Genomic DNA, 224,907 nt, shown 5'->3' with positions numbered 1-224,907 from the left:
AATGCGGATTGATGCCGATGCCGGAATAGGCGAACTCGGTCATGTTGGTCCGCCCGATCACGACGAAGCCGGCCTTGCGCAGCCGCGCCACCGTCGCGGCGTCCTGATCGGCCGGCGCAGAATCGTCGAGCGCGCGGGAGCCGGCGCGCGTGACCTGGCCCTTGATGTCGAAGAGATCCTTGATCGAGACCGGGATACCGGCATAGCGCGACGGCGCCGCCTTGGCCTTGCGCAAGCCGTCCATCGCATCCGCGGTTGCGAGCGCGGCGTCCTTGTCGACGTGGATGAATGTGCGTTGGCCCTCGCCGGCCGGGTCGGCGATCCTGGCGAGGCATGCCTCGACCAGCTTGCGGGAGGTCGTGCGGCCGCTTTCGAGGTCGTCGGCGAGTTTCGCCAGTGTCGGAAAATCGGGCATGTCTGTCTCACGGAATATTGCGCGCGCAATCTATAGCGCCGCCTCGGTTCGACACAAGCATTGTGCGCATGATGGCATGCATGCGCATTGCTGGACCGTTGACGCGCGATGGTCGATTGTCGCATCAAGATCGAAACAGCCAGGCGTGAAGCCCAGGCATTAGCAAGAATTGCCTTTGGGAGGGTTTTCCGACATGGCCGAACCGCAGCGCGCGCGCCCGAAACCGACGCCGGAGACCCAGCATTTCTGGGACGGCACGAAAGCGGGCGAATTGCGTTTGCAGCGCTGCGACGCCTGCGCGCATGTCTATTTCCCGCCGCGCCCGTTCTGCCCGTCCTGCGCCTCGCGCAAGGTCAGCATCTTCAAGGCGAGTGGCAACGGTTTCCTCTACAGCTACGTGATCAATCATCGTCCCGCCGCTCCCGGCTTCACACCGCCTTATGCGATCGCGGTGGTCGAGCTTGCCGAAGGACCGCGGATGATGAGCAACATCATCGACTGTCCGCAGACGCCGGAGGCGCTGGAGCTCGACATGAAGCTCGAAGTCGCCTTCCAGGCGCTCGACGACAAGATCACCCTCCCCGTGTTCCGTCCGGCGAAGGGATAGGCCATGCGCAGCAACCAGGTTGCCGTCGTCGGCGCGGCCGAGACCACCGAGCTCGGTGTCATCCCCAATATGTCGCAGCTCCAGCTCCACGCGGATGCGGCGCTCAACGCCATCGCGGATGCCGGGCTGAAACTCTCCGACATCGACGGCTTTGCCACCGCGGTCGAAACGCCGCAGCAGGTCTGCCATTATCTCGGCATCAAGCCTACCTGGGTGGACGGCACCTCGGTCGGCGGCTGCTCCTTCATGCTGCATGTTCGCCATGCCGCCGCGGCGATCGAGGCCGGTCTCTGCAAGACCGTGCTGATCACCCATGCCGAGAGCGGCAAGTCGATGATCGGCAAGGCGCCGCGCTCGATCCCCGCCGACAGCCTGCAAGGACAGTTCGAGGCGCCCTACGGCATCTACGGGCCACCCAGCATGTTCCCGATCCCCGTGCTGCGCTTCATGAAGACCTACGGCATCACGCATGAGCAGCTCGCCTCGGTGGCGGTGGTGCAGCGGGAATGGGCGGCCAAAAATCCCCGCGCGATGATGAAGGACCCGATCACGGTCGCTGATGTCCTCAACTCGCGCATGATCGCCTATCCGTTCCGGCTGCTCCAGTGCTGCCTCGTCACTGACGGCGGCGGCGCGCTGATCCTGACCTCGGCCGACCGCGCCAAGGATTTTCCGAGGAAGCCCGTCTACATCATGGGCACCGGCGAGAGCGTGGAGACGCCGATGGTCAGCCAGATGGAAACGTTCAACTCCTCGCGCGCGTTCAAGACTGCCGGCCCCCTCGCCTTTAAGGAAGCCGGCATCGCGCACCGGGATGTCGACCATCTCATGATCTACGATGCGTTTGCGCATCTGCCGCTGTTCGGCCTTGGCGACCTCGGCTTCATGCCGCACGAGGAAACCGGCCAATTCATCGCGGATGGCAACACGCGCCCCGGCGGCAAGCTGCCGCTCAACACCAATGGTGGCGGCCTGTCCTACATGCATTCGGGCATGTACGGCATGTACGCACTCCAGGAGAGCGTACGCCAGATGCGCGGGATTGCCCCGGCCCAGGTGCCGAATGCGAAGATTTCGGTGTGCCACGGCGTCGGCGGCATGTTCGCGGCATCAGGCACGATCGTGTTTACGAACGAGAGGTAACGACTGTCATTCCGGGGCGTCGCGTCAGCGACGAGCCCGGAATCCATAACCACGATCGGGAGTATGGATTCCGGGCCTGCGCCTTGCGGCGCATCCCGGAATGACGGCGGAAATTGGAACGGCTAGCGGAGAACCCACATGAGCAAATCACTTCAAGACAAGGTCATCATCGTCACCGGCGCGGGCCGCGGCATCGGGCGCGAGATCGCGCTGCTCTGCGCGGCGGAGGGCGCCAAGGTCGTCGTCAACGACCCCGGTGTTGCCGCCGACGGCGCCGGTTCCAGCGCTTCGCCCGCCGAGGAGGTGGTCGACGAGATCAAGAAGCGCGGCGGCATCGCGGTGCCCAATTTCGAGTCGGTGGCGGAGGCTGTCCCCGCCAGCAAGATCGTGAAGACCGCGACCGATCATTTCGGCAAGCTCGACGGCGTCGTCAACAATGCCGGCATCTTGCGTGACATGATCTTCCACAAGATGAGCGTGGAAGCGTTCGAGGCCGTCATCAAGGTTCACCTGATGGGCTCGTTCTACGTCAGCCACGCCGCGGCGCGGATCTTTCGCGAGCAGGAGAGCGGCTCCTTCGTGCACTTCACCTCGACCTCCGGCCTGATCGGCAATTTTGGCCAAGCCAACTACGCCGCGGCCAAGCTCGGCATCATCGGCCTGTCAAAGTCGATCGCGCTCGACATGGGCCGCTTCAACGTCCGCTCCAACTGCGTCTCGCCGTTCGCCTGGACCCGCATGATCGGCACCATCCCGACCGAGACCGAAGCCGAGAAGGCGCGCGTCGAGAAGATCAAGCAAATGGGACCGGAGAAGATCGCGCCGATCTGCGCCTATCTGCTCTCCGATGCCGCCAAGGACGTCTCCGGGCAGATCTTCGGCGCACGCATGAACGAGCTGTTCCTGTTCAGCCAGAACCGCCCGCTGCGCTCGGTTCATCGCAGCGAGGGCTGGACGCCGCAAACGATCGCGGAACACGGCATGCCGGCACTGAAGGGCTCGTTCTACAAGCTCGACCGTTCGGCCGACATCTTCCCCTGGGATCCCGTCTAGCCGTTCTCCCAGCTATTGTTGCATTGCGATCTCCGGTTGTCCGGCCGGAGATCGCCCGCATTACGCCCGATTGCGGGCGAATGGTTTCCTTCCAACAAAAAACGGGAGGCGACTATGACAAAATCACTGACCAATTCTGCCGATACTGACGAGCCTTGCCTCGGGCGCCGCACCCTCTTGAAGGGCGCGGCGGCTGCAGTAGCCGCGACGGGCGTCACCATGAACGCAGCCCTGGCGGCCTCCGTCACGCCGTTCGGCCAGACCGGCACTCCGACGATATCGACGGCCCCGTTGCCCTTGGGACCGCTTCCCGGCAGCCGCTACCCGGACTCCCGTCTGGAATCCGCGAAGAAGGGGCCGCCAACGTTCGGGCCTGCCGACTTCCCGGCCTTCGCCGGCACCATGGCGGTCGAGCGTGTTGCAACCGGCTTCCGATGGGCCGAAGGTCCCGTGTATTTTGCAGCCGGACGATATCTGCTGTTCAGCGACATCCCCAACAATCGCATCATGCGCTTCTCGGAGGATGACGGTCATACCAGCGTCTACCGTCAACCCTCGATGAACTCGAACGGCAACACGATCGATCGCGAAGGACGCCTGATCACGTGCGAGCATAGCGGGCGGCGTGTGACGCGCACCGAACTCGACGGCTCGATCACCATTATTGCCGACAAATTCAATGGCAAACGACTGAACTCGCCGAACGATGCGGTCGTTACCGCCGATGGCGCGATCTGGTTCACCGATCCGGCCTACGGCATCGGTGGCTTCTATGAGGGCATCAAGGCCGACCCCGAGCAGGAGAAGAAGAACGTCTACCGCGTCGACCCGAAAACCGGCGACGTCAAGGTCGTCATCGACGATTTTGTGGAGCCCAACGGGATCACCATCTCGCCCGACGAGAAGAAGCTCTACATCTGCGAGACCGGGTTCACGGACGGACCGGACAACCCATCGCATATCCGCGTGTTCGACCTCGACGTGGCGGCGGGGAAAGTGTCGAACAGCAAGGTCTTCGCCGAGATGCCAAAGCCAAGCATCACCGACGGCGTCCGCTGTGACACCGAAGGACGGGTCTGGTGTTCGGTGGGCTGGGGCGATCCGAACGAAGACGGCGTGCGCTGCTATACGGCCAACGGCCAACTGCTTGGCAAAATTCACATCCCGGAAACCGTCGCCAACCTGAGCTTCGGCGGGCAGCAGCGAAACAGACTCTATATCTGTGGCTCGACATCGCTCTATGCTGTGTACACCGGTGTGCAGGGCGCACTAAAGCCGTGAACATCAACGAATAGCGAATGGTGAGTAGCGAATAGTCGGCAGCGGCACGCCTTCTGTTCGCTACTCGCCCTACTACCCCGTATTCCGCAATCCGGCCGAAATGCCGTTGATCGTGAGCTGAATCCCGCGCAGCACCTGCTCGTCCGGGTTCTGCGCGCGATGCTCCTTGAGCAGCTCGACCTGCACGTGGTTGAGCGGATCGAGATAGGGGAAGCGGTGGCGCACCGAGCGCTCCAGCAGCGGGTTGCCCTGGAGCAGCCGGTCCTGGCCCATGATGTCGAGCAGCGTCTCGATGCAGGAATGCCATTCGCGGCGGATCCGGCCGAAGATTTTTTCGCGCAAGGCTTCGTCCGGCACGAGCTCGGCATAGCGCGAGGCGATCGCGATCGAGCTTTTCGCCAGCACCATGTCCATGTTCGACAGCAGCATGCGGAAGAACGGCCATTCCCTGTAGAGCTCCTTCAGGAACGGCATGCCCTTGTCGGGATGCTCCGCGATCCACTGCTCGACCGCGCTGCCAAAGCCGTACCAGCCGGGCAGCATCAGGCGGCACTGCGCCCAGGAGAACACCCACGGAATGGCGCGCAGATCCTCGATCGCCCGAGTCTTCTTGCGCGAGGCGGGACGGCTGCCGATGTTCAGCGTCGCGATCTCGTTGATGACGGTGGAGGCCCAGAAGTAATCGACGAAACCGTCGGTCTCGTAGACGAGGCCGCGATAGGCCTTGAAAGCCAAATTTGAAAGCTCGTCCATCGCGGTGAGATATTCGCGGCGCGGCGCGCTCTGGCGCGGATGCAGCAGGCTCGCCTCCAGCGTCGCGGCAGCGAGGATCTCCAGATTGTTGCGGCCGACTTCGGCGTTGGAATATTTCGACGAGATGATCTCGCCCTGCTCGGTGATGCGGATCTGCCCGTTCACCGCGCCGCCGGGCTGGGCGATGATGGCGTCATAGCTCGGGCCGCCGCCGCGGCCGACCGAGCCGCCGCGACCGTGGAACAGGCGCAGTCGCACGCTGTGGCGCTCGAACACGTCGACGAGGCCGATTTCGGCCTTGTAGAGCTCCCAGCCCGAGGTGACGAAGCCGCCATCCTTGTTCGAGTCGGAATAGCCGAGCATGACCTCCTGCACGCTGCCGCGGCTGTCGACGAGGCGGCGGTAATCGTGCAGCGACAGCATGCGATCCATGATGGCGCTGGAGGCCTGCAAATCCTCGATGGTTTCGAACAGCGGCACAATGTTGATGGCGCTGCGCCCGGAGGGATGAACGAGGCCGACCTCCTTGAGCAGCACGGCCACCTCGAGCATGTCGGACATGCCCTTGCACATCGAGATGATGCATTGGGGAATGGCGTCCGAGCCGAACTTCGCATGCGCCTCCGCGGCGGAATGGAAGACGTTGAGCTCGCCCATGGTCTCGTCGCTGTATTTGACGAATGGCGAGACCAGCGAGCGCGTGCTGCGCAATTCATTGGTGAGCAGCGAGATGCGCGCGTCCTCGCCCAGCGCGAGATAGGACATGCCGGGATTGGCGGCGTCCATCAGCTCGGCGATGGTACGTTCGTGCACAGCAGAATTCTGGCGGATGTCGAGCCGCGCCAGATGGAAGCCGAAGCAATCCACCGCACGCCGCAGCAGCCGCAGCCGGCCGCGGGCGATGACGCGGGCATTGTTGGAGATCAGCGAACGGTGCAGCACATCGAGATCGGCCTGCAGCTCCCTGACGGTCTCGTAGGGCCTGCCCTTGCCGACCGGCCGGCGCGTGATCTCGACCTCGAGCTTTTCGGCCGTCGCCGTCAGGCGCGCATAGATGCCGGAGACCGCGAGACGATAAGGCTCGCCGCTCCGGTGCGGCGAGGTGTCGGGCGAGCGTTCCGCCAGCGTCCGCAGCTCCTCGGAGACGTCGGCGAGGTGCGCCGCGATCGACAGCTCCGAGCCGAGCACATGCAGCTCGTTGAGATAGAATTGCATCACCCGGCTCGACTGCAGCCGCAGCGTCCCGCGCATCACGTCGGCGGTGACGAAGGGATTGCCGTCGCGGTCGCCGCCGATCCAGCTGCCCATGCGCAGGAACGAGGCGAGCTCGCTTGCAGCCGCCTCGCCAGCCTCCTCCAGTCGGTCTTCGAGCACGTTGACCAGCCGCGGCACCTCGCGCAGGAAGGTGTAATCGTAGAACGACAGGCCGTTGGCGACCTCGTCGAGCACGGTGAGCTTGGTCCGGCGCAAGAGATTGGTCTGCCACAGCGTCAGCACCTCGCGGCGAAGCTGCTCGTCGCTGGCAGCGGCCTCGTCCGCGGTGAGCGCTACACGCTCGCGGCGGTCCAGCAGGCTGGCGACCTCCATCTCGCGGTCCATGGTGCTCTTGCGGCGGACCTCGGTCGGGTGCGCGGTCAGGACCGGGCTGACCAGCGCGGTCTTGAAGAAATTGCGCAGCACATCGGAGCTGATCCCGGCGTCCCTGGCATGGGCCAGCGTCTCCGCCAGCACGCCGGAACCAGAGCTCTGGGCGGCACTGCGGGCGCGCATCTGGCGAATGTTGTTCTGGTCCTCGGCGATGTTGGCGAGATGGGAGAAATAGCTGAAGGCGCGGACGATCCGCACCGTCTCGGAGGTCGACATGCTGTCGAGGATCTGCTCGAGCTCGCGACGGGCGAGCCGGTCCTCGTCGCGGTGGAACCGGATCGAGGTCTGGCGAATGCGCTCGACCAGGTCGAACAACTCAGCACCTTCCTGGTCGCGCACGGTGTCGCCCAGGATACGCCCGAGCAGGCGGATGTCGTCACGCAGCCGCGCATCTGCCTCCAGCGCCTGGGCGTCCTCAGCGCGGTTCGCGCGGTTGTCGATGGCGTCGGGTGGCACGGTCTGGAGGGACATGGCTCGCTTCCTTGTTCGAGCTCGCTTCGCTGCCCGGCTCCGCCGAGTGTGCAAGTTTTTTGCCGCAGCGCAAGATGAAGTTGGGGGCGGCGCACACTGAAAGGGGCGATCACTCCTTGCGGCTAGGCCGGCACGATCACCTTGCCGATCGGCCAGAGCGCGATCCCCGCGAGCTTCAGATGGGCCCAGGCAAAGGGAATGCCGATGATGGTGACGGCGAAGATCACGGCTGTCAGCACGTGGCCGAGTGCCAGCCACCAGCCGGCCAGCACGAACCAGATAATGTTCCCGATCACCCCGAGCGGGCCGGTGCCGATATCGCCCATACCGGTGACCTCGTCGCGGTTGACCGCGCGCGAGCCGAACGGCAGCAGGGCGTAGACCGCGATGTTGAACGCCGCCCGCGCCCAGGGAAGGCCGATGATGGTAATGGCCATGATGACGGAAGCCACCAGCCAGCCGAATGCCATCCAGGCACCGCCGATGAGAATCCAGATCACGTTGAGCAGAATGGAAACGGGGGCCATTAGATTTAGGAACCTTGGGATGATCCGGGGTCAATGAGCCCTCTTATAGCACGACCTCCGCGGTCATAGTCCATGACGCCGGCTGCGTTCGGCACGCAGCGATGTGCCGACAAATCCGACATCCTCGATCCCGCGCGAAATTTCCCTTGCGCAGAGCCACAGCGTCACCGCGGCGGCACCGATCGCGGCCAGCCCCGAGATCAGAACAGGATTGGGACAGAATATGACGAGAAGATTATCGAGTGGAGCGGACCCGGTTGGCCAGCGCGGACTGCAAGAAGATGCCAGAGCCAAACCGCACAGCAGGACGGTGACAGCATTCGCTCCAGCCAGGGCGACCACGACGATCGCAAGACCCTTCTTCATGGAGAGGACGAGATCAACCACCTTCACGACCGCACAGCATGCGACCACGACAACGATGGCCAGGCCCCATCCGGAAATCCCGGCGGCGATGGCCTGACCGCTCCAAGCCCACGCAGCAGCAACACAGGCCAACAGAGTGAGATTGACCTTCACGGCTTCGGGAAATTTGCAACGAAGCGCGTAAGGATTCGCCTTCTCGATGAGGTCCAGCAATGCGCAGGCGATCAATCCGGCCGCAAAGCCGCCGAGATGGACGCCCCAGTCGATCCGCGAATTGCCGAGCGCAAACGCGATGTTCAATCCGATGTTGATGGCGAAGAAGTCGAACCTGACGTCGAGCTTGCCGAGGATCCACAGGCAGAGCAGCGCACCCAAAATGCCCGACGTGGCGCCGGACGCGCCGACGGTCAAATAGGGCGTGGAATGGATGCCATTGCCGATGACGGCGCCGAACACCATCGCGCAGAGATAGATGATGAGGAAATAGGCCGGTCCCACTCGCCGCTCGAGATGTCCGCCCCACAGCACGAGGCACAACATGTTCATGGTGAGGTGGACGAAGTTGACATGCAGGAAGCCATAGGCGAGCAGGCGCCAGTACTCATGCCGCGCGATTGCGCCCGAATACATGCCGCCATAGCGATACAGCAACTCTGCCGGCGCCGCCGGACTGCCTGCCTGGATGAAGCAGAATCCCGACGCCAGGACGGTCACCGTCATTAGCGCGTAAAGGGCCGCATGAGGAACTTCGAAGAAGCTGGCGCGGTATGAGGGCATCGGCGATCGCAAGCGGTTGGCGTGGGAACGTCAACCTAGCCGAGCCGATTACTGATTGCTACTCCAGCGTGCGCGATCAGGCGGCGCCTACCGCCCCTCGAACTTCGGCTCACGCTTCTCCATGAACGCCTTCATGCCCTCGGCCATGTCCTGTGTCTTGAACAGCGGCAGAAGCTGGAGGTAGACGTGGTGAACGTGATCGGAGAAGTTCTCGTTGAGGCCCATCCGCATCATGCGCTTGGAGGCCTGCACCGCGAGCGGCGCGTTGGCTGCGATTTCGCGGGCGATGGCGCGGGCGCGGCCCATCAAGTCGGCATCCGGCACGACCTCGTTGGCGAGGCCCCATTCCAGACACTCGCGGGCGCTGAGCGTCCGGCCGGTGAAGATCAGCTCGGAAGCCTTGGCCCAGCCGAGCATCCGAGGCAGCAGCCAGGTGCCGCCGGATTCCGGCACGACGCCGCGCTTGACGAAGGCCGCCGCAAGCTTCGAGGACTCCGCCATGATGCGGATATCGCAGCCGAGCGCGGTGTCCATGCCGTAACCAGCGGCGCCGCCGTTGACGGCGCAGATGGTCGGCTTGTCCATCGCCTGAAGCACGGTCGGCGGCGTGTTGCGCAGATTGATCGTGGTCGGCGAAGACGCGGCGCTGAGGCCATTGCCGTCGCGCTCCTTGCGCAAATCGAGGCCGGCGCAGAATGCCCGCCCCTTGCCGGTGAGGATCACGACCCGGACGTTGCGGTCCTCATTGGCCTCGGTCAGCAGCCGCGCCAGATCGTTCAGCATCGGGCCGGAGATCGTGTTCATGCGCTCCGGCGCATTCAGCGTGATCACCGCGATGTGGTCGGCGACCTCATAGAGGACTTCGTTTGCGGCGTCGGTCATGATCATTCGTTCCTGTGTTCGTAGCCCGGATGGAGCGAAGCGAAATCCGGGGTCTTTCTGACGCGAGCACCGCCCCGGATTGCGCTTCGCTCCATCCGGGCTACAAGGCTTTCAAATCTTCCGCCCCGCCTGCTCCCAATAGGGATCACGCAGGCGGCGCTTGAATATTTTTCCGGAGTCTTCGCGCGGCAGGCTCGTGCGGATCTCGATGTGCTTGGGCACCTTGTAGTCGGCGAGCGAGCCCTTGAGCCGGGTGCGGATATCGCCGGCATCGAGCGTGACACCTGGTTGCGGCTCGACCACCGCCATCAGCGCCTCGCCGAACTCGGCATCGGGGATGCCGAACACGGCGCAATCATGCACGCCGGGCACGGCGTGGAGCACGGATTCGATCTCGGCCGGATAGATGTTGACGCCGCCTGAGATCACCATGTCGCGCTTGCGGTCGCAGATGAAGACGTAGCCGTCCTCGTCGATATAGCCGACGTCGCCGGAGGTGATGAAGCCGTCGCGGTCGATCTCGGCGCGCTTCTCCGGCTTGTTGTGGTAAGTGAAGTCAGCCATTTCGGCCATGCGGGAATAGATCTCGCCGATCTCGCCCACGCCCAGCACGCGGCCGTCGTCGCCGATGAAGCGCAGCTCGGCGCCCGGCGAAATCCTGCCGACGGTGCCGGGCTTTTTGAGCGCATCCTCGGGGGTCGCGAAGGTGACGGCGCTGGATTCAGTCGAGCCGTAGAATTCGTAGATCACCGGCCCCCACCACTCGATCATCGCGCGCTTGACGTCGGCCGGACATGGCGCGGCGGCGTGGATGATGTGGCGGAGCGAGGAGACATCATACTTCCTGCGCACCGCCTCAGGCAGCTTCATCAGGCGAATGAACATGGTCGGGACCATGAAGATGGTGTCGATCTTGTATCGTTCGATCAGGTCCAGAAATTCTTCGGCCTCGAACCGTGGCATCAGCACCAGTGCGCCGCCGAGCTTGCCGGCGCGGATGCCGAACGAGTTCGGCGCGGAGTGATAGAGCGGGCCCGGCAGGATCGCGCGGGCGCCGGGCTTGAGCCCATAGATCATCGCACGCATGCGCTCGCCGGCCGCCGCCTGTTCCGGCGTGGGCGCATTGCGCCGCACGCCCTTTGGATGGCCGGTCGTCCCTGACGTGTAGATCATGTTCATGGGCTGCGGCACGACCGGGCCGTCGTAGGGCGGGTACTGTGCGAGCCAGGATTCGAAATCGATCGCGAAGTCCGGCGTCTTCAGGTGATCGGGGTCGATCTTGTAGTTGGACAGGATCTCCAGCGGGGTCGGCACGCTGAGCACGGTGACGCCTTTCGGAATGGCATCGCGCAGGGCGTGCAGCATGTCGGCATGTCCAATCAGCACGGACGTGCCGGTATCCCCGAGGATGTAGTTGATCTCCTCCGGCTTGAAGTGCCAGTTGATCGGCACGCCATAGGCCCCGAGCCGCATCGCGGCGTAGGCGGCTTCGAGGAAGGCGATATCGTTGCGCATCAGCATGCAGACGCAATCGCCCTGCTTGACGCCGATTTTGGCGAGGCCGCTCGCGATGCGATCAGCGCGGTTGGCGACTTCGGCATGGGTGCGGCGGCGCTCGCCGGAGACGATGCCGAGGAATGGGGACGTTTCGCTCATTTTTGTTTTTCTTTGTTGTTTAGCGACGTTGCCAGTTAGTCGTCATCACCGGGCTTGTCCCGGTGATCCACGTTCTTGCTTGCCGCTTCTGACCAAGAACGTGGATGGCCGGGACATCTAGCGCGAAGACGCGCTTCGCGCTTCTGCCCGGCCATGACGGAGAGCCTGTCAGTCTACATACCTCGCCTCGCGCTTCTCCAGATTGGAGCGCACCGCTTCGGTCTGGTTCGCACTGCCGATCAGCTTCTGCTGCTCGACCGACTCGGCGAGCAGCGCCGGGCCCGGATCGACCGAGAGATTGTTGAGCAGGCGCTTGGCGGCGCGGATCGCATCGGGGCTCTTGCCGGCGATTTCGCGCGCGACTTCGAGAGCCGTGGCGCGCGGGTCGTCGCAGATGCGCGTCGCGAGGCCGTAGCTCATCGCCTCCTGTGCGGAGAAGATGCGGCCGGTGTAGGTGAGATCGCGCAGGATGTCGTCGCGCACGAGCGAGGCCAGGATCGGCGTGCCGGCCATGTCGGGCACGAGGCCCCATTTGATCTCCATCACCGACATCCGCGCATCCGGTGAGAGAAAGCGCATGTCGGCACCGAGCGAGAGCTGGAACCCACCGCCGAAAGCGACGCCGTGCACGGCCGCGATCACGGGAACCGGAAGCTGGCGCCAGCCCCATACCGCCTGTTGCGGAAAGTTCGCCTGGCCATGCGTACGTTTGGTGAGATCGCGATTTTCGCCACCCGGAATTCCGTTGCCGCCTGTCTCCTTCATGGCGGCAAAACGCCCCATGTCGAGACCGGCGCAGAAGGCGCGGCCTTCGCCCGAGAGCACGACGACACGCACGCCCTTTTCCTTCGAAAGCCGGTCGGTTGCGGCAACAAGGGCTTCGAACATCGCCTGATCGAGCGCATTCATCTTGTCCGCGCGCACCAGGCGCACGTCGGCGACGCCTTCCGAGATCGAGATCGAGACGCGCTCTTCCATGGATGAATTCTCCCCTGTTCTTGTTCAGTGCCGCTTTACAGGAAGCCGGCGGCCGGATTTAGTCAATCGACCAATTAACTGACAATGCCTGCGGAGGAAACAGCCATGTTCAAGGAAAATCTTCTGGCCGGCCGGAACATCCTTGTCACCGGTGGCGGCACCGGGCTCGGCAAGTCGATGGCGGCGCGCTTCCTCCAGCTTGGAGCAGAGGTGCACATCTGCGGCCGGCGCAAGATCGTGTGCGACGAGACCGCGACCGAGCTGATGGCTGAGTATGGTGGCCGCGTCACCAGCCACGGCGTCGACATCCGCAACGCGCTCGCGGTCGAAGAGATGATCGAGACCATCTTTCGTGACGCTCCCCTCACCGATCTCATCAACAACGCGGCCGGCAATTTCATCTCGCGCAGCGAAGAGCTCTCGCCCCGCGGCTTCGATGCCGTCGCCAACATCGTGATGCACGGCACGTTCTATGTGACCCATGCGGTCGGCAAGCGCTGGATCGCCTTGAAGCAGCCCGGCAATGTCGTTTCCATCACCACGACCTGGGTGCGCAACGGCTCGCCTTACGTGGTGCCGTCCGCGATGAGCAAGTCGGCGATCCACGCCATGACGATGTCGCTCGCGACCGAATGGGGCCGCTACGGCATCCGCCTCAACACGATCGCGCCGGGCGAGATCCCGACCGAGGGCATGAGCAAGCGCATCAAGCCCGGCGACGAAGCCGGCGCGCGCACCAAGGCGATGAACCCGATGGGCCGCGTCGGCACCATGGAGGAATTGCAGAACCTCGCGGTGTTCCTGATCTCCGGCGGCTGCGACTGGATCAGCGGCGAGACCATCGCGATGGACGGCGCGCAGGCGCTGGCGATGGGCGGCAATTTCTACCAGCTCCGCGACTGGAGCGACGACGACTGGAAAACCGCGCGCGAGAGCATCATGGCGCAGAACGAGAAGGACCGGGCGAAGCGGGGGTGATGCACCCACCGCTGTCGTCCCGGGGCGCGCATAGCGCGAGCCCGGGACCCATAACCCCAGGATGAGGTTTGGCGAAGACTCACAACCCGATCTCGCGCCACACTCCTCCCTGTGGCTTTGGGTCCCTGTGTCTTGGAAGCCTGTCATGATGGAGTGGGCGGGAAGCCGTTGGGTCCTTGGCGCTTGACGCCGTGATCCGGCCCGGTCTCCCGCCCGTTCCATCTATCAACCTGAACAGTTGCACGAGGCTGCGGCAACAGACCTCGCATCACAGGGACAGGCACCGTGATCATACCCCTTCGTTACGTCGGAATCGACGTCTCCAAACAACATCTCGATATCTTCGATGAGGGCTTGGGTGTGCCGGAGCGCATCGCCAACGCGCCGCAGGCCATCACACAGATCGTGGCGCGTTGGCGATGCGACGTGCTGGTCGTCTTCGAGGCAACGGGTGTCTATGATCTCGAACTTCGCGAGGCGCTGGGTCAGGCCGGTATCCGCTTCGCGCGGATCAACCCGGCCCGGGCTCGCGACTTTGCGCGCGCCAGCGGCCAGCTCGCCAAGACCGACCCGATCGATGCGAGGATGCTGGCGGCCTTTGCGCGGGCCCTGAAGCCAGCCACCGAGCAAATTGCCAATCCCGCCCGCAATGCCTTGGCGAGGCTCGCAAAACGGCGGGATCAGCTGGTCCTCATGCGTGCGCAGGAGAAGAACCGGCGCAGCGAGGCCGACGACCGTGCCATGGCCGATCGTATCGGCCGTCTCATCGAGGTCCTCGACGGCGAGATCGCCGAGATCGAGGCCGACATCAGCACGCTAATCAAGACCGAGCCGGAGATCTCGGGCGATGCGCAGTTGATACGTTCACTTCCTGGCGTGGGTCCCGTAACCTGCATGCAACTGATCGCGCAGATGCCGGAACTCGGAAAAGTGGGACCGAAGCAGGTGGCAGCGCTAGCCGGCCTGGCTCCCTTCAACGTCGACAGCGGGGCTTACCGTGGCAAACGTAAGATCGCCGGGGGCCGAAAGCGCGTCCGTGATGCCCTTTACATGGCTGCTCTCAACGCGGGCCGCCGGGCCGATCCGTTCAAGGTCTTTTACGTACGATTGCGACAGGCCGGCAAACCAGCCAAACTCGCCCTCATTGCCGTCGCCAGGAAGCTGCTGACGGTCCTCAACGCCATGATGCGCGACAGGAAGCCCTACCTGAACGTCAAGCCGACATAACAGTTGCCGGATCGGCGCTTCGCTTGTCCGGGACGACAGCGGGGCCTCTCCCATCTTGTCTTCACCCGCGGATGACGCCACACTCCCAGACATAAAAACAAGACGCCACGGGAGAGACATGTCCACCACACAGCCATTGGCGAATCTCGCCGACATGGTGCGCGAGCGCGCGACCAGCCGCGGCAACGCGACCGCCTACGAGTTCGAGGGCCGCCTCACCAGCTTTGCCGGGTTTGACGTCAAGACCAACAAGGTCGCCAACGCGTTGATCGCGATGGGTGTCAGACGCGGCGACCGCATCGCCTATCTCGGCAAGAACAGCGATCTCTATTTCGAGCTGCTGATGGGCGCGATGAAGGCCGGTGTGGTGATGGCGCCGGTGAACTGGCGGCTTGCCGGGCCCGAGATCGCGTTCATCGTCGCGGATTGCAAGGCGCCGGTGCTGTTCGTCGGGCCGGAGTTCATCGCGCAGGTCCGCCAGATCAAGGACCAGCTGCCTGGCGTGCGCACCGTCATCACCACTGAAGGCGGCGCGCCGGAATGGCAGGATTTTACGGCCTGGCGCGATGCGCAAAGCGGCGACGACCCGAAGGTGCCGATCGACACGAAGGACATCGCGATCCAGCTCTACACGTCGGGCACGACAGGCAAGCCGAAAGGCGCGATGCTGTCGCATGCGAACTTCCTCAACCTCGTACAAACAGGCAATGCCGAGGACAAGCCGGAGTGGAACCGGTGGTCGACCGACGACGTGTCGCTGGTGGCGATGCCGATCTTCCACATCGGCGGCTCCGGCTGGGGCGTGATGGGACTCTATCACGGCGCCCGCGGCGTGATCGCGCGCGAGTTCGATCCGACCAAGGTGCTGGATTTCTTCGAGCAGTCGGGCATCACCAAGCTGTTCATGGTGCCGGCGGCGATGCAGTTCGTGGTACGGCAGCCGCGCGCGAAGACGGTCGATTTCTCGCGCCTGAAATACATGCTGTATGGCGCCTCGCCCATTCCGGCGGCGCTGCTGAAGGAATGCATCGAGATCTTCAAATGCGGCTTCGTGCAGATGTACGGCATGACCGAGACGACAGGCACCATCGTCGCGCTGCCGCCGGAGGACCACGTCGAGGGCCTCGAGCGGATGCGCTCGGCCGGCAAGGCGCTGCCGGGCGTCGAGATCGCGATTCTGGATGCGGACGGCAAACCGCTGCCGCCGCGCGAGGTCGGCGAGATCGCGACGCGCTCGGGCTCCAACATGGCCGGCTATTGGAATTTACCGGAGGCGACCGCCTCGACCCTGCGCGGCGATGGCTGGCTGCGCACGGGCGACGCCGGCTACATGGACGAGGACGGCTATCTCTACATCCACGACCGCATCAAGGACATGATCATCTCCGGCGGCGAGAACATCTACCCGGCCGAGGTCGAGAGCGCGCTGTGCGATCATCCTGACGTCGCCGAGGCCGCCGTGATCGGCGTGCCCGACGACAAATGGGGCGAAGCCGTGAAGGCCGTCGTGGTGATGAAGCCCGGCAAGCAGGCGACCGCCACCGACATCATCAACTTCACCCGCGAACGTATCGCTGGATTCAAGACACCGAAGAGCGTGGAGTTCTTGCCGGCGCTGCCGCGGAATCCGTCAGGCAAGATCTTGCGGCGGCAGCTGAGGGAGCCGTATTGGGTAGGGAAGGACCGACGGGTGAATTAGCCCCGCTCTATCCGCGTCGTCGTCCCGGGGCGCGCGCAGCGCGAGCCCGGGACCCATAACCACAGGGTGGAGTTTGGCGAAGACACGGAGTTGCCGTCTCGCCTCAAACTACTCCCTGGGGTTATGGGTCCTCCCCGCATTCGCGGGGACGACTCGGGGAGAGATCGCAGCGTCTCTCTAATGCTTCCCCGGCCCCATATACCCGAACAAGAACCCCGCCACCTTCCGCATCTGGATCTCCTCACTCCCCTCCGTGATGCGATAGCGGCGGTGGTGGCGGTAGATGTGCTCGAACGGCTTGTGGCGTGAATAGCCCATGCCGCCGTGGACCTGCATGGCACGGTCGGCGGATTCGCAGCAGAGGCGGTTTGCCCAGTAGTTGCACATGGAGACGCGGTCGGAGAGCGTGCGCTCGATCTGCTCCTCATTGAGCTGGTCCATCTCCCAGGCTGTCTTGCGGATCAACAGGCGCAGCATCTCGGCTTGGGTCGCGAGCTCGACCAGCGGAAACTGGATCGCCTGGTTCTCGGCGAGCGCCTTGCCGAACGGCTTTCGCTCGCGCGCGTACTTCACACTCTCGTTGATGCAGTAGACGGCGGCGCCGAGCGAGCTTGCCGCCTGGCGGATGCGGTTCTGGTGGACAAAGCACTGCGCCAGCGACAGGCCGCGGCCGACTTCGCCGAACAGCGCATCCTCAGGCACGAACACGTCCGTAAAGCTGACGCGCGGATGGTCGGTCGGCATGTTGAAGGTCCACATGTACTCCTCGACCTTCACGCCATGGCTCTTGGCCGGCACCAGGAAGCAGGTGATGCCGCGGGCATCGCCGTCATTGCCCGAGGTGCGCGCGAACAGCGCGCAATGCGTGGCGACGTGCATGCCGGTCGTCCACATCTTCTCGCCGTTGATGATCCAGCCCTTGACGTTGTCGCGGGTCGCGGGCACCGCGCGCGTCTCCATGTGCGTCGCGTCCGAGCCGTGATGCGGCTCCGTCAATCCAAAGGTGATGCGGTACTTGCCCCTGATCGAGCCGTCGATCATCGCCTTCTGGTCGTCGCGGCCATAGCGATCGAGCATGGTGACAACGGGAAAATTGCCGACGATGGAGTGCTCGTTCTGAAGATCGTTGTGCAGGCCGAGACCCTTGGCGGCAAAGTGCTCGCGGATCACAGCCATCCAGAGGTTGGAGCCGTCCTTGCCGCCATATTGCTTCGGCACCGGAAAGCGCAGATGGCCGGCGGCGTCCGCGAGATCCTTGGCCTTGCGCAGCAGCGCTTCCCACTCATGGCGCGGCAGGCCGCCATTGTCGAAATCGGTGCGCGCCCATTCGCGGCGATGGTCGAAGAAGCGGATGTTGTCGTCGGCCTGTTCGAGCGGCTTGATCTCGCGTTCGATGAATCGATCGAGCTCTCCGAGATAGGCGACGAGATCGGCAGGCAATGAGAAATCCACGGCTCTCTCCCGGAGTAGTTTTGTCGTTTTGCGTTAAGGCGCTAACCGCGCTTTTGCTTCGCGCGATTAAGGTGAGAAGTGCGCGCGCAAGTCAAGCAAGGCAAGGCGTGTGACGGGCGCAAGGCGCGCCCGCGCAATTCGATGGTGTCGCGGCGCTGGCACGCGCTAGTATGACGCCAATATTCCTTCACGAGAAAATGCGGGAGCGCGCGATGGATCTGAAATTCTCAAAGGTGGAACGCAAGGGGCCGATCACGATCGTTACGCTGTCGCGGCCCGAGGTCTACAACGCGCTGCACACCGACGCGCATTTCGAGCTCCAGAAGGTGTTTGACGATTTCTCAGCCGATCCCGAGCAGTGGGTCGCGATCGTCACCGGCGCCGGCGACAAGGCGTTCTGCGCCGGCAACGATTTGAAGTGGCAGGCGGCGGGCGGAAAGCGCGGCTGGGACAAGGGCGGCTTTGCCGGCCTTACCTCGCGCTTCGATTGCGACAAGCCGATCATCGCCGCGGTCAACGGCGTCGCCATGGGCGGCGGCTTCGAGATCGCGCTCGCCTGCGACCTGATCATCGCCTCGGAGAATGCGACCTTCGCCCTGCCCGAGCCGCGCGTCGGCCTTGCCGCACTCGCCGGCGGCCTGCACCGGCTGCCGCGCCAGATCGGGCTCAAGCGTGCCATGGGCATGATCCTCACTGCGCGCCATGTCAGCGCCAAGGAGGGCCATGAGCTCGGCTTCGTCAACGAGGTGGTGCCGCAGGGTGAGGCCCTGTCGGGCGCGCTGCGCTGGGCGGAGATGATCACCAAGAACTCGCCGATGTCGATCCGGGCGTCGAAGCAGACCATCCAGAAGGGCCTCGCCGTCTCGCTGGAGCAGGCGATCGAGGAGCAGCGGGAATATCCAGCGGTGAAGGCGATGGTGGCCTCGCAGGATTATATCGAGGGCCCGAAGGCATTCTCGGAGAAGCGGCCGCCGAAATGGGTGGGGAAGTAGAGCGCCGCTCTCCTCGTCACGACGACGGATGCCCCAACACCACAGGTGTCATGCCCCGGCTTGATGTTTAGCCCGGACAGATCACTGACGGGTGTTCGGAGACATAGCTGACACATCAACATTGGCTGGATTGGTCCGATTCGGGAGGCCGTCCATGCCTTGGAGCGAGGTGTCAGTGATGGATCAGCGCCACGAGTTTGTGCGGCTGGCTTTGCAGGAGGGCGCCAACCGGCGCGAACTGTGCCGTCGGTTCAACATCAGTCCTGACGTCGGCTACAAGTGGCTGGCGCGCTGGCAGGCCGGCGATCGGGAGCTGGCCGACTGTTCCCGGCGCCCGCATGCGATGCCCAAGCGGAGTGAGGCTGCGGTCGAGGCAGAAGTCCTGGCTGTACGCGACAAGCATCCGGCTTGGGGAGCACGGAAGATTGCCCATTGCCTGAAGCGGGGCGGGCAGACGGTGCCTGTGCCATCAACGGTGCACCAGATCCTGTGTCGGAACGACCGGATCAAACCGAGTGAGAATGCGCCGCCCAATCCGGGCCACCGGTTCGAGAAGGAAGCTCCCAACCTGCTGTGGCAGATGGACTTCAAGGGTCACCTGCCGCTCGCCAATGGGACGCGGTGCCATCCGCTAACGATCGTCGACGATCACTCGCGCTACGTGCTGTGCCTGAAGGCATGTGCCGACGAGCAGCGCCTCACCGTGCAGAATCACCTGTCGACGACGTTCCGCTGCTATGGCCTGCCGGAGGCCTTCTACACCGACAATGGCTCACCCTGGGGCGATACGTCCGGCATTCGTTGGACCGGACTGAAGGTGTGGCTGCTCAAGCTTGGCGTCAGGGTGGTGCACGCAAGGCCATGCCACCCACAGGCCCGCGGCAAGAACGAACGCTTCCATCGCACCCTGAAGGCCGAGGTGTTTGCAATGCGCCGCTTCCGAACTCTCCCGGAAGTCCAGCGCGCCTTCGACGCCTGGCGGCCGGTCTACAATCTGGAGCGGCCTCACCAAGGCCTCGATATGCAGGTCCCTGCCGATCGCTTCCGGCCAAGTGCTCGCCCCATGCCGGCCCGCGTTCCGAACGTCGAATACGACAGCGGCGAGATCGTGCGCAGGGTCTCATCGACAAGACCCTACATCTCCTTCAAGGGACACTTCTGGAAAGTTCCCCAGGCCTTCGCCCGCGAACGCCTTGCCATCCGGCCGCTGGATCGTGACGGCCACTACGGAATCTTCTTCGCCAGCTGGCAGGTCGCATCGATCGACTTGACCAATGGCCAACCTGTCAGTGATGTGTCCGAACAGGTGTCAGCCATGTCTCCGGGCTAAACACTTGACCGGGGCATCCAGTACGCCGCGGCTTCAACGCATCTCATTGCCGTCTCTGGAATACTGGATCGCCCCCCCCTGTGCGCAATTGCGCACTAGGCGGGCGATGACAGCGGAGAATATGGCACCGTCTACCCGCCTCGCCCCAGCTCCCGCTTGTATGAGGCATAGTTCGGCTGGTCGACCGCTAGCTTATCCATTGTGGTCTGCCAGAGATGCTCGGCGAGCCCCGGCGTTGCCAGATCAATCTCACCCTTGGCGATGCGATCGGCGAGCGCGCGGTTGAGATCGGCCACCGGGCCGTCCATGCCGAGCAGCGCGCGCAGCCGCTCCACCTCCTTCGCGTCGCTCCTCTCCTCCTGCGTCAGCTGCCGCGTCACGAGGTCGAGGATGTTGATGGCGACGCGCAGCTTGAAGGCCTGATGGCCGGAGATCAGCGGCGTGATGTCGTTGCCGAGGAAATCGGCGACCGCCTTGGTCAGCTCGGTCGGTGTCGGTTCGTCCTGCATGTGTCAGCTCCCGCGCGGCGCCAGCAGCCGCAACAGATCGATCTCGGTCTCGCTGGCGCGGCGGCCGATCATGGCGCGTTCCATCGAATGATCCGGCCCCTCGCGGAACCGCTGCATCATGCCGCCGCACATGATGCCCCAGCGCAGCGTGCCCATCACTTCCCAGAATTTGACGCGCGCAGGATCGCATTTGCGGCCCGCGGCCTCATAGCCGGCGAACAATTCCTCGCGTGTGCCAAAACCGCCCACCGGCTTGTCGATCTCACCAAAGCGCCAGGAGTTGACGCAGACCCAGCCGAGATCCTCCATGGGATCGCCGAGATGGGCGAGCTCCCAGTCGAGCACGGCGCGGACGCCGTCGGCGCCGATGATGAGATTGCCGTTGCGGAAATCGCCGTGCACCAGCGTGGTCTCGGCCGAGGGGCCGGGATCATGGTCGCGCAGCCAGCGCAGCGCCAGCTCGAACACGGGCTTTGGCCAGTTCAGGCTGCGATAGTCGCGCTCGAACTCGCCGATCTCCTGGGTCGCGGACCGGCTGCGCAGCTCGGGCAGCTTGTCCTGTGGCAGTTTGTGCAGGCCGGCGAGCACGCCGCCGATCTGCCGCGCGAGACGCGGCCGCGCCGCCGCGTACTCATCATCGCGAAGAATCTTACGGGCGATGGTCTCGCCCTCGACCCGCTGCATGATGAAGCCGGTGCCGAGATTTTCGTCGGGCGTCAACACATGCATCACGCGCGGCGACGGCACGCCCGCCTCATAGGCAAGCTGCATCAACTGGGCTTCGGCGGCGAGACCTGCCGCGCGCGTCGGCGCGGCGCCATAGCCCTTCGGCGAGCGGCGCAGGATCGCGCCGATCGGCCCATCGGGATGCTCGATGTCGAAGCGCCAGGTTTCCTGGCTGGCGCCGCCGGACAGTTTTGCCGCGCCGGTGACGCCAGTCGCCCCTTCGCACCAGCGCGCGACGCTGCGGGAGAGCTCGGCCTCGATCATTTGCCTTTGAACTGCGCCGGGCGCTTCTCCAGGAACGCGCCAACGCCTTCACGGAAATCGTCCGTGTCGCCGGCACGCAGCTGGCACTGGAATTCGAGATTGAGCTGATCCTCGAACGAATTTTCGGGGCTGTCCCAGTAGAGCTTGCGGATCAGCGACAGCGCGACCGTCGGGCCGCTGGCGAGATCGCGCGCGAGCTTCATCGCCTCCTCCATCAGCACGCCGTCGTCATAGACGCGGTTGACGAGGCCCCATTCCAGCGCCTTCTCGGCCGGCAGGCGCTCGCCCATCAGCGACAATTCGACCGAACGCGCCCGGCCGATCAGGCGCGGCAGCAGCCAGGTCGAGCCGCAATCCGGCACCAGGCCGATGCGGCGGAAGGCTTGAAGAAAGTAAGAGGACCGCGCGCACAAAATCATGTCGCCGAGCAGCGCGAAGCTCATGCCGGCGCCGGCGGCCGGGCCGTTGACGGCAGTGACGATCGGGCAATGCAGATTGCGGATGCGGCGCAGGAAGGGATGAAAGCCGGTCTCGAGCGTCAGGCCGGCCTTGGTCTTCTTCGACTGGTTGTTGCGCCCTTGCAGATTCGCGCCGGTGCAGAACGCCCGCCCCGCGCCAGTCAGCACCACGCAGCGCACCTCGCCCTTCTTCTCCTCGATCGCGTCGAGGGCATCGGAGAGGCCGCCCAGCATGTCCATGGAGACCGCGTTCATCACCTCCTGATGGTCGAGCCGGAGGATCGCGACCGAGCCATCGAAATCGAGCGTGACGTGTTTGAACTGCATGGTTTCCTCGTCAGTTGGTACTAGCGATGTTTCGCAGACCGGAATTAGTTTTGCCGGGGCGCATATTTGATTTTTGTCGCGGCCTTGTCCATGGTGGTCCGAACATACCTTGTCGTCGTATCGCACAATCTTGCGCGCACAGGCTGGCGCGCGCCCGTGCCAAAAACAGGAAACGCGCCATGAACCTTTTCGACCTCAGCGGCCGCGTCGCCGTGATCACCGGCGGAAATGGCGGTATCGGGCTCGGCATCGCGCAGGCGCTCGCCGGCCAGGGCTGCAACGTCTTGATCTGGGGCCGCAATCCTGACAAGAACAAGGCTGCTGCCGCGAGCATGACGGGCCTCTCCGGCAAGGTCGACACCCGCGTCTGCGACGTCACCGATCCGGCTTCGGTCAATGCCGCGATGAAGGCGACGCTCGACATTTTCGGCCGGGTCGACGGCTGCTTTGCCAATGCCGGTATCGGCGGCGGCGGCCGGCGCTCCTTCATCGAGCGCACCGAGGAAGAGTGGCGCACGATGTTTGCGACCAATCTGGACGGCGTGTTCCACGCTTTCCAGGCCGCCGCAAAACACATGACCGAGCGCGCCAATGCCGGCGATCCCTTCGGCCGGCTGGTCGCGACATCGAGCCTCGCCTCGATCTTCGGCACTGCGCGCAATGAGCACTATGCCGCGACCAAGGCCGCGATCAACGCGCTGGTGCGCGCGCTCGGCGTCGAGCTGGCGCGTCACGGCGTCACCGCGAACGCGATCCTGCCCGGCTGGATCAAGAGCGACATGACCGCGGGCATCATGGCCAACGAGAAGTTCGTCGCCAATGTGATGCCGCGCATTCCGATGCGGCGCTTCGGCGAGGCCAGCGATTTCGGCGGCATCGCGGTGTATCTGATGAGCAAGGCGTCGTCGTATCACACCGCGGATACGTTCGTGATCGACGGCGGCTATACGGCGTTTTGAATCTCGTAGCCCGGATGGAGCGAAGCGTAATCCGGGATTTTCAAAAACAAGCAAGACCCGGATTTCGCTGCGCTCCATCCGGGCTACAAACTCTGAGGGGAATGGGCAAATGTTCTCACACATCATGATCGGCACCAACGACCTGGACAAGGCCAAGGCGTTCTACGACCAGCTGCTCGGCACGCTCGAGGTGCGCCCGGCCAGGGTCGACGGCCATCGCATCTTCTACATCACCAAGACCGGCGTGTTCTCGGTGACGAAGCCGATCAACGGCGAGGCCGCCACGTGTGCGAATGGCAGCACCATCGGCTTTGCCGCCAACTCGCCTGAGCAGGTCGACAAGTGGCACGCCACCGGCGTCGCCGCCGGCGGAACGCCGATCGAGAATCCACCCGGCATCCGCGAGGGCGCAGGGAACAAGCTCTACATCGCTTATTTGCGCGACCTCGACGGCAACAAGATCTGCGCGATGCATCGGCTGCCGAACTGATTGCTCCAGGACGGTGTCATTCCCCGCCTTGTGCGCAATTGCGCACTGGAGCGGGGAATCCAGTACGCCGCGGCTTCTCCGTAAATCGCTGACGTCACGGAGTACTGGATCGCCCGGTCAAGCCGGGCGATGACAACAGTGAGTGCGGCCCGCACCTGCCTCCTCACGCCGTTCAAACAACATTTCAAACACTCTCGCGATATTCCATCGCATGGCATGGGTCGCCTGAAAAAATGCGCGCTCGCGCTTTGGCCGCGCTGCGACTATTCTGCGGCCCAACGCGATCTCAGTGACCCCGGGAGGAACAATGACAAAGCACGCCTACATACCCCGCACCACCAACTACACCCTCAATCCCGGCGACGAGCTCAACGATCTTCGCATGTCGGACCAGGTCCGGCCGCTCTACGATCACGTCAGGAAATTCATCCGCGACACCGTCGAGCCTATGTCGATCGAATTCGCCAAGGCCGGCGAAGGCAAGCAGGATCGCTGGAGCTTTACGCCGAAACAGCTCGAGGTGCTCGAGGTCGCCAAGAACAAGGCCAAGAAGGAAGGCCTCTGGAATTTCTTCCTGCCCGACGACGAGACCGGTCAGGGCCTGAAGAATCTCGACTACGCCTATATCGCCTCCGAGCTCGGCAAGAGCCCGCTGGCCTCCGAGACGATGAACTGCTCGGCGCCGGACACCGGCAACATGGAAGTGCTGGAGCGCGTCGGCACCAAGGAGCAGAAGGAGAAGTGGCTGAAGCCGCTGATGAACGGCGAGATCCGTTCGGCCTATGTCATGACCGAGCCGAACGTCGCCTCCTCCGACGCCAAGAACATTTCGACGACCGCAAAGCTCGTCGGCGACGAATGGGTCATCAACGGCGAGAAATATTACATCTCCGGCGTCGGCGATCCCCGCTGCAAGATCCTCATCGTGATGGTGAAGACCAATCCGGATGCGGCGCCGAGCAAGCAGCAGTCGCAGATCCTGGTGCCGCGCGACACGCCCGGCGTCGAGGTGCTCGGGCCCATGTACGTGTTCGGCCAGGACCACGCCCCGCGCGGCCACATGCACATGCGCTTCAACAACGTCCGCGTGCCCAAGGAGAACATGCTGCTCGGCGAAGGCCGCGGCTTCGAGATCTCGCAGCTCCGCCTCGGCCCGGGCCGCATCCATCACTGCATGCGCACCATCGGCAAGGCCGAGAAGGCGCTGGATCTGATGGTTCAGCGTGGCCTCACCCGCGAGGCCTTCGGCAAGAAGATCGCCCATCTCGGCGGCAACATGCAGATCATCGCGCAGGCGCGCTGCGAGATCGAGGCGATGCGGCTGATGGTGCTGAAGGCCGCCAAGGCGATGGACGTGCTCGGCAACAAGGAGGCCCGCGTCTGGGTGTCCATGGTCAAGGCCATGGTGCCGGAGCGCGCCTGCAAGATCATCGACCAGTCGATCCAGATGCACGGCGCCACCGGCATCTCGCACTGGACCCCGCTCGCGGAGATGTACCAGGACGTCCGCCATCTGCGCTTCGCCGACGGTCCGGACGAGGTGCACTGGATGGTGGTGGGACGCCACGAGTTGAGCATGGCGTAAAAGTCTCTGGCCTCTCCCCGCTCGGGAAGAGCCGTAGGGTGGGCAAAGGCGCGCTCTTCGCGCGCCGTGCCCACCATCGCGGCTTCGCAAGAAGTGGTGGGCACGCTTCGCTTTGCCCACCCTACGAGAGTTTCACTCCTACGGAGCCACCATGGAATACGCCGCCAGCGACCTGACGCCACGCGAGCGCTACAAGGTGCTGACGTCCTTCATCCTGCCACGGCCGATCGCGTGGGTGACCTCGGTCGGGCCGACCGGCGTCGTCAACGCCGCGCCGTTCAGCTTCTTCAACGCCTTCTGCGAAGATCCGCCGCTGTGCATGTTCGCGGCGAACCGGAAGCCCAACGGCCAGGACAAGGACACGTTTCTCAACATCCAGCGCACCGGCGAGTTCGTGGTCAACCTCGCCGACGAGCCGCTGGCGAAGGCCATGCACGAGAGCAGCGGAGATTTTCCCCCTGAAGTGGGCGAGCCTGACTATCTCGGGCTGAAGCTCGCACCGTCGGCGAAGATCGCCGTGCCGCGGCTCGCCGACACGCCCTGGGCGATGGAGTGCAAGCTCTGGAAGATGATCGACGTCAACGACGATCGCCGGCTGATCATGGGCGAAGGCATCCACTTCCATATCCGCGACGAGCTCTGGGACGACAAGGCGATGCGGGTGCACATGGACCGCTATCACCCGATCGGCCGCATGTTCGCCGACCGCTACTGCCGCACGGATGATCGCGTGGTGTTTCCGGCCGCGGAGGGGGCGAAGAGGAAGTAGGCCGCGCCATCGCGCTCCCTCGCCCCGTTCTTACGGGGAGAGGGCTGGGGTGAGGGGCTGCTTCCGAGAAAACAGTGTGAGTTGGACTCGCGGAGAGTCCCCCTCACCCGAATTCGATCTTCGATCGAATTCGACCTCTCCCCGCAAGCGGGGCGAGGTGAAGCGAGCACCGTTTACGTCGCCGCCGGCTCGCCGATCTTGTCCTGCGTCTTGGTGTCGAAATCGCCGGCGTCGTGCCGCTCGTGGAGCTGGCTGGCGGGATCGCCGGAGACGCGGTTGACCATGCGGCCGCGCTTGACGGCCGGGCGCTTGGCGATCTGATCGGTCCAGCGCTGCACGTGCTTGTAGTCCTGCACCGACAGGAATTCGCCGGCGCCATAGACCAGCCCCTTGGCGAGCGCGCCATACCAGGGCCACACCGCGATGTCGGCGATGGTGTACTCATTGCCCGCGAGGTACTCGTTGTCGGCGAGGCGCCGGTCGAGCACGTCGAGCTGGCGCTTGACCTCCATCGCAAAACGGTCGATGGCGTATTCGATCTTGGTCGGCGCGTAGGCGTAGAAGTGACCAAAACCGCCGCCGAGATATGGCGCGCTGCCCATCTGCCAGAACAGCCAGGACATCGCTTCGGTGCGACTCTTGATATCCTTCGGCAGGAAGGCGCCGAACTTCTCGGCGAGGTAGACCAGGATCGAGCCGGATTCGAACACCCGGATCGGCTCGGGACCGGAGCGGTCCACTAGCGCGGGAATTTTCGAGTTCGGGTTGATGTCGACAAAGCCGCTGCCGAACTGGTCGCCATTGCCGATCCTGATCAGCCAGGCGTCGTATTCGGCGCCCTTGTGGCCGAGCGCCAGCAGTTCCTCCAGCATCACCGTGACCTTCACGCCGTTCGGCGTCGCCAGCGAATAGAGCTGGAAGGGATGCTTGCCGACCGGCAGCTCCTTGTCGTGGGTCGCGCCGGCAATGGGGCGGTTGATGCTGGCGAACTGCCCGCCGTTCTCCTTGTTCCAGATCCAGACTTTGGGCGGTACGTAGGCGGGGGCGTCGGTCATGCGGGGGCTCCGGCGAAAAGATGCGCCTGCATTAATTAGCCCGCGAATGGCCGATGGCAAGGGCGCAGAAATGCATTGCCGGGCGGGGCAACTCTACGTTTCGTCATGGCAGGCCACTTCCCCGCCGTCGTTCCGGGCCCGCCGCTCTACGGCGCCCCGGAATGACGATCGGAGCGAGGCTCAGGACGCGGCCGCAGTCAGCCCCTGCTCGGCCCTCTCCAGCAAAAACCCCTCATATCCCTTCGCCGCGACCTCGTCGCAGATCCGGCGGTAGACGCCGACGCCGCCGATATAGGGCATGAAGATGCGCGGCTTGCCTGGAATGTTGGCGCCCATGTACCAGGAATTGGCCTGCGGATAGAGCGTGCCGTGGGCGACCTCGTTGACATGGGCGACCCACTTGTCCTCGGCCTCCCCGCTTGCCTCCATGGTGGCAACACCCTGCCTGCGCATGTGAACGAGGCAATCGGCGATCCAGTCGACATGCTGCTCGATCGAGACGATCATGTTCGAGAGCACCGACGGGCTGCCGGGGCCGGTGATGATGAAGAGGTTCGGAAAGCCCGCGCTCATCAGCCCGAGATAGGTCTTCGGGCCTTCCGCCCACTTCTCGTTCAGCGTCCGTCCGCCCGGGCCACTGATGTCGATCTTCGCGACCGAGCCAGTCATGGCATCGAACCCCGTCGCCATCACCAGCGCATCGACCTCGTGGTCCTTGCCTGCGACACGCACGGCATTCGCGGTGACCTCCTCGATTGGATTGGTCTTGATGTCGACCAGCGAGACGTTCGGCCGGTTGAAGGTCGCGAAATAATCCGTATCGATGCAGATGCGCTTGGTGCCGATCGGATGGCTGTTCGGCTGCAACAGCTTCGCGGTTTCGGGGTCCTTCACGATCTCGGCGATCTTGCCGCGCACGAAGTTCGCCGCGGTATCGTTCGCCGATCGCTCGAGGCCGAGATTGTTGTAGACATACATGAAGGTGAGCCCGCCGCGCTCCCAGCGCGCCGAATATTTGCCATTCCTGGTCTCATCGCTGTCGTCGAGTGCGCCGCGATCGGGTTGCTCGGCGAAAATGCCGTTGCGTGCGATTTCGCGGGCGAAGCGGCGGATCTCCGGATAGGTTTTGCGGACGTTGTTGCGCTCTTCGTCGGTCAGCGCGGCGTTGCGCGCGGGAATCGAAAAATTCGCCGTGCGCTGAAACACGGTGAGATGTCTTGCTTGTTCGGCGATGACGGGCGTCGATTGGATGCCAGACGATCCCGTCCCGATCAAGCCGACGCGCAAGCCCGTGAAGTCGACGTCTTCATGCGGCCAACTGCCAGTGTGGTAGACCGGTCCCTTGAAGCTCTCGAGGCCCTTGATGTCGGGCTTGCGCGCGTTCGAGAGGCAGCCGGTCGCGAGCACGATGAACTGCGCCTCAACCGTCTTGCCGTCGGACGTCGTCACCGACCAGCACTTCGCCCGCGCGTCGAACGCCGCGCGCTCGACGCGGGTGTCGAACTGGATGTCGCGGCGAAGATCAAAACGGTCGGCAACGTGGTTGGCGTAGTTCAGGATCTCCGGCTGCGGCGCGTAGCGCTCGCTCCAGTCCCATTCCTGCTGAAGCTCTTCCGAGAACGAGTAGGAATACTGCATGCTCTCGACATCGCAGCGCGCGCCGGGATAGCGATTCCAGTACCAGGTGCCGCCGACGCCACCGCCCTGCTCATAGACGCGCGCCGAGAAGCCAAGACCGCGCAGGCGGTGCAGCATGTACATGCCGGCAAAGCCCGCGCCGACGACGACCACGTCGTAGGCCTTCACGGTTCGGGCCGGACTCGCTTGCGCTTGCGACATCGGTTGGCGCTCCCTCGCTGTTTTCTCTTTGTTTGCGCCAGCATTCTCACAGACCCACAAAAGCGCAAGAGGCAAATCGGCGGGCTCCGGTCTGTTTATTTTGTGCAGCGGAATGGCTCATCCGCCGCGTGGCGTCTGCACGCAAGATGCGCGGCCAAATCCGGATTGGCATCGCTAGCGACGATGGGCTAGCGTCGAAGCGCCTTCGCTCAAGCAAAGCAACAACAGCAACGCGACGGCTGCCGGGAGAGAGCCATGAAATCGCCGATCTGCGACATGCTGGGCATCGAGTTCCCACTGCTCGCCTTCAGCCATTGCCGCGACGTCGTTGCCGCCGTCAGCCGTGCCGGCGGCTTCGGCGTGTTGGGTGCCACCGTGCACACGCCCGACACGCTCGAGCGCGAGCTGAAATGGATTGACGAGCATGTCGACGGCAAGCCCTACGGCATCGACGTGCTGATCCCCGAGAATATCTCGACCGCAGGCGAGAAGGACGTCACCTGGAAGAGCCTGGAGGCGCGCGTGCCGCAGGAGCACCGCGCCTACACGCGCGACCTCCTGAAGAAATACGACATCGAGTTGACGACAAGTGATGTGGCCGACAACCAGCCGCAACCGTTCGACGCGAAGACCGCACTTCAGCTGCTCGAGGTCTCCTTCAACCATCCGATCCGATTGATCGCCAACGCGCTGGGCGTGCCGCCGAAGGCGATGATCGAGATGGGCAGGAAGCACGGCGTGCCGGTTGCCGCCCTCGTCGGCGCCAAGGAGCATGCGTTGCGCCAGGTCGCCGCCGGCGTCGACATTCTCGTGGTGCAGGGCACCGAGGCCGGCGGCCATTGCGGCGAGGTCTCCACCCTGGTGCTGGTGCCGGAGGTGATCAAGGCGATCAAGAATATCCGCGACGTGCCGGTGCTCGCGGCCGGCGGCATCATGACGGGACGGCAGATGGCCGCCTGCATGGCGATGGGCGCGGCCGGCGCCTGGACCGGCTCGGTGTGGCTCGCCACCGTCGAGGCCGAGACCACGGCGATCTTCCGCGAGAAGATGATCACGGCGTCCTCGCGCGACGCGATCCGTTCGAAGGGGCGCACCGGCAAGCCAGCACGCCAGCTCCGCTCGGTCTGGACCGATGCCTGGGACCGCGCGCCGGAAAGCCCGGGCGCGCTGCCGATGCCGCTGCAAAGCGTCATCAGCCGCGACGCCTTCAACGCGATCGATCGCGCGGCGGCGAGCGGCAACGCAAAAGCGCGCGACCTCGTCAGCTATTTCGTCGGCCAGGGCGTCGGCCTGATCGACAGCGTGAAGTCGGCGGGCGCGGTGGTGCAGGAGTTCAAGGAAGAGTTTGCCGAGGCCGTCGAGCACATGAATGCGCTGGTGGCGGAGTAATTGCCTGTGGCCGGAATAGAGTCCGTGGCTCATCCTTCGAGGCTCGCCAAGCGCCGCAAGCGTCGCTCGGCTCGCACCTCAGGATGACGCTTCATCCGTAGCCGTCACCCTGAGGTGGCCGCTTCTTCAGCGGCCCTCGAAGGGCGACGGCGTGCCGAAGACCCAGAAAGTGAACCAAGAAGAAATGACCAAGACCTCTATCCCGGAAGACCTCATCCCCGTCATCGTCGGCATCGGCGAGATCGTCGACCGACCCAAGGAGATCACCGACGGCCTCGAGCCGCTCGATCTGCTCGAACAGGCGCTACGGCGGGCCGAACAGGACGCCGGCGCAAAACTGCTTGGCGAGGTGCAGTCGCTCGACGTCGTCAACTTCCTGAGCTGGCGCTATCGCGATCCGGAAAAGCTTTTGGCGCAGCGGCTCGGCATTGCGCCGGCGCATTGCTATTACGGCCCCGTCGGCGGCGAGAGCCCGATCCGCTACATCCACGAGGCGGCAAAACGCATTGCGCGCGGCGAATGCACGGTGGCGGCTGTCTGCGGCGCGGAGGCGCAGTCGACCGCGACCAAGGCGGAGCGCGCCGGGGTCAAGCTACCCTGGACGCCGTTCGCCCACGACGTCGAGGAGCCCAAGCGTGGGGCGGCATTCCAGAAGCCGCTGGCGGTGAAGCTCGGCGTGTTCCGTCCCGTCACGGTTTATCCATTCTATGAGTCCGCCTCCTCCGCCCATTGGGGCCAGACGCCGCGTGAAGCCATGGCAGAGTCCGGCACGCTGTGGTCGCGCTACTCCGAGGCCGCCGCCGAAAATCCCAACGCCTGGCTGAAGCGGCGCTATGCGCCGGACGAGATCACGACGCCGACGGCGGACAACCGGCTGATCGCCTGGCCCTACAACAAGCTCATGGTCGCCAACCCCAGCGTCAACATGGGCGGCGCGCTGCTGCTCACCAACCTCGCCAAGGCGCGCGCGGCCGGCATCGCCGAGGACAAGCTGGTCTACCCGCTTGGCGGCGCCTCGGCCGAAGAGCCGCGCGATTACCTCCTGCGCGATCAGTTCCATGAAAGCCATCCGCAGAATGCGGTGCTGAAGGCGGCGATGGATCTCGCCGGCGGCGACGGCAAGAAATTCGACGCGATCGAGCTCTATAGCTGCTTCCCCTGCGTGCCCAAGATGGCGCGGCGGACGCTGGGCCTCGGGGCCGACGTGCAGCCGACCGTGACCGGTGGCCTCACCTTCTTCGGCGCGCCGCTCAACACCTACATGACGCACGCGGCCTGCGCGATGCTGCGGCGTGTGCGCGATGGTGCCAAGCTCGGGCTGCTCTACGGCCAGGGCGGCTTCGTCACCAAGCACCACGCATTGGTGGTGTCGAAGACGCCGCGTGAGGCGCTGGCGCAGGAGACGAGCGTGCAGGCAGAGGCCGACCGCAACAAGCGCGCGGTGCCCGAGTTCGTCACGGAGGTCTCAGGCAGGGGCAAGGTCGAGAGTTTCACGGTGCTCTATGGCCGCGGCGGCGAGGTCGAACACGGCGTGGTGATGCTGCGGACGGAAGATGATCGACGTACGCTGGGGCGCATCGCGGCCAGCGATACGGCGACTCTGGCGCACTTGCTGAACATGGATCGCACGCCGGTGGGTTCGCTCGGCGAGATCGCGATGGCCGCGGATGACGTGCCGGAGTGGCGGGTGACGTAGCTTTCGTAGAGTGGGCAAAGGCGCTCTTGCGCCGTGCCCACCATTCTTCTTCCAATCACGTGAAGACGGTGGGCACGCTTCGCTTTGCCCACCCTACGAGATCAACCTAGCCCTTCGGCGCCTGCTTCTCCGACGCCGTCGCCGGCTTGCCCTTGGCACCGCCGGCGACGCGAACCTGGTCGCCGTCGGAAAGGCCATCCGGCGGGGCAGTGATGACGCGGTCGTCGGGTGCGATGCCCGAGGCGAGTTCAATCTCCTTGCCGAGATCGCGTGCGATGGTCACGGTCTTGAACTGCACCTTGTCGTCGGGACCGACGGTCGCAACACGCAGACCGCTGCCGTTGAAGATCAGGGCACTGGCGGGAATGCTCAGCGGCGCGGTGTCGCGCTGAAGGTTGAGCTTCACGCTGGCATAGCCGCCGGGCATCAACTCGCCGTTGGAATTGTCGAGCCGAAGCTGCATGCGGGTGGTTCCTGAGGCGACGTCGACGGCCTGCGAAGACGCCTCGACCGTCGCCTGGAATGTCCGGTTCGGGTATTCCGGCATGACCATGGTGGCCTTGGCGCCGATCTTGATCGCAGGCACGTAGTTCTGGGGAACGTTGACGTAAACGCGCAGCTTGGTGATGTCGGAGACCACGAACATCGCCGGGCCGGAGCCGCCGCCGGCATTGATCAACGCGCCGACGTCGGTATCGCGCGCCGTGACCACGCCATCGAACGGCACCGTGATCTTCTTGTAGCCGGCCAGCGCTTCAAGCCGTTCGACATTTGCCTGGCCTGAGTGGACGGCCGCGTTCTTATTGGAGAGATCGGCGGTGCGCTCGTCGATCTCCTGCGCGGAGACGAAGTTGGAGGCGACCAGCGTCTTGCGCCGGTTGAGCGTTGCTTCCGAGAGCCTGGCACTGGCCTGCTGGCTGGCGAGGTCGGCGCGGGCCTGAAGCAGTTGCTGGTCGAGGTCGGGCGCCTCGATCTCGGCGATCACCTGCCCCGCCTTGACGCGCGCGCCCATGTCGACGCTCCAGCTCTTCAGATAGCCGGAGACGCGTGCGAAGATAGGCGCGCGGTAATAAGCTTCGAGCCGACCCGGCAGGTCGATGGTGCCGTTGAGGGATTTTGCGTTCGGCAGGGTCACCGCAACGCTGGGAACGGCCTGATCGTCGGTCCATTCCTTCAGCTTGGAGCCCTGCTCCTCGCGGGCACGAATGCCGGTACCCACGACGAGGCCTGCCGCAATCAGCGCCACCACGCCGAAGATGCCCAGTTTCCGGTGCGACACCGGGGAGCGGGGTTCAGTGGGCGACATGCGGAGTCTCCAATGGGGCGGCGGCTTTGGCGCCTTGTTTCTTGTGTACCATACTGAACACCACGGGAACAAACATCAGCGTGGCGAAAGTTGCAAAGATCAGGCCGCCGATCACGGCGCGGCCAAGCGGCGCATTCTGCTCGCCGCCCTCCCCGAGCCCCAGGGCCATCGGCGCCATGCCGATGATCATGGCGAGCGCGGTCATCAGCACCGGGCGGAACCGGACGAACCCGGCCTCGAGTGCAGCGGCGATGGGGTCACCGAGCTCCTCGTAGCGCTCGCGGGCGAAGGAGATCACCAGCACGCTGTTGGCGGTGGCAACGCCCATGCACATGATCGCGCCGGTGAGCGCCGGCACCGACAGCGTCGTCTCGGTCATGAACAGCATCCAGACGATACCGGCGAGCGCGGCCGGCAGCGCCGTGATGATCACGAACGGATCGGACCAGGACTGGAAGTTCACGACGATCAGGAAGTAGATCAGCACGACGGCACCGAGCAGGCCGAACAGCAATCCGGTGAAGGCGCTGTTCATGGTCTGCACCTGGCCGAGCAGCACCACGGAGGAGCCCTTCGGCACGTCCTTGGCGGTGTCGGCGATCACCTGGCGGATGTCGGCGGCGACCGCGCCGAGATCGCGGCCCGAGGTCGTGGCAAAGATCTGCACCAGCGACTGGATGTCGTATTGCGACACCACCGCGCTCGAGGTCGAGCGCTTGATGTCGGCGATGCCGCCGAGGATCGGCGATTGGGAATTGCCGGTGGCCGTGATCGGCAGCGTCTGGAGCGCGCTGAGCGAGTCGATCTGGTATTGCGGCGTCTGCATCACGATCGAGTAGGACACGCCGTTGTCCGGATTGAGGTAGTAGGTCGGCGCCACCTGCGAGGAGCCGGCGAGATTGACCACGAGGCTGTTGGTGACGTCGCGCTCGGTCAGGCCGACATATTGCGCGCGGGTGCGGTCGACATCGATGTTGAAGGTTGGGTTGTTCGGCGACTGCTGGATGCGCGCATCGGCAACGCCCGGGATCTTGCGAACCCTCGCCAGCAAATTGTTGGCGTAGGCAAAGTTGGCGCCGATATTGGCACCACGGATTTGCAGGTCGATCGGCGCCGGCGCGCCGAAGTTCAGGATCTGGCTGACGATGTCGGCCGGCAGGAATGCGAAGCTGACGCCGGGGAACAGGCGCGGCAGCTGCTCGCGCAGCACGCGCACGTGCTCTTCCGTCGGCTTGTGGCCCTCTTTCAGCTTGATCTGGATGTCGCCGTCCTGCGGGCCGATCACGCCCGTGTTGTTGTAGGTCATGTTGATGCCGGAGATCGGCATGCCGATGTTGTCGGTCAGCGTCTCGATTTCGCCGGGGATCAGCTTGCGGATCGCCTTCTGGACGTCGGCGAGCTGGTTGGCCGTCTCCTCCACGCGGGTGCCGACCTGGGTGCGGACATGCATCAGGATATTGCCGGCATCGACCGCCGGGAAGAAGTTGCGCCCGAGGAACGGCACCAGCGCGAAGGACGCGCCGACCACGCAGAGGAAGCCGATCACGAACACCGCGCGGTGCACCAGCGCCAGTCCCAGCAGATTATGGTAGCCGCCGCGGATGCGCTCGAACCGCTTCTCGAAACCGCGCTGGAACCACACCAGCGGATTGCGCGACTTCGGCGGCGCGCCCTCGTGATGGACGTGCGCCTGCAGCAAATAGTTCGCCATGGTCGGCACCAGCGTGCGCGACAGGATGAACGACCAGATCATCGCGAACATCACGGCTTCGGCCATGGGCACGAACAGGAAGCGGGCGACGCCGGAGAGGAAGAACATCGGCACGAACACGATGCAGATACATAGCAGCGAGACGAAGGCCGGCGTCACGATCTGATTGGCGCCGTCGAGGATCGACTGCTCGACCGGCTTGCCCTGCTCCAGATGGTAGTTGATGTTCTCGATGGTCACGGTGGCATCGTCGACGAGGATGCCGACCGCGAGCGCAAGGCCGCCGAGCGTCATGATGTTGAGCGTCTCGCCGATCGCCGACAGCATGATGATGGCGCCGAGCACCGAGAGCGGGATCGAGACCGCGATGATGACCGTGGAGCGCCAGCTGCCGAGGAACAGCAGGATCATGACGCTGGTCAGCAGCGCCGCGATCACGCCTTCGATCGCGACGCCTTGAATCGCACCGCGGACGAACACCGACTGGTCGCCGATGAAGCCGATCTTCAGCGCGTCCGGCAGCTGGTCCTTGACGTCGATAACCTTCTGCTTGATGCCGGCGATGATATCGAGCGTCGAGGTCGCGCCCGCCTTCAGCACCATCATCAGCACCGAGCGGTTGCCGTCGACGTGGACGATGTTGGTCTGCGGCGGATTGCCGTCACGCACGGTCGCGACGTCGCGCACATAGACCATCGCGCCGTTGACGGTCCTGATCGGCAGATTGCCGAGCTCGTCGATCTTCAGCGGCGAGTTGTTGAGCTGGATGTTGTATTCGAACTGGCCGATCTTCTGGGTGCCGACCGGCGTGATCAGGTTTTGGGCTGCGAGCGCGTTGGCGACGTCCTGGCCCGACAGGCCACGGGCCTGGAGCGCGGTAGGATCGAGGTCGATCTGGATTTGGCGCTGCTTGCCACCGAACGGATACGGGATCGCCGCGCCGGGCACCGTGACCAGCGGGGTGCGCAGATTATTGATGCCGATATCGGCGAGGTTCTGCTCGGTCAGGCCATCGCCCGACAGCGCCACCTGGATGATCGGCACGGTCGAGGCGGAGTAGTTCAGGATCAGGGGCGGCGTTGCGCCCGGCGGCATCTGCTTCAGCAGCGTCTGCGAGATCGCGGTGACCTGCGCGTTGGCGGTGCGGATGTCGACGTTCGGCTGGAAGAAGATCTTGATGATGCCAAAGCCGTTATAGGAGTTAGCTGTAATATGCTCGATGTCGTTGACGGTCGTCGTCAGCGCGCGCTGGAACGGCGTGGTGATGCGGCCGGACATCTGGTCCGGCGGCAGGCCGGTGTACTGCCAGACCACGCCGATCACGGGGATGCGGATGTCCGGGAAGATGTCGGTCGGCGTCCGCAGGGCCGCGAGCGGCCCGATGATCAGGAGCAGAAGCGCGAGCACGACAAACGTGTAGGGTCGGCTCAGGGCAATACGGACCAGAGCAATCATTGGTCAGGCAATTCCAAATCGGGGACAGGGAACACGCCCCACGGGTTCCTAGGGCTGATTTACCCGAACACCGTGGAAATGGCCAACGACAGCGCCGCCCCGTCCGGTCACTTCCCTGCTATCGCACTGCGAAATCGCATTCCAGATATGCAGCCTGCGGCCGGAAGATTACGAAAGCGGCTCACCCCCACGTAAAAAAGCGGCGCCCGCAGGCGCCGCCTTCAGAACTGCGAGCGTGTCCCGGCTTAGGCCGCGCGGACGTTGGTCAGGAACTTGCTGACCTCGGTCTTGAGGCGGCTCGAGTCGTTGGACAGCATCTGCGCTGCCGACAGCACCTGCGAGGAGGCCGTGCCGGTCTCGGTCGCGCCGCGCTGCACGTCGGTGATGTTGGAGGAGACCTGCTGGGTGCCCTGCGCCGCCTGCTGCACGTTGCGGGCGATCTCCTGGGTCGCTGCGCCCTGCTCTTCCACCGCAGCCGCAATCGCCGAGGAGATTTCGGAGAGACGCTCGATGGTCGAGGAGATCTCCTTGATGGCGCCGACCGAGTCGTTGGTCGCCGCCTGGATGCCGGAGATCTGCTGGCCGATCTCGCCGGTCGCCTTGGCGGTCTGCTCGGCGAGCGCCTTCACCTCGGAGGCGACCACCGCGAAGCCGCGGCCGGCTTCACCGGCACGCGCCGCCTCGATGGTGGCGTTCAGCGCCAAGAGGTTGGTCTGGCCCGCGATGGTGTTGATCAGCTCGACGACGTCGCCGATGCGAGAAGCCGCCTTGGACAGCTCGCTGACGCGCTCGGTGGTGGCACGGGCCTGGCCGACGGCGTCGCCCGCCATCCGCGCTGATTCCTGCACCTGACGGCTGATCTCGCCGACCGACGAGGCCATCTCCTCGGTGGCCGAGGCCACCGACTGCACGTTGGTCGAGGCTTCCTCCGAGGCCGCGGCGACCGTAGTCGCCATCCGCTGGGAGCGGTCGGCAGTCGAAGTCAGCGTCGAGGCGGAGGCCTCGAGCTGGGTCGAGGCCGACGACACGGTCTGGACGATCTCGCCGATCATCGTTTCGAAATCGCGGGTGATGCCGTCGACGCGGCGGCCGCGCTCGATCTTGGCTTCGGCATCGGCGGCGGCGGCCTCGTCGGCGGCTTTCTTGGCGATCAAGGCTTCCTTGAAGATCTGGAGCACGTCGGCCATGGCGCCGATCTCGGTCTTCTCGCCGCGATACGGGACTTCGGCGGAGAGGTCGCCCTTGCCGAGCGCCTGCATCGGTTGGATGATCGAGTTGATGCCGGCGGAGACGTCCTGGACCAGGTAGAAGCTGACGCCGATGCCGATGATCACGGCGGCGCCGAGGATGATCGAGACCAGCATGAAGGCATAGAAATAGCTGTCGGCGGCATCCTGGGCAGCCTGGTCGCCGCCCTTGGTGTTGAGATCGATGTCCTTCATCAGGACCTCATCCGACGCAAGGCCGATCTTGTTGACCGTCTTGGTGTTCAGCTCCTGGGCGTCATGCGGGACCTTGCCGGCCTCCTTGCGCGACAGCGCCATGACGTCTTCGGTGCCCTTCTTGTAATCGTCCCAGAGCTTGGCCCATTCGTTGTACAGCCGGCGCTCCTCGGGTGAGGTGATCATCGGCTCGTAGGCCTTGCGGGACTTGGCGAGCGCCTCGATGACGGTGCCGGCCGTCTTTTCGTTGGCGAGCTTCTCCTCGAGGGTCTCGGACAGCATGTGCTGGCGAACGACGTTGCGGTAGGTGATGACGCTAGCGCGGAGTTCGCCGAGCACCCGGACGCTGGGCAGCCAGCTCGTGGTGATGTCGGTGGTGTTGGCGTTCATCGACCGCATCTTCGTGACGGCGAGCAGGCCCATGCCGGTCATCGCGACCAGCAGGAACGCCACGACACTGATGATCTTGGCGCGAATGGAAATGGTGGCGAACATAATCGGGTCTCGTTGTGCTGGCGCGGGCGCGCGTCCGGGAGGTCTTAACAATCAACCAAAAGGAGCGACGCCGACATCAGACAACAGAGCGACTGAGCAGATGTTAACTACGACTCCGTTCGAGTACGGAGCCTGAAAGAAATGAACAGGCAGCTAAGAACGCCCTGCGCTCAGCGCATGAGCCCAAGCGCGTCCGCGAAGAATTCCGGCCCGCCGAAATTTCCGGACTTCAGCGCGAGCAACATATCGCCTGCTTCAGCGCCGACGGCGCGCAGCACCGGGACGCCCGCAGCGATCTCAGCGCCGACCAGAAAGCCGGGAATCCCGAGGCGATCGACGACGGCGCCGGAGGTCTCGCCGCCAGCCACGACCAGCCGCCGGACGCCTGATTTGACTAGGTTTTCCACAATGTCGGCCATCGCCTGCTCGATGGCGTGACCGGCTGCATCGCGGCCGTGGCGCGCCTGCAAGGCGGCGACCTGATCCGGTGTCGCGCTCGACGCGATCAGGACCGGACCGTCGGCTAAACGCGGCTTGGCCCAGGCGATCGCGCGCTGCACTTCGTCCGCTCCCGTAAGAATACGGTCCTGATCGAGATGGAGCACCGCCATGACGCGTTCGGCATTGGCGATCTGCTGAAGCGTCGCCTGCGAGCAGCTTCCGGCGAGGCAGGCCGCCGGTCCGCCGACGGCGGCGTCCGCCCCGCCGCTGCCAGCGGCCGACTTGACCTTGCCCGTCGAGACCAGAGCCCGCGCCAGTCCGAGGCCGATGCCGGAGGCGCCGACCGACAGCTGATGCTGGGCAGCGACGAGGCCGATGGTCTCGAGGTCGCGGTCGAACACGGCATCGATGATCGCGGCACCGGTGCCCTTGCCTGACAATTCGGCAAGCCGAGCCCGCACGGCCTCCGCGCCGCGGGTGACGGTCGCGAGGTCGACGAGACCCACCTGCGTCTTGCTCTGGCGTGCCAGCACGCGCACCAGGTTGGAATCGCGCATCGGGTTGAGCGGATGGTCCTTGAGCGGACTCTCGTTCAGCGGCACGGCGCCGACGAACAGATTGCCCTGATAGACCGTGCGACCGGTCTCCGGGAAGGCCGGCGTCACCAGCACGACGGCCTCGCCGCTATCGGCGCGCAGCGCGTCCATCACCGGGCCGATATTGCCCGCATCGGTGGAATCGAAGGTCGAGCAGATCTTGAACAGCACATGGCGCGCCCCGCGGTCACGCAGCCATTTCTCCGCCGCACGCGAACGCGACACGGCAAGGCCTGCCTCGATCGAGCGGCTCTTCAGCGACACCACGACGGCGTCGACCTCGGGCAGCGTGAGATCGTCCGCGGGCACGCCGATGGTCTGCACGGTACGCAGGCCCGCGCGCGTCAACGTGTTGGCGAGATCGGAGGCGCCGGTATAGTCGTCGGCGACGCAACCCAGTGCGAGCGTCACGGCTTCACTCCCGCATAAGGCTTGAACCAGGCGAGGCCATCGGTGGTCTTGCCGCGCGGATTGTATTCGCAGCCGACGAAGCCGGTATAGCCGAGCCGGTCGAGCTCGGTGAACAGGAACGGATAATTCAGCTCCTCGCCGTCGGGCTCGTTGCGCGAGGGGACACTGGCGATCTGGATATGCCCGATGATCGGCATCATCTCGCGCAGGCGCATCGTGACGTCGCCGTGGATGATCTGGCAGTGATAGATGTCGAACTGGAGCTTCAGGTTCGCCAGTCTCAGCTCCTGGATCAGGTCGCGCGCGAAGCCGAAATCGTTGAGGAAGTAGCCGGGCACATTGCGCGCATTGATCGGCTCGAGCACGATGTCGATGCCGTGCGGAGCAAAGAACTCCGCAGCCCACGCCACCGACTTGTAGAACGCCTCGATCGCGACGCGCTCGCCGCGGTTGGCAATGCCGGCCATCAAGTGCAGCCGCTTGACACCGGTCGCCTTGGCGTAAGGCAACGCGGTCTCCAGGCTCGCCTTGAGATCGGAGAATCGCGCCGGCAGCGCCGCAAAGCCCTTCTCGCCGGCGTTCCAGTCGCCCGGCGGCAGGTTGAACAGCGCCTGCGTCAAACCGTTGCGCTTGAGCCGCTCGCCGACCACCTCGGCCGGATGCTCGTAGGGAAAGAGGAATTCGACCGCGGTGAAGCCCGCTTGCGCAGCGGCGTCGAAACGGTCGAGGAACGGCACCTCGGTGAACATCATCGAGAGGTTGGCGGCGAAACGGGGCATCGGAATCCTCTTGGCTCTACTTGTCGCCGGGAAGTTTTACGCCGGTGACCTGCGCATACATGCGCGCCACCGAGGCGTCGTCATCGCGGCCCATGCCGGCAGCTGATGTCATCAGGAACATCTGGAGCGCGGCGGCCGAGACCGGCACCGGGAAGCGGGCGCTGCGCGCCATGTCCTGGATGATGCCGAGGTCCTTGACGAAGATCTCGACCGCGCTGCGCGGCGTGTAATCGCCGTCGAGCACGTGCGGCATGCGATTCTCGAACATCCAAGAATTGCCCGCGGAGGCCGTGATCACCTCATAGACCTTGCGGATGTCGAGACCCTGCTTGGCGGCGAACGCCATCGCTTCGCTGGCGGCGGCGATATGCACGCCGGCGAGCAACTGGTTGATCATTTTGAAGGCGGCGCCCTGCCCTGCGGCATCGCCGAGCTCGTACAGTTTTGCCGCCATGGCATCGAGCGCCGGCCGTGCCTTCGCAAAGGCAGCGGGACTGCCGGAGGCAAGGATCGTCAGCTCGCCTTGGGCCGCGCGCTGCGCGCCGCCGGAGATCGGCGCATCCAGATAGTGACGGCCGGTCGCCTCCAACTGCTTCGCGAGGCGACGGGCCACATCCGGGTCCATGGTGGCGGAGGACAGGAAGACGCTGTCCTTCGGCAGGGTCTCGGCGGCGCCATCCTTGCCGAACAGGATGGTCTCGGTCTGCGCGGCATTGACGACGACACTGACGACGATGTCGGCGCCCTTGGCCGCTTCCGCCGGCGTGCTGGCGCCCGCGCCACCGTCCTTCACGAAACGCGCCACCGCGTCAGCCGAGACGTCGCAGCCGGTCACGGCATGACCGGCGCGCTTCAGCGAGGTTGCCATGCCGAACCCCATCGAGCCGAGCCCGATGACGGCGATACGCTGATTTTGTGACGTGGAGGCGGACATGCAACTGACCCTTGCGAACGTTTCCTGGACGGCCGCCCTTTGCGGCGGCTCACTGATCCGAATAACACGGCTTGGCCGCGCTGCCAAAGCGTGAGACAAGCGGGCATGACGGCTATGAGCAACGAGACCCGGCTGCGTGAGGATATCTGCCGCTTCGGACGGTCCTTGTTCGAGCGCGGGCTGACGCCGGGCTCTTCCGGCAATATCAGCGTCAAGATGCACGACGGGGGTTGGCTCGTCACCCCCACCAACGCCTCGCTCGGCTTCCTCGACCCGGCGCGACTGTCACGGCTGGACGCACGGGGGCGCCTCCTCTCGGGCGATGCGCCGACCAAGGAAGTTCCGCTGCACACCGCGCTCTACGACACGCGCGAAAGCGCGCGGGCGATCGTGCATCTGCACTCCACCCATTCGGTCGCGCTCTCGATGCTGCCCGAGATCGACCCGCGCGCCGCGCTGCCGCCGATGACGGCTTATTATCTGATGAAATGCGGCGCCACCGCGCTTGTGCCCTATTACCGCCCCGGCGATCCCGCGGTTGCGGATGCGATCAAGGGACTGGCGGGCAAATATTCATCCGTGCTGCTCGCCAATCACGGCCCGGTGGTCGCCGGCGACACGCTGGAGGCCGCGGTGTTCGCGACGGAGGAGCTGGAGGAGACGGCGAAGCTGTACCTGCTGCTGCGCGGGATGAACCCGCGGTATCTGTCGCCGGAGCAGGTGAAGGATCTGGTGAAGGTGTTCGGGGTGGCGCTGCCGGAGCATGGGCACGAGCATTAGGCTTCGTGCGGTCGAGAGTCGGGCAGGACCGCCCCGCGCAACGCTGTCATTCCCCGCGAAGGCGGGGAATCCAGTACGCCGCAGCTTATCCGTATCTCTCTGACGTCTCTGGAATACTGGATCGCCCGATCAAGTCGGGCGATGACACCGAGAGTGTGGGACGCGCGCGCCCAACAATTTGCAGCTACAGCCCCAGATACGCCTTCCGTACGTCCGGGTTCCCCCTGATCTCCGCGGCCGGGCCCTGCATCAGCACGCGGCCGGTTTGCAGGATGTAGGCGCGGTCGGCGATCTCCAGGCACTCGGCCATGCGCTGCTCGACGATCAGCACGGTCATGCCGGCGTCGCGGATGCGCAGTACCGCCTGGAAGATTTCGTCGACCAGCTTCGGCATGATGCCTTGCGAGGGCTCGTCCAGCATCAACAGCCGCGGGCGCGTCATCAGCGCGCGGCCGATCGCGAGCATCTGCTGCTCACCGCCGGACAGCGTCTCGGCGCGCTGCTCCAAACGTTCCTGGAGACGCGGGAACAGCGTGAACACGAGATTGAGCGGCCCCTCGCGGTCGGCGTCGCCGCGGTACAGATAGCTGCCGAGGCGCAGATTGTCGCGCACCGACAGGCGCGGGAACAGGCGGCGGTTCTCCGGCACATAGGCGATGCCGGTGGCGGTGATATGATGCTGCGCCATGCCGTCGAGGCGCTTGCCGTCGAACGTCACCGTGCCCGAGCGCGGACGCTCGGCGCCGGCGATGGATTTGAGCAGCGTCGACTTGCCCGCGCCATTGGCGCCGGCAACGCAGACGATCTCGCCCTTCTGGACCTCGATCGAGACCGCGGAGATCGCGACCAGACCCTGATAGGCGGTCGTGACTTCATGCACCGACAGCATGACGATCTCCCAGATATGCGCTGATCACCTTGGGATCGCGGACGACGTCGGAAGGCTTACCCTCGACCAGCACCTTGCCGAGGTCGAGCACGATGGCGCGGTCGACCAGCGGCATCACGATCTCCATGACATGCTCGACCATCAACACGGTGATGCCGGCATCGCGCACCTTGCGCACCAGCGCGACGCCGGTCTGCGCTTCGGTCGGCGTCAGGCCGGTGAGGACCTCGTCCAGCAGCAGCAGCTTTGGTTCGGTCGCCAGCGCACGGGCGACTTCGAGGCGGCGTTTCTCGGCCGGCACGAGGTCGCTCGCGAGCACGTCGGCGCGCGCGGCAAGGCCGGTGAATTCGAGCACCTCATGCGCCTTGCGGCGTGCCTCGCGCATCACGGTGTTGCGCACGAGAGCACCGACAATGACGTTGTCGATAACAGTCATGGTCTCAAAGCTCTTGACCACCTGGAAGGTGCGCCCGACGCCACGCTGGCAGCGCTCGGCCGCCGGCATGTTCGTGACATCCTCGCCGTCGAACCAGATCGACCCTTGCGTCGGCGGCAAGACGCCGGCGATGAGATTGAACAGCGTCGACTTGCCGGCACCGTTCGGCCCGATCAGACCGACGATCTCGCCGCGGCCGACCGAGATCGAGACATCGCTGTTGGCGACGAGGCCGCCGAACCGCTGCCAGACGCCGCGGGTTTCAAGGAGCGCAGTCATCGCGTGGCTCCTCTTGCTTTCGAACGGGAGAACAGGCTCACCAAGCCGCGCGGCAGGGCCAGCGAGATCGCGACGATCAGGGCGCCGTAGACGATGAGGTCAACGCCACGGCCTGAGCCACCGATATAAGAGCGCGTCAGCTCCGTCATCGGGATCAGGATGGCAGCCCCAAGCACAGGCCCCCAGAGGGTGCCGATGCCGCCGAGCACGGCCGGCAGCGCCATCAGCAGCGAGAACTGGAAGCCCATCACGCTTTCGGGGTCGATATAGGCGAGAAACTGCGCATAGAAGGCACCGCCGATGGCGACGAGGAAGGCGGAGACCGCGGCCGCGCCCATCTTGGAGTTGAACACGACGACGCCGAGGCTCTCGGCCGCTTCCGGATTGTCCTTCACCGCGCGCCACCAAAAGCCCCATTTGGAGTCCTCCAGCCACCAGGTGACGAACCAGGCGAGGCTGCACAGCACCAGCGCGAAATAGAAGTACGGCAGCTTGCTGCGCATGAACTGGAATTTCAGCCAGCTGTCGCCGCGCACGGGAACGGTGATTCCCATCGCAGCCCCCGCCCATTCCCAGTTCTGGAACAAGAGCAGTCCGATCTCGGCGATGACGATGGTCGCGATCACGAAGTAATGGCCGCGCAGGCGGAAGAAGGGATAGCCGAGCCCCATTGCGATGATCGCCGCAATCACGCCGCCGGCGAGCATGCCGAACCAGGGCAGCACGCCGAACTTGGTGAACAGCAGCTCGGTGGTGTAGGCGCCGATGCCGAAATAGAGCGCGTGTCCCAGCGAGATCTGCCCGCAATAGCCGGACAGGATGTTCCAGCTCTGCGACAGCGCCGCATACATCAGGGTCAGGATCAGGATGTTCTGGACGTAAACATCCTTGATCAACAGCGGAGCCAGCGCTGCGAGCCCGGCCAGCACTGCGGCGATGATGAGGTCGCGGCGGCGCCGCGCTGCAAAAGCCTTGTCCATCACATCGACCCGAACAGGCCGCGCGGCCGGATGAAGACGACGAGGAGATAGACGGCATAGATGCCGACGGACTTCAGCGATGGCGGCAACACCAGCGCGGTCACCGCTTCGACCAGGCCGACAATGATGCCGCCGGCGAAGGCGCCGAACACGCTGCCGAAGCCGCCGAGCGCCACGGTCACGTAGGCGATCAGCGCGAACGACGCGCCGACATCGGGATAGATGTAGAAGAACACCGCCATGATCGCACCGGCGAGACCGACCAGCGCGGCGCCGAGGCCCCAGCCGAACGCGAACACGCGGTTCTTGTCGATGCCGACGAGCGCGACGGCGCCGGGATCCTCGCGGGTGGCTTCCAGCGCGCGGCCGAAGTCGGTGCGGTTGATGAAGAGGTAGAGCCCGGCGAAGGCCGCGATCGAGACCAGCGCACCGATGAGCTGCGGCTCGGGCAGGAAGATGCCGGCGACCGAGATGGTTTTACCGCCAAGCCAGGACTGTGGAATGCTGCGATAGTCCGGCGTGAAGAAGTACTGCGCGAGGCCGCGCATCACGATCGCAAGGCCGAAAGTCGTGAAGATCTGCACCATGCCGGCATTGGCCTTGGCCCGCATGGCGAAGCGTACAAGGAGTAGATAGACCACCGCTCCGAACACGAACATCGCCGCTGCGACCAATGGGGCCGACAGCAGGGGATCGATCGCGAAGAACGCGAACAGAAAGAAGGACAGGTACATCGCGAGCATCAGGAATTCGCCATGGGCGAAGTTCGTGACGTCCATCAGGCCGAAAATCAGCGCGAGGCCGACCGCGATCAGTCCGTAGAGCAGGCCCATCAGAAGGCCGCTCGCGAGACTCTGGATAATGGCTTGAGCTGTCAAAAGTCGTCCCCCGAAATAGATCCTCATCCTGAGGAGCGCGCACCAGCGCGCGTCTCGAAGGATGGCCCAGCCCTCGTCCTTCGAGACGCGGGCTACGCCCGCTCCTCAGGATGAGGGCGGGAGCTACGTCCTCCCGCTTCCCAATCTTACTTCATCGGCCAGGTCGCTTCGGCGATCGCGGCCTGCGGCGGGAAGATGGTGACGAACTTGCCGCCGATATATTGCAGCAGCACCGGGTCGGCGTCGTTGTTCTGGCCGGCCTCGTCGAACTTGACGCGCTTCCAGGGCATGATGGTCTGCTCGCCCGGGATGTCGGTCGCGGCCAGTGCATCGCGGATCTTCTCGCCGTCGGCCGACTTGGCGCGGTTGACGGCGTCGGCCAGGATGATCAGGCCCATGAACTGGCGCGAGGTCAGGTCGTTGAAGTCCTTACCCGAGCGCGCCTTGAACATCTCGTTGATCTTGCCGACCATGGGACGCTTCTGCGCGAGATCGAGCGAGAAGGTGCCGCGCGAGATCACGCCTTCGAGCTTGTCGCCGACGGCATCATAGAGCGCCTTCTCCGAGAAGCCGGCGTCCTGCGCCACGATCGCGTTCGGCTTGTAGCCGAGCTCGCCCATGGTCTTGACCAGCAGGATGCCGTCGGTGGTGTAGCTCGAGGGCATCAGCACGTCGGCATTGGCGCTCTTGAGCTGCTGCACTTCGGCCGACAGCGACGGCGAATTGGCGCGATACTTGATGTCGGAGACGATCTTGTAACCGCGTTCTCCGGCGATCTTGGCCTGGGCGTTGCCGGAATCGGTGCCGAAGATGGTGTCCTCGTGGAACAGCGACAGCGTCTCGATCTTGGTGCCCTTCTTCTTCAAGGCATCGAAGAAGTCGAACATCGCAGCCGAGTACATCTCGTCATGCGGGGCAGCGCGGAAGTAATATTTGAGGCCGCGGCGATGCAGGCTCGGCGAGGAGTTGTCGGCGGAGACGAACGGGATCTGGTAGCGTTCGCAGATCTGGCTGACGGTGACGGCGACCGCGCTTTGATAGGTGCCGATGATCGCGGAGACCTTCTCCTGCGTGATCAGGCGCTCGGCCTCGGCGCGGCCCTTTTGCGGATCGGCCTGGTGGTCGGCGAACACGAGGCGGACTTTTGCGCCGCCGAGGCCCGGCAGACCCTCGCCCTTGGCCAGCGGCAGATCGAAATCGGTGTCCTTGTTGATGACCTCGAGCGCGGTCTCATAGGCCTTCTGCGCGTCGACGCCCTGCTGCGCGCTGCCGCCGGAGAACGGATAGATCACGCCGATCACGACCTCGGAGGTCTGGGCGCGTGCAGCGAGCGGCACCAGCGCGGCAGTGGCTGTGGCACCAAGCAGCACGTCGCGGCGAGAGATCGTCATGGCAAAGTCCCCTGTTACTAAATTTCGACTGATCGAATGGAGCGATTGATGGACGCGGTAAAGCCCGAAGAAGCAGCAAACGCTGCCTACTAAATCACGGCCATGTTCCGGTTCTTCAGATCCGTCACCAGCATCAGGCCGGGCGAATGCGTGATCGCGAACGGCAACCTGGCGGCGTTGATCACCGATTGCGGCGTCACGCCGCAGGCCCAGAACACCGGGATCTCGTCGTCGGCGACGGGCACGGGATCGCCGTAATCCGGCTTGGCGAGATCCTTGATGCCGATCAAATGCGGATGGCCGAGATGCACGGGGGCACCGTGCACGGCGGGATAACGCGAGGTGATCTGCACCGCGCGGATCGCATCGGCCGGCTTGAACGGACGCATCGACACCACCATGGGACCGGCGAACGGACCGGCCTCGCCGCAGGCGATGTTGGTGCGGTACATCGGCACGCGCACGTTCTGCTCGATGTGACGGATCGGCATGCCCTCGTCGAGCAACGCCTCTTCGAACGAGAACGAGCAGCCGAGCACGAAGGTCACGAGATCGTCGCGCCAATGCTTGGTCACGTCAGTCGGCTCGTCGACCACCTCGCCGTCGCGCCAGATGCGGTAGCGCGGCACGTCGGTGCGGATGTCGAGATCGGCGCCGAGCGCGGGGATGTGCGGGCTGCCGACGTCGGACATGCCGATGATCGGGCACGGTTTCGGATTGAGCTGGCAGAAGCGGTGAAAGGCGCTGGCGTATTCGGCCGGCAGGATCGCCAGATTGCCCTGGACGAAGCCGGGGGCGACGCCGGCAGTAGATCCGACCTGGCCGCCGCGATAGGCGAGCCGCGCCTGGCGGCTCGGGAGCGTGTCGGGCGTTTCAGTTTGCTGCGCTGCCACCAAAACAGTCATTTGATCGACCTGCCTATAAACTCGACAAAGACAGCCAACACCAAGCATGCTATAAAGTCTAATCTTCCTTTCTAATCGATCTTGATAAATTAGATTTATCGATCGGGAAAATCCTTCTCATGCTGGACTTCAGGTCGATCGAAACCTTCCTTTGGGTTGTGAAGCTCGGCAGCTTTCGCGGCGCCGCAGCACGGCTCAATACGACCCAGCCGGCGATCTCCCAGCGCATCGCCCAGCTCGAGCGCGAGATGGGCGTAAAGCTCCTCAACCGCGATCATCGCGTTGCTTCGCCGACGCCGAGCGGCCGGCAGATGATGGTCTATGCGGAGAAGTTGATCGGTCTGAGGGCGGCGATGATCGCCGAGATCGGCGACCGCTCGGCGATGCGCGGCGTGATGCGCCTCGGCGTCGCCGAGACCATCGTGCACACCTGGCTGCCGCGGCTCGTCAAGAGCATGAACGAAGTCTATCCGAACCTGTCACTGGAGATCGAGGTCGACATCACGCCGAACCTCACTGCGCGCCTGCTCGCGCAGGAGATCGAGCTTGCCTTCGTGGTGGGGCCGCTGTCGGCCTCGGGCGTCCACAATCGCGTGCTCGCGGATTATCCGATCGGCTTTCTCGCAAGCCCCTCGCTCGGGCTCGGCAACGGCCCGGTGACGCGCGCCGACCTCGCGCGGTTTCCGATCATCACCTTCCCGCGCAAGACCAGGCCTTACGAGGTCGTGCGCGAAGTCTTCGACCGGCCGGAACTGCCGCCGATCCGGCTGCATGCGTCCGCATCGCTGGCGACGGTCATCCACATGGCGGTCGAAGGGCTCGGCATCGCCGTGATCCCCGACGCCATCGTCGAGAACGAGCTCGCCGACGGGCGGTTGCAACTGCTCAAAACCGATCTCGCCATAGCGCCGCTGACATTCACGGCGAGCTGGCTCGCCTCGCCTGACGTCGTCGCGGTGGAGCGCGTCGCCGAGCTCGCACGGCAGATTGCGCAGAGCAGCCTCGCGGTTGACGAGTCCGCGCCGGCGCGTCATTGAAAAAGGCGCCGGACAACCGAGAGACCGACCGCATGAGCCGAGCCGCCACCAATCTGCAGATCGATTCCGCCCGCCTCTGGGGCTCCATCCACGAGACCGCGCAGTTTGGCGGGACGGCCAAGGGCGGCGTGCGGCGGCTGACGCTGAGCAGCGAAGACAAGCAAGTGCGCGACTGGTTCCGCAAGGCCTGCGAGGACGCCGGCCTCGAGGTGCACGCCGATGCGCTCGGCTCACAGTTCGGCCTGCGCAAGGGCCGCGACATGTCGAAGCTGCCCGTCGGCATCGGCTCGCATCTCGATACCCAGCCGACCGGCGGCAAGTATGACGGCATTCTGGGGACGCTCGGCGCGCTGGAAGTGATCCGCACGCTGAACGACGCAGGCATCGAAACCGAAGCGCCGATCTGCGTCGTCAACTGGACCAACGAGGAAGGCTCGCGCTTCGCACCGGCGATGATGGCGTCCGCCGCTTACGTCGGCGATTTCACCACCGACGACATCCTGTCGCGCAAGGATATCGACGGCACGACCGTCAGCCAGGCGCTCGACAGCATCGGCTATCGCGGCGACAAGCCGGTCGGCTTCCAGAAGCTCGGCTGCTTCGTCGAGCTGCACATCGAGCAGGGTCCGATCCTCGAGGCCGAAGGCAAGACCATCGGCGTGGTCGATTCCGGCCAGGGCGTGCTCTGGTACGACGGCAAGATTTCCGGCTTCGAGAGCCATGCCGGATCGACGCCGATGCCGCTGCGGCGCGATGCGCTCGCGACGCTCTCCGAAATCGTGCTGGCGATGGAGGCCATCGCGAAGAAGCACGGGCCGAAAGCAGTCGGCACCATCGGCGAGGCCGTGATCGCAAACCCCTCGCGCAACGTCATTCCCGGCGAGATCGCCTTCACCATGGACTGCCGCAGCGCGGATGGCGCCATCATGGACGCGCTCGATCGCGATCTGCGCGCCGCCACTGCCGAGATCGCCGCGCGCCGCAAGGTCGAGGTCAAGATCGACCTGGTCTGGCGCAAGCCGCCGACGCATTTCGATCCCAAGCTGATCGCGGCGGTCGAGAACGCAGCGAAGACGCTCGGCTATTCCTCCCGCCGCATCACCTCCGGCGCCGGCCACGATGCCTGCAACCTCAACACCGTCATGCCGGCGGCGATGGTGTTCGTGCCCTGCAAGGACGGCATCAGCCACAACGAGCTGGAAGACGCCACGCAGCCCGACTGCGCCGCGGGCACCAACGTGCTGATGCATACCGTGCTGGCGATCGCCGGCGTCGCGTCCTGATCGGAGAGAGCCATGCGCGGAGTTTTCGTCGACGCCAACGAAGCCCTCGCCGTGATCATGGAGCGGCTGGAGAAGCCCGGCGACCCCAAGGTGCGGATCCACAGGGATCCCGACATCAAGCCGGAGCAATATCCTGAAGTCCTCGATGGTGCCGAGATCGCCATCGTCGATCACACCGCGCTGCCGACCGAGGTCGCGAAGAAATGCGCGGGGCTGAAGCACGTCGTGTTCCTCGGCACCGGCGCGCGCAGCTACATGAATCCGGAAGAACTCGCCGAGCTCGGCATCTCCGTGCACCTGATCAAGGGCTATGGCGACACCGCCGTCGCCGAATCCGCGATTGCGCTGATGTGGGCCTCCGCCCGCGTCATCGCGATGATGGATCGCGAGATGCGCGGCGGCAACTGGCTGCGCGAGGATGGCATGCAGCTCACCGGCAAGACGCTCGGCCTGATCGGCTTCGGCGGCATCGCCGCGGAAGTCGCACGCATTGCGGTCGGCTCAGGCATGAAGGTGATCGCCTGGAACCGATCGCCAAAGAGCCATCCTGGCGTCGAGTTCACCGATCTCGACACGCTGCTGGCGAGAAGCGACGTCGTGTCGCTCCATCTGCTGCTCAACGACGAGACCCGCGGCATGATCACGCGCGAGAAGATTTCTGCGATGAAGCCCGGTGTCATCCTGATCAACACCGCGCGTGCCGCGGTCGTCGACGAGCAGGCGATGATCGACGCGCTGAAGTCGGGGCATATCCGCCATGCCGGCCTCGACGTCTTCAACATCGAGCCCCTGCCCGGCGACCATCCGCTGACAAGACTGCCGAACGTGACGCTGTCGGCGCATTCGGCCTTCCGCACGCCGGAAGCGAGCGAGAACCTGATTGAAGCGGCATGGGTCCATTGCCGCCGGATCGTGAAGGGATAAAAGCAACAACAATGGCCGACTATCGCACCATCAAGGCAGAGCCGCTCACCAACGTCGTCCGTGCCATCGTCAAGGCGGGCGGGTCTACGGACCGCGAAGCCGAGCTCGTGTCCACCAACCTCGTCGAGGCCAATCTTAGAGGACATGACTCGCACGGCGTCGGCATGATCCCGCGCTATGTCCAGAGCGTCACCACGGGCGGCCTCGCCGTGAACGCGCACGTCAAGGTCGTGCTCGACACCGGCCCGCTTCTCACCCTCGATGGCCTCACCGGCTATGGCCAGGTGATCGGCCATGAAGCGATGGAGCTGGCGGCAGAGCGCGCCAAGCGCAACGGCGTGTGTCTCGTCGGCCTCTCCAACTCGCACCACATCGGCCGCATCGGCCATTGGGCCGAGCAGTGCATCGACCACGGGCTGGTCTCGATCCACTTCGTCAACGTGATCTCGCGCCCGATCGTGGCGCCGTGGGGCGGCAGCGATGCGCGCCACGGCACCAACCCGTTCTGCGTCGGCATCCCGCGCAGGGGCAAGGACCCGATCGTGCTCGACTTCGCCACCAGCAGGATCGCGCAGGGCAAGACCCGCGTCGCCCACAACAAGGGCGTCGAACTCGAGCCTGGCACCATCATCGATAATGAAGGCAAGCCGACCACCAACCCGCGCTACACCGTGATCCCGCCGCACGGCGCCATCCTGCCGTTCGGCGAGCACAAGGGCTCCGGCCTCGCACTGGTGTGCGAAATCCTCGGCGGCGCGCTCTCCGGCGGGCAGGTGGTCAAGGGCCCGTCCGACGGCAAGTACAACGTCCTCAACGGCATGCTCTCGATCGTCATCGACCCGAACAAGCTCGGCACCGGCGACAACCTTGCGAGCGAGGTCGAGAGTTTTGTTGCCTGGCACACCGGCTCGCCGCCCGCTCCCGGCGTCGACAAGGTGAAGATCGCCGGCGATCCCGAGCGCGAGACCAGGAAGAAGCGTCTGGCCGAAGGCATTCCGGTCGACCCGACCACCTGGCAGGAAATCCTGGAGGCCGGGACGAAGTTCGGGCTGGATCAGGCGGCGATCGAGAAGATCGCGGGCTAGTCGGGAACGAAGCGCATCGCTGAGAATAGCCCGGCCAAGTGCACTATCGCGCAACGAGGTCTGGACTAAAGCGAAGCATCACCGCACTCGTGGAACGGATTTGAACCGGCCCGCGTCGTCTCGCGACAACGCGGATATCCCGGTCCACATCCGCCCTCGAGGTTCACATGTTCTCCCGTCTTGCAAAGCTCATGTCCGGCTCGAGCGAGCCGTTACCCGAAACCGACTTCTACCGGCACCGGCTCGCGATCTATGAAAGCGAGCTGGGCGAGCCCGAGCACAGCTTCACCGACAGCGCGGAGCGCCGCATCGACATCCACGCCTTTGGCCGCGATTTCGTGCCGGTGTGCGAAGAGGGATCTGACGAAGGTTATGTGCTTCTGACCAACGGCATGAGCGAACAGCGAATGCCGGGGGTGCATGGCGACGCAAAGCCACGTGCCGAGCTGATGTGGTATGTCCGGGAGCCGACAGAGGAGGTTTGCGCCAATCTGCGCTGGCTCGCCAATCTGCCGTTCATCGACACGACCTGGTTCGGTTTTGGTCATCACGTCGCGCTGCCGTGTCCGCCGGTTGCAGGAACGGACTTCCAGACGTTCCTGTTTCTCACACCGATCATCGGCCCCGATAAGCAGATCGCCGAGGCGCTGGAGATCGCGAGCGATCCCGTGGAGATCCTGACCGTGAACCTGATCTCGCATCAGGAGCTCGGGCTGATCAAGTCCAGGGGGCTCGATCCGTTTCTCGATCTACTCGACGAGAACGACTATCCGCCGATCTTCGATCCAACGCGGAAATCGTATGTCTAGGGTGCGCCAAAAACACCGCTGCCCTTCCCTTCTCCCGTTGTGGGAGAAGGTGGCGCGAAGCGCCGGATGAGGGGTTCTCTCCGCGAAGAAAAACTTCTCGGACGGGAGGCCCGTCTCTGCGGAGACAGACCCCTCACCCGCCTCGCCGCTACGCGGCGAGCCACCCTCTCCCACAAGGGGAGAGGGGAAGATCTGCCGCCTCAATCCACCATATCCGCAACCGCCTTGCCGCAGGCGGTGGTGTCGGCGTTGCCGCCGAGATCCTTGGTGCGGAGCGTGCGTTCGGCGAGCGTGCGCTCGATCGCATCGACGATCGACTTGCCGGCTTCCTTCTCGCCGAGGTGCTCGAGCATCATCGCGCCGGACCAGATCGCGCCGATCGGGTTGGCGATGCCCTGCCCCGCGATGTCGGGTGCCGAGCCGTGCACCGGCTCGAACACCGAGGGGAAATCGCCCTCGGGATTGATGTTGCCTGATGGCGCGATGCCGATGGTGCCGGTGCAGGCCGGGCCGAGATCGGAGAGGATGTCGCCGAACAGATTCGAGCCGACCACGACGTCGAACCAGTCCGGATGCAGCACGAAGTTCGCGGTCAGGATGTCGATGTGGTACTTGTCCCACTTCACGCCCGGAAACTTCTTCGCCATCGCCTCCACGCGCTCGTCCCAATAGGGCATGGTGATGGAGATGCCGTTCGACTTGGTCGCCGAGGTCAGGTGCTTCTTCGGCCGCGACTGCGCGAGCTCGAAAGCGAATTTCAGGATGCGGTCGACGCCGATGCGGGTCATCACCGTCTGCTGCGTCACGAACTCGCGGTCGGTGTCCGGGAACATGCGGCCGCCGACGGAGGAATATTCACCTTCGGTGTTCTCGCGCACCACCCAGAAATCGATGTCGCCGGGCTTGCGGTTCGCCAGCGGCGACGGCACGCCGGGCATCAGCCGCACCGGGCGCAAATTCACGTATTGGTCGAACTCGCGGCGAAACTTGATCAGCGAACCCCACAGCGAGACGTGATCCGGAATCTTGGCCGGCCAGCCGACGGCGCCGAAATAGATCGCGTCATGCTTGCCGATCTTTTCCTTCCAGTCGTCGGGCATCATCTGGCCGTGCTTCTCGTAATAGTCCCAGGACGAGAAGTCGAAATGGTCGAAATGCAGGGACACCCCGTGCTTCTTCGCCGCTGCCTCGAGAACGCGCAGGCCCTCGGGCATCACTTCCTTGCCGATGCCGTCGCCGGGAATGACTGCAATCCGGTACTGTTTCTTGCTCATCGAGAACGTCCTTGGTTGGTCCGGCAGCCGCCGCCTTTTTGACCGCACTGCAATGGACCAAACTCGGCAGCAGTGCAACGCTGCACTGCAATGTTGACCGTGGCGCGGCCGAGCGCCTACTGGTTTGATCCTGATGTTCCCACCGAGCGAGTACCCTTCATGGATCTGCATCTGCGTGGCAAGCGCGTCCTGATCACGGGCGCGTCCAAAGGCATTGGCGCAGCCGCCGCCGAGGCGTTTGCCGAGGAGGGCGCAAACCTCCTGCTCGCCGCCCGCAGCGGCGACCAGCTCAAGGCGCTGGCGGACCGTCTGCGCTCCGCGCACCAGATCGATGCCGCGACGAGCATCGTGGACCTGCGCAAGGCCGAGGATTTGGCGCGGCTCGCGACGGAAGCCGCCGATATCGACGTGCTCGTCAACAATGCCGGCGACATCCCCGGCGGCTCGATCGACAAGATCGACGAGGCGACCTGGCGGCACGCCTGGGAATTGAAAGTGTTCGGCTACGTCAACCTGACGCGGCAGATCTACGCGCAGATGAAGGCGAAGGGCGGCGGCGTCATCGTCAATGACATCGGCGCGGCCGGCGAAAAATTCGACGCCAATTACATCTGCGGCAGCGCCGGCAACGCCGCATTGATGGCCTTCACCCGCGCGCTCGGCGGCAAGAGCCTTGCCGACAACATCCGCGTGGTCGGCATCAATCCCGGCCCGGTCGGCACTGATCGCCACGTCACCCTGCTCAAGACGCGGGCAAAGCACCAGTTCGGCGATGAGAGCCGTTACAAGGAATTCCAGAAGAGCCTGCCGCTCGGCCGGCCCGCGCATGCGCGCGAGATCGGCGATCTCATGGCGTTCCTGGCGTCTGATCGCGCCGGATATACGTCGGGGGTCATCTATACCGTGGATGGCGGCATCAGCGCGGGCTGGGGTTAGTTTTTTCCCGTCATTGCGAGCGCAGCGAAGCAATCCAGAAATGCATCCGCTGTGGCAGTTCTGATTGCTTCGCTGCGCTCGCAACGACGAATGAATAAGCACAGGAGTAAAATAGTTGTCTCAAGACCTGATCCGAGAAACGGCCTGCACCGTCGTCGACAAGCTGCGATCCGGCGACGTCTCGCCGCTCGAGCTTCTGGATGTGCTGGAGAAGCGCGTCGGTGAGGTCGACGGCAAGGTCAACGCACTGCCGACGCTATGCTTCGATCGCGCGCGGGACAACGCCAAGGCGCTGATGCAGAAGCCGGCCGGCGCGCGCGGGCTGCTCGCGGGCCTGCCGGTACCGATCAAGGACCTGACCGATGTCGCGGGCGTGCTGAATACGCAGGGTTCGCCGATCTTCAAGGACAATGTGCCCAAGCAGTCCGATCTCATGGTCGAGAACCTCGAAGGCAATGGCGCGGTCGTCTACGCCAAGTCGAACACACCGGAATTCGGCGCTGGCGCCAACACGTTCAACGAAGTGTTCGGCGCGACGCTCAATCCCTGGGATACGACGAAGTCTGCGGCCGGCTCCTCCGGCGGCGCGGCGGTGGCGCTGGCCACCGGCATGGCCTGGCTCGCCCAGGGCTCCGACATGGGCGGCAGCTTGCGCAGCCCCGCGGCCTTCTGCGGCGTGGTTGGCATGCGGCCGAGCATCGGCCGCGTCGCGCATACGCCCAAATCGGCGATCGACCGCAATCTCGGCGTGGTGGGGCCGATGGCGCGCAACGTCGAGGATCTTGCGCTGCTGTTGGATGCCATGAGCGGCGACTATGCGGACGACCCGCTGTCGCTGCCGGCGCCTGCGACCTCGTTCCTGTCGGCGGCGCAGTCAGGCAAGAAGCCGAAGCGCATCGCCTATTCGCCCGATCTCGGCATCACGCCGGTCGATCCAGAGGTCAAGGCGATCACGCGCAAGGCCGCGGAACGCTTTGCGGAGGCCGGCGCGATCGTGGAGGAAGCGCATCCGGACTGGCGCGAGGCGCATGAATGCTTCCACGTCCTGCGCGCCTTCGATTTCGCGATCACCAAGGCCAATCTGCTGCGGACCAAGCGCGACCTCCTGAAGCCCGAGGTGATCTGGAACATCGAGGAAGGCCTCAAGCTCACCGTCGAGCAGCTCGCGCGCGCCGAGGCGCAACGCGTCGGCATGACCGCGCGCGCGATCGAGTTCTTCAAAAACTACGACCTGCTGTTGACGCCAACCACGATCGTGCCGCCCTTCCCGATCGAGCACCGCTATGTCGCCGAATGCGCCGGCAAGAAGTTCGAGAACTATGTCGAATGGCTCGGCATCGTCTACGCTATCACGCTCGCCTGCTGCCCGTCGCTGTCGCTGCCCTGCGGCTTCACGGCGTCTGGCCTCCCGGTCGGCGTACAGGTCGTCGGTGCCCCGCGCGCGGATGCGCAGGTGATCGCCGGCGCGAAGGTATTGGAAGATATTCTGGGTCTGCGCGGCTCCACGCCGATCGATCCCAAGGTGAAGGCCTGACGCGGGCCGCACGGCGGAGGCTTGGCCGTCCCCCGCCGTGCGCCGGTCAGACCTTAGTCGTTCGCTTTCGGCCCGCCGTGATACCGATGCGCATCGTATCCGGCCTCATCCGTTGGAGCGGCGAAGGCGAAGGAGTTCGGATGCGTTTCCGACATCTGGGCGGTGGCCGCCGAAGCCATGTGCGAGTGATTCATTGCCTCGTGGGCAGAGGCGGCGGAGCAAAGCGCGACCAGCATGGCCGACGCTGCGAGAACTGATTTCATCATGATGTGACGTGCCTCTTGTGAGTGCCACCAGCAAATTGCAGATGGATCTCGCCGCGTAGGATTGCCAGTTTGAATCCAGGCACGCGATATAGGCGCGGCATAAGCATTTCGCGCTCCAGTATGGGCTTCCAGCGCTTCTGGCCCGCTCCCGCGGCGGGGAAAGCCGCTCACCTCGAGGCGGTATTCGCCTCCAGGCCGCGACTGTACCGCGACATCGCAAAGCAAAACACAAAGTAGATCGCGGCAACGAAGATGTAGACCTCGACCGAGAATTGCTGCCAGGCGGGATCGATGATCGCGGTCTTGGCCGTCGTCAGCAGGTCAAAGATGCCGATGATCAGGACCAGGCTGGTGTCCTTGAAGAAAGCGATGAAGGTGTTGACCAGCGGCGGGATGACGTGGCGGATCGCCTGCGGCAGGACGATCAGGCGATGCTTGCGCCAGTAGGACAGCCCCAGCGCATCGGCGGCCTCATATTGCCCGCGCGGCACGGCCTGGAGGCCGCCACGGATGACTTCGGCAAGGTAGGCGCCCGCGAACAGGATGATGGCGATCTGCGCGCGCAACAGCTTGTCGATGTTGAATCCACTCGGCATGAACAGCGGAAACATCACGCTCGCCATGAACAACAGACTCACCAGCGGCACGCCGCGGATCAGCTCGACATAGAGCACCGAGAGCGAGCGGATCGCCGGCAGCTTTGAGCGCCGGCCGAGTGCGACCAGGATTCCGAGCGGGAAGCCGAACGCGAGACCAAACGTCGCCAGGATCAGCGTCACCGGCAATCCGCCCCAACGGTCCTGCGACACAAAGGAGAGCCCGAACACGCCGCCCCACATCAGTACGCTGATCAACGCGAGCGCGCCGATCCAGATATAGGCCAGCTCGCGCCGCCACAGGGCGCGGCGGGTGGAGAGATAGAACAGCGCGATGAACAGCACCACCGACAGCGCCGGCCGCCACTGCTCGTCGAACGGATAGGTGCCGAACAGGATGAAGCGATATTTTTCGGGGATGATCGCCCAGCAGGCACCGAGGCCGCGCGCGGCGCGGCAGGCGCTGGAGTCGTTTGCCGGCGTGAGCCACACGGCATTCGCGATGCCCCACTGCACGAAGCTGAAGATGCCCTTGGCGAGGATCGCCAGCAGCACGACCGAAAGAACGGCGTTGGGAATCGACGAGAACAAATTGGTGCGCAGCCAGCGCAGCACCGGATTGCCCATCTGCGGGCGGCGGGCAGCGCGCGGGGCGTCCGGAATGTCGGTGATCGCCGTCATGATCAGCGCTCCACCAGCGCGATGCGCGAATTGTACCAGTTCATGAAGAAGCTGATGCCGAGGCTGATGGTCAGGAACACCGCCATGATCAGCGCGATGGCCTCGATCGCCTGCCCGGTCTGGTTCAGCGTGGTATTGGCGACAGACACTACGTCTTGGTAGCCGATCGCAACCGCGAGCGAGGAGTTCTTGGTCAGGTTGAGATACTGGCTCGTCATCGGCGGTACGATGACGCGCAGCGCCTGCGGCAGGATGATCTGGCGCAGCATGAAGCTGCGGCGCAAGCCGAGCGCATTGGCGGCATCCCATTGTCCGCGCGGCACGGACTGGATGCCGCTGCGCACGATCTCGGCAATGAAGGCCGAGGTATAGGTCACGAGCGCGATCAGCAGCGCGAAATACTCCGGCGCGAGCGTCAGCCCGCCGACGAAGTTGAAGCCGCGCAGCTCCGGCCATTCGATCTTCCAGGACACACCAAGCGCCACGGACATTGCCGCCGGCAGCGCGACGATGAGGCCAACCGCAAAGGGCCACGCCGGCCGCGGCTTGCCGTCGCGCATCTGCTGCGCGATCAGCCATCGCCTGATGAGATAGAACACGGCAAGCCCGAGCACGGCTGTACCGAGCACCCAGAGCTGCGGCGAGCCCAGCGGGATTGCCGGCAGGATCAGGCCGCGATTGGACAGAAATACGCCCTCGACCGGCCGCCAGGCCGCGCGCGCGGCCGGCAGTGCCTGCATCAAGACGTACCAGAACAGGAGCTGAAGCAGCAGCGGGATGTCGCGGAGCGTTTCGACATAGACGGCGGCGAGCCGCGACAACAGCCAGTTGGCGGAGAGACGCGAAATGCCGATCAGCGTGCCCAGGATCGTCGCGAGCACGATGCCGATCACGGCGACGCGCAAGGTGTTGGCGATGCCGACGACGAAGGCCCACAGGTACGTGTCTCTCGGATTATAGGCGAGCAGGCTGTCGGCGATCGGCATGCCGGCTTCGCGGCCGAGGAAAGCGAAGCCGGTGGTGATGCGGCGGGCCGAGAGATTGGTGACGGTGTTGGACCAGAGGAAGGCGACAACCCCAAGCACGATCCCGACGACGAGCACCTGCCAGAACAGGCCTTGCAGCTCTCGGCGCCCAAATCCGCCGAAGAAGCGACGGCGGGGCGGCGGTCTCGGACTGTCTGAAGTCACAGCACAAAAACCCTTCTCAAGAGCAACGATTTCCGGCGGCGCACGTCAACTGTTGCACCAATCTGAAAATCGTGCAACAAATGTTTCATGGCCGAGCCCGCGAAATCCTCGCCCTTGAGCGAACTGCGCATTGCGTTGCCATCGCTCCCCCTGCGCCTGCAGGAGGTCGGCCGCTTCGTTGCCGCCAATGACTACGACGCCACCACCCGTTCGATGCGCGATCTCGCCGCCGAGGCCGGCGCCGACCCGGCCGCATTCACGCGGCTTGCCAAGGCCATCGGCTATTCCGGCTGGGACCAGTTGCGCGCGGCGCTCACCGAAGCGCGGCGGCCATCGCAGATCTCACCTTTCTCCGGCCGCGCCAAGAGCCGCCGTCACGGCCCGAACGCCGATGTCGCGCTCGTCACCGACAAGCTCGAGGCCGAGGGCGCCGGCCTTCTGCGCATTCCGGCCCAGCCGATTGCGGATGCAGCCCGCGCGCTGCACGACGCCAAGCGGATCTGGATTGCCGGCTACCGAAGCTGCCGGGGCGTCGCGGAGCTCTTGAACTACGAGCTCCGGCTGTTCCGTCCCGAACAGGTGCAACTCGTCGGTGCATCCGGCCCCGACGATCTCGATCTCGGCGCCTTTCGTCCCGGCGAAGCCGTCATCGTCATCGGCTTCCTGCCCTACACGCATGCGAGCGTCCGTGTTGCGCAGGCCGCCCATCGTGCCGGCGCAGCGCTGATCGCGATCGCGGACAGCCTCTCGGCGCCGATGGCCGAAGGCGCCGACCACGTGCTGCTGTTCGAGGCGGCCTCGTCCCCCGGCTTCTTCCCGAGTCTCACGGGTGCCATCGCGATTGCGCAATCGCTCGCGGCGGTCACATTCTCGCTCGGTGGCACGGCCGCCAAGAAGCGCCTGGAAACCACCGAGGCGCGGCTCGCCGCGGCCTCCACTTACGTCCCAGAGAAAGGTTGACCCATGGCCGCTCGCACCAGCCGCGTGCTGCACCGTTCGTTGCGCGAAACGCCGCCCAAGGCGATCGGCGGCGAAGGCGTCTATCTTTTCGCCGAGGGCGGGCGGCGCGTGATCGACGCCTCCGGCGGCGCAGCCGTCTCCTGCCTCGGCCATCAGCATCCGCGCGTGATCGCGGCGATGACAAAACAAGCCTCGACGCTGGCCTATGCGCACACCGCCTTCTTCTCCTCCGAGCCGGCCGAGGTGCTGGCCGAGACGCTGGTCGGGCATGAACCCGGCGGTCTCGCCTACGCCTATTTCGTCAGCGGCGGATCGGAGGCGATCGAAGCCAGCATCAAGCTGGCGCGGCAATATTTCATCGAAGGCGGCGAGCCGCAGCGGCAGCACTTCATTGCGCGGCGGCAGAGCTATCACGGCAACACGCTCGGCGCGCTCGCCGCCGGTGGCAATGCCTGGCGGCGCGCGCCCTATGCGCCCCTGCTGTCCGGCGCCTTCAGCCATGTGACGCCGGCCTTTGCCTATCACGAGAAGCACGAGGGCGAATCCGATGCGCAGTTCGTGGCGCGACTGGCCGCGGAGCTCGAAGCCGAGTTTCAGCGGCTTGGACCGGACACCGTTGCGGCGTTCCTCGCAGAGCCTGTTGTCGGCGCCACCGCCGGTGCGGTGACGGCACCGGACGGCTACTTCAAGGCGGTGCGTGAGATCTGCGACCGGCATGGCGCCCTCCTCATCCTCGACGAAGTCATGAGCGGCATGGGCCGCACCGGCACGACGCACGCCTGGGAGCAGGAGGGCATTGCTCCTGATATCCAGGCGATCGCAAAGGGCCTCGGCGGCGGCTACCAGCCGATCGGCGCGATGCTCGCGAGCGGCAAGATCATCGACACCATCCGCGCGGGCTCCGGCGCGTTCCAGCATGGCCACACCTATCTGGCGCATCCCCTCGCCTGCGCGGCCGCGCTCGCGGTGCAGGATGTGATCCGCGAGGACCGCCTGCTCGACCGCGTCAAGGAGCGCGGCAAACAGCTCGAGCAGCGGCTGACCGAGCGCTTCGGCAATCACCGCCATGTCGGCGATATCAGGGGCCGCGGCCTGTTCTGGGCGATCGAGCTCGTCGCCGATCGCGCCGGACGCACCTCGTTCGATCCGGCGCTCAAGCTGAACCAGAAGATCAAGGCGGAAGCCTTCGCCAACGGGCTCAGCTGCTATCCCGGTGGCGGTACCGTGGACGGCGTCCGTGGCGACCATGTGCTGCTGGCGCCGCCCTATATCGCTTCGGCTGCCGAGATCGATCTGATCGTCGACAAGCTCGGCACCGCCGTCGACAACGTGTTGCGTAGTGTCAATCACTGAGGGGAGAGTCATATGATGAGGAAAGTGGTTATCGTAGCCGGCATGCTCGCGGCATCGACGGTTGCCGCGTCGGCGGCGACGCTCGACACGGTGAAGAGCCGCGGCACGCTGATCTGCGGCGTCAGCGCCGGCTTTGCCGGTTTCTCCGCGCCGGACTCGCAGGGCAATTACAAGGGTCTCGACGTCGATTATTGCCGCGCGCTCGCGGCCGGCGTGCTCGGCGACGCCAGCAAGGTGCGCTACGTCTCGCTGACCGCGCAGAACCGCTTCACCGCGCTGCAATCGGGCGAGATCGACGTACTCTACCGCAACTCGACCCAGACCTATCTGCGTGGCGTGACGCTGGGCCTCCGCCAGGGTCCGGTCAACTTCTACGACGGCCAGGGCTTTGTCGTGAAGAAGGACCTCGGCGTGAAGGAGATCAAGGATTTGAAGGGTGCGACTGTCTGCGTCGCGCAGGGCACCACGCATGAGGTCACGCTCGGCGATTACGGCCGCGCTAACGGCATCGACTGGAAGCCACTGGTATTCGACCGTGTCGACACCATGTACCAGACCTTCTTCGGCGGCCGCTGCGATGCCATGACCCAGGATGCCTCCGCGCTCGCCGGCGCCGTGACGACCGCGGCGCCGAATCCGGCCGACTACGTCGTGCTGCCGCAGACCATCAGCAAGGAGCCGCTCGGGCCGTTCACCCGCAACGGTGACGAAGTCTGGAGCGACATCATCACCTGGTTGCATTACGGCCTGATCGAGGCCGAGGAACTCGGTGTCACGCAAGGCAATGTCGACGAGATGGCGAAGTCACAGACGCCGGCGGTCCAGCGCCTGCTGGGTGCCTCCGGCGACCTCGGCTCGCGGCTCGGTCTCGACAACAAATGGCTGGTGACGGTGATCAAGGCCACCGGCAATTACGGCGAGATCTACGAGCGCAATGTCGGCAAGGCGAGCCCGCTCAAGCTCGACCGCGGCCTCAACGGCCTCTGGAGCAAGGGCGGCTTGATGTACGCGGTGCCGTTTAAGTAAACGGTGCTTCACCTCTCCCCGCCTGCGGGGAGAGGTCGACCGCGCAGCGGTCGGGTGAGGGGGAGCCTCCGCGAATTCATCCCTCACCTTCAACGTGGATAGAGCCCCTCACCCCGCCCCTCTCCCCGTAAGAACGGGGAGAGGGAGAAGAGACACCGATGCGCATCGCCCTGATCCACGCCCTCAAGCATTCCATCGCGCCGATCGAGGCCGCGTTCGCGAAGGCGTGGCCGGAGGCGCGGCTGATGAACCTGCTCGACGACAGCCTGTCGGCGGATCTGGCCCGCGACGGCGTGCTCAACGATGCCATGACCGAGCGCTTCCTCGCGCTCGGCGACTATGCGGCAGCTACGGGAGCGAACGGAATCCTGTTCACCTGCTCGGCCTTCGGCCCCTGCATCAAGGCCGTCGCGCGCGCACATGCGCCGATGCCCGTGCTGAAGCCGAACGAGGCGATGATCGAGCAGGCCGTGACCATGGGCAAGCGCATTGGCCTGCTCTCGACCTTCCCGCCGACACTGGCCTCGATGCCACCGGAGTTTCCGGCCTCCGCCCAGGTCGTGCCGAAACTCGCTGAGGGCGCGCTGGCGGCGCTCGATCGCGGCGATCGCGCCACGCACGACAGGCTGATTGTCGAGGCTTCAAAGGACTTGCGCGATTGCGACGTCATTGCGCTCGCGCAATTCAGCATCGCGGCAACCGCTCCGCTGGTCGCCGAAGCCACCGGCCGCCCGGTCGTGACGACCCCGGACAGCGCGGTCGACAAGTTGATGAGGCTGCTGAAAGCGAAGGCCTAGGCGCCGGCCTTTTTCCGACGACGCGCATCCTTGATCGCAGCAGCAAGCGCGGCCTTCGTTTCGTTCACAAAGTCCTCGACCAGTTCCTCGCGCGTGGCATGCGCGGCCTCGCCGGTGAACAGGCCCTGCTCGGCCAGCATCACGACGCCATGCAACGCCGCCCAGATCTTGAGGGCTTGCCGTTCGCGCAAGAAGCCGACCGCCGGTGCCTCGAGGGCTTCGATCACCAGCGCAAAAGTCTCGCGCGTGGCGTCGTGCAGCTCGCTGCCCTTCGCCGCGCATGACACGGTGCGGGAAGCGAACATCAGGCGATAGATGCCGTTGCGGCGCAGACCGAAATCGAGCGTCGCCTGCGCCAGCCGCGACAGTTTCGATTGCTTCGACGGCTTCGCCATCGCCTCGCGCAGAAGTGCACTGAGCTGCCGGAACGCCTCCGCCGTCACCGCAGTTAGCAGCGCATCACGGTCGGCAAAATGCCGATACGGCGCCGGCTGCGAGACGCCGAGCTGTTTGGCAAGCGCCTTGATGCTGATCGCCTCGGCACCGCCCTGCTCCGCCTCGCGCAGCGCAGCCTTGATCAAGGCGTCACGGAGATCGCCATGGTGGTAGGTATTCTCCGGCTTACGGACGAGTTGTGAACGCATGTTGCGTCAAGCCTATATGGACTGTCATGCGAATGCTGCGAATACGACGTTAACGAATCCAACAGCTTACGCCAGCCATTCAAATAAAGAATGCGAGACTTGTAAGCCATTAGCTGCGAAACTACGGAGTTCGTCTAGCAAAATTTGCGAAAAACATTCTCACTCCGCCGGAAGCGACGATGCCGCGATCGAAAGGTTCGCACAAACATCTCCTTGCCCAGCGGCCTAAATCAAAGATCGCCGCCAAGTAGCCCAAACGGGGCTCCGTGGATGACGCGCCGATGGCCCTGAAGGCTGTGCGCTTGACCGTGCTCGCGACGTCGCTCGCAAGGACCTCTGCTGTTTCTGGACGACGTCATCCATGCCTCGCTGCTGACAATTCCGCGCTTGACGCGGTCGTCCTTACACCGCAGCCTGCGGGATCAGCCGACTGGCGAGGCCGATGGTGATAAACGAGCCAAGCGGCGTTCAAGACGAAACCGCACCCCGAGGGTCGCCCGAGCTTCTCCTTTAGCGAACGCTTTTACAACCGACCACAGCATCACTCTGCGGTCGGTTACTTAACCTTGATCCAAATGGAGCAAACGCCGCTCAACCCGTCCGGTTTTCTGGGGGGAGAAAGTATCGCAATAGGTGGAGAGCAGTCCTATTTCTGCCCCCTACGGCCTACGACCCGCGACTTCGTCGACCCCAATCTGCGGAACTTCCTATCAAGAAGTGCCGTCGCGTGGCCACGGAGCCAAAATCTGAATTGGCCAAGTCCGTCAATCCGAGCAGAGCTTGCCGATAGTGCCATGAAGATTTTTCTCTTCGTTACACAATAGGCCGCCGCAAGCTCAGCTGAACTAACGTATCTTCGACTAAAAGCGGCGAGCTCATTTCTTGTAAACATCCGCCGCCCGCGATTCTTCGGACTTGGCGTGAATCGCAAAAGGCCCCCTCGCACCACCGCCCGGAAACTACATCCGCTCAGACCTACGAATTGAGCGGCTTGTTCTACTGTATAAAAGTCAGCCGAGACATCCGGGAATAGCCTTCTTAGGTCATCCTTAACCACCCAAAATCTTCGCAGGCCTCGTCTGGCACTCCCCTTCTTGTTCAGCGACATCTTGCCGGCAAGTGCATATTCTATCACGTCTGTGAGCTTGGCTGAGCTGATGCATAATGTTTGACCAATCTCGACTCTGGCCCAACCTGGCTTCATCGGAATCGCGATCTCTGCCAACCTGCTCATAAGGTGCTCGATTGAGGCAGCGCAGAGCCAAGACCTCCCGCGATGGGGCAGCGTCTTGATGTAGCCGGCTTCAATCAACGCCGCGATAGTCGGGCTAGTGACGCGAAGCATCTTCTTTACAGAGCGCACGGAAAGGATTCCATGTGCAACCCGATAGCCAGCTTCGGTCAATTGCGCATCGCGGCTGTCCGTATATTTCTTAAAATGGTTACGCTCAACGAAACGCCTCGTTTTACCCAACAGTGGCGCGGCGACAATATTTATGGCGCCTTCCCTCCCAGCACGTTTCGCCTTGTGTCTCGAAAATCCCAACTCCCGCGCCGCTCGCTGGAGCGTCATCCAGTGCGACGGCTCTCCGGTTATGACGAAACGAGAGTCGAGCGCCAGCGGCATTCGGGTCTCCGCATAGCAAGCCAACTCGTGTTTGAAGACCCACAAAATCTCCGGTGAAATACGAGTACGGCCATATAGCAAGGCTCTGTAAATAAATGGAAGCTCCTTCTCGATGTAGCTTCTTCCTGAAGTCGGATACTTGATATTTGCGAAGCGCGTCGAACGAACGCGCTCAAGATAATCATGGTATCCCGCCGGCCAATCGGATAGCGCGACCTCCGTGATAGCTAGCCGCTCCCGCTCGACATCTGCGCTCCGTGAATCGTTCTTCACGCGAAGCAACGGTCTGCTCAGGATGAATATGAGTTGCACAATATCCAGCAGCGAAGCGCTACGGAAACACCGGGGCAAGCCTGAAAGCTGCTCTCGCCAGCGCCTTGCGGCTACGTCTCCCAACACGCCGACGATCCTTGCAACACCTGCCGCAGTGGGACCGCCCGCACATTCACTAAGGTTCGCATCGCACAGCCTGTTGCCACAATGGGTCGCGCCACGACGATTTGCTACAAGCGGCTTGGCGCAAAACGGGCAAGTGCTGATCAATTCGCACGAATGCTCGGGGCAATATCGCCAAATCTTGAGACTCCACACGGACTTCAAGATCGCCTTCTCTGATAAACAGACGGGACACACCTTCGGCTGCGGCGAAAAATATCTATGAGGTATTCCCAGTTCTCCCCCGTTCCAAAACGCTGACCTGCGGTCGGGAAAGTAGCGTGCGAAATCATCAGGCGAAGCATTGATCAAATGCGAATAACTTCCACTATAATTTCGGTCGCCCGCTCCTGAAGAGGCTCTCCCCACCAGCGATTTGATCGCATAGGCACTATCGTAGCCATTAGCTCCAGCTAGACGAATTGCCCACCCCCAGAGGCTTTCACCCGGCTCCGGAGAGGCTCGCATAACCAGACGCGTAGGTCGAGCAGCGATCCTACATCTCTCACCACCGACCTTGTAGAAGCTTGTCATCGAGTTAGCTCAGCTTTTGACGACTGACATCCTTTGGCACTGGCATCCTTGTTTCATTCTTCAGATGCTTGGCGATCAGACGACGCCTGCGGCCCACTCAACATGTTCGACCTACTGTCGTTCATGTGCAACACTCTCCAATCGCCATGCTAGCGCCTCCGCAACTTTCGGCTTTTACTTTGAAGCGCATAGAACGAATTTCGTTTGACGGGGTAACCCTGTAGATTAAGGCAGCGTCGGATATCGTCCAGCATCAGTTCGAATTCAGCCCCACGAAATGTTTGACGGATTCGCCATAGGATATGCTCTGGGCTCACGCATTGCGGTGCCGCGTGTCATTCGGCCTGCAATATTGGCTCTGACGCAATTTTGGTGCAGCTCCGATTATTCTGCACCGATTAGCCTGGCCTGAAGGAGATCGATTTTCCCGCGACCGTACATCTGCCTTCTCACGAGCTTGAGGCGGGTGATCTGACCTTCAGTCTGTCCGTTGGACCAGGGCGAAGTGATTGCCGCCCGAACCGCCGCTTCATCCTTCGTGACGCCGCTGGCGAAGGAAGTCACGAGACTGGCGCGGGCGCGGTCGATCCACGGCGTGAGCCCTGCTTCGGCTCTGCGCCGGATCATCAAGTGGAATTCGGCGATGATCTCGCGAGCCTCGACCAAGGATGGTACGCCAGCTTCGATTGCCGCGACCGTGACGGTCTCTGCTTTCGTGAGCAGATCTCCGCCGATTGTCATGAGGCGCGCGATCGTTCTGGCCGATGGAATCCGCTGAAGGTTTCGTGCGTCGGGCTTTTCAGCCCTTCGTCTGCGGGTCGCCCACTCGCTGATGACGCGGAGCGAGCCTCTGAAGCCACGCGCCGTTAAACGACGCCAAAGTTCAGCCCCGTTTCGGCAGCCGGACGCCCACTGATCGTCGAGCCACGGCAAGTGTAAGTCCAACGAACTTTGCCGGGTCCGGAAGACATCGTGTCGTTCGCCGCGAATCGCCTGCCGTACCAGCTGCCTGCTGTGACCAGTCTGACGCACGATCTGCTTGATAGGTATGCCATTCTTCGACAGAGCCAGGATAGCCGCATTGGTCTCCTCGCGGCGCAGATAACCCTCATACTGGATCCGCTCTGCGGCTGTTAGCAGCTTGGGATCAATCGTGGTCGCGCCGATCACTGTGCGTATCTGGCGCATCGATTTGCGAACGGCATCGAGGAAGGCCCGACTGGCGTTCTCCATCAGATGCCAACGATCTGCAACCTGTACCGCATGCGGTAAGGCTCTTGCTGTCGCTTCGCCATATCCCCCACCACGGTCACGGGCAACGATCGCGATCGTGGGATGAGCAGCGAGCCAGGCTTGGGCAGTTGCGGGCTCCCGATCCGGGAGCAGGGTGACTACTCGGCGCCGCTCCAGGTTGCAGATGATGCTGGCGTATCTGTGGTTGCGCCGCCAGGCCCAATCATCAATGCCGATAACCCTGAGCGGATCAGCTGGCGGACGGCTACGGCGTCGGACCACGCGAAGGAGCGTATCCTTGCTCACCGGCAGCATTAGCCGTTTTGCGAAGCCTGCTGCCGGTCGACCGCCAAGTGCCAGACCGAGGTGATGGACGATAGAGTCCAGCCTTGCCGTGCGTCGCGCCGACGGTGCCAGCACCCCTTCGGCGAAGCGCTCGGTGAAGATTTGGCGCCCGCATAGGACGGCGCCGCAACGGAAGCGACGAGCAATCACCAGAAGCTGTACGATCCGCCCCGAAAGGGGAAGATCAGTCACACGACGCCGGTATCGGCTATGGACGCGTCGGGAAACCGTTCCGCAAGATGGGCACAGACCAATGCTTCCCGACGCCCGGACCGCAATAACAGCCTTATCACCTTCGTAGTACGCACTCTCTACAACAAATCCACTCGGCACCAGACTGGAGCGCTGGAGTGCCTGCTGCATGGCGCTGATTCTCCCCCAAATCAAAGCGCCAGACATCCCTCGAACTGCATCAAAAGTGAGTCAGAGCCAAATTTACAGGCCGATTGACAGTCGCCGATGTCACCGCCGTGAATGATGTGGTCGACATGGGCCAGAAAACGAAGAGCCTCTGGCCTAAGCAGGCCGTGCGTATCCGAGATGATGCCGACGGTAAAGGTCATCCAAGCCTCCGGTCGAAGCACGCTGTCGCGTATTGCGCCGCGTCTTCCTGATGCACCGGCGTCACCATCGAACCGACGCATGACCGGAGTGCGCTCGATGCTCGATCACCAAGCTGATCGCGATCCTGGATCAGATGCAGACCGTTGGGGGCGGATCCGACTCAAACGGTGAGACCTGCCCGGAGTGTCCGAGCGAAGACCGCTGACGGACCGAATAGAGATGCGAGTAAACATCTTCAAGCCGCGAGGCGCTTCAATGGTATGCTCAACTTCAGCCTAAGGCCATTTCGCCGCCAGTCGTGCTCGATCCGGCCCCCAAGCTCGCCAGTCACGCTGCGCTCGGTCAGAATACTGCCAAAACCGCGAGCATGCGGTTTTACATTGATCTCCGGACCGCCGCTCTCGTCCCAGTCAAGGCGGAAGTCATCACCGCTCGCAGCCCATGTGACGTGGATCGAACCATCCGGTCGAGAGAGAGCCCCGTACTTAACCGCATTCGTCGCAGTCTCATGCAACACCAATGCGAGCCCTGTCACGGCCTTCGCTCCGACAGGCACATCAGGTCCGCTCAGGACGATGCGGTCGGGCGAGCCATCTTCATAGGGCTGCAACACAGTGCGCACCAGCGTGTCCATCGTCGTCTGCTCGCTTTCGTGCTCCGTGCCCATGATGCCAGGACGGACGAGATCCTTAGCTCGCAACAGCGCATCCAATCGACCACGAAGAGCGTGAGCCATCTCCTTCGGGCTTCCGGCAGACCGAACACTGAGCGTAATCATCGAGTGGAAATTGGCGAAGATGTTCTTCACTCGGTGATCGGCTTCCCGAGCAAGCAACCGTTGACGCTCTTGTGCATTCTTCTGATTGGTCACGTCCACCACGACGCCGACGAAGCGATCGGGTTTGCCGTCCTCACCATACAAGCACTCGCCGCGAGCCTCGACCCAGCGGATATTTCCGTCCTTCCGCAAAAGCCGGTACTCCTGCACATACTTTTCTCCGGTGACGATGGTGCGGTTGACAGCGTCGGCGATCCGCCGAACGTCCTCTGGATGAATGCCCGCAAGGTAGTCCGACAACGGAGCGCCTTCGTCTCCCTTGGCAGGATCGACCGAGAACATTCCCGCAAATCGAGCATCGGAATAGAAGGTGTCGGACCGCACATGCCAGGCGAACGTACCCACCATACCGGAGGCGTTCAGCGCCTGGCGTAGTCGCTCCTCGGCTTTCGCTAACGCTCGCTCCGCTAAAACCTGTTGCGTCGTTTCCACGACCACGGCGAGAACGCCTTCCGGACGGCCATTCTCCCCCAGCACCGGGCTGTAATCCAGGTTCATCCAGACCTGCTCAGGAACGCCTGAGCGGTGAAGCGTCAGCTCTTGATTTCGGTAAGACAGCGTGCCCCCCCCCCAAGCCCACCTTCATCACGTTGTCGTTGAAGTCGGCCACCTCAGGCCAACCTTCCCGCACCTTGGATCCAAACAGGAAGGGATGGCGACCTCCAGCAAAAATCGAGTAGGCGTCATTGTAGATCATGATGCCGTCCGGTCCCCATAGGAGCACGATGGGGACGGGTGAGCGCAGCAGTATTCCGACCGTGGTCTTCAGGTTTTCTGGCCACTCAAAGATCGGCCCCAAGCTGGTTTTCGACCAATCGAGGGAACGAATAAGGGCGCCATTTTCACCGCCACCGAACGGGAAATGTTCGTCGGGTTCCGAGGCGCTCACGTGGCGAAATCCCTTTAAGGCCGTTCCTTAGATGATTGGACCTTCTTTCAATTACTGACACATAGCCAGCCCTAACTTTGGTGCAGCGTGTTTCGCCGGCGACATCATTTTTCCCCATCTCCGCTATAAATTCGCGCTCTCCGGCGGTCCGTTGGGCATCGCGCCCGCTGCGCTTTGCCGGCGGCGCCTGCGCTGTCGCGACCGTTTCGCGAGTGGCGCCGTTCCGTGGCGCTCGATCCCACTTGGGCGCGGGTTTTCGCCGGCTTCTTGCCGGCGATCGGCATCAGCATCTCCTTCTGTCCGATAGCCGTATTGCGCCGCTTTCCCCTTCTAGGCAGCGTTGCCTTCGGCCACCTCGGGACCGCCCGATCGAGCGAAGGCGGTGGCCATCGGTTCGTCAGACCTGAAGCGAGGAGATGACAGGCCGGCGTTTGAACCGACGTTCGACCTGCACACCAGAGGCGGTGCGAGACCGCAGCGGAGCCCGCATCGCCTTCCACTCGGCGACCTGCCGCTGCAGTTCGCGCGCGAGATCCGGTTCGATGGCTTCAGGTTTGTCTTGCGACATTTCGGGGATCTGCATCGTCTTCCCTGTTTAGGCGGCAGCCCGATCGGCCGGCCGCAGACGCATCGGCTTCCCGCCGGGCGGATTGCGAGGACCACCGTCCAACGCACGAAGCGCCTCCAGGATCTCGTCGATCGTCACGGGAGCCTTCAAACCTTGGGGAGCCCGCAGCGAGGGGCAAGACGCGATGGCGGAGGCGTCCGAGGCCCATGACGCCAGGATAGCGCGCTTCTCCGAGAGACTGAGGGCGGGATGCGAGACAACGTCCCGCGGATGTTCGAATACCGTACCGGGATGCAGGACGGCGTTGAGATCGATGACCTTGTCGTCGAGTGCAGTCGTCGGCCGCATGGCTACCTCCAACCGAGACGCGTTATGGGGGATCCGCGCGGGGCGCGCCCGCGCGGCTATGATCATGCCTATGTCCGTTGTTGTCAGGCCGCCTTGGCTTCGATCTGATCGACGTTATTGGGTCCAACGCCATTGATAGCGATGCGGCGCGGCTTTTTCGCCTCGGGGATTTCGCGCTGCAGGTCAATGACGAGCAGGCCGTTCTCGAAGCTGGCGCCCTTGACCTCTACGTGATCGGCGAGGGTGAACTGGCGCTTGAAGTTGCGGGCCGAGATGCCGCGATGCAGGAAAGTCCGCTCTTCCTTGTCGCTCTTGCGGCTCTCGAGCGTCAATACGTTCTGCTCGACCGTCAGATCGACCTCGTCCGGCTTGAAACCGGCGAGCGCGACGGAAATCTGGAAGCGGTTCTCGTCGAGGCGTTCGATGTTGTAGGGGGGATAGCTTTCCTCGCCTGCGCGCTGGGCGGCTTCGGCCAGGTCGAAAAGACGGTCGAAGCCGATGGCCGACCGGAACAGGGGCGAAAAATCTGCAGTGCGCATAGCCAGATCCTCCAAGGAGCAAAATGGTTGAGCGGCACCGGACACGACCGGTGCCCGTCTCGAGTGGCGGGACCCTGACGGCGTCCCGATCGCCGGAGTGGCGACGCCGAAGAAATTTGGAAGGCCGAAAAAAGTTTCAAGGGTGTCACGCAAATTTTGTTGCCCAAGGACTCGGGACGGTTAATCCGGTCTTGCCGCCTATTCCCGCGCGCGGCGCAAGGCGTCCTTCAGCTTCTCCCTCTCGCTTTCCCATCGCCGATCCTCGGCCTCGATCCGCTTGTCGATGTCGCGCCGCTCCGCTTCCAGGCTTTCCGACGGCCCGTCGTGCTCCCGCTGCGCGGCGTCCAGGCTACGAAATCGATGTCGAGAAGGTGCTGCACGCCTGCGCCAAGCACGACGTCGTGGTCGAGATCGATGCCCACCCGTGGCGCCTCGACTTGGATTGGCGCTGGCACCAGGCCGCCCTCGACTTCGGCTGCATGCTGAGCATCAATCCGGACGCGCACTCGATCCCCGAGCTCGACCACATGCACTGGGGCGTCGAGATGGCCCGGAAGGGCGGTGTCCCTGCCGACCGGGTCCTGAACGCGATGGCCCTTCCGCAGATCACGCGCTACCTGCGTCAGAAGCGGCGCTCGATCGCCCGGGCGGCCTGATGCCGCAGGCGCTCTCCCTGGAGGGCACCGTGGTCGCGGTCGCCGCCGATCGCGGTCACCACTTCAGCAAACCGCCGCAGGACCGGATCGTGCTGGTGGAAGGCCATGGTGTCGAAGGCGACGCCCACGCCGGCCCGTTTGTCCGGCACCGCTATCTCGCCCGCCGCCAGCCCCGCCTAGCCAATCTCCGGCAGGTTCACCTGATCCCGTCCGAACTCTTCGCCTCCCTCTCGGATGCGGGCTTCAAGGTCGGAGCGGGAGACCTGGACGAGAACATCACCACTGCCGGCCTGGACCTCGAGCGGATGCCGCTCGGGACGCTCATCGAGCTTGGACCCGCTGCGATCGTGGAGCTGACCGGCCTCCGGACGCGGTGTGTCCTCATCGACCGCTTCCGGACCGGTCTGAGGCGGCATGTGCTCTCGTCGGCAAAACCGGGCCCTCGGTTCAAATGCGGGGTGCTGGGCGTGGTAAGGGTCGGGGGAAGGGTCGCGGCTGGCGATAGCGCGCGAATTCGGCTTCCTTCTGTCTTTCGTGATCTACCGGCCCTCTAGGGGTGGACGCCCTTGTCCATACATCCAAGAAGTGCGCCGGTTCGGGAACGGCTCGGAGATCCGCAAGTTCCCGATAGAGAGCTGGGACGCGGGACGTGCAGAAAGCGGACCATCGGAGAGCAAATGTCCTCCTCCAGTGGCAGCAACAGGCAAGATATTCAGCGGCGAAAGGCCCGCTCGTTGTTGCTGGTCCTGGCCGTTGGATTCGCGGTCTTTCTGGCCGCTGGCGGAGCTCTCTATTACGTCCTGCAGCCCACGACGCTTCGGGTCGCCGTGGGACCGACCGGCAGCGAAGACCACGCGGTGGTAGAGGCCATGGCCGAGGCGTTCGCCGACGAAAGCCGTACCGTGATGCTGTCCCCGGTAACGACCGCTGGCGCGGCCGAATCGCTCGCCCTGCTCGGCAATGGCAAGGCCGAGCTCGCGGTCGGCCGCGCTGATCTGAGCATGCCTTCGGACGCACAGACGCTCGCCGTGCTGCGCAAGAACTACGTCGTCCTGTGGTCATTTTCCGGACCAGGCGGCAAGGTCGCGAAAAAGAAGAACGCTACAAAGATCGCTGAAATAGCTGACCTCGCCGGACGCAAGGTCGGCGTCATAGGCAGGACCGCAGCAAACGCGTCGGTCCTGCGGGTTATCCTCGATGGGTCCGGCGTGGAGCCGGACAAGGTCGGCGTGGCGCAGTTCAGCACGGACGAGATCGAAAAACTCGCGCAAGATCGCACGATCGAAGCGTACCTGGCCGTGGGGCCGCTCGACAGCAAGATCACAGCCGACGCGATCGCGGCGACAGCCCGCACGCGCGGCACGCCGAAGTTCCTCCCGATCGACGCATCTGAGGCCATCGCGTTGAAGCACTCGCGCTATGAGGCCGAGGAGATTCCGCCCAGCGTCTTCAACGCGAAACCGGCATGGCCCGAGGAAAAGGTCGATACGATCGCTGTCAGCCACTTGATTCTGGCCAGAAAAGGGCTTTCCGAAGCCAAGGCGGCGGCCTTCTATCGGCAGCTTTTCGCGGTCCGGGATACCATCACCCAGCATGCCGCCGGCGCCGCCCATATCACCAAGCCGGAGACCGAGAAGGAGGCCGAGCCGTCCGTGCACCGCGGCGCCGCCGCCGTCATCAACGGCACGGAACGGACATTCCTGGACAAGTACAGCGACTACATTTGGTTCGCCTTGTTGCTGCTGTCCGGCATTGGTTCGGCCGCTGCATGGCTGCGTCGTTATCTCAACCGGGACGAACGGGACGAAAACACCGTCCATCGCAACCGGATCCTTGCCGCGGCTTCCGAGATTCGCGCCGTCCAATCCGATAGCGAGTTCGCGGCGACTCAACGCGAGGTCGATGCCATCATCAAGGAAGCCCTCACTTGTTTCGACGAGGGGGCCATCGAACAAGAGGACCTGGCTGCCTTTGCCCTGGCCCTCGAACTTTTCGATCATGCTGTGGCGGAGAGGCGCGCGGAATTGCAGGCTGGCCTGATGGACCCGGCGCGGGCGCCTACCGGTGCACCCACCCTGGCCTCTCGCCGATGACAGGCCGCCGACGGCACGTCGCGCGACAGATCCCGGTGCTGAAACGAAATCGTTATGGCTTCGACATTTTGCGCCTATACCTGATGCGTCGCAATTGTGCTCCTCCATCTTTGCGCCGCGCGCCGATGCCTATGTCCAGCGTTTCCCGCTCGATGAGCCCGCCCTCCCACAGCCGGTCGAGTGTCTTCGCAACTTCCAGCATTTCTCCGCCCGAAATGCGCTGAATCTCGGCGGCCTCTGCCGAACGAGGAGCGGGCCTCGGCGCCATTGATATAGGCGACGGCTAGACAGCCCGCCGTCAAGTTGGCAACTAATCGCATCATCGTCATCGCCTCAAATGCTGAGTGAGTCTCGCTATTCGCCGCTCGTCAGAGGAGCGCCCTGTGGCTCCAGCAGCTTGAAAGCGGTGAGCAGTGCCTGGATTTCGGCGCGCTCGTTCGGGGGGGGGATCGGCTTCGAGCCGCGCCAGCAATTGCTCTTTTTGTACTATCAGCTTCGCAAGAGCGGACATCTTTTCACCGTAGATTACCAGCGAAAGGGCCGCTCGGAGAGCGGCCCTTGTCTTACTCACCAGCTCCGGGTACCGAAGCTGAACCCGATGCTCGGCCCGCCGCCGTAGTAGCCGTAGCCGCGGTCGTAGTAACCAGGTCCGCCGTAGTAGCCGTAGCTGCGGCGCGCGACGTAGGCGTCGTCGTCGCCGTAGTAGCGCTGAACGTAGCGCGGACCGCGGGTCCGGAAACAACGCCCGTACTCGTTGCAGACGAGCCGGACCTGCTCCGTTCCAGAGGAAAGCCCGGTCGGGCCTGGGGCGGTCGGATTGAGCGGAGCGGCGATCGCAGCCGATCCCAGAAGGGAGGCGGCGAACAGTCCCAGTACGATAGTCTTCATGGATGTTCTCCTTTCCGTGGCGAGATCAGTCGATCTCTTCGATGATGCGACGCTCATGAGGTTCGACGATATAGGTGCGGCTGTCCCGGTTGATGTATCGGTACTCGCGCAAGGTCGGAGCATCCCGATAGACTTCTTCCGAAAACGCTTCGATCTCCACGCCTTCGGGCACACGCTCGCCGGTCCGGATCTCGGTGCGGACGGTGCTGCCGGTCGTGCGGCGCTCGCGCTCGACTTGGCGCGCCTTGGCCTGCTTGCGGATCACCTCACGGTCGCGATCGCTGAAGGTGACCTTGCGCTGCTCGGTGCGTGCCGGGGCGGCAGCCGTGGAGCGACCCGAATACGGCATGACCGCCACGATCTTGGAGCTGGACGGTTCTACGATGACGATCTCGTCCTTCACCAGGACGAAGTCGTAGCCCCGATACTGCGGCACAATCTCGACCACCTCCGTCGGCAGCGACTGCAGACGGACGTCGCGCGGCACGACGGTGCCGACCGAGAGCGAGAAGTTCACGTTGGCGAGGGGCTGCACGTTCAGGCGCGAGATCGACGCGCTGATGCGGGTCCGCTGTTGATCGTTGACGTTCACCGACGCGTTCACGTTGGTGTTCGAAGAGCGATCCGCCGTGTTCTGCCGGTCGTTTGGCTGCTGCGCCGTGTTGGTTGAACCGCTGCCCGTCGGCGACTGCGCCTGGTTGGTGCCCGAGGCGGGCGGATTGGTGCTCTGCGACTGGGTGTTCGTGTTCGACGGAGGGTTGGTCTGCGCCTGGTTCGAAGGCGTCGCGGGCTGGTTGGTCTGGGCCTGGCGCGAGGTCGGCGCCTCCGTGGCGTTGGTGCCGGTGCTGGAATTCGTCGAAGGATTCGTGGTCTGCCCGGACGAGCTGGACGACGGGGTCGTGGACGATGATGACGGCGTCGTCGTGGATGTGGAGTCCTGCCGCTGCGTCGTTGGCGGATTCGAGCTCGAAGTGCTGGGCGACGACTGCGCGAAAGCCGACGTTGCGATCGCGACTGCGGCGGTCGTGGCTAAGAATAAACGTTTGTTCATCTGAAAACCTCCCAATTTGGTCGCCCGATAACACGCGGTGGCATGGCGAGTTCCAAATCGGGATAATTCGGTAATTGGTCTCTGCTCCCATCTCGAGTTTCACTGCGAATATGGCCACGCTGCGACCGCGCCGATAGCACGCCGTCCATCATCTTTCGGGAATAAGTGGAACTTCTAACTGGGCGTGTTGTTGGCAGTGACTACTTAACGCCATTGGAGGAGGACATCATGAAGAAGCTGATCGTATGCGGCGCTCTTGCCGCTTTCGCCCTCGGCACACAGGCAGCCAGCGCCGCAGAGTTCTACATCGTCCGCGACGCGACCACCAAGAAGTGCACCGTCGTCGACACCAAGCCGACGACCACGACCACCACCGTCGTGGGAGACGGTGTGTACAAGACCAAGACCGAAGCCGAGTCCGCCGTGAAGACCACGAAGGTCTGCACTGAACAGTAATAAACACCAGGCGTCGTTGCCCCGATGTAATCGTTCGGAACAGGTTTGGAGGAGCGCACGCCCGTATTGATCGTGTGGCGTTTCCTGGTTGACATGCACTGAGCGAATTGACGCTAAAGCGGCCCGTCCGGCGAACCCGGGCGGGCCGTTTTCTTTGGATTTCCGTGGTTGCGGATGCGCAAAAAAGGGGCCCGTGGGGCCCCTGTTCCGCGAGCGTTTGCTTGCCTAATTGTAGTCTGAGTATTTGAACTGCGGCAGCGCCTTCAACTGCTCCTTGTTGCCATTCATGACAGCGTGGTCAGGCACCCAATCGTTCGTGTTGCGATGGGTGGTGTTCGTGGAAGCGGCGCCGGTGGTCGTGTCACGCGCAGTCGAGTTGCCGCTGGAGGTGGTCCGGACCGGCTCCTCGACGAACTTCAACTTGTCCATGGAGACCGCAATATCGTGCTCGCCCATTCCCAGGAAGCCGCCGACGCCGATCACCACGGCTTCGATCTTGCCGCTCTTGTCGACCAGCAGTTCGTTGATGTCGCCTAGCTTCTCGTTGGCCTCGTTGTAGACGTTCAGACCCATCAGCTTCGAGGCGCGCCAGCTTCCCTTGAGAGCCATCTGCGCATGAGCCGGCTGGCCCGTGGTCGCGGTAGCGGCGCGATCGGCCGGCTGCGTGGATTGCGCGAACGCAGCGCCGCCGATCACGGCAGCGCCAAGCAGGGCGACGGCAAGAACGCTTTTCATCTTCTATCTCCTCCAGCGACGTCGGCGTCCGGTCGGATGCCGCGCTCCACAACGCGAGGAGGTTCCGCTTGTTCCCGATGCAGCGCTCGACTCTGGGAGTTCAGTGAAGGATTCGCGACGAGCGAATTCAGAAGACGTCTTTGGAGCCTGCGGAGCCCGCCCTCCTCATCGGAGGGCGCCTACCTTCGAGACGGCGTCACGCGCGCGATCAACTCGCGATACCGGCTTTCGTACTCCCGCGCCATCCGGCTCGCGACGAAGCGCTCCTCGAACCGGGCGCGGACGGCTCTTCTGTCGAGACGGCCGAGATCGTTCACAGCCTCGATCGCCTTCGCGGCGTTCTCGACGACGAAGCCGGTGACGCCGTCCTCCACCACTTCCGGCACCGAGCCGGAGCGGTAAGCGATGACGGGCGTCCCGCAGGCCATCGCCTCGATCATGACTAGGCCGAACGGCTCGGGCCAGTCGATCGGAAACAGCAGGGCCGCGGCGCCGGCGAGAAACGGTTGCTTCCGCGCCTCGTCGACTTCGCCGACGAGCTCGATTTTCTCGCCGTCGATGTTCGGTTCGAGCTTCTTCTTGAAGTAAGCCGTCTCCGCGCGCGGTATCTTGGCGGCGATCCGCAGCGGCATCCCGGCAGCACGTGCGATGCGCATCGCGTCTTCGGGGCCCTTGTCGACCGTCAGCCGCCCAAGAAAGGCCAGGTACGAACCAGGCTCATAGGACGGCCGAAAGAGATCCTTCGGCAGACCGTGCTGGATCGTAGCGATCCAGTTCGCCTCCAGAAGCGGCCGGCGCTGGTTGTCGGAGATCGAGACGAAAGGCGCTTTCGGAAAGGCTCCGATGACGTCGGGGAGCCCGGGAAGGTCGAGGCGGCCATGCATCGTCGTGAGATACGGGACATCCGTCCGGCTCAGCACGGGAAGGGGCAGCCAGTCGACGTGAGAGTGGATCAGGTCGAAGCCGGCAGCGTGTTCAGCGATAGCTTCGACCAGCATCGCACAGGCGGCGTTGGGATCCACGCCCATCCGTCCCAATCGCAGAGCACGTGGCCACACTGGGTAGAGCTTTGCCTTCGTCCTCGAATCGCCGCTTGCGAACAAGGTGACGTCGTGTCCGAGCTCGACGAGCTCATCCACCAGCCAAGCAATCACGCGCTCCGTCCCACCGTAAAGTCTCGGTGGGACGCTCTCGGCCAAGGGAGCAAGCTGTGCGATCCGCATCGGCTAGGCTCCCAGAACGAAGCGCATGATCACCACCACAACGGCCGAAAGCAGGAAGGAAATCGCGAGCAGCGTCCAACCGGGCTGTGTGCTTCCGCAGGCCACCCGCGCGACGAACATCTTCATGTCCCTCAGCATTCTTCGTCGGGAAGCCGGTCGAGATAGGCTATCCCCAAGCTTGCGAGCTCTTCGGAATCGCTCCGCCGCTCTTCCCATCTCCTCTGCAGGTGACGCTGCAGCAGACAGCGTCGGTCATCTCGCGAATTGATATCGGGGCGCCTCAATCGGTACACCGTCCATGCGGTCTCCGCGGCCATCTTCAACACGACATCGTCGACCATCTACGCGCTCCGGGGCCGCAACCAGTCGGTGCCAACTCGGCGCGCTTGCGAAAGTTTCCGGTTTTTCCCGATCGTGGGCGAAGGACGTATCAGGACGCCTTCGCCCGTGCTCGTTCGCGCGCCGCCCGGCGGCGCTGCAGGCGCCGGCTTCGGGCAGCCCTTATGGAGGCGAGAAGTCGCGGCGCGGGCTCTACGGCCGCGAGGCGCTCGACGGGAGCGTCGGCCCGTTCCACTTGCGGCTCGGAAGACCTGGCTTCCATGAAGTCGAGGACCGTCCGGCCGTTCTCGGTGATCCGCCATCCGCCGTTCAGGCGCTCGACCAGCGCCTGCGAGAAAATGTCGAGATCGGGGACGCGTGCGGCGAGGCGCTTGGTCCGTTCGGTCCAGTCGCGCCCGCTGGTGGCCAGGATGGCCATGTCGCGCTTGAGGTCCGCCATGACGGCGAAGCCGTCGGGATAGCTCACCAGGATCTTGAGAACCGTGACCTGGAAGTTCACGCCCCGCCCCTGATCAGCGCCACATCGTCGGCGCGTCGCGAAGTCTCGCGACCGACCTTCTTCAGGTTTTCCAGCGCGACGTTGCCCTCGGCGACGGCTTGCAGAATCCTGGAAGCGACGTGCGCGCGAGCGCCGGTTTCGAAGCGCGAGATGTCTGCGCAGACATCGTCGAGGACGGCGCGCAGAAGCGCGGTCGTGGCCGGATCGAACATCGGACCCCCGAGAAAGGCGAGAGCGAAGCCTAGCGCAGAAAAGTCCGTCGGCGAATTCAACATTGTTAACCTCGCCACGTCGGTAGTCCCTCTCTCGCGCCGCAGCATTCCGGTCCTGACTCGGCTGCAATGACCGTTGCTGCTCCAGGCTTGGTGCTTCGAGCGACGCTGTCCCGGCGCGGTGCTCCGATTGCCCTCGTCGCCGGGTCAGCAACCATTGCCTATTTTTCCCGTTATCGGCGGGGCATCCGCAATCTAAAAGGAGTTCCGATGAAGAATATTGCAATGTCGGCGCTGATGGTCGGCGCCCTCGGTCTGGCGTCGGTGGCCACGACATCTCCTGCCGAAGCTCACTGGCGAGGTGGTTGGGGCGGCTGGGGGCCGGGTATCGCCGGCGGCCTGGTTGCGGGTGCCGTGATCGGCGGGATTGCGTCCTCGGCGTACGGCCGGGGACCCGGCTACGACTATTACGGCAGCCCCGGCTACTACGGCGCCGACTATGGCTATGGCGAGCCTTATCGCTGGGGCGGCGGCTACACCACCACCTACTACACGGCGCCCGTCTCCTACGGCTATCGCTATCGCCGGGTCGTTCGTCCCGCCTACGCCTATTATCGCGGCTCCTATCCGGTCGTACGTCATCGCTGGCATCGCCACCACCACTGGTGACCGGTCGATCGGACGCGATGGAGGCCGCGCTCTGCAAGGCGCGGCCTTTTCCTTCCGGCTCACCACCATCCACCGGTGAATGAGTCGTGTCGATCGAAGGCAAGCTGCCGCTCGGCCGCTCTCTTCGACGGCTTTGCCGAGCGCTTCGGATGCGGGCGGGACGCTGCGGAGAGGCGTGTTGGCGGGTCTTTCTTGATCTCGACGGTAGGTGCTGCAGGCATGGAGGCCATGGCTTCGCGCACCGGATACGGTTCTTCACGGGCCGGATGGACCTGCGCGATCATCGGAACATCCGTGCGCGGACGCGTGTCAAAGATGATCTTCTCCGGAAGGCTTCTTGCCGAGGCTATCCGGATGATGGTCCTGTCAGGATCGGCCGCCGCCGCGTGCTCGACGGGAGCCGGCAGATAGCGGTCGGCGGCGAAGAGCAGCGCCAGCAGCAGCGCGCCGACAAAGACGAAGTATCGACCGATGGGCATGGACGGCCGCTCGCAAGGAAGGAATGGGGTATCGGCGGGGCCGGATTGACGTCGAGGCGGGCCGCCTTTTGGGCGACCCGCCTCGAAGGACTCAGTCGATCTCCTGGACGACCGTGCGCGTCGATGGATCGACTAGCATCACGCGTTCGCCCGAGTAGACGTAACGATACTTGGTGAGCGAGGGACCCCAGTCGGCGGGGACGGCCTCGAGCTCGACCTCGCGCGGCACCGGCTGGCCGATCACGATCTTCTCGCGGGTCTCCACCGGACGGACCTTGTGTTCGGTCACGTAGGTCCGGATCTTAGTGCGGTATTCCGGCTCGATCTGCACCGCGGCGGCGTGGCCGGCGCCGGTGGTGGTGGTGACGACCGTGGACTGTGCCATCGCGCCCGTCGAGATCAGCGCGGCAGCCGCAGACATCAGCAACAATTTTTTCATCATGTTCTCCTTGCCGCTAGATGCGACGCAGCGAAAACCTCACCACGGCGCTGAAGTTCCTGAGCAAGGATAGAATATTGCCGCTTTTTCCCGATCGTGCGCTTGTCTTCGTCCCCTATCGCTAGGCCGCCCTCGATCTCGCACCGGGGAGAGGTACGCAAAGCGTTCTGGTGATACTGCCTTCGGCGTCGAACCAGAATTTCGTACTCACAGCGCTGCCGTTATAATCTCGGTAGTCGAGCCGAACGCATTCCGGCTCCCGATGGACTTCGTCCAGTTCGAATGCGGCCTCAATTGCGCCACGTAGCTTGGCCGGCCAATAGCAAAGCAGGCCGGCCTGCCGACGAACCGTTCTCCGCTGCAGCAATCAAGCGTAGCCTGATCTGCATAGAGCGACAGCAAGTCCTCCAAGCGGCGCTCGCGGCAGTCCAGCCCGACATGGTCCACCTCACAGTTGTCCCCGGTGGCAGGTCTCGTTAGGCCCCGAGACTTGAATGGTGTATGAACCGCCGGTTCTGCTCCCGTTTAGGTCCCGCGAACGTCTGCTTTGTGACCGATCGGCAGAGTGCAGCGCACGATGGTGCGCTCGTCTTCGCGTGCAAATTGGAGCTTGCCGTCGAGCGCCCGAACAGGCTCGGACATGCCGGTCAACCCGCGGCAGAATTTCATACCGGGGGTCTTGCGCACATCATCCGCGATCTCGATCAGCAGATTGTCGCCCTCGAGTTTCGCTTCCCGAGCCGGTTGCCAAAGGCGTCCAGCGTCTGCTCCGGATTGCGCGAAGCTTCAAGGGCTCCATTTACGGCTCTCGCGACGGCGCGTGCGTGCCCCGATTCCTGGGCGCTCAGGATCATCAAAGTGATCGGAAACAGCAGGCTCTGCCGAAAGAAGAACATTCCAGATCTTCTGCAATTCGTGCTCCTTCGGTAGGTTCGCCCGACGTCCCGCTCAGATATTTGAACCATTACAGTGCTCGCGACGTTCTTCACAACTGGAGGAAGCGACAGCGTGCTAATGAGGACCAGATCAACATGAGGGTATTGATCGTCGACGACCATCCCGTTGTCGTGACCGGCTGCCGGGCTTTGTTCACGTCGGACCCTTCCGTCGAGATCCTGGAGGCTTCCGATGCAAAGGACGGCCACCGTGCGTACTTGCAGAAGCATCCCGACGTCACCGTGGTTGACGTGAGCCTCCCCGATCTTACCGGCTTCGAATTGACCCGGCGAATCCGCAGGGATGATCCGGCCGCCAAAATAGTCATGCTCAGCGTGAGTGAGGATCCGGCGTTCGTGGTGCGCGCTGTGGAGATGGGCATTCAGGGATATGTCTCGAAGAGCGATGATCCTCGGCTCCTGGCCAAGGCCATCCGGAAGGTTGCAGCCGGGGAGCGCTTCGTCTCACCGCGTCTGACGGAAGCGACAACCTTCGCGGGCGCGGCGATCAAGGCCAGCCCTTTGACGCAGATGAGCCCACGCGAACTAGAGATCCTGAGGCTTTTGGGTCGTGGCGACCGCATCTCAGAAGTCGCGTCCGAACTCGGCATCTCCTATAAAACCGTTGCCAACACGACCTCCATGCTGAAGTCCAAGCTCGGCGCTAAAAATCACTCCGACCTCGTCCGGATTGCAGTCGAGATCGATTTGCGCCGGTGAAGGGTCGTCGACTGGGATCCTGTTTTTCTGCAATTTTCGCGCAATAGCGACATCGGAGAGAGTCCTGCTCACCGTGCGCACTTGGAGCGGCACGACCTCTGACGTGCGCGCGACGTAAGGGGGCGAGCCATATGGAGCTATCCCGACGAACTAATTGACTCATCGTCAGAAGCATCCGCACGAATTCATTATGACAATTTGGAACGCAATCGACCGAGCGGAGTTACACCGCCGCTTCTCATGTTGTGTTGCGAGGCCGAGCGAAGGAAGCCCATGCGTCGCGTTCGACTTGTGATAGCAGATCGACGTCCCATTGTTCTGCAGGGTTTTGCATCGCTGCTCGGAGCGCAGCCCGATTTCGAAGTGGTTGCGTGCTGTCTTGATGGAGCTAGTTGCCTTGCGGCCATTCGCCGTTTGACGCCCGATGTGGTGTTACTGGAGGACGGATTCACCGATGTAACCGCCTCCGACATTCTCGCCGTCGTGGATGACGAAGCCCTTTCCTCCCGGCTGGTGTTCTTCACTGCTACTGTCGCCTGCGGCGATCTTGCCAGGGCACTGGCGACCGGTGCTTGCGGCGCGATTTCGATGAACGCCCAACCAGAAGCGCTGGTCCAGTCCCTGAGGCTGGAAAAACCAGGGTCAGACCTGGCGAGGGTCGGTCACGAAGCTAATGGAATCGCATCGTTCGGCAATAACGTTCTGGCGGTTTTGACCGTCAACGAGCGGACGATCATGGATCTCGTCGCCGAAGGTTTGTCGGACAGTGAAATTGCTCGGGTCCTCGGTGTCTCTCTGGAGATCGTCAGGATTCACATCGACCACGCGCGACAGAAGCTCGGAATCCACAGCCGGACGGAGCTCGCCGCGCTGGCACTGTCGCGCCGTTATGGCGCGATGAGTATCCTGGCAGCTGCGATCCTGGCAGCGTTGGACGATTCGCCCGGTCACGCCGCAACCGAAAGTTTCACGGTCATGGCCGCGAACGGCTGCGCGGAAGTCGTCACCATTAAAATCAGCCGCAAGGAAGCAGTATCAGGTGGCACCCCGGCCAGAGGCGCGAGTAAGGACCGCGCCGGCGCCGCAACCGGGACGTCATCGCCGACCGGCAAACTCGTCGACCCTGTGGCCGAGATTGCCGCGAGCCAATTTGTGCAGGCAGCACTGAACGCGCCGAGGCCGGGTTCGAGCAGCTACAGCATCTTCATGGTTGCAGCTTTCGCCGCCTTGATCTACGAGCTCGATGGTGCCAACCACGCCGTGCAAGCGTTCGATTTCAGCGATGACATCGTCACTTCATCTACCGCAAGCGACGCCAACGGACCGGCATCCGTACTTCCCGGCTTCGCGAATTTCGGCGGCACAGCCGTGTACGATGGGGCGTTCGCATTCAAGTTCGCCCAAGGCGATACAATCGCCACAGACGGTAGCGAGCTTTATGTCGGCAATGCCCATGCGGAGGATGGCGGCAGTGACCGAGAAACTCTTATTCCCCCAGGCTCCGGGACCGTTGATGTTGTTGCGGCGGCCGCGAACGAAGCCGCGCAGCGTGACCCAACGCAGACAGGCCGGGATAACGGGTCAAATCAGGGTCGATCGCAATCCGATTTGCGCGCTTCCGACAACAGCTCCGAAGCCGCTAAGCGGGAGGCCCCGGGAGACGATTTAAATCACGGTCAATCGCAGAAGACCCTACATAAGTTCGACCACAGCTCCGGCGCTGCCAAGGGGCACGCCAAGGATGAGGCCGCGGGAGACGGTTTAAATCACGGTCAATCGCAGAAAGCCTTGCATGAGTCCGACAACGGCTCCGGAGTTGCCAAGGGGCACGCCAAGCATGAGGCCTCGGAACACGGTTCAAATCATGGTCAATCTGAGAAGTCACCCCAAGAGTCCGACAACGGCTCCGTGGCCGCCAAGGGGCATGCCAAGCATGAGGCCCCGGGAGACGGTTCAAATCACGGTCAATCGCAGAAGGCACTGCATGAGTCCGACAACGGCTCCATGGCCGCCAAGGGGCATGCCAAGCATGAGACCCTGGGAGAAGATTCGAATCGCGGACAAGCGCACGGCGATTTGCAGACTTTTGGAGATGGTTCCGCGGCGGGCAAGCAACACGCGCAGCATCCACAGGCAGCTGATCTAGATACTGGCAAACCGGAGCAGGATATACCAATGGCGTCCGTAAATTCTGCCAACGACGCACATTCGGCATTGAAGATTAAGACTGAAGGAAAGGGCGGGCCTTCTTCCGACAACGCAGATCAGGCCAAATCAGCGGTTGGCACCGACCTTGGCGATTCCTTTCATTTTAAGAGTGGCGCCGACAATACGTCTTCAGGCATGTATGACCTTCAGCAGCTGAGCCACGGAAATGGAAAAGCCTATGGAGATGGTCAGCATGCTGTTGCGCACGAGGGGCCGGAGCCAGTCCAGGATGCTGACGGGATTGATATTTCAGATGCGCACCACGATCACTCATGGCACGCCGATCTCCATGCGACTCACGATTTGATTGTGTAGCAATTTACTGATCGAATGGCCGGGCCGCGCTTTTTGTGTATTGCGTAACCGGCTGCCCTGGTCTACCCCCTTGAACCCCTGCAGCCGGGGCCGTTTTCTTCGCCTGTGTGTTGTGTCGGAGTACCCTAGACGTCCCGCCTCAGGTCTCTAGCCCGGTGGAGGCCGCCGTGAACGAGCGAATGTTCATCGTGCTAATTATCCTGCTGGGGATGATTGCACCGGCATTGATGGTCCTCGCACTGCTCGATCGCTGACGCGGCCGCGACGGCCCCAATCGTCCGGGAGGCCTGGGACAGGAGCCGGGACGCCGGGGCCGCGAGCGCGCGGCTTGTCACGCGCACTGGCACCACCCTCTGCTTTCGGTGCGTCCGCGCGCTCTCAAATGATACCTTGCCACATTAAATTTTGGGGTAGCCCGCCCAACACGTCTTCAATAGGAACGCTGGCGCTCGACAGCATTTGAATCACGCTTCGCGCCGATCCAATTCGTCCCGGAGCGCTTTGCACATCGTGAACTGCGCGGCTCCAGCATGCTCGCGACCCTACCGCTGGAGCCGCCTTTTCGGCGCGGTGAGGCCTTTCCCATGCATGCACTCGTCACAATCTTCGTTCACTTTAGGCAGATCGCGACCTGACCGGGGCCCATGTGAATAATCCAAACAACAACCCCAATTGCGACAGCGACAAGTGCCGCTACTCCGCGGGAGAGGTCCGGAGCTACCCCAACAGCCATCCTCCGCTGACCCTGTGCAGAACGTGCCGGGCTCACGAGAGTGCGCGTAGGAGATACAAGACTGGCCTGCGAGTGCTGACTTGGGCACAGGGCGACAGAACTATCAGCGCTCTGTCCTCACATACGGACTGAACTCAGACGTCCGCTGCAAATCCGGAGCGGCATTCAAGGAGAGTGATGTTTCACCTCGCGGGTGCCGGGGTCCTGTGGCGAATTTCCAAAGACGCTCCAGATAACAATCGAAACGGCGACGAGGAGCAAAAGGTCACGGACCATGGTATCCTCCCTTTCGCTGATCAATGGGGCAATAAGCCCAACACTCCTCAACGAGCCGTTCGCGGTCGGCCGGTAATGGCAAACGCGCCGTCGTGCGAACCGCTCGATCACCATTCATGTACCGCGCCTTGCCCTAGTCAAACACGCTGACGCTTATAAAACTCGTGATCCGTCCGGCGTTGTTGAACCTTTGCAGGACTCTCGTGACCTACGTCCGTCGGGTGGGGAACGGAGATTTCCTATGACCGAGCATCGTACGATCACTGGATTGGTAGCTGTTGTTCTCCTTGCTGCCGCCACGACCGCAGCGATAGTCAGGCCCTCTTCCCACCGAGCTGTAGTGGCGACGAACTCGATGTTGATCGGAGAGCTAACAGCGGCTGCAGGCCAGCTCCCGACTAGTGAATTCGATGACCAATCGGTGATTTTCTCGACTAAGCGCTAGTCACCCTATCCAGCTTGCGGCTCGGCCGCTTGGTGCGCTGGAAGCCAGTGTCGCGACGTTGTGCGTTGCCCAGAACTACTCTCGTATGACGTGAAGCTGGCGCGCATGTGCGGCGCAGATGTGGTTGCGGAAACCCCGCGCAAGCACCAGGATAACCCCGAGCGCGACTATGTTCACGAGCTGTGTCATCATGAACACCACATCGCCTATGGTGATCGAATGACCGAGAAAGAGCGCTGACGACAACTTCCATAGAGCGTACGCGCGCACGCTGATTCCGGCGGAGCATTGCTCACTCAAGAGGCGCCAGATCTGAGGGACGTAGGCGCCGATGACAAGCGCGGTCGCAAAATAGCCGACGAGGAAGGGAGACTGAGGATTGGGGCCGTCGCGCGGCTACCGAACGTGCGAGACTTCAGGCTGACATCTGGTGACAAGGAGATTGCGAGGAGGCTCGGCGGCACCGCCAAGCAAGTCTCACAGCAGGAAGCCCAGGCTGCTCGCGCGATTGCAGATCAATTCGCCCGACGAGATCGCCGATGCATGAGCGATGGGCGGCCTGGCCGCGCTATCGAGGCATCACGTAGAAATCTCGCCGGCGAAACCACGCGCACGTCTCTTGTCGGAACGGTCGGCGCACACCAGACGATACATTGACCTAAGGATCAAAGATGCGCCGCTGCCACTGGTCCAGGGTTAACGAATGGTTAAGCCGGATCTGGGAGGTTGCAAAGGGGGTGACCTAAAACGAGGTCCACCATGTTGAGGCTGAAGAAAGCTGCCCCGGTATCCCGCAATTTGAACATCGGCCAGATCGACACCGCCGAGTTGCTGCTGCACCGCGTGTACGCCTTTGGAGCGGCCGAGGGACATGCCTCCGGCGAGTCAGTGGGGCAAGACGCTGCGGGCTGGGAACGGGCAGAAATGGCTCTGCTACAGGCGCAGATCGACACCCGGCGCCAAATTATCAAGCTGCTCCGCAACGAATTGTCAGACGTGAGGAAGGAACGGGACGCTTGGCGCAGTCGGGCTCACAGGCTGTGTCGATCGGTTTCGACTGAGCTCACAGCCACCCCGCGCCCCGGATCGTTTGCGGCATTGCTCCAGCAACGTCGAATACATTTCCGGCAGCATTGACTCAAACAACTGCCGCAAGGACCGCACCTCGCGCCGATAATAAGGGGTGCCCCTGGGTCATTGTACTAGAGGTGCAATGTGAGTCTGACGAGACGGCGGGTCGCACGTGGACCAAGCGATACCCCTGGATCGTCGAGGCCGCGCTGAAGAACCGCGAGCAGCAGTTCGCCATCGACGGCGAGGCTGTGGTGCTCGGCGTCGATGGCGCCTCGGACTTCAATGCCCTGCACTTGCGCAAGCATGATCACGAGGTTCAGCTCTATGCGTTCGACATCCTCGCGCTTGGCGGCGAGGACCTGCGCCAGCTGCCATTGACGATGCGCAAGACCAATTTGGCGCGGCTGCTGCGCGGCCGGCCTGATGGCATATTCGTCGCGCCGTTCGAGGCTGCCGAGATCGGTCCGGATCTATTCGCCGCCGCCTACCGCATGGGCCTCGAGGGCCTGGTCTCGAAACGCCGCGACCGGCGTTATGGCGCCGGCCGCTCGAAAGACTGGATCAAGGTGAAGAACCGGCCCCATCCGGCAATGACGCGAGAATTCTGAGCGTTCGGTCGCGCGCCTCCTGCCCAATCGGGGCCCGGCGGTTCAATTGCCCCTTTCCGTCCATCCCCTTTCTGGGCCCCTCGGTCGGCTGCGGGCAGCGTTCAGTCTATCGGACTCTGCTTCAGCAGTGGAGTGCGACAAGCCAGACGGAGGCTTCCCGCCTTTTCCGATCGCAGGCACATCTAGTGAAAGATCCAGTACGGTGAACCGGCCGGTTACCGGTCGCTCATACCAAACAACGTACCGCGCCTTCATTTCGGTCATTCTAGACCCCCTCGGTAGCGGATCGATCCTCGAATAGATCAACGTATCGCGCATGGAGAATCACGTAGCCCTTGGCACCGTCTAAGAGCACCTTGACCTGAGTAGCCGTCGCTCCCTGACCAAGAACGATGCCTTTCTTACCGCTAAGGCGCGGTCCAGCCGAAGCACCAATGACAATCCGTCGACCAGCAAGAAGCTCGTCCTTGGCGGCCAATAGGTCTGCAGATTTCGGCAGGTTACGGTTTGCGCTCCGAGGCATGGCTTTTAAAATATCGCAGCATCGTTGAGTTAGAAAGCCCGTGTGTCGGGGGACCACGGCTTGCGCGATCGCTTTTCGATCGGTCAAGCTGGCGAACCGCTAGCGTGACTGGTGGTCGCAATGCGTACTGCAGAACAATTGTTAAAACCAAAACGTGTATTCCGCCCTGGTACACGTGATCGAACCCGACGCGACCTAAGAAGCCGCTTATTTGTGCGCGCTGCTTAACAAATCTGCTAGCTACGAGGCGCCGAGCGGCGTTGACTTTCAGCGGGTCCTTGGCGTGACACCTAGACGCCCCGGCGCTAGCCTCAGGCCATCCATCCGCGGCAGCCCCTGTCGTAAACCGGCAGGGGTTGCTTATTGGTGGTAGGCCCGCCAGTGAACCAGCGGGCCTTTGAGTTGGCATCCCAACAGATGTCCTGGCCCTGATCCCCATCTCGTCTTCCCCCAGAAACGGAGGTACCGCTTCCGCTGCTCGAACCATGCCGACAGTGCCGCGCGGTCTGCTTGGCGACGTCGAGCTGACTGGGGGATCACCATTGACCGCCCCACGTCCGATCGGTGACCCGCTGAAGATCGAGCAACCGAACAAATTGGCGGGTAGCGCTTTCGCCACTCCTATTTCCGAGACAACCCCTTAAACGAGCTCGCCCTCAATAGACCTTCTGAGGTGATGTCTCGAAATTCGATATCGGCGTAAAACGTCGGCTCGACCCATGTAGCCTTGGGCTTCCTGATCGGTTTGGTCAGCTTAGCCTTGGGGCTCACGACGGTGTCGAGCTTCTTGCGGATCTCGCTGGAGACGGTACGAGACCACCCCGTCCCGACCTTGCCCATGTAGACCAGCTCTTTGCCCTCCTTCTTTCCGAGGTACAAGGCAGCGACACCTGAGGGGTCTTTGACGAAGCCGACGACAGGAAATTTGCCGTGCTGGACGGCTTTGACTTTCAGCCAGCCTTCGTTGCGGTCGGAGCGGTACGGCGCTTCGACGCGCTTCGAGATGATGCCCTCGTATTTGAGCAGAGCCGCGTGCTCGAACATCTCTTGGCCGTCGCCAATCAGGTGGTCGCTGTAGTGCGCGGGCGCTTCGACGCCGTGGGTATCAAACAGCTCCTTCAACAACTCCTTGCGGGCAAGCTGAGACGTTTTCCTTAAATCTTTGCCGTCGAGCCATAGCAAGTCGAAGGCGTAGTACAGCAAACGATCCTGCCGCCCGCCTGCGAGTTCAGCCTGTAGCTCGGAGAAGTTGGTACGGCCTTCATGGATGACCACAACCTCTCCGTCGATGATGGCCTGGTACGGAAGGTCGAAGGCACCGACAATGACGGAGAAGCGCTTAATCCAATCGTGGCCGTTGCGGGTGAAGGCCTTGTGGGTGTCACCGTCGAGGTGAAGCTGGATGCGGTAGCCGTCGTACTTGATCTCGTGAATCCAGTCCTCGCCCGCAGGGGCTTTCATCTTGAGGGTGGCAAGCTGGGGCTTGATGAAGCCCGGCATCGCGCGTCTCGTACGCCTTGTCACTCACGCTACTCACAAAAAACCGCCGCCGGTATTGGGGCCGGCGGCGGGCAGTCTACCTACCTTACTCAACGAGTCTCCAACTTCGAGGCCGGAGATGGGTTCCATCCGTGAATACAGCCCAACGCCCCCCACAACCGCGAGCGCCTTTGCAGGTTGTATTTTTGAGAACGGTTCTCGAACAGCGCGCGAACGGGATGTGATAAAAGAGAACGGCGCTAAGGAATGTCGCTCCTGCTTCGGCTCGGGCCGATGCTGTGCGGCTTGTTGAGGAAGAACTCCCGGTTGCCGAAAGCGGCTTCCGCATACTGGTCAATCGCAACCTGGATGGCCTCGATGTGCGCCCTACACCAACCTTCACGGGTCGACAGCCTCCGCGTCTGGTCGAGTGACTTCAGGAATTCCGGAACATCCTGCATGTCGGAGAAATACTTCGGTCGTTCAACTACCACTTCCGCCCTCCTAGAACGCGCGTACGGGTTTCCTGCGTCTGCGTTTTCTTCATCTCATCCCGCTGCAAACAAAGGCCATCGACCTTGGCCTGCATTCGGCTTAGCAGAGCTTCCGCCGAGGTGGTCCCTACCCCGGCACGCCGTAACTGGAGGATCTCTTTGCGCTGGCGACCTACTTGCACGCGCATGCGCTCGATCTCAAAGCGGATGTAGTTGAGGTCAGGCATGGGCATCCTGTGAAATGTCCACAAGAATAGAGCGGGAACATCGAGTCAATAGGAACATGATTTCAGCGCTCTCGTTGGCCCGTACACAGGAGCATTCGATGGAGAAGATCATTATCGCTGCCGCCGTCCTCGGTCTCATCTGCGGCTCCGCCTTCGCTCAGACTTCCGGCCCCGCTCCGCAGTCCGGCAACATGCAGAAGCCTGGCATGCACAACACGGAGAAGGGTTCGATGACCAAGGGCACCACCGGCATGAGCAAGGACGGCATGGCCAAAGGCAGAATGGTGAAACCCGACGCGTCCGGCCAAGGCGGCTCCGGCCCCGGTAGCGACCAGGGCGGCACGAAGGTGGCGCCAGGCAGCATGAAGTAAGCTCGGTTCTTGTAAGGTTTACTTCTCGGCCGCGTCGCTCCCTACAAGACGGCGCGGCCGTCGTCTACGGTCTGGTCGCCAAGGTTATTCAGTAATGGATCAAAAGCAGATTTATCGCGACTATATCGACTGCCTGAATGAGCAAGCTTGGTCACGCTTGGGCAAGTTCGTCGCCGACGAGGTCGTCCATAACAACAATCCCCTTGGCCTGTCCGGGTATCGAGAAATGCTGGAGCAGGATTACGCGGCAATTCCCGACCTTCGCTTCAACGTGGAAATAATGATTAGTGAGTATCCCCACCTGGGAAGCCGGCTACGGTTCGATTGCTCTCCAACAGGCGTCTTTCTCGGCTTGCCAGTAAACAGCAGGCGAGTTTCCTTTCACGAGAACGTTTTCTACGAATTCGATAGCTGCAAGATAATACGCGTTCGATCGGTCATCGATAAGGCAGCCTTGGAGGCGCAACTATAGACGGTTGGGGTCAAATGGTTGGAGCTCAAATGAAGGCGGCGAGCTCATCCCGCGACATCCCAGAAAGCGCCTTCTGTTGTGACGACGTATCCTTGCGAGTTGGAGCGATGTGCCCTGCCCGATCTAGAACTTTGATCGACAGATCGGCTCGGACACGGGCGCGAATGCTTGTGTCTTGGAGGAGCGACTTCGCAACTCGATAAGCAAGCGGGGCACCTACGACCGCAAGGTCAAGCTGTATCGATTCCGAGATCGCAGCCGCGACCGCTGGCAGTCGCATTGTCTTATAAACCGACTTGGGTGATATCCGGCGAGCTCGGCCGCTTCTTCAGGCTTCTTCCCGTCGTTGACGAACGCGCTTGCGCAAAGTAGGAGAAAGAGAGCGCGCTCGGCCTTGTACCTAGCGCCCGCGCGACTGGACTCCGAGCCGGACATGACGACTTCGCCCGCGGCGGTGCAGACCGCCCACTTCCATCGGCTCCGCCCGCGACGCTTCAGCACGACGTCGAACCCCGCAAATCCATCCTCGCCGTCGGGAGAAGTCACGCCGCCACCCTGTTCGGCAACCCACCCTGGAGCTGGTCGAGAAGCCGTTCCTCGCGCTCGATCCGGCTCAGGTAGAGCTGGCGCTCCCGCTCTGTCTTCGCGCTCGCCAGCAGCAGTCGATAGTGGTCGATCACCTTCTCGCTGCCGCGGATCAGCAGGTCCCTGACATCGGTCATGACGCCACCCCCGCGCTCGGCCTTTCAGGATGGACAAATGCGATGGGGAAGGTTTCGGAAGTCAGCGCCTCGAGCGATGCGGTCTCCTCGGAGAGGCGCCGTTCGATGAACTGGCGTTCGAGGTCCGAGAGACGGGTCTTCAGCAGGCTGCGATAGCGGTGGATGTTGTTGCGGTGCGCACGGCTACGGGCAAAATCTTCATCGAGCATCGTCGCCACTCCTGACGGTCTTCTTGTCCTTTTCAGCTGCGAGAAACGGGAAAACGAATTCCCCGTCGCAAAAATATTCGGCGCGAAACCGCTGTCAAGATGGCAGTGGTGCAGCGTGCGAATTCTTGTGCCACCGGGTTGACCAAATCACGTTGGCCCGAAAAAATTTCCGACGGTCCTCTTGAAACCTCTTGTCGTTTTTCTAATTCATTTTTCGCCGCGAGAGCGGTGCCAGACGCCTTCAAGGGTCCGGCTCGTGCGCCGGCCGGCGGGTCTCGGACAGCCGTCCTGCGCTTCTTGTAGGGCGACGGAGGGTTCGCGCCGCCGTCCATCACACCTGCCCCATTGAAAGGAGTGAAGGGAGGCCGACGATGACCAATGTCAGAACGAATTCCGGCGATCTCAATCCCCTCTTCCATCCCGCCGCGCACTATGCGTCTCCGGACGACGTGCTGAACAACGAGACCCTCTCGGCTTCGGAAAAACGCGTCATCCTGTCGTCCTGGGCGTCCGACATGTACGCCGTCGAATCCGTCCCGCGCTGCGCGAGATCCCCGACAGGGGACACGCCATCAGGCTCGCCGACATCCTCTCGGCGCTGCGGCGCCTCGACGGCGAGAACGACGATCCGCTCCGCCCGGGCGGCGCCACCATGCGGCGGCGGCCTTCGGCCGGCGCATGGTGGAGGTCTACGTGATGTTCACGCAGGCCGTTCTTGGAATGGTGTTGCTCGGCCATGTCTCGGCGGCCTGGACCGTGCCCTTTCTGACGCTTTTGTCCGGCTCGGCGGCACGGTCGCTCGATCAAAGGTTAGGCCCGCGGGGCTGCCTGTCTCAAGGAGAATCAGCATAAGATGCGAAACTATAATCGAGCCTTGACGGCGGCCTCGCGCCGGTGCCGAATTGCCCGAAAAGCGGCAGCGCCAAGCGCGTGATATGGAGCAGGAATTCTATAAAGGTTTGCACAGCGCGTGCGCGACCTCGCAGACAGAGCGGACCCCTTTACCAGGCGACGCCTGCTGAAGCTCGCCGAGAGTTACGATGCGAAAGGGGGCCGCGCGGGCCAGGCCTCGCAGCGCGCCGAGCGCCCCCTGCCGGTGCCGCGCATCCCACCGACCTCGATCTTCACCGGGCCGGGAGAAGCCTAACCGAGCGCGCCAACGCGGCTTCTCTTCAACAGCACGCCCTCGCCCATTTGGTTTAGCGGCCTGGCCTTAAAATCTTAGCGCTCCGAACAGGAAAAGTAGCGCGACGGTGACGATGGCTGAAACCACGAGCGAACCGAGACAGCCCAGCCGGTTGGAGAAGAAAAAGAACATGCGCCCTCCCAGGTGGACGTCAGCCCTCGATCAGCGTGCCGATCAACGCGAGCAAAGCTTGGTGCTGCGGTCCGTTGCCCTCTGCACGGAGGAAATGCCCGATCTCGATCAGAGACGTCCGTCCCCCTGAGTTTGCGTTCGGCTGATGCTCGACGACCGGGCCTCCGGTATTCGGATCACGGACGAGCCGCCAGATGTCGCCGTTGGCGCTTTCGTAGAGTGTTCTTCCGGTCATGCGCATCAACCTTGGACAGTGGAGCGCGGTTCCTACCGCCTGCAGGAACTGCTTCTTCGCCACGGCTGTTAGTGGTCGCGGAGAAGAGAATGGACCTCCAGAACCGACCCAGGAAACATGCTAGCGCCGACGGCTGGAGCATCGCCACGGCGCTGGGGCTGCTCGCCGTAGCGTTCGTATGGGACCGCATGGCGCCCGCGCAGCCGAAGGAAAGCGGCGGCTTGGAGCCGGAGGAGACCGGAAGCCGGCACGCATCCGCCGCCAGCCTGGCCACCGAGGGCGGAGACCGTGGGCGGCACGCGACGTCGCCGTCGGAGATTCCTGCGAGGGGATGGAAGGACATTCTCTGGCGGGTCTACGGCAACATCGGCGATCATCGCATCCTCGCCCTCGCCGCCGGGATGACCTACTACAGCATCCTCGCCATCTTCCCAGCGCTCGCGGCGCTGGTGTCCATCTACGGCCTTTTCTCGGACCCTGGCAGCATCGCCAAGCATCTCGACGAGCTCGGCGGCTTCGTCCCGGGCGGCGCGATCGACGTGGCGCGCGAGCAGCTCACCCGCGTCGCCACCAAAGGCGACCGGACGCTCGGCTTCACGTTCGCGATTGGACTTGCGATTTCGCTTTGGAGTGCGAACGCGGCCATGAAGTCCTTGTTTGATACCTTGAACATCGTCTACGGCGAGCAAGAGAAGCGCGGCTTCCTCAAACTGAACGCCATGTCGCTGACCTTCACCGTCGCAGCCATCGGCTTCATCCTGCTCGCACTGGCCGCGGTCGTCGCCGTGCCCGTGGTCCTTCAACACCTCTGGTTGTCCCGCACCGTCGAACTGCTCATCCAGATCGCAGTCTGGCCCCCAATGTTCTTCGCGGTCGCGCTGGGTCTCGCCTGCATCTATCGCTTCGGGCCCAGCCGGCAGGCACCGCGTTTGCGATGGATCACTTGGGGCAGCACGGGCGCGACCGTGCTCTGGCTCGCGGCTTCGGCGCTGTTCTCCTGGTACGCCGCCAACTTCGGCACGTTTAACCAGACCTACGGCTCGCTCGGCGCCGTCATCGGCTTCATGACGTGGCTCTGGATCTCGGCGATCGTGATCCTGCTCGGAGGCGAACTCAACGCGGAGATAGAGCATCAGACCGCACGTGACACGACGACCGGCGCGCCTAAGCCGCTCGGCGCGCGGGGCGCGAAGATGGCAGACACGGTCGGCGCGGCCCGTGTGGACCGATAGACAGTAGGAACCGCCCAAATCCTAGAGTGAATCGGAGTCCCGCGTGCTCATCCTTTTCGTCGAAGACGATCCTCTGATCCGAGAAATCATCGTCGAAGCGCTACGCGAGGAACGTTATGACGTCATCCACGCCTGCCACGGCGAAGAAGCGCTTGCGTAGTTCAAACGTACGGCGGCCGACGTTCTGGTCACCGATGTGAGGCTGCCCGGAAAGATCGACGGCTGGCAGATCGCCGAACACTGCCGTCAACATCATCCGGCATTGCCGGTGATCTATGCGACGGGCTTCTCTCCAGTGACGCCCCGACCGGTGAACGCACAATGCTCATGAACATCGCCGTGCAAGAAGGCGCGCAAGAGGGGCAGAAATTCATCCATTACGTGGACCATCTCGCAGCAAGGGTTTGTCCCGCCCAACGGAAGCACTGGGTCGACCACATTCGCAAACGAGGAAACGAGGCTACGCATGAGATCGCGCTAATGAGCGAGGCGGATGCGAAAGACCTTGTTGGATTTGTCGAGATGTTGCTGCGATTCATCTACGAGTTTCCAAATTTAATTCCGAAGCCTCTCTAGCTCTTCGTCTCTACGAGGAATCCAATGGTTGACATTTCCGCCATCACGGGCGCGATCACCGCACTGAAGGGAGCCAACGACATCGCTCAAGCGATGATTGGCTTGCGAGATGCTGCGGCCTTCCAATCGAAACTGATTGAATTCCAGAATAAGATCCTTGAGGCGATACAAGTGCATTCGCTGCCCAAGATGAACGGTCCGATCTGCTACGAAAAATTGCTGAACTGAACAGGAGGTCGCAAAGCTGAAGGCGGAGCGGCGCAAGTTCGATCGCTACCAACTGAAGGAATATGGCAACAACTCGTTCGCCTACGAACTGAAAGCCGCCGAAGCCAACGGTGAGCCGATCCATCGGGCCTGTGCTACTTGCTTTAGCGAAGAGAAAATCAGCATCTTACAGTCTCGCATAAGTCAGAAGGACAGGATTGGTACGACTGCCCTCGATGCAAAACAAACGAACACTTTCGCACGCGCGTACGCACGGAAAGACATCGATCCCACTATAGCGACTTCTGAGGTCTCGCTAAATCCGCAATCCCTCTCGCGATATCCGCGGTCCCAACGTGGACCACCAAATCCCGTAGCTCACCGCCAGCACGATGTCGTCGTGCTTGCCGCTGCGCGCAGACCACGTGTTCCCGATCGCGTCATGGCCAAGGCCGTGCGCCAATGCGACGTCCACGCTGTGGCGGTGTGGGCTGTTGCAGACCTGGCAGGATCCAGGGCCAGTTTTTGGCATTTTCAAACAGCGCGAATGGCGCCCTCGACCCGCATCACCGGCCAAGGCCGCAACATAGGCGCAACATGATGTAAGGAAGTAGGTTATTTCAGTAGGTTACCACATGAGTAGAAGATATGGAATCCGCTATAGCGCCGTCCGCACCCGCTCGCGTAGCCGCAATGGCGAGATTGCGCTGCACCTTCTGGTGCATGAATGCGGCGGGTCCCAGAATGGCCGGCCGACATGGCGTTGTTCGCGGATCTGGCGGAACGCGCCACCGCGTTCGCGTTTTGCTTGACGGGTCTAAGAATAAAATGACTTTAAACTCCCGTTTCACGATGGGTAGAACGAGCCAGGTCGTGACCCCTGAGAGTCACTGATCTTGCGACGAGCCGGGGTTGGAGATTTTCTGATGAGTTTGTTGATTATCGCTGCATACGGAAATTGCCTGCTCGCACGAACCGCTGACGGAATTGATAAACGTGAGCCCGCGCCGTCCTTGACGACAAGAGGGGTCTGCGTGCTTCGAATTATGACCTGCTGGTCCGCCCGAAATCGCGGCGTTCTAGCAAATTATTTGACTTGCCGCGCCCCCGTCGACGCAATTCCGGCGTCCGATTAATTACCGGCTTTCAACGATTTTGCGGTGTCCAGGTGCTTTTGCAACGTATCTATCTGGCCGGAAGCATATTCTCCAGCGGCATCCTTACTTTTTGATGCCTTCTTGTACTCGGCGATATCCTTCTGGTGGTCTGCGACCATGTGGGTAGCGAACATCTTATCGAACCCTGCGCCGGTCATTTTTGACATCTTGTCATGTTCGGCTTTTTGCTTCGCATTAGGTCCGCTTGGTGAGTTCATTCCCAATCCCTGGGCAGCATCTAAAGCCTTCTGATTGGCGGCAGCGTGGTCTGTAGAGAGCATTCTGCCAAACGATTTGACGGCGTCGCTTTGACCGTTTTGCTGCGCCAGCTCTCCCATGCTCACTTCAGCGAAATTGCCCTCGATTGCCTTCTTAAGGAAGGTTTCGCTTTGCTTGTCTTTCGCAGATGCGCTGGCAATTGAGATTGCCATCAAGGTTGCTGTCCCGAGTGACATAAGCATTCTGTTCATCGGCAACTCCTGTGGGTTGTCTGTCGATGAACACGTCAATTGCGGAAGAGGTTCCAATTGAGGATATGGCGCGTTGGATCTGGCGGACGCCTCTTGGGTTCGGACGCAGGACCTACCGCAGGATATTAGTAGGCCGAAGTCGGCACGATCCCCGACAAAAACCGAATAGTGCGGGCGCTATTAGCTCGCTATGAGCGATCGGGTCCTGTATGAAAGCAGCAATGGCGACGTCTGGTCTTTGGCGCGACATCCAGCTTCGAGCACGCCAGTCGTGAAGCATCAGCCGAATGCCGGCTCAGGAGGACGGACCTCGTACATTGAAATCGGCCGATTCCTGCGCGACAGCGTAAACGGTCCGGAGCACCAGGCGCTGCTCAACCTGATCGGGACTTTGATACCAGACTAAGGAGGACGCAATGATGCGGTATCCTTGGACTTTAACGGCAACGCTTTTCGCAGTCGGCGTCATCGCTTGGGCTGTGCTGGCTGAGCGCCCTCCAGAGAACCCGCTCCAGATCGAGGCTTCCCTGACCATAGCCGCCGACCCCGACCTTCGATTGGTCTCAGAGCGCAGCCCTTACATGCGGACAGAGCGATGATAACGAACAGCGCCCAGCCGCCAGCGTGAACCGGCGGGCCTTTGTGATGGACTCGCGATCGGCTTACCAAGGAAGATAGAGCGGGACGAACAGCGCAAGGCCGATCAGACCGCACGCCCACGCGACCGGGCCAATTGGTGTCTGCGTATCCACGATACCCCCAAAAAACTGCGAACTCGACTCTGAAGGGCGGCCCGCGCCTCGATCTCGTCCACGGAGCGCCTACAATCCTCCGCGACCTTCAGTAGTCCGATCCGCTCGATATCCATCGTGGCAAGCGCGGCCTCAGCTAGACAGATCTGCTCTATCCGCCGGAGCTCTTTCAGGTCTCGTTTCATCGGCCATGCCCCCCATTGGCAGATGCTGATCCCTTTGTGGTGCAAAACTGTGGCAATAAAACTTATGCGAGTAAGCGTGCATATAGTTCCAAGATTTGCCGCAAGGTCCACGATGCCACTCGCAGGAGTGCCTTTTGTCACAGCCGGGTCGGCAGCCCGAACGGCCCACACCCGCGACGCAGTAGCTCGCACGCGTTCCGTGGGCGAAAACTTGCTGTACTTAGAAGCGGTCCGCTGGGTCCGACCGCCGAGTAGCCCGTTCGATGCGTCTTAACCGTGCCTTAAGGCGCTCGATCTTGAGCCGAGCCCTGCGCATGGACGTGCGCGGAGTTTCGGTAAGGCCTGAGAGACGATGTATTGAGCTGCGCCAGCACTATTCGGTTGGCATCTGTCATTCGAAGCTCGGTCGAAGAAAACCCGCCGACCTTGCGAGCCGGCGGGAGTTTTGACTGAGATATTGGCAATCGGCGGGCACCGATTACAGGATTAGGTTAGCGGAGTCGCCGGCCGAGCGCGAACCGCGGAATCGTCTTCAGCGCTTCAGCCGACGGCGGTGCGTCACCAGCCGCTGCCGGTCGCGCCTCCTATGGGCTCGGCGACGGCGGCTTCATTGGTCCACGCTGGGCCAGGATGCGCCTGATCTCGGCGTCAATCGCCTGATCCTCCGGCGAAAGTGGAGCATACCTCGCTGCGAGCTGTTCGGCACTCGGCAGCTACGTCTGTCGGCAGCGGCGCTCGTTGAGGCCCATCAGACGGCAGCCGAGCATCCGGTCGAAGCTGATGCGGTGGCGCTGGCAGTACTCGGCAAGGTCTTTTGGCGGGTCCGGCCAACCCTCGGCGGCGCCCCTGTGTGCTAATAGCTGGCGGCTTTCCCACACTCACGAGCGGCAGTAGCCCGCGCTCTCGACGAGCCACTTCACGCCCTGCCGCCTGCCGGATATACACGGGTGAACTCTCCTTGGCGCTTGATGCGGTCGTAACGAAACGTGCAGCCATGCGCGCGGGCAAAGACTCCTGCCTCTGCAATCGCGAGGGCACGCGTACCGCCGAACGCGCGCTCAATGTATCGGCCGCGAACTATCAGCCGCTCGTCCATCGCGAGAACATCCAAAACACTCGCCAGCCGGAGCAAGTAGTCTTCGCGCGTCTCCATGAAGGCCGGCCATCGTGAAGTTTGTCTTGCCGCGATCCTGCCGAAAGCCAACCAGCGTGAACGAGCATCAGGGTGTACCGAAGTGCTGTCAGCTAGCCAACACTAAAATTCTTTGCCTCGGTTTTCCCTTTCCGGTGTCCTGACGGCGCGGCCCGTCAGTTATGGGAAGCAACCAGCTGCGCACACCGAGGACACACGCCGTCGGCCGCATCCGTGAGTTGGCGCACAATCTCCTCCATGAGATCTTCACGCTCCCAGCACGTGCCATCACTCTTGGTGATGCTTCTGGCGCGGTAATAAGCATGTGTTTCGGCGTCGCTGTCTCCGACGCGGATCATGACCTCGGGATGGAAAGGACAGAGGGCTATAGCACGCGTTGTCAGCAATGCATAGCGCATGGTCGATTCGAGATTGTCGGTGTGGAGCGGCATCATAGCCTCCTGCTTCGGGCCGCAAGCGTATGTGAGCGCGCAAGCAAAGGCGCAGCTCAATTCTGACTCTGCCTTACGCTTGACCTCAGCGTCCTCAGCGTCGCGCGGCACAATGCACGGCGCGACGCCATAGCGATTACTTACGCTCGGCGTCAGCCTCCTGCTCAAGCCGCACAATATGTGCGCGCAGCGTGTCAAACCGCTCCTCGGCAACGTCGCTGAATAGCGGGTCATTGTGACTCGTTGCGGCTGAAGCGATCTCAGTCCAATCTTGAGGCTTGAGAACCTTAAGTGCCACGGGAAAAAAATCGCGTTCTTCCATCCTCATGTGACGGCGCTCGTGCGCGATAAAATCCCGAACGATAAGATCCACATCTTCGCGCAGAATCTCACGTTCCGCGAGAACGCCGTCGACCGCCTGAGCGACGCGGCGCAAAAGTTGGGCCCCTTTCTGGTGTTCGCGAGCTAGATCGCCGACCTTCGCAGCAGCAGCCGGATCTCGTGCCCTCAGCTTGGCAAATACCAAGTCTTCCTGGGGATGATGATAAACTTCTGGGTAGACTTCGAAGTAACTGATAACCGCGTGAATGACCTCGTAGTCAGCACGGTCCCCGCGGTCGAATACCTCGAGTTCCCGCTCGAGGATGGCCAGCAGCTTCTCAATGTTGAGATGCTCTTGGGATAAGCGCTCTATGATCATGGCAGAGCTCCATAAACCAGTCTCCAGTATAGTCTTTGGTCCGGTGTCAGCATTTGCCACAGATCAATCCGAGACAACTTAAATCGGCCGCCGGCTTTCCCGACGGCAGTCTCAGCCGTGCCTAAAGCTCGATCACGACATTGGACGGGAGCGCTTCTTTCGCTCTGTGGCTGCTTAGCTGAAAGTAGGGCTCGCCAACTCAGCCAGCCCCGGCGGCCTTCGCTCTTCGCGTGCCGTGCGCGCGGTTAGTCCTCGTGACCGCACAAAGAGACTGTCGGTTTCGTTGAGAGGGCGATGCGTGCGGACGGCAATCGCGCTGCCATTCGCTAAAACGGAGATGCCGGCATGTCCCGTCTCAATGAGCAGCATTAAAGAAACTATATGATCTCCGGCTCATCCGAAAGTCAGCACAACTGACCGGGTATCGCGACTCCTGAGACGACCAACCAGCGCGTCGCGAGGTCCGCTAATGGGATGGACCGGCTGCTTCCTCCGCGGGATAGTCTGGAAAGACTACCCCGCAGCATCCGGAGAAACATCCCATGGACACCACCACACAGCCGCTGGCCTCGATCGGCATCCATCGGGAAGGAAGTCTTCCACGTCGTCGGCTTTGGCACGGACGGCAAGATCGCGCGAGCGTCGACCAGTCGGCACGCCCTTGTGCCGTCGGTGACCGCATAAGGCTGTCATGGGTTGCAGCCAACGTGCGCCGATCGACTTCAACCTCGGACCGGAAGCGGAAGCAATCGGCACCGGCCCGGTCCAGTGGTGCAGAGGACCACTTCATATCAGGCGTTTAGCCAGTGTTCCCTCTTGAAGCCATTGACCCCCGCGCTTACTCGCAGTCCTGGTCGGCCGCCGTTACCTTTTTCTGGGACGGCGCGGGCTCGGCCGCACCGGCCGTCGCCTTCTTTGATTGTTCCGTGGGCGCGGGGCGGGTCTGCTCGACGGTGCCTGCCGTTCGATCCGGTGACTGGGCAGAGGGTGCGGGGTGGGTCGCCTTTGATTGTTCGGCAGCGGTCGGCTGGCTCTGCATCTGGCGCTGAGCATCTTCCGACGACGTTGCGGTATTCTCCGAGGCTTTGCTCATCGAAGATGTCGGCGGTTGCTGCTTAGAATCAGTTGCTGTGGAACCAGTGGTTTGTCCCGTATAGCCCGGGACATTTCCTGATCCTGCATCGCGGCTCACCGTGGTGCAGGGACCGGCATAAACGGAGTTGGCGCTGAAGGCGAGCAACGCACCCAAGATCATAAATCTGTTAGCGATCATAGCCCTTCTCCTTTGAACTCTCTGGACGATTGAACAAAGGATGGCGCCTTCCGTTCCGGACGCGCAAGAGCAGCGCCAACATTGACGAGTGGCTGAGTTCACCGGGGCCAAAATCGCCACCTAAAATAGGGCCGCTCAGTTGGCGGCCTCATTATCCTCGTCTTTGCCCACTTCGCCTTCCGATACAGGTTTTCGCCATGGGATCGGAGCTGGAGGTTGTTTGAATCGATGTCGACGACGATAGATTGATGATTGGCGTGCGACACTATTCTCCGAAGCTAGGAACACCCCTGGAGTGGCCGAGTTAGACCGACAAAACCTACATTCAAGGGACCGAGGTTTATGGAGCAGATCGAAAGAACATCGGTGAGATTGATCACCTCATCATCGACAAGGTCACAGGTCGCGTGGCTTATGCCGTCTTGAGCTTGGGTGGATTTGTTGGATTGGGCCATAGCCATTACCCCATTCCGTGGGGCGCTCTAAAATGCGATACGTCGCGCTTGGTGGTTTTCGAACCAACATCACCGAGCAACAGCTGAGGGACGCGCCTGAGTTCAGTGATGACTCATGGCAGGATCGAGACTGGGAAGCGCGCACCCACCGGTACTATGGGACGCCGACGTACTGGGAGGGTCGGGGTGGCTTTTATGACGCCCGGCAGTGCATCTGAAACTTCCCAGTCGTGTGTTGCCAGACTGAAGAACTGAACGACCAGCCCTTGGGTCGGCACGGCTGTCAGCGGCGCGTTTATGGGAAATAGAAAAGCACGTTGTTGGGCGGACGACATTCCCGCATCTCCCTATCGCGCGCGAACATGGCGTCGCCTATGTTGACGTGCTGTTGCTCTCCGATCGGCTGGAGGGGTGCAGACCCGAGGTGCGATCCCGCCGTCCTCGCCGGCCTGGGCGCATGCGACGTTTACTGCTTGGGCTGAGGAGCGCGAGCGGCGCGCACTGGCGTGATCACCGGAGCGCTACGCGGCGCACGATAACAAGGTGCAGCTCTGGCCGCACGAAGCGCTTAAGCGTTGACCAACAGATAGAGCCCTGAGACCAGAGCAGGCCTCAAAATCCAGCGACTGGTCCCGCGCGTGACTTGCCCCTATTCTTGTGGAATGACCGCCCTCACCCGTCGCCGCGGTAACAATCCGCACGAGGAATCTTGGCAGATCTACTTCACCGACGTCCGCACCGGGACCATCGGCGCGCGCGCCGGCGTACCGATCCACGCCGATCAATGGGGTTGGTCCATCGGCTTCTATCGTGGCATGGAGCCAGGCACATGGCGAAGTGGCATAGCCGCCACCTTCGAAGCTGCGCGCGAGGCGCTTATGCGCTGTGTCTGCGGCACCACATTCGCAGCTGGAAACCGGCTGAGAGCTACCCGCACCGAACACACATCGCCGCGCGAGCGGCCAATGGGACACGCCGATGAAGCACACCGCAGAACGACCCTATGCAGACCCGGATGCGGCCGCGCGCAAGCTCGTCGAGCTCGCGGCCAGCGTCGCGGCCGTGCAGGACGGCCGCATCTACATCGAGCGGATCAACGGGCAGTTCATGATCGAGCTGAAGGGCAGCGGGAGCGAGTTCGGCGCCGGGCTCAGATACGCCATCGAGCGCGGCTGGTTATCGAAGCATGAAAGCGGCACCTACGTGAAGCTGATGCCGCCCGGGGAAGATCTGCTGACTCGCAAATAGGAACCGTCCTTACTGCTTCGTCCTACTTCTGTCGAAAATGAATGCGGCTTGAAACACCCGCTCAACTTCTGTCCTCACTTCAACGGAAACGTCCTGCCGTATGGTGGCAAAGTCCTTTGCCAAGTTCGCAAGCGACCTAGCGGCTTCGACCTCGGCCTCTTGCTGAGTGTCGAATTCCAGACCTTCCTCGTCCGGGTACAAACCAGTGTCGTCCCGGATGTCGAAGTAGTACCGGGTCATAAGCCGCCCTCATTCGAGGGAGAGCATAGAAGAAATGTTCGCGTGTTCCTATTCTGGCGGCTGCAGTCCGGGTGATCTCAACCACTCGCTCAAGTGCGAGCCGGTCTCGGCCTGTCTGGCCTTGCGGAGGAAAGCTTCTCGCTCGAAGCCGGCAGGGAGCTTCTTGGCTAGCTCTCTTAAGCGTGCGGCTTCTTGGGCAAGACGTTCTTCGAGGGACACAGTTTGTTTAAAACGACGGCGTCGCTGCATGACACACCTCGATCTTACGGGTCCTAACCGTTGGGTTTGAGTTCTTGCAGCCTAACGCGCGGGCAGTTCCGTGGTCTGTGCCCTAGTGAACACAAGTTCCACGCGATAACGCGGGAACCTCGGATCACAATTGAATGTTACTTATCGCGGGCAGCCGGAGGGGAACGCCATGGAAATGGACCTTGCCGAGCGCTTCTTTTTGGGTCTCGCATTCATAGGTGCAAGCTGCCTCTGTGTCGTTTTCTCCGTCTGGATGCTTACTTGAAGTTCTGGCCCGCCAGCGTGAACCGGCCGCCGGAATTGCTTTTCCGCACCCAACGACCAGCAGTAGCCCGCGCTCTCGACGAGCCACCTCAAGCCCTGCCGCCTGCCGGATAAGCACGGGTGAACTCTCCTTGGCGCTTGATGCGGTAGCGAAAAGTGCAGCCGTGCGCCCGGGCAAAGACCTCCGCCTCTGCAATCGCGATGGCACGCGTGCCGCCGAACGCGCGCTCAATGTATGGGTCGCGAACTATCAGCCGCTCGTCCATCGCGAGACCTTCCAAACCACTCGCTAGGCGAAGCAGGTAGTCCTCGCGCCTTTCCATGAAGGCCCGCCGTCCGCTAATAGATCATGTCATCCATGGGAGTACATGGCACGGCTCGCTTTCCAGCCCCCAATGCTCGCGGCTGCCGATCCAATTGCGGATTAGAGCGCCGGGAGTGCTAGGCCCGCCAACGTGAACCGGCGGGCCTTTTACTGTCAGATGCCGGAGACCCCTGCCCGGCGATGTCGAGGCACATACTGAGCTTAATTTCAGGCCTCGACCGCCCAGGCGGCGAGCAGAATGAGCGCTGCGATCGCCTGGCCCACCGAAGGAGTACCCCTAGAAATCCCAATCAATACAGACTTGGCACAAGGTGCATAGACCCTTACTTCGAGCCATAGCATCCTGACCAGGCAATGGTTGGGGGCCTTCGTGCTCAGTGCTGGCGAGTATCGAGAGCTAGCGGAAGCGTACCGCGCGAAAGCCGGCGCCCCTGGCCTTGCCCCGAATAAGGCCACTGCACTGAGGAACATCGCCCGAAGCCTGAGCGCGCTCGCGAGCCAGCTCGAAATACTTGATCTCTACGACAAGGCCCCGCCGAAGCGGGTGAGCGCGCCATGATCGAGCGGCTAATCCAGACGGGCATTGTCACGGTAGGCGCCCTCAACGCCGGTCTAATGGTCTGGCTGATCCTTACGCTCTAAGCTGTGGTCATAAGTACGCAGCTTCAGAATGCTTATTGTCCTAAGGGGAGCCTTTACCCAACTCGCGCCGGGGACGATACATGCGAGGCGAGCAGAGCCTTCATTGTAACGAATGTGGGGCTTCCAACTCGGTGACCTATTGGCGCTTTGAGGGCGCTCTGAGCAGGCTAGTGGGGCGGCCGGGTCAGGCCCGCGCCAGCTGAAGTCCGGTCTAACCTGGCCGCCCCTATTCGACTCCCGGCTCGTGCTGTTGGGCCTCCATGACGACAGCCAACACCCGAGCACGCCAACTGCGATCAGCACCGCGACCGAAACCCGCTGGGAGCCTTGCCCATGCGTTCAAACACCCCCACCCCGCGGTCAGACGACCTCCCTGGCGAAATAAGGCGTCGGCGGCCGGTTTCTGGCGATCTGTCGGGCAAGCTCGCAGCGACGTCTAGCGAGATCCGCAAGTTTCGCATCAAGGAGCTGCGCGCGGCCGCTGATCGGCTTATTCGCCGTGCGGAGGCGCTCCGCGTGGAGGCAAAGCGATTACTCAAAATGGCCCAACGCGAGGAAGCGAAGCTGGCGCGCGCCCCCCCCCCGGAGAAATCCCCGAAGCGCGGCGGCGCGCCGGCCTAAGGCTTTGCTGACTAGCGGATAATTTGTCCGCGCACCAATTCGCAAAGCGCAGAACCACTGAGGTACCTTCCGAGAACGGCATCGCGGAGCCAGGAAAACGTTGGACAGCTCGTGCGTTAAAGAGGATTGGGGCGACGCACTGGAGCAGAAGCATGCGAACTGCAACTCTCGTGATGATTGTAGTTGCCGGAAGCGCGATTGCCTTCCAAGCAACGGCGCAACAGCAAAAGGCCGCACCTAGCGAGCAAACCAACGAGGAGATTCACCGAGATGTAGACAAAGGGCTCAAGACTAGCGAGCCGAATGAGCAGATGCAGCGTGATGCAGACAGAGGAGTAAAGACACGCAACTCTGGAGATTCCGGATATGTGGCAGATTAAGACAAGCCGGGCGCTTCTGCGCATCCTCCGGGCCGGCCGGTAGGTGAGCAGACCACGGGTTCAAGTAGCCAGACCGGAGCTCCGAAATAGAGCCGTTAGCAAGCTTACGTCGGCGCAAGATCGACGTACCGGTCAACTCACTTTTGAGAAGCGATCAGCGGGACCGTTCGTGCGAACTGCACATGAGCTGGTGGTTGCAACCGCAAACACCAGGATGAGTGCAAGCAAAGAGCCGTAAAAGCCGACAACGGCAAGCCGCCATTTTCGTAACAGAGGACGCTCCGATGTGGTGGGTCCTGCACGAGAAGCTCAACGACATCGAAGCCAGCATGCTTCGCCCAAACCTCGACCTCCTACGCATCGCAAGAGAGGTGTTCCGAGCGCTTGGTTCGCGATGACTCTGCTCCAACATACTTGTCGAGCGCCTGCACAAAAGCATGGGCTCCTTGGCGTTCTCGATAGCGCTGTAGAAGCTCAACCCAGCGCGGCCTCCTGGCTTGAGTACTCGCACCATCTCCTTCAGCGCCCCCGGCCGATCAGTGAAGAATTGTAGGCCGACCTGGCGAGCACAACGTTAAAGGTGTTTGCATGGAACGGCAGGTCGAGCGCGCTACCCTCGGCCCAATCAACAGTCGCAGACTTTACCCTCGCCACCGCGAGCATTGCCGTGTTGGGATCTATGCCGACTAACCGGCCGACGTGCCCTCGCTGCTCAGCGAGCCGCGCGACGACGCCTGTCCCGCAGGCGATGTCGAGTATGCTTTCTCCACTCCTTGGCCCGACACGGTCGAGCAGATCATTGGCCCATATCGAAGTGATAGCTGGAACGAGGTAGCGCTCGTAAAGCTCGGCGCGCTCGCATCCATTTGCCAGTGTTCATGAGCTGTCATGACTCCCCCAATAGTGTCCGTGCGATAGTAGCAAAAGGGCGCCCCAAAGCGGAAGTCGATGCCGAATTGCCGGTGGTCCGCTCATCGAGGTGGACCGGAAGCAACCGGCCGCCCATCCGAACGACGCTCATGCCCCAAAGCGGTCATTAGCTGACTGCATCTCGCTCCCGCGCCGATCTGGAGTACGTGGCTCAGCTGGGATCCCTTCGTGCGTAACGAACGCCGCGCGGCGAATCGCCGAAGCGAGCTCGGAACAAGCGATTGAAATGCGAAACATCCGAGAAGCCGACCTCTAGAGCGATATCGGAAATTAGCCGCGCGCTGGCGCTGGACTCGGTCAGCAGTTTGAGCGCTCGTTGGAGGCGTAACTCATTGACGTGCCCGGTGAACGACGATCCTGATGATGCCATCAGGCGCTGCAGATAGCGAGGTGAGATGCCTTGGCAACGAGCTACCATCTCGACGCTGAGTCCTGGTTCTTGAAAGTGTGTCTCGATGTAATCGAGGGCGGCGCCGTGGCGCGCAGTCACGACAGCGCTCGCACTGCTCTCGCCCAAGGGAGCGCACTCGCCGATTGCGAGCGCCAGGAGATCGTGGATGTGAGCCACGACCGCATCTCGCAGCTTCGGGGTGGCCAGAACACTCTCATTAAATGCCGACTTGAGATAAGCCATGAGAAGTCGGAGCGCTTCACTTCGGTGAGAAATCGGCCGCATGGCGCGGCTTTCGACGTTCGTCACGCGCTGTGCGAGGGCGTCGCGCGGTACGGCAAGACCAAATAGCAATCCGTCGACATAGGTGACGGTGGCCGGCTCGGAATGCAGAATTGCGATGGCGTCGCCGGCGTGAAGCTCGATTTCCTGACAACGCTGCGATAGTTGACTTCTGCCGGGAGAACTGAGGATGACTCCGATCGAGTCATCACCATCAGCGATGCTTGCTTGCAAACGCTTGAAACGCATAGGGGACCCTTTCAGCGCGAGCCTGCGCAAACCTCGGATCGCTTGCAGCGTTGCGTAGGCCTGAAACGGTGCGTTCGATAGAGGCTCAATATCAGCGTGGACTATGCCTCGCCCAAAGTCCTCGCGCCATAGCGGGATTCGCATCCGCTCCGGAAACTCCCGCGTCGAGAATCGATGTGATACGAATTCGGCTGCGTCCATAGACATGGGGACCTCCAGCCTTGTTGGACATCGGGATCAAATGCGACAAACTCACCGGTATCTGCATTTTGCAGTTCGCGCACCGAACTTGTTTGATCTGTGCGCAAGAGTCCAAGAAGCTACGCCATTGGCCTGCTAGTCTCGCTCAGCTAAGTTCAATGCTGATGTGAACTCGTTCACTTAGCGGCCAGAAATTAGGTTTACAGTGATTGCGAAGGCCGTGGCGTCAAAAAATCTCCTTTAAGAGGAGGCGGTCGTGATGGCTCTATTTCTGATTGCCGTTATCGGATCTAGTTTAGATATCCTTGGCGGGGTGAACCCGTAAGCTCCGCTTCTATGATTCTCGCGATTGATCGAACTCAACGATCCGCGGACAGACTGTCCTGCAGCACTAGACGTTCTCTGATACCGATTTTGTGTCGCGCCTCGTCGGCCACATCGTTGTCATCCGAGTTCGTCGGACACAAACTACTCCGGCGCCGTTGATATTTACCGCCGGTTGAAATGGTCGAAATCTATCGTCAATGGTGATGATCAAGCGAGGGTTCGATCATGTCCACCCTAGTCGAGATGTTTTACCGTGAGTATTGCCGTGCCCGCCTCGCCGAAATGCGGAAGCAGCTTCTGATACCGGTTGCCAGCGACGACATATTGCAAACGTTTTGGGAGGACGGCGAAGCTTCCGGCCCAGGCAATCAAAGCGCCGGTTGGCGAACGAAAGAGCCTCCAACCATCAGGTAGCTCAGGCTCGTAACCGCATCGTTTGGTCGGATACCCCGCTCGGCACCCCCAGCCGGAGCAGCGGAGCCTCTCATCGACCGATGTGCGAGCACGCCGGCAGGTCAAACAGATGCACGATCGAACTCACACCTCGAAGCGATTGATCGGCGAAACTCCGCCGGAGTTCAGGGGGGCTGGCCGCGACCTGCGCATCGATGTCTGTCGAGGGATCGCGCTATGGTGGATCTTTCTTGATCATGTTCCCAACAACATCGGAAGCTGGCTGACACCGCGCAACTACGGCTTCTGCGATGCCGCCGAAATATTCATGTTCATTTCGGGCGTGACCTGCGCGCTGGCCTACGGCAGGGCACGTCAGCGCGAGGGCTGGAGCGGCATGATTGGTCGTTCGCTGCGGCGAGGATGGGACATCTATGCCGCGTTTCTGCTGCTCACGCTCGCTTGCACCGTCCTCGTCTACCTCGCGGGCAGCGATCGGCTTGCCGACGAGAGCAATACGCGGATTCTGCTCGATCATCCGGGCGCGACGCTTGCGCATGCCGCAATCCTGCAATATCGCCCTGTCAACACCGACGTCTTGCCGACTTTCGTCATCTTTCACGTGTTGTTCGCGCCGCTGTTGTGGCTGCTGCTGCGTGCACCAAACGTTACGCTTGGTGTTTCGCTGTTGCTTTATGCGCTCGTGCACATCTTCGGCTGGAGCGTTCCAGCCTGGCCCAGCGGCGCCTGGTTCTTCAACCCGTTGGCTTGGCAGCTTTTGATCGTGCTGGGCGCCTGGTGCGTCATCGGAGGGGAGAGGGTCCGGCCCTGGGTGACGTCGCGCACGACGCTTACCCTTGCTGTTGTCTATCTGGTTTTTGGCCTGGTCCTCGCGCTGAGTTGCAGCGGCAAGCCGCTGATCCCGCAAACTTTGTCCGATCTGCTCTTCCCGCTGGATAAATCGAATCTCAGTCCGTTCCGGCTGTTGCATTTCCTGGCTCTTGCAATTGTGGTGCTACGGTCCGTTCCTCAGGATTGGCGCGGGCTGTCGACGCCAGTCATGCGCTGCGCGAGGTGCTGTGGCGAGAATTCGCTGCCAATCTATTGTCTCGGCGTCCCCCTGGCCCTGGCCAGCCACCTGACGCTGCTCGACATCTCGGATCGCCTTGCGATGCAGTTCGTGCTTAGTCTTGCTGGAATCCTGGCGATGATCATCGTCGCGATGCTGCTGAACCGGATCAGCGTCAAGCACGGTCATTATCCCGGGTGGAGGCAGTCGACCGAGAAGGTCGCACCGGCATTCTCTAGCTGGCAGGTTGCGGATGGAACGCGGAAGGAAGCTCTTGACCCATAATTGGTATCGCGCCCGCCTTGCTCCAGGTCGGCGAGCTGTCGCCACCCTAACCGCGGTGCTCGGGCACGCTGGCGCTCGGCGCCGGCGTCAGACGCAGGTCGATTTCAACTCGCGGCAGTTCACGGCGGAGACCTGAACCGCCGCCTGATCTAAGGAGGCACTCAGGAACGTCATCAACATGCGCATGGCCCCCACATTCACCGCAGCGATCAGACTCACCAAAGCAACAGCATTTGCTGCGGCGCTCATGTCCTTTGCCCCCGCGGCTGTCGCGGGAGATTCGATTGAAAAGAAGGGACTACTCCTTATGTGACGCACTTTATTTTTCGGCCCTTGATGAGCATTGACACTGCCGAACTCGGCAAAGCCACTACGCTGGAGGCGGTCGGGACGACTCAAAACATGAAGGGAGAGAAGATGCTGGACAAGATGTCAGCACGCTGCGTGGCGCTGAACGTCGCGTCCGGAGACAAGAAATACATTGACGGAGCTTGCGTGCTTGCCGACAGCGACGGCGACAAGATTTTCTCGACCTTCGATACTCGAGACCTCGACAAGGCCCAGCCGAAGATGGATTGTGGAACGCATATCATCACCGGCGGTACCGGTAAGTATAAGGGCATCACCGGAAGCGAACCATTTTCGTGTATAGCGATGCCTGCGCTGGCTGGCTCTGGCGATTATTTTGCGATGGACATCCCGCACAACACGTCCTGGGAAATCAAATGATCCCTGAACTCGATGTCGCCGTAAAGGCGGCTGTTGAGGCAACCATGGAAAGCTGAAGGAGAGCCTCGCCACCAGGACTGGGCTCTTCTTCTGTTCATAATTTAGAGGCCCGTGAATGGCGCCGACTACACTGTGCTAGACCGGCTAGTCTAAAAAGAAAAGCCGCCCGGAGGCGGCTAGTTTTTGGTCTTCTTTCTTCTACTTATTTCTTTAGGGCGTCAGCGGCGTCCCGCGCTGCGTCTTTCACGTCTCCCACTGCGTTGTGGGCGGATCCCTTGGCCTTATCAATCTTGCCTTCGGCTTCCAAGTCCTTGTCGCCAGTGAGCTTGCCAGCACCTTCTTTGATGGCGCCTTTTGCCTTGTCGGCAGCGCCCTTCACATGTTCGCGGTCCATAATCGTGTCCTTTTGCTGTTGGAAGATAAACCAACAAAAGCGTTGCGCAGTGGTTCCTCAAGCGGCGCTGACGCTTCCACAAAGGTAAAGGTGACTGGCTATGCCGACGACGTCGCCGAAATTGCCGAGAGCTGGGCCTTGAGCCGGTACCGTCGCTCCCTTCATGAGGTTCGCCGCCAAACCCGTCTAAACGGCCCGACGGCTTCGACCAGATACCATACCGTAAACAAACAGCACGACGATCGCGCCGACGATGGCACCGATCAGTCCTGCGCCTTCTCCAGGCCGGTACCAACCCAGCGCCTGGCCGAGGTAAGTCGCTACGAACGCTCCCACGATTCCCAGAATCGTGGTCAGGATGAAACCGGACGGCTCGTTGTCGCCGGGCATGATGAACTTCGCGATGACGCCCGCGACGAAGCCGATGATGATCGTCCAAATAATGCTCATGACTTTCCTCGAGCCTTACGATGGTATCACGCCGATGGAGCCGGCAGACGTCCGTCGGGCGTGTATTGGTCCACGGCTGTAGGAAGCTCGCGCGATAAGCGGTCGAGTATCTCCTGCTGCGACAGGCCTGTCCTGCTCCAGTTTTGAAGGACGTCGGGACCGATAGCCTGCCGGAGTTCGGGCGGGGTGACTTCCCGGTTCGGCCCCTGATTGATCCAGGATTGGGCCCCCTTGCCCATTCTGCCTGAAGTGCTCGAGCAACTCGCCGAGGCCGCCGTTCAGGAGCGAACCTACTCCACCGCCGCCCACGAGACCGCCAAGATTTGCCGAGCATACTACTCAGCGAATTCTTGGCGCCCGCCGGCTGACCGGAAGTAGCGTCGCGGAACATGTCCGCCAGCTTGTCCCGATTTTGGTAACCGGCGATCGCGAGCATACTAAAAAGGGCAGTCATCGATGGCATTCCGCGGTTCATGTTCGGCTCATCGATTTAAGTTTGTGGGAAGAAAAAGGCGGACCGCCAAGGCGGGCCGCGGATTGATCTACCGCACGCCGGTGCCGTAGAGTTGGCGCTCCCTGCGCACCTCGTCCGCGCCATAAGGCTGAGCCGACGGGTCGTAATTCTTCCATCCAGCTTTCTGCCAAGCCACGCTCCGGTCGCGCAGATTGACGGCGGATTGGTTCAAGATCGCTTCGTATCGCGCGCGATCGGCATCGGGGACGCGTGCCGAAACAAGCGTGCCGCCCCTTCTCACGCCTTCGGCGTAGAGCGGAGCTTCCTCATCGGATACACCAGCCTGCGTCAAAGCCCCAACCACGCCACCCGTGGCACCGCCGGCAGCGGCACCCAGCGCGGTCGACGCGAGCCACCCGGCCGCGACGACCGGACCCAAGCCCGGGATCGCCAACAGCCCGAGGCCTGCGAGCAAGCCCGCGGCGCCGCCGAGACCCGCGCCGACGCCAGCTCCCGTCGCAGCACCCTCGGCACGATCGTCGACCCCATCGCGATCGCGATCGACCTTCTTGTCGGTGCTGTACCAGTTGTCGGAGTTGTTGGCGAGGATGCTCAAATCCGAATGCGGCACGCCCGCCGCCTCCAGGCTCGTCACCGCGCGCTGCGCGTCGGAATAGTTGTCGTAGAGACGTGAAATCGTAACGGTCATAATCGAATCCTTCTCGGTTATCGCGGCGGTTGAGCGAGGGGTCACTTCGCTGCGCTGACATCGGCCGACGCACCGCCCTTGCTCGCCTTTCCGCGCCACACGCCATTGTCGTCCTTCTTCAAGGAAGTCACGTTGGTGTAGCCAGCTTCTTCGATCTTCGATTTGGCCTGACCCTCGGTAAAACTGTTGGCGCCCGAAACCGGCTTCTCGGAATTGTTCTGGCCCGAGCTGTTAACCGCGTTATTGTTCGGCCGATCCGTCGCCGGCGGATTCTGGGCAAACGACGGACCGGTCAGAAGCGAAACCGCCGTTAGAAACAGAAGAAATTTCTTATTCATGTCGTCCTCCTTAGTGGCCGGTCACAACACGCCCGTACGATGTTCCTATTTCTCCCGTTTCGGGTAAACGAAGCACGCCATGAGGGACAGATCGCATCTGCAAATCCGCAATCGCGTAGCGCCAGCTGACTGACGGCGAGACCTCGGCGTACCGCCCGCCCGACAGGTTACAAATCGGGCGCGCCCCTTGGCCGAGCTTCCCCGATTGAATCAGAGGGGAGTCGCATATCGGCAGTGGACCGGACGCGGAACCGTACTTGCCTCGGTCGCCAGCTTTTGACCCTGGCTGTGTGAAAACGCTGCGCTTGATGTGATTCGCGCGATATGATTCCCGCACGATTTGCGGGGGGCTGGGATGAAGCGCTTCGTTGCGGAGGCGGATCGTGGGCAGTCGACGTTGTTGCCCGAATGCCTCGACGATTTCATTGATGAGAGCAACCCTGTTCGGGTGATCGACGTGTTTGTCGATGCACTCGATTTGGCCGAGTTAAGCTTCGAGGGGGGAACCGGCGGCGACCGGGCGGCCGTCATACCATCCCTCGGTTCTCCTGAAGCTTTACATCTACGGCTATTTGAACCGGGTGCAGTCGAGAGTGACGACGCGCTGTAGCTTTCCGATAGCGCCAGCACCTTGTCCAAATTGAACGCCGGGCCCGGAATGCCGGGGACGCCCTGGGGACCGGCCGGGCCTTGCTGGCCTTGGGCCAGAAGGAGGTAGCCGAAAGGACAGCTTCAATTTTCCGGTCGTGGCCTATGAAATGGTCGACCGCGATCACATCGCGACAATCCAGTTCACCGACTTCAATGGTCGCGTGCGTGTCGTCGCCGAAAATCCAGACGGCTCATGGACCTATTTCCCGAGAGATCATAGCAAGTGGGTCTATGGCTGCTTCAACAACAACAGGATTGGTGATGGAACTGACGAGGACCATCCTGTTGGGCAGCCTGCTGCTGCTCGCCGCTAACGCCGCCGACGCCGCCGAGATGCCTTCGATGTTCCACGGCCGATGGTGCGGCGAGCGGCACATGATGAAGCACTGCGGGAAGGATGAGGAAGGCATCCAGATCACCCCGCGCGGGTTTCATTACGAGGCTGGAAACGACGCTGGGTGCAGACTTGTCGGGCTGAGGCCGCAATGGCCGACGACGCGGGCCGATGTCGAGTATCGCGCGATGTTCGTCTGCCGCGGCGAGAGACCGCCTAACCACCGGGAATACTACTGGATCGGGTTCTACGATGATGACCGCAACGAGGGTCTGTTCCTGCTGAAGTCCGACAAGACGTTCGGGAGGTCCAAATGAGGCGCTGATCGCGCTGCTGGTTCTGATCGCCTCCGGTGATGCGATGGCTCAGCAGCGCCAGTTCTACGATACCGCGGGGCGCAACGCTGGCCGCGCGATCACCGACACCCAAGGGACCACGACGCTATATGGACCGGACGGCCAAGGTCGTACAAGCAACACGCGCCGTCGGCGCAGATTGCACCCTCGCAGTTATTGCGCCTCATGCGCGAGTGCCGCGTCGTACTCGCACAGCAGATCGATGATGTGCTGCTCCTCAGGCTCGATCACTTCAGGCACCTGCCCCCGCCAGTTGATGGCAATGAAGCCTTCGGCCAGCTTACCGAGATGTCGATCCCTGTGATGGAGCAGTCGCGCCAATGCCACGTCTTGCCCACTCAGGCGTTCCAATTCCGCCAGCAAGGTCGAAGACTGCTGTTCGGGCTCGGTCGATGCTGATGTCGCCACGGTCATAGGCCCTCCAGATGTCGTCAACTGCAGCGTTATTCTTAGCGGTTTTCCACTTCAAAGGGAATAGCTCGCACACCGGCTCCCACGTCGCCTACTGTCCGGCGCGCGCGATTAGGCCGATACTCTCGGCAAACTGACGCGTCGCATCGTTGACGAGGCCGTAGGTACCGGGAACCAAGCTATTATTGCTATGTTGCAATTCGCCGGGATCACCGAGACCAGTAGTAGGAATTCACATGTCAGCCCAGATCATCAAGTTATCCGACCGCAGGACGCGTCCTACGCCATCTTCGAGCTTGATAGACCTTCAGCTTTCGTTTTTCCTTACGTACGTTGAGATAAGCCTCGCGGCCTATCACTGGGTAGTTAACGCTGCCGAGCAAGGTTGGAAGGCGGTTTGTCTGTCACGATGATTGATTTTGATTTCAAGGTTGAACCTCAAGGGCAAAGAGCCGCATGGGGCCGGCGCAAGCTGAAGAATGATCAATAAGCGGGCCACCAACTGAGGCGGTCCTTACAGGTGCGGCGCCAGATAGTCGAGAAACTTGAAAAACCCGTAGAGGGCGAGAGCGGTTACAGCCACGAAAGCGATAACCATCGTCGCCCATTCGCGTTTCGAAAATAGATCGAAGTCGAACATGCGAGCCCCTTGCAGTGGGGGATACTATGCTCGTACCCGGCCAAGATGGGCCGCCAGTTGGCGCGGCTTTACAAAAGAAAAACGCCGCCCGCTTAAACGAAGCGCAGGCGGCGGCTTCCAGCCCCGGGAGGGAGATTGTAAATCCCGATACCGGTGTATTGATCGCATTTCAAAAGTGGAGCACGCGAAATATCCCAAAAGACCCCTCGCACTCCTTGACACGTCGCGCGCTGATGACCCTGCTCGAATCCGACGCGGTCTGCAATTATGTCACGAATACCGAGAAGGACACATAGGCACCTGCCGGTTGCGTTGGTCGTGCTGGGAAGCGGGTTTTCGGCCAACCCGCTTTGCTCATGCGAGCTTGCCGACGCCGCTGCCCAGTGCCCGGCGCGAGGACCTGGCGGGCGGGGTAAGTTCGACGACCGAAAGCTTCTAGCAGACGCCCGTGGTCTGCTGCATGACGCGCGCCAGTTCATCTTCAGAGAACTGTTTTCGGATCAACGGAAAGCCCTCCCGGCGTCGCTCTCAGCCCGACAGCTGCAATACCTTTAGCCCCGAGCGAAGACGCGTCGCTCGCTCGGCGAGTTCGTAACCGTCCATCCCCGGCGTGTATGTCGGTGAACCGAAGCTACTTGCTGAGATCGAATACCGAGCGAAGTCGGCCGAGGGGAAGGTGCGGCACCCGTTCTTCAAGGGGTTGCGCGAGGACCTGTAACGGCGCGGCGATCGGGGGCAAAATTTTTTCAGCCCCCTCTTGAAACCAAAACCGGCTTTGCTAATTTTTTTGTCGCCATCTGACGATGGTGTCCGGGCGCCTCATGGGCCCGGGCCAAGAGACGGGCACCGTGTCCGGTGCCGCTCGTAGACATCTTGCTCTTAGGAGGATTTGGCTATGCGCACCTACGATTTTGCCCCCCTCTGGCGCTCGACCATTGGTTTCGACCGCCTCTTCGACCTCGCAGAAACCGCTCAGCGGGCCAGCGAGGACAATTACCCGCCCTACAACATCGAACGGCTGGCGGAGGATCGCTATCAGATCTCGCTGGCGGTGGCGGGTTTCTCGCCCGACGATATCGTCATCACCGCCGAGCAGAACGTGGTGACGGTTGAAGGCAGCAAATCCGACAAGACCGAACGTGATTTCCTCTATCGCGGTATCTCGCACCGCGCCTTCAAGCGCCAATTCAGCCTCGCCGAATATGTCCAGGTGAAAAGCGCCGCATTCGACAACGGCTTGCTGACCATCGAACTCGTCCGCGAGATTCCGGAAGCCATGAAGCCGCGCCGGATTGCGATCGGCGATGCCTCGACCGGCAGCGTGCGGAAGCTGGAAGCCAAAGCCGCCGCCTAGTAGAGGCGCCATGGAGCCGCGCTGCAAGTCGTGCGGCTCCCATCCATTCGTCAATGAAAAGGAGAGGACCATGCGGCCGACGACCGCTGACGACAACGTTTTCGACTTCGACGCGCTGCTTCATCCCGGCACGGTCTTTGAGACACCCAAAGACGTTCTGGATCACCCTGCCCTGACGCTGGCCGAGAAGCGCGCAATCTTGGCATCATGGGCGTCCGACGCGTCCGCGATCGCCTCTTGCCCGTCGATGCGCGCACCTGCCGGCCTCAAGAAGCCGGTATCGATCGACGAGATCTTGGACGCGTTGCGCGCCCTGGACGGAGGTCCCCGAACGCCACCCGGTGGAAAACCTTGCCGTCTCCGTTCGACCGAACGTGCGGCCGCGTGAAGTTCGGAGCCTCAGATGACAACGGACGAAAAACTGGCGCGGCTTCGCGTCCATCGCAACAATGTCCACCGCTACCGCCGCCTGCTGAGCACTCGGCTCTCAGATCTTGAGCGCGAGTTCTTGATGAAGCGACTCTCGGAGGAGCAAATCGCTATTGATGCGCTATCGACGACGACTTTCCCATTTTCCTTGGATCTCGACGGTCCAACCCCCGGTGCAGCATCCAGGGTGGCTTAGCTTCAATGCTGGAGATTATGTTGATCGATCGCAATCGTCGTGGTTGGGAATGGCGAGTTTGCGACCACTCTGGCACTGTCCTGGATAAGGGCCGTGAAAGAACGCGAATGGCCGCGAGATATCGCGGCTATCAGGCGATGTTTCTATTGCTCGCAAGCGGAGCCCGATTAATCGATCCGGGGCCGTGGGCGCCATAAGATGAGCTTACGGCTCCTCCCCGGCAATGGCCGAAAGCGGCGGGCCTGCAACAATATCCTCTGGCCGGCCCGGGGCGGCCGGGTAGGCGCCACTCCCTGACGGACTCCGTTTCCGTAATTGGCCCCTTAGCGTCGTCACGGCAACGATGACGACGTGTTGAATTCACGGGGCATCAGACGTGGTCGGCAAGTCCGGCCCAGCATCCAGGGATATCCCTCCGTTATCGCGATTGCCGCAATGGCCTTCATGTCGCGCGGCACTCCTCATCGGTACTTTGTTCTGAGTCCTCAGGGCGCATTCCGCGGATGATCCAGCTCAGTGCGAATTGGTCCTTTGGCAGGATTTCGGGAAACCCCTCGGCCTCACGCCCTCGGCCGTCCGAACCACGGTTAGCAGCTGCTTTTTGTAGGCATATCCGGAAGGGGAACCTGGGCTTGCTGCCCGCCGTTATGCAATTCGTCTGCGGATCGCCTGGCTCAGGGCACGCCCCTGAAATATTAAGAAATCAATATGCTCAAAGAGACAAAGGGGGATCGATGACGTTACGGGCTACGCCATCGGTCGACCGCATGTCCGTCCTTGACACCCTGAGCGATTTCATCCGTCGGATCGACGATCCCGATGCTCTTGCGTATGCCGCGGCTGAACTTCTCGGAAGCAGCCTGGGGGTCAGCAGGGCCGGCTACGGTACGGTCGATACATCGGCCGAAACGATCACCATAAGCCGTGACTGGAATGCGCCGGGCATATCGAGCCTGGCGGGCGTTCTTCGCTTCCGCGACTACGGTAGCTACATCGAGGATCTGAAGCGCGGTGAGACGGTCATCTGTGCGGATGCGGAGAAGGACCCTCGTATCGGCGAGCGTGCCGATGCTCTTGAAGCAATATCGGCTCGCGCCCTGGTCAACATGCCAATCTCCGAGTCCGACGGTGTTGTGGCACTCCTGTACTTGAACAACGCGGAGCCACGGGAGTGGACCGCAGAAGAACTCGAACTGGTGCGCGAAGTTGCCGAGCGAACCCGCACAGCTGTGGAACGTCGTCGGGCCGAGGTCGCTGTCAGGGGAAACGAGGCTCGCCTGACGTTTCTAGATGCCCTCAACAGGGAAACCGCCAAAACCAGAGACGCAGACGGCGTTTTAGCTGTGACGACTAGGATGCTTGGCGAACATCTGATGGTATCGAGCTGTGCCTACGCCGATATGGATCCGGACGAGGACGGCTTTACCATTCGGGGAGATTGGGCGGCACCAGGGGCAATGCACATTCTTGGGCACTATAGCCTGGCCGATTTCGGTCAAAAGGCCGTAACCGAGCTCGGAGCGGGCCGCCCCCTGGTCATCAATGACAATTTGAAAGAGATTGCGCCCGAAGAAGCGGCTACGTTCCAGAACATTGGAATCGGCGCTACCATTTGCATGCCCTTCGTGAAGGAAGGACGGCTAACAGCTTTGATGGCGATCCATCATCGGCAAGCGCACCGGTGGAGCAAGCGGGAACTCGCATTGCTTACAGAGGTGACCGAACGCTCGTGGGCGCACATCGAACGTGTACGGTCGGAGCAGGCAGCCCGGGAAGCGGCAGAGCGACTCGGCCTCGCCAACAAGGCTGCCGGCATAGGCACTTGGGACTATGATCCGGTCAATGACGTTCTGCGATGGGACGATCGTTGCAAAGAATTGTTCGGCTTGTCGCCTCAGGCGGAAATAAGTTACGAAGGCGCGTTCCTGAAGGGCTTGCATCCGGACGACAGGCAACGTGCGCACGAAGCGGTCTCTGAAGCACTCGAGCCGACGTCTCCCAAGCCTTATAACATCGAATACCGAACCATAGGTGTCGAGGATGGAACCGAGCGCTGGATCGCGGCGACCGGCGAGGCGATCTTTTCGGGAGGAAAGGCCGTCCGCTTCATCGGCACCGTTCTGGACATCAGTGCGCAGAAGAAATCCGAGCGCCATCTGCGCATACTGAACGACACCGGGGCTTCCGTGGCCCGCGAACGAGATCTCGAGAAGATAGTTCAGACCGTAACCGATGCCGGCGTCGAGCTCTCGGGGGCTCAATTCGGCGCCTTCTTCTACAACGTCCTTACACCGGACGGTGGAAGCTATATGCTTTATTCGTTGTCTGGCGTACCACGATCGGTATTCGAAAACTTCCCTATGCCACGCAATACGGCGGTCTTCGAGCCGACGTTCTTGGGTACGGGCGTGGTGCGATCAGACGACATCCTGAAAGATCCGCGCTATGGCAAAAATGCTCCGCGAAAAGGAATGCCGGAAGGTCACCTTCCCGTCAGGTCATATCTGGCGGTACCCGTAATTTCACGTTCGGGCGAAGTACTTGGCGGACTTTTCTTCGGTCACGCTGAGCCAAGGAAGTTTCAAATCGAGCACGAAACCACACTTCTGGGCATCGCCGGCCACGCCGCCACTGCGATCGACAACGCGCGTCTTCTGATGCGACTGGAGTCCCTCAATGCCGATTTGGAGCGACGCGTAGCCGAGGAGATATCGGAACGTATGAAGGCCGAGGAGCAGCTCCGGCAGTCTCAGAAGATGGAAGCTGTCGGTCAATTGACGGGCGGGATTGCTCACGACTTCAACAACATGCTGGCCGTGATCATCGGCAGTCTGAATCTTGCCAAACGACGACTGGGCAAGGGAGAAATCGACGTGGACCGCTTCATCGAGGGAGCCATAGATGGTGCAAATCGGGCAGCCACACTGACTCAGCGCCTACTGGCGTTTTCACGCCAACAGCCGCTTGCGCCCGAGGTCATGGACCTCAACAAGATGGTCGGCGGGATGAGCGAGCTGCTCGACCGATCGCTGGGAGAACTCGTCCGTCTCGAGATGGTTCTGGCGGCCGGAGTTTGGCGAGTCAAAGCTGACCCCGCTCAGCTGGAAAGTGTCGTGCTAAATCTCGCAGTGAATGCGCGTGACGCCATGCCGAGGGGCGGCAAGCTGACGATCGAAACAAGCAATTCGTCTATAGACCAGAAGTATGCGCGTGAGTACGCGCTGACGCCCGGTCAATATGTCCTGCTTGCCGTCACTGACAATGGCGTTGGAATGCCTGAAAACGTGCTTGGTAAAGCATTTGACCCATTCTTCACGACGAAGGCGGTGGGCAAGGGCACCGGCCTAGGTCTCAGCCAAGTCTACGGCTTCGTGCGGCAGTCGGGCGGTCACGTAAAGTTATATTCCGAAGTGGGAGTAGGAACGACGGTCAAAGTCTATCTTCCGCGCTTTTTCGGCGTCGAGGAGACATCGGGTGCGCCCGAGCCGAAGGCGAACATCGGCGCGAGCCTGCACAAAGAGACCATCCTCGTCGTGGAAGATGATGACCGGGTTCGCAATATCTCGTCGGAAAGCCTGCGTGACCTGGGCTATACGGTCGTCGAGGCGGCAGGTGCTAAAGAGGCGATCAGAAAGATCGACGACGGACTCGTCCCGGATCTGCTCTTTACGGACGTGGTCATGCCCGACACGACAGGCGCCGAATTGGCGAGCCGGGTCTTAGAGCGATTGCCCGGGTTGAAGGTGCTGTTCACGACCGGCTATACGCGCAACGCCATCGTCCACAATGGCATGCTCGATGCCGGCAGACACTTGATTTCCAAGCCATTCAATATCGAAGACCTAGCGGCGAAGGTCCGCGGACTGCTCGATGAGATCTAGGTCCAATGCTGGTCTGTCCGACTTCGCGAATCGCGCTGCTACGTTTGTTTGTTCAGTTCGGCGTAAGCTCTCTGGTGCATCGGCTTGATAGCACACTCCAGAGACATGTCTGGAGCAAGAGCTCGTGCAGAAGTGGTCCGACTCAGAGACCGCCCCCTGCCTTTGACCCGACTTCTTGCAGCACGGTAAAGCTCACTACCGGGACCAGCTGTGATTGAGCAGACTCCAAGCCCTTTCGGGGCCCCCGCCTCCTCCATGCCGCTCGGAGGGCAAGCCTGACGTTCGCTGAACAACGCCTCTGGAAGCTTTGCGAAACTGACGGACCTCGCCTCGAACTCGTCCGATTAAACCGGAAGAAACGCGGCCGGCTCAGACAGGTTCCTATCGCTCCGGAAATAAGCTTCAGGCGGCTGCATTGGTTGCCGCTGCACTTTCTGATAGCCTAGAGCGATGTCGCTTCTGAACTTCAGCCTGCCTGCCCGGGCACCCGCTCTCTTTGCGTCTTTCCTATCACTCGACCAGACCGTCCTCGACGCGCTGCCGATCGGCGTATATGCCTGCGATATTGAGGGAAGGATCGTGAGGGTCAATGAGCGGGCGATCCAGCTTTGGGGACGCGCTCCGAAGCTGCTCGATCCCGAGCAGAAGTTCTGTGGCTCGTTCTGGCTCGAGACCCTGCAAGGCGATTTCATTTCGCCCCACGAAACGCCGATGGCGCGGGCCGTACTGGCGGGGGAGAGCTTCGAAGGCGCCGAGGCCGTGGTGCGAAATCCCGACGGACGGCGATGGGTGGCGCGCGTCAATGTTGCGCCCATGCGCGACGCTGGCGGCCAGGTCGTCGGAGGGATCAATTGCTTCCTGGACGTCACGCATGAGCACGACATGCGGCTGGCACTAGAGCGTCAGCAGCGTACCTTCGATCTCGCGATGGTCGCTTCGAAGATGGGCACGTGGCGCTACAGCATGGCAGACAACGTCTGTGTCTACGATGAGAACGCCCAGCGGCTCTATGGTCTGACTGAGGCGCGCTTCCTCCACGACACGGCCGGCGTTGAAGCCAAGTTCCATCCGGACGACATGGATCTGATGTGGGCCCGCGTCGCCAGAGCGATCGATCCCGAAAGCGACGGACGCTATGAGGTTGAGTACCGGGTGAAGCAGACTGACGGGAGCTGGCGCTGGCTGAGTGCCTGGGGCCTCGTGGAGTTCGAAGGGCGCGGCGCCGAGCGCCAACCCGTCGCCATCGCCGGCGCGAGCCGCGATCTGACTGAATTGAAGAAGTCCGAGGAGTTGCAGCGCCTGCTCACCAACGAGCTGAATCACCGCGTCAAAAACAGCCTTGCCACCGTGCAATCGATCGTCAATCAGACGCTTCGGGACGCGACGAATGTGCAGGCGGCCCGCAGGACGATCGACGCACGCATCGTTGTCCTCGCCGGAGCACACGATCTGCTCACTGCCCGCAGTTGGAAGGGCGCCGATATCGCCGATCTCGCTGCGGGGGCGGTCGCGCCCTTCGCCACGGATCAGATCCTTACCGAGGGGCCTTCCCTGGATGTTTCCCCCGGCCAGGCTCTGGCACTCTCGCTGGCGCTGCACGAGCTTGCCACCAACGCCGTAAAATACGGAGCGCTCTCACGGCCCTCGGGCCGGGTCGAGCTTCGCTGGCGTGTGCAGGAGGAGATGCTCAATCTGAGCTGGCGCGAAAGCGGCGGCCCGCAGGTTTCTCCGCCGACTCGCCGCGGGTTCGGCAGCCGCCTGATCGAACATGCAAGCCGCGACGTGAACGGGAAAATCCGGCTCGACTTCGCGCCGGAGGGGCTTGTCTGCTCGATCACCGCCGCGCTTGAGGCGATCGAGACACGACCGCAGACGGCCGTTTGATGTTGCTGGTCTGACTTACACGGCGAAGCTTGGCTCTGCCGACAGACGCGTCGGTAAAACACCTATAATGTGGCACCATCACAAAACTCGTCGAGCTCGATGTCAACGGTCGCGGGCTTCTGCGCCATCCAACACTTGTGCCCCTCCGCATCGACCTCATAAACCTGATAGCTTGGCATGCCTCCCTTTCTCCCTGCGTCCTCGCTGAAGCGCTGTTCTGCCCAGAACGGCGGAGCCCGATCCTTAACATTTGTGCGCTGGATGAGAAGTGCCCAGAAAGTTAGCCTATGGACAGGAACGAAAATCGCTCACGAAGCGTTCTGCGTTCATTGGGTAGGAACTCATTCTTGAGCAAACAATCAGACAGATTGAGGGAGCAAGCTTTTCGGGCGGAGCGGCTCTCCAACACCGTCAGCGACATGTCGGCATCCCGTACCTTACGGTCCCTTGCCGAGCAATACCTGCGCAGGCCGACGAGCTCGAACAGGCAGAGATGTCAGGCCAGGCGGCTCCGCAAGCGACCCAAATTGCCGCTTCCAAAGGGTAGTTAGGCGAGTCTACCTCTTAGGATGACTGGCGACATCGTTGTGGTGATGCCAAAGGTTATTCAGTGATGGACCTAAAGCAGATTTATCGCGACTATATCGACTGCCTGAATGAGCAAGCTTGGTCGCGCTTGGGCACGTTCGTCGCCGACGACATCGCCCACAATAGCAATCCCCTCGGCCTGGCGGGTTATCGAAAAATGCTCGAACAGGATTACGCGGCAATTCCCGACCTTCGCTTCAACGTGGAAATGATGATTAGTGAGTATCCCCACCTAGGAAGCCGGCTACGGTTCGATTGCTCTCCAGCAGGCGTCTTTCTCGGCTTGCCGGTAAACGGCAGGCGAGTTTCCTTTCACGAGAACGTTTTCTATGAATTCGATAACAACAAGATAATGCGCGTTCGATCGGTTATCGATAAGGCGGCCTTGGAGGCGCAACTGTAGACAGTTGGCGTCAAGCGGCTAGCGCTCACACCGCCGAGTCTCGAGCACGCCGCGCAATCACCCTAAATACGAAATGTCCTTCGCTCGCGACGCGAGCTCACCCTCCACTTTGTCGAATTCGGTTGATTGCGCTCGATGAAAGCCGCGAGCTCATCCGCGACATCTCAGAGAGGGCTTTCTGCTGGGACGACGGGTCCTTGCGAGTAGGAGCAATGTGCCCTGCCCGATCTAGAACTTTGATCGACAGATCGGCTCGGACACGGGCGCTAATGCTTGTGTCTTGGAGGAGCGACTTCGCAACTCGATAAGCAAGCGGGGCACCTACGACTGCAAGGTCAAGCTGTATCGATTCCGAGATCGCAGCCGCGACCGCTGGCAGTCGCATTGTCTTATAAACCGATACTTGGGGTGATATCCGGCGAGGTCGGCCGCTTCTTCAAGCTTCTTCCCGTCGTTGACGATTAGGCGCACCAGCGTCCGCTGCTGTTCGCTGAGGTCGTAAGCTTCAATCCACGGCATCCTAAGCCCCTTAGTTTTCACGGGATGCGTTGGCGGCCGCGATAAGACGACACTAGTCAATGTTGTACTGCGGCACGTTCGGGTTCTTTACAGCCCGCTCCAGCAGGAGCTGCCACGTTCGGATCGAACCGAGCCATGTGCATGATCTCGTCCGCGTTCTGGTTGTTCGAAGGAAGCTGCTCGAGAAGCAACTTAAACCGCTTGATCAAGCCTCCGCCGGCGAGATCGCCCTTGAAGTGGCGAACGACCTGTTATTCGGCGCATGGTTTGCCCCCCGATCGGCGCCCAAGGCTGACCCCGCCCAACACCATCGAAACCCTTGAACCATCACAAGCCGATGGGGGTCAAAGTTCGGCGCTTATTTACAGTCCGGTGCGCAAGGTTTCCGGTCCCACGGGTGCCTAGCGCCGACTCGCCACCCAGATCCCAAGCAGGAACGCCACAAACAGGGATTGCAGCGGCGCCTTCAAAGTCATCTCGCGCAACTGTTCGGCCCAGCGCATCGCGGCATCATGCGAATGCGACGGGCGACGGCTCGCATCCGCCTGGCGGCTCGACCTCGCTAAGGAAGCCTGCTCCATGCCGCCGTCATCATTCGTCAGCCCGGAGGCTTCCGTCATTGCCGAGGTTTCTTTCATATCCATGCGGTCCTCCTACGATAGCGTCGGAGCAACCGATCTCCCGACGGCTCGTTCCTACGCGGACTTCCGCCGCGTCCCGGCCCCCGGCTTCTTGGCGGCCGCCTCCTTCGCCGACTTCTTGCCGGCGATCGGCATCAACATCTCCTTCTGAACTGCCGAGGTCTCTTTGGCCTTCTTGGCCGACTTTTTTGGAACCTTGGCTACGGCTGCGGCGCCCCCGACGCTTTTCCGCCGCGTCCATCAGATCGACGACGTTTTCGCCGCGCGGACGCTCCTTCGGAGTGATCGGCTTGCCGGCGTGCTTCTGATTGATGAGCTTGATCAGAGCCGTTTCGTAGTGGTCCTCGAATTTCTCGGGATCGAACGTGCCGGACTTCTGGTTGACAATGTGCTTTGCGAGATCGAGCATATCCTTGGTGACTTTGACGTCTTGGATCTCGTCAAAATACTCCTGCTCCGATCGCACTTCGTACGGGTAGCGCAGCAGCGTACCGACGAGACCCTTCTCCAACGGCTCGAGCGCGATAATGTGCTCGCGGTTGGTGAGAACCACGCGGCCTCGCGACCTTGTCCATCTCCCTGATGGTCTCCCTGATCACCGCGAAGGCGTCGTGACCGACCTTGCCGTCGGGACGCAGGTAGTACGGACGGATCAGATAGCGCGGGTCGATGTCGGCCGTGTCGACGAACTCGTCGATCTCGATGGTCCGCGTCGACTCCAGCGCCAGCTACTCGAGCTCCTCCTTGGTGACCTCGATGTACTGTCCTTTGTCGAGTTCGTAGCCCTTGACGATGTGCTCGTTCGCGACCTCGTCACCGGTATCGGCGTCGACCTTCACGTACTTGATCCGGTGACCGGTCGCTCGATTGAGTTGATTGAACGAGATCTTTTCGGATTCCGATGTCGCCGGGTAGAGAGCCACCGGACAGGTGACGAGCGACAGACGCAAGAAGCCTTTCCAGTTGGCTCTCGGGGCCATGGTACGCAGAACTCCAGTTCGGGACGGCTAGACTTGCTTAGGTTGAGTTCTTCACATTTGACCCTACTCGAACTCCGCCCATAATTCGCATTTACGCGGCGCGTTCCTCCTTGTCTGACTGCCCCTCGACAGTGGTCGTGGTTTCTTCCAACCCCTTTTCGTAGTTGCCCGCGAACCTCTCGATGCTGTTGGCCCACATCCTCAGCATTGAGACCTGAAAGTGCATAAACGGCTTCAAGGCATTCATGCCGGTTGTTGTCACTGCGGTGATGCTCCGTTGTGAGTCGCGCGCGAAGCGGTTTGCGTTAGCTGTCTTGTCTGCCATGCTGTTCGCTCCTTAGCTCTAGTGTTATGGCCTAAAGCTACGTGTCAGATTGTGCATTGCGTGATGCTGAAAACTCGGCCAAAACTTGATCTGCCGCGAGTCTCGCACATCGGTCGTCATGCAATTCGTCGAGTTTTCTCAAATAGGCGACTGCCGCTATTTGCAAGAGATCGAAATCATCTTCGCCGGTATTACGAAGATGAGCGACGTAGCGATAGAGGGCGGAACACCTGTCGTCGTTCTCGCTGATGCCACTGTGGAGCAGCAAGTAGTTCCGCCACGCGAACGCGCACGCACCATCTACGGCCTGAGATGTCATGGGCGTCTCCCAAAGTCAGAGAAAGACTGACGATGCCTTTCGTTCCGCGAATCTCACAGATGTAACGTTGTTCCGTAGTTGCGCCGCAAGATGGATTCCACGGGGCAATGTCGATCGTTGCACAGAACGGTCAATGCGATTGGCTGTTCGAAAAAGCGTCGAGCTGGGCTGGCCGCCTTGCAAGTAGCTGCTTTGCCCGAATGAGCCTGCATATGTTCCCTAGAAAAGAAGATTTGGGAACATGCCACCTTTGCTCATGGGGGCCCTTAACCGACCTCGGCATCGGCACCAATGTCCGCTTTGCGCGCGACAAGCTTCCGCCCCAATGAAACGCGTCGTAGCCCAAAGCTTACCCCTGAGCTAAAAGTGCGAATTGGGTGGTGCGTCCCGACGGGTTTTGAACGGCCGACCTCCGCCATGTCACAGCGGCGCTGCTACCAACTGAGCTGCGGACGCGGGTCGGTATCGACGCTCTGACGCGTACGTCGCTGGCGTTTACCCCAGCGGCCGATCTCCGGCTCTGCCCCTTCCAATTCACATATTGCCGCTCGTCCTCGCAGTTCAGGCACGAGGCAGGTGGATTTCCGCTGTCTGAAATCGGGCGCCGCAGGTTTCGCGGGTCCAGAGAGGCATGGCCATGATCCAGGAGAAGCAAGGGGCACCCACGAGATGACGCCGTAACCATCCCATCGCAGGGGCGGAGGAACCACCGCGATTGGCCCTTATTATCCTCTGGTCCGCCCCCGCGCCAATTGGCTGGCCATGTCATCGCGTCTTGTCAGCCCTGCGTGTACGGGACCACATTCTGTCGGAAGTCGTTCAGCGTCTCGATGGCATCGCGCTCCCCTCCCCGCCTCTGGCCCCTCTACGCAGTCAACTTCTTCATGGCCGACATGCAGTCGGGCATCGGACCGTTCGTCGGCGTGTTCCTCCAGGAGCGCGGCTGGGCGACCGGACTGATCGGCACCGCGCTGACGATCGGCAATGTCGCCGGCATGCTGGTCACAACGCCGATCGGCGGCTTCATCGATTCGAGCCGCAACAAGCGCCTGTGGGTCGTCATTCCCGGCATCTGCGTGGTGCTTGCGTCCGCGATCATCCTGATCTCGCAACATTTCTGGGCGGTCACGTTGTCGCAAGTAGCGCAATCGCTCGCGAGCGCTGCGATCGTGCCGGCGGTCACAGGCATCACGCTCGGCATCGCCAGGCAAAAGGGCTTCAATGCGTTGAACGGCCGCAACCAGGCCTTCAACCACGCCGGCAACATGGTGGGCGCGGCGCTGTCGGGCTATCTCGGCTACAAGTTCGGCTACGTCGCCGTGTTCGTGCTTGCGGCGGTATTCGGCGCCATCGCGATAGCCTGCGTGCTGATGATCCCGGACAACTCCATCGACGATCGCCAGGCCCGCGGCAGCAAGGAAGACGAGAGCAAGAACCCGCCGGATGGCATGTCCGTCCTCCTCAAGCACACGCCGCTACTGGTGCTGGCGTTTGCGCTTGCCATCTTCCATCTCGGCAATGCAGCGATCGTGCCGCTCTATGGACTTGCAGCGGTCGCCGAAGGCCAGGCCAACGGACCGAGCTTTGTTGCGACCACCGTGGTGATCGCCCAGGGGGTTATGGTGGTGACCTCGCTGATCGCCATGCAGGTCGCGGGAAAGCGCAACTACTGGCCGGTGATCCTCATCTCCTTCATGTTTCTGCCGATCCGCGGCGTGCTCGCCTTCTTCGTAACGGGATGGTGGGGGGTGATTCCGACGCAGGTGCTGGACGGCATCGGCACCGGGCTGCAGACCGTCGCCGTGCCTGGCATGGTGGCGCGCTCGCTTGACGGCACCGGCCGCATCAATCTCGGCCAGGGCGCCGTCATCACCGTGCAGGGCGTCGGCGCAAGCCTGAGCCCCGCGCTTGGCGGCTGGATCGCGCAGTGGATCGGCTACGGCCCGACCTTCTTGCTGCTGGGCGGCTTCGGGCTCGCATCGATCGGGCTGTGGCTGGCGTTCGGTGCCGCAGTGAAGAAGTATTGAGGCACGCGGCCGGCCGAAGATTACGGCGCGAATTGCTTTTGCGATCCCGGCACACCAAGCTGCGGCACCTTTGGCACAAGACCAGCCATGCGCCGAAGTCTCGCCGGTACCAATGGCGGCGACCACGGCGGTCGAGATCAGAGGGCCGACGCCCGGAATGCTCTTGAGGCGACGGCAGTCAGTTTCCTTCTCACCGATCTGGTCAATCTCGCCGGAAAGGCTCTCGACCCGTTCATCGAGAGATATCCAGTCTTCGTACAAGCCAGCAATCAGGCCGCGCATTCGTGGCGATATCTCATCCTGACGGCTCTCCAGGATCGCCAATGAGCGCGGGGGCGCGAAATGCCACTGTTCCCCAGCGATACGTGAGTTGGTTCAGGCGCCCTTCATATTCGGCCCGCTAAACTGGCGGACTGGGATTTGAGACCATCGAAATAAGCGCCGCCAGGACAATGTATTTTGAGCCTGGCGGCGTTCAATTTTAAGGCCAATGAGAAGCCCGCCCGCTGAACCGGCGCATACGAAGAGGCTGCCAATTGAGGGCTTCTTTATTTTGGCGCCGTTTCACCGATCAGATCGAATAACCGCGTTCAACGTACGACTCATGTACCGGGCGCGCGCCGGATTGGGTTATCCCGCCCGGAGGCGGTTTTCGGCGGTGCACACATTGGCGAAAGCTCGATTCTTCCCAATTCCGTTGGCTCCATCAGGACGCTTGTGCCGTCAATCTTGCGGCCGGGTGCAATCAATCTCGTGCGCCATAAGAACCACAGAGACCTAGAGCTGCGCCCGTTCGATACGAAAGTGAACTAGCGGCGTCGTGCACAACCTCCCCACGTGCCGCCGCCTCCAATGCGTTGCGCTGTGATTTGGTAAGAGTCGATCGGCCAACCCCGCTCACGATTTGACTCCGAAGCATCGCCCCGATGGGCTCACCAGGTGTGGGCCCGCCAGCGTGAACCGGCGGGCCATGATCGCTAGCTAGCCAGAGCCGAAGCGCAATGTTGTCGCCGCGATCGAGACAGTGGCGAAGCAACTCGGCAACACGCCTGCCATCTGCCGCAGGAGCTACGTACACAGAGGTCTTGACTGCCTACATGTCCGGCGAATTCGTCGATATGATCGAAGCGAAAATAGCTTAAAAATTCAAGAAGCAGTACGCGCAACTGACGCCCATCATGGTTCTGGCCTTTCTACACATGCGCCTGGCGGCGTTGAAGGCGGCAGATTCAGAATCTTAGAGGACGGCTGCGAGATAATTCGCTGTCCGGCTCCGCGATTTCTTCGCGACCTGCGACGGCGTGCCTGAGGCTACTATCCGACCCCCTTCGTCGCCGGCACCGGGCCCGATATCGATGATCCAGTCGCTGGCGGCAGCCACCGTCATGTCGTGCTCGACCACGATGACCGTATTGCCGGCCTCAACGAGGCCGTGCAGTTGCCTCATCAATTTGGTGACGTCCGACGGATGAAGTCCAGTCGTCGGTTCATCCAAAACGTAGAGTGTCTGACCACGTTGCGCCCGTTGCAGCTCGGTGGCGAGCTTGACCCGCTGCGCCTCACCTCCTGACAGTTCGGTCGCCGACTGGCCGAGCCGGACATACCCGAGCCCGACGTCGCGAAGCACGCCCAGACAACGACGTAGAAAATCCTCACTACTGAAGAACTCGAACGCTTCGTCCACAGTCAACGCCAGCACGTCAGCGATTGATTTGTTCCGGATCTTGACCTCCAACGTTTTGGCGTTGTACCGCGCGCCTTTGCAAGTCGGACAGGGAGCGTAAACGCTCGGCAGGAAGAGAAGCTCGACACAGACGAAGCCTTCCCCTTGGCACGTCTCGCAACGGCCTTTCGCTACATTGAAGGAGAACCTGCCCGCGTCATAGCGCCTTGCACGCGACTGTTTGGTTGAGGCGAATATCTTGCGAACATGATCCAGCAGGCCGGTGTAAGTCGCGAGGTTCGATCTCGGCGTGCGGCCGATCGGCTTCTGGTCCACGACTACCAATCGCTTGATGTCATCGAGGCCTTCCGCAATCTCGCCGCCTAAGGTTTCGACCGGAGCCTCTAGCTTGTCGTCCTCGTCGCCCGCCTCTTTGCGCTGGCCCAGTTCGTCGCCCACGGCATCGACAAGAAACTGACTAATGAGGCTCGACTTGCCGGATCCCGAAATCCCCGTGACGCTCGTAAACACGCCGAGCGGAATTTCCGCGTCTAGCCGATTGAGATTGTTGCGCGTAACACCGCGAAGCTTGAGCCATCCGCGGGGGTTTCGTGGAGCCCTTGCCACCCTCTCGTGCTGGCCACAGAGGTAAGGTCGCGTCCGAGACGCTTCCACGTCTTTCAGTCCTGCCAGGGGACCGCTGTACATAATACGCCCTCCCTGCGCGCCTGCGTCGGGGCCGACGTCGACGATCCAATCGGCGTGCCGCACCACGTCGAGCTCGTGTTCGACGACGAAGAGCGAGTTGCCGGCCGACTTCAGGCGGTCGAGAGCGCGCAACAAGGCTTCCGTGTCCGCCGGATGCAGTCCCGCAGAGGGCTCATCCAGGACATAGACCACTCCGAACAGATTAGAGCGGACCTGCGTCGCCAATCGAAGCCGCTGTAGCTCGCCTGGCGACAGCGTCGGCGTGCTGCGTTCGGGCGTCAAATAGCCAAGACCGAGATCAAGTAGCACTTCAAGGCGTGCCGACATGTCCTCCGTTATCCGTTGCACCACGAGAGCCTTCTCAGGATGGCCGACGAATTGATTCCTTTTCTTGTCGAGATGCCCGCCGAGCAACAAGCGGAGCTGGTTCAACGGCAGTCGCGAAACCTCGGCAATGTCCATTCCGGCGAAAGTGACGGACAGCGGTTCGGGTTTAAGCCGCTTCCCCTTGCAGACTGGGCAATTTGAGCTCGACAGAAATTGCGCCACCCGGCGTTTCATCATAGCGCTGTGCGTCGTGGCGAACGTCCGCAGCACGTATTTGCGCGCGCCGGTAAAAGTACCTTGATAGCTCGGCTCCTCCTTCCGCTTCAGCGCCCGCCTCGTCTCAGCAGGCGTGTAACCGGCGTAGACCGGCACGGTCGGCTGCTCGTCAGTAAACAGGATCCAGTCCCGATCTTTCTTCGGCAATTCGCGCCACGGCCTGTCTACGTCGTAGCCGAGGGTAACGAGAATATCGCGCAGGTTCTGGCCTTGCCACGCGCCTGGCCACGCGGCTATGGCCCGCTCGCGGATGGTCAACGTGTCGTCGGGAACGAGCGAACGTTCGTCGACCGCATGGACGCGTCCGATGCCATGACAGTTGGGACAAGCGCCCTCGGGCGTGTTGGGCGAGAACGACTCCGCATATAGCAACGGTTGATGCTGCGGATAGTCGCCGGCGCGCGAGTACAGCATCCGCAGCAGATTGGACAGGGTCGTCACGCTGCCGACTGATGACCTTGTCGTCGGCGAGCCTCGCTGTTGCTGCAAGGCGACTGAGGGGGGAAGCCCCTCGATCGAGTCTACTTCGGGCACTGCCATTTGGTGGAAAAGGCGGCGGGCGTACGGTGAGACCGATTCCAAGTAGCGCCGCTGGGCCTCTGCGTACAAGGTCCCGAAGGCGAGCGACGACTTCCCGGATCCGGACACGCCCGTGAACACCACGAGCGCATTTCGGGGCATCTCGAGCGAAACGTCCTTCAGATTGTGCTCGCGGGCTCCGCGGACGCGGACGAAACCGTCGTCTGTATGGATATTCTGCTCGCCCATATCGCCGATCAGCGACTTGTCCATCTTAGGGTTCCTCGCCACTCGCGGAAACGCTGTGGCCGTCTCGAAGAGGAAAGTCTCCGGGAAATGACCGGTTCCGTAACGGTCACCGGCCGTCCCTTAGCGCCGAAAGCCCGAGCTCCTGTGATTTTGCATCTAGGAACCGGCTCTCGCGCCCGTCGTTCAATTCCCGACAAATGTTGAGGATTTTCTATGAATGACCGCGCGCGACAGATCTTCAAACCGGGATTCCGATTCGGCCTCGGTGGCGTTTCCCTCGGGAACGAGTTCAACAAGCATACCGATAAGGAAGCCGAGGCAACCCTTGAAGGCGCCTGGGCGATGGGCGTTCGATATTTCGATGTGGCGCCTTGGTATGGGTTCGGACTCTCCGAGCGTCGCTTCGGTCATTTTCTGCATAACCAGAAGCGCGAAGATTACATGCTCTCGTCGAAGGTCGGGAAGCTTTTCAAGGCGTCAAAGAACAACAAACATGCGGATATTTATCCGCTGTCAGATTCGCCCAATGACATCATTTTTGACTATACGGCGGACGGTGTGCGCCGCTCGATCGAAGACAGCCTGCAGCGCCTCGGCGTCGACAGCCTGGACGTGGCTTTCGTGCACGACATCTCGCCGGATTTCGCCTTCTTTCCGAACGGCTGGGAAGAACAGTACGAAATCGCCCGTAAAGGCGCGTTTCCGGCGCTCTCCAAAATGCGTGACGAGGGCATCATCCGCGCTTGGGGCATCGGCGTGAATACCCCGCTTCCCATCCTCAAAGTCATGGAAGATGCGGACCCTGACGTCTGCCTGTGCGCCCGCCAATACTCGTTGATCGATCACGCAAGTGCGGTGAACGAACTTTTCCCGGTCGTGCGAAAAAAGAACGTTTCGCTCGTCATCGGCTCCTCTCTCAACGCCGGCTTCATCTCAGGAAGTCCACGTTACAATTACGGAAAAGAGAACTTCAAGATTCCCGCAGCCGTCATCGAGAAGCGGGAGAAGCTCAGGACGATCGCCTCTCGGTATGGCGTGGACCTCCGAACTGCCGCACTTCAGTTTTCGGCGGCGGCCGACGTCGCGGTCGCTCTGGTCGTGGGGGCACGGAGCGCTCAACAGATCCAGGAGGACTGGAATTCGCTCCAAGCCAAGATCCCCTCGGATTTCTGGGGTGATCTCAAGCAACAAGGCCTCATCGAGAAAAGCGCCTCGCTCCCTGCTGCTTCGGAGGCTTGAGCATGAAGGTCGGCGATTTTGTGGTCGAACGGCTCCACGCTTGGGGCGTGCGCCGCATCTATGGCTATCCGGGCGACGGCATCAACGGTGTGATCGGCGCGCTGCAGCGCGCCGACAGCATTGAATTCATCCAGGTGCGGCACGAGGAGATGGCCGCCTTCATGGCGGTCGCGCACGCCAAGTTCACCGGTGAATTAGGGGTGTGCTTGTCGACCGGCGGCCCGGGAGCAACTCATCTCATCACGGGATTGTACGATGGTAAACTGGACCATGCTCCCGTTCTTGCTATCTGCGGGCAAGCTGAGGCAACCGTTCGAGGTGCCAGTTACCAGCAGGAACTTAACTTAGACCGGATGTTTGCGGACGTCGCTGGCTTCGTACAGGAAGCCTCGTCCCCTGCCCAGGTGCGGCACCTCATTGACCGCAGCATCAGGGTCGCTAAGGCCGACAACACACCTTCCGTCATTATTTTGCCGAAAGATATTCAGGACGAGGAATACGAAGAGCCCGCGGTGGCGCACGGGTTTACGCGGTCTGGAGTGGGCTATTCCAAACCCAAGATCATTCCAGAGGATGCGGACCTATCCGAGGCGGCCGAGGTCCTGAATGCCGGCAAGAAGGTAGCCATTTTGGTCGGCGCGGGCGCTCGCGGCACCGCTCCTCAACTCATCGAAATGGCGACCTTGCTCGGCGCCGGCATTGCGAAGGCATTGCTGGGCAAGGATGTGTTGCCGGACGACCTGCCGTTCGTTACCGGCGCGATAGGCCTGCTCGGGACCGAGCCAAGCTGGGATCTCATGCAAGGCTGCGATACGCTACTGATGGTCGGCACGGGCTTTCCCTGGTCGGAGTTCTTACCCAAAGACGGGGCCGCACGCGCCGTCCAGATCGACATCAAAGCCTCGATGCTGTCGCTGCGGTATCCGGTCGACGTCAGCCTCCACGGCGATGCCGCAGCAACGCTTAAGGCGCTCCTGCCCCTAATCCAGCGCAAGGAGAACCGGAAATGGGCGAAGACGATCGAGACCAACATAACTGGGTGGTGGAAGAAGCTGGAAGGTCGGGCTAAGGCGGAAGCCAATCCCGTCAATCCGCAGCGCGTCGTTTGGGAAATGTCACCCTTGCTACCTGCTAACGCCATCGTGACCAGTGACAGCGGATCCTGCGCCAACTGGTATGCCCGCGATTTCCGGGTGCAGCAGGGCCAGGCTGCATCGCTTTCGGGAGGCTTGGCGTCGATGGGCGCAGCAGTCCCCTATGCCATCGGGGCCAAGTTCGCCCATCCGGACCGGCCGGTCATCGCACTTGTGGGCGATGGCGCAATGCAAATGAACAACATGGCCGAACTCATCACGGTCCAGAAGTACTGGAAGCGTTGGGCGGATCCGCGATGGATCGTATGTGTATTCAACAATCAGGACCTCAACGAAGTCACTTGGGAGCAGCGGGTCATGGAGGGAAACCCAAGATTCGAGGCTTCGCAGGATATCCCCGACTTTGCCTATGCCAAATTTGGCGAACTGCTCGGGCTCAGGGGGATCTTCGTTGATTCCCCGGGCCGCCTGGCATCCGCATGGCAGGAGGCCCTTTCGAGCGATCGCCCTGTCGTGCTGGAAGTGAAGACAGATTCTGAGGTGGCTCCGCTGCCGCCGCACGTCACGTTCAAGGAGGCCCTCTCCTTTATGTCTGCGATGGCTAAAGGAGACAGAGGCGCTGGCCGTGTCATCGGCGACACCGCAAGACAAGTTGTCGACGGACTATTCGGCAAGAGAGATTGAATTTGGGGCCCGCGGCGCTTCAACGCGTTGCGAACCTCCGCCGACGGCGGGTAGCTTACTTAATTTCCAACTTCGAAGGCGATGCGGTATTCCGAATCAAAAGACACGGTGCACGCCCGAACACAGCTAAGGGCGGATCACACGTTGCGCTTTGGGATACCGCGCCTGCCGCATCAGCCTCAGCAAATGTACTATAACCCCGCGCTGCGCTTCGTACGAGGTTCGCTATTACTTCTGACAGGGGCGCGTTGGCGCACGTCGCCCTAGGTCCGAGTTGGACCACGTCAGGGCTCTCCTTCTAATAGGTTCAAGTACGCGCCCCGGAGCTCGCTCCCGCTTTCTTGTAGATGCTTTTTTAGATCCTCCATGCAAGCCCTGCGGACCGGGAAAACTTGGAACTTCTCAGTTCAGCGTATGTTGGGCCTTGCCACTACAGGAGGACGATATGAAAAAGACATTTCTTTTGCTGCTGACGGCTGCTTCGCTTCTGGCGGGTCCGTCGTTGGCGCAAAATCCGCCGGCGACCGATCGGCCCAACAACAATGCGGTCAACAGTTCCGGCCAGAACAATTCCAGCAAGCCGGTTGAAGGCGCCAACAGCTTCACCGAAGGCCAGGCCAAGTCGAAGATCGAGGACGCGGGCTACAGTAACGTCACATCACTGAAGAAGGACGACAACGGCGTTTGGCGCGGAAAGGCCAGCAAAGGCGGTGCCTCGACCAATGTCAGTCTGGATTTCCAGGGCAACGTGAACGCGGCCAAGTAACCTGGCGACCACCAGCGAAAATTAAGAGGGATTCAGCATGACCGTTACGATTTCACGTCTTTACGATAACTACTCCGATGCGCAGCGCGCGGTGACGAGCCTGGAGGCCGCGGGCGTGCCGCATTCGGATCTGAGCATCGTCGCGAACAATTCCGACAACTGGTACAGCACCGACAAGAAGGTCGATCGCGATCGCGATGGGGTGGACGATCGGGCGGAAGGCGCAGCCACGGGAGCGGGCGTCGGCGCAGGTCTTGGTGGCGCTGCCGGCTTGCTCGCGGGCCTTGGTTTGTTGGCTATCCCCGGCCTGGGTCCGGTCGTGGCGGCCGGATGGCTCGCATCGACCGCGCTCGGTGCCGTTGCCGGCGGCGCCACAGGCGGGGTCGTTGGGGCGCTGACGCAGGCCGGCGTATCCGATGAGGAAGCACCACTCTACGCTGAAGGTGTGAGGCGCGGCGGCACGCTGGTTTCAGCTCGTGTGCCGGATGCGGATCGGGCGCGATACGAAGCGATCCTGAATCGGTCCGCCGTCAACCTGCGCGACCGGAGCGCAGCCTGGCAGAAGGCAGGGTGGAAAAATTATGATCCATCCGCCCAGCCTTATGGCGCGGAGGAGGTCCGGAGAGAGCGCCAACTCTACGGCACCGGCCTGCGATGAATTACCCGGCGGCCCGCCAAGGCGGGTCGCCCTTTTCTTGCGTATGTTTGCCCATCGAACTCAGGAGCCGAAGATGAGTCGCTGAATGCCATCAATGACCGCCCTCTTGGGCATGCTCGCAATCGCCGGTTACCAAAATCGGGACAAGCTCGCCGACATGTTTCGCAACGCTACCTCCGGTCAGCCGGCGGGTGCCAAGGATTCCCTGAGCGGTATGCTCGGCAATCTTGGCGGCCTTGTGGGAGGCGGCGGCGTGAGTTCGCTGCTGAACGGCGGGATCGGCGAGTTGCTCGAGCACTTCAAGCAGAACGGACAGGGCGATGCGGCCCAATCCTGGATCAATCAAGGGCCAAACCGGGAAGTCACCCCGCCCGAACTCCAGCACGCTATCGGTCCGGACGTCCTTCAAAAACTGGAGCAGCAGACCGGCCTGTCGCAGCAGGAGATTCTCGACCAATTGTCTCGCGAGCTGCCGGCAGCGGTGGACAAATACACGCCTGACGGACGTCTTCCGGCTCCATCGGGATCGCAAGGCTAGGGGAGAGACATGAGCATCATCTGGACGATCATCATTGGCTTCGTCGCAGGCGTCATCGCGAAGTTCATCATGCCTGGCGACAACGAGCCCTCCGGCTTCATCCTGACCACGATCCTGGGAATAGTGGGAGCGTTCGTTGCGACCTATCTTGGCCAGTCACTAGGCTGGTATCGGCCCGGAGAAGGCGCAGGGCTGGTGGGGGCGGTCGTGGGCGCCATAATCGTGCTTTTTGTCTACGGTTTTGTGGCCGGTCGCAGTCGACGGGCTATCTAACCGCGGTGACCGGAAATTCTTCGCGTAAACGCGAGTATCCGTCCGGACGCGAAAGGCACAAACAGATGAAATGGATGCTCGTTGTTCTGGTAGGAGGCATGACACCGGTCAACACCGACCTCGTCTTCGACAAATTCGCCGGTTGCCTTGCCGCCGAGAAGCAGATGAGCACTACATCGACGCCTTCGAGGTCTGGGACCGATCGGCCGCGGCAAATATCGAGCGACGACGCGAATACTCAAAGATGCGCGACCTCCAGGCCAAACGCCTGCTTAGCAGCATCGGTACGTGCGTTCCTCATGCAGGCGGCGACACCATAGCGCCGCGGCAGCCGAGCAATTCGATGCCCTCTCAGCCTCCTCAAGCCGCACCCACGTCGCCACCAAGTCCGAAATCGTGACGTCTGAACGTTCGGAACATAGGGGTCGCAAACGAGTGTTGTAGCTGCCTTGAAAAGCTCTTCACCGCCGTTGCCGTCGGCAGGCGTAAGCTCCGGCGGCTTAGTGTACGTCGAGAGGCAGCCTGATAGGGAAACTTGCGCTCATAAGAACACGCCTAAATGCCGACTAGAACAGGCCTGCGGCCCTCACCACGGCGACAGAACTAAAGGCGAGAATGGGCGCTTACCGAGATCATGTCGGACGCTTTTGATTACTTCCGCGCCTATCCCGTCCGGGCTCTTTGCAAAGCCCGATCCATGTCGCGGGGCAGGATGAAGCATCTGCAGCTGGTGGCGGGCCGAATTTATAACCTCCTCAAGAAAGAGGCCGCTACACTCCTAACACACAGCACATTGAGGACTTCCGGACAGCGCAGAAACTTGAGGCATCTCTCGATCGTCGGCCCGATGACGGCCCACCCCCTCAATGTCACTTTGCTCCGGCGCCGCCGGGCGCGGAACGGGAGGCTTGGTTAAGTGCCTTCCCTCGACGCTCGCACTGTCGCAAATCTCTTGCGAGAATACGACAGGCTACTCAACGCCAGAACAGGTTCCGGGTTCGATGCTGCGCTTACCTCGATAAACACTTGCCGACCTGGCCCACCGGAGTCATTCACGCCAATCGGCGCCGGGGGGCCACGCTCGCGGTGCATTTGCTGTCATCGTGAGCCCTCGACGAAGGCGATCGGAGTGCCCTTTGCGACGCTCGCAGCAACCCGCTCCGCATCCCAGTTCGTCAGACGGACGCAGCCATGGGATTCCGCCTTCGAGACCTTGTCGGGCGAGGGTGTGCCATGAATGCCGTATCCTTCAGCGGTGAGGTTGATCCATACCGTTCCGACCGGATTGTTGGGGCCCGGCTTGATGGTGAAAGGTTTTCGGGATTGAACGCCCTTGAAGTGGTAGTCCGGATTGTAGCGATAGGTCGGATTTCGGTCGACCTCGGTCACATTCAGAGTGCCGGATGGCGACGGCTTCTCCTCGCTCCCGATCGTTGCTGGATAGAAGCCGATAAGCACGTTAGACTTGTCGAACAGCTTCACGGTCTGCCGACTCTTGTCGACCTCGACCCTGTCCGCCCTCGACGGCGCGCCGGCCTCTGCACTGCCAGTATCCACAACGATGATGACGTCGCCGGGGCGGTCGAAGCGCTGCCCGGGATTGAGCGCCGCCAGCAGTTGCTCGCTCATGTGGAATTTCTCGGCCAGTCCTTCTCGCGGACTGGTGAAACCCAGCTTCGGCAGGTCTTTCATTTCCTCCATCTTCGACGGGAGCTTGCTAAGAAAAGGTCCGGCGACATCCTGCTCGGTGATCGTGTAGTTCGCCGTGACCCGCCGATCGTCCGCGCGCAGTGCGTTCCAGACGTCCTCGGTCGGAACGTCCGAGCTCGGCAATTGCCGCGCCTCCGCGAAGGCGCGTAGGGCCTTCTTCGCGTTCTCGCCGAATCTGCCGTCGATCTCACCTGGCGAGAAGTGGGCCCGGTCGAGCAGGACTTGTAACCGAACCCCCGCCGGCGTCGGCTTCTCGTTCGACAAGATCTTCTTCGATGGTTCGGCGGCATCGATAGCAGCCGCGCCCATTTCGGCGCACCGCGCCGCCGGGCCGGCCATCACGGCCAGGAGGACAATGATGTGTTTCACCTTTCGAGGCCACATCGCCAAATCCTTTCATGGTATCGATGGCTGAGCACCTGGGCAAAGGTCCGTTTCCTTCACGCCGGGATCGGCGATCAAGCCTCGGTAGGCGCGCTCATACTCTCGCGCCATCCGGCTTGCGGAGAAGCGCGCTTCGAAGCGGGCGCGGACTACCCTCCGGTCGAGACGGCCAAGCTCGCCAACCGCCCTTACCGCCTGCTCCTCATTCTCCACGATGAAACCCGTCACGCCGTCCTCAACGACTTCCGGCACGGATCCGGATCGGTAGGCAATAACGGGCGTTCCGCATGCCATCGCCTCGATCATGACGAGACCGAACGGCTCAGGCCAATCGATCGGGAACAGGAGGGCCGCTGCGTCGGCGAGGAACGGCTGCTTCTTCGCATCGTCGACTTCCCCCACAAGCTGAACCATTCGACCATCGATGTGCGGCTCTAGCTTCTTCTTGAAGTATCCGGTCTCACCGCGCGGGATCTTTGCGGCGATGCGCAGTGGCTTGCCGGCCGCCCGCGCGATCCGGATTGCGTCCTCGGGACCTTTCTCCGCCGTGAGGCGACCAAGGAAAGCGAGATAGGATCCCTCATCGAAAGACGGGCGGAAGAGGTGCGAAGGCAGCCCGTGCTGGATCGTGGCGATCCAATTCGCCTCCGGAAGCGGCACGCGCTGGTGCTCGGATATCGAGACGAAGCCGGCGCCGGGAAACTCGCGCACCACGTCCGGCAGGCACGGGAGGTCTAGCCGACCATGCATCGTGGTCAGGAAGGGCACGCCGAGCCGGCTGAGCAGCGGAAGCGACAACCAATCGATGTGTGCGTGGATCACGTCGAAGTCTTTCGCGCGCCTGGCGATGGCCTCCAGCAGCACGGCACTGGCCGCATTGGGGTCCACGCCCTTCCGACCGAGGCGCAGCGCGCGTGGCCACACGGGATGGAGTTTGCCTTTCGTCCTGGAGTCGCCGCTCGCGAATAGTGTGACCTCGTGACCGAGCTCTACCAACTCGTCCACCAACCACGCCACGACCCGCTCGGTGCCGCCGTAGAGCTTTGGGGGAACGCTTTCGGCGAGGGGAGCAAGCTGAGCAATGCGCATCTTGCCGATCCTCTAGACTGGAAACATCAAAAGGAGGATCAGCATGATGGCAGCCGAAACGAGCTTGGAGATGATCAACAGCGTCCAGTCCGGCCTCGCGGTGCTTGCCACCAATTGCCTGACGAGCTTCTCCATAAGCCTCAACATTCGTCCTTGGGGAGACGGTTCAAGTAGGCCAGGCCGAACCCGGTCAGTTCTTCGACCTCGCTCACGCGCGCTTCCCATCTTCCTTGAAGGTGGCGCTGCAGCAGACAACGCCGGCTGTCCGCGGCATCCACGTCGCGATGCTTCGCGCGATAGAGGGACCAAACCGTATCCACGGCTCGCCGCCGCAGGGCTTCGTCGACCATGTTCCGGGTCCAACAAAATTGACATCGTGGGACGGCAACTCATCCCCCGAGCGGAGGTTTCCAGTTTTTCCCGAAAATCTTAAGCCCAGTGACGGAGATGGACCGTATCGAGGCCGTGACGGCTCACGGGACACCTGGAGTTCGCCATCGCCGTCCAAGCGCAATCCCATCGCTTCGAGCTCTAGTGCCCGAATGCTAAACATTGGCGATGCGAGTAAGATCGACGAGCAAGAGCAAGCCCTGCGCCGGATTACTTCCATACTTGCCGAGCGGCCGGAGAAGACCCTCGACCCAACAGCGCCTAATGGGATCCTCCAACCGACTTAAGTCATAGCAGTTCATACAAACGTACCGATCCCGCCCCCGCCGGGTTCTGTCAGGCGCGCGTTCATTGGACCCGCCGCACAACGGTCAAGGCTTCCGCATCGGTTGGTTTGCCGCCGACATCTGAGTATCCCCACCGGGTGAGCATAGGCTCCCCTCAGGCCGCAGCTCAGGCGCGTGGCGCATGTTTCCCCAACCGGGGGCTAAAGGCCGGAAACCTCCGAAGTCGCCGCGAGGAACTACCTTCAACCACTCCGATTAACTTTCGCGGAGAGGCTCATGAAACATGTTGTCGATGGCACGCCCCGCGGTCGCGCTGACCATAGTGGTTGGAGTATCGCCGCGGCGCTCGGCTTGTTGGCCGCGGCATTCCTGGTCGAGCGCTTTGCCCCTTTAGAGGACGAAATCCATCCGCCGCAGGCGGAGGCGAAGCGGGACACCTCCGCTGCCGTCCTGGCGGCAGAATGCGACGGTCGCGGCCGGAGCGCGACTTCTCCGTCGGAGATCCCGGCGAAAGGGTGGAAAGACATTCTTTGGCGTGTATACGGCAACATCGGCGAACATCGCATTCTCGCGCTGGCCGCCGGTATGACCTACTACAGCATACTCGCGATCTTTCCGGCGATCGCCGCTCTCGCCGCCATCTACGGGTTGTTTTCGGATCCAGGCAGCATCGCCAGGCACCTCGACGACGTATCCGGCTTCATCCCGGGCGGTGCCGTCGACGTGGCACACGAACAACACATGCGCGTTGCCACCAAGGGAGATCGGACCCTGGGCTCTTCACATTCGCGATCGGGCTGGGAATCTCGCTGTGGAGCGCGAACGCCGCTATGAAGTCGCTGTTTGACACCTTAAACATAGTCTACTGCGAACAGGAGAAGCGCGGCTTTCTGAAATTGAATGCGATGTCCCTAGGCTTCACCGCCGCCGGGATCGCGTTTGTTATAGCGGCGCTGGGTGCGGTCGTCGTCGTTCCACTGCAGTACGTTGGCCTGTCGAACGCAGCCAAACTCCTGGTCCGGATTGGGCGCTGGCCGGCGCTCTTTGTCGTCCTCGCGCTCTCTCTCGCCTGTATCTACCGCTTCGGGCCAAGCCGCCAAGCGCCACGCTGGACGTGGATCACCTGGGGCAGCACGGGCGCGACCGTGCTCTGGCTCGTGGCTTCGGCGCTGTTCTCCTGGTACGCCGCCAACTTCGGCACGTTCAACCAGACCTACGGCTCGCTCAGCGCCGTCATCGGCTTCATGACGTGGCTCTGGATCTCAGCGATCGTGATCCTGCTCGGATGCGAACTTAACGCGGAGATAGAGCATCAGACCGCACGTGACACCACGACCGGCGCGCCTAAGCCGCTCGGCGCGCGGGGCGCGAAGATGGCGGACACGGTCGGCGCGGCCCGTGTGGACCGATAGACCAGCAGGAACCGCCCAAACATTCGGCGGTTCAGACTCCTGAGTGAATCGGAGTTCCGCGTGCGCATCCTTTTCGTCGAAGACGACCCTCTGATCCGAGAATTCATCGTCGAAGCGCTACGCGAGGAAGGCTATGACGTCATCCACGCCTGCGACGGCGAAGAAGCGCTTGCGTGGTGCAAACGTACGGCGGCCGACGTTCTTGTCACCGATGTGAGGCTGCCCGGAAAGATCGACGGCTGGCAGATCGCCGAACACTGCCGTCAACATCATCCGGAGTTGCCGGTGATCTATGCGACGGGCTTCTCTCCCGTGACGCCCCGACCGGTGCCGAACAGCCTCATGTTACGGAAGCCCTACCATCCGGAGCAGATTGTCGAAGCCGTGAGAGAGATGACGGCGGGTCGCTAACGTCTGCTAGTTTTTGCCGTTGCCGCGGTTGGTGACGCGGGCGTTGCCCAGTCCCGTCCCGATCGTCAGCACGCCCCACCGCTTCATGTCCTCGGATGCCGGTCGAGTAGTGGCGCAGCGAGCTCGTCGCGCTCTGCGTCGCGCGACGCAGGAACGGCGACCGACATCGAACGTTGAATAAGCTTCGAGGATGTCACGATACTCGAAGAGCAAAACTTAGGGCCCGCGCCCTCGTGGCGCCGGCCCCTTTTCCCGCCATCGCTCCTGCCGACGTTCGAGGAAGAGTGTCTCTTAAATATGGCGTGGCACGTCGCTCTAGTCGCCCATGGCCGCTCGCTCGAGCCGCGCTACGAAGGTATTGGTTCGATCTGTCATCAGTGTCTCCGTGTCGCAAGGCGGAACCGCCGAAGACCCTTCGGCGTTCCGTTGACATCATTGCGAGAGGAGAAATCGATTATGGGCTTCTTCACCAAAGACATCAAAACCATGGATGACCTTCTGATCCACGGTCTTCAGGACATCTACTACGCCGAGCAGCAAATCTTGAAAGCGCTGCCGAAGATGATCGAAAAGGCCACCAACCGCGACCTGGTTACCGGCCTCAAGAACCATCTGGAAGAGACCAATAAGCAGGTAGAGCGGCTCGAGAAGGCCTTCGCAAAGCTCGGCAAGGAGCCCAGCGGCACGAAGTGCCCGGCCATCGACGGCATCATCAAGGAAGCCGACGAGACCGCCGGCGAAATCGAAGACAAGGCGGTGCTGGACGCGGCCATCGTCGCCAACGCGCAGGCCGTCGAGCACTACGAGATGTGCCGCTACGGGACGTTGATCGCCTGGGCCGAAGAACTCGGCCATGACGAGATCGTGCGCTTCCTCACGACCAACCTGAACGAAGAGAAGGCGGCGAACACCAAGCTCAACACGGTCGCGCTGCGCAAGGGCGTCAACGCCAAGGCCTCCGACGCTGCCTGACGGCTGACCAACTTCAGAAGGGCCGGCTTCGCGTTAACGCGGGCCGGCCCTTTCGGCTGCGGGCGAGCTCCGACATGATCTCGCCTTGCGTCGCACGAACCAAGCCGCGACCGACACCGCCAGCCACGCCAGCGAGGCGCTCGCAAATGCGCCCGCGACGCTTCGTTCGACCAGTAGCCAGAACACTCCGGCGAACGCCAGCATCCCGAGCGCGCCGAGCGCCGCGCCGGCGGCGTCGAGCGCTGCGGCTTGTTGCCCTCGCCGCTTTCCGTCAAGTCCGGCCTCGCGCATGCGGCGGATCTCATGCTTCTCGATGAGAGTGGCGCTGGCGCAGAAGATCGCCGGTAGAGCAAGGAATAGGCCGCCGATCGAAGCCCCGTACCAACTGCTGACCAGGCCGGCGAGGACGGTCGCTGCGCCGCCCAGCGCGAAGCGGACCGCGTATTCGTGCCAGCGTCCTTCTCGCAGCGAGGACGGCGAGATTTCAATCGGCGCGCTCATGTCTGACCTCCCGCGGCCGCCCACAGGCCGAAGGCAGCTGCGAGCCACACGACGATCGACAGCAGCGTGGCCGGCAGCGCACGCATGCGCGCCCGGATCAAGAGCTGGCAGACGACCAAGCTGTAGATCCCGAGCGCGATCGCACCGGCCATCATCGAATGGGTTTGGACGGCTGCGTAGGATTCGCCGTGCTGATAGATCGCGATGCCTAGAGTGGCGAGCGCGACCGAGGGCGCGGCTCCGAACAGGCCGGCGAAGCTCTTCGGCCTGAGCACGTCTCCGAGCATCGCGAAGGCCGACACAACGGCGCCGCCTACCAGGAAGCGGACGACGTACTCGCTCATTTCGGTTTCTTCCATAGCTTTGAGAGCAGGCCTCCCGCGCCGTACACCGGATCCTTGCGCGGGACAGGCACCTTTGGAATCGTCTTCAGAGCTTTCGGACGGTCCTCGACCTGCGTGCACTCGTCGTAGGTGCCGACGCGCGGATAGGCGCCGACGACGAGGAAGTCCTCATCTGCGAACAGGCATTGGTGTCCCGTGCCCGCCGGCAGGATGGCGACATCGCCCGCCTTAAGCTTGAAGATCCGGCCTTTGCTTCCGCCGAAGCGTACACGTCCCCTACCCCGCGCGATGCCAAGCACCTCATGGATACGTGAATGGTAGTGAACGTAGTCGTAAATCCCGTCCCGCCAAGTTTCGCCCCAGCCGTTGGCCTCGAACAGGTCCTCCATGACGGCCGCCGGATCATGCCCGTCGCCGAGATCCACAGCGCCTCGGTAGATGACGAGAGGCCAGCGCGGATGGTTCGGGATGAGACCGTCGTCCTTGAAACGAGCCGTCTGAGGCTTTCTTGGCCGCGCTAGGTCAGGCGCCTCCTTCTTTCCGGGTCGGCGCAGACCGGTCGCGCGCTGCACGTATTCCTTCACGTCCTCAAGGATTGGCATTGTCATCCTCCTTCGGTGGCGACATCGGATAGCCGGTCCAGAGACGCAGTAACCGCTCCATGATGACTCCGAGCGCGAAGCCCGCGATCACGTCGCTCGCCCAGTGCGCCAGCACTATGACCCGCGTCAGGGAAAGGCCGACCGCCAAGGTACGGATTAGTCGCCGCAGCAGAGGCGGCAATGTGCCCGCAGCGGATGCCAGGGCGCCCATGTGGAGCGCGTGGCCGGACGGAAATGCGTCCTCGCGCTTGCCGGAAAACGAGACCCCGTGCAGATGACCGAGCACCGTCGTGCGATCCGGGCGGGTCTGGTCGAAAACCGATTTCATACCGTGAGGCGCCAGGGAGGCTGCGACTGTGACCAGGAGAGCGTGGTTGCCCACGCGCTGCAGCTGCTCCGATCTGCCCCTCGTCACGACCCAACCGGCGACGGCCAAAGCCAGGAGGATCTTTTCGTCGCCGCCCCACGTCAGGCCGCGCGAGACCCTCTCCGCGCAATGGTTGGTCTTACTCGCCACGGTCCGTGCAATGAGCACGTCAGGCTTGGTAGGTTTGACAGTGACCAGCGCCATCACGTCGATCCGTGACGGCGTCCGCGTAGTCGCGAACGCCTCGTTTGAATTGCCTTTGCCATCATAACGTCGGAGCAGGTTCCAAGTTCATCTGCCTGTCATGGAACCAATCGACCAGGCCAAGATTTGGAAAACGATGGGTACAGTCGGGAAGAAGCGGAAATCGCAATGGCTCGCATCTAGTGGAGCGCTGGTGCTCGCGACCGTTTTCCTCAGTTACCCGCTGATCGGCGGGAAGAATTCCGGCTCCGTCCACGCCAACTCCGGTGTGAGCACCGAGCAGGCCGCGGCCGATGTCGGCGCGAAAGTCCTTCCTACCGATCCTAAGCTCAAGATCGAGCCCAAGTAGCTACCGGCTTGTCGACCCTTGCCCCCTACGTCGGCGCACTTGCCGCCTTTCTCGCCTCCCTGTCCTACGTGCCGCAGGTCCGGAAGGCTTGGCCACGCGGATCCACGGACGACCTCTCTCTCGGCATGCTCACGGCACTCACGCTCGGCCTGACGCTCTGGATCGTCTACGGCGCCATTAAGGGAGTTTGGGTCATCGTCGGCTCCAACGTGGTCGGCGCCGCCCTCGCCGGTGCCGTCCTCGGCTGCAAGCTCCGCGACCTCAAGTGCCACTCGCACAAGCGAGGAACCAAGCCCTAGCAGGTCCGTTGGGGCTGGCTTTCGAGGATGCGAGCGATGTCAAAAAAGGACGAGCTCAGGTACGGGCCCGTGGGCGCCGAGGCGATCCACCTCTGCGTCGATATGCAGCGCATGTTCGCCGAGGACACGGATTGGAAGATGCCGTGGCTGCCCCGCGTCCTGCCGAACGTCGTGGCGATAACGGCCGCGCACCCGGCGCGCACGGTCTTCACCCGCTTCATTCCGGCGAGCGCTCCCGGCCACGGCGTCGGCATGTGGCGCCGCTACTATGAGCGCTGGAGCTCGATGACCATCGACGAGATCGGTTCCGACATGATCGATCTTGTACCGAATCTCGCCCGCTTCGTTCCACCTGCCCGCACTTTTGACAAGTACGTCTACTCGCCGTGGATCGGCAGCGACCTGCACGCGCAACTGCGCGCCGCCGGCGTCGACACCGTGATCGTCACGGGCGGCGAGACCGACGTCTGCGTGTTGGCGACCGTGCTGGGCGCGGTCGATTGGGGCTTTCGAGTCGTCCTCATGACCGACGCGATCTGCAGCTCCGCCGACGAGACCCACGACTCCATGATGACCATCTACGCGAACAGGTTCGGGCAGCAGGTGGAATGCGTGACGACGGAAACGCTCCTCGCCGCCTGGCCCGGCGGCACCCGCACGGGCCTTCTGCCATGAGCGAGTCCTATCTTGTGCAGATCCTGCTACCGAAGGAGACGGGCAAGGGAGAAAAGATCCCGAAGGATTGGTTCGACGGGCTTCTGAGAGAGCTGACCGACAAGTTCGGCGGCGCAACGAGCTTCATCCGAGCGCCCGGCGAAGGTCTGTGGCGAAGCGGCGGCGGCACCGAGCGCGACAATATCGCCGTCGTTGAGGTCACGACGGAGCTTCTCCTCCCGGACTACTGGCGCAAGCAGGTGCTGGATGCGGCTCTGATTGCGGCGGCCCAGGCCGTCGAACACTATGAAATCACCCGGTACGGCACACTGATCGCATGGGCCAAGATGCTCGGCCGCGATGATTGCGCCTCCGTCCTGCAGCAGAATCTCGATGAGGAGAAGGCGACGGACGAGAAGCTCAATACGATGGCGCTGCGCAGCGTGAACCGGAAAGCCGCCTAGTCCGTTGGCAGGATTGAAGTGGAGGGCCGCCCGGAAGGCGGCCCTTGTTTTGAGCAGGAAAGCATGAGCCTTGAAGTATTAAGGACATTGGCAGCCGCCATGACGATTATCGCTGCCGCCATGGTGGCGGCGAACTGGAACGCGCGCATCACCGTGTGCGGGTTCGCTCTCTTTATCGCCGCGTCTCTCGCATGGATCGCCGACGGGATAATGAACCGAAGAACTCGCTCATCATCCAGAACGCCGTTCTTCTTCTGATCAACGTACTGGCGTACGGCGCTGGCTACCGCGCGCCAGTAAGAAGCCGCCACATCTCAGCCTACGGATCACAGCCCTATAAAGGATCAGGCCTGCTTCCTGTCTGAAATACCGCCGCGCGAGCGCGGCTTCTCCGCCTCCGTCAAAGCGCCGATCGTCGTCTGCCCTTTCCTCGCGCAGGCGAGCATTTGTGCCCCGTGCCTGTCCGCCCATTCAGAGCCGTTTCTTTCTCCCGTTCGCCGGTTAGTTGACGGGGCGCGACCCCGGCCACTCGCGCCGTTCCTCGTCTCCGAGTGCGCGGCTTCATAAGCCGCCTTCTGCTTCGCGATCAGCTCGGCGCGCTGCGCCAAGCGACCTCCCGGTAGAGCAGCCAACCCGATTTGAACTTGCAGTCAACTTGAAGACAGCAACAATTCTCGGGCTCGACATGCCGCCAACGCTGCTGGGCCGCGCAGACGAGGTAATAGAATAACCGACTTCTGCTTCTGGCCGATTTTTTTGCAAAAGTCAGTTGAGATGAGACGGCAGGCGCGTGACCTGATCACCAGTCCGGCCTATGTGGTGATCAAGGCCGCGGACGAGTTCTCTCCCAGGCCGCAAAGATACATCGCGGCCGCCGTCGTGACACCCACCGTGGCATTCATGGCCGTGATTGTTAACAGATAGGCCGATATGTCCAACGAGCGCTCGGCGGCCGATTTAGGTTAGGCTTGAGGCGAGCACCGGTTCACAGCGTTCGCCGCCTTTGTGGCAGTAACTTGGAGATCGAGATGCGTGCTACAACTTCAAAGCTGTTGCTTATCACCATTCTGGCAAGTGGGGCCGGCGCCGCGTGGGGACAGTAGAGGGGAGGCGGAGCCTGCACGGTTGAATCCCTGAAGCTGGCGATCGAGCGATGTCTCGCGGAGCACTCGGCTCAATAATCAGGTGACGAGGTCACCAAAACTTTGGTTTGCCGACCATGCCAAACAGGCGAGAGGTCCGACATCTCGTATGTCGGGCCTCGTTTTCTTTGGAAGCACTATCTTTCAACTTGTAGTCGCTACCGGAAAAAGGATCTTGTGCATCGTCTTCTAAAGGGTAACGAACACAGCGAACCGCGCGCGGGAAGGGATGAACATTGTTGCGCGCTAAGCTTGGAACTTCAAAACCTCTTGCTGGTTTTTCCCGGCATGGCGATGTTTTACTTTGATCTGCATGATAGCGACGGAGAGCTTCGTGACGACGAGGGGATCGACCGCCACGATTTGGCGACGGCGCGTCGTTTGGCAATCGAAGCACTGGGGCAGATCATCATCGATAATGGCTTCAAAGATCAGTACGGACTCAAGTCCGTCAAAATCCGCGACGCTCGCGGTGAAGTCTTACAAGTTTCCGCGAACGTGCGTGTCGCGCATTGAACGATGCCAACATTCGCGGCTCCGCGGAAGGGCGCAGGCCCGCCGAGTAAATCATCGCGCCTGATGATGGTGGGCTCCTATCAGATAAGGTTCTCTCCGCGCTGGAGCAGTTTCCCATAGGTGCCGCTTTCGTGCAGCTCGAACCGCGCACGCGCCGCGTCGTCAAAATCATCGACTAATTGGTCAAGGCGTCAAGGAAGAGCCGGGGCCCTGCGGAGCGTCACTCCCGCGCGGCCCTAGTCGTCAGAGCCGAATTGGCGCGACACCGCCGGCGGCCGCTCCGCCAAGCCGAGCCAGCGACGACTCAAATATTCGCCCGCCTTTGTCGTTCCCCTTGAGTCCTCGTGCCGGCCCCAGCTCAAATGAGGGATAAGCCGGGGCCTAGAGGTTACCTCGACGAGCCTCGAGGGCGTTGGGAAACTTGCAGCATGCATTACTTCTTGAGAATGCCGATGTCGGTGTTGCCCAAGTTCTTTATGGCGCGTTCGGCGGCGGGCGTATCCACCGCGTTGTCGTGGGAAGTTGGAGCCGGACTAACCGAGGAAGCATCCACGTCGCCGGTCGCTGCGTGGCTGAGCGCGTTGCCCACGTTGGGACTGGAGGAGCCCGCAGTGCCGCTTATGGTATGCCCGGTCGATAGGGTGCCGCCCGCATAACCTCTGGAGCCGGTGACCGCAGTTCCACTCGCCGCCGAGCCGCCATTGCTCGATCCACCTGTACTCTGGGCCAAGGCGAGCGAAGAGCCGCCAACGAGTAAGATCAAGGTAGCGGCGATGTGTTTCACAGATCGATCCTCTACTTGGATGACGGCTTAATGGGGTGCACCTCCGAAAGTTCCTAGGGGACCTCCCGCTCTCCAGGCCACCGCGTTGATGGTCGATCGCTCGCGGAAATCTTAGTGCGCCGGAGCCACGAGATGGCTTCGCTTGTACGGATAACCCCGCACCGCTGAGCGATCCTTGCATCTCTTGTGAGGCAACTCAGACGTCGCAAATGCGGCAATGCCAGCTCGGGGTTGCCGGCCGACCGCCTCGACCGCGACCTCTATCTGGTGCTTGAAGATTTCGGCGCGCGCCGGTTGCGCGTGGCGCGAGACGGATCAGGCTGACACTGGCCTTGAGGGCGCCCTGCAAAATCTACTATCATCGTCTTTTGCTTCGCGGTTTCCAGCCGCGACGCGGATGGCGTGCCTCGTGCTCCGTATAGCAAACCGAATTGCGTTCGCTTCCGCTGTTCGTGATCATCACCAGCATCGGCTGCCGGCGAAACTTGAAGCCGCGCTCCAAGATTTCCAGCACACCGCCGTCGGGATGTTCGTGGAGCTCGTCGACAAGGGCGAAGTGCGGACGCGGACCCGAGCCGTCGTCTCTCGCGACACCGGCCTGAAGAACGAATTCGTCTTCAGAAATGCGATGTTATGTTCCTTGCCTTCGCCGCCGCTGAATTGAGCTGCTGCTCGAGCGCCGGGGATTTCTTCAACCTCTTCACCGCATCAGCGAAGAGGATGCTGGCCTGCTCCTTTGTCGCACCGGCCGAGTAGACCTGCGCGCCTCGCCCGCCGCGGTCATGCCGCTGGCGAGCGGCGACTTGGCGTCATGCTCTCGGTTTCGCTGACGAACGTCGAATGTCTTGGGTATCTTGATTCAGCGCATAGCTATCCAATGCGGCAACTCCATTCAGTTGCCCAGGAGCGGAAAGGCCCAGTGACCACATCGCTTCTGTTGGACGCTAACCATGGCTGCTTCGTCCTTCATGCTCGTGCTGCTACTAGCTAGTAATCTTACGCAGTCTCTTGCCAGGACGCGGCTTGCGCCGACGGGTTCGCGGCGAGGCACCGGAAACGTGCGCGATCTCGTTGTGCGCTCCACCTGCATGGTCGAGGGCGAGCCTGATCATCTCCTTGTCCTGCACGGGCTGGCTTTGCCTTAGGAGTTGACCAACGAATGAGACCGTCAATCACAGCGACGTCACCAAGGACTCGGAGCCCGTGTAGAACCGCGCGTATCCAGGAAGCAGCGGCCGTTCACGCGCGAACCGCAGATCGCGCCTTACGCCCGACTATCGGTAGGTCGCGAGAAGGGCCCCGTAGTTGGAATTCTCGATCTCTGACCTTACGACGTGCTCGCGGCCAGCAATCACCGGGCAACCCTTCTTCTGGGTCGTCATGCTGTCTTCCCCTCCAAAACCTTCCTGACCAATTCCACGGCATCGCGCACGCCTAAACGGCGATAGACTTGAGCCCGATGGAATTCGACCGTGCGATGACCGATGCCAAGCCGGACGCCGATCTCCTTGTTCGATAGCTCTTCGGCGACGAGCTCGCAGACCTGCTTCTGTTTGCGCGTCAACGCCGTGACCGTCATTCTCCCCACCCACCTTTTGCGGCCAGCTCAAAACGGAGGAACGTTGACGCCTCAAGACAGTTTTCCAGATGGGAAGCCCCAGCGGAGGAAGTCCCATGAAGCCAATTCTGATCGAGAACGAATTGATGGCGGAACTGGAAAAGCGGTCGCGTATCCACGGCCTGCATCTGATCCGTCGAAAGGGCTGCGTCCCAAGCTGGGAACTGGGTGGCATGCGACCGAATGACATGGACGAACCGGCCGAGAAGAAGCTCCAGAGCACGGTCACTAAGATGCAGGACGAATTTGATATGGCCTAGTGAAGGCCATCCGGGAGGAGTGCAGTGCGGTGTTCAAAGCGTTCGTCTCCAAATCCGAGCTCGAGCGTATCGCGCTGCAAGAGATCCGGGGTTACGCGGGAGGAGAGAACGTCATTTCGGTGGAAGTCGAGCGAGATCCAGGCCTGCCCCGCGGCATGGATTGGCGACTTCACGTCGCAGCATCCGAGAATGCCGATATAGACCGCATTCATCAGGCTGCGCACACCACGACGCAACGCCTCAAGCGCCGATATGATCTTAGAGCAGATGATTAGCGGCAGCACTTGAACTTCCATCGCGCTTCCATCGGTCGCTTCTCCCTCGTCGCTTCCGAATTGCTTGCCGTCCGATCGGCGAACCCATGGAATGGGTGTGAAGCCTATTCGCGCTGGATGCTGGCCGGGACCTCACAACCGGGATATCCCGGCTCTCCGGCGGGGGGTACCAGACACGCGAATGCGCCGGCAGGCGCATTCCCGCACCGCGCACACATCACCGCGGAACGCGCCGATGAAGCACGAAGGACGACCCTACGCGAACCCGGAAGTGGCCGCGCGCAAACTCGTCGAGCTCGCAGCCAACGTCGAGGCCGTCCAGGATGGCCGCTTCTACATCGAGCGGATCAACGCGCCGTTCATGTTCAAGCTGAAGGGCAGTGGCAGCGAGTTCGGCGCCGGGCTCAAACACGCGATCGAGCGCGGCTGGTTGTGGAAGCACGAAAGCGGCACCTACGTAAAGCTGATGCCGCCTGGTGAAGATCTGCTGACTCGAGAATAAGATATTGGTCGGCCGCCAACTGAGGCGCCTTACTTTTTAGGCGGCTGCAGTGTGCCCTCTATCAAATCCTGGAGGTCTGCCAATTGCATCGGGTCAACGTCATCGCATCGGACACATTGAAGTTTGCGGACGCCGTTTGGCCCGATCAGCAGGTGCATGGGCTTATTGCATAGCGGGCAGCGGGGCGGGTCCGGAGCCATAGAAGTGCTCCTCGATCAGGCGGGAGCGCGACACTCTCAGTCACCGGCAAGTGCCCAGGACGGAACGATGATGAGGGAACTAAATTCCAGTTCCATTCGAGAGTCGAGTTAAATCGCGGAGTTCGCGGTCCTGGCGGCTCGTTAAGTAAGCAGAGGCAGTCTTGGTTTCGGGACGGGGCCGTGGGGACATACGCGGCCTTGTGCTTGGGGTGAAGGCCGGCCAGCTTAGTCCCGGTGATTCTCGAGAAAGAGCGCCGGGCCTTTTATTTGCGCGGCTTGCACAATATTTTGGCGAGCCTACTAAGCGGTTGTTTGCTTCAGTGATACGGGTTCTTGGAGCGACACCTCATCCGCGAGCCTCGTGCCATCCATCCGCGAGCCCCTGCTTGGCTATGCCAGCAGGGGCTTTGCCTTTCGCATTGTCGCGGGCAACCCCTATGCCTCTTTTTACCTACAAGCTCATTGATACGCATTTCGTTTCGGACTTCGGAGCGCATGATTTGCCTAGCGAAACTGAAGCCCAAATAGAGGCCATCAAGCTCGCTCGTTCGTTACGCGAGACCCGACCCGAACTAGTGGGCAAAGGGTACTCCATCTTTGTAATCGATGATGACGACGCCGCCATTTGCGTCATTCCGCTCGACGCTGCTTGGTGACGGTGGTACGCGCCACTTCTGTAATGGGCCCGATGATGTCAAGCCTCCCGAGTGAATGTCACGCCGCCGAGCTCATGCTTCTGTCCGTGGTCAACGCCTGGCCGCCACATCATGCTGTCAGAGAGAGCGGTAAGCCTATCTAGATACGCGTGGTCCGTCAGAAGGCGGCCACTGGGCGTGTAACGGCTTCACCGGATCCACCGTCCCGGCGACGGGACTTCGGGCACCAGGCTCAGTTCAGCCCGGTTGCATTCCAACTCTTCTCCTCGTGTTCTATGCTGCGATCGGGCCGCGTCGGTCCATCGGTAGGTTGTGCCGTCGACCCAGATTCGATGCAGGATCACTGCGAGCTTGCGTGCCAAGGCGATTTTTGCGCGCTTCGAGCCTCGCCGCTTGGCGACGTCCATCCCCCAGCGCTTAAGTTTTGAGAATCGCGTGATGCGCGATAGCAGAACGTTGGCGGCCTCATACAACACCGTACGCACTATCTCGTCGCCGGCCAGCGTGACCCCGCCTGTGACGTCCTTTTCTCCCGATTGGTACTTCTTTGGCGTGAGCCCGAACAGCGCGCCCGCTGCCTTCGATTTTACGATGCGATGAGGGTCATCAATCGCCGATTTGTAAGTAATTGCCACCAGGGGACCAACGCCTGGTACTGTCATCAGCCGGCGACAAACTACATTGTCACGCACAATTGCCAGCACAGTCTTGTGTAGCCTTCCGTACTCGACCTTCAAGGCCGATCGGGCCGAAAGCATCGCTGTGGCAATGCGCTCCAATGTCGCTTGCCCCGCAACCAACTCTCGGATCCGCGCTTCGAAATTCCTTCGCGTCACCGGGCCAACCTTCAGACCGAAGCCACGCAAAATCCCCCGGATACTTAATTCCACATCGATCAGCCGTCCGAGAAGCTGTTTGCGTGCGATCAGGAGTGCCCGGATCTCTTGAGCCCCTATCGACTTTGCGTGCACCGCGCGGAACCATCCCATCCGGATCAACTGGGCAATTCCGCGTGCATCCTTGCGATCCGTCTTCACTGTCATCGCCGACAATGCTGCCTTCACATGCCGTGTTTCCAGCAGAACCGTCTCGAATCCTGCTCTTTGCAGCCCCGCATGCAGCCATTGCGACAGTGGCCCAGCCTCCAGCCCGATCCTATTCACTGCAAAGCCAAGCGTCTCGAAAAATTCGACTAAGGCGTCGGGTTCGCTTGCGACCTTCGCCTCCTTCAGGATCTTACCCTGGGAATCCACAACGCATACGCTCGACAGTTCCAACGACACGTCAATTCCGGCATAATTCTCCACGGCTGTCCTCCGTCTCCAGATGCTTGGGGCCGACTCAAGTCGTGACCCGTTTCATCATCTATCGGGGGACAGCCACCATCATCCCCCCTTGCTCGGAGCCGGGCCCATTACGGCATCTAGGGGACCGCAACGTTCTCCATAGGTCTCTGGGATCAAATGTCCCGGCGGAAAATCTGGCCCCGCTCGGCCGCGAGCGCGAGCTCCGTCCATTCGCTCGCAAGCTTCAGCCAGCCTTCTCGATCGACCTGGTCGAGGCTCCGAGCCGCCTCCTCGCGACACGCCGTCGCCTCCTTGAAAAATTGCTGAGCGGAGGCGGCCATCTTATCGTAGTGTGACAACTTCCCGGGTAGCTTGGTCTTCATCGATGCCTCGGCGCATAACCATGCAACACAGACGGTTCGGAAAACCCGTGGAATTGCCACTTGTTCCCGCACCAATAAGTACGGCCAGCGCCTGCTCTTCCGAAAAGCGGCTGCGCTTCATGCTCTGGTCCTTGTCTTGGGCCAGAACGAACTTCAAGCTGGATTAAGCCCGCGGGCAAGGTCAGCGGTTACGAGCCCCATGGTCGCAGAACATTCGGCTCGGACGCGAGAAAGGTACAAATCCCGGACCCACAACAAACGCCTCCCTAGAGTTGCCCCGCTCGTAATATCCCTGTGTCTTTGAGAGGGCGCCAACGGTGCCGTGACTCAGGAAATCCTAACTCGGGCGTTGGGGATCCGCTTGCCGGCACTTGTCCACTGCCAGCGTCGCCGCGCGTCAGCCGCGCGATATGGACATCCCCGCGAGAAGCGGAGCGTACGCGGAGAGCCTGAGGGATACGAACTCCATGAAGAGCCGCACGCGCTTCGTCTTGCGTGTCTCCCCCTGTGTGAGAAGCCAGAGCGTTCCGTACATGTGCAGGTCGGTGCCCGGCACCCTCACCAGTAGGGGGTCGGCATCGCCAACGAAACACGGCAGTGTCGTCAACCCGAGCCCTTGCCGTACAGCAACGATCTGCGACTCGGCGTCAGTGGTCCTGAATGGAACCCCCGTGGTGCGAACCTCACCCTCGCTGGCCCAGTCCGGGATTCCATGAATGCTGATGACGATCCACCGGATGGGATCAGGCGCGCCCGCACGCCACGCGGCCAGTCGATCGCGCGACATGTAGACGCCGCCGAAGACCTCCGGTCCCTTCAGGCCGTGAAGATTGAGCGGCAGGGTTTGGCGGTCGTAGACGACGCGGATCGCGACGTCGGCCTCTCGGTTGGTCAGATTTGCCAGCTCGCCGAACGACAGGATGTCCATCTCGATGTCCGGATGCAGACGCGCGAAATCGGCGAAATCAGGCATGAGCAGGTGTGTCGCGAGGGGTGGCGCCAGCGTCACCCGCAGAAGCCCGCGCACGCCCTGGTCGCGTCCGAAGACGCGCGTCTCCAGCAGGTGCGAAGAAGCTTCCATCTGGTCCGCGAACTCGAGGACCTCCTCGCCAGCCCCCGTCAGGCGGTAGCCCGAAGGCAGCTTTTCGAACATTTGGACGCCGAGGCGTTCCTCAAGCTGGGCGATGCGACGTAGCACGGTCGCGTGGTTCACACCGAGGCGCTCGGCGGCGGCCCGCACCGAGCCTCCCCGCGCGACGGCAAGAAAGTAGCGAACGTCATCCCAGTCGATCATGGTGCAATCCCGCACCGCGCGGTGCGCCTTCCAAAGCCCGTATTTAACACATCGAACACAGCGCGGGCGGCCGTCATAGCCTAGCCTATGCCGGCAAGCACGGCCCATTTCCGAACGGCGGAACTCGATCGTCGCGGCTGGCGTCAGTCGTCCAACCGGATCGATTTCGCACCACCGATGTGCGCTTTTCCGCACTCAACGCCTGACCCCGGCGGACCTATGTCGAGGTTCTCGGGGCGTCCCCAAACGATCAGAGGCGGAAGCCTGGAAGGAAGCAGTCATGGGAAAGCTTGAAGGTAAGGTTGCAGTCATCACGGGTGGATCGAGCGGCATGGCGCTGGCGAGCGCCCAGCGGTTCGTTGAAGAAGGCGCCTATGTTTTCATCACGGGCCGGAAACAGGAGGCGCTGGACCAGGCCGTCAAGCTGATCGGCCGGAACGTGACCGGCGTGCGCGGCGACGCGGCCAATCTCGACGACCTCGACCGTCTGTTCGACACGGTCAAGCGGGAACAGCGCAGGATCGACATCCTGTACGCGAGCGCTGGCACGGGCGAAGCCGTCCCACTGGGCGAGATTACCGAGCAGCATTTCGACGCGACCTTCGGCCTGAATACGCGCGGCACGCTGTTTACGGTCCCGAAGGCGTTGCCGCTGTTAAACGACGGCGGATCGATCTTCATGACCGGGTCAGTTGCTTCGATCAAAGGTTTTCCCGGTTACAGTGTGTATGCGGCGAGCAAGGCGGCGCTGCACGCATTCGCACGCGGGTGGCTCAACGAACTCAAGGGCAGGAATATCCGGGTGAACGTGCTGCACCCAGGGCCGATCGCCACACCGATGCAGGACCAGGTTCTCACCGAGGAAGCGACGCGGATGTTCGAATCCCTGATCCCGAGGGGAAAGATGGGTCGTCCCGAGGAAATTGCGGCAGCCGCGCTATTTCTTGCTTCAGACGATTCGAGCTTCGTGAACGGGGTGGAGTTGTCCGTCGACGGCGGCTTCTCGGCCATCTGAATTCGCGCCGAGCCGAAAACGGAGAGATACGATGAGCACCGAAGAGAATGTCAAGCTTGTGAAGAATTTCTTTGCCGCCATGGGCAGCAACAACGCGCGCGATCTGCTGGCGTTGGCTGCAGAAGATATCGAGTGGATCATTCCGGGCGAATGCTGGCCGCTTGCAGGCACGCACCGCGGGCACGCGGAGTTGGCGGCTGTTCTCAAGAAGGCGTCCGAAGAGGTGGAAACGCAATACCCGAAGCCCCCCGAATTCGTAGCGCAGGGAGACAGGGTTATGGTCGTCGGCGTTGCTACGGGAAAAATCAAAGCCACAAACAGGCCGTTCAAGGACGAGTGGGTCATCGACATTACCGTTCGAGACGGCAAAGTCGTCCACATCCGGGAATACGTCGACACGCAAGCATTGGCGCGGGCCTCGCAGATCGACGCAAGGACCTAGTCAAGTTCGACGGGTGAATTGCGATCGCATCTCCTGATTTATGCCGCTTATACGAATGGACCCTATCTATGAATTCCGCTCTAAACGATCAGTCGCTTGATCAGATCTTCCGCTCCGCTCGCACCCCCAACGGATGGGCAGATCGTCCAGTAGGGGACGATCTGGTACGCGAGATTTATGACCTACTGAAATGGGGCCCGACCTCTGCGAACAGTAGCCCCGCGCGGTTTGTCTGGGTGCGTAGCCCAGATGGAAAGGCAACGCTCGCCGGGCTCGCTGCGGAACCGAATAAGCCGAAGATTCTGAAGGCTTCTGTCACGGTCATTATCGGCCACGATTTGGATTTCGCCGGCGAGCTGCCAAAGCTTTTGCCTCACGCTGCCGAGGTCATGCAGAAATACTTTGCGGCACCAGACGTGGCCGAGGTGACGGCAATGCGAAACGGAACGCTGCAGGCCGCTTACCTCATCGTCGCTGCGCGGGCGTTGGGACTGGACTGCGGACCCATGTCCGGCTTCGACAACGCCGGCGTGGATGAGGCGTTCTTCTCAGGCACGCGGATTCGGTCGAACTTCATTTGCAGCATTGGCCACGGCGATCCAGCTTCCGTGTTTCCGCGCAATCCTCGCCTTAGTTTTGAGGAGGCCGGCCGCTGGGCCTAAGTCCAGGCTTCGGAGCGAACAGTCAAAGCGCTGGCCGTCTGTGGCCATCGGTTCGGGGTCGGCGGTGAATGAGCCGTAGATCGCCGCCTCGCAGGCCGCGCGCTCGTCGAATTCCCAACCGCAATGGAGATCCCGATGTACGACCAATCCAAGCTATCCGAGTTGATCCGGTTCGCACGTTTAGACGCGGGCGCCACCGTCATCGACGTTTACCCAGGCGACGGCGACTGGACCCGTCTCTTCTCCGACGTCGTGGGACCCGAAGGACGGGTCTACAGCTTCGTGCCGGCCGAAGTCGCCCACTTCAAGAACGATCCGGTCGGCCGCATGCGAACGCTTGCGAAGGAGCCGGGCCGAGAGAACGTCGAAGCCGTCTCGGCGGACCTAGTCGCGATGCCGGAGGCCACGCAACCAGCCGATGTCCTGTGGCTGCATCTGTTCTACCACGATCTCCACACTGCGCTGATCCAGGCCAGGGGTGCGACAGCGGCCCAATTCAATCGATCTGCCTACGAGCGGCTGAAGCCCGGTGGGTCCTACGTCATCGTAGACCACGCCGCCGCCGTCGGGGCGGGCACGAGCGACGCCCAGTCGCTGCATCGGATTGATCCTGCATCCGTTCGCGAGGAGGTGGAGGCGGCCGGCTTCGTACTGGACGCGGAAAGCACCATGCTCGCGAACAAGGGCGATCCGCACTCGATCAAGGTGTTCGATCCCTCGATCAAGGGCGAGACCGATCGCTTCGCCTATCGGTTCGTGAAGCCCTGACAGGTCCCCGCGCCAACTTTATGTCGACCTCGAAGTGCAGATCACCGCCGCAGAGCCGGCGACTGATCGTCTGACCACTTCACTTCGCAGACCTGTCCTATTTCCACGCCATCGTCGCCGATTTCCGCACGCGCATTCGGCACCGCTTTTCCAAGCCAAGATATTCGGCTTTGATGAGCCCGCACTTCAGTCGGTCCAGAGCCGTGCGGGGAACAGGACGACTATCAAAAAACACGCGAAACAGTCGATCGGAAAGCGAGCATCAGAACGTGTAAAGCAGCCCGTTTGTTAGAACAAAATCCGACCCGCTCGCTAAGTCTATGAAAAGGCTGGAGCGGGTGAAGGGAATCGAACCCTCGTATTCAGCTTGGAAGGCTGACGCTCTACCGTTGAACTACGCCCGCGAGGATGATGTATGATGAGCATGATGGAATACGTTCGCCGCACCGACGAGACGATCGTCGAGGGCAAGATTGACGTCTATTTCCAGGACGCCGAACTCTTCGGCGAGCTCGTTGACCGCGCGGAATACCAGCGCCGGCTCGCCGTCGAACTGGCTCCTCGGACCGACACCGCGGTCGGCCGCTTCATAAACAGTCGTGGGCAAGGAGCGAAAGTGACGTGAAGCTGTTCGGCCAAAATAACCACGTAGTCGCCAACACCGGTCCCCTTGCTCGGGCCGCGCGATCGGCTGGCATCGAGGTGGATGACATTTCCTTCCCGTAGGTGGCGGCGCCCGCCCGGCCAATTGGCCGAACCTTTGTCTACGGCTCTGTGGCCTTCGTGCGGGCGTTGCGAAATGTCGCCGGCTGGGGTGAGCAAATAGCTTGGACGAAAGATGCCCTCTGCGCCGCGAAATGGCGAGACGCATATGCCGAGCGCTATATCGGGTCCGGTGGTAGGGCATTGCCTACCTCAGATGTTGCAGGGGCTTTGCCGGCAGCCGTGCGCCCGCTCTATGGCGACAAGGCATTCCCTGGTGGAATCTATAGCCCTACAACGTGGGTTGATCCAGCGGCGCCCGGAGAGGCTTGGGTTGCGCCTATCGTGCCGATTGAACGAGAGGTGAGAGTTTGGTTTGTGGGCGGGAAACCGAGGGGCCTTACAGGCGTGGTGCTAGGTAGTCGAGAAACTGGAAAAAGCCGTAGAGGGCGAGCGCGGTCACAGCCGCGAAAGCAACAATCATCGTCGCCCATTCGCGTTTGGAAAATAGATCGAAGTCGAACATAAAGAGCCCCGCTAGGAATCCAGCGCCGAATGTGAAGCCGTCCTACTGACTGCCTTGCTCTTCCGGTGGAGACGATGAATGAGGGGCCTTCGCGTCCGTCGCCTGTGCGATCAGGACTGCAATTCCGTCCAGCGTTTGTCGGTCGTTGATTCCGAGCGACAGGCGCCGATACCGGGCGATCTTGTCCTCGTACTGAATGCACTTCTCACACATGGCTTCCGCTCGGCATAGAGGGCGGGAGTATGGAGCACTCTCAGTTACCGATAGGCGCCTCGGACGGGCGGTGATTTTGAGACCATAGACCCGAACTTGGGTTCCCGACAGAAGGAACACAGCCCGCCAACGGAGGCGGCCTCAATGCCTGCGCCGTTCGACCTCGAATGTAAATTTGAGCTGGAGCACCGGACCGCCGTCGTCCCGGACTTCAATCGACATCTGGTGGCTGCCGTCCCCTGGGGTCCGGACGGCATCTCGGGCCATATCGGCAAGCGAGCGCGCCGCCTCTTCCTGCACCTTCTCTATGGTTGAGAGTTCCAGACCTTCCTCATCCGAGAAAATCTCGTCACCCTCTCTGATGTCAAAATAGTACCGTCTCATCAGACCAGAACGACGCCAACCTCAAATTGTTTCTTTCGTAAAACAGGCCACACCCAAATCAAACTAGGCGACTGATGCCGGAAGCAGGCCGGTACCCTACCTCTGCTCATTCCTCGCGAGAGAAGCCAGTCTATCCAGTTGGCCAGCCAAACCCACATAAGTTCGGGCGATGTTTTTCAGGACATCGGCTCGATCTTTGGAAATGCCGCTCGCGCCAGAAAGTCTCTTGTAGAGATCAGCATGTTTTCGGCACTCAGCAATGTTGATCACTGGCTCTGCCTTCTGTTGGCCGTGCGGGTCACGGGAGCGCCTTCCCCGCTGGCTTGCCTTCTACCATGTTAGGCCCCGTTAAAATCAGTCTTGTGACACCGGTTAAATACGGAAGCGCCCCTTCAGTTTGGAAAAGGAACCACAAGGGCGGCTGATGTTTGAGTCGTCGCTGGCTCGCCGCCAGAGCTGGCGGAGCGGCCTCGGCCTACCCCTTGACCCCTGCAGCCGGGGCCGTCTCTCCTCCTTTGTCGTATCGGAGTCGCGTATGCGTTCCTCGCCCTCGATCGTGCCGGCCGACCGCCCCGACCGCGATATCTATCTGGTGCTTGAAGACTTCGGCGCGCGTGCCGGTTGCGCCTGGCGCGAGACGGATGAGGCTGACACCGACCTCGAGACGGTCCTGCAAAATCTCCTGTCTGGCCAGTACGCCTATCCAGTGCGAATTGTATCCTTCAATCCCGTCGAGGGATGGTCGCGGGATGTGACCTCCGACGTCGCCGACGCACTGGCCCAGCGCGCAGCCGACACCGACGCCGAGATCGCGTCTGCACTGCAAGCCTTCATCACGGCCAACGCCACAAGGCGCTTCGACATGCAGCTAGCGCTGCCCTTGCGCGGGATCGCCTAATGCCCAGCGAGGAAAAGGCCGCCGGTGGAATGACCACGACCTGCACCAACTGCGACAACCTCGGCTGGGTTTGCGAGAACCACCCGGACCGCCCTTGGGATGGACCACGCGCCTGCGCCTGTGGCGGCGCTGGCGCGCCCTGCTCGGCCTGCAACGCTACTGCAGGTGAAGTGCCGCGCATGCCGGAAGGCTTTCGGGTGGAGGTCGACAAGGACGGCTGGCGGCACTGAGAGGCCGCCCGCGCGGCTAGGCTCTCCTCGTTTTTCTCGTCGCGGTCTTCTTCTTGAGAATGCCGATATCGGTGTTGCCCAAATTCTTTATGGCGCGTTCGGCGGCGGGCGTATCCACCGCGTTGTCGTGGGAAGTTGGAGCCGGACTAACAGAGGAAGCATCCACGTCGCCGGTCGCCGCGTGGCTGAGCGCGTTGCCCACGTTGGGACTGGAGGAGCCCGCAGTGCCGCTTATGGTATGCCCGGTCGATAGGGTGCCGCCAGCATAACCTTTGGAGCCGGTGGCCGCAGTTCCACTCGTTGCCGAGCCGCTACTGCTCGATCCACCCGTACTCTGGGCCAATGCGAGCGACGAGCCGCCAACGAGTAAGATCAAGATAACGGCGATGTGGTTCACAGAGCGGTCCTCTACTTGAATAACCGCTCAATGAGTTGCACCTCCGAAAGTTCCTAGGGGTCCACCACTCTCCAGGCCACCCACGTTGATGGTGGATCACTCGCCGAAATCTTGGTGCGCCGGAGTGCCACGAGGTGGCTTCGCTTGTATGGAAATGCGGGATCTTCCAGAGGAGCCTGGACCGCGCTACACGGCCCGCGAATACTCTCGGAAGAACATCGAAGCTATGGTTGATGACGCGCTAGGCCCGCTCTCCTCCATCCCACGTCGCCGCAAAAATCGGCGTGCATCCACTGCATCGCTGAGGTTTTTGGAATCGGGGGACTTCCGCCGAGCCAGGAACATCGTGGCTTTTGCCAAGTTTTCCCGATGCCCTCAACTCGTGAGGGCATACTTGGAGGCCCCGGCTCATGCCCCATTTGGGCCGGGGCCTTTTTGACGAGACCTGTTGACCAACCTGTTGGCCTAGCCGCAATGCCCCTCGATCCAGCGGCTGGCCCGTTCTCTGACTGACCGCCCTCCCGCCGCCGCGCCGACAATCCGCATGAGGAGACTTGGCACATCTATTCCGGCGAGGTCCGCGTCGGGACCATCGGCGTGCGCGCCGGCGTGCCTGTGCATGCCGAACACCACCACACCCTAACTGGGAGAAGCCCGAAAGCGGAGGCATTGTGCTCGCTAGTGATCAAGTACAGTCGCCTCATAATCGTGATAGCCATTCAGATCGCAACAATCTAAGCTAGAAGTTGCAAGCGACAAAGTCACTGAGTCAACGCGCGACGCGCGCGGTTTATGAGCCGAGCCGACCAACGCACCTCGTTGGTTGATACGCAATTCGCTGCATCACGGTTGAAGAACGGAATAACGTCGCTGTTGGCCCCTCGCCGGTATCATAGCGAGACGTGGGTGACACCCTGAGGATGTAAGCTATTCCAGTACTAACAGGAACAGGAAACACGAGGCAATACATTGGAAGTACCCAAGCGGAGCCGTAGAGTTGTAAAAGCAAGAGTTGTAAAACCTGGACTCGATCAGAATATGCGCACGATCGCTGAACACGACGCGGTATGGCGGGACCAGCTCGCCGAACTAAATGAACGGCACGTTGTTGAGTGCGGGATGAGCGAGCTCCTTGACCCAGCGGAGAAGTTGCGCAGGAAGTGGAATTAGCAGGCTAGTGGCCGATACCCACCTCCAGAACTTCTAAGCGACCGCGTCGAGCAGGCGATGCGCAACGAATGGTAGTTAGCGCGCACGCCTCGGTCGAGCTGTCTAGCCCGCCTGTTTAGACTTCATCGCCAGCTCAACCTCATCAGCAAGCCTACTTAGATGTATGTGCAGCCTATCGTAAAGGTCGCGTTTGATCCGGTCCGTCGCGAGATCCCGGATCAGGGCGGCTTCGGCTGCGTCACGCCGAAGCTTTTCAATTGAAGCCTGAAAATCCTTCATTTCGGCAAGCCGGGAGATCGCGCCCAATCATCCAGATGGATCGCAATGTCGGCTTGCCGCGCCTTTACGGAAAGGGCTTCTCGCTCGGGACCTCGCGGAAGCTGGGTGACCTGCTGTTCAAGACGCTCGGACCAAGCCGCCAGCCGGTCCTTAAGCGCTAACTGATGTCTGAAACGTCGCCGCTGAAACATGGCGTGCTCCCTTGTTGGATTGGGCGGGAGCGCAGAGAGGCGATCTCATCACCGATAGAAGCCACGGATCGGGCGGTGACAGGAGTTAACGCTGTGAGGCGGGGCAGTTCTTATAATTCGTCGCTGCGTCGCAGCACTAAATTTAGCTATGTGCTCGCCTGCGGGAACGTGCTGTGCGCGACGGGTTGCTCGAAATAGGCCAGCACGAAATTCAAATTAGAACTGAGGCGGCAACCACGGGGCCGCAAAAAAAGCTCCGGCTCCAGCCTTGGCAGAAGCTGGAGCCGTGCTGTCACGTAGCTTCCGACCTCCGGGGTAAAGGCCAGAAGCGACTCGAAAATGCTCCATGCCTGAGAAGGTTCCTGAACCGGTTCTCAGCCGCTCGTTAAGTAAACACGAGCAGTCTCGGTTTCGGGACGGGGCCGTGTTGGGAGAACGCGCGCTCTTGTGCTTGGGGTGAAGGCCCGCCAGCTCAGCCAGCCCCAGGCGGGCCTTCCCTCATCCCGGGTTAAGCAAGCGGCCCACTTGTGAAATAGATCATCTTGCAGGCCGAAAACGCCGGGGCTGGCTCCATACTCCACTTAGATCTTTTAGATCTTTTATCCGGCATTTTTTGACACGGCGCGGGCCGCAGCGAGAAAATCGCCGCCTTCGTTTCTTTGGGATCGCCAGCGGTGAGTCAGAGGCCTCTTATTGGCATCCCGCAAACTGAACCATCCTAGGTCTCGTGCGTAAAATGTGTATCCGAGGTTTTTGTTAGTCCCACCTCGGGGCTGGAAATGAACACCGCCGCCGGGACAATGTATTAGAGCCCGGCGGCGTATTTACGGCTCCCACTAGAGTGAGGCACTGATGTCTGACGACGACCCACTCAAGCAGGAAACGGACGCTCTTCAGCAGATGATAGAGGATGAGCGTAAACTTTTGGCTGCCTTCGAAGAGCTCGTTACGGGCAAGGTTGCGCGAGGCGTGCCCAGAGAGCGCACCTCCGCCCTAGTTACAGAGATAATCCCCGACGTTCGGGAGACCCAAGCTCGAAATCGACGCCCCACGTTTAGGGTTCGTCTAAGGCGTCCGACGATCCCTAGCTGATTGCCCGCCATGGTGAGCGTCGCCGTGCGCGCCATCGCCCTCGCGGTCCGTTTCCTATTTGATGCAGCGTTCGAGCATCGCGTCACGCCGGGCAACCGCCTTGCCAACCTCGCGCAGCGTGAACGCGAAGCCGACCAACGCCGCCAGATTGATAATCAAGATGGCGAGCAGGAACGGTGTTGCCCGCATGGTTTCGACAACCTGCTTGGCGATGTCGCGCATGGTCTAAGTGTATTGCCCGCCCGCGCTGGTGCTGCCTGCGATGCCTGGTGCGCGACAGCGAGGCCGTGCGGCTTGTCGGCCAGAGCCTTGGCTGCTTCCGTTCATGCGGCAGGCCGCGTCGAACAGATCCGGGCCGATCGCGCCTGGCTCGAATGGCGCGACGAAGATGCCGGCGGGGGTGGGGGCAATGTGCCGAAAGCGGACGCATTGTGCTCTCTTTGAGTTTTGTCGAGTTTAAGCCATAGCCGACGTGGTGAGAGCGTAGCCGACGTCCTGACTACTCGCAGCGGACCTTAGTCGTCGCCGGCTCAACGTCCGATATGCATTTTAGTTTGAAGGACCGCAGGTAAGTGACGCGATCTGCCCGGATGCATTGAAAGTTAATAAGGCGCTCACGACACCCTCGCGTGTGGCATACGAGATTACTGTTCCATCCCCTGATAGCTGCAGGTTGTCTAGATGGGACGCGGGACGCTTCCTAAGGCGGTCATCCCAGTAAGCACGCAAGCTGTCTGTGCTGGTGATAATTTTTATGCCTTCGCAGCTGCAGTGAACCACCGCGTCTTCGGCATACATTGCCAAGATAGTTTCAATGTCTCCAGCGCGGTAGGCATCAAGCCAGGCAACGGCAGCGGCCATCGGGTCAAAGGACATATTCCTACCTCCCTGCCGTGTTCTCGTTCGTCGCAGCGAGTAGGGAGAAATTGCCAGTTGTTCCCAGGATTGTCACCTCCTCTTAGTTGGTCGAGGATAAAAGGCAGGGTCGGTTCGGTCTGGCCAATGCTTCTGCAAGAGCAAGAAAGCCGACGGGTCGCCTTCGAGCATCCGCGGCCGGTGGGTCATAGACCGCTACTAGCGGCGCAAGCCTTCCAAGGACCACGGCAGATGAAGCTACGCCTAATGACCTGAAACGGACGTTATATGGAGCTGTGATCACGCGTGACAAAGTTGCAGGCGCTGATCGTTCATCAACATGAACTGTTCACTTGTGAATTGCCACTTTTGCCCTGCATCTTGCGGGGCCGTTTTTTCTTGGGTGAATTAACAAAGGTTGATTGACGAAACCGGCTAACTGCACCAACCTGATCGTGTCGGGTGGGCTCTCCAAAGCTTCCTGACGCGCTCGAAATGGAACAGCTACTTTCAAAAGCCCCGCTTAAGCGGGGCTTTTTTTTGCGCTCTGCGCTCCTCTTCGAGCACCAGATAGTGGCCGTCTCTCCCCCGTTATTGTATCGGAGCAGCGTATGCGTTCCTCGCCCTCGATCGGATGTCGCGATCGAGGCGGTCGGCCGGCACGGACATGCAGTTGGCCCAGCCCTTGCGCGGGATCGCCTGACGCGCAACGCAGGTGAGCGAAAACAATCGAGTCAATGGCCCGGCGCTGACTGGGCTGTTGACGGTCGACGCTTTGGCAGCCCGTGGTATCGCAAAGAGATGCCGAGCTGATGCGCTTTGACAGCCACCGACGAGACGCCTCGGTTCAATTCAGCGGCTATCTCGTCGCGGCGGTGATTCCCGGCCATCGCCTTGAGCTTCTCAAGGTCATCTGAGGTCCACGGGCGAACAGAATTGGCCATTACCGATCCTCCGAAGCGAAATTTGGCCCGATACACAATTTCCGCCGGGACCAAAAGTTTCATTGGGACGCGCCCGCAGACCGTGCGCAAACGGCTGCCACCTCGTCAGCCTAGACACGAGAAAACCCGCCACAGTTGCCTGGCGGGTTTCTCGGAACGCCTGATCTCCCAACTAGGCGCCGGCGGTTTCGCGCCAGTTCGGCTCTGACAAACTAAAGGCCGCGCGGAGCGTCACTCCGCGGGGCCCCGCCTCTTAAAAACCTACACGCTTTGACCGATTAGTCGATGATTTTGACGACGCGGCGCGTGCGCGGTTCGACGATGACGCGGCGATCATTCACCACCGCGTAGCGATACTCGGTGTAGTTCGGCACCGGGCGCAAGACCACGGTCGGGGGCAAGGGCTCGCCGACGACGACGCGCTCGTGGATCACGACGGAGTCGTCGCGCGGGATTCCGCCGAGCACGGCATTCGGAATTTCGAGGCCGGCGCCAACGGCCGCACCGACGGTGCCGCCGACCATCGCGCCGACCGGGCCACCGATGTCGCCGCCCGCACGCGCGCCGTCCCTGGCGCCCTGTTCGGTCGTCGACTGGGCAAAGGCTACACTCGACGCCGCCAGCAGCGACACAGCAGCCAATGAAATCGCAAGACGGGTTTTCATGTCCACTCTCTCCAGTGGTTGTTGATGCGCCGTCAACCGCTGGGCCAGAGCATTGTTCCGGTTCCTCCGTGATGAAAGGCGCGCTGGAGAATGTTACTGCGTAACAGTTCAGGCCGCGGCGGCGCAGCGTTGCTGTCAGGCATACGTTGCTAAGACGGGTACCTCTTGATTGGAAAGCCGCAGTTTCATGGGCCCGACGAAGGAGGCTTTCGCAATTATTGCAATCTCTTGCTCAACGAATTCGAAATCCGCGTTTTCTTGAACGACGCGGAGCAGATCGAATACACTGCGGCAAATCCTGAAGAAGGGTGGGTTCGGGTGATTCCTTCCGGCAACTCGCTGTCCGCTCGTAGTACTCTGAAGGGCTTTGTAGAGATCAGGATTAACGTCCAAATCTTGGCGCACGTGAAGAGCCACCTATCTCTTCTTTGCCTGCTTCTTTATGGCAACTTTCTTCTCAAGCCGCACGCCCTTGAATTTCTTTGCGGCCTTCTTGCCCTTCGAGGGCTTCTTGACGCCCATGAATTCGCCGGACGCCTTGTCGCGCTTGGTGAAGCGGAAGCCCCGCCCAATGTCGTCTTCGTCTGCGAACGCTTCTTGACCGCACCTTTGCGAGCATTGTCCCCCACGGGCTTATTGACCGCCATGTTTCCTCCCTGAGGCAACTTAGACTTGGGAATCCTGTCTTGCAGTGCCTTTTCTAACTTCAGGAACGAATCGGTCCGCGTCAAATTGAATCCGGGTTCAGTTGCGTGAGTTGCTTATGCGTCAGTTCCGATGGCTTTTGTCGATCGCCCCGAACAGCGACGAGACCGTCTACTTGGTTGCGGACAACTCCGGCCGCAATGGTAGCGCTTGGTGCGAAGCAGACTTGGAGGCCGCGGTGGAGACCGTCATCCAGGATCTGCTTGCCGGAGAATATCGCAAGCCGATCCGGATTGTCGCCTTCAACCCAGCAGAGCGGTGGTCGGAAGATGTTTCCGGGGCCATCGCCCGCGAGATCCAGCGTCGTTGCAATCTGCAACTGAGCGACGTGCCGTCGTACCTGTGGGAGTTTGTGGATCGCTACTCACCACAAGACCTGCAGCAATTAAGTCTTCGCCTGGTATAGCGATGGCCTTCCAGCGGAAAAAGCCTGAGTATAGCGATGGCCTTCCAGCGGAAAAAGCCTGAAGCGCTGGGCGTCAAGGCACCCTTTCCCGGCTTCATTGAGCCCGCGCTCGCATCCTCAATCGATCGCGTCCCATCCGGCGAGCGATGGATCCATGAAATCAAGTTCGACGGCTATCGTGTCCAGGTGCATCTCGCCAACGAAGCGGCCAGGGTATTCACCCGCCGCGGTCACGACTGGACCAATCGTTTCCAGAAGGTCGCCAACGACGCTTGGCACCTCAAGGCCAGTGGCGCTATCATCGACGGCGAAATCGTGGTGCCCGCCGACGACGGCACGACCGATTACGCGGTGCTCATCAAGGAGCTGCGGGGCAACTCGAACAAGATCGTGCTCGTCGCATTCGACCTGCTCTACCTCAACGGCCGCGATCTACGGAAAGTCCCCCTGCTCCAGCGCAAGGCCGCGCTGAAGAAGATCATCGCCGGCAGCGACGTCCAATTTAGCGATAGCTTCGAGATCGACGGCCGCGAGATGTTCACGCACGCCTGCAAGGTGGGGCTCGAAGGCGTGGTCTCGAAAGTGCGTGACAGCATCTACACGAGCGGCCGGGGCAACAACTGGGTCAAGAAGACCTGCGCCCAACGCGAGACGCTGACGATCGCCGGCTTCGCGCTCGATGATGGCAAATGGGACGGCATTTATCTCGCTCGGCGCAAGGGCGACGACCTGATCTATGCCGGCAAGGTCGATCACGGCTTCGACAAGACATCGGACATCGGCCGCCGAGCTGCGTAAGAAGCTTCAACCGCTTGTCCGGAAGACACGGCCCTACGCCAAGCGGATCGCGCACAGGGGCATCTGGGTCGAGCCGACGCTCCTTGCTGAGATCGAGTACCGCGCCAAGCCTGCCGAGGGAAAGGTGGGGCTTTCTTTCTTCAAGGGGCCGCGCGAGGGCCACTAGAGCTTGGTACGCCCGCCCCGGAGCAGAGCTATACCTCGCCATGATTGCACTGCCAGCGGCCCGGAAATTGCTGAAGACACGGGCTTCCTCGCCAGCTGCCGGGCCCTTAGCCAACCCTGGTGCGGTTCCTACGATGTTCGTAGACTTTCTCCGTGATGCCTCGATAGCCCGGCCAGCTGGCCCATCGTCTGCTGCATCGGCGATCAGGTCGGGCGAATTGATCTTACCGCCGCGGCCGCGGCTTGCCTCCCTCACCTCGATGAGGCGCCCCTGGCGTTGCTGCAGGACAAACGTCTCGTTCAGGCTCCTGTTGGATGGCTAGGGTTGCAACAGTGCGAGAAGGCGAAGTCGGTCTTCCTTACGAAGGCCTGGTTGGCACGCATGGTTTTCAGCTCGCCCTCGACTTGACTCTTGTCCTGCTCCTGCCGCTTCGAGGTAATCACCAGTGCCTCCTGCTCTGCAAGCTGTCGCTCAGCTTCAACTGCCTCGCGCTCTGGTCGCTTCAACTCATCAACAAGCGGGTCTCTATATACGCTGCCGGGGCGCGCTCCGTAATTTGTGCCGCACGATCACCGCCCGCATCAAGCTGCGTTCCTTAACCGGCCTGGGAGCGGGGTCGCGTTCCTATCGCTAGGAGCACGGCGGTCTTCGAGCGGAGCGTTCGCTGCCCGCCTCCACCCGCGTCCAGACTAGATCAGCTCGAAGCGCTCGCTACATCGCGCTTTAGTGCAGCAAATCGCTGGCCGCCACACGGTTGATCATGGCGAGGCGCTGCTCGGCGCTTGCAGTGAAATCTATGCCAGCCACCAGATCGAGCAGACGCTGATAGGCATGGTCGGCGACCGCGACCGGTAATGGCGCTTCGTCGAATGTATCGACATAGTTGTCGACGACCGAATTCAGCAGCCGACACAGGCCCTGCTGGTCAGGCTCGTCCTTGCAGGCTTCGTAGAGTTTTTGCTGGAATTCGCGGAAGGTATGCAACCCGTGGTGCTGCTGCGAGAGCCACGCATGCAATGCATTCATGATAGCCTCTTCGAATAGGGAGAAGAAGCTATCGACTTATACAGGCCGGAAAGAGCATCGACAAATGTGGTTTTCGCAAATCCATAATGCGCAATATGCAGCCGCTCGAACGAACTACGGTGCCGGGAAAGGATGGCAACTCAGCGCCATTGCTGCATTCGACTCTCGTCTAAGGAGGTGAATTGACGGCGTGATGTAACAACGCCCGTCCCGAACTGGTGATTCGATACCATCGATGACTGCTGCCCCTGATCCTTCCGAGACCGCTATGCAGTATCTGACATGGGCCATTGAGCACATCGAGAAAGCCGGTAACCAGGTGGCTGTGCGCCACGCTCGCAATGCTCTGGACGCGCGCCGGAGCAGCGGATCACCCCACATCAAAGACGAGCCCGAACCAACGAATTGAAACGCAAAACGCATTGCGTCATCGCACCAGCATCGGGCACGCCTCTGCACCCTACCGTGCAAATAATGCCACGGAACCTCAACGCCTCAGGAAGAAACATCAGCTTGATCGCCAAGACGGTCGTAAGCGCGCCAAGGGCGATGACAGCGATTTTAAATGAAGATTACGCCCTCACCCACATAGCGCCCTCGGCTACTCGCCCTCGCAGACCGAAAAACCCGGTGGCTCTGGAGGAGACCACCGGGCCGACCCGCCGTCCATTCCAATGGCTGTAGGCTGAACAAATGGCGCTGACGCGTCTGTGCGAATCCCGACAGATCGCCTCGGTTTGTTCGGACCTGTGGCTCGCAGGCCACGCCGCGAAGCGGCGACCGGCTCGTCTAGGAACGTTGGGCTTGTTGCCCCATTGAACCAGCGAAAGGGAGGGGCACCATGGTCCGTGACCTTTTGATCCTCGCCGCCGTTTCGATGGTGTTGAGCGTATTTGTCTTGAGCGTATTTGGAAATTCGCCACCGCGACCCCGGCACCCGCGTGTTGGCGCAACACTCTCCTTGAATGCCGCTCCGCAGCCGGCGCCTGAGTTCAGTCCGTATATGAGGACAGAGCGCTGATAGGTCTGCCCTGTCCCCACTTCAACACCGGGAGGCCGATCCTAAATCGCCGTCGCGCGCTCTCGTGAGCCCAGCACGTTGCGCACAGGGTCAGCGGAGGATGGCTGTCGGGGTAGGTCCTGACCTCGCCTGCGGAGTAGCGGCACTTGTCACTGTCGCACTTGGGATTGTTGTTCGGATTGTTCACCTTGGCCTCGGTCAGTCGCGATCTGCCCAGTGTGAGGGAAGTTTGTGACGCGTGCATGCGCGGGTGACCGGCAACGGCTCACAGCGCGCTGTTGCCGGACAGTGCGCTGTGAGGCCGGTCACGACGAGCCACCACTTGTGGGGGCTCGGGAAAACCCGGCAACCGGCCGGTCGTTCCTAAGAGAGGGGCCACTCCCCGACGAGGCGCTCGGCCCGCTGCGTCAGCTTCGCGCAGGTGCGGCGCGCTCGAAAAGCTCTGCGCTCACGTCATGGCTTCGACGGCCACCGCCGCCGGCCTTGCCTAAGGCAACCCTGCGGCTCTAGGGGCGGGCGTCCCGTAGTAGCACGTCCGCCCCGACCCATTTGAAACCAGAACCCGGCGCAATCCGTTAGGGTCGCGCCTCCACGGCCGCCTTACCCCCAGCTTCCGGCGCCGTTGAGGGGACGGGTGCGCTCAAGGGCGTGCCTGTCTTATCAATCTGGTTTCGCTCTACGCGCCCGGTCCCGAAGGCCCACTCAAATGAAACGGAGGCGACCATATGGAGAATCCCGATCTCACAGCGTGGGTCGATGGCTGGATGGAGAAAGTGAAGCAAGGCGCTGGAGTCCATCGCCAGCAAGGACTGTCGCCGGAGGGCGCCAAAGCGCGCGACTATGCCCCCGCTGACGTCAAGATCCTCACCATCGCCCACGTCCCGGAATCCCTGCAACAGGCGTGGCTGCAACATCTGCGCGACTTCGACGTCGCGCATCCCGGCTGCCATTTTGAGGTGATGGTGGATGCGCCCGAGATGCCGCTGTCCGACATCATCAATATGCTGGCGATCAATCCGGGGCTGACCTTCACCAACCTGCTCGAGCGCAAATGAGCTGGCCCGACCGGCGGTGTAAATCTATACGCGCATCATCGTTTCCTTGGGGGAATGAGACGATCTAACCCCAGCGCCCACTAAGCGTCTTTCGATTAGGCCAATGACAATGATTGTGGCCAGCGCCCTGTTGGGTGTAGCAGGTATCACTCAGTCCAGAACCGGCTGAGGCGGTTGTGTACTGCACGTATGTTGGCTATCCGCCGAGTTGCGTCGCACGCGCCGGTGTTGTCCTTAGGCCTCGTCCGGTGGCACGCGCTGCGGTTCGCCATAACGCCGGTGGCAATTTAAATGGGGGTGTCAATTGCTTTGGCGTGCGGCGCTAGAACTTGGCCCGCCAAGACACCTTCGCGGTGCGAGCTGTCCGACGCAGGCAAGCTGTTTGCCTAATGAGGCTGAGGGTGTAATGCAGGTCGGCATTGAGCCAGAGTGGTGGCTGCCTCGGAGCAATGGTGGTGTCGGTGATGTTTCTGGGATCACTCATCATCATCGCGCTGTAGTTCTTTTACTAGACACCATCGCGAAGGTTCGGCCGCCCTCAACATCGACAGCACGATGAAGCCGCCAACTGAGCCAAGGCTTACGTTCGCTTTTCAGCATTAATACGCAGGACATAAAGCGTGTTTCGGGACACATCCACGACTTCCATCCGCCATTCGCGGTCGGGCGTTAACTTCCCATGGAGGCCTTGGAGTATCTGCCCAGCCGTTACCGTGGCTTCCTTCCAAGCGGCGTGCTCGTCAGGTAGCTCATAGCCTTCGCGGTCGAGTTCGCGGCGTTTGTGGATGACGTGGAAGAAATAGCGCGGCATGGTCTGTCCTGCCCACAACGAACTCGCGGCGAACTGGCATCTAGGACGTTGATTTGGATCAACCATCCCGCGAATAAGCGGGACGCCCAGGGTGCACAAGTGAACAGATGGAACAGGCGGTGGTGGGACATGCTCACTTCGGTGCACTGGGCTTATCTCGGCGCGCTCGCGGCCCCGGCGTCTCGGCATCCTGTCCCAGCCTCCCAGACGCTTGGGGCCGTCGCTAGTGATCATGTACGTGCCGCGAAACGGCGCTACAAAATGCGCGAGGTTGTCGGCGGTGGGGACACACGATGCGAGACTTGCTTAGTCCGCGTGAGAAGCGATTCTTGAGGCGCTTGGCTGCCGGAAAGACAGACAAGGAGATTGCGAGGAGGCTCGGCGGCAGCGCCAAGAAGTCGCACAGCAGAGAGCCCGGTTGCTTGCGCGACTGCAGATCAATTCGCCCGTCGAGATCGCCGACGCAGCAGAGCGATAGGCGGCCTGGCCGCGCCATCGAGGCATCCTGTAGAAATCTCGCAGGCGAAACCAAGCGCACGTCTCTTGTCGGAACAGTCGGCGCACACCACGGTACATTGACCTAAGGATCAAAGATCATCTGCGCCGCTGCCACTGGTCCAGGGTTAACGAATGGTTAAGCTGGATCTGGGAGGTTGCAATGGGGGTGACCTAAAACGAGGTCCACCATGTTGAGGCTGAAGAAAGCTGCCCCGGTATCCCGCGATCTGAACATCGGCCAGATCGACACCGCCGAGTTGCTGCTGCACCGCGTGTACGCCTTTGGAGCCGCCGAGGGACATGCCCCCTGCGAGTCAGTGGGGCAAGACGCTGCGGGCTGGGAACGGGCCGAAATGGCTCTGCTACAGGCGGAGATCGACACCCAACGCCAAATTATCAAGCTGCTCCGCAACGAACTGTCAGACGTGAAGAAGGACCGGGACGTTTGGCGCAGTCGGGCTCACAGGCTGTGTCGACCGGTTTCGACTGACCTCACAGCCACTCCGCGCCCCGGATCGTTTGCGGCATCTCTCCAGCAACGTCGAATACATTTCCGGCAGCATTGACTCAAACAGTTGCCGCAAGGACCGCACCTCGCCGCCACCGGCTGCCAAGATAGACCTGCACGATGTCGGCCAGATTGCGCAACTACACTCCTCCAAGCCACCTACTTGGTCCCAATAAGGCTCTTTGCGCGCCGCTTCGCCTGCTCCAGCGCACTTTCGCATAAATAGCGGTATTTTCTTCCGAGTGTGCCGACTCACCTTTCGACAGCGCATCGTACCCTGTGCCAGGTGTCCCTGTCCTCCTTTGGCAGAGCCTACGACGCTGCACTCTTGTCCTTATTCCTCGCGTGCTCGGCCATGATCAGCTTCCCGCGAAGGTCATCTATCTCCCGCTGCGCTTGCTTCTGTTCTTCCGTCAGCAATTCCACCACGCCTCCTCGTGCTCGAATTCGCGACGAAGTTTGTTTCTGTTGAGATTGTTAGCCATGGTTATCCTTTCTGCTGCAGGAGTGAGCCGCCGGACGTCGCCAACCACCTGATGGACGGGCAGTACAGCAGCCCGATCCGCATCGTCAGCTTCAACACCAGCGAGGGCTGGTCGCGCGATGCATCGGAGGACATTGCCGAGGAGCTGCAGCGGCGCTGCGCTGAGTGCGGTGAGGTCCCGCCGAGCCTCGACGGCTTCCTCAAAGCCCACGGGCGCGGCGTCGATATCCAGCTCATGCTCCTCTAGCATCGCGCTCGCCACCGACTCTTATGATGCGGGGAACAAGCTCGGACATTAATTGGAAAGAAAAAGCCCTTGGCTCAATCCACCACCAATTGAAGTTGTTTGGTCAAGGTGCCGAACGTCTCAAGCTCCTTCTTGATCTGAGCGGCCATTTCGACAGAGGAATTTCCGACCGGTTCGGCCCCGAGTTCTTGCATGCGTGCTCTCGCCTCCGGCGAGTTGACGATCTCGACCACCTGATGATTCAGTTTCTCGACGATGGAGGGGGCCGTATCTGCGGGCGCCAATAAGCCGAACCAAGTCCCGACATCAAATCCAGGAATAGGACCCTCGGCGAGCGTTGGCACGTCGGGAAGTGCCGACGAACGCCGCGCCGTCGTGACAGCGAGCGCCCGCGTCATGCCGTCCCTGACCTGTGGTAAACCGGACGTGACGGTATCGAACATAACCTGCACCTGCCCCCCCATCAAATCGGCCAGTGCGGGCGCGCTTCCGCGATAGGGTACGTGAACGATATCCGTCCCAGTCTTCAACTTGAACATTTCGCCGATGAGGTGATGCGCGGTGCCGGCGCCAGCAGTGCCGTAGTTCAAGCTGCCGGGCTTCTGTTTTGCCAGAGTGATGAATTCTTCGATGGTCCTCGCCGGCACCTTGGCGTTGACGACCACCATGTTGGGCACAAGAGCAATGACCGTTACCGGCGAGAAGTCGCGCCCGAAGTCATAAGGCACTCTGGAGTAAGCACTTTGCGCGATGCTGTGATGGGTGGCGCCCATCAACAATGTGTAGCCATCGGGTGGTGATTTCGCGACCATATCAGCGCCGATCGTTGCACCAGCTCCAGCACGGTTCTCGATGATAACGGGCTGCCCCCACTTGGCGGTCAGCGCCTGCCCGACGATTCGGGCAAGGACGTCTGTCGTCCCTCCAGCGGCGAACGGAACGATGATCTTGATCGGTCGATTGGGATAGCTTGCGGTATCTTCCTGTGCAGTGGCGACAGTTGCGCCAACGACTACAGCGACGGCTGCTGCAAGGATCATCCTCAGAGCGCGCATTGTTTCCTCTCCTTTTTTTGTTTCCTTTAGCCGATACTTGAAGCCCGGCGTTGAGCCGAGCTCCAAGGTCGTCAGCAGCCGGCCGACTTCAGGTTAAGAGACTTCATAATCTGTTAAGAAGGACGGACAGCCAATTCTAGTCCCACCCGCTAGGCCAAAAATCTCAAAGCCTGCGGGCATGATAGAAAAAATTGGGATAAATTCCCAAGATTAGCTATCAAATGACTGATACATTCCAATTCCTGACCGTAGTCAAGTGACCGATTTAGGAGTGAGGCGGACATTCGGGCTTGGGTGACTTGATGCGTCCTCCGAGACGATTATCGCTGCTGCTTCTGTACGTTGATCCCAATGTACTAAATGTCGAGCCAAAGCGGAGATAAGCGCCCAACTCCATCGCCGAGCAGTCGAATGAGCAAAAGTGTATGATTGCTGTGTCCATAGGACCGTGACTTACTTCTCGTTTGCATGGATAGGAATTCCAAGAACCGCTTGTGCGATAGCCTCACGGTCGATGTTCCCGAACGGGTCACGGGGCACCGCGTCAACGACCGTCAATAGATCGGGAAGGTTGTGCTCGGGCAGATGCATCCCGGCCGTTGCCAGGATCTTATCGATTATAGCGTCGTCACCTTCGCTCTTTAGCTGAACAACGGCCGCAACGCGCTGACCCAGCATAGGATCGGGCACACCAAATGCCGCAGCATCCAACACCATCGGGTGCGCAATCAAGGCTCTTTCGACCTCGGTCAGTAAGATATGCGCCCCGGCGCGAACGATGACATCAGGCGCACGATTAGCCAGTGGCGCAACGTTCTTGAATTCTATCAACCACGCCATCTAGCCTCCTTCTCGGCTTAGGTCATCCGATCTTCCAGAGAGACAGAGAGAGAGATCGAAATCTCTCTGTCGACCGGCCTTCTAGGTCCATTTTCTTCGAAGCCCCGTGAAGTTCTTGCAAGATCGTAATTCATGACTGCACTTGGGTCATTGCACGGCAGCAATCAAATGCCCGGCCGGCTAGATCGCTCACCGCTCGTAAGTCTCTAAGGCGATAAGTTTGATCGTTCATCAGCGCTACAGCACCGCTACATAAGTTCGCATTTTGATTGCGATCGTAGCAGACTCCCGCCGATCCGACATCGAATTGCAATCAATGCTCTAAAATCTTAGGGCGCAGCGATCTCGACTGCAGCGAACGGTATGTAGCCGCTTCTTAGATTCGGCTAGGAAAAGAGGATCCATGAAAATCGTCATCGCAACCACTCCGGCGCCAGGACATGTCAATCCAATGCTTGGGATTGCACGAGTTCTCTTGGCCGAAGGTCATGAAGTGTTTGCATTCACAGGGCGCGCCTTCGAGGAACGTATCGAAGCGATAGGAGCCACATTCCGGCCTATTCCCGCGAGCGCGGATCAGGACGTCGTCGACCCTTTCTCGAAGTATCCCGAGTTCAAGACTTTGCCTCCCGGGTTGGAGCTACTTCGCATCATTCTCGAGCGATTGTTCGTCGACCACATTCCAACGCAGCACCACGGATTGCAAGAGGTGCTACAGGAAGTCCCCGCCGACGTTGTCATCGGGGACGACTGCTTCCTCGGGCTACTGCCGATGCTCCTGCAGCCTAGATCGAGCCGGCCACCCGTCGCCTGCTTCGGCACCTCCATCCTGCATTGGCCACGGGAAGACGGAGCGCCCGACTTTCTAGGATTACCACCGGCATCCAGCCCGGCTGAACATGCCGCAACCATTCGGGACCACGACAGAATCGTTCATCAGCCCCTTGCACTGCGATTGAACCGAAGCCTCCAAGAGTTGGGACTGGGACCGCTTGCAAGTTCGCCATTCGAAGCGATGGTGAGGCTTTCCGATACATACTGGCAGCTGACAGTTCCCAGTTTCGAATTTCCGCGGGCATTACCGAAATCGGTGAAGTTCATCGGCACGCCGCCGATTATGCCGAACCAGGCATCGCTTCCGCCTTGGGCGGCAGACTTAGACGGCAAGCGCAAAGTTGTCCTCGTCACTCAAGGAACCGTCGCGAACCACGACTTCAACCTCCTGATTATGCCGACTCTGGCTGCCTTAGCTAACGAGCCTGACCTCCTCGTCGTCGTCACAGCAGGCGGGCGGTCAGCCGAGGATATCCCGGGCCCGATCCCGGCCAATGCACGCCTCGCCAATTATCTACCATTTGAATGGATCCTGCCCCGGGTCGACGTGCTTGTCACGAACGGTGGCTATGGCAGCGTCAATCAAGCGATGAGCTTCGGCGTTCCATTGGTCTGCGCCGGGCTGACCGAAGACAAGGCCGACGTCAACATGCGGGTCGGGTGGTCCGAGGTCGGAATTGATCTTAAGACAAACGCGCCGACACCCCAGGCCCTCCACGAGGCCGTGCGGGCTGTTCTCGATACGGACAGATTCCGCCGACGGGCCTTGCTGATGTCTGAAGAATTCCGCGTCATTGATACCCGGGCTGAAATTATCCGCGACATCGGGCGATTGCAGCCCAAATTGGCCAACCGAGAACACGCAGCCTCGATGGCGACAAATTGATTATCGCGCCAAGGCCATCCAAGGAGGCGGATCGCCAAACGATCGCAACCCGTGCCGTCACCGCATCGGGCGACACGGGTCAAGTTGCAGCAAGCGCATCTAGTGACTGAAAAGATTTCACTTCCGCCGGGCTTCCAAAACCGCACTCCATCCCGAACATCGCAACGAGCGACATTTGGAAACCGACGCAACGAATGCGTAGCCGCGCCGACCGGGTCGCGGCTGATTTCGGACCTCGCAACTTGGCACGAGACCAACAGCACCCCGACATACATGTACCATCGGCGACCGATCACAGATTTCTACCCAACCTATGCTTTTCGTTGTCTGATGCGCATATGCGGCTTGAGGCAGGCGGCTGGACGCGTCAGGTAACCCGGCGCGAACTGGGAGCCGCAACAGCGCTTGCCGGCGTGAACATTCCCCTGAAGGCCACCATTTCTATCTGTCGATCATTCAGCGGTTGCTCTGGAAGAAGACTCGAATGTCGCGGTCTGCGACCACACTGAACTCGTCGATTCGCCTTTCTTTGAGAACTGTGACAGCGCAGTCGCGATCTCCTCCACAACGATTGGCCACCTAACTACGTCCGCAATCCCAGCTGCCACGAGCGTCTCCGCCCCAATTTCCGAAGATCCCCTCGTCGCGAGGACAATAGGTATCGACGGAAGTGATCGGTGGAGATCCGTCGCCAATTCGAGCGATTTGGTAAGCGAACCGAGCTGCCCTAAAATCACAAAATCGAAGCGGCCGGGGCTCACCTCAACGGCCTCGCGAGCCGCTTCTGCTGTCATGTAACCAACGGCCTCGTAACCCAATGCGGCAAGTCTTTCTTCATCTCCGAGTAGCCGATCGCTATCGGTCGCGACCAGCATCACAACTTCCCCCGCTCCGAGCGGATGCGCTGCTAGGTCGGGTTCGGCAGGTTGGACTGCTGTGGCCAGCGGCAGCCATACATCGAACCGACTTCCCTCTCCTTGACGGCTCTGAACATTGATCCCTCCGCCATGGTCACGAACGATTTCGCGCGCCGTCGCTAGTCCTAACCCATTTCCTTCTGGTCGCGTCGTAAAGAAGGGTTCGAAAAGCCGGTCCAGAACAGCGGCCTCCATGCCTTTGCCTGTGTCGATCACGGAAATTCGGACGTACTGTCCGGACTCAATCTTGTCGTGACTAAGGGAAATCCCTTCCAACTCCTTGCAGAGCTCCATAACCACCTCAATCCGACCCGCATGTGCTATGGCATTCGCAGCATTATGACAAAGGTTCATGAGCACCTGTTGCAATTGCGCACCTTCTCCATCGACGGTCACACTATCCGGACAATCCCCGATCACTAGTTCAACTCGAGAAGGTAGCGAAACGCGCAGCAGCGCAATGGTCTCCTTGACCAGCTCAGCAATGCTGATCGGATTACAACGGATCTCGCGGCATCGACCGAAAGCCAAAATTTGGCTGATGAGATCACGCGCTCGCTCTGCGCTTCGCCGTATGCCGCCAACATGACTCTCAATGGCGGCGCCACGGGCCAACTCCTCCATCACCTCGGTGTGACCTAAGATTCCGCCCAGAATGTTGTTGAAGTTGTGTGCTATGCCGCTCGCAAAGGTCCCGATCACTTCCATTCGGGCGGATTGCTGCAGGCGCCTGCGGAGGCGAACGCGCTCCTCCTCGATAGACCGGCGGTTGGTGGCATGGATGAAGGTATCAAGCGCCATTCGCAGCAGGACGAGCTCGCCCACCTCGAAGAGATGGCAATCTTGGCCGATCACATCAACGCCTAGCGCTATCAGCCGTCCCTGACGATCAATGCTCATCGCACATGCCCATCCGCTGATCCCGACGCCATCTAGAGTGGACTTATTCAGCCCTGCCGGCAACCGACTGACGTGAGCCACGTGGACCGCGCCATCCTGTTCAGCTCCCATCTGCACCGCGAGATGCGCCGCTGTATCCGGCCAGCCGGCCGGAAAGTCTCGGCGGGGCCTTTGCCAAAGATATGAGTGCCTCGTTGAGCCAGATACAAGAAGGTATGCGCGATCACAACCGATACGCTCTGCAAACAAGGCAACGGCTCGTTCAATTTCGACATCAATGCGCTCTGGCATCGCGTTGATGAACTTCATTGAGATTTCTAAAAGCAGATGCTCTAGATCCGCCCGTCTCGTAAGAGCGTTAGTGCGCGACCTCAGCCGGATACCGAGATGGACGAGAAATGCTACCAATGACAACGACGCTATATACAGCAGGGTTCTATAGAGCCGCGCCTCTTTCCTAGAAGGTGCCAGTCATCATTACGACGGGTCATCGGCGGGACGAGATTGATCGGGTCGTCGGGTTAGAATTGGGGGCAGATGACTATCTGACGAAACCGTTCGGCTTGAGGGAGCTTCTGGCTCGTATCAAAGCGGTTCTTAGGCGTCGAGATGCCGGGGCCTCGTTTACAGAACGCGGGCCGGAGAGCGGTCTCTGGCGATTTGGACAATGGCAGATCGATCGCCGATCGCGTCGCCTGACCAACTCATGCGGCGAGCCGATCGCTCTCTCGAAAGGAGAGTACGCGCTACTTATGGCTTTTGTCGACGCTCCGCAAAGCCCGCTGTCTCGCGAATATCTCCTGCAGGCAACGCGGGTTCATGAGGACATCTTTGATCGAAGCATCGACGTTCAGGTGCTTCGGTTGCGTCGGAAGCTGGAATCCGACCCGAGCTCCCCATCAATTATCCGCACAGAGCGGGGTGTTGGTTATGTCTTTACGCTATCAGTAGAGCGCATTCGATGATGAGGAAAAAAGGCGTTATTGGCATCAGTCCTGACGGAAACAGCTCAGCATTACGAATGTAGCTGTCTAACGCTTCTCGGAAGTGCTTCGGAAACATGATCGCTGCAGAGTGCATGCACCGTAGCGGCGAGCGAAAGTAATGACACTGCAGCGAACACCCTTCGATAGTTCCGAGGTTGGAGGCATGTGGGTATCGCCTCCGGAGGACCAGACCAGCCGGCGGCGAGTACATAAATGGCGCCCAACATCTTCGTTACGCTAGCGACAACATCAACAAGGCCGGCCTCTTCGGCGTGAGCCCAAACCTCTTCCTCGGTAGGGAATTCCTTGCTGAGCTTCTGGTCGTCTTCAAACAGGGCGTATGGCATAGGGGTTCCTCTACGAACAGAACGCCGTGAGGGAGGACGGGTTCAAAGCGCAGGAGCACCGGCGTGCCCGTCGCCTTCGATGCCGTGGCCTTCGACCAGCACGATGTCGCGTTGCTCGGGTTTGCTGAAATGGAAGTCCGGTCGGTGGCGCCCCCCTCCCAGAGCGCGCCCCTCATTGAGGGCGGCCCCATAGGCCAGCCACCCGTCAATGACGACGCGATAAAGCAAGGGCCGATCGAACTGGTTGGTCGCACAGAACCAAATACGGTTGGCAGCGCCCAGACACAGGGAGCCTCTTTAGAAAAATGAGGGTCGGGACAAGACGGGTGGCGCCGAAAAACGGGGTCGCCGACCAGGGCGGCCTTCGTTTTGTTCCATCCACAACTTAAAGCGATTTATTCGGTTGTGCGGTTGTATTCGGACGAGCTAGCTACCCGGCCCACTTTAACCCGGTTAGGCAATCGCCAAAAATCTCTATGCGATTCAATCACACCGAAATTGCCTAACCTGGGCCACAACCGATTGATTTACCGATATTCTGTCAGTCCTGCTGGGATCGCCAATTTAGCAGGGCAAAAACCCAAGCCAAACCAAGGGTTAAGCCAAGCGAGAAATATTGTCAGTACACGTTATGCTTAGAACGGATGCCGGACAAAGCCGGCCGATATCGACGCAACACGGGCAAAATTACCGAACTAATTCCCGAACTTTTCGCACAGCGAAACACGCGAAGCTTGGTAGCCCACGGGCAGAACCTAAGTTTCGCCGTTCGGTAGGATAGCTTCGATTGTCTGCTTGAGCTTATCCAGCGTGCACGGTTTGACTAAGACGGGCGTTCCTTCAAATCCGTTCGGCACGCCGCTGCTGCCGTATCCACTCAAGAAAAAGAACGGCAGTCCTCGGCTCCTTACTGCTTCGGCAACGCGCGCCACGCTCGAGCCATGCAAATTGATGTCGAGGATCGCGAGATCGTATCCTTCGATCTCTGCGATAGATCGCCCATCATCTACATTCCCCGCTTCAGCGATGACCCGGTGCCCAAGTTCCTCGACCATCTCGCCAAGCATCATTCGAATAAGCGCCTCATCTTCCACAAGGAGTATCGATGCCTGCGTCATGTCTCGCCTCCAGCCCTGCCTGAATCGGCCGCTGAGCGCTCGTTAAGGAGCTGAGAGACCGCCGTTGTAAGCTGCGCGGGGGCAAACGGTTTTTGAAGCATTATGCTGTTGGGCACGCCTTGTGCGGGCCATTCGTGGGCTGCCACGCCCGACATGTAGACCACGGGAAAATTGGGATCGACATCGCGTGCCGCCCGCGCGACCTCCCAGCCGTTGAACCTTCCTAACAGGTTGATGTCAGTCACCAGAGCGCGGTACGGGATGAGGTGCCCCTTAAGCAGCGTCACCGCCTCCTCGCCGGTCTTGGCAACGGCCGCCTCGAAGCCCCCTCGCTCAAAGCCTCCTCGACAATACTTTGAATCGCATCGTCGTCTTCGATCACCAGGACTATCGGTAGCATTTGGTCAAAGTCTCCCCCGGGGCACACGCGCACTGAACGTTACAAAGTGCACACAAGCCAAAAGTTCCCGAGTTGCCGGGAAAATTCGGCAATCTCCGAGACGATGGTTCAGGCCCGGTCAGAGGATTTCTTGGCTTTAGCTTTTTGGCGGATGAAGCTGACCTGCAATTCGTCGCCATTTACTCGTTCGAGTTGACAGCGACGATAGGCAAGTCCTGTGGACGAAAGCAGAAGAAAGAACTCGTTCAGGGTCAACCCCTCAATCGAGGTCTCAACTTGAAGTGTTGCTCCGACATTTGAGGCCTCCTTAAGCGTGCACGCGCGACGCCACGTGCCATCGATGGCCATCATTTGCGCAGGCAACGGATGCTCGAAGGTGACCCTTCGGTCTTCTTGCTCTTTTTGTGCGGGCATTGGGTAAACAGAAGTGATCCCACCGTTATATCCCCGATCAACTAAAGGGTAGTAACCGCGGTCGGGAAAAGTTGGCAAATTGGGATCTTTAGGACACCGAAGTTGGAAGACGAACAGCGTCCGTGAATCGGAAGCAGTCCAACTGCCTTACTTCTTGTCGATTGGGAAATTTACGGTCTGCGTCTTGAGGCGCGCCAGTAACCAAACAGCGAGCGCCATTCGAGCGCGGCGATTATGGTGCCGATCAGCACCGTCCCGACCAAAATCAGCTTCGCCCATCGCGTACAATGCCGAGGCAAACAGAAGGTGCCAAACGAAGAAAGCCGCAGGCGCCGCCTTTAAGACAGCTCCTGCGGCCTGTGCCGCGACGTTCCGCACGATCGGCGCGGCACGCCCCATCGGCTAACATAGGGGAACACAATGGCGGCGAATATTTGAGTCATCGCTGGCTCGCTGTGGAGCTGGCGGAGCGGCCCCGGCCTACCCCCTTGATCCCTCCGGAGCCGGGGCCGTCTCTCCGCCCTTAGTATCGGAGTAGCGTATGCGTTCCTCGCCCTCGATCGTGCCGGCCGACCGCCTCGACCGCGGCATCTATCTGGTACTTGAAGACTTCGGCGCGCGCGCCGGTTGCGCCTGGCGCGAGACGGATGAGGCTGACACCGAACTTGAGGGCGTCCTGCAAAATCTCCTGTCCGGCCAGTACGCCTATCCAGTCCGAATTGTATCCTTCAATCCCGTTGAGGGGTGGTCACGGGATGCGACTTCCGACGTCGCGGACGCGCTGGCCCAGCGCGCAGCCGACACCGACGCCGATGTCCCGTCTGCATTGCAAGATTTCATCGCCGCCAACGCCACTAGGCGCTTCGACATGCAGCTAGCGCTGCCATTACACTGGGTCGCCTGATGTCATGCCCCAATTGTGACGACCTCGGCTGGGTTTGCGAGAACCACCCGGACCGCCCCTGGGACGGCCCGCGTGCCTGCACTTGTGGCGGAGCTGGCGCACCCTGCCCGGCCTGCAACGCGACTGGCGCAGGTGAGGTGCCGCGCATGCCGGAAGGCTATCGGGTGGAAGTCGACAAGGACGGCTGGCGACACTGAGGTGCCGTGTGAGCGGCCCCAAGCGCCTCCGGGCTGGAGAGGAAGGAGACGCCGGGACCGCCACGACGCACCGGCTCAAGGCTGGGCGTCGGCGAATACTCTCCGCTCGCGGATTCATCGCGCGCTCTAACAAATGTGGAGTGGCCTAGATTAACTTTGTAGGCATCCTCCGTTGCCCCTGCGCAACGCTATGAGTGTTCCTTCACGGAACAGCAGCGACGAAATATTCCTGAAACAAACGGTTGCTTCCACATCGCTCTACCGGGCATTTTTGCGTCCCTGTTTATTTTCATTCCCCGGGCTGGCTCTGCTCTAACCTATTTTTTTGACCGGCGTCGATAGACTTTGGACAAGGCCGCCCGCAAGGCGGCCCTTTCTTCTGCGGGCTTCACACCCTATCCGCGGCCTATGCGTAACGCGTTCGAATTTTGCCTGCCGACCGCTGCCAAGGTGGTGCCGGCCGGACCCGACTGGATCCACGAAATCAAGTATGACGGCTATCGCCTGCGCGTTGAGCGCAAGGGCCGCGACGTTCGGCTGCTTACCAAGAACGGCCACAACTGGACGGACCGCTTCCCCTGGATCGTCCAGGCAGCGCTGAATAACCGCGAGCAGCAATTCGTCATCGACGGCGAGGCTGTGGTCCTCGGCGTCGATGGGGCCTCGGATTTCAACGCCCTGCATTCTCGCAAGCAAGATGCCGAGGTTCAGCTCTATGCGTTCGACATTCTGGCGCTCGGCGGCGAGGATCTGCGCCAGCTGCCGTTGACTATGCGCAAGCCCAACCTAGCGCGCCTGTTACGCGCCCGGCCGGACGGAATCTTTGTCGCACCATTTGAGGGCGGAGAGATGGGGCCGGACCTCTTCAAGGCAGCCTGTGGCATGGGCCTTGAGGGATTGGTCTCGAAACGGCGAGATCGCCGCTACATTGCCGGTCGCACGAAGGAATGGATCAAGGTGAAGAATCGAACACACCCGGCTATGTCCCGGCAGTTTTAGAATGCCGGATTACGGCCGCTTCTCGGGCTGAAGCAGACCTACGCAAAATCAGTCGGGCATTTCCCCTTTTGACCCATCTGCGACATGGGCAGGTTCAGCCGACCAGCTGGCAGTGCCCGCTGATGACAGTACCGTCGCGTTTATGCCCCTTAAGCGTGCCGTCGACGCGGTTGATGAAACCTTGCCAGACAGCGGTCGGGTCGAACAGATGTTTCCAAATGTTGCCGAGCGTAAGCGCCGTCTCAAAGAACAAGTGCGTATCCGTCACGTGGACGGCCAAATTGCTTCCGAATGTCCGAGAGTGCATCGTCCCCTCGTCCAGATTAACGGTGACCTGTTCCCCATTTATGTAGACCGAGTTGCGCTCGCCGCCCATAAGGCCCCGCGCCCAGCATTTCAGATCGATCGTCTCGGCATGTGCAGCCGTTGCAGCTAGCAGCGCTACGACGATGATTGTTGCTTTCAGCTTCAAAGTTATCTCGTCGCTTTGTGACGGCCCTGCCGGGGGAGCGGACACGGCAGGACATTCGATGACTTTGCCGAAATTTCGGTGTCGCCTTCGAAGAATGCGCAGAGGACTCAGTCGTTCAGAGATGGGCACGCGGCAATAGCCATCCCATGATCTTCTGATATGGATCGCGACGACTGGGGACGAATGCGTTCTCGTTTTGCTGAGCGGCGGCCCTGGCGAATTCAGAAATCCCCTCGATAGACTGCCGTTTATCCTTCGGAAGCTTCGCCCATTGGCGAATGATCTTCCGGCGGGCTTCGCGTTGCTTTTCCCTTACGTTAGGCATCGGGACGCTCCTTGAAGAGGATTATTCCGGTCGACCTAGTATTGTTTGGGCTCACTAGAACTTCAACGTCCAATCGAGAACTCTTGGCCCCTCTGACCGTGCAGCGCTATACACGGGAGCGAGTCTCACATTGGCTTTGTAGGCCCGCCGCCCTAGAATTGCGGCGATCGCGGGACGAGCGAAATGCGGTACGTTTGCGACGCGCCGAAGGGTAAGGCCTGGTTCCGTATCGAGACGGAAGGTGAAGCGGCGCATGAGTCGCGCCTGATGGGCCACACAGTCGAGAAATATTTCCGCAATGAGCGGGAGAAGGCAGTCCAGTCCTGGCGTCCCGAGCGGCCCAACGCGATCGAGCGCGACATCGGCCTCGAGGCCCATGTACAGCGAGAGATGCCGCTTTTCCTCACGCTGCGCGACAGGGAGGGCAATGCACTAACTACAGCGATGCTGCCACCGGGTGGCAAAGATCGCGGCGGGTTCCGGATCATCATCGTTGCCGCATCCAATGCCGATCCTTATCCTCAGCAGGACGCGGCCATCGCTGCACTGGGAGCGCATTTCGGTCTCACACTCGATCGCAACCGCTGCTTCCCTTACGGCCGTTAAGAAGCCTGACAAGTATCGCCGCTTGATTGGAGCGATGCCGGCTCATGGCCCATCAGTGAAGTGACGACACCCCTCATTGAGGTCCGCTTAGTGGGGCGGAGTGGACTGGATTTGCTCACTCTGAGTTCTTCGCATTTTGACCCACAGCGGTCCTAGCGGCTTCAGCAGTGGCGGCGCGAAAGTCGCTAACCCTCGTTCGCAATCACTTAAACTGAGGGATCGTAGGGACGAATATGCGCGGCGGCGGTATCGGAGCTAGCTTAGAAGCGTTTCCGATCCAGCTCGGATCGACCGACATATTGTCCAACGCGTTAGTTGCAGCAACATTTGGTTCGACACGTCTTAAATGTTCCTCCTGACCCGAAGCTCGCGCAAACGAAGCGGCAGGTGAGGCCAAGATCACGAAGAGTACGAAAGCGATTTTGGCCGATGGGTTCATGAGGGGGAAGCTCCACTAAGTCTCACCAGAAAGCCGGATCATCCGGGAAGCTGATGTAGGTCCGCAATCCATCGCCACCAATCAAATAAAATTTAGATACAGCAGCTTCGCGCCGCTGGACGTCGGCTACTGATGCTGTGGACGGCTCCTCCACCGGCGCGAGAGCGCCAAGGAGTGGGCGCCGTTTTGAAGCTCCCACGATTCGGAGGAGCATCCTATGCAGTCAATTTCGACAATCGGCCTGGATATCGCGAAGTCGGTCTTTCAAGTGCATGGCGTTGATGCAGCCGGCCAGGTGGTCATCCGCCGTCGGTTGAGGCGCCGGCACGTCCTGGCATTTTTCCGGAAACTGCCGCCATGCCTGGTGGGGATCGAGGCTTGCGCATCATCGCACCATTGGTCCCGTGAGCTGGAGACATTGGGCATACGGTGCGATTGATGCCGCCGGCTTATGTGAAGCCCTACGTCAAGCGGCAGAAGAACGACACCACGGACGCGGAGGCCATTTGCGAGGCGGTCACGAGACCCAACATGCGGTTCGTGCCGACCAAGACGGTCGAGCAACAGAGCTGTCTGATGCTTCATCGAGCGCGCCATCTGTTCATCCGCCAGCAGACTGCCGTCATCAACTCAATCCGCGCCTATCTTGCCGAGTTCGGGATTGTCGCCCCCGTCGGGCGCAGGGGTGTCGAGCAGTTGCTGGAAGTCGTGGCCGATACAGCTGATCGCCGGCTCCCAGAGGCGGCCCGCGCGTGTCTTGCGGCTCTCGGCAGCCAATTGCGGGCCCTGAAGGTCCAAATCCTTGAGTTCGACCGACGCATCATCGCCTGGCATCGATCAAGTGCGACGAGTAAACGGCTGGACGCTATCCCGGGCGTCGGGCCGGCGCTGGCAACAGCGCTGGTCGCGAGCGTTGCCGATGCCAACGCCTTCCGATCGGGACGGGACTTCTCGGCCTGGGTTGGGCTCGTGCCGAAGCAGAACTCGAGTGGGGGCAAGGGCAAGCTTGGCAGTATCAGCAAGCAAGGCGATCGCTATTTGCGCCGCCTGTTCACGGCAGGCGCACTCGCCGTGATCCGCTATGCTAAAATCCATGGCACGGGCCATCGGCCCTGGCTCACTACGTTGTTGGCGCGGCGCCCCACCAAGGTCGCGGCCATCGCACTCGCCAATAAGCTCGCCAGGATGGCATGGGCGATGATGGCCAGGAGCGAACACTACAAGGAACCCGCCGCTCTTACGGCGTGAACGAGATCACAGCCGGTCATCCGGGTGTGACGTAACGGTTGGAAGGGCGAACAGCACTAATGCAGCGCCGGGTCGATCCGGCGATCAGGACAACCCACTTGGGCCACAGCATCGTCGAATGCGTGCTATTGACCGGGACCTGATCCGCGGAGGGCATTATGGCCAGCGGTCATGCGTACCGCGTAAACAGGCCGAACACATGGCTGCTCCGACCAATGCTGCAAAGTGAAGATTCTTCTTGCCAACCCGGAGCCGTCCACACATGGCCCATCGCGTCAGTTGGCGCAGTGCCACGACATGTCCGAAGCCGGGGGTAGACCGGAAGTCCCGAACTCAGAGGCAGACTGGCGCGATTGACCCAACTGCGACATTGGGCCAGGCCGGTTCGGGGTCGTGGCCAATGACTTTCGACCCCTCCACGGGGTGTGTATAGTCCTACCGATATCCAGTGCCTGACTTGGGACACATTAAGCGTCGCGAATTTCTTGACTTGCTTCGGCCCTGCGCGCCTTGAGTGCCCGCTGGAGCCCCTGCCGCCGCTATGAGGTGCCCACTTATGATGCGCGCGACATCCCTCGTGCTACTATTGCTCCTATCGTATATCTTCGCGGTAGTTGCTGCGCGAGCCCAAGAGAAAGACGCCGGTGTAGGTGCACCGCCCGCGCTGGCGCCGGGGCAGGCACCGACCCTGCCCAAGCCGGGCCCGTTAGCCCAGCCCCGTTCATCAATTCAGGTCGGCTTCCCCACGGTTTTGACCGAGTATGTTATCTCGCCGTCCACGCTCAGACCTGCCAGAGTCGCATTGGGTCAGAAGCTGTTCTTCGAGCCTCGGCTCTCAGGCGACGGTACGGTCTCCTGCGCCACCTGCCACGATCCGGCGCGGGCCTTCACAGACGGCAGGCCTCTGTCAGTCGGTATCCATGGCCACGTCGGCCAACGTAACGCCCCAACCGTGTTGAATGCGCTCTATAACAAGACGCAATTCTGGGACGGCCGGGTCAATACGCTAGAGCAGCAGGCTGCGCTGCCGATCACGAACCCGTTCGAGATGGGCTCGGTCAGTATCGGCGATGCGCTGTCCAGGATCGCCGGCGACAAGGACTATCAGACTCAATTCATGCAGGCCTTCGGCCGGGACGTGAACGAGCAGGATATGTTGAGCGCTATCGCAGCGTACGAACGGACACTGGCTTCCTTCGATTCCCCGTTCGACCATTTCATCGCCGGAGACGTCAACGCCATCAGCGACTCGGCCAAACGCGGCTGGGAGTTGTTCAACGCCAAGGCCCGTTGCCACCTCTGCCATGCTTTGACGGACAATCAGCCGGACGCAGCCCTCTTCTTGGATAGCGATTTTCACAACGTTGGCATCGGCATCCTCCGGCATCATGTAGTTCCCCTGGCGCAGCAGGCTGAGCGAGAGCTGGCGCAAGGACATGTGGCGGGTATCGACACCGCGGCGATTACGAGCGAGATGTCGGTCCTCGGGCGCTTCCTCGTGACGAGAAAGCAGGATGATATCGCGTCGTTCAAGACGCCGGGCCTACGAAATGTTCTCGTGACCGGACCCTATTTTCACGACGGGTCGATGCAGACCCTGTGGGACGTAATGGATCACTACAACAAGGGCGATGGAATCACGAACCCCTGGCTCGACAAGGACATGCAGCCGTTGGCGCTGACGGAGCCGGAGATCGATGACATGGTGGCGTTTCTCGCCTCACTGACAAGCCCGCAATACAAGGTAACTGGTGACCTGGAGTATGCACGACAACTCGCTCTATCCAAAGTGAACCGCCCTCAGCGGGATACGGCGAGGGCTTTCGGCCCGAAGCCGGAGCCGCCCCCGCTCTAATTGTTATTCACCGGATTGCCGTAATTCCTGCGATCTGAGCTGAGTCATGGCGCGACGCCAAGAGTCCGGTCACGGCCCATCAGTGAAGTGACGACACCCCTCATTAAGGTCCGCTTAGTGGGGCGGAGTGGACTGGATTTGCTCACTCTGAGTTCTTCGCATTTTGACCCGGAGCAGAAGTGTTCGGTCCAGTGTTCCACTGGGCGCCATGGGAACGATCAAAGGTTCGAGAGGTTGTGTCCGTGTGGCAGGTCCCACATGCCAGGAGGATGTTGTGCGTCAACTCCTTGGAATGATTGCCGCGATGATCTTGATGGCTTCCGGATCTGCGGCCCATGCCGGACAGACCGAGTATGACCCGGCCAAGGTTAGTGACAGCCTGAAGGCAGTTTTCCAATTCGGCTCGGTCTCGACCAAGAAGGCAATGAACGCCAACACGGTCACGCTGCTTACTGGCACGATCGGTGGCACCTATGTGCAGTTCGGTGCAGACCTCGCTTCCGTGCTCGACGACGACGGTAAGCTGCGCGTCCTGCCGATCACCGGTCGAGGCTCGGTGCAGAGCATCGCCGACATCCTCTTTCTTAAAGGCGTCGATCTCGGAATCGTGCGGGCCGACACGCTCGACTATCTCGAGAAGAAGGGCATCGCCAACAACATCAAGAAGCAGTTTACCTATGTGACTAAGCTCTACAATGAGGAGATGCAGGTCATCGCACCGAAGGCAGTCAAGACTCTGAGCGATCTCGAAGGCAAGACGGTGAGCGTCGACCTGCCCAATGGCGGCACGTTTGTGACTGCACTGACAGTTTTCGAGCGGCTCGGGATCAAAGCGAACTTCGTCTATATCGAGCAGCGGATCGCAATGGAAAAGTTGAAGAAGGGCGAACTCGACGCCGTCATCGTGGTGGGCGGCAAGCCATACCTGTCTGTCAGTGCCTTCAAGAATGACGGCGGCCCCTTTCATCTTGCTGCGGTCGACTATTCGAAGCCCCTGCAGAGCGATTATCTGCCGGCGACGTTGACATCGAAAGACTATCCGAACCTGATTCCCGAGGGGGAAACGGTGGAAACGATCGCGGTGCCGGCGGTGCTCGCAGCATACAATTGGGCACCCAACACTGAACGCCGTCGCAAGCTCGCCCTGTTCGTTGACGCCTTCTTCTCGAAATTCGCCGATTTGCAGAACCCGCCCTTTCATCCCAAGTGGAAGGAGGTCTCCCTGACGGCACCACTCGCGGGCTGGAATCGCCTGCCGCTCGCGCAGCAATGGCTCGACCAACACGGCGTCGAACCGGTAAAGCGAGACTTTGAGGCATTCCTGCAAGAGAACCTAGCCGTCGCCAACATCCAGTCGGAGGCCGATAAGGAAGCATTATTCCGGCAATTTAAGACCTGGGAACAGGGGAGAAACGCGCAGGCACGGATGGACTCCCAGGTGGACTCCAAGAAGGTTCGAGACCGGGACTACACCTCCCACTCCGCAATGCAAGCTCCACCTCCACGCCACGCGCCCCGCCGATCCCACCCTGCAAGGCGGGCACTCGGTCGCACGACGGGGCAAGGCTCGGTAAGCGAATGCAGCCATCCGGATTTCTGCAATCGCGCAAGCGAGGAAGCCTGGCGAAACCCATTCCCCGGCCCCACTCCGCCCCCCGGCGCCAATCGAGGACTCTCAACTTCCGATGATCCGTTTCGGAGCTTCGCTCCGACACAGCCGGTCCTCAGATAACGGAAGCCCTCCGATCGCGCGCTGATGTTCGTCGACGGGCGCCGTGTCGCCGGTTATTGCGCCTTCCTTCAAGACACGCCGCACCGCGGCGCGAGGCCGCCCAACTGAGCTTGATCGAACTTTCGGCAACTATTGATAAAGGCTTGCCACGTGAGTTGGCAAGAAACCCAGATGGAGCGTCGTGCCGTTGCCGGCCATCAAAGTCAACTCGTACCCTTTCCCGCGACTTAGGAAGGTCCGCTGCTGGCCCAAGCGGACATTTGGCCACCGAAGTCAAGGTTTACTTTTGTGATCCTCGATCTCCCGGCAGCGCAGGCCAAGCGAAAACACCAACAGATTACTGCGCCAATATCTTCCGCGCGGCACCGATCTGTACCTGCACAGCCAGGCCAAGCTCAGGGCCAACGCAAGGCAGCTCAATGAAAGGCCGGGAAGGACCTTGCTCTATCAGACGCTGGCTGAGAAGTTCGCAGAATGTGTTGCAGCGAGCGGTTGAACTCGCCGCCCATAGCTGAGCACGAGCGCTCGCTCCGGCAATTCCGCAATTGCCCCTTAGCGCATTTCGTCCTTTCGCGAGGTTGCCAGACCGACTAACGTGGTACCACTAGGCCGCGGGAACTAGCGCATGAGGCGACGGGATTTCATTACTCTTGCGGGCGGCACGGTAATCGCGTGGCCACTCATGGCACAAGCCGAGGAGAAGGCTGTACCTGTCCCCCGCATTGCTTATCTCGGAGCGTCTAGCCCAGCGTCCCTCGATCCTCGTCAAATCGAACAGTTCAAAGTTGGGCTGACAGAAAATGGACTGATCGATGGCCAGAACATCAGGGTAGATTACTTGTGGGGTGAAGGTAACCCGGATCGGCTACGGCAACACGCAGCGGATTTGGCAAAACGCAATCTCAGTGTAATTGTCACGGCTGGGCCACAGCCGCTACGAGCATTGCTTGAGGCCAAAGTTAGTTCGCCGATTGTGTTCGCCATTCTGAGCGATCCGATCAGCGATGGATTTGTACAAAGTCTGGCGCGACCTGGCGGAAATATCACCGGCCTTTCTATGATTGGCACCGATCTCGAGAGCAAACGACTACAAATCTTGAAGGAGGGTGTGCCGGGTATCACAAAAGTCATGCTGTTACATGACCCGACCATGGGCTCGACCATTGGCTTGGAACAAGCGAAATCGAGCGCGAGCGGACTAGGGCTCGAAATAGTGGTTGGTAAGGTAGCCGACGTTGGCAAACTCGCTGATATATTCGCAGAGGCTTTGCAGCAAAACGTGAATGGCGTCGCAGGATTAGCGTCACCGTTTATCAACTTCAACCGCAAGCGGTTAATCGACCTATGCTCCCAATATCGGTTGCCTTCGATTTGGGAAGCGGTAGCCTACATCCGCGATGGCGGTCTAATATCCTATGGTCCCAGTTTTCCTGAAATGTACCGCCGATCCGCCGGATACGTTGCTAGAATCCTCAAAGGAACCAAGCCAAGTGACCTCCCGGTAGAGCAGCCAACCCGATTTGAACTTGCAGTCAACTTGAAGACAGTAAAAATCCTTGGGCTCGCAATGCCGCCAACGCTGCTGGGCCGCGCCGACGAGGTAATAGAATAACCGGCTTCTGCTTATGGCCGATATTGTTGCAAAAGTCGAAATCTCGCGAAAGCTAATCTCTAGGCCTCTCCGCTGCTCCATCGGTTGACAGCGCCATTATGGAGATCGGGGATCGATTTTGGATCAGGCTATATGGTCCCTCACGTCGTCGCGCGCAAAACGCATCAGTGGTTCTAAGAATTTTTTGTTCGACGCACCAAAAAGACTTTTGCAACAGTATCGGCCCGTAGCTGACGTGTCCAAACGGCTCCCTGCAAGGACCGCTTTAGACCCAAAGCAGCTATAGGCGTTCTTTCGATAACCGTGTAGCTTGCTTGCACCGCCAAGCTTTCGCTTGAGCTGCCCACAAAACGGAGACGCGCCGAACTCTCCGCTATCTAATAATTTGCAGCCTTGATGCCATCGGCAAGCGCGCTTTCATGAACTAATCATTTACCGCCGATCAGTCACGCGCCGGATAGCCGCAGGCGGGCGGACACGGTCAGATCAGAGAAAGCAAAGTCATGAGCAAAACCTTGTCTGTGGTGCTGGTGCTTTTGTTGGCCACGATCGGCCATGTGTGGGCAGACCCGCTCACGGAGGACATGACGAAACTCAATGCGCAATGGGACGCCGCGATCAACGATCCGAATTTCGACGCCCTGCTGCTAATGTATGCTACCGACGCCAGTCTAATGCCGCCCGGCGCAGCGCCCGTCTCTGGCGCTACTGCGATACGCGACTTCTTTGCCAAAAGAGGCACGAGCGTCAGAAATCACAAGCTTGAGCTTGTAGAGATTTTGCAGATGGGAGACTACGCTTACGTGACTTCCCGCTTCAAAGCCTCATTGGCAAAGGGCGAGGAAACGACCGTGCTGTCCGGCAGTACCGTTAAGCTTTACGAGCACCAATCCAACGGCGAATGGAAGGTTAAGTCCCATATTTTTGTTCGGGAATAGTCAAGGCGCATTTGATATCGAACAGGATTCTTGAGCGTCCGTCTGGTCTGAGCTCGAATACTTGGAGCGAGAGGCATTTGCATGACGGACCGGCGGTCGTTGATGAAAACCCTAGCCGGTGCCACGCTCCTCGGCGTCGCGCGCAAGGCTAGCGCACAAAAAGCCAAATCATTCATCATTGCCTACCTCGCCCTTCTTGCAGGTGAGGATCGTAGCTTCGTGCCAAATTTTTTGCGCCGTCTCGATCAGCTCGGTTACGTTGACGGAAAGAACCTGCACTTCGTCTATCGCTCGGCAGAAGGCCGGCCGGAACTCTTGCCAGGCCTTGCGTCCGACCTCATTCGGATGAAGCCTGATGTGCTTGTCACCGGATTCGGCACGGTTGCCGCCAAGGCAGGCAAGGCAGCCGGAAACGGCATCCCGGTTGTATTCATGGCTGTCGGCGATCCTGTCGGCGCGGGGGTCGTTGCAAGTCTCGCCCGGCCCGGCGGTAACGTCACCGGGTTGTCGGACCTAGCCGCTGGCATACAGGGCGCCCGGCTTCAGCATTGCGCGAGATCGTCCCTGCCGCCTCGCTGATTGCCGCGGTCTTGAATCCGGGCACGCCGTACGCGGCCCTCGCTTACAGGGAACTCGAGACCGCAGCGCGTGTCGCGAAAATAGAGTTACGGGCCTTTGAGGTGCGCTCGCCCGAGGAGATCCCGCCGCAGCTCGAGGCCAGCAAGGTTGCAGGAGCCGGCGGCCTTGCGATTCTCGAGGACCCCTTCACGTTTAGTCAGCGGACCGAAATTGCCGCGGCCGCCTCCCGCCTGCGTTTGCCCGCTATCTACGGCTACCGCGAGTTCGCGGAGGCCGGCGGCCTTATGTCCTACGGCACCGATCATGGCAAGCAATGGCGGCGCGGCGCGGAGATTATCGACCTCATCCTCAAAGGCGGGAAGCCGGCAGACATCCCCGTCGAGCAGCCGACCACGTTCGAGCTTGTCGTCAATCTCAAGACGGCCAAGGCCTCGAACATTACGGTGCCGCCAACGATCCTGGTCCGTGCTGACAAGATCATCGAATGAGCGTCGCTACCTCTGAAATTGGCCCTTACCCTGCCTCGGATTGGCGCCTATGTGGTTGCCTCCGAGTCTGCCGGCCAGAAAGACGAGCGTCCACGCCACGATCTCAACCGGCCATGGCGCGCGATCCGCAAGCACGCCGGCATCGAGGACGTCCACATACACGACCTGAGGCATTCATTTGGCGCCATTGGCGCGGGCTCCGGTCTCGGACTACCAATCATCGGCCGCCTGCTGGGACACACTCAGGCCGCCACCACCGCGCGCTATTCGCACGTTGCGATCGATCCTGCCAAGCGGGCAGCGGATCTTATCGCTGGGCAGATCTCCGACGCCATGAACGGCGGGAAGTAGAAAGCCCGTAGGAACAGGCCAGGGCGCCGTGGTGGCGCGGTAATGTTGTGTTTCCAATAAAATGAGTGGTTAGCACAATTGAGTAGTTCTCAAAATAAATCAATGAGTTAACGCAGGATATAGAAACCAACCACGACCCTGGTTAGTTTAGATGCCATCACCGCGCGGCATTCTGGCAGACATCGGTGATGAGAACGCGACAATGCGCTCCCGCCTTCCTCGAAGGGAAAGGTGCAGCGCATGATCAAGCGTCGCAACCGAACCAAGCATACGAAAACATTTGAAGAGAGATTGGCCGAGGAAGCTGCGCTTCAAGGAGGCCGCAGCACAGTTGCCGCCCGGCCCTCAGCGGGAGATCTACCTCAGGCGCGCTCGGCAGGCCGAAACGGCCTCGCACATCAATGAATGGCTCACATCGCCAGGCCTACAACCGCCGATCGCGCTGGAGAATATGCAGGTAGGGAAACGGGCAAAACGAGATCAAGGCGCTTCGGATTAGAAACAACGCGCTCGCCGCCGGATTGCCTGTCATGGCAGAGTCGTTCGGCAACTCCTTCACCGTCGTTCAAGTGACAGGCGACGACACGAAAACCCAGATCTGGATTGCGGTAGCAAAGCCGAGCCAGGCGGTGACATTAGTCCTCGCCGCCGCCCCGGAAGGGTCGACAGCGGAAGTATTGAGAGTCGCGTTGACGCCAACCAGCAGCGAATGTTCGAAGAACTCAATCTAGAGCCCGGCGATGTCCACGGGTTGGACAGAGCCTACATAGGCTGACGTCGCTCGTTTTCAGCCCTATTGGCCGTCCTCAGAAGCTCTTCGATATAGGCGGCGATGTCGCCAATCGCAGCCCGCAAGTCGGCCTCCGGAATGCCCTGCCCCTTGGCAGCCTACTGCGGTTCTTGACCTTAACCCAGTGGTCGCACCGGCCCGCCTCGTAGCGGCGCTCACGATGCTTGGAGACGAGCCCTTCCAGCCCCATTCGGCAGGCGGCTTCAGACAGCTCGGGGCCAATCTCGCCCTGCTCAAACGGCACGATGAAGATGGCCCTCGGAGCGGCCCCGCAGCAGCCGGGCCAGATTGGCCTTGCGCATGGACAGCGGCAACTTGCGCAGGTCGTCGCCCTGGCCCGCCAGCATGTCGAAGGCGTAGAGCTGCACCTCGGCGTTGTACTTGCCGGAATGCAGGCCACTGAAGTCGGAGACGCCGTCGACGCCCAGGAGCACCGCCTCGCCATCGATCACGAACGAGGTCTGCCTGAGCTTGCGCGCGACCTCGACAATCCACGGGAACCGCTTCGTATAGTCCGCCCCACCCTTCGTGATCAGACGCACCCGGTCGCCCTTGCGGATGACCTGCAAGCGATAGCCGTCGCATTTGACCTCATGGAGCCAGTCGGGGCCGGTCGGAACCCGGTCCCGTTTAGTCGGCAAAGAAAGCGGAAACATCGGCCGAAAGATAAGCTGAAATTATCCCGGCTCAAGAGTACCGGCACACGCCCGGCCCTAGGGGAACGGCCCTCGTGCTGCCAAGTTTACCTGATGCCCTGCCCTAACAGGGCACCCCTGCATGTACCCAGCTCGTGAACACCCCTGTCCGCGGGCTGGGACTTTTACACAAACGTCTGCGGCCTTGCCCCCGTCATCTGTCCTTCCTTAGGACGACGCCGGGGCCGAACGACCCCCGATCAGGCGGCGACGTCATCCGCGCCGCGAAGTTGTATCGTCCGAGCGGCAAATCCTGAGCATTGATCCGGATGGTTCTGGACGCTGCATCATTTGTCCGTAAAGAATGTGAGGAGCACTTTGCCTTTTTCGCCGATCAGGCAAAGAAAAGTCCGACGGGTGTCGCTCTTACCTTTTTCAAGATAGGCATCCCCGATCACGATGGTGCGAATGATCGTGTCCTCGACTTTTGCATTGGCCTTTGCAATCGTCACTCCATCAACGTCAAACGAGATATCTTTTATCGCGGGACTGCGTTCTTTCAGCGCGATGAGTCCAGTTGTACGGCAGGCCTCAAGTTCCGGAGGGAGGTTTTGGGCAACAACAACACCGAGAGGACACGCGGCCACAATACTGAAGAACGCGAAGCAGTACAGTGATCGGATGCTCATGTGACGCCTCCCCTTCAAACCACGAACTGTAGACCCGTCGGCGCAGGTTGGTGCGTTCACTTTGGTACACAATTGAAACATTTGGTGGTCCTCCCGCCCCCCGGAAAAAAGGCCCGAGGTCGCCCTCGGGCCTTTGGCATTTTCAGCGGGCGTCTGGTTCAGAGCCACAGCCACGCGAATAACGACGTGATGAGGGCCCAGCCTATGAGCTTTCCAGCGAGAACCTGCGCATAGCGAAAGTCGTTCGCGCCGTAGGCATCGAGGTCGAGCTGCCGCATTGCTTCCGAGAAATAGCCGCCGCTCACGAGGACAAAGAGCACTGCCATGATGACGTGGTAAGTCTGGTCGCTCATGGCTGCAACTCCTCGGGCTTGGTGCCGGTGTCGAGCATCAGGTTGACAAGCAGCGCGATGTGGCGCGGCACGGCCAGCTCGCCGCTGACTCACCTGCGCATGGCGCGTGGCGTCGCGGCGATGGTCGATCAACCGGCGCCCGGCTCGATTGTATGGATAGCATCCCGACAGTCCCATTGGCGAACACGTCGTTCGCCAATGACGAATACTGCGTTCACGACCATACTGGCGCCTCTGGTGGCTCGCCAATGATGCGCTTAATTTGTCCCTACAATGGGACTGGCGATGACGACTTCAAAAATCCGCTCCCGCCCCTATCTCAGCCCTATGCTCTCTGCGTTCGACTTTTGCCTGCCGACCGCCGCCAAGATGATGCCGGCCGGCCCCGGCTGGAAAAGTTAGGAACGGCTCCACCTGGTGCAGCATTGCTGTCGTGGCGCGCGTTGCTATGAATACGGGATGCCTCTTGGTTGGAAAGCCGCAGTTTCATGGACCGGTTGCAAGAAGTTGCGACTAAGAAGGCTTTCGCAATTATTGCTATCTTTTGCTCGACGGATTCAAAATCCGCGTTTTCCTGAACGATGCGGAGCAGATCGAATACACTGCGGCAAATCCTGAAGAAGGATGGGTTCGGGTAATTCCTCCCGCCAACTCGCTGTCCGCTCGCGTTACTCTGAAGGGCTATGTTGAGATCAGGATTGAGCGAACGTCCAGATTAGGGCGCACGTGAAGAGCCGCCTAGCTCTTCTTTGCTTTTTTCTTTTTGGTAGCTTTCTTCTCAAGCCGCACGCCCTTAAATTTCTTTGCGGCCTTCTTGCCCTTCGCGGGCTTCTTGACGCCTATGAATTCGCCGGACGCCTTGTCGCGCTTTAGTGAAGGCGGAAGCTCCACCCAATGTCGCCTTCGTCTGCGAACGCTTCTTGACCGCACCTTTGCGAGCGCTGTCGCCGGTGGGCTTGTTGACCGCCATTTCGTCCTCCCGATATTGCTTTGCCTCTCTGGCGCCCCTCTTCACAGTTTCTGGAACGAATCGGGCCCCCTCAAATTGAATCCGGGTTCTTTGTGGAGTTGCGTATTATGCGTCAGTCCCGGTGGACCCCGTCCATTATTCCGGCCGATGAGCCGACCGTTTATCTGGTCGCGGACGATTTTGGCCGCGCCGGCAGCGCTTGGCGCGAGACGGACATGGAAGCGGCCGACCTGGAGACGGTCATTCAAGACCTGATGACGGGCCAGTACAAGCGACCTATCAAGGTGGTCGCCTTCAACACGTCGGAGCGCTGGTCCGAAGATGTGTCAGAGGATGTCGCACGCGAAATTCAACATCGCTGTAATCTCCAACTGAACGACGTGCCCTCGCATCTTCAGGAGTTCGTCGATCGCTACGCGCCTCAAGATGCGCGGCAGTTCAGCCTGCGCCTGGTCTAGCCCGTGGCGTTTCAGCGGAAAAAGCCGGATGCACTCGGTGTCAAGGCGCCCCTGCCCGGCTTCGTCGTGCCGGCTCTCGCCTCCGCGACCGACCGCGTGCCATCCGGCGAGCGATGGATTCACGAAATCAAGTTCGACGGCTACCGCGTGCAAGTCCACCTCGCGAACGAAGCCGTCAAGGTCTTCACACGGCGCGGCCACGACTGGACCAAGCGTTTCAAGAAGGTTTCCGATGACGCCTGGCACTCGGCCATCATCGACGGAGAGATTGTCGTACCTGCCACCGACGGCACGACGGACTTCTCGGTTCTGCAGAATGAGCTCACAGGCAAGTCAACGAAGATCGTTCTGGTCGCTTTCGACTTGCTCTACCTCAACGGCAGGGACATCCAGAAGTTACCGCTGTTTCAGCGCAAGGCGGAGCTGAAGAAGATCATTGCCGGCACCGACGTTCAGTTCAGCGCGAGTTTCGAGATCGACGGGAACGAGATGTTTGCCCATGCCTGCAAGATCGGGCTCGAAGGCGTCGTCTCCAAGGTGCGCGACAGCGTCTACCCGGTCGGCCGCACCAATAATTGGGTCAAGAAAACCTGCGCCCAGCGCGAGACACTCACCATCGCCGGCTTCGCGCTCGACGACGGCAAATGGTACGGCATATACCTTGCTCGGCGAAAGGGTTCTGACCTGGTTTACGCTGGCAAGGTCGACCATGGCTTCGACAAGACGTCGGCGGCCGAGCTGCGGCGGCGCCTCGAGCCGCTGGTCCGGAAGACGCAGCCCTACACGAAGCGGATAGCGCACAAAGGCATCTGGGTCGAACCGAAGCTTCTTGCTGAGATTGAGTACCGAGCGAAGTCGGCCGAGGGGAAGGTGCGGCATCCGTTCTTCAAAGCGTTGCGCGAGGATCTCTAGAGCATGGCGGGCTGCCCGGAAATCCGCTCCGTTAATGCAGTCGACTTTTAGCGATTTCGACTAGTTCAACATGCCCTGCGAGCGCAGTGTCGAGGTCGCTGTTTCCCCAGTACTCGCACAAACGTTTACTGTGTGGGAATGTCGCCCAGAAACATAACGCTAAGCCGCAGGCGCCGCTCTGGGAGCGCCCCGCCCGGCGCCGCGCTTTTTCGCACGATCATCGCGCCATGTTGACATGCCAGCGCATAAGCGCAGCAATGAACTAGGTAACCATGGGCGTTCCTGACAGGAATGCGATCTGTCCAAAGATATACCTCTTTATAGCTCGCGCGCGGTCTGACGTAACATCCTAAGATTGCGCTGGATGCAGTCGAGGAGGACTCGCGATGCGCAGGCAGCCTGTTCCACTTACTCCGGAGGACCTGGTCAATCATCAATTCGGCACCGACGACAACCTGATAGGCACCCCGGGCGCACCGACCTTGTTCGGCGATGCTGGTGGGAACCTGTTCGACTTCTCGAAGGGGGGCAACGACACCTTCGATGAAGTCGGACTTTCCAATTACACATTTTATGGTGACGTGGTTGGCAGCATTTTCGATTTTGCGCAGGGCGGCGATGACACGTTCAACGGACTCCCATTGGCTGGTGTCACTGCCTACGGGGACGCTGGCGCGGACATGTCGGAGCACAGTAAGGGCGGCAACGACACCTTCTTGAGTGGAACTGGCAGACAGCAAATCAATACGTTCTTCGGCGATGCCGGCGGCGCCATGTCGGGTCACGCTCAGGGCGGCGCCGACACTTTTATAACTCAGACGGTACAGGGTGGCACCCACACCTTTTATGGCGATGCGGGCGGCGACATGTCTGGCTACAGCAAGGGTGGCAATGACAGCTTCCAGGGCTCCAGGCAGGCAACAAACGTCTTTTTTGGTGATACCGGGAGCAATATGTCCGGTCACGCCCACGGCGGCGATGACACATTCACAGCCAGAACGGACTCAGGCAACACATTCTACGGAGATGCCGGCGGTGACATGACCGGCTACAGCAAAGGTGGCAACGACACCTTCAACGGGGCCTTGTTCGCCACGCAGGTGTTCTATGGTGATGCCGGAGGTAACATGTCGGGCCATGCTGAGGGAGGCGACGACAGTTTCATGGGCTCCGGTGGGGCGGTAACGTCAAAGACCTTTTATGGCGATGCCGGCGGCGACATCTCCGGCTTTGCCAAGGGCGGCAACGATACTTTCGTCAACGAGGGCGGCTCCACAGTGTCTTTTTACGGGGACGCCGGCGCCACAATGTCCGGGCATGCGCAAGGCGGCGACGACGTTGCGACGTTCCAGGGGAGCAAGAACTTCGCCGTCGGCGATGCTGTTACGATGCTCGACGCTGCCAGCGGGGGCAATGACAGTCTAAGCGGCGGCGACAGGTCCCTGACTGATGTTGTAAATGAGCTGTATGGGGACGCTCAGGCCATGGGCGGCGCGACCCAAGGAGGCGATGATCTTATTGTCGGCGGCGAGGCCGTTGGTAGCGGCCGGGTCGATAACTTCTTATGGGGCGACGCGGAGCAACTTTCGGGTCGTGCCAAGGGAGGCAGCGATGTCCTCTACGCTGGAACCGCGGCGCCCGGTTGCACGGTCAGCAACGAGATGTGGGGCGATGGCCAACTGCGCGGCAATGCTCTTGGCGGTAGCGACACGTTCGTATTCAAGGATGATGGTGCAACGACGGTCGGAACTCAGAATGTCATCGGGGACTTCAGCCAATGCCAAGATGATAAGATCGCTTTCATTGACGTGGCGGGCGTGCAGTCGTTCGATGATCTTGTCATAACCCAAAATGGAACTAGCACCATTATCATCGCAGGAGTCGATCAAGTTACACTTGCAAACTTCACCAATTTGATGACGGCGAATGACTTTTTGTTTGTCTGAGAGCGTTCCTCTTCGTCGGCGATTTAGTCACCGATCCTCAAAACCAAGGCAATCGCTCCAACGAATGCGGTCCTCAACCGCGACTGCTCCTGCTCATAAGCGAACGCATCATGAAGATAGCCCGCTGGATCATATCCGGCGGCCGCTCGCGATGGGACTACTTCCCCTTCATCTTCGGGTCATTGATGTCGCGCCCGGGTTGGTCGACCCAGGGCTGCTCGAAGCGCCTTGACCGCTAGCGGCCGAATTGCACCGCCGCCCGATCCAGCACCCCCAGCCCGCGCCGCCGCCGGCTCCGCCTGATCCAGCAGTCGCACTTCCTGCCCGCCAGCTTCTGCTACCGACCCTGGCTGTGTGAAAACGCCGCTGCTTTGCTATGATTCTCTCGTGATTCTGCGGGGGAAGCTGATGAGGCGCTTCGTTGAGCAGGCGGATCGTGGGCAGTGGACGCTATTGCCCGAATGCCTCGATGATTTCATTGACGAGAACAACCCTGTTCGCGTGATCGACGTGTTTGTCGATGCGCTCGATTTGGCTGAGATGAGCTTTGAGGGTGTGGAGCCAGCAGCGACTGGTCGGCCATCGTACCACCCCTCAATTCTCCTCAAGCTTTACATTTACGGCTATCTGAACCGGGTGCAGTCGAGCCGGCGACTCGAACGCGAAGCCGGACGCAATGTCGAAGTCATGTGGCTGCTGGGTCGGCTCACACCTGATCACAAGACAATCGCAGACTTCCGCAAAGACAATGGCCTGGCGCTGCGCAGGGTATGTGCTCGCTTCGTCGAGCTCTGCCGCGAGATGGGCCTCCTCGCGACGGCGAGCGTTGCCATCGATGGCAGCAAGTTCAAGGCCGTGAACAACCGCGACAGGAACTTCACACGGGCGAAGGTGGAACGACGGCGTGCCCAGCTGGAGGAGAGCGTCTCGCGCTATCTGAGCCAAGTTGACACGGCCGACCGGCAAGAGCCGACGGAGGCACTGGCTGCGAAGGTGACGAGGCTGAATGAGAAGCTTACAAAGCTGAAGGAGGAGATGGGCAAGCTTGCCGTCTACGAGAAGCAGATGCGTGCTTCGCCTGACCAGCAGATCTCACTGACCGATCCCGACAGCCGTTCGATGGCGACGAGCGGGCGCGGTTCCGGCGTCGTTGGCTACAATGTGCAGGTCGCCGTAGATACCGAGCACCATCTGATTGTGACGCATAAGGTGACGCAAAGCGGCTCGGATCGGGCTCAGCTGGCCAATGTGGCCAAGCAGGCGAAGGCTGTTCTCAAGACCGAGACCCGCGAGGCCGTTGCCGATCGCGGCTACTTCAGCAGCCTGGAAATCCTCGCGTGCCACGAGGCCGGCATCATCGTGACTCTACCCAAGCCGCAGACGTCGGGTGCCAAGTCAGATGGTCGCTTCGGCAAGCAGGACTTTGTCTATTTGCCGGAGGAAGACGCCTATCGCTGTCCGGCTGGGGAGCAACTGCCGTATCGCTTTACGAACGAGGAAGATGGCAAGCGGATAAGGCGCTACTGGACCACAGCCTGTCAAAAATGTTCGCTCAAATCGCAATGCACGACAGGCCCGGAGCGACGGATTCCACGATGGGAGCATGAGCATCTGCTCGAAGCTGTGCAGCAGCGCCTTGAGGCAAACGTACAAGCCATGCGCGTGCGTCGCGAGACGGTTGAGCATCCGTTCGGCACCATGAAGGCCCGCATGGGAGCGACACACTTCCTCACCAAAACGCTTCCAAACGTAGCCGCCGAGATGGCTCTCTCGGTCCTGGTCTATAACCTGACACGGGCCATGAACATCGTCGGGACCAAGCCGCTGATGGCCGCGATCGCGGCCTGAGACCGAACCGTCATGGCTTATCACCGCCCTCCCGCGGAAGGCGTTTTTACACGACCAAGACCCAACCCGGACATATCTTGCACCGGAGACAAGTAGCCCTTTTGAGCGTCCGGTAAGGCCGCCGCCTCGCCGGACCGATTAAGCCTCGACCGCTTTAATTGAATGTCTGCAGCCTCAATTTGAGCGATCCGTCGGCTTGGCGTTCGAAGACGTGCGTCGCTAAACCACTGAAGGGAGACGGCTTGCCCTCCTTGTCCTTACCCGTAGCGCTCCACTTGGCTGTGCCGAAGACGACCTTGTCGTCTCCGCCGGCATCGATCATCTCCAACTTGTGATCCGTCACACCGCTCGCGAAGAGTCCGGCAAAGAACTTCTCGATCTCGGCCGGCCCCGACGCGACCTGATGTGTGGGCGGCATCAATTTTGCCGTCGAGACATAGGAGGCGCCGATGGCTTTCTCGTCATGCTTGTTGAATGCGGCATCCCAAGCGGCGTAAGCCTTCTCCACGTCCCCCTTGGCGTCCGCGGCCAACGAAATTCCCGGCGCGCCGAGCAGACAAATGAGTAATGCTGATGTTTGAGCCAACTTCATAGGATACTCCTCTGTTGGATAATGCCTTTCCCGAATGATTAGATCATCTCTCCGGTCGTCTGCCGCGGCTGCGCTCCCGCCAGCATGACCACACCGTCGCCGGTCGCGCTGTGGCCGGCCATTGGTTCATTACGAAAGAGGTGCAGGCGATGGCAACTTCAACGTCGCCATTCACCTGGGGAGTCCACATCGCGCGCCACGACACCGCTAATGCAGCCGATCACACATGCGCCGAACTTCAACCACCATGACCAGTTCTGCGAAGGCACATTCATCATGATTGGTTGGAAGGACTCCACCCAATAGTTCGCGGAACAGCAATTCCGGGCAATTACCGTCAACGGCGCTGACAAATGGGAGACGCGGCACACGGTCGGAAATCCCTGCGTTGGTCACAGTGTAATTCGGCCTTGGCCCTTAGCTATCATCTGTCTCAATCGCCGTATTGTCGGCTTTGGGCTTTGAGCTGACACCAGCTGGACAGCCGCTTGTGACCCAATGTATGGTCCGGCCGTGCGTAGCAAGAGGTTCGTCGATCAGGTGGTGAGTGGTCTTGCATCAATGTATCCGGCCTTTGATTGGAGCATTTGCTCCGGGCCATCATGGATATCAGCGCGCGTGCGTTCTCATTAGCGGACAGGCCTCGATTGGGCCATTTGGGTCACCAGTGTTCGCATGCGCCGGGAAGACCGGACCTCCATCTCGTCTCATCCTCTCGCAGACCTCGGCTGGAACCTGTTGATGGGGTTACGTCATCGCATGCTCCTCCTACCTCGCAGTTCCTGTGTTCGAGCCAGGGGCCGTTCCTTCGTCCCGGCCCGCAGGACGTGCGTCGCGTCGCGCGCACGGGCGGTCAAGGCCGGCCGTTGCGCTTGGCTTGCGGCTGGCTCCGGCGTTGCCAGGCCGCGCCTTGACCGCGCCGAGCACGGCGCGAGGATCAAGCGGGTCGGACGCCTGCATCGTTGGTCCTTGTCAGCTCGAAGGCGCGTCCTTTAGCCAGCACCGCCCAGGCGATGCGGGCAAGCTTGTTGGCGAGTGCGATCGCCAGCACGTTGTGGTGCAATCGCTTCTTGGCGGCTTCGATCCAGGATCTGAGTCCGTAACGTTCCCAGTTCTTGATCCTGACCAGCACCACCCATGCCGCCTGGACGAACAGAACGCGGAGGTAGCGATTGCCGCGCCGTGAGATTTTGCCGAGGATCGTGCGGTCTCCCGTCGAGATCTGCTTGGGCACCAGTCCGAGCCAGGCGCCGAAGTCACGGCCTTTGGAGAAGACGTCTTCAGTGCCGATCGCGGCCACCATGGCGCTCGAAATGATCGCATCAGGCGCGAACATGCCTGATCTTGACGGGCCAGTGCTTCGATCTCGCCGGAGAGGCTATCGATGCGATCGATCCAGCTGACGCCAGTCGCCTGTCAACTCCTCGATGACACGCAACATGCGTGGCGACAGGGCATCGGTGCGCGTCGCAAGGATGGTGGGCAGTTCTGTGCGCAGGAAGCCGATACCCTGGCGCACCGCGATCCCGCGTTCCAGCATGAAGGCGTTGCGACACCAGCCGCTCGCGCACCCGATGCAGCGCCTGCAGATCGAGTTGCTCCGCGGTCTTGGTCGCCACGAACTTCATCGTCGGGCGCTGCACGGCTTCGGCAATCGCTTCGGCGTCATTGAAGTCGTTCTTCGGTCCTTTGCTATAAGGGCGGACATATTTGGCCGGCATCAACCTGGCATCGTGACCTAACGATGCGAGTTTGCGGCTCAAATGATGTGCGCCGACGCAGGCTTCCATGCCGATCAGGCAAGGCGGCATATTGGCGAGCCGCGCCTCCACCTGGCCACGCGACCACTTTTGCCGCAGCACGATGGTGCCGCGCGTATCGTGGCCCACGACGTGGAACGAGTTTTTGCCGATATCGATGCCGATCACGGCGATCGCGGTACTGGGTGTCTGGGACATGGCGTGCTCCCTGTCTTGGCGCCCCTGGCCAGCTTATCGCTGGCGGGGCAGGAGCACGGCCGGACCATCCCATTCGCCGACGTAGGTCAGGAACGCGCTGAAGTCGACTTCTGACCCGAAGCGCTCGTCACCCTTCCGGCACGCCAGCGAGGCGCCAGCCTTCACACAAGCGCTGCAGCCCGGCAAGGTAAATTGGATTGTCGCTTTGTTGAGCTGCGAGCAAGCGACGAATGGTGAAACCTGAGTTGAGCGCAAGTCCCGTTCTCGCAGCAGTTCGCGCCTCATCGAGCGCGCCGGTCAAGGCCAAGGCAGCGGCGAGCGATATATGAGCGAGATGAAAGTTACGGTTCGCCTCGGTGCTTCGTCGCAGCCAACTGACGCCTTCGACGTCTGAACCAAGCAGCAGCTTGGCCACGCCCGCAAAACACGCCCACTGGTAGGCGAAAACGTCGCGAGGAGAGAGCCGTAAAGCTTCGAGTATATGGCCTTCGGTCTCGGCAGCGCGACCTATGTAGGATTTTGCGAAACCAAGGGCAGCATGAGCGTGGACCAAATTCGGAGCCAGCGCCAACGCAAGTTCGAACTCACGGATGCCTTGGGCGGCCCGGTTCGTAAAGGTCTGGACCCACCCCCGAGCCATGTGGGCTGAGGCACTGTTCGGCCTAATCGACAATACCTTGTTCACTATCGCCTCGGCCGCCGCAAGCCGCGCGGGCCCATCATCCGTCGTAAAGCTACCTCCAACTACCGTATCAACATTTGCCAGACCAATCATTGCTTCGACGTTGCCGGGATCGAACTCCAGCGAGCGCTCGAAGAAGCCCCGCGCTTGCGTCACGCATTCAAGGCTAATCCCCTTCATCAACCAGGCCCGGCCCTGGAAGCACAAGTCCATCGCATCGGGATGCAGCGTACGCTCGGCTCGTCGCGCCTCAGCCTCGATGAGCTGGGCACCTAATGTACCGGCGAGCCTCGACACGATTTCGTCCTGCATATCGAACAGGTCGCCGACAGGCTTCTCGAAGCGCTCGGCCCAAAGATGCTGACCGCTGTGGGCATCGATCAACTGCACGTTCATCCGAAGCCGATTGCCGCTGCGTTGCACTGAGCCTTCGAGCACGTAGCGAACGTTTAATTCGCGGCCGACCTGCCGTACATCGACTGCTCTACCCTTGTATGAGACGGCGCTGTTCCGTGCGATTACAAATGAACCACTGATGCGCGACAAGTCCGTGGTCAAGCTCTCGGTTACACCATCCACGAAATAGTCCTGCTCACGATCACCGCTCAGGTTCGCGAAGGGTAGCACGACGATGGATAGGCGCGGCGGCGTGTCGCCGGTTCGCTCGACTGGGCCAACCGTCTCATTTGCGGGCCTCCGGGCTTCCTGCACTGCACCAACGAAGCGGAAACCTTTGCGCGGCAATGTTTTGATTAACTGCTGTTTATCGCCCGTGTCCCCGATTGCGCTCCGGGCGGCATTGAGGCGAGTCGTCAGCGCAGCATCCGAGACGATGCGACCTTTCCAGATGGCGTTGATGAGGTCGTCCTTGCTGACGACGCGCTCTCTGTTTCGGATCAGGTATTCGAGTAGATCGAACACTTGGGGTGCGACAACAACCACGTCTGTTGCGCGCTGCAGTTCGCGCCTGTCGGTATCCAATGCGTAATCCTCAAAAAGAAACCGCAAGCTGCATTCCCTCTCCGGGGCCACCCTCGGAAACCATAACAATAAGCTGCCGGTGAGGAAAATGTAAGCGAGCTGTTAGCGCGCCACTAAACCAACGCCTTCGTCCTTAAATCCGCGGCCGGACTGGCGTTCCTTATTCCCTCTCCTCCCGCTTGTGATGCTGTGGACGGCTCCTCCACCGGCGCGAGAGTGCCAAGGAGTGGGCGCCGTTTTGAAGCTCCCACGATTCGGAGGAGCATCCTATGCAGTCAATTTCGACAATCGGTCTGGATATCGCGAAGTCGGTCTTTCAAGTGCATGGCGTTGATGCAGCCGGCCAGGTGGTCATACGCCGTCGCTTGAGGCGCCGGCACGTCCTGGCATTTTTCCGGAAACTGCCGCCATGCCTGGTGGGGATCGAGGCTTGCGCATCATCGCACCATTGGTCCCGTGAGCTGGAGACATTGGGCATACGGTGCGATTGATGCCGCCGGCTTATGTGAAGCCCTACGTCAAGCGGCAGAAGAACGACACCACGGACGCGGAGGCCATTTGCGAGGCGGTCACGAGACCCAACATGCGGTTCGTGCCGACCAAGACGGTCGAGCAACAGAGCTGTCTGATGCTTCATCGAGCGCGCCATCTGTTCATCCGCCAGCAGACTGCCGTCATCAACTCAATCCGCGCCTATCTTGCCGAGTTCGGGATTGTCGCCCCCGTCGGGCGCAGGGGTGTCGAGCAGTTGCTGGAAGTCGTGGCCGATACAGCTGATCGCCGGCTCCCAGAGGCGGCCCGCGCGTGTCTTGCGGCTCTCGGCAGCCAATTGCGGGCCCTGAAGGTCCAAATCCTTGAGTTCGACCGACGCATCATCGCCTGGCATCGATCAAGTGCGACGAGTAAACGGCTGGACGCTATCCCGGGCGTCGGGCCGGCGCTGGCAACAGCGCTGGTCGCGAGCGTTGCCGATGCCAACGCCTTCCGATCGGGACGGGACTTCTCGGCCTGGGTTGGGCTCGTGCCGAAGCAGAACTCGAGTGGGGGCAAGGGCAAGCTTGGCAGTATCAGCAAGCAAGGCGATCGCTATTTGCGCCGCCTGTTCACGGCAGGCGCACTCGCCGTGATCCGCTATGCTAAAATCCATGGCACGGGCCATCGGCCCTGGCTCACTACGTTGTTGGCGCGGCGCCCCACCAAGGTCGCGGCCATCGCACTCGCCAATAAGCTCGCCAGGATGGCATGGGCGATGATGGCCAGGAGCGAACACTACAAGGAACCCGCCGCTCTTACGGCGTGAACGAGATCACAGCCGGTCATCCGGGTGTGACGTAACGGTTGGAAGGGCGAACAGCACTAATGCAGCGCCGGGTCGATCCGGCGATCAGGACAACCCACTTGGGCCACAGCATCGTCGAATGCGTGCTATTGACCGGGACCTGATCCGCGGAGGGCATTATGGCCAGCGGTCATGCGTACCGCGTAAACAGGCCGAACACATGGCTGCTCCGACCAATGCTGCAAAGTGTACTAGGGGTTCCATTTTTCCCGGCTGCCGATTGTCTGCACGGTTGGGTGCAGACGTGCTGCATGCGGGATATGCGCCTGCAGTCACGGTTCCATCGATGCGGCTGAACAAGCACCGCCATCGAAGGAACACCTCAGACAGGATATATCAGCCTGATAGCCAAGACGGTCGTAAACGCGCCAAGGGCGATGACAGCAATTTTGAAATGAAGATCCTTATCCAAGCCACTTGCCTCCGCTCACTCAGCGGCGTCAGCCCCTGGCCACTGGCAAACCGGAAAAACCCGGCGGCCCTTGGAGGAGACCGCCGGGCTGATCCGCCGATCACACCACTTCAATGGCTGACAGGCTGAATAAATGGCGCTGGCTCGTCTGTCCGAATCCCGACAAACCGTCTCGGTTTAGTCGGACGTGTGGCCGACAAGCCACGTCCCCAGCTTGCACTCCCCCTGCCTGGCTGGAGCCGCTTGTAGCTCAGTGGTAGAGCGGCTGACCTGTAATCAGTGTGTTGCCGATTCGAGTCCGGCCACGGGCGCCAGCAAGCCATCGCGCAGGAACATCGCGGCTAGTGCCAAGTTTTCCCGACGCCCTCGGGCTCGCCGAAGGTAACCTCTAGGCCCCGGCTCATCCCCATTTGAGCTGGGGCCCTTTTCTTCCGGGACACCCAAGGGGAACGACAAGAGCAGGCGAATATTTGAATCGTCGCTGGCTCGCTGCCAGAGTTGGCGGAGCGGACTCGGCCTACCCCCTTGATCCCTCCGGAGCCGGGGCCGTTCTCTTCGCCTTTGTAGTATCGGAGTAGCGTATGCGTTCCTCGCCCTCGATCGTGCCAGCCGACCGCCTCGACCGCGACACCTATCTGGTGCTTGACGACTTCGGCGCGCGCCGGTTGCGCCTGGCGGGAAACGGATGAGGCTGACACTAACCTCGAGGGCGTTCTGCAAAATCTCCTGTCCGGCCAGTACGCCTATCCGCTCCGAATTGTATCCTTCAATGCCGTCGAGGGTTGGTCGCGGGATGCGACTTCCGACGTCGCCGACGCGTTGGCCCAGCGCGCGGCCGACACCGACGCCGAGATCTCGTCTTCATTGCAAGACTTCATCGCTGCTAACGCCACAAGGCGCTTCGACATGCAGCTCGCGCTGCCTTTGCGCGGGGTCGTCTGATGTCCAGCGAGGGTAAGCCGCTGGCCGGCGGACGCGCCACGACGTGCACCACTGCGACGATCTCGGGTGGGTTTGCGAGAACCACCCGGACCGCCCTTGGGACGGCCCGCACGCCAGCAGCTGTGGCGGCGCTGGCGCCCCCTGCCCGGCCTGCAACGCTGCTGGCGAAGGTGAAGTGCCGCGCATGCCGGAAGGCTTTCGGGTGGAGGTCGACAAGGACGGCTGGCGGCACTGAGATGCCTCTACCGATGTGAGCGGCCCCAAGCGCCTTCGGGCTGGAGAGGAAGGAGACGCCGGGACCGCCACGACGCACCGGCTCAAGGCTGGGCGCCGTCGATATTCTCCGCCTTGGTTTCATCGCAGGCTCCAACAAATGTTGAGTGTTCTGAATTTAGGCGTGTACTCATCTGTGGACGCCCCGCCAGATGCAGGCGGTTTTTGAAGAAGATTGGCACGTCGTCGGATGCTGCCATCTGTCCGGCCTCTGATGCAGCGATGGAGCTGCGGGCCCGTATGGGAGTTCGCGGACCGGAACCAAATCATAAATGCGTGCTCCAGGCACGATGAGTACATCTGGTTCTTCCGGCCCCGTCTCGCCGACTGTTGCGCCATACCCTCCTTCGACCGACTGCACCTGCGACGACCTCTGGCCCGCCAAGATCACGCCTTGGCCGCACCGGAGCTCTGTAGTTTTCGCACTTGACGAGTAGCGCCCAGACGATCCGCGCCATCTTGTTAGCGAGCGCGACGGTTACCAGCATCCGCGGTTTGCGAGCCAGCATCTGTTCGAGCCACGACCCCCTTGGCGCACCGCGTTTGCTCGCCTGTTGCACGACCGCGCTGCTGCCGATGATGAGGAGGCGCCTGAGCGTGCGTTCGCCCATCTTGGATGTCGCACCGAGCTTCTGCTTGCCGCCTGTCGACCTTTGAAGAGGCGTGAGACCCAACCAAGCGGCGTTCACGGCCTTTGGCAAAGGTCTCGGCCGGCGGTGCTAGAGCGGCGATCGCGGTGGCGGAGATTGGGCCAATGCCGGGAACGGTCATTAGCCGGCGCGATACTTCGTCCTCGCGAGCACGTCGCGCGATTTCCTGGTCGAGGTCCGCGACCTTGCCATTGAGGTCGGTCAGCAGGTCCAACATCAATCGGAACATGGCGTGGGCCGCTTTGGGGAGCGAGCTGGCCATCTCTTCTTCCTCGATCAGGTCGGTAAGCATCGTCACGTGCGACGGCCCCTTAGGTGCGACCCATCCATATTCAGTGAGGTGTCCCCGGATCGCGTTGATGAGCTGCGTTCGCTGCCGCACTAACAGGTCACGGGTCCGAAACACCAGACCCGCCGCCTGTTGCTGTTCGCTCTTCACGGCCACGAACCGCATGCTCGGCCGCTGCGCTGCTTCGCAGATCGCCTCGGCATCGATCGCGTCATTCTTTTGCCGCTTCACAAACGGCTTTACGTAGGCGGGAGGGATCAGCCGAACTTCATGGCCAAGCTGGGTCAGCTGACGGGCCCAGTGATGCGCTCCGCCACATGCCTCCGGAGCTACCGTGCAACTCGGCTGGGCTGCGAAGAAATCCAGCAGCTTTCCTCGGCTGATCCGTTTGCTGAATATAGCTCGCCCTTTCCCGTCTGCTCCATGAGCGTGGAAAACATGCTTGGCGATATCCAGACCGATTATGATAAGCTCTGACACGGACGCCTCCCTTAAGTGGTGCTCAACACCTCCACTTTGGCACATCGATGCCGTCGGGCGGTGCGTCCACCCCATCATAGATCCGCGGTGTCCGCTTACTCGCCAACTGCGGTGCAGACGCTGACATTTCACGAAGACCTGCCAAGGCCATAAGCGGATTCCACCGATCGCCTGGACCAAACAGCCAGCTGAGCTGACATTTAGTTAAGCTGTTGTTGTTGAACCTTTGCCTCGAGTTGAAGGACTTACGTGCATAAGCGCCGGGGACGAAGGTCTCCCATGACGAAGCCTCGAACGATTGTGGCCGTTGCGCTCATCATCGAGACGCAGCTGTAAGCGCCATCTTGTTTTCCGGATTGCCAGCCTTGTTCGCATCAAGACAGCGGATCGGCCGGTGAAGATCGCGGAGGCAAAGAGATGTTTCCGGCAAAACCTGCGGCACTGTTGCTTAGCTTGGCGGTGCTAGTAACGCCAGCACTCGCACACGATGATGGCCGATACGACAACTCTCCGCTGAAGTCATGGTTTGAAAGCTTGCAGAGCGAATTTGGAAAGTGCTGCACCGATGTTGACGGATACATCGTTTCTGATGCGGATTGGGAGTCCAATAGCGGGCGTTACCGCGTCCGCATCGACAACGAATGGGTCAACGTGCCTGACGACGCCGTCGTCAAGGAACCAAACCGCTTCGGCCGTACAATGGTCTGGAGGCATTACATCGACGGCCATCCACGCGTCCGGTGCTTCATGCCTGGCAGCATGACTTGATGCAGTCTTAACGGAAGACGCTTCTAGCCTTTTTCGGTAACGAATTTCGCAGCGCAAAAAAAGCTTGACACCGATCTCCGTCATTTTAAGTTTTCTGGCGGGAATATCCTTGGGAATTGAAGGACAATCGAAGACGATCAAGAGTGATGACCATGATCGACGAGAACCTCGCCCGCTTGCGTGCCCATCGCAACAACATCACCCGCTATCGCAGTCTGCTCGGGACCAGATTGTCGGATATCGAGCGTCAGTTCATCACGCGGCGACTGTGTGAAGAAATGGCTGAGCTTCAACGCCTAACTCAGCCCGAACCCCTAATCTATGTTTCAGAGCCTTCCGCGCCCGGCACTTCGACAATAGACATGGGCATGGTCGCGCCACCCGCGAGCACCTGATATCTCGGGAGCGGATCATGAAGAAATCGCGCAACACGCCTGCCATCTGCCGCAAGAGCTACGTACATCCAGAGGTCTTGACTGCCTACATGTCCGGCGAATTCGTCGATATGATCGAAGCGAAAATAGCTCAAAAATTCAAGAAGCAGTACGCGCAACTGACGCCCCTTATGGTTCTGGCCTTTCTACACAAGCGCCTGGCGGCGTTGAAGGCAACAGATTCAGGATCTTAGAGGACGGCTGCGAGATAATTTGCTGTCCGGCTGCGCGATTTCTTCGCGACCTGCGACGGCGTGCCTGAGGCTACTATCCGACCGCCTTCGTCGCCGGCACCGGGCCCAATATCGATGATCCAGTCGCTGGCGGCAGCCACCGTCATGTCGTGCTCGACCACGATGACCGTATTGCCGGCCTCAACCAGGCCGTGCAGTTGCCTCATCAATTTGGTGACGTCCGACGGATGAAGTCCAGTCGTCGGTTCATCCAAAACGTAGAGTGTCTGACCACGTTGCGCCCGTTGCAGCTCGGTGGCGAGCTTGACCCGCTGCGCCTCGCCTCCTGACAGTTCGGTCGCCGACTGGCCGAGCCGGATATACCCGAGCCCGACGTCGCGAAGCACGCCCAGACAACGACGTAGAAAATCCTCACTACTGAAGAACTCGAACGCTTCGTCCACAGTCAACGCCAGCACATCAGCGATTGATTTGTTCCGGATCTTGACCTCCAACGTTTTGGCGTTGTACCGCGCGCCTTTGCAAGTCGGACAGGGAGCGTAAACGCTCGGCAGGAAGAGAAGCTCGACACAGACGAAGCCTTCCCCTTGGCACGTCTCGCAACGGCCTTTCGCTACATTGAAGGAGAACCTGCCCGCGTCATAGCGCCTTGCACGCGACTGTTTGGTTGAGGCGAAAATCTTGCGAACATGATCCAGCAGGCCGGTGTAAGTCGCGAGATTCGATCTCGGCGTACGGCCGATCGGCTTCTGGTCCACTACTACCAATCGCTTGATGTCATCGAGGCCTTCCGCAATCTCGCCACCTAAGGTTTCGACCGGAGTCTCTAGCTTGTCGTCCTCGTCGCCCGCCTCTTTGCGCTGGCCCAGTTCGTCGCCCACGGCATCGACAAGAAACTGACTAATGAGGCTCGACTTGCCGGATCCCGAAATCCCCGTGACGCTCGTAAACACGCCGAGCGGAAGTTCCGCGTCTAGCCGATTGAGATTGTTGCGCGTAACACCGCGAAGCTTGAGCCATCCGCGGGGGTTTCGTGGAGCCCTTGCCACCCTCTCGTGCTGGCCACAGAGGTAAGGTCGCGTCCGAGACGCTTCCACGTCTTTCAGTCCTGCCAGGGGACCGCTGTACATAATACGCCCTCCCTGCGCGCCTGCGTCGGGGCCGACGTCGACGATCCAATCGGCGTGCCGCACCACGTCGAGCTCGTGTTCGACGACGAAGAGCGAGTTGCCGGCCGACTTCAGGCGGTCGAGAGCGCGCAACAAGGCTTCCGTGTCCGCCGGATGTAGTCCCGCAGAGGGCTCATCCAGAACATAGACCACTCCGAACAGATTAGAGCGGACCTGCGTCGCCAATCGAAGCCGCTGTAGCTCGCCTGGCGACAGCGTCGGCGTGCTGCGTTCGGGCGTCAAATAGCCAAGACCGAGATCAAGTAGCACTTCAAGGCGTGCCGACATGTCCTCCGTTATCCGTTGCACCACGAGAGCCTTCTCAGGATGGCCGACGAATTGATTCCTTTTCTTGTCGAGATGCCCGCCGAGCAACAAGCGGAGCTGGTTCAACGGCAGTCGCGAAACCTCAGCAATGTCCATTCCGGCGAAAGTGACGGACAGCGGTTCGGGTTTAAGCCGCTTCCCCTTGCAGACTGGGCAATTTGAGCTCGACAGAAATTGCGCCACCCGGCGTTTCATCATAGCGCTGTGCGTCGTGGCGAACGTCCGCAGCACGTATTTGCGCGCGCCGGTAAAAGTACCTTGATAGCTCGGCTCCTCCTTCCGCTTCAGCGCCCGCCTCGTCTCAGCAGGCGTGTAACCGGCGTAGACCGGCACGGTCGGCTGCTCGTCAGTAAACAGGATCCAGTCCCGATCTTTCTTCGGCAATTCGCGCCACGGCCTGTCTACGTCGTAGCCGAGGGTAACGAGAATATCGCGCAGGTTCTGGCCTTGCCACGCGCCTGGCCACGCGGCTATGGCCCGCTCGCGGATGGTCAACGTGTCGTCGGGAACGAGCGAACGTTCGTCGACCGCATGGACGCGTCCGATGCCATGACAGTTGGGACAAGCGCCCTCGGGCGTGTTGGGCGAGAACGACTCCGCATATAGCAACGGTTGATGCTGCGGATAGTCGCCGGCGCGCGAGTACAGCATCCGCAGCAGATTGGACAGGGTCGTCACGCTGCCGACTGATGACCTTGTCGTCGGCGAGCCTCGCTGTTGCTGCAAGGCGACTGAGGGGGGAAGCCCCTCGATCGAGTCTACTTCGGGCACTGCCATTTGGTGGAAAAGGCGGCGGGCGTACGGTGAGACCGATTCCAAGTAGCGCCGCTGGGCCTCTGCGTACAAGGTCCCGAAGGCGAGCGACGACTTCCCGGATCCGGACACGCCCGTGAACACCACGAGCGCATTTCGGGGTATCTCGAGCGAAACGTCCTTCAGATTGTGCTCGCGGGCTCCGCGGACGCGGACGAAACCGTCGTCTGTATGGATATTCTGCTCGCCCTTATCGCCGATCAGCGACTTGTCCATCTTAGGGTTCCTCGCCACTCGCGGAAACGCTGTGGCCGTCTCGAAGAGGAAAGTCTCCGGGAAATGACCGGTTCCGTAACGGTCACCGGCCGTCCCTTAGCGCCGAAAGCCCGAGCTCCTGTGATTTTACATCTAGGAACCGGCTCTCGCGCCCGTCGTTCAGTTCCCGACAAATGTTGAGGACTTCTACTCTGCACAGTACTCAACACGCACACCCTTACGCTTGCACAAGAACTCATAATACGCGCTCTCATCAAAGTCCTGGAAGCGCCCCCAACGGCTGACGTCGTAAACGAGTATGCAGCCAAAGTCCGCGCGCCCACACTGAACGTCGTCGATCCGATCTAAAAGACCCTTCCTCTTCTTGGCGATTGCCGCCAATCTGAGGCCCGATTGACTATAGCTGATAGTCGGTCGACATCCTAAGTACTGCGCCGCACGGCGTGCTCGCTGTACCTTTGGTAACTAGCTCTTGTGCTGAACCAGCGAGCACCGCGAACGCGCACGTAGCCGTGCGCCGGTCGGCCCACGACTGGTTGTTCCGTCCGTTTCACCGCTTCATCCATCAATGAACTCCTCGCCCTCCACGCCGAGGAAAGACAACCGCTGTGTAACCCTACGATCCTATGCGCCGATACGGCGACGGCAGAATATATGGATCCTCTGGCTTTCCTCTACTAGACGTCGAGCACGAGAAGCAGGGCCACCACCAACCTCTCGCGCTCGGCCTGGGAGTTTTTCCGCCTAGCAATCGTTGTCGCGGGCGCCGGTGGTCGTCTTCTGTTCAGCTGCCGTCGGCTGGCTTTGCATCTGGCGCTGGGCGTCCTGCGACGAGGTTGCGGTGTTCTCGCTCGACTTGTTCATGGCAGAAGTTGGCGGATGCTCCTTGGCGCTTGGCGAGGGGGTGCCCGTGCTCGTACTCGCTTGGCCCGTCGTGACGGGTCCAGAGCCGGCATCGCGGTTAGCTGTATTGCAAGGGCCGCCGAAAGCGATAGTTGAGCTGACAGCCAAGACGGCGCCAACCAGCATTGATTTCGTAAGCATGACATTTCCTCCTGCCGGCTAATGCTTGGCGGAGCCGGGTTCCGCCATTTTACGATGCTGTTTTGCGAGCATCTCCGCGGGCGTCGCATTTGCCACTGCAGACTGGACAACATCGCACTCGCCTTTCACCATGGCGTCGAAGCCCTGGCGCGCGACCATGGCAGGATCGTCTTTGTCCTCTGAGCCCACCTTGGTGTCGAGCATGTCGGCGCGCTTGAAAAACTCGGTCTCGGTCGCGCCCTGCATGAGGCAGGTCACGCTGATTTCGGAATCGCGAAGCTCCTCGCGAAGCGCAAACGACAGTGAATTCAGAGAGGCCTCGATTGCCGGCTCTACGCCCGGCAGCTTTCAGGCGGTGTACAACGCGTCGAAGATTCGCCGTGAGCACGTCGATCGGACGGCCCCTGATGGCCGCGTGGAGATGCCTTCCTGCGTGGCGAGGTCGAGGTGGAGGGCTTCGACGACCTCCGCGCCAGGCTCACGTCGCAGGTCGGCGGCCGCCTTTTCGATCTCCACTTCGTCTGCGGCAACTAGAAGGTCAAACCCTTCGCGCGCGCATATGCGCGCAAACTCGTAACCGATCCCTGTAGATGCGCCGGGCACGATTGCAAATTGCCTGACCATCTCGGCTCTCCGTTTGTCTCCCAGGTCGCCTCCTTAATCGCGCTAGGCAGCCGCCGTTCCTAACGCGATAGGAACTTCGAGACGCAATTAAGCTTAGCCGTCATCATTCGCTTGGAGTTCCCTACATGAAAGCTCTCACTTGGCACGGCAAAGGCGACATCCGGTGCGAGACCGTGCCGGATCCCAAGATCGAGCATGGACGTGACGCCATCATCAAGGTGACTGCCTGCGCGATCTGCGGTTCGGACCTGCATCTGCTCGACGGCGTCATGCCGAGCATGGAAAAAGGCGACGTGGTGGGCCACGAGACGATGGGCGAGGTCGTCGACGTCGGCAAAGACAATACCAAGCTCAACGTCGGCGACCGCGTCGTGGTGCCCTTCACGATCTCCTGCGGTGAATGCTTCTTCTGCAAGAACGGCTTCTACTCCGGATGCGAGCGGTCCAACCCCAACGCCAAGATGGCCGAGAAGATGTGGGGGCATTCTCCGGCCGGTTTGTTCGGTTATTCGCATATGCTCGGTGGTTTTGCCGGCGGTCAGGCGGAGTACCTGCGCGTGCCCTACGCCGATGTCGGTCCTTACAAGGTCCCGGAAGGTCTCACCGATGAACAGGTGCTGTTCCTGTCGGACATCTTTCCGACCGGCTACATGGCCGCCGAGTTCTGCAACATAAAGGGCGGCGAAACAGTGGCTGTCTGGGGATGCGGTCCTGTCGGGCAGTTCGCTATCAAGAGCGCCTTTTTGTTGGGGGCGGAGCGCGTGCTGGCGATCGATACCGTTCCTGAACGGTTGGCACTCGCCAGACAATCGGGTGCAATCACACTGGATTTCCAGAACGACGACATCTACGATCGCATCCAGGAGTTGACCGGCGGGCGCGGCGCGGATGCCTGCATCGACGCCGTCGGCACCGAGCCTGAAACCACTGCCAGCATTGGCTCTGTGATCGACCGGATCAAGGTCGCGACCTTCATGGGAACGGACAGGCCGCACGTTCTTCGACAGGCGATCGAGTGCTGCCGAAATTTCGGCACGGTTTCGATCGTCGGCGTCTATGGCGGGTATCTGGACAAGATTCCTATGGGCAGCGCCATCAATCGCGGCCTCACCTTCCGGATGGCCCAGACCCCCGTCCAGCATTACATGCCGAAGCTTATGGAGCGCATCCAGAAAGGCGAAATCGATCCATCCTTCGTCATCACCCATCGGGCAACACTCGAGGAGGGGCCGGAACTCTACAAGACCTTCCGGGACAAGAAGGACGGTTGCATCAAAGTTGTGATGAAGCCTTTCGGAGCCTGACGACTGTCGGCTATCCGAGCAGGATTAGGATGGAGAGCACAGACGCGTATTTCGATCGCAAGCTGGAAGAACTGAAGCTTCTGAACAGCTGCCTGGCTGCACCGCTATCACTGGATCGTCCTGATTCGGTCGCCGAAGTCATTCGTCGTAAATTTCAGCTGACCGCAGCTCTCAGAGCCGCGCATGAGACGCAGGAGTGGAACGCCACCGAGACCGCATGGGCGGGCAGCGCGCGTCCATCCAGCGGGCCCTTTAAGTTTCAATACGACTATCAACGCGCTGACCTGGCCGTAGAAGGACCGTCATTCTATGCGCTCGATGAGCGGCACGCTCGACAAACG

Annotated in this window: 224 protein-coding genes, 1 tRNA gene and 21 pseudogenes (2 of these 246 cut by a window edge); 124 read left to right on the top strand and 122 right to left on the bottom strand. The window is 61.2% G+C overall.

Annotated features, from left to right (window positions below; translation table 11 throughout):
* A protein-coding gene (locus AB7245_RS14205) for an amidase (protein WP_085403917.1) crosses the window boundary here: on the bottom strand, positions 1-415 show its beginning. Its footprint begins 935 nt before the window's first position; the window shows 415 of its 1,350 coding nt (coding positions 1-415); the start codon lies at positions 413-415; its stop codon lies off the left edge, out of view.
* Between the two features lie 193 nt (positions 416-608).
* Between AB7245_RS14205 and AB7245_RS14200 the strand changes: the two genes are divergently transcribed.
* The 4 genes from AB7245_RS14200 (at position 609) to AB7245_RS14185 (ending at position 4,499) form a co-directional block, all read left to right on the top strand.
* Complete coding sequence (locus tag AB7245_RS14200) at positions 609-1,022, top strand: Zn-ribbon domain-containing OB-fold protein (RefSeq protein WP_085403918.1); 414 nt, start codon at positions 609-611, stop codon at positions 1,020-1,022.
* A gap of 3 nt (positions 1,023-1,025) precedes the next feature.
* On the top strand, positions 1,026-2,165 hold the full coding sequence (locus AB7245_RS14195) for a thiolase C-terminal domain-containing protein (RefSeq protein ID WP_085403919.1): 1,140 nt from the start codon (positions 1,026-1,028) through the stop codon (positions 2,163-2,165).
* 138 nt (positions 2,166-2,303) lie between these two features.
* Positions 2,304-3,218, top strand: coding sequence for an SDR family oxidoreductase (locus AB7245_RS14190; protein WP_085403920.1), 915 nt, complete (start codon positions 2,304-2,306; stop codon positions 3,216-3,218).
* A 114-nt stretch (positions 3,219-3,332) separates the two neighbouring features.
* Positions 3,333-4,499 carry an SMP-30/gluconolactonase/LRE family protein gene (locus tag AB7245_RS14185; RefSeq protein ID WP_085403921.1) on the top strand — a complete coding sequence of 389 codons (1,167 nt, stop codon included), beginning with the start codon at positions 3,333-3,335 and terminating at the stop codon, positions 4,497-4,499.
* A gap of 72 nt (positions 4,500-4,571) precedes the next feature.
* Here the strand turns inward: AB7245_RS14185 and ppc are convergent, their stop codons facing one another.
* The 6 genes from ppc to AB7245_RS14155 all read right to left on the bottom strand — a co-directional run bounded on the left by ppc (position 4,572) and on the right by AB7245_RS14155 (position 12,556).
* Complete coding sequence (ppc, locus tag AB7245_RS14180) at positions 4,572-7,370, bottom strand: phosphoenolpyruvate carboxylase (protein WP_085403922.1); 2,799 nt, start codon at positions 7,368-7,370, stop codon at positions 4,572-4,574.
* A gap of 122 nt (positions 7,371-7,492) precedes the next feature.
* On the bottom strand, positions 7,493-7,897 hold the full coding sequence (locus AB7245_RS14175) for a YccF domain-containing protein (protein ID WP_071915736.1): 405 nt from the start codon (positions 7,895-7,897) through the stop codon (positions 7,493-7,495).
* A 63-nt stretch (positions 7,898-7,960) separates the two neighbouring features.
* The gene (locus AB7245_RS14170) at positions 7,961-9,040 is read right to left on the bottom strand and encodes a rhomboid family intramembrane serine protease (RefSeq protein ID WP_085403923.1); all 1,080 of its coding nucleotides are present in this window, start codon (positions 9,038-9,040) and stop codon (positions 7,961-7,963) included.
* Between the two features lie 87 nt (positions 9,041-9,127).
* Complete coding sequence (locus AB7245_RS14165; RefSeq protein ID WP_085403971.1) at positions 9,128-9,922, bottom strand: enoyl-CoA hydratase/isomerase family protein; 795 nt, start codon at positions 9,920-9,922, stop codon at positions 9,128-9,130.
* Positions 9,923-10,033: 111 nt separating this feature from the next.
* On the bottom strand, positions 10,034-11,578 hold the full coding sequence (locus tag AB7245_RS14160; protein ID WP_085403924.1) for an acyl-CoA synthetase: 1,545 nt from the start codon (positions 11,576-11,578) through the stop codon (positions 10,034-10,036).
* 168 nt (positions 11,579-11,746) lie between these two features.
* Positions 11,747-12,556, bottom strand: coding sequence for a crotonase/enoyl-CoA hydratase family protein (locus AB7245_RS14155; protein ID WP_085403925.1), 810 nt, complete (start codon positions 12,554-12,556; stop codon positions 11,747-11,749).
* A 105-nt stretch (positions 12,557-12,661) separates the two neighbouring features.
* On the opposite strand from AB7245_RS14155, the gene AB7245_RS14150 reads away from it, so the two are divergent.
* The 3 genes from AB7245_RS14150 to AB7245_RS14140 all read left to right on the top strand — a co-directional run bounded on the left by AB7245_RS14150 (position 12,662) and on the right by AB7245_RS14140 (position 16,460).
* Complete coding sequence (locus AB7245_RS14150; RefSeq protein WP_063986558.1) at positions 12,662-13,534, top strand: SDR family oxidoreductase; 873 nt, start codon at positions 12,662-12,664, stop codon at positions 13,532-13,534.
* 285 nt (positions 13,535-13,819) lie between these two features.
* The gene (locus tag AB7245_RS14145) at positions 13,820-14,761 is read left to right on the top strand and encodes an IS110 family transposase (protein ID WP_085403926.1); all 942 of its coding nucleotides are present in this window, start codon (positions 13,820-13,822) and stop codon (positions 14,759-14,761) included.
* 118 nt (positions 14,762-14,879) lie between these two features.
* Positions 14,880-16,460, top strand: coding sequence for a fatty acid--CoA ligase (locus AB7245_RS14140; protein ID WP_085403927.1), 1,581 nt, complete (start codon positions 14,880-14,882; stop codon positions 16,458-16,460).
* A gap of 177 nt (positions 16,461-16,637) precedes the next feature.
* Here the strand turns inward: AB7245_RS14140 and AB7245_RS14135 are convergent, their stop codons facing one another.
* Entirely contained in the window at positions 16,638-17,912 is a 1,275-nt protein-coding gene (locus AB7245_RS14135; RefSeq protein WP_085403928.1) for an acyl-CoA dehydrogenase family protein, read from the bottom strand.
* Positions 17,913-18,124: 212 nt separating this feature from the next.
* On the opposite strand from AB7245_RS14135, the gene AB7245_RS14130 reads away from it, so the two are divergent.
* Together AB7245_RS14130 and AB7245_RS14125 are read left to right on the top strand one after the other, a co-directional pair.
* Positions 18,125-18,904, top strand: a complete 780-nt coding sequence (locus AB7245_RS14130; RefSeq protein ID WP_085403929.1) for an enoyl-CoA hydratase-related protein — start codon at positions 18,125-18,127, stop codon at positions 18,902-18,904.
* 154 nt (positions 18,905-19,058) lie between these two features.
* On the top strand, positions 19,059-20,234 hold the full coding sequence (locus AB7245_RS14125) for an IS481 family transposase (RefSeq protein WP_085398134.1): 1,176 nt from the start codon (positions 19,059-19,061) through the stop codon (positions 20,232-20,234).
* Between the two features lie 131 nt (positions 20,235-20,365).
* Here the strand turns inward: AB7245_RS14125 and AB7245_RS14120 are convergent, their stop codons facing one another.
* From AB7245_RS14120 to AB7245_RS14110, 3 genes are read right to left on the bottom strand one after another with little or no spacing between them, the layout of a single operon-like run.
* Positions 20,366-20,743, bottom strand: coding sequence for a DUF6285 domain-containing protein (locus tag AB7245_RS14120; protein WP_085403930.1), 378 nt, complete (start codon positions 20,741-20,743; stop codon positions 20,366-20,368).
* A gap of 3 nt (positions 20,744-20,746) precedes the next feature.
* A complete protein-coding gene (locus AB7245_RS14115; protein ID WP_085403931.1) occupies positions 20,747-21,733 on the bottom strand; it encodes a phosphotransferase family protein in 987 nt (328 codons plus the stop codon).
* The gene (locus AB7245_RS14110) at positions 21,730-22,518 is read right to left on the bottom strand and encodes an enoyl-CoA hydratase/isomerase (protein WP_028146899.1); all 789 of its coding nucleotides are present in this window, start codon (positions 22,516-22,518) and stop codon (positions 21,730-21,732) included. Before AB7245_RS14110 ends, AB7245_RS14115 begins: the two co-directional genes overlap by 4 nt.
* 179 nt (positions 22,519-22,697) lie before the next feature.
* Here AB7245_RS14110 and AB7245_RS14105 point away from each other — a divergent pair, with 179 nt between their 5' ends.
* The 4 genes from AB7245_RS14105 (at position 22,698) to AB7245_RS14090 (ending at position 26,321) form a co-directional block, all read left to right on the top strand.
* A complete protein-coding gene (locus tag AB7245_RS14105) occupies positions 22,698-23,477 on the top strand; it encodes an SDR family NAD(P)-dependent oxidoreductase (RefSeq protein WP_085403932.1) in 780 nt (259 codons plus the stop codon).
* A 109-nt stretch (positions 23,478-23,586) separates the two neighbouring features.
* Positions 23,587-23,967, top strand: a complete 381-nt coding sequence (locus tag AB7245_RS14100) for a VOC family protein (protein ID WP_028146897.1) — start codon at positions 23,587-23,589, stop codon at positions 23,965-23,967.
* 307 nt (positions 23,968-24,274) lie between these two features.
* Positions 24,275-25,552, top strand: a complete 1,278-nt coding sequence (locus tag AB7245_RS14095; protein ID WP_014496881.1) for an acyl-CoA dehydrogenase family protein — start codon at positions 24,275-24,277, stop codon at positions 25,550-25,552.
* Positions 25,553-25,703: 151 nt separating this feature from the next.
* Positions 25,704-26,321: a flavin reductase family protein gene (locus AB7245_RS14090; RefSeq protein ID WP_085403933.1), complete on the top strand. Its 618-nt coding sequence runs from the start codon at positions 25,704-25,706 to the stop codon at positions 26,319-26,321.
* Between the two features lie 173 nt (positions 26,322-26,494).
* Here AB7245_RS14090 and yghU read toward each other — a convergent pair whose 3' ends face one another.
* Positions 26,495-27,376 (bottom strand): glutathione-dependent disulfide-bond oxidoreductase, encoded by an 882-nt coding sequence (gene yghU, locus AB7245_RS14085; protein WP_085403934.1) that lies wholly within the window; start codon positions 27,374-27,376, stop codon positions 26,495-26,497.
* A gap of 180 nt (positions 27,377-27,556) precedes the next feature.
* Entirely contained in the window at positions 27,557-29,215 is a 1,659-nt protein-coding gene (locus AB7245_RS14080; protein WP_135215958.1) for a flavin-containing monooxygenase, read from the bottom strand.
* Between the two features lie 255 nt (positions 29,216-29,470).
* On the opposite strand from AB7245_RS14080, the gene AB7245_RS14075 reads away from it, so the two are divergent.
* A complete protein-coding gene (locus tag AB7245_RS14075; RefSeq protein WP_085403935.1) occupies positions 29,471-30,604 on the top strand; it encodes a nitronate monooxygenase in 1,134 nt (377 codons plus the stop codon).
* 184 nt (positions 30,605-30,788) lie between these two features.
* Positions 30,789-32,300: an acetyl-CoA acetyltransferase gene (locus AB7245_RS14070; RefSeq protein WP_085403972.1), complete on the top strand. Its 1,512-nt coding sequence runs from the start codon at positions 30,789-30,791 to the stop codon at positions 32,298-32,300.
* A 106-nt stretch (positions 32,301-32,406) separates the two neighbouring features.
* Here AB7245_RS14070 and AB7245_RS14065 read toward each other — a convergent pair whose 3' ends face one another.
* From AB7245_RS14065 to ltnD, 6 genes are all read right to left on the bottom strand, one after another.
* Complete coding sequence (locus tag AB7245_RS14065) at positions 32,407-33,606, bottom strand: efflux RND transporter periplasmic adaptor subunit (protein WP_085403936.1); 1,200 nt, start codon at positions 33,604-33,606, stop codon at positions 32,407-32,409.
* Entirely contained in the window at positions 33,593-36,772 is a 3,180-nt protein-coding gene (locus AB7245_RS14060) for an efflux RND transporter permease subunit (protein WP_085403937.1), read from the bottom strand. Before AB7245_RS14060 ends, AB7245_RS14065 begins: the two co-directional genes overlap by 14 nt.
* 245 nt (positions 36,773-37,017) lie before the next feature.
* Positions 37,018-38,709, bottom strand: a complete 1,692-nt coding sequence (locus tag AB7245_RS14055; protein WP_439034358.1) for a methyl-accepting chemotaxis protein — start codon at positions 38,707-38,709, stop codon at positions 37,018-37,020.
* Between the two features lie 170 nt (positions 38,710-38,879).
* Entirely contained in the window at positions 38,880-40,157 is a 1,278-nt protein-coding gene (gene otnK / locus AB7245_RS14050) for a 3-oxo-tetronate kinase (protein ID WP_439034357.1), read from the bottom strand.
* Positions 40,154-40,936: a 2-oxo-tetronate isomerase gene (gene otnI / locus AB7245_RS14045; protein WP_085403939.1), complete on the bottom strand. Its 783-nt coding sequence runs from the start codon at positions 40,934-40,936 to the stop codon at positions 40,154-40,156. The genes otnK and otnI overlap by 4 nt, the downstream gene beginning before the upstream one ends.
* Positions 40,937-40,952: 16 nt before the next feature.
* Positions 40,953-41,870 (bottom strand): L-threonate dehydrogenase, encoded by a 918-nt coding sequence (gene ltnD, locus AB7245_RS14040; RefSeq protein ID WP_014496893.1) that lies wholly within the window; start codon positions 41,868-41,870, stop codon positions 40,953-40,955.
* A 105-nt stretch (positions 41,871-41,975) separates the two neighbouring features.
* On the opposite strand from ltnD, the gene otnC reads away from it, so the two are divergent.
* Positions 41,976-42,650 carry a 3-oxo-tetronate 4-phosphate decarboxylase gene (otnC, locus tag AB7245_RS14035; RefSeq protein ID WP_028146885.1) on the top strand — a complete coding sequence of 225 codons (675 nt, stop codon included), beginning with the start codon at positions 41,976-41,978 and terminating at the stop codon, positions 42,648-42,650.
* A gap of 184 nt (positions 42,651-42,834) precedes the next feature.
* On the opposite strand, the gene AB7245_RS14030 is transcribed toward otnC, so the two are convergent.
* The 6 genes from AB7245_RS14030 to AB7245_RS14005 form a co-directional block, all read right to left on the bottom strand.
* Complete coding sequence (locus AB7245_RS14030; RefSeq protein WP_085403940.1) at positions 42,835-43,539, bottom strand: ABC transporter ATP-binding protein; 705 nt, start codon at positions 43,537-43,539, stop codon at positions 42,835-42,837.
* Entirely contained in the window at positions 43,523-44,254 is a 732-nt protein-coding gene (locus tag AB7245_RS14025; protein WP_028146884.1) for an ABC transporter ATP-binding protein, read from the bottom strand. The genes AB7245_RS14030 and AB7245_RS14025 overlap by 17 nt, the downstream gene beginning before the upstream one ends.
* A complete protein-coding gene (locus AB7245_RS14020; RefSeq protein ID WP_063984699.1) occupies positions 44,251-45,234 on the bottom strand; it encodes a branched-chain amino acid ABC transporter permease in 984 nt (327 codons plus the stop codon). The genes AB7245_RS14025 and AB7245_RS14020 overlap by 4 nt, the downstream gene beginning before the upstream one ends.
* Complete coding sequence (locus AB7245_RS14015) at positions 45,234-46,112, bottom strand: branched-chain amino acid ABC transporter permease (RefSeq protein WP_085403941.1); 879 nt, start codon at positions 46,110-46,112, stop codon at positions 45,234-45,236. The genes AB7245_RS14020 and AB7245_RS14015 overlap by 1 nt, the downstream gene beginning before the upstream one ends.
* 146 nt (positions 46,113-46,258) lie before the next feature.
* Positions 46,259-47,503, bottom strand: a complete 1,245-nt coding sequence (locus tag AB7245_RS14010; RefSeq protein WP_085403942.1) for an ABC transporter substrate-binding protein — start codon at positions 47,501-47,503, stop codon at positions 46,259-46,261.
* Between the two features lie 89 nt (positions 47,504-47,592).
* The gene (locus AB7245_RS14005) at positions 47,593-48,408 is read right to left on the bottom strand and encodes a putative hydro-lyase (RefSeq protein WP_071915761.1); all 816 of its coding nucleotides are present in this window, start codon (positions 48,406-48,408) and stop codon (positions 47,593-47,595) included.
* Positions 48,409-48,527: 119 nt separating this feature from the next.
* Between AB7245_RS14005 and AB7245_RS14000 the strand changes: the two genes are divergently transcribed.
* The 5 genes from AB7245_RS14000 to AB7245_RS13980 all read left to right on the top strand — a co-directional run bounded on the left by AB7245_RS14000 (position 48,528) and on the right by AB7245_RS13980 (position 53,546).
* Entirely contained in the window at positions 48,528-49,445 is a 918-nt protein-coding gene (locus AB7245_RS14000; protein ID WP_085403943.1) for a LysR family transcriptional regulator, read from the top strand.
* Between the two features lie 32 nt (positions 49,446-49,477).
* Positions 49,478-50,728: a Zn-dependent hydrolase gene (locus AB7245_RS13995; RefSeq protein WP_085403944.1), complete on the top strand. Its 1,251-nt coding sequence runs from the start codon at positions 49,478-49,480 to the stop codon at positions 50,726-50,728.
* A gap of 12 nt (positions 50,729-50,740) precedes the next feature.
* The gene (locus tag AB7245_RS13990; protein ID WP_085403945.1) at positions 50,741-51,652 is read left to right on the top strand and encodes an NAD(P)-dependent oxidoreductase; all 912 of its coding nucleotides are present in this window, start codon (positions 50,741-50,743) and stop codon (positions 51,650-51,652) included.
* Positions 51,653-51,663: 11 nt separating this feature from the next.
* Positions 51,664-52,737, top strand: coding sequence for a malate/lactate/ureidoglycolate dehydrogenase (locus AB7245_RS13985; protein WP_071915764.1), 1,074 nt, complete (start codon positions 51,664-51,666; stop codon positions 52,735-52,737).
* A 167-nt stretch (positions 52,738-52,904) separates the two neighbouring features.
* Positions 52,905-53,546: a suppressor of fused domain protein gene (locus tag AB7245_RS13980; protein ID WP_071915765.1), complete on the top strand. Its 642-nt coding sequence runs from the start codon at positions 52,905-52,907 to the stop codon at positions 53,544-53,546.
* A 200-nt stretch (positions 53,547-53,746) separates the two neighbouring features.
* Here the strand turns inward: AB7245_RS13980 and AB7245_RS13975 are convergent, their stop codons facing one another.
* On the bottom strand, positions 53,747-54,820 hold the full coding sequence (locus AB7245_RS13975) for a tartrate dehydrogenase (protein WP_063984708.1): 1,074 nt from the start codon (positions 54,818-54,820) through the stop codon (positions 53,747-53,749).
* Positions 54,821-54,979: 159 nt separating this feature from the next.
* Here AB7245_RS13975 and AB7245_RS13970 point away from each other — a divergent pair, with 159 nt between their 5' ends.
* Positions 54,980-55,756 (top strand): SDR family oxidoreductase, encoded by a 777-nt coding sequence (locus AB7245_RS13970; RefSeq protein WP_085403946.1) that lies wholly within the window; start codon positions 54,980-54,982, stop codon positions 55,754-55,756.
* Between the two features lie 115 nt (positions 55,757-55,871).
* Positions 55,872-57,290, top strand: a complete 1,419-nt coding sequence (locus tag AB7245_RS13965; protein ID WP_135215960.1) for an amidase — start codon at positions 55,872-55,874, stop codon at positions 57,288-57,290.
* Between the two features lie 53 nt (positions 57,291-57,343).
* Here the strand turns inward: AB7245_RS13965 and AB7245_RS13960 are convergent, their stop codons facing one another.
* The 3 genes from AB7245_RS13960 to AB7245_RS13950 form a co-directional block, all read right to left on the bottom strand.
* Positions 57,344-57,526, bottom strand: coding sequence for a hypothetical protein (locus AB7245_RS13960; protein ID WP_135215961.1), 183 nt, complete (start codon positions 57,524-57,526; stop codon positions 57,344-57,346).
* A gap of 197 nt (positions 57,527-57,723) precedes the next feature.
* A complete protein-coding gene (locus AB7245_RS13955) occupies positions 57,724-58,833 on the bottom strand; it encodes an amino acid ABC transporter permease (RefSeq protein WP_085403948.1) in 1,110 nt (369 codons plus the stop codon).
* Positions 58,834-58,835: 2 nt separating this feature from the next.
* On the bottom strand, positions 58,836-60,023 hold the full coding sequence (locus tag AB7245_RS13950) for an amino acid ABC transporter permease (RefSeq protein ID WP_085403949.1): 1,188 nt from the start codon (positions 60,021-60,023) through the stop codon (positions 58,836-58,838).
* 87 nt (positions 60,024-60,110) lie between these two features.
* On the opposite strand from AB7245_RS13950, the gene AB7245_RS13945 reads away from it, so the two are divergent.
* From AB7245_RS13945 to AB7245_RS13930, 4 genes are all read left to right on the top strand, one after another.
* Positions 60,111-60,983 carry a MurR/RpiR family transcriptional regulator gene (locus AB7245_RS13945; protein ID WP_135215962.1) on the top strand — a complete coding sequence of 291 codons (873 nt, stop codon included), beginning with the start codon at positions 60,111-60,113 and terminating at the stop codon, positions 60,981-60,983.
* Positions 60,984-60,986: 3 nt separating this feature from the next.
* A complete protein-coding gene (locus AB7245_RS13940) occupies positions 60,987-62,336 on the top strand; it encodes an aspartate aminotransferase family protein (protein WP_085403951.1) in 1,350 nt (449 codons plus the stop codon).
* A 12-nt stretch (positions 62,337-62,348) separates the two neighbouring features.
* Complete coding sequence (locus AB7245_RS13935; protein ID WP_063984716.1) at positions 62,349-63,362, top strand: amino acid ABC transporter substrate-binding protein; 1,014 nt, start codon at positions 62,349-62,351, stop codon at positions 63,360-63,362.
* Between the two features lie 158 nt (positions 63,363-63,520).
* Positions 63,521-64,159 carry an aspartate/glutamate racemase family protein gene (locus AB7245_RS13930; protein WP_085403952.1) on the top strand — a complete coding sequence of 213 codons (639 nt, stop codon included), beginning with the start codon at positions 63,521-63,523 and terminating at the stop codon, positions 64,157-64,159.
* On the opposite strand, the gene AB7245_RS13925 is transcribed toward AB7245_RS13930, so the two are convergent.
* From AB7245_RS13925 to AB7245_RS13880, 10 genes and pseudogenes are all read right to left on the bottom strand, one after another.
* Complete coding sequence (locus AB7245_RS13925; RefSeq protein ID WP_063984718.1) at positions 64,156-64,803, bottom strand: TetR/AcrR family transcriptional regulator; 648 nt, start codon at positions 64,801-64,803, stop codon at positions 64,156-64,158. The two genes, AB7245_RS13930 and AB7245_RS13925, sit on opposite strands and share 4 nt — an antisense overlap.
* A gap of 646 nt (positions 64,804-65,449) precedes the next feature.
* Positions 65,450-66,829, bottom strand: a complete 1,380-nt coding sequence (locus AB7245_RS13920) for a hypothetical protein (RefSeq protein WP_439035789.1) — start codon at positions 66,827-66,829, stop codon at positions 65,450-65,452.
* 153 nt (positions 66,830-66,982) lie between these two features.
* A pseudogene (locus AB7245_RS13915) lies at positions 66,983-67,333 on the bottom strand (TniQ family protein); the annotation flags it as partial.
* 450 nt (positions 67,334-67,783) lie between these two features.
* Positions 67,784-69,340 carry an ISL3 family transposase gene (locus AB7245_RS13910; protein ID WP_135217323.1) on the bottom strand — a complete coding sequence of 519 codons (1,557 nt, stop codon included), beginning with the start codon at positions 69,338-69,340 and terminating at the stop codon, positions 67,784-67,786.
* Positions 69,341-69,405: 65 nt separating this feature from the next.
* Positions 69,406-69,540: pseudogene (locus AB7245_RS13905) on the bottom strand (metallophosphoesterase family protein); the annotation flags it as partial.
* A 236-nt stretch (positions 69,541-69,776) separates the two neighbouring features.
* Positions 69,777-70,418 carry an HWE histidine kinase domain-containing protein gene (locus tag AB7245_RS13900; protein WP_439035730.1) on the bottom strand — a complete coding sequence of 214 codons (642 nt, stop codon included), beginning with the start codon at positions 70,416-70,418 and terminating at the stop codon, positions 69,777-69,779.
* A gap of 24 nt (positions 70,419-70,442) precedes the next feature.
* Positions 70,443-71,268, bottom strand: a pseudogene (locus AB7245_RS13895) (PAS domain-containing protein); the annotation flags it as partial.
* A gap of 397 nt (positions 71,269-71,665) precedes the next feature.
* Positions 71,666-71,851: a hypothetical protein gene (locus tag AB7245_RS13890; RefSeq protein WP_167768326.1), complete on the bottom strand. Its 186-nt coding sequence runs from the start codon at positions 71,849-71,851 to the stop codon at positions 71,666-71,668.
* A gap of 12 nt (positions 71,852-71,863) precedes the next feature.
* Positions 71,864-72,184 carry a hypothetical protein gene (locus tag AB7245_RS13885; RefSeq protein WP_354134725.1) on the bottom strand — a complete coding sequence of 107 codons (321 nt, stop codon included), beginning with the start codon at positions 72,182-72,184 and terminating at the stop codon, positions 71,864-71,866.
* 83 nt (positions 72,185-72,267) lie between these two features.
* Positions 72,268-72,723, bottom strand: a complete 456-nt coding sequence (locus AB7245_RS13880) for an Hsp20 family protein (RefSeq protein WP_354134748.1) — start codon at positions 72,721-72,723, stop codon at positions 72,268-72,270.
* A gap of 338 nt (positions 72,724-73,061) precedes the next feature.
* Here AB7245_RS13880 and AB7245_RS13875 point away from each other — a divergent pair.
* The 3 genes and pseudogenes from AB7245_RS13875 to AB7245_RS13865 all read left to right on the top strand — a co-directional run.
* A pseudogene (locus AB7245_RS13875) lies at positions 73,062-73,379 on the top strand (DNA polymerase/3'-5' exonuclease PolX); the annotation flags it as partial.
* On the top strand, positions 73,379-73,933 hold the full coding sequence (locus AB7245_RS13870) for an MOSC domain-containing protein (RefSeq protein ID WP_439034356.1): 555 nt from the start codon (positions 73,379-73,381) through the stop codon (positions 73,931-73,933). The pseudogene AB7245_RS13875 and the gene AB7245_RS13870, both read left to right, overlap by 1 nt.
* A gap of 123 nt (positions 73,934-74,056) precedes the next feature.
* Complete coding sequence (locus AB7245_RS13865; RefSeq protein WP_354134727.1) at positions 74,057-75,472, top strand: TAXI family TRAP transporter solute-binding subunit; 1,416 nt, start codon at positions 74,057-74,059, stop codon at positions 75,470-75,472.
* A 567-nt stretch (positions 75,473-76,039) separates the two neighbouring features.
* On the opposite strand, the gene AB7245_RS13860 is transcribed toward AB7245_RS13865, so the two are convergent.
* Positions 76,040-76,360 (bottom strand): hypothetical protein, encoded by a 321-nt coding sequence (locus tag AB7245_RS13860; RefSeq protein ID WP_135217057.1) that lies wholly within the window; start codon positions 76,358-76,360, stop codon positions 76,040-76,042.
* Positions 76,361-76,385: 25 nt separating this feature from the next.
* Positions 76,386-76,952 carry a DUF1236 domain-containing protein gene (locus AB7245_RS13855; RefSeq protein WP_354134728.1) on the bottom strand — a complete coding sequence of 189 codons (567 nt, stop codon included), beginning with the start codon at positions 76,950-76,952 and terminating at the stop codon, positions 76,386-76,388.
* On the opposite strand from AB7245_RS13855, the gene AB7245_RS13850 reads away from it, so the two are divergent.
* Together AB7245_RS13850 and AB7245_RS13845 are read left to right on the top strand one after the other, a co-directional pair.
* The gene (locus AB7245_RS13850) at positions 76,942-77,415 is read left to right on the top strand and encodes a hypothetical protein (RefSeq protein ID WP_439034355.1); all 474 of its coding nucleotides are present in this window, start codon (positions 76,942-76,944) and stop codon (positions 77,413-77,415) included. The two genes, AB7245_RS13855 and AB7245_RS13850, sit on opposite strands and share 11 nt — an antisense overlap.
* A gap of 224 nt (positions 77,416-77,639) precedes the next feature.
* On the top strand, positions 77,640-77,867 hold the full coding sequence (locus AB7245_RS13845; protein WP_038383553.1) for a hypothetical protein: 228 nt from the start codon (positions 77,640-77,642) through the stop codon (positions 77,865-77,867).
* Between the two features lie 225 nt (positions 77,868-78,092).
* On the opposite strand, the gene AB7245_RS13840 is transcribed toward AB7245_RS13845, so the two are convergent.
* The 6 genes from AB7245_RS13840 to AB7245_RS13815 form a co-directional block, all read right to left on the bottom strand.
* Positions 78,093-78,602, bottom strand: a complete 510-nt coding sequence (locus AB7245_RS13840) for a PRC-barrel domain-containing protein (RefSeq protein ID WP_028153980.1) — start codon at positions 78,600-78,602, stop codon at positions 78,093-78,095.
* Positions 78,603-78,781: 179 nt separating this feature from the next.
* Positions 78,782-79,825 (bottom strand): glycosyltransferase family 4 protein, encoded by a 1,044-nt coding sequence (locus AB7245_RS13835; RefSeq protein WP_354114599.1) that lies wholly within the window; start codon positions 79,823-79,825, stop codon positions 78,782-78,784.
* Positions 79,826-79,828: 3 nt separating this feature from the next.
* Complete coding sequence (locus AB7245_RS13830; RefSeq protein WP_272481429.1) at positions 79,829-79,951, bottom strand: hypothetical protein; 123 nt, start codon at positions 79,949-79,951, stop codon at positions 79,829-79,831.
* A gap of 5 nt (positions 79,952-79,956) precedes the next feature.
* Positions 79,957-80,166 (bottom strand): hypothetical protein, encoded by a 210-nt coding sequence (locus AB7245_RS13825; protein WP_038944827.1) that lies wholly within the window; start codon positions 80,164-80,166, stop codon positions 79,957-79,959.
* Positions 80,167-80,255: 89 nt separating this feature from the next.
* A complete protein-coding gene (locus tag AB7245_RS13820; protein ID WP_354134730.1) occupies positions 80,256-80,663 on the bottom strand; it encodes a hypothetical protein in 408 nt (135 codons plus the stop codon).
* Entirely contained in the window at positions 80,660-80,875 is a 216-nt protein-coding gene (locus AB7245_RS13815; protein WP_354134731.1) for a hypothetical protein, read from the bottom strand. The genes AB7245_RS13820 and AB7245_RS13815 overlap by 4 nt, the downstream gene beginning before the upstream one ends.
* Positions 80,876-81,145: 270 nt before the next feature.
* Between AB7245_RS13815 and AB7245_RS13810 the strand changes: the two genes are divergently transcribed.
* The gene (locus AB7245_RS13810; protein ID WP_439034354.1) at positions 81,146-81,544 is read left to right on the top strand and encodes a hypothetical protein; all 399 of its coding nucleotides are present in this window, start codon (positions 81,146-81,148) and stop codon (positions 81,542-81,544) included.
* Between the two features lie 59 nt (positions 81,545-81,603).
* Here the strand turns inward: AB7245_RS13810 and AB7245_RS13805 are convergent, their stop codons facing one another.
* Both AB7245_RS13805 and AB7245_RS13800 read right to left on the bottom strand, forming a co-directional pair.
* On the bottom strand, positions 81,604-82,023 hold the full coding sequence (locus AB7245_RS13805) for a hypothetical protein (RefSeq protein ID WP_354134732.1): 420 nt from the start codon (positions 82,021-82,023) through the stop codon (positions 81,604-81,606).
* 91 nt (positions 82,024-82,114) lie between these two features.
* Positions 82,115-82,462 carry a DUF1236 domain-containing protein gene (locus AB7245_RS13800; protein WP_028153974.1) on the bottom strand — a complete coding sequence of 116 codons (348 nt, stop codon included), beginning with the start codon at positions 82,460-82,462 and terminating at the stop codon, positions 82,115-82,117.
* Positions 82,463-82,963: 501 nt separating this feature from the next.
* On the opposite strand from AB7245_RS13800, the gene AB7245_RS13795 reads away from it, so the two are divergent.
* The 6 genes from AB7245_RS13795 (at position 82,964) to AB7245_RS13770 (ending at position 89,776) form a co-directional block, all read left to right on the top strand.
* Positions 82,964-83,392 carry a hypothetical protein gene (locus AB7245_RS13795; protein WP_354134733.1) on the top strand — a complete coding sequence of 143 codons (429 nt, stop codon included), beginning with the start codon at positions 82,964-82,966 and terminating at the stop codon, positions 83,390-83,392.
* A gap of 101 nt (positions 83,393-83,493) precedes the next feature.
* Complete coding sequence (locus AB7245_RS13790; protein WP_028153973.1) at positions 83,494-84,117, top strand: response regulator transcription factor; 624 nt, start codon at positions 83,494-83,496, stop codon at positions 84,115-84,117.
* Positions 84,118-84,390: 273 nt separating this feature from the next.
* A complete protein-coding gene (locus tag AB7245_RS13785) occupies positions 84,391-86,640 on the top strand; it encodes a LuxR C-terminal-related transcriptional regulator (RefSeq protein WP_439034353.1) in 2,250 nt (749 codons plus the stop codon).
* A gap of 1,544 nt (positions 86,641-88,184) precedes the next feature.
* The gene (locus tag AB7245_RS13780; RefSeq protein ID WP_354134735.1) at positions 88,185-88,334 is read left to right on the top strand and encodes a hypothetical protein; all 150 of its coding nucleotides are present in this window, start codon (positions 88,185-88,187) and stop codon (positions 88,332-88,334) included.
* Positions 88,335-88,853: 519 nt separating this feature from the next.
* Entirely contained in the window at positions 88,854-89,231 is a 378-nt protein-coding gene (locus AB7245_RS13775) for a hypothetical protein (RefSeq protein ID WP_439034352.1), read from the top strand.
* Between the two features lie 71 nt (positions 89,232-89,302).
* Positions 89,303-89,776, top strand: coding sequence for an ATP-dependent DNA ligase (locus AB7245_RS13770; protein WP_354134737.1), 474 nt, complete (start codon positions 89,303-89,305; stop codon positions 89,774-89,776).
* A 1,144-nt stretch (positions 89,777-90,920) separates the two neighbouring features.
* On the opposite strand, the gene ligD (AB7245_RS13765) is transcribed toward AB7245_RS13770, so the two are convergent.
* From ligD (AB7245_RS13765) to AB7245_RS13755, 3 genes are all read right to left on the bottom strand, one after another.
* Positions 90,921-91,799: a non-homologous end-joining DNA ligase gene (ligD, locus tag AB7245_RS13765; protein WP_354134738.1), complete on the bottom strand. Its 879-nt coding sequence runs from the start codon at positions 91,797-91,799 to the stop codon at positions 90,921-90,923.
* Positions 91,800-92,038: 239 nt separating this feature from the next.
* Complete coding sequence (locus tag AB7245_RS13760; protein WP_049831966.1) at positions 92,039-92,239, bottom strand: hypothetical protein; 201 nt, start codon at positions 92,237-92,239, stop codon at positions 92,039-92,041.
* A 26-nt stretch (positions 92,240-92,265) separates the two neighbouring features.
* Complete coding sequence (locus AB7245_RS13755; protein ID WP_354134739.1) at positions 92,266-92,499, bottom strand: hypothetical protein; 234 nt, start codon at positions 92,497-92,499, stop codon at positions 92,266-92,268.
* A 98-nt stretch (positions 92,500-92,597) separates the two neighbouring features.
* Here AB7245_RS13755 and AB7245_RS13750 point away from each other — a divergent pair, with 98 nt between their 5' ends.
* Positions 92,598-92,870: a hypothetical protein gene (locus tag AB7245_RS13750; RefSeq protein ID WP_354134740.1), complete on the top strand. Its 273-nt coding sequence runs from the start codon at positions 92,598-92,600 to the stop codon at positions 92,868-92,870.
* Positions 92,871-92,964: 94 nt separating this feature from the next.
* Complete coding sequence (locus AB7245_RS13745; RefSeq protein ID WP_354134741.1) at positions 92,965-93,342, top strand: ester cyclase; 378 nt, start codon at positions 92,965-92,967, stop codon at positions 93,340-93,342.
* 542 nt (positions 93,343-93,884) lie between these two features.
* On the opposite strand, the gene AB7245_RS13740 is transcribed toward AB7245_RS13745, so the two are convergent.
* The 3 genes from AB7245_RS13740 to AB7245_RS13730 form a co-directional block, all read right to left on the bottom strand.
* Complete coding sequence (locus tag AB7245_RS13740) at positions 93,885-94,064, bottom strand: hypothetical protein (protein WP_028153950.1); 180 nt, start codon at positions 94,062-94,064, stop codon at positions 93,885-93,887.
* Positions 94,061-94,273: a hypothetical protein gene (locus tag AB7245_RS13735; protein ID WP_439034351.1), complete on the bottom strand. Its 213-nt coding sequence runs from the start codon at positions 94,271-94,273 to the stop codon at positions 94,061-94,063. The genes AB7245_RS13740 and AB7245_RS13735 overlap by 4 nt, the downstream gene beginning before the upstream one ends.
* Before the next feature lie 1,337 nt (positions 94,274-95,610).
* On the bottom strand, positions 95,611-95,889 hold the full coding sequence (locus AB7245_RS13730) for a hypothetical protein (RefSeq protein WP_439034350.1): 279 nt from the start codon (positions 95,887-95,889) through the stop codon (positions 95,611-95,613).
* Positions 95,890-95,915: 26 nt separating this feature from the next.
* Between AB7245_RS13730 and AB7245_RS13725 the strand changes: the two genes are divergently transcribed.
* From AB7245_RS13725 to AB7245_RS13715, 3 genes are all read left to right on the top strand, one after another.
* Positions 95,916-97,058 carry a YihY/virulence factor BrkB family protein gene (locus tag AB7245_RS13725; RefSeq protein WP_439034349.1) on the top strand — a complete coding sequence of 381 codons (1,143 nt, stop codon included), beginning with the start codon at positions 95,916-95,918 and terminating at the stop codon, positions 97,056-97,058.
* 321 nt (positions 97,059-97,379) lie between these two features.
* Positions 97,380-97,634: a DUF4145 domain-containing protein gene (locus AB7245_RS13720; RefSeq protein WP_354134746.1), complete on the top strand. Its 255-nt coding sequence runs from the start codon at positions 97,380-97,382 to the stop codon at positions 97,632-97,634.
* A gap of 24 nt (positions 97,635-97,658) precedes the next feature.
* The gene (locus tag AB7245_RS13715) at positions 97,659-97,862 is read left to right on the top strand and encodes a hypothetical protein (RefSeq protein ID WP_354134747.1); all 204 of its coding nucleotides are present in this window, start codon (positions 97,659-97,661) and stop codon (positions 97,860-97,862) included.
* Between the two features lie 1,111 nt (positions 97,863-98,973).
* On the opposite strand, the gene AB7245_RS13710 is transcribed toward AB7245_RS13715, so the two are convergent.
* From AB7245_RS13710 to AB7245_RS13690, 5 genes are all read right to left on the bottom strand, one after another.
* On the bottom strand, positions 98,974-99,468 hold the full coding sequence (locus AB7245_RS13710; protein WP_354134871.1) for a DUF4142 domain-containing protein: 495 nt from the start codon (positions 99,466-99,468) through the stop codon (positions 98,974-98,976).
* 1,853 nt (positions 99,469-101,321) lie between these two features.
* Entirely contained in the window at positions 101,322-101,558 is a 237-nt protein-coding gene (locus AB7245_RS13705; RefSeq protein ID WP_253575020.1) for a hypothetical protein, read from the bottom strand.
* A 155-nt stretch (positions 101,559-101,713) separates the two neighbouring features.
* Positions 101,714-101,989 carry a hypothetical protein gene (locus tag AB7245_RS13700; protein ID WP_231141875.1) on the bottom strand — a complete coding sequence of 92 codons (276 nt, stop codon included), beginning with the start codon at positions 101,987-101,989 and terminating at the stop codon, positions 101,714-101,716.
* 136 nt (positions 101,990-102,125) lie between these two features.
* Complete coding sequence (locus tag AB7245_RS13695) at positions 102,126-102,689, bottom strand: hemerythrin domain-containing protein (RefSeq protein ID WP_063983360.1); 564 nt, start codon at positions 102,687-102,689, stop codon at positions 102,126-102,128.
* A gap of 838 nt (positions 102,690-103,527) precedes the next feature.
* Positions 103,528-103,962 (bottom strand): hypothetical protein, encoded by a 435-nt coding sequence (locus tag AB7245_RS13690; RefSeq protein ID WP_187387703.1) that lies wholly within the window; start codon positions 103,960-103,962, stop codon positions 103,528-103,530.
* A gap of 323 nt (positions 103,963-104,285) precedes the next feature.
* Between AB7245_RS13690 and AB7245_RS13685 the strand changes: the two are divergent.
* Both AB7245_RS13685 and AB7245_RS13680 read left to right on the top strand, forming a co-directional pair.
* Positions 104,286-104,635 (top strand): annotated as a pseudogene (locus AB7245_RS13685) (PRC-barrel domain-containing protein).
* A 760-nt stretch (positions 104,636-105,395) separates the two neighbouring features.
* Positions 105,396-105,665 carry a hypothetical protein gene (locus AB7245_RS13680; RefSeq protein ID WP_085398671.1) on the top strand — a complete coding sequence of 90 codons (270 nt, stop codon included), beginning with the start codon at positions 105,396-105,398 and terminating at the stop codon, positions 105,663-105,665.
* Between the two features lie 9 nt (positions 105,666-105,674).
* On the opposite strand, the gene AB7245_RS13675 is transcribed toward AB7245_RS13680, so the two are convergent.
* From AB7245_RS13675 to AB7245_RS13665, 3 genes are all read right to left on the bottom strand, one after another.
* Complete coding sequence (locus AB7245_RS13675) at positions 105,675-105,905, bottom strand: DUF6894 family protein (protein WP_014494432.1); 231 nt, start codon at positions 105,903-105,905, stop codon at positions 105,675-105,677.
* A gap of 48 nt (positions 105,906-105,953) precedes the next feature.
* Positions 105,954-106,154 carry a hypothetical protein gene (locus AB7245_RS13670; RefSeq protein WP_224517253.1) on the bottom strand — a complete coding sequence of 67 codons (201 nt, stop codon included), beginning with the start codon at positions 106,152-106,154 and terminating at the stop codon, positions 105,954-105,956.
* A gap of 353 nt (positions 106,155-106,507) precedes the next feature.
* Positions 106,508-106,741: a hypothetical protein gene (locus tag AB7245_RS13665; RefSeq protein ID WP_439034348.1), complete on the bottom strand. Its 234-nt coding sequence runs from the start codon at positions 106,739-106,741 to the stop codon at positions 106,508-106,510.
* 977 nt (positions 106,742-107,718) lie between these two features.
* Between AB7245_RS13665 and AB7245_RS13660 the strand changes: the two genes are divergently transcribed.
* Entirely contained in the window at positions 107,719-108,006 is a 288-nt protein-coding gene (locus AB7245_RS13660; RefSeq protein WP_439034347.1) for a hypothetical protein, read from the top strand.
* 152 nt (positions 108,007-108,158) lie between these two features.
* Positions 108,159-108,386 (top strand): hypothetical protein, encoded by a 228-nt coding sequence (locus AB7245_RS13655; RefSeq protein ID WP_354134873.1) that lies wholly within the window; start codon positions 108,159-108,161, stop codon positions 108,384-108,386.
* 519 nt (positions 108,387-108,905) lie between these two features.
* Here AB7245_RS13655 and AB7245_RS13650 read toward each other — a convergent pair.
* Together AB7245_RS13650 and AB7245_RS13645 are read right to left on the bottom strand one after the other, a co-directional pair.
* The gene (locus tag AB7245_RS13650; protein WP_439035729.1) at positions 108,906-109,145 is read right to left on the bottom strand and encodes a methyltransferase domain-containing protein; all 240 of its coding nucleotides are present in this window, start codon (positions 109,143-109,145) and stop codon (positions 108,906-108,908) included.
* Between the two features lie 322 nt (positions 109,146-109,467).
* Positions 109,468-110,445, bottom strand: coding sequence for an AraC family transcriptional regulator (locus AB7245_RS13645; RefSeq protein WP_439034346.1), 978 nt, complete (start codon positions 110,443-110,445; stop codon positions 109,468-109,470).
* Positions 110,446-111,289: 844 nt separating this feature from the next.
* On the opposite strand from AB7245_RS13645, the gene AB7245_RS13640 reads away from it, so the two are divergent.
* A complete protein-coding gene (locus tag AB7245_RS13640) occupies positions 111,290-112,513 on the top strand; it encodes an OpgC family protein (protein WP_439034345.1) in 1,224 nt (407 codons plus the stop codon).
* Between the two features lie 87 nt (positions 112,514-112,600).
* On the opposite strand, the gene AB7245_RS13635 is transcribed toward AB7245_RS13640, so the two are convergent.
* Complete coding sequence (locus AB7245_RS13635) at positions 112,601-112,762, bottom strand: hypothetical protein (RefSeq protein ID WP_439034344.1); 162 nt, start codon at positions 112,760-112,762, stop codon at positions 112,601-112,603.
* Between the two features lie 60 nt (positions 112,763-112,822).
* Here AB7245_RS13635 and AB7245_RS13630 point away from each other — a divergent pair, with 60 nt between their 5' ends.
* The gene (locus AB7245_RS13630) at positions 112,823-113,242 is read left to right on the top strand and encodes a hypothetical protein (RefSeq protein ID WP_354134877.1); all 420 of its coding nucleotides are present in this window, start codon (positions 112,823-112,825) and stop codon (positions 113,240-113,242) included.
* A 202-nt stretch (positions 113,243-113,444) separates the two neighbouring features.
* Here the strand turns inward: AB7245_RS13630 and AB7245_RS13625 are convergent, their stop codons facing one another.
* From AB7245_RS13625 to AB7245_RS13605, 5 genes and pseudogenes are all read right to left on the bottom strand, one after another.
* Positions 113,445-113,636, bottom strand: coding sequence for a CsbD family protein (locus tag AB7245_RS13625; RefSeq protein ID WP_354134878.1), 192 nt, complete (start codon positions 113,634-113,636; stop codon positions 113,445-113,447).
* Between the two features lie 186 nt (positions 113,637-113,822).
* The gene (locus tag AB7245_RS13620; RefSeq protein ID WP_354134879.1) at positions 113,823-114,086 is read right to left on the bottom strand and encodes a GlsB/YeaQ/YmgE family stress response membrane protein; all 264 of its coding nucleotides are present in this window, start codon (positions 114,084-114,086) and stop codon (positions 113,823-113,825) included.
* Positions 114,087-114,112: 26 nt separating this feature from the next.
* A pseudogene (locus AB7245_RS13615) lies at positions 114,113-114,561 on the bottom strand (YidB family protein).
* Between the two features lie 67 nt (positions 114,562-114,628).
* Positions 114,629-115,249, bottom strand: a complete 621-nt coding sequence (locus AB7245_RS13610) for a hypothetical protein (protein WP_354134880.1) — start codon at positions 115,247-115,249, stop codon at positions 114,629-114,631.
* Between the two features lie 41 nt (positions 115,250-115,290).
* Positions 115,291-115,587 (bottom strand): hypothetical protein, encoded by a 297-nt coding sequence (locus AB7245_RS13605; protein ID WP_354134881.1) that lies wholly within the window; start codon positions 115,585-115,587, stop codon positions 115,291-115,293.
* A 355-nt stretch (positions 115,588-115,942) separates the two neighbouring features.
* Between AB7245_RS13605 and AB7245_RS13600 the strand changes: the two are divergent.
* From AB7245_RS13600 to AB7245_RS13590, 3 genes and pseudogenes are all read left to right on the top strand, one after another.
* Positions 115,943-116,177 (top strand): annotated as a pseudogene (locus AB7245_RS13600) (IS5/IS1182 family transposase); the annotation flags it as partial.
* Positions 116,178-116,345: 168 nt separating this feature from the next.
* The gene (locus tag AB7245_RS13595; protein ID WP_439034343.1) at positions 116,346-116,552 is read left to right on the top strand and encodes a hypothetical protein; all 207 of its coding nucleotides are present in this window, start codon (positions 116,346-116,348) and stop codon (positions 116,550-116,552) included.
* Positions 116,524-116,889: a hypothetical protein gene (locus AB7245_RS13590; protein WP_439034342.1), complete on the top strand. Its 366-nt coding sequence runs from the start codon at positions 116,524-116,526 to the stop codon at positions 116,887-116,889. The genes AB7245_RS13595 and AB7245_RS13590 overlap by 29 nt, the downstream gene beginning before the upstream one ends.
* A 192-nt stretch (positions 116,890-117,081) precedes the next feature.
* Here AB7245_RS13590 and AB7245_RS13585 read toward each other — a convergent pair whose 3' ends face one another.
* Positions 117,082-117,342: a hypothetical protein gene (locus tag AB7245_RS13585; RefSeq protein WP_439034341.1), complete on the bottom strand. Its 261-nt coding sequence runs from the start codon at positions 117,340-117,342 to the stop codon at positions 117,082-117,084.
* 511 nt (positions 117,343-117,853) lie between these two features.
* Positions 117,854-117,979 (bottom strand): hypothetical protein, encoded by a 126-nt coding sequence (locus AB7245_RS13580; protein WP_354134884.1) that lies wholly within the window; start codon positions 117,977-117,979, stop codon positions 117,854-117,856.
* Between the two features lie 26 nt (positions 117,980-118,005).
* On the opposite strand from AB7245_RS13580, the gene AB7245_RS13575 reads away from it, so the two are divergent.
* From AB7245_RS13575 to AB7245_RS13540, 8 genes and pseudogenes are all read left to right on the top strand, one after another.
* Complete coding sequence (locus AB7245_RS13575) at positions 118,006-118,275, top strand: hypothetical protein (protein WP_354134885.1); 270 nt, start codon at positions 118,006-118,008, stop codon at positions 118,273-118,275.
* A gap of 311 nt (positions 118,276-118,586) precedes the next feature.
* A pseudogene (locus tag AB7245_RS13570) lies at positions 118,587-118,697 on the top strand (DNA ligase); the annotation flags it as partial.
* A gap of 177 nt (positions 118,698-118,874) precedes the next feature.
* Entirely contained in the window at positions 118,875-119,333 is a 459-nt protein-coding gene (gene hspD, locus AB7245_RS13565) for a small heat shock protein HspD (protein WP_166096484.1), read from the top strand.
* Between the two features lie 70 nt (positions 119,334-119,403).
* Positions 119,404-119,721, top strand: a complete 318-nt coding sequence (locus AB7245_RS13560; protein WP_354134886.1) for a hypothetical protein — start codon at positions 119,404-119,406, stop codon at positions 119,719-119,721.
* Between the two features lie 15 nt (positions 119,722-119,736).
* Positions 119,737-119,958 carry a hypothetical protein gene (locus AB7245_RS13555; RefSeq protein ID WP_354134887.1) on the top strand — a complete coding sequence of 74 codons (222 nt, stop codon included), beginning with the start codon at positions 119,737-119,739 and terminating at the stop codon, positions 119,956-119,958.
* Positions 119,959-120,725: 767 nt separating this feature from the next.
* Positions 120,726-123,839 (top strand): GAF domain-containing protein, encoded by a 3,114-nt coding sequence (locus AB7245_RS13550; RefSeq protein WP_439034340.1) that lies wholly within the window; start codon positions 120,726-120,728, stop codon positions 123,837-123,839.
* 450 nt (positions 123,840-124,289) lie between these two features.
* Positions 124,290-125,723, top strand: coding sequence for an HWE histidine kinase domain-containing protein (locus tag AB7245_RS13545; RefSeq protein WP_354134889.1), 1,434 nt, complete (start codon positions 124,290-124,292; stop codon positions 125,721-125,723).
* A gap of 613 nt (positions 125,724-126,336) precedes the next feature.
* Positions 126,337-126,714, top strand: a complete 378-nt coding sequence (locus tag AB7245_RS13540) for an ester cyclase (RefSeq protein WP_354134890.1) — start codon at positions 126,337-126,339, stop codon at positions 126,712-126,714.
* Between the two features lie 920 nt (positions 126,715-127,634).
* On the opposite strand, the gene AB7245_RS13535 is transcribed toward AB7245_RS13540, so the two are convergent.
* From AB7245_RS13535 to AB7245_RS13515, 5 genes and pseudogenes are all read right to left on the bottom strand, one after another.
* The gene (locus AB7245_RS13535) at positions 127,635-127,853 is read right to left on the bottom strand and encodes a hypothetical protein (RefSeq protein WP_439035728.1); all 219 of its coding nucleotides are present in this window, start codon (positions 127,851-127,853) and stop codon (positions 127,635-127,637) included.
* Between the two features lie 75 nt (positions 127,854-127,928).
* Positions 127,929-128,854 (bottom strand): annotated as a pseudogene (locus AB7245_RS13530) (Ku protein).
* A gap of 91 nt (positions 128,855-128,945) precedes the next feature.
* A complete protein-coding gene (locus tag AB7245_RS13525) occupies positions 128,946-129,179 on the bottom strand; it encodes a hypothetical protein (protein WP_354134911.1) in 234 nt (77 codons plus the stop codon).
* 37 nt (positions 129,180-129,216) lie between these two features.
* Positions 129,217-129,498, bottom strand: coding sequence for a hypothetical protein (locus AB7245_RS13520; RefSeq protein ID WP_085398433.1), 282 nt, complete (start codon positions 129,496-129,498; stop codon positions 129,217-129,219).
* Positions 129,499-130,015: 517 nt separating this feature from the next.
* Positions 130,016-130,131 (bottom strand): annotated as a pseudogene (locus tag AB7245_RS13515) (MBL fold metallo-hydrolase); the annotation flags it as partial.
* A gap of 197 nt (positions 130,132-130,328) precedes the next feature.
* On the opposite strand from AB7245_RS13515, the gene AB7245_RS13510 reads away from it, so the two are divergent.
* Positions 130,329-131,525: an MFS transporter gene (locus AB7245_RS13510; protein ID WP_354134910.1), complete on the top strand. Its 1,197-nt coding sequence runs from the start codon at positions 130,329-130,331 to the stop codon at positions 131,523-131,525.
* Between the two features lie 87 nt (positions 131,526-131,612).
* A complete protein-coding gene (locus AB7245_RS13505) occupies positions 131,613-131,852 on the top strand; it encodes a hypothetical protein (protein WP_439034339.1) in 240 nt (79 codons plus the stop codon).
* Between the two features lie 910 nt (positions 131,853-132,762).
* Here AB7245_RS13505 and AB7245_RS13500 read toward each other — a convergent pair.
* The gene (locus tag AB7245_RS13500; RefSeq protein WP_439034338.1) at positions 132,763-135,291 is read right to left on the bottom strand and encodes an excinuclease ABC subunit A; all 2,529 of its coding nucleotides are present in this window, start codon (positions 135,289-135,291) and stop codon (positions 132,763-132,765) included.
* Between the two features lie 189 nt (positions 135,292-135,480).
* Here AB7245_RS13500 and AB7245_RS13495 point away from each other — a divergent pair, with 189 nt between their 5' ends.
* From AB7245_RS13495 to AB7245_RS13470, 6 genes are all read left to right on the top strand, one after another.
* Positions 135,481-136,506: an aldo/keto reductase gene (locus tag AB7245_RS13495; protein ID WP_439034337.1), complete on the top strand. Its 1,026-nt coding sequence runs from the start codon at positions 135,481-135,483 to the stop codon at positions 136,504-136,506.
* Positions 136,503-138,284: a thiamine pyrophosphate-requiring protein gene (locus AB7245_RS13490; RefSeq protein ID WP_439034336.1), complete on the top strand. Its 1,782-nt coding sequence runs from the start codon at positions 136,503-136,505 to the stop codon at positions 138,282-138,284. Before AB7245_RS13495 ends, AB7245_RS13490 begins: the two co-directional genes overlap by 4 nt.
* A 445-nt stretch (positions 138,285-138,729) precedes the next feature.
* Positions 138,730-139,050: a hypothetical protein gene (locus tag AB7245_RS13485; RefSeq protein WP_354134908.1), complete on the top strand. Its 321-nt coding sequence runs from the start codon at positions 138,730-138,732 to the stop codon at positions 139,048-139,050.
* Positions 139,051-139,087: 37 nt separating this feature from the next.
* Positions 139,088-139,708 (top strand): general stress protein, encoded by a 621-nt coding sequence (locus AB7245_RS13480; protein WP_038953428.1) that lies wholly within the window; start codon positions 139,088-139,090, stop codon positions 139,706-139,708.
* 112 nt (positions 139,709-139,820) lie between these two features.
* A complete protein-coding gene (locus tag AB7245_RS13475; RefSeq protein ID WP_439035727.1) occupies positions 139,821-140,246 on the top strand; it encodes a YidB family protein in 426 nt (141 codons plus the stop codon).
* Positions 140,247-140,255: 9 nt separating this feature from the next.
* Positions 140,256-140,519, top strand: a complete 264-nt coding sequence (locus AB7245_RS13470; RefSeq protein ID WP_063983383.1) for a GlsB/YeaQ/YmgE family stress response membrane protein — start codon at positions 140,256-140,258, stop codon at positions 140,517-140,519.
* 1,098 nt (positions 140,520-141,617) lie between these two features.
* On the opposite strand, the gene AB7245_RS13465 is transcribed toward AB7245_RS13470, so the two are convergent.
* The 3 genes from AB7245_RS13465 to AB7245_RS13455 form a co-directional block, all read right to left on the bottom strand.
* Positions 141,618-142,613: a L,D-transpeptidase family protein gene (locus AB7245_RS13465; RefSeq protein WP_439034335.1), complete on the bottom strand. Its 996-nt coding sequence runs from the start codon at positions 142,611-142,613 to the stop codon at positions 141,618-141,620.
* Positions 142,614-142,625: 12 nt separating this feature from the next.
* Complete coding sequence (locus tag AB7245_RS13460; protein WP_354134906.1) at positions 142,626-143,702, bottom strand: glycosyltransferase family 4 protein; 1,077 nt, start codon at positions 143,700-143,702, stop codon at positions 142,626-142,628.
* A 140-nt stretch (positions 143,703-143,842) separates the two neighbouring features.
* A complete protein-coding gene (locus AB7245_RS13455; protein WP_063983386.1) occupies positions 143,843-144,052 on the bottom strand; it encodes a hypothetical protein in 210 nt (69 codons plus the stop codon).
* A gap of 603 nt (positions 144,053-144,655) precedes the next feature.
* Here AB7245_RS13455 and AB7245_RS13450 point away from each other — a divergent pair.
* The 4 genes from AB7245_RS13450 (at position 144,656) to AB7245_RS13435 (ending at position 147,174) form a co-directional block, all read left to right on the top strand.
* Positions 144,656-145,213, top strand: coding sequence for a YihY/virulence factor BrkB family protein (locus AB7245_RS13450; RefSeq protein ID WP_439034334.1), 558 nt, complete (start codon positions 144,656-144,658; stop codon positions 145,211-145,213).
* Positions 145,210-145,791, top strand: a complete 582-nt coding sequence (locus AB7245_RS13445) for a YihY/virulence factor BrkB family protein (protein WP_370152519.1) — start codon at positions 145,210-145,212, stop codon at positions 145,789-145,791. The genes AB7245_RS13450 and AB7245_RS13445 overlap by 4 nt, the downstream gene beginning before the upstream one ends.
* A gap of 60 nt (positions 145,792-145,851) precedes the next feature.
* On the top strand, positions 145,852-146,202 hold the full coding sequence (locus AB7245_RS13440) for a response regulator (RefSeq protein WP_084795139.1): 351 nt from the start codon (positions 145,852-145,854) through the stop codon (positions 146,200-146,202).
* 456 nt (positions 146,203-146,658) lie between these two features.
* A complete protein-coding gene (locus AB7245_RS13435; RefSeq protein ID WP_354134905.1) occupies positions 146,659-147,174 on the top strand; it encodes a YciE/YciF ferroxidase family protein in 516 nt (171 codons plus the stop codon).
* Positions 147,175-147,207: 33 nt separating this feature from the next.
* On the opposite strand, the gene AB7245_RS13430 is transcribed toward AB7245_RS13435, so the two are convergent.
* The 4 genes from AB7245_RS13430 to AB7245_RS13415 are packed head-to-tail and all read right to left on the bottom strand — an operon-like array spanning position 147,208 to position 149,192.
* The gene (locus tag AB7245_RS13430; RefSeq protein WP_354134904.1) at positions 147,208-147,675 is read right to left on the bottom strand and encodes a DUF3147 family protein; all 468 of its coding nucleotides are present in this window, start codon (positions 147,673-147,675) and stop codon (positions 147,208-147,210) included.
* The gene (locus AB7245_RS13425) at positions 147,672-148,019 is read right to left on the bottom strand and encodes a DUF3147 family protein (protein ID WP_063983390.1); all 348 of its coding nucleotides are present in this window, start codon (positions 148,017-148,019) and stop codon (positions 147,672-147,674) included. The genes AB7245_RS13430 and AB7245_RS13425 overlap by 4 nt, the downstream gene beginning before the upstream one ends.
* Positions 148,016-148,621, bottom strand: a complete 606-nt coding sequence (locus tag AB7245_RS13420; RefSeq protein ID WP_085401472.1) for a cupin domain-containing protein — start codon at positions 148,619-148,621, stop codon at positions 148,016-148,018. The genes AB7245_RS13425 and AB7245_RS13420 overlap by 4 nt, the downstream gene beginning before the upstream one ends.
* Entirely contained in the window at positions 148,608-149,192 is a 585-nt protein-coding gene (locus tag AB7245_RS13415; RefSeq protein ID WP_354134903.1) for a phosphatase PAP2 family protein, read from the bottom strand. The genes AB7245_RS13420 and AB7245_RS13415 overlap by 14 nt, the downstream gene beginning before the upstream one ends.
* A 136-nt stretch (positions 149,193-149,328) precedes the next feature.
* Here AB7245_RS13415 and AB7245_RS13410 point away from each other — a divergent pair, with 136 nt between their 5' ends.
* The 6 genes from AB7245_RS13410 (at position 149,329) to AB7245_RS13385 (ending at position 152,616) form a co-directional block, all read left to right on the top strand.
* Positions 149,329-149,541, top strand: coding sequence for a hypothetical protein (locus AB7245_RS13410; RefSeq protein ID WP_439034333.1), 213 nt, complete (start codon positions 149,329-149,331; stop codon positions 149,539-149,541).
* An 8-nt stretch (positions 149,542-149,549) separates the two neighbouring features.
* Positions 149,550-149,840, top strand: coding sequence for a SemiSWEET family sugar transporter (locus AB7245_RS13405; RefSeq protein ID WP_354134902.1), 291 nt, complete (start codon positions 149,550-149,552; stop codon positions 149,838-149,840).
* Between the two features lie 36 nt (positions 149,841-149,876).
* Positions 149,877-150,515: a cysteine hydrolase family protein gene (locus AB7245_RS13400; RefSeq protein WP_063983395.1), complete on the top strand. Its 639-nt coding sequence runs from the start codon at positions 149,877-149,879 to the stop codon at positions 150,513-150,515.
* Positions 150,512-150,958 carry a YciE/YciF ferroxidase family protein gene (locus AB7245_RS13395; RefSeq protein ID WP_439034332.1) on the top strand — a complete coding sequence of 149 codons (447 nt, stop codon included), beginning with the start codon at positions 150,512-150,514 and terminating at the stop codon, positions 150,956-150,958. Before AB7245_RS13400 ends, AB7245_RS13395 begins: the two co-directional genes overlap by 4 nt.
* 63 nt (positions 150,959-151,021) lie before the next feature.
* On the top strand, positions 151,022-151,216 hold the full coding sequence (locus tag AB7245_RS13390; protein WP_144030747.1) for a hypothetical protein: 195 nt from the start codon (positions 151,022-151,024) through the stop codon (positions 151,214-151,216).
* A 1,136-nt stretch (positions 151,217-152,352) separates the two neighbouring features.
* Positions 152,353-152,616 carry a DUF6894 family protein gene (locus tag AB7245_RS13385; protein WP_439034331.1) on the top strand — a complete coding sequence of 88 codons (264 nt, stop codon included), beginning with the start codon at positions 152,353-152,355 and terminating at the stop codon, positions 152,614-152,616.
* A 433-nt stretch (positions 152,617-153,049) separates the two neighbouring features.
* Here AB7245_RS13385 and AB7245_RS13380 read toward each other — a convergent pair whose 3' ends face one another.
* A complete protein-coding gene (locus AB7245_RS13380; RefSeq protein WP_354134899.1) occupies positions 153,050-153,400 on the bottom strand; it encodes a hypothetical protein in 351 nt (116 codons plus the stop codon).
* A gap of 271 nt (positions 153,401-153,671) precedes the next feature.
* Here AB7245_RS13380 and AB7245_RS13375 point away from each other — a divergent pair, with 271 nt between their 5' ends.
* Positions 153,672-154,064, top strand: coding sequence for a hypothetical protein (locus tag AB7245_RS13375; protein ID WP_439034330.1), 393 nt, complete (start codon positions 153,672-153,674; stop codon positions 154,062-154,064).
* Positions 154,065-154,778: 714 nt separating this feature from the next.
* On the opposite strand, the gene AB7245_RS13370 is transcribed toward AB7245_RS13375, so the two are convergent.
* A complete protein-coding gene (locus AB7245_RS13370) occupies positions 154,779-154,979 on the bottom strand; it encodes a helix-turn-helix transcriptional regulator (RefSeq protein WP_354134898.1) in 201 nt (66 codons plus the stop codon).
* 95 nt (positions 154,980-155,074) lie between these two features.
* On the opposite strand from AB7245_RS13370, the gene AB7245_RS13365 reads away from it, so the two are divergent.
* The gene (locus AB7245_RS13365; protein WP_354134897.1) at positions 155,075-155,278 is read left to right on the top strand and encodes a hypothetical protein; all 204 of its coding nucleotides are present in this window, start codon (positions 155,075-155,077) and stop codon (positions 155,276-155,278) included.
* Here the strand turns inward: AB7245_RS13365 and AB7245_RS13360 are convergent.
* Positions 155,275-155,574 carry a hypothetical protein gene (locus AB7245_RS13360; RefSeq protein WP_354134896.1) on the bottom strand — a complete coding sequence of 100 codons (300 nt, stop codon included), beginning with the start codon at positions 155,572-155,574 and terminating at the stop codon, positions 155,275-155,277. The two genes, AB7245_RS13365 and AB7245_RS13360, sit on opposite strands and share 4 nt — an antisense overlap.
* A 214-nt stretch (positions 155,575-155,788) precedes the next feature.
* Here AB7245_RS13360 and AB7245_RS13355 point away from each other — a divergent pair, with 214 nt between their 5' ends.
* Both AB7245_RS13355 and AB7245_RS13350 read left to right on the top strand, forming a co-directional pair.
* Positions 155,789-156,055, top strand: a complete 267-nt coding sequence (locus AB7245_RS13355; protein WP_354134895.1) for a hypothetical protein — start codon at positions 155,789-155,791, stop codon at positions 156,053-156,055.
* Between the two features lie 637 nt (positions 156,056-156,692).
* Positions 156,693-156,911, top strand: coding sequence for a DUF6894 family protein (locus AB7245_RS13350; protein WP_439034329.1), 219 nt, complete (start codon positions 156,693-156,695; stop codon positions 156,909-156,911).
* 299 nt (positions 156,912-157,210) lie between these two features.
* Here the strand turns inward: AB7245_RS13350 and AB7245_RS13345 are convergent.
* The 3 genes and pseudogenes from AB7245_RS13345 to AB7245_RS13335 all read right to left on the bottom strand — a co-directional run.
* Positions 157,211-158,218: pseudogene (locus tag AB7245_RS13345) on the bottom strand (IS110 family transposase); the annotation flags it as partial.
* A 152-nt stretch (positions 158,219-158,370) separates the two neighbouring features.
* The gene (locus tag AB7245_RS13340) at positions 158,371-158,580 is read right to left on the bottom strand and encodes a hypothetical protein (RefSeq protein ID WP_354134894.1); all 210 of its coding nucleotides are present in this window, start codon (positions 158,578-158,580) and stop codon (positions 158,371-158,373) included.
* A gap of 397 nt (positions 158,581-158,977) precedes the next feature.
* The gene (locus AB7245_RS13335; RefSeq protein ID WP_439034328.1) at positions 158,978-159,874 is read right to left on the bottom strand and encodes a LysR family transcriptional regulator; all 897 of its coding nucleotides are present in this window, start codon (positions 159,872-159,874) and stop codon (positions 158,978-158,980) included.
* 280 nt (positions 159,875-160,154) lie between these two features.
* Between AB7245_RS13335 and AB7245_RS13330 the strand changes: the two genes are divergently transcribed.
* From AB7245_RS13330 to AB7245_RS13315, 4 genes are all read left to right on the top strand, one after another.
* Complete coding sequence (locus AB7245_RS13330) at positions 160,155-160,889, top strand: SDR family NAD(P)-dependent oxidoreductase (protein ID WP_439034327.1); 735 nt, start codon at positions 160,155-160,157, stop codon at positions 160,887-160,889.
* 31 nt (positions 160,890-160,920) lie between these two features.
* Entirely contained in the window at positions 160,921-161,331 is a 411-nt protein-coding gene (locus AB7245_RS13325) for a nuclear transport factor 2 family protein (protein WP_439034326.1), read from the top strand.
* A 68-nt stretch (positions 161,332-161,399) separates the two neighbouring features.
* Positions 161,400-161,993: a malonic semialdehyde reductase gene (locus AB7245_RS13320; RefSeq protein WP_354134947.1), complete on the top strand. Its 594-nt coding sequence runs from the start codon at positions 161,400-161,402 to the stop codon at positions 161,991-161,993.
* A 135-nt stretch (positions 161,994-162,128) separates the two neighbouring features.
* Positions 162,129-162,761 (top strand): class I SAM-dependent methyltransferase, encoded by a 633-nt coding sequence (locus tag AB7245_RS13315; protein ID WP_439034325.1) that lies wholly within the window; start codon positions 162,129-162,131, stop codon positions 162,759-162,761.
* 330 nt (positions 162,762-163,091) lie between these two features.
* Here the strand turns inward: AB7245_RS13315 and AB7245_RS13310 are convergent.
* Positions 163,092-163,165: transfer RNA gene (locus AB7245_RS13310), tRNA-Gly, on the bottom strand.
* A gap of 14 nt (positions 163,166-163,179) precedes the next feature.
* Between AB7245_RS13310 and AB7245_RS13305 the strand changes: the two genes are divergently transcribed.
* Positions 163,180-163,386, top strand: a complete 207-nt coding sequence (locus AB7245_RS13305; protein WP_354134945.1) for a hypothetical protein — start codon at positions 163,180-163,182, stop codon at positions 163,384-163,386.
* Between the two features lie 477 nt (positions 163,387-163,863).
* Here the strand turns inward: AB7245_RS13305 and AB7245_RS13300 are convergent, their stop codons facing one another.
* Positions 163,864-163,989: a hypothetical protein gene (locus AB7245_RS13300; protein WP_354134944.1), complete on the bottom strand. Its 126-nt coding sequence runs from the start codon at positions 163,987-163,989 to the stop codon at positions 163,864-163,866.
* A gap of 354 nt (positions 163,990-164,343) precedes the next feature.
* Positions 164,344-164,586 carry a DUF6894 family protein gene (locus tag AB7245_RS13295; protein WP_354133834.1) on the bottom strand — a complete coding sequence of 81 codons (243 nt, stop codon included), beginning with the start codon at positions 164,584-164,586 and terminating at the stop codon, positions 164,344-164,346.
* Between the two features lie 535 nt (positions 164,587-165,121).
* Between AB7245_RS13295 and AB7245_RS13290 the strand changes: the two genes are divergently transcribed.
* Both AB7245_RS13290 and AB7245_RS13285 read left to right on the top strand, forming a co-directional pair.
* A complete protein-coding gene (locus tag AB7245_RS13290; protein ID WP_354134942.1) occupies positions 165,122-165,484 on the top strand; it encodes a hypothetical protein in 363 nt (120 codons plus the stop codon).
* Entirely contained in the window at positions 165,484-165,714 is a 231-nt protein-coding gene (locus AB7245_RS13285; RefSeq protein WP_354134941.1) for a hypothetical protein, read from the top strand. Before AB7245_RS13290 ends, AB7245_RS13285 begins: the two co-directional genes overlap by 1 nt.
* 16 nt (positions 165,715-165,730) lie before the next feature.
* Here the strand turns inward: AB7245_RS13285 and AB7245_RS13280 are convergent, their stop codons facing one another.
* From AB7245_RS13280 to AB7245_RS13260, 5 genes are all read right to left on the bottom strand, one after another.
* A complete protein-coding gene (locus AB7245_RS13280; RefSeq protein WP_439034324.1) occupies positions 165,731-166,111 on the bottom strand; it encodes a hypothetical protein in 381 nt (126 codons plus the stop codon).
* A gap of 1,272 nt (positions 166,112-167,383) precedes the next feature.
* Positions 167,384-167,560, bottom strand: a complete 177-nt coding sequence (locus tag AB7245_RS13275; RefSeq protein WP_439034323.1) for a hypothetical protein — start codon at positions 167,558-167,560, stop codon at positions 167,384-167,386.
* Positions 167,561-168,897: 1,337 nt separating this feature from the next.
* Positions 168,898-169,065, bottom strand: a complete 168-nt coding sequence (locus AB7245_RS13270; protein WP_354134932.1) for a hypothetical protein — start codon at positions 169,063-169,065, stop codon at positions 168,898-168,900.
* A 327-nt stretch (positions 169,066-169,392) separates the two neighbouring features.
* Positions 169,393-169,719: a nuclear transport factor 2 family protein gene (locus AB7245_RS13265; protein WP_439034322.1), complete on the bottom strand. Its 327-nt coding sequence runs from the start codon at positions 169,717-169,719 to the stop codon at positions 169,393-169,395.
* 1,201 nt (positions 169,720-170,920) lie between these two features.
* Entirely contained in the window at positions 170,921-171,307 is a 387-nt protein-coding gene (locus AB7245_RS13260) for a DUF1236 domain-containing protein (protein WP_354134934.1), read from the bottom strand.
* A gap of 165 nt (positions 171,308-171,472) precedes the next feature.
* On the opposite strand from AB7245_RS13260, the gene AB7245_RS13255 reads away from it, so the two are divergent.
* The 3 genes and pseudogenes from AB7245_RS13255 (at position 171,473) to ligD (AB7245_RS13245) (ending at position 173,382) form a co-directional block, all read left to right on the top strand.
* Positions 171,473-171,967: a hypothetical protein gene (locus tag AB7245_RS13255; protein ID WP_439034321.1), complete on the top strand. Its 495-nt coding sequence runs from the start codon at positions 171,473-171,475 to the stop codon at positions 171,965-171,967.
* Between the two features lie 103 nt (positions 171,968-172,070).
* Entirely contained in the window at positions 172,071-172,418 is a 348-nt protein-coding gene (locus tag AB7245_RS13250; RefSeq protein ID WP_439034320.1) for a hypothetical protein, read from the top strand.
* A gap of 36 nt (positions 172,419-172,454) precedes the next feature.
* Positions 172,455-173,382: pseudogene (gene ligD, locus AB7245_RS13245) on the top strand (non-homologous end-joining DNA ligase).
* A 723-nt stretch (positions 173,383-174,105) separates the two neighbouring features.
* Here ligD (AB7245_RS13245) and AB7245_RS13240 read toward each other — a convergent pair.
* The gene (locus AB7245_RS13240; RefSeq protein ID WP_439034319.1) at positions 174,106-174,408 is read right to left on the bottom strand and encodes a hypothetical protein; all 303 of its coding nucleotides are present in this window, start codon (positions 174,406-174,408) and stop codon (positions 174,106-174,108) included.
* Positions 174,409-176,154: 1,746 nt separating this feature from the next.
* Between AB7245_RS13240 and AB7245_RS13235 the strand changes: the two genes are divergently transcribed.
* Both AB7245_RS13235 and AB7245_RS13230 read left to right on the top strand, forming a co-directional pair.
* Positions 176,155-176,484 (top strand): hypothetical protein, encoded by a 330-nt coding sequence (locus tag AB7245_RS13235; protein ID WP_162479078.1) that lies wholly within the window; start codon positions 176,155-176,157, stop codon positions 176,482-176,484.
* 103 nt (positions 176,485-176,587) lie between these two features.
* Positions 176,588-176,810 (top strand): annotated as a pseudogene (locus tag AB7245_RS13230) (hypothetical protein).
* A 254-nt stretch (positions 176,811-177,064) separates the two neighbouring features.
* Here the strand turns inward: AB7245_RS13230 and AB7245_RS13225 are convergent.
* The gene (locus AB7245_RS13225; RefSeq protein WP_354134936.1) at positions 177,065-177,295 is read right to left on the bottom strand and encodes a DUF6894 family protein; all 231 of its coding nucleotides are present in this window, start codon (positions 177,293-177,295) and stop codon (positions 177,065-177,067) included.
* 293 nt (positions 177,296-177,588) lie between these two features.
* On the opposite strand from AB7245_RS13225, the gene AB7245_RS13220 reads away from it, so the two are divergent.
* From AB7245_RS13220 to AB7245_RS13210, 3 genes are all read left to right on the top strand, one after another.
* Positions 177,589-177,879 carry a LuxR C-terminal-related transcriptional regulator gene (locus tag AB7245_RS13220; protein WP_354131014.1) on the top strand — a complete coding sequence of 97 codons (291 nt, stop codon included), beginning with the start codon at positions 177,589-177,591 and terminating at the stop codon, positions 177,877-177,879.
* A 102-nt stretch (positions 177,880-177,981) separates the two neighbouring features.
* Positions 177,982-178,359, top strand: a complete 378-nt coding sequence (locus AB7245_RS13215; protein ID WP_162479076.1) for a hypothetical protein — start codon at positions 177,982-177,984, stop codon at positions 178,357-178,359.
* A 379-nt stretch (positions 178,360-178,738) separates the two neighbouring features.
* A complete protein-coding gene (locus AB7245_RS13210; RefSeq protein ID WP_354134937.1) occupies positions 178,739-179,032 on the top strand; it encodes a hypothetical protein in 294 nt (97 codons plus the stop codon).
* A gap of 74 nt (positions 179,033-179,106) precedes the next feature.
* Here the strand turns inward: AB7245_RS13210 and AB7245_RS13205 are convergent, their stop codons facing one another.
* Both AB7245_RS13205 and AB7245_RS13200 read right to left on the bottom strand, forming a co-directional pair.
* Positions 179,107-180,087, bottom strand: a complete 981-nt coding sequence (locus AB7245_RS13205; RefSeq protein WP_162479074.1) for a tripartite tricarboxylate transporter substrate binding protein — start codon at positions 180,085-180,087, stop codon at positions 179,107-179,109.
* Positions 180,088-180,540: 453 nt separating this feature from the next.
* Positions 180,541-180,927, bottom strand: a complete 387-nt coding sequence (locus tag AB7245_RS13200) for an AMP-binding enzyme (RefSeq protein ID WP_162479073.1) — start codon at positions 180,925-180,927, stop codon at positions 180,541-180,543.
* A gap of 403 nt (positions 180,928-181,330) precedes the next feature.
* On the opposite strand from AB7245_RS13200, the gene AB7245_RS13195 reads away from it, so the two are divergent.
* Positions 181,331-182,647, top strand: coding sequence for a glycosyltransferase (locus tag AB7245_RS13195; protein ID WP_162479072.1), 1,317 nt, complete (start codon positions 181,331-181,333; stop codon positions 182,645-182,647).
* 452 nt (positions 182,648-183,099) lie between these two features.
* Here the strand turns inward: AB7245_RS13195 and AB7245_RS13190 are convergent, their stop codons facing one another.
* Positions 183,100-184,773 carry an ATP-binding protein gene (locus AB7245_RS13190; protein ID WP_439034318.1) on the bottom strand — a complete coding sequence of 558 codons (1,674 nt, stop codon included), beginning with the start codon at positions 184,771-184,773 and terminating at the stop codon, positions 183,100-183,102.
* Between the two features lie 155 nt (positions 184,774-184,928).
* Between AB7245_RS13190 and AB7245_RS13185 the strand changes: the two are divergent.
* Together AB7245_RS13185 and AB7245_RS13180 are read left to right on the top strand one after the other, a co-directional pair.
* Positions 184,929-185,429 (top strand): annotated as a pseudogene (locus AB7245_RS13185) (winged helix-turn-helix domain-containing protein); the annotation flags it as partial.
* Positions 185,430-185,860: 431 nt separating this feature from the next.
* Positions 185,861-186,106: a hypothetical protein gene (locus AB7245_RS13180; protein ID WP_439034317.1), complete on the top strand. Its 246-nt coding sequence runs from the start codon at positions 185,861-185,863 to the stop codon at positions 186,104-186,106.
* A 446-nt stretch (positions 186,107-186,552) separates the two neighbouring features.
* Here AB7245_RS13180 and AB7245_RS13175 read toward each other — a convergent pair whose 3' ends face one another.
* The 3 genes and pseudogenes from AB7245_RS13175 to AB7245_RS13165 all read right to left on the bottom strand — a co-directional run bounded on the left by AB7245_RS13175 (position 186,553) and on the right by AB7245_RS13165 (position 187,807).
* A complete protein-coding gene (locus AB7245_RS13175) occupies positions 186,553-186,915 on the bottom strand; it encodes a response regulator (RefSeq protein ID WP_439034316.1) in 363 nt (120 codons plus the stop codon).
* A pseudogene (locus AB7245_RS13170) lies at positions 186,912-187,315 on the bottom strand (response regulator). Before AB7245_RS13170 ends, AB7245_RS13175 begins: the two are co-directional and overlap by 4 nt.
* 108 nt (positions 187,316-187,423) lie before the next feature.
* On the bottom strand, positions 187,424-187,807 hold the full coding sequence (locus AB7245_RS13165) for a hypothetical protein (RefSeq protein ID WP_439034315.1): 384 nt from the start codon (positions 187,805-187,807) through the stop codon (positions 187,424-187,426).
* A 463-nt stretch (positions 187,808-188,270) separates the two neighbouring features.
* On the opposite strand from AB7245_RS13165, the gene AB7245_RS13160 reads away from it, so the two are divergent.
* Positions 188,271-188,633: a hypothetical protein gene (locus AB7245_RS13160; RefSeq protein WP_439034314.1), complete on the top strand. Its 363-nt coding sequence runs from the start codon at positions 188,271-188,273 to the stop codon at positions 188,631-188,633.
* Between the two features lie 605 nt (positions 188,634-189,238).
* Entirely contained in the window at positions 189,239-189,829 is a 591-nt protein-coding gene (locus AB7245_RS13155) for an ATP-dependent DNA ligase (RefSeq protein WP_439035726.1), read from the top strand.
* Between the two features lie 94 nt (positions 189,830-189,923).
* On the opposite strand, the gene AB7245_RS13150 is transcribed toward AB7245_RS13155, so the two are convergent.
* Entirely contained in the window at positions 189,924-190,301 is a 378-nt protein-coding gene (locus AB7245_RS13150; RefSeq protein WP_439034313.1) for a hypothetical protein, read from the bottom strand.
* A 115-nt stretch (positions 190,302-190,416) separates the two neighbouring features.
* Entirely contained in the window at positions 190,417-190,626 is a 210-nt protein-coding gene (locus tag AB7245_RS13145; RefSeq protein ID WP_439034312.1) for a hypothetical protein, read from the bottom strand.
* A 183-nt stretch (positions 190,627-190,809) separates the two neighbouring features.
* Here AB7245_RS13145 and AB7245_RS13140 point away from each other — a divergent pair, with 183 nt between their 5' ends.
* The 10 genes and pseudogenes from AB7245_RS13140 (at position 190,810) to AB7245_RS13095 (ending at position 201,205) form a co-directional block, all read left to right on the top strand.
* Positions 190,810-191,232, top strand: coding sequence for a hypothetical protein (locus AB7245_RS13140; protein WP_439034311.1), 423 nt, complete (start codon positions 190,810-190,812; stop codon positions 191,230-191,232).
* A 656-nt stretch (positions 191,233-191,888) separates the two neighbouring features.
* Positions 191,889-192,919 (top strand): annotated as a pseudogene (locus AB7245_RS13135) (IS110 family transposase).
* Positions 192,920-193,721: 802 nt separating this feature from the next.
* Positions 193,722-194,774: a cytochrome-c peroxidase gene (locus AB7245_RS13130; protein WP_439034310.1), complete on the top strand. Its 1,053-nt coding sequence runs from the start codon at positions 193,722-193,724 to the stop codon at positions 194,772-194,774.
* A 274-nt stretch (positions 194,775-195,048) separates the two neighbouring features.
* Positions 195,049-196,176, top strand: a pseudogene (locus AB7245_RS13125) (TAXI family TRAP transporter solute-binding subunit); the annotation flags it as partial.
* Between the two features lie 955 nt (positions 196,177-197,131).
* Complete coding sequence (locus AB7245_RS13120) at positions 197,132-198,118, top strand: ABC transporter substrate-binding protein (protein WP_439034309.1); 987 nt, start codon at positions 197,132-197,134, stop codon at positions 198,116-198,118.
* Between the two features lie 503 nt (positions 198,119-198,621).
* Positions 198,622-199,056 carry a YybH family protein gene (locus tag AB7245_RS13115; protein WP_354134842.1) on the top strand — a complete coding sequence of 145 codons (435 nt, stop codon included), beginning with the start codon at positions 198,622-198,624 and terminating at the stop codon, positions 199,054-199,056.
* Positions 199,057-199,158: 102 nt separating this feature from the next.
* Positions 199,159-199,635: an ABC transporter substrate binding protein gene (locus tag AB7245_RS13110; RefSeq protein ID WP_439034308.1), complete on the top strand. Its 477-nt coding sequence runs from the start codon at positions 199,159-199,161 to the stop codon at positions 199,633-199,635.
* Entirely contained in the window at positions 199,605-200,123 is a 519-nt protein-coding gene (locus AB7245_RS13105) for an ABC transporter substrate-binding protein (RefSeq protein ID WP_439034307.1), read from the top strand. The genes AB7245_RS13110 and AB7245_RS13105 overlap by 31 nt, the downstream gene beginning before the upstream one ends.
* A gap of 51 nt (positions 200,124-200,174) precedes the next feature.
* Positions 200,175-200,474, top strand: a complete 300-nt coding sequence (locus AB7245_RS13100; RefSeq protein ID WP_245328418.1) for a tyrosine-type recombinase/integrase — start codon at positions 200,175-200,177, stop codon at positions 200,472-200,474.
* A gap of 530 nt (positions 200,475-201,004) precedes the next feature.
* On the top strand, positions 201,005-201,205 hold the full coding sequence (locus tag AB7245_RS13095; RefSeq protein WP_439034306.1) for a hypothetical protein: 201 nt from the start codon (positions 201,005-201,007) through the stop codon (positions 201,203-201,205).
* 292 nt (positions 201,206-201,497) lie between these two features.
* Here the strand turns inward: AB7245_RS13095 and AB7245_RS13090 are convergent, their stop codons facing one another.
* The 4 genes from AB7245_RS13090 to AB7245_RS13075 form a co-directional block, all read right to left on the bottom strand.
* Positions 201,498-201,833, bottom strand: a complete 336-nt coding sequence (locus AB7245_RS13090) for an ATP-dependent DNA ligase (protein WP_354134846.1) — start codon at positions 201,831-201,833, stop codon at positions 201,498-201,500.
* Between the two features lie 413 nt (positions 201,834-202,246).
* Positions 202,247-202,588: a hypothetical protein gene (locus AB7245_RS13085; RefSeq protein ID WP_179945622.1), complete on the bottom strand. Its 342-nt coding sequence runs from the start codon at positions 202,586-202,588 to the stop codon at positions 202,247-202,249.
* A gap of 158 nt (positions 202,589-202,746) precedes the next feature.
* A complete protein-coding gene (locus AB7245_RS13080) occupies positions 202,747-202,941 on the bottom strand; it encodes a hypothetical protein (protein WP_354134847.1) in 195 nt (64 codons plus the stop codon).
* Between the two features lie 793 nt (positions 202,942-203,734).
* Positions 203,735-203,911 carry a hypothetical protein gene (locus tag AB7245_RS13075; protein WP_439034305.1) on the bottom strand — a complete coding sequence of 59 codons (177 nt, stop codon included), beginning with the start codon at positions 203,909-203,911 and terminating at the stop codon, positions 203,735-203,737.
* Between the two features lie 107 nt (positions 203,912-204,018).
* On the opposite strand from AB7245_RS13075, the gene AB7245_RS13070 reads away from it, so the two are divergent.
* From AB7245_RS13070 to AB7245_RS13055, 4 genes are all read left to right on the top strand, one after another.
* Complete coding sequence (locus AB7245_RS13070; protein WP_354114699.1) at positions 204,019-204,369, top strand: hypothetical protein; 351 nt, start codon at positions 204,019-204,021, stop codon at positions 204,367-204,369.
* A 3-nt stretch (positions 204,370-204,372) separates the two neighbouring features.
* A complete protein-coding gene (ligD, locus tag AB7245_RS13065; protein WP_439034304.1) occupies positions 204,373-205,281 on the top strand; it encodes a non-homologous end-joining DNA ligase in 909 nt (302 codons plus the stop codon).
* A gap of 386 nt (positions 205,282-205,667) precedes the next feature.
* Positions 205,668-207,227, top strand: coding sequence for a hypothetical protein (locus tag AB7245_RS13060; protein ID WP_439034303.1), 1,560 nt, complete (start codon positions 205,668-205,670; stop codon positions 207,225-207,227).
* A 408-nt stretch (positions 207,228-207,635) separates the two neighbouring features.
* Entirely contained in the window at positions 207,636-209,075 is a 1,440-nt protein-coding gene (locus AB7245_RS13055; protein WP_439034302.1) for an IS1182 family transposase, read from the top strand.
* A gap of 154 nt (positions 209,076-209,229) precedes the next feature.
* Here AB7245_RS13055 and AB7245_RS13050 read toward each other — a convergent pair whose 3' ends face one another.
* The 3 genes and pseudogenes from AB7245_RS13050 to AB7245_RS13040 form a co-directional block, all read right to left on the bottom strand.
* Entirely contained in the window at positions 209,230-209,667 is a 438-nt protein-coding gene (locus AB7245_RS13050) for a YybH family protein (RefSeq protein WP_354114703.1), read from the bottom strand.
* Positions 209,668-210,604: 937 nt separating this feature from the next.
* Positions 210,605-211,625, bottom strand: a pseudogene (locus AB7245_RS13045) (IS110 family transposase).
* Positions 211,626-211,752: 127 nt separating this feature from the next.
* Entirely contained in the window at positions 211,753-213,315 is a 1,563-nt protein-coding gene (locus tag AB7245_RS13040; protein ID WP_354114704.1) for a winged helix-turn-helix domain-containing protein, read from the bottom strand.
* 242 nt (positions 213,316-213,557) lie between these two features.
* On the opposite strand from AB7245_RS13040, the pseudogene AB7245_RS13035 reads away from it, so the two are divergent.
* Positions 213,558-214,588, top strand: a pseudogene (locus tag AB7245_RS13035) (IS110 family transposase).
* A gap of 1,032 nt (positions 214,589-215,620) precedes the next feature.
* Positions 215,621-215,981, top strand: a pseudogene (locus AB7245_RS13030) (hypothetical protein).
* Positions 215,982-216,298: 317 nt separating this feature from the next.
* Here AB7245_RS13030 and AB7245_RS13025 read toward each other — a convergent pair.
* A complete protein-coding gene (locus AB7245_RS13025) occupies positions 216,299-216,454 on the bottom strand; it encodes a hypothetical protein (RefSeq protein ID WP_354134852.1) in 156 nt (51 codons plus the stop codon).
* A gap of 204 nt (positions 216,455-216,658) precedes the next feature.
* Positions 216,659-217,673: pseudogene (locus AB7245_RS13020) on the bottom strand (IS110 family transposase); the annotation flags it as partial.
* A gap of 417 nt (positions 217,674-218,090) precedes the next feature.
* Here AB7245_RS13020 and AB7245_RS13015 point away from each other — a divergent pair.
* The 3 genes from AB7245_RS13015 (at position 218,091) to AB7245_RS13005 (ending at position 219,069) form a co-directional block, all read left to right on the top strand.
* Positions 218,091-218,441: a hypothetical protein gene (locus AB7245_RS13015; RefSeq protein WP_354134853.1), complete on the top strand. Its 351-nt coding sequence runs from the start codon at positions 218,091-218,093 to the stop codon at positions 218,439-218,441.
* 146 nt (positions 218,442-218,587) lie between these two features.
* Positions 218,588-218,836: a hypothetical protein gene (locus AB7245_RS13010; RefSeq protein WP_354134854.1), complete on the top strand. Its 249-nt coding sequence runs from the start codon at positions 218,588-218,590 to the stop codon at positions 218,834-218,836.
* A gap of 17 nt (positions 218,837-218,853) precedes the next feature.
* Positions 218,854-219,069, top strand: coding sequence for a hypothetical protein (locus tag AB7245_RS13005; RefSeq protein ID WP_354134855.1), 216 nt, complete (start codon positions 218,854-218,856; stop codon positions 219,067-219,069).
* Here AB7245_RS13005 and AB7245_RS13000 read toward each other — a convergent pair.
* From AB7245_RS13000 to AB7245_RS12990, 3 genes are all read right to left on the bottom strand, one after another.
* Positions 219,066-221,594 (bottom strand): excinuclease ABC subunit A, encoded by a 2,529-nt coding sequence (locus tag AB7245_RS13000; RefSeq protein WP_439034301.1) that lies wholly within the window; start codon positions 221,592-221,594, stop codon positions 219,066-219,068. The two genes, AB7245_RS13005 and AB7245_RS13000, sit on opposite strands and share 4 nt — an antisense overlap.
* Positions 221,595-222,656: 1,062 nt before the next feature.
* Positions 222,657-222,896, bottom strand: a complete 240-nt coding sequence (locus AB7245_RS12995; protein ID WP_439034300.1) for a hypothetical protein — start codon at positions 222,894-222,896, stop codon at positions 222,657-222,659.
* Positions 222,897-222,986: 90 nt separating this feature from the next.
* Positions 222,987-223,262: an SDR family NAD(P)-dependent oxidoreductase gene (locus tag AB7245_RS12990; protein WP_439034299.1), complete on the bottom strand. Its 276-nt coding sequence runs from the start codon at positions 223,260-223,262 to the stop codon at positions 222,987-222,989.
* Between the two features lie 125 nt (positions 223,263-223,387).
* Here AB7245_RS12990 and AB7245_RS12985 point away from each other — a divergent pair, with 125 nt between their 5' ends.
* Both AB7245_RS12985 and AB7245_RS12980 read left to right on the top strand, forming a co-directional pair.
* Positions 223,388-224,566: a zinc-dependent alcohol dehydrogenase gene (locus tag AB7245_RS12985; RefSeq protein ID WP_439034298.1), complete on the top strand. Its 1,179-nt coding sequence runs from the start codon at positions 223,388-223,390 to the stop codon at positions 224,564-224,566.
* Between the two features lie 29 nt (positions 224,567-224,595).
* Positions 224,596-224,907, top strand: the 5' portion of a protein-coding gene (locus AB7245_RS12980) for a hypothetical protein (RefSeq protein WP_439034297.1). Its footprint extends 960 nt past the window's final position; only the first 312 of its 1,272 coding nucleotides appear in the window; it begins with the start codon at positions 224,596-224,598; its stop codon lies off the right edge, out of view.

The organism is Bradyrhizobium sp. 604_D8_N2_3, from assembly GCF_051810765.1.
GTDB lineage: Bacteria > Pseudomonadota > Alphaproteobacteria > Rhizobiales > Xanthobacteraceae > Bradyrhizobium > Bradyrhizobium barranii.
The sequence above is the reverse complement of the archived record's forward strand: the minus strand, read 5'-3'. Positions and strand labels throughout refer to the sequence as shown.

Bases quoted from the DNA above. Each gene is read 5' to 3' on its own strand.
- AB7245_RS13305 (WP_354134945.1), top strand. From the start codon at position 163,180: ATGAGCATGATGGAATACGTTCGCCGCACCGACGAGACGATCGTCGAG.
- AB7245_RS13160 (WP_439034314.1), top strand. From the start codon at position 188,271: ATGCGTTCCTCGCCCTCGATCGTGCCGGCCGACCGCCTCGACCGCGGC.
- AB7245_RS14055 (WP_439034358.1), bottom strand. From the start codon at position 38,709: ATGTTCGCCACCATTTCCATTCGCGCCAAGATCATCAGTGTCGTGGCG.
- AB7245_RS13720 (WP_354134746.1), top strand. From the start codon at position 97,380: ATGCTCATGAACATCGCCGTGCAAGAAGGCGCGCAAGAGGGGCAGAAA.
- AB7245_RS14090 (WP_085403933.1), top strand. From the start codon at position 25,704: ATGGAATACGCCGCCAGCGACCTGACGCCACGCGAGCGCTACAAGGTG.
- AB7245_RS13250 (WP_439034320.1), top strand. From the start codon at position 172,071: ATGCGTCAGTTCCGATGGCTTTTGTCGATCGCCCCGAACAGCGACGAG.
- AB7245_RS13805 (WP_354134732.1), bottom strand. From the start codon at position 82,023: ATGCCCATCGGTCGATACTTCGTCTTTGTCGGCGCGCTGCTGCTGGCG.
- AB7245_RS13240 (WP_439034319.1), bottom strand. From the start codon at position 174,408: ATGAATGCATTGCATGCGTGGCTCTCGCAGCAGCACCACGGGTTGCAT.
- AB7245_RS13300 (WP_354134944.1), bottom strand. From the start codon at position 163,989: ATGTTCGACTTCGATCTATTTTCCAAACGCGAATGGGCGACGATGATT.
- AB7245_RS13080 (WP_354134847.1), bottom strand. From the start codon at position 202,941: ATGAGCGACCAGACTTACCACGTCATCATGGCAGTGCTCTTTGTCCTC.
- AB7245_RS13425 (WP_063983390.1), bottom strand. From the start codon at position 148,019: ATGAGCGAGTACGTCGTCCGCTTCCTGGTAGGCGGCGCCGTTGTGTCG.
- AB7245_RS13435 (WP_354134905.1), top strand. From the start codon at position 146,659: ATGGGCTTCTTCACCAAAGACATCAAAACCATGGATGACCTTCTGATC.
- AB7245_RS13275 (WP_439034323.1), bottom strand. From the start codon at position 167,560: ATGAAGGATTTTCAGGCTTCAATTGAAAAGCTTCGGCGTGACGCAGCC.
- AB7245_RS13980 (WP_071915765.1), top strand. From the start codon at position 52,905: ATGTTCTCCCGTCTTGCAAAGCTCATGTCCGGCTCGAGCGAGCCGTTA.
- AB7245_RS13995 (WP_085403944.1), top strand. From the start codon at position 49,478: ATGAGCCGAGCCGCCACCAATCTGCAGATCGATTCCGCCCGCCTCTGG.
- AB7245_RS13505 (WP_439034339.1), top strand. From the start codon at position 131,613: ATGCGCCGAAGTCTCGCCGGTACCAATGGCGGCGACCACGGCGGTCGA.
- AB7245_RS13945 (WP_135215962.1), top strand. From the start codon at position 60,111: ATGGCCGAGCCCGCGAAATCCTCGCCCTTGAGCGAACTGCGCATTGCG.
- AB7245_RS14060 (WP_085403937.1), bottom strand. From the start codon at position 36,772: ATGATTGCTCTGGTCCGTATTGCCCTGAGCCGACCCTACACGTTTGTC.
- AB7245_RS13265 (WP_439034322.1), bottom strand. From the start codon at position 169,719: ATGTCCTTTGACCCGATGGCCGCTGCCGTTGCCTGGCTTGATGCCTAC.
- AB7245_RS14115 (WP_085403931.1), bottom strand. From the start codon at position 21,733: ATGATCGAGGCCGAGCTCTCCCGCAGCGTCGCGCGCTGGTGCGAAGGG.
- AB7245_RS13360 (WP_354134896.1), bottom strand. From the start codon at position 155,574: ATGGAAGTTCAAGTGCTGCCGCTAATCATCTGCTCTAAGATCATATCG.
- AB7245_RS13810 (WP_439034354.1), top strand. From the start codon at position 81,146: ATGAAGAATATTGCAATGTCGGCGCTGATGGTCGGCGCCCTCGGTCTG.
- AB7245_RS13645 (WP_439034346.1), bottom strand. From the start codon at position 110,445: ATGTCTATGGACGCAGCCGAATTCGTATCACATCGATTCTCGACGCGG.
- AB7245_RS13940 (WP_085403951.1), top strand. From the start codon at position 60,987: ATGGCCGCTCGCACCAGCCGCGTGCTGCACCGTTCGTTGCGCGAAACG.
- AB7245_RS13580 (WP_354134884.1), bottom strand. From the start codon at position 117,979: ATGTTCGACTTCGATCTATTTTCGAAACGCGAATGGGCGACGATGGTT.
- AB7245_RS13725 (WP_439034349.1), top strand. From the start codon at position 95,916: ATGGACCTCCAGAACCGACCCAGGAAACATGCTAGCGCCGACGGCTGG.
- AB7245_RS14030 (WP_085403940.1), bottom strand. From the start codon at position 43,539: ATGCTGTCGGTGCATGAAGTCACGACCGCCTATCAGGGTCTGGTCGCG.
- AB7245_RS13930 (WP_085403952.1), top strand. From the start codon at position 63,521: ATGCGCATCGCCCTGATCCACGCCCTCAAGCATTCCATCGCGCCGATC.
- AB7245_RS13445 (WP_370152519.1), top strand. From the start codon at position 145,210: ATGAAGTCGCTGTTTGACACCTTAAACATAGTCTACTGCGAACAGGAG.
- AB7245_RS13510 (WP_354134910.1), top strand. From the start codon at position 130,329: ATGGCATCGCGCTCCCCTCCCCGCCTCTGGCCCCTCTACGCAGTCAAC.
- AB7245_RS13990 (WP_085403945.1), top strand. From the start codon at position 50,741: ATGCGCGGAGTTTTCGTCGACGCCAACGAAGCCCTCGCCGTGATCATG.
- AB7245_RS13890 (WP_167768326.1), bottom strand. From the start codon at position 71,851: ATGCAGATCCCCGAAATGTCGCAAGACAAACCTGAAGCCATCGAACCG.
- AB7245_RS14075 (WP_085403935.1), top strand. From the start codon at position 29,471: ATGAAATCGCCGATCTGCGACATGCTGGGCATCGAGTTCCCACTGCTC.
- AB7245_RS13975 (WP_063984708.1), bottom strand. From the start codon at position 54,820: ATGAGCAAGAAACAGTACCGGATTGCAGTCATTCCCGGCGACGGCATC.
- AB7245_RS13465 (WP_439034335.1), bottom strand. From the start codon at position 142,613: ATGTGGCCTCGAAAGGTGAAACACATCATTGTCCTCCTGGCCGTGATG.
- AB7245_RS12985 (WP_439034298.1), top strand. From the start codon at position 223,388: ATGAAAGCTCTCACTTGGCACGGCAAAGGCGACATCCGGTGCGAGACC.
- AB7245_RS13560 (WP_354134886.1), top strand. From the start codon at position 119,404: ATGCGGCCGACGACCGCTGACGACAACGTTTTCGACTTCGACGCGCTG.
- AB7245_RS13825 (WP_038944827.1), bottom strand. From the start codon at position 80,166: ATGGTCGACGATGTCGTGTTGAAGATGGCCGCGGAGACCGCATGGACG.
- AB7245_RS13225 (WP_354134936.1), bottom strand. From the start codon at position 177,295: ATGCCGCGCTATTTCTTCCACGTCATCCACAAACGCCGCGAACTCGAC.
- AB7245_RS13025 (WP_354134852.1), bottom strand. From the start codon at position 216,454: ATGGCAGCATCCGACGACGTGCCAATCTTCTTCAAAAACCGCCTGCAT.
- AB7245_RS14130 (WP_085403929.1), top strand. From the start codon at position 18,125: ATGGATCTGAAATTCTCAAAGGTGGAACGCAAGGGGCCGATCACGATC.
- AB7245_RS14070 (WP_085403972.1), top strand. From the start codon at position 30,789: ATGACCAAGACCTCTATCCCGGAAGACCTCATCCCCGTCATCGTCGGC.
- AB7245_RS13200 (WP_162479073.1), bottom strand. From the start codon at position 180,927: ATGGCGTGGTTGATAGAATTCAAGAACGTTGCGCCACTGGCTAATCGT.
- AB7245_RS13785 (WP_439034353.1), top strand. From the start codon at position 84,391: ATGCGTCGCGTTCGACTTGTGATAGCAGATCGACGTCCCATTGTTCTG.
- AB7245_RS13400 (WP_063983395.1), top strand. From the start codon at position 149,877: ATGTCAAAAAAGGACGAGCTCAGGTACGGGCCCGTGGGCGCCGAGGCG.
- ppc (WP_085403922.1), bottom strand. From the start codon at position 7,370: ATGTCCCTCCAGACCGTGCCACCCGACGCCATCGACAACCGCGCGAAC.
- hspD (WP_166096484.1), top strand. From the start codon at position 118,875: ATGCGCACCTACGATTTTGCCCCCCTCTGGCGCTCGACCATTGGTTTC.
- AB7245_RS13640 (WP_439034345.1), top strand. From the start codon at position 111,290: ATGCACGATCGAACTCACACCTCGAAGCGATTGATCGGCGAAACTCCG.
- AB7245_RS13285 (WP_354134941.1), top strand. From the start codon at position 165,484: ATGCCCAGCGAGGAAAAGGCCGCCGGTGGAATGACCACGACCTGCACC.
- AB7245_RS13775 (WP_439034352.1), top strand. From the start codon at position 88,854: ATGTTGAGGCTGAAGAAAGCTGCCCCGGTATCCCGCAATTTGAACATC.
- AB7245_RS14100 (WP_028146897.1), top strand. From the start codon at position 23,587: ATGTTCTCACACATCATGATCGGCACCAACGACCTGGACAAGGCCAAG.
- AB7245_RS13550 (WP_439034340.1), top strand. From the start codon at position 120,726: ATGTCCGTCCTTGACACCCTGAGCGATTTCATCCGTCGGATCGACGAT.
- AB7245_RS13690 (WP_187387703.1), bottom strand. From the start codon at position 103,962: ATGATCGCTAACAGATTTATGATCTTGGGTGCGTTGCTCGCCTTCAGC.
- AB7245_RS13660 (WP_439034347.1), top strand. From the start codon at position 107,719: ATGCGTTCAAACACCCCCACCCCGCGGTCAGACGACCTCCCTGGCGAA.
- ltnD (WP_014496893.1), bottom strand. From the start codon at position 41,870: ATGTCCGCCTCCACGTCACAAAATCAGCGTATCGCCGTCATCGGGCTC.
- AB7245_RS13665 (WP_439034348.1), bottom strand. From the start codon at position 106,741: ATGGAAAGGCGCGAGGACTACCTGCTTCGCCTAGCGAGTGGTTTGGAA.
- AB7245_RS13390 (WP_144030747.1), top strand. From the start codon at position 151,022: ATGAGCCTTGAAGTATTAAGGACATTGGCAGCCGCCATGACGATTATC.
- AB7245_RS13985 (WP_071915764.1), top strand. From the start codon at position 51,664: ATGGCCGACTATCGCACCATCAAGGCAGAGCCGCTCACCAACGTCGTC.
- AB7245_RS13055 (WP_439034302.1), top strand. From the start codon at position 207,636: ATGAGGCGCTTCGTTGAGCAGGCGGATCGTGGGCAGTGGACGCTATTG.
- AB7245_RS13340 (WP_354134894.1), bottom strand. From the start codon at position 158,580: ATGAAGACCAAGCTACCCGGGAAGTTGTCACACTACGATAAGATGGCC.
- AB7245_RS13395 (WP_439034332.1), top strand. From the start codon at position 150,512: ATGAGCGAGTCCTATCTTGTGCAGATCCTGCTACCGAAGGAGACGGGC.
- AB7245_RS13800 (WP_028153974.1), bottom strand. From the start codon at position 82,462: ATGAAAAAATTGTTGCTGATGTCTGCGGCTGCCGCGCTGATCTCGACG.
- AB7245_RS14165 (WP_085403971.1), bottom strand. From the start codon at position 9,922: ATGACCGACGCCGCAAACGAAGTCCTCTATGAGGTCGCCGACCACATC.
- AB7245_RS14125 (WP_085398134.1), top strand. From the start codon at position 19,059: ATGCCTTGGAGCGAGGTGTCAGTGATGGATCAGCGCCACGAGTTTGTG.
- AB7245_RS13420 (WP_085401472.1), bottom strand. From the start codon at position 148,621: ATGCCAATCCTTGAGGACGTGAAGGAATACGTGCAGCGCGCGACCGGT.
- AB7245_RS13755 (WP_354134739.1), bottom strand. From the start codon at position 92,499: ATGCCTGACCTCAACTACATCCGCTTTGAGATCGAGCGCATGCGCGTG.
- AB7245_RS13500 (WP_439034338.1), bottom strand. From the start codon at position 135,291: ATGGACAAGTCGCTGATCGGCGATATGGGCGAGCAGAATATCCATACA.
- AB7245_RS14190 (WP_085403920.1), top strand. From the start codon at position 2,304: ATGAGCAAATCACTTCAAGACAAGGTCATCATCGTCACCGGCGCGGGC.
- AB7245_RS13075 (WP_439034305.1), bottom strand. From the start codon at position 203,911: ATGGCGGTCAACAAGCCCACCGGCGACAGCGCTCGCAAAGGTGCGGTC.
- AB7245_RS13655 (WP_354134873.1), top strand. From the start codon at position 108,159: ATGCGAACTGCAACTCTCGTGATGATTGTAGTTGCCGGAAGCGCGATT.
- AB7245_RS14140 (WP_085403927.1), top strand. From the start codon at position 14,880: ATGTCCACCACACAGCCATTGGCGAATCTCGCCGACATGGTGCGCGAG.
- AB7245_RS14095 (WP_014496881.1), top strand. From the start codon at position 24,275: ATGACAAAGCACGCCTACATACCCCGCACCACCAACTACACCCTCAAT.
- AB7245_RS13835 (WP_354114599.1), bottom strand. From the start codon at position 79,825: ATGCGGATCGCACAGCTTGCTCCCTTGGCCGAGAGCGTCCCACCGAGA.
- AB7245_RS13485 (WP_354134908.1), top strand. From the start codon at position 138,730: ATGAAAAAGACATTTCTTTTGCTGCTGACGGCTGCTTCGCTTCTGGCG.
- AB7245_RS13610 (WP_354134880.1), bottom strand. From the start codon at position 115,249: ATGACCGTTACGATTTCACGTCTCTACGACAACTATTCCGACGCGCAG.
- AB7245_RS14155 (WP_085403925.1), bottom strand. From the start codon at position 12,556: ATGGAAGAGCGCGTCTCGATCTCGATCTCGGAAGGCGTCGCCGACGTG.
- AB7245_RS13925 (WP_063984718.1), bottom strand. From the start codon at position 64,803: ATGCGTTCACAACTCGTCCGTAAGCCGGAGAATACCTACCACCATGGC.
- AB7245_RS13680 (WP_085398671.1), top strand. From the start codon at position 105,396: ATGAAGCACACCGCAGAACGACCCTATGCAGACCCGGATGCGGCCGCG.
- AB7245_RS13865 (WP_354134727.1), top strand. From the start codon at position 74,057: ATGTCCTCCTCCAGTGGCAGCAACAGGCAAGATATTCAGCGGCGAAAG.
- AB7245_RS13595 (WP_439034343.1), top strand. From the start codon at position 116,346: ATGGTCGACCGCGATCACATCGCGACAATCCAGTTCACCGACTTCAAT.
- AB7245_RS13295 (WP_354133834.1), bottom strand. From the start codon at position 164,586: ATGAGACGGTACTATTTTGACATCAGAGAGGGTGACGAGATTTTCTCG.
- AB7245_RS14065 (WP_085403936.1), bottom strand. From the start codon at position 33,606: ATGTCGCCCACTGAACCCCGCTCCCCGGTGTCGCACCGGAAACTGGGC.
- AB7245_RS14120 (WP_085403930.1), bottom strand. From the start codon at position 20,743: ATGCAGGACGAACCGACACCGACCGAGCTGACCAAGGCGGTCGCCGAT.
- AB7245_RS13110 (WP_439034308.1), top strand. From the start codon at position 199,159: ATGAAAACCCTAGCCGGTGCCACGCTCCTCGGCGTCGCGCGCAAGGCT.
- AB7245_RS13460 (WP_354134906.1), bottom strand. From the start codon at position 143,702: ATGCGCATTGCTCAGCTTGCTCCCCTCGCCGAAAGCGTTCCCCCAAAG.
- AB7245_RS13365 (WP_354134897.1), top strand. From the start codon at position 155,075: ATGAAGCCAATTCTGATCGAGAACGAATTGATGGCGGAACTGGAAAAG.
- AB7245_RS13215 (WP_162479076.1), top strand. From the start codon at position 177,982: ATGTTGAGGCTGAAGAAAGCTGCCCCGGTATCCCGCGATCTGAACATC.
- AB7245_RS13710 (WP_354134871.1), bottom strand. From the start codon at position 99,468: ATGAACAGAATGCTTATGTCACTCGGGACAGCAACCTTGATGGCAATC.
- AB7245_RS13325 (WP_439034326.1), top strand. From the start codon at position 160,921: ATGAGCACCGAAGAGAATGTCAAGCTTGTGAAGAATTTCTTTGCCGCC.
- AB7245_RS13695 (WP_063983360.1), bottom strand. From the start codon at position 102,689: ATGATCATAGAGCGCTTATCCCAAGAGCATCTCAACATTGAGAAGCTG.
- AB7245_RS13005 (WP_354134855.1), top strand. From the start codon at position 218,854: ATGAAGAAATCGCGCAACACGCCTGCCATCTGCCGCAAGAGCTACGTA.
- AB7245_RS13010 (WP_354134854.1), top strand. From the start codon at position 218,588: ATGACCATGATCGACGAGAACCTCGCCCGCTTGCGTGCCCATCGCAAC.
- AB7245_RS13575 (WP_354134885.1), top strand. From the start codon at position 118,006: ATGCTCGTACCCGGCCAAGATGGGCCGCCAGTTGGCGCGGCTTTACAA.
- AB7245_RS13605 (WP_354134881.1), bottom strand. From the start codon at position 115,587: ATGAATAAGAAATTTCTTCTGTTTCTAACGGCGGTTTCGCTTCTGACC.
- AB7245_RS13370 (WP_354134898.1), bottom strand. From the start codon at position 154,979: ATGACGGTCACGGCGTTGACGCGCAAACAGAAGCAGGTCTGCGAGCTC.
- AB7245_RS13330 (WP_439034327.1), top strand. From the start codon at position 160,155: ATGGGAAAGCTTGAAGGTAAGGTTGCAGTCATCACGGGTGGATCGAGC.
- AB7245_RS14000 (WP_085403943.1), top strand. From the start codon at position 48,528: ATGCTGGACTTCAGGTCGATCGAAACCTTCCTTTGGGTTGTGAAGCTC.
- AB7245_RS13415 (WP_354134903.1), bottom strand. From the start codon at position 149,192: ATGGCGCTGGTCACTGTCAAACCTACCAAGCCTGACGTGCTCATTGCA.
- AB7245_RS14160 (WP_085403924.1), bottom strand. From the start codon at position 11,578: ATGAGCGAAACGTCCCCATTCCTCGGCATCGTCTCCGGCGAGCGCCGC.
- AB7245_RS13260 (WP_354134934.1), bottom strand. From the start codon at position 171,307: ATGAAAACCCGTCTTGCGATTTCATTGGCTGCTGTGTCGCTGCTGGCG.
- AB7245_RS13050 (WP_354114703.1), bottom strand. From the start codon at position 209,667: ATGAAGTTGGCTCAAACATCAGCATTACTCATTTGTCTGCTCGGCGCG.
- AB7245_RS14175 (WP_071915736.1), bottom strand. From the start codon at position 7,897: ATGGCCCCCGTTTCCATTCTGCTCAACGTGATCTGGATTCTCATCGGC.
- AB7245_RS13715 (WP_354134747.1), top strand. From the start codon at position 97,659: ATGGTTGACATTTCCGCCATCACGGGCGCGATCACCGCACTGAAGGGA.
- AB7245_RS13175 (WP_439034316.1), bottom strand. From the start codon at position 186,915: ATGACGCAGGCATCGATACTCCTTGTGGAAGATGAGGCGCTTATTCGA.
- AB7245_RS13880 (WP_354134748.1), bottom strand. From the start codon at position 72,723: ATGCGCACTGCAGATTTTTCGCCCCTGTTCCGGTCGGCCATCGGCTTC.
- AB7245_RS14105 (WP_085403932.1), top strand. From the start codon at position 22,698: ATGAACCTTTTCGACCTCAGCGGCCGCGTCGCCGTGATCACCGGCGGA.
- AB7245_RS12990 (WP_439034299.1), bottom strand. From the start codon at position 223,262: ATGGTCAGGCAATTTGCAATCGTGCCCGGCGCATCTACAGGGATCGGT.
- AB7245_RS13355 (WP_354134895.1), top strand. From the start codon at position 155,789: ATGAAGCACGAAGGACGACCCTACGCGAACCCGGAAGTGGCCGCGCGC.
- AB7245_RS13190 (WP_439034318.1), bottom strand. From the start codon at position 184,773: ATGAAGTTCATCAACGCGATGCCAGAGCGCATTGATGTCGAAATTGAA.
- AB7245_RS13085 (WP_179945622.1), bottom strand. From the start codon at position 202,588: ATGAGCATCCGATCACTGTACTGCTTCGCGTTCTTCAGTATTGTGGCC.
- AB7245_RS13270 (WP_354134932.1), bottom strand. From the start codon at position 169,065: ATGCGCGACATCGCCAAGCAGGTTGTCGAAACCATGCGGGCAACACCG.
- AB7245_RS14110 (WP_028146899.1), bottom strand. From the start codon at position 22,518: ATGCAGTTCAAACACGTCACGCTCGATTTCGATGGCTCGGTCGCGATC.
- AB7245_RS13220 (WP_354131014.1), top strand. From the start codon at position 177,589: ATGCGAGACTTGCTTAGTCCGCGTGAGAAGCGATTCTTGAGGCGCTTG.
- AB7245_RS13540 (WP_354134890.1), top strand. From the start codon at position 126,337: ATGGACCTAAAGCAGATTTATCGCGACTATATCGACTGCCTGAATGAG.
- AB7245_RS13960 (WP_135215961.1), bottom strand. From the start codon at position 57,526: ATGCTGGTCGCGCTTTGCTCCGCCGCCTCTGCCCACGAGGCAATGAAT.
- AB7245_RS13635 (WP_439034344.1), bottom strand. From the start codon at position 112,762: ATGAGCGCCGCAGCAAATGCTGTTGCTTTGGTGAGTCTGATCGCTGCG.
- AB7245_RS14010 (WP_085403942.1), bottom strand. From the start codon at position 47,503: ATGACGATCTCTCGCCGCGACGTGCTGCTTGGTGCCACAGCCACTGCC.
- AB7245_RS14080 (WP_135215958.1), bottom strand. From the start codon at position 29,215: ATGTCGCAAGCGCAAGCGAGTCCGGCCCGAACCGTGAAGGCCTACGAC.
- AB7245_RS13120 (WP_439034309.1), top strand. From the start codon at position 197,132: ATGAGGCGACGGGATTTCATTACTCTTGCGGGCGGCACGGTAATCGCG.
- AB7245_RS13015 (WP_354134853.1), top strand. From the start codon at position 218,091: ATGTTTCCGGCAAAACCTGCGGCACTGTTGCTTAGCTTGGCGGTGCTA.
- AB7245_RS13745 (WP_354134741.1), top strand. From the start codon at position 92,965: ATGGATCAAAAGCAGATTTATCGCGACTATATCGACTGCCTGAATGAG.
- AB7245_RS13145 (WP_439034312.1), bottom strand. From the start codon at position 190,626: ATGCCTAACGTAAGGGAAAAGCAACGCGAAGCCCGCCGGAAGATCATT.
- AB7245_RS14195 (WP_085403919.1), top strand. From the start codon at position 1,026: ATGCGCAGCAACCAGGTTGCCGTCGTCGGCGCGGCCGAGACCACCGAG.
- AB7245_RS13860 (WP_135217057.1), bottom strand. From the start codon at position 76,360: ATGAAGACTATCGTACTGGGACTGTTCGCCGCCTCCCTTCTGGGATCG.
- AB7245_RS13555 (WP_354134887.1), top strand. From the start codon at position 119,737: ATGACAACGGACGAAAAACTGGCGCGGCTTCGCGTCCATCGCAACAAT.
- AB7245_RS13705 (WP_253575020.1), bottom strand. From the start codon at position 101,558: ATGGAGACGCGCGAAGACTACTTGCTCCGGCTGGCGAGTGTTTTGGAT.
- AB7245_RS13470 (WP_063983383.1), top strand. From the start codon at position 140,256: ATGAGCATCATCTGGACGATCATCATTGGCTTCGTCGCAGGCGTCATC.
- AB7245_RS13750 (WP_354134740.1), top strand. From the start codon at position 92,598: ATGGAGAAGATCATTATCGCTGCCGCCGTCCTCGGTCTCATCTGCGGC.
- otnI (WP_085403939.1), bottom strand. From the start codon at position 40,936: ATGCCCCGTTTCGCCGCCAACCTCTCGATGATGTTCACCGAGGTGCCG.
- AB7245_RS13095 (WP_439034306.1), top strand. From the start codon at position 201,005: ATGGCAGAGTCGTTCGGCAACTCCTTCACCGTCGTTCAAGTGACAGGC.
- AB7245_RS13585 (WP_439034341.1), bottom strand. From the start codon at position 117,342: ATGACCGTGGCGACATCAGCATCGACCGAGCCCGAACAGCAGTCTTCG.
- AB7245_RS13840 (WP_028153980.1), bottom strand. From the start codon at position 78,602: ATGAAAAGCGTTCTTGCCGTCGCCCTGCTTGGCGCTGCCGTGATCGGC.
- AB7245_RS13410 (WP_439034333.1), top strand. From the start codon at position 149,329: ATGGGTACAGTCGGGAAGAAGCGGAAATCGCAATGGCTCGCATCTAGT.
- AB7245_RS13350 (WP_439034329.1), top strand. From the start codon at position 156,693: ATGCCTCTTTTTACCTACAAGCTCATTGATACGCATTTCGTTTCGGAC.
- AB7245_RS13760 (WP_049831966.1), bottom strand. From the start codon at position 92,239: ATGCAGGATGTTCCGGAATTCCTGAAGTCACTCGACCAGACGCGGAGG.
- AB7245_RS13290 (WP_354134942.1), top strand. From the start codon at position 165,122: ATGCGTTCCTCGCCCTCGATCGTGCCGGCCGACCGCCCCGACCGCGAT.
- AB7245_RS14150 (WP_063986558.1), top strand. From the start codon at position 12,662: ATGTTCAAGGAAAATCTTCTGGCCGGCCGGAACATCCTTGTCACCGGT.
- AB7245_RS13335 (WP_439034328.1), bottom strand. From the start codon at position 159,874: ATGATCGACTGGGATGACGTTCGCTACTTTCTTGCCGTCGCGCGGGGA.
- AB7245_RS13520 (WP_085398433.1), bottom strand. From the start codon at position 129,498: ATGACATCTCAGGCCGTAGATGGTGCGTGCGCGTTCGCGTGGCGGAAC.
- AB7245_RS13670 (WP_224517253.1), bottom strand. From the start codon at position 106,154: ATGCAGCGACGCCGTCGTTTTAAACAAACTGTGTCCCTCGAAGAACGT.
- AB7245_RS13450 (WP_439034334.1), top strand. From the start codon at position 144,656: ATGAAACATGTTGTCGATGGCACGCCCCGCGGTCGCGCTGACCATAGT.
- AB7245_RS13735 (WP_439034351.1), bottom strand. From the start codon at position 94,273: ATGCTCGATGAAGATTTTGCCCGTAGCCGTGCGCACCGCAACAACATC.
- AB7245_RS13845 (WP_038383553.1), top strand. From the start codon at position 77,640: ATGAAGAAGCTGATCGTATGCGGCGCTCTTGCCGCTTTCGCCCTCGGC.
- AB7245_RS13480 (WP_038953428.1), top strand. From the start codon at position 139,088: ATGACCGTTACGATTTCACGTCTTTACGATAACTACTCCGATGCGCAG.
- AB7245_RS13790 (WP_028153973.1), top strand. From the start codon at position 83,494: ATGAGGGTATTGATCGTCGACGACCATCCCGTTGTCGTGACCGGCTGC.
- AB7245_RS13830 (WP_272481429.1), bottom strand. From the start codon at position 79,951: ATGAAGATGTTCGTCGCGCGGGTGGCCTGCGGAAGCACACAGCCCGGT.
- AB7245_RS13740 (WP_028153950.1), bottom strand. From the start codon at position 94,064: ATGACCGATGTCAGGGACCTGCTGATCCGCGGCAGCGAGAAGGTGATC.
- AB7245_RS14005 (WP_071915761.1), bottom strand. From the start codon at position 48,408: ATGACTGTTTTGGTGGCAGCGCAGCAAACTGAAACGCCCGACACGCTC.
- AB7245_RS14185 (WP_085403921.1), top strand. From the start codon at position 3,333: ATGACAAAATCACTGACCAATTCTGCCGATACTGACGAGCCTTGCCTC.
- AB7245_RS13070 (WP_354114699.1), top strand. From the start codon at position 204,019: ATGCGTCAGTCCCGGTGGACCCCGTCCATTATTCCGGCCGATGAGCCG.
- otnC (WP_028146885.1), top strand. From the start codon at position 41,976: ATGACGGCTATGAGCAACGAGACCCGGCTGCGTGAGGATATCTGCCGC.
- AB7245_RS13545 (WP_354134889.1), top strand. From the start codon at position 124,290: ATGTCGCTTCTGAACTTCAGCCTGCCTGCCCGGGCACCCGCTCTCTTT.
- AB7245_RS14170 (WP_085403923.1), bottom strand. From the start codon at position 9,040: ATGCCCTCATACCGCGCCAGCTTCTTCGAAGTTCCTCATGCGGCCCTT.
- AB7245_RS13795 (WP_354134733.1), top strand. From the start codon at position 82,964: ATGAACCGCCGGTTCTGCTCCCGTTTAGGTCCCGCGAACGTCTGCTTT.
- AB7245_RS14020 (WP_063984699.1), bottom strand. From the start codon at position 45,234: ATGGACAAGGCTTTTGCAGCGCGGCGCCGCCGCGACCTCATCATCGCC.
- AB7245_RS13935 (WP_063984716.1), top strand. From the start codon at position 62,349: ATGATGAGGAAAGTGGTTATCGTAGCCGGCATGCTCGCGGCATCGACG.
- yghU (WP_085403934.1), bottom strand. From the start codon at position 27,376: ATGACCGACGCCCCCGCCTACGTACCGCCCAAAGTCTGGATCTGGAAC.
- AB7245_RS13000 (WP_439034301.1), bottom strand. From the start codon at position 221,594: ATGGACAAGTCGCTGATCGGCGATAAGGGCGAGCAGAATATCCATACA.
- AB7245_RS13195 (WP_162479072.1), top strand. From the start codon at position 181,331: ATGAAAATCGTCATCGCAACCACTCCGGCGCCAGGACATGTCAATCCA.
- ligD (WP_354134738.1), bottom strand. From the start codon at position 91,799: ATGCCGGGCTTCATCAAGCCCCAGCTTGCCACCCTCAAGATGAAAGCC.
- AB7245_RS13315 (WP_439034325.1), top strand. From the start codon at position 162,129: ATGTACGACCAATCCAAGCTATCCGAGTTGATCCGGTTCGCACGTTTA.
- AB7245_RS13675 (WP_014494432.1), bottom strand. From the start codon at position 105,905: ATGACCCGGTACTACTTCGACATCCGGGACGACACTGGTTTGTACCCG.
- AB7245_RS13205 (WP_162479074.1), bottom strand. From the start codon at position 180,087: ATGCGCGCTCTGAGGATGATCCTTGCAGCAGCCGTCGCTGTAGTCGTT.
- AB7245_RS13700 (WP_231141875.1), bottom strand. From the start codon at position 101,989: ATGCCGCTCCACACCGACAATCTCGAATCGACCATGCGCTATGCATTG.
- AB7245_RS13535 (WP_439035728.1), bottom strand. From the start codon at position 127,853: ATGACGGAAGCCTCCGGGCTGACGAATGATGACGGCGGCATGGAGCAG.
- AB7245_RS14025 (WP_028146884.1), bottom strand. From the start codon at position 44,254: ATGACTGCGCTCCTTGAAACCCGCGGCGTCTGGCAGCGGTTCGGCGGC.
- AB7245_RS13625 (WP_354134878.1), bottom strand. From the start codon at position 113,636: ATGGACCGCGAACATGTGAAGGGCGCTGCCGACAAGGCAAAAGGCGCC.
- AB7245_RS14200 (WP_085403918.1), top strand. From the start codon at position 609: ATGGCCGAACCGCAGCGCGCGCGCCCGAAACCGACGCCGGAGACCCAG.
- AB7245_RS13060 (WP_439034303.1), top strand. From the start codon at position 205,668: ATGCGCAGGCAGCCTGTTCCACTTACTCCGGAGGACCTGGTCAATCAT.
- AB7245_RS13620 (WP_354134879.1), bottom strand. From the start codon at position 114,086: ATGAGCATTATTTGGACGATCATCATCGGCTTCGTCGCGGGCGTCATC.
- AB7245_RS13495 (WP_439034337.1), top strand. From the start codon at position 135,481: ATGAATGACCGCGCGCGACAGATCTTCAAACCGGGATTCCGATTCGGC.
- AB7245_RS13140 (WP_439034311.1), top strand. From the start codon at position 190,810: ATGCGGTACGTTTGCGACGCGCCGAAGGGTAAGGCCTGGTTCCGTATC.
- AB7245_RS13870 (WP_439034356.1), top strand. From the start codon at position 73,379: ATGCCGCAGGCGCTCTCCCTGGAGGGCACCGTGGTCGCGGTCGCCGCC.
- AB7245_RS13815 (WP_354134731.1), bottom strand. From the start codon at position 80,875: ATGTTCGATCCGGCCACGACCGCGCTTCTGCGCGCCGTCCTCGACGAT.
- AB7245_RS13885 (WP_354134725.1), bottom strand. From the start codon at position 72,184: ATGCGGCCGACGACTGCACTCGACGACAAGGTCATCGATCTCAACGCC.
- AB7245_RS13955 (WP_085403948.1), bottom strand. From the start codon at position 58,833: ATGACGGCGATCACCGACATTCCGGACGCCCCGCGCGCTGCCCGCCGC.
- AB7245_RS13235 (WP_162479078.1), top strand. From the start codon at position 176,155: ATGGAGAATCCCGATCTCACAGCGTGGGTCGATGGCTGGATGGAGAAA.
- AB7245_RS13970 (WP_085403946.1), top strand. From the start codon at position 54,980: ATGGATCTGCATCTGCGTGGCAAGCGCGTCCTGATCACGGGCGCGTCC.
- AB7245_RS13155 (WP_439035726.1), top strand. From the start codon at position 189,239: ATGCGTAACGCGTTCGAATTTTGCCTGCCGACCGCTGCCAAGGTGGTG.
- AB7245_RS13115 (WP_354134842.1), top strand. From the start codon at position 198,622: ATGAGCAAAACCTTGTCTGTGGTGCTGGTGCTTTTGTTGGCCACGATC.
- AB7245_RS13430 (WP_354134904.1), bottom strand. From the start codon at position 147,675: ATGAGCGCGCCGATTGAAATCTCGCCGTCCTCGCTGCGAGAAGGACGC.
- AB7245_RS13320 (WP_354134947.1), top strand. From the start codon at position 161,400: ATGAATTCCGCTCTAAACGATCAGTCGCTTGATCAGATCTTCCGCTCC.
- AB7245_RS13455 (WP_063983386.1), bottom strand. From the start codon at position 144,052: ATGGTCGACGAAGCCCTGCGGCGGCGAGCCGTGGATACGGTTTGGTCC.
- AB7245_RS13910 (WP_135217323.1), bottom strand. From the start codon at position 69,340: ATGCAGCAGGCACTCCAGCGCTCCAGTCTGGTGCCGAGTGGATTTGTT.
- AB7245_RS13475 (WP_439035727.1), top strand. From the start codon at position 139,821: ATGCTCGCAATCGCCGGTTACCAAAATCGGGACAAGCTCGCCGACATG.
- AB7245_RS13525 (WP_354134911.1), bottom strand. From the start codon at position 129,179: ATGGCAGACAAGACAGCTAACGCAAACCGCTTCGCGCGCGACTCACAA.